This is a genomic window from Arthrobacter sp. FW305-BF8 (assembly GCF_021789315.1).
GTDB lineage: Bacteria > Actinomycetota > Actinomycetes > Actinomycetales > Micrococcaceae > Arthrobacter.
Window position 1 is genome coordinate 570,013 of record NZ_CP084561.1, and the last position, 224,487, is coordinate 794,499.

Genomic DNA, 224,487 nt, shown 5'->3' on the forward strand with positions numbered 1-224,487 from the left:
CGCGTGGCCCAGCCCAGGCGGATCCGGTGCAGGCTGCGCCCCAGCGGTGCGGCATTGATGGCGTTGCCCGTCCAGTAGATGCCCACAGTGGGTGTGCCCAGGGCCTGGGCCAGGTGGCGGGGTCCGCTGTCGTTGGCCAGCACGACGTCGCTGCCCGCGAGCAGTGCCGCGAGCTCGCCCAGGCTGAGCTTGCCGGCGAGTGACTCTACGGCCGGTCGGGCAGCGTCGGACCGGTCTGTGGGGGCATCTTCGACGGCGAGTTCCACCACCGTTTCGGCCAGTTCCTTTTCACTGCTGTCGCCGACCACAAGAACCCGGAAGCCGTCGTCGGCGGCCTTCCGCGCCACCGCGGCGAAGCGTTCGGCGGGCCAGCGCCGTCGCGGATCCGTCGCGCCCGGATGGATCACGAGTGTCGGGTGGTCTCCGGGCCCGCCGTTCCCCAAGGGCAGGTCCTGCTCGAGTTGCTGGCCAAATTCCGGCAGCGCCTGGAGTCTGGCTTCGAGCTCGCGGGGAGGGGCACCGGCAAATCCTGCCACCTCGAGGGCCCGGAGCGGTTCGTGCTGGTAATACAGGTACGGCACGGTACGCTCCAGCGGCTCCGCATCCGGGGTCCTGGTGCCCACGGTGTGCCGGGCTCCGAGCCGGAGCAGGAAGGGATTTGAGTAGCGCCCGCCGCCGTGCAGCTGGACGGCGAGGTCGAAGTTCCTGGCGCGCATTTCGGTGAAGAACTTTTCCAGTTCGTCGTCGTCCTCCGGCCCTGGACGGACACCTTCGGAAAAAGGCAGGATCACGGTCTCATCCGCCGGTCCCATGGTCTGGGACAGCAGCTCAGCATGAATTGGCGTGCCCAGCAGGGTGACGCTGGCGTCCGGATAAGCGGCCTTTAGGGCAGCCACCGCGGGAAGGGCAAACATCAGGTCACCCAGCCCGCCGCCACGGAGAACGGCGATGCGGGAGACACCGCTGAAGGCTTCCAAAACCGGGCCGATTCCTTGGCCCGTGATGCGCGCTCCGCCGAAGTCGGCGTTGATGAGTTCCATGGTGTCAGCCCTCTCGGCTCCGTCGTTGAGGTCGGGATGCATTCAGGTCAGGATGGGTTATGTGGAGCCACCCTACGGTGCATCGGCACCGTATTGCCAGCTCGGGATACCCTGCCCGCCACCGCGCCGGGACCCGGCCCGCCATCTCTGGAAACTCCTGCCGCAGCCGGGTGTAAACCTTTCGACGCCGGGGTACGGTCACCTCAGAGAGGGCAGGAATCGACGCCCGGCAGGCACAGGCCAACCCAGTGAGGAGCCACATGCAATCGACCATCACCAGCAAGCTGGCCAATGCGGAAGACATGCTCATCATCCTCAACCCGCGAACAGGGGAAACCGTCGGCAGCCTTTCCGTCGCCGGCGCAGATGACGTGGCGGGAGCCGTGGCAGCTGCCCGCGCGGCCCAGCCCGGCTGGGCTGCCACGCCGCCAGGGGAGCGGGGAAAGCTGTTGCGCGAGGCTGCCAGGGCCTTGGAGGCCGCCGGCGCCGAGCTTGCGGAACTGAATGCCCAGGAGACCGGCCGTCCGGTGGAGGAGGCCCTTGCCGGCATTGCCGCCGGTGTTTCCACACTGGAGCAGTACGCGGAACTAGGTCCGGTCCACCGGGGCCACAGCCTTCGCGGCAACGTGCTGGCGGCGGATTACACCGTCGCCGAGCCGCGCGGCGTGGCCGTCTTGCTGACGCCGTGGAACGACCCCGTGGCCGTGGCCTGCGGACTCATTGGCGCCGCCCTGGTTACCGGGAACACCGCCATTCACAAGCCGAGCGAGCGCTGCCCCCACCTGGGAAAGCTGCTGGGGGAGGCGCTGGCGCCGGTCTTTCCGCCCAACGTGCTGGTCACGCTGACCGGAGGGGCCGACGTCGGGACCCTCCTCACGCAGCAGCCGGACGTTGATATGTTCGCCCACGTCGGGTCCAGCGCGACCGGAGACCGGATTGCACGGGCGGCGGTACTGACGGGTGCCTATGTCATCAGGGAAAACGGCGGGAACGATCCGCTGCTGGTGGACGCGGACGTGGATCCCGGCTGGGCCGCGGAGCAGGCAGCGATCGGGGCCTTCAGCAACAGCGGGCAGATCTGCACGTCGGTGGAGCGGATCTACGTCCACGCGTCCATCGCCGAACCGTTCTGCCAGGCTCTCGTGGAGCAGGCCAGGGACCACAACCGGGAGAACCGGCTGGCGCCGCTCGTAGACACGAGGATGCGGGACGCCGTGCATGGGCACGTGACCGAGGCACTGCAGCTGGGCGCGCGGGCAATGGAGGGCGGCACTGTCCCGGACGGGCCTGGTGCGTTCTACCCGGCCACGGTCCTCGTGGATTGCATAGAGGCCATGGACGCCATGTCCGAGGAGACGTTCGGCCCCGTGGCGCCGGTGCGCGTGGTGAAAAGCTTCGAGGAAGGGCTCACGCTCGCCGCGGCCGGCCGGTACGGCCTTGCCGCCACCGTCCTGACGGGCAGCATCGCCCACGCCCAGCAGGCGGTCGCCGCGCTGCCGGTGGGGACTGTCAAGGTCAACGAGGTGTTCGGTGGCGCACCCGGCGGGGCCGCCCAGCCCCGGGGCGAAAGCGGGCACGGGTTTGGCTACGGACCCGAACTCCTGGACGAATTCAGCCGGGTCAAGGTGGTGCACATCGCTGCGCCGCCTGCGCCGGCAGCTCGTGACGTCAATGGGGCAGCGTCATGACCGCCGAACCGGTGCTTTCGGAGCAGCGCGGCCTTGCGGCGTGGCTTCCCCGGAGGCTGGCCCAGGAACATCCTGCCGTCACTGTGGTGGGCGACTTCATGCTCGACGGCTGGTGGAGCGGCACGATCGACAGGATGTGCCGCGAGGCCCCGGCTCCCGTGGTGGACATCGCCCGGCGTGACTTTGCCCCCGGCGGTGCCGCCAACACCGCTATGAACCTGGCCGCACTCGGCGCCCGCGTCAGCGTAGCCGGAATCATCGGAGCGGACGACGCCGGCGCGGAACTTCGGCGCCAACTGGTCGCCGCGGGGGTGGACACCACGCTGCTCACCGAACACCCGGACATGGCCACCCCTACCAAAATCCGGATCAGCAGCGGCGGGCAGGTCCTCTTGCGCTTCGACGACACCGCGGCAACCGTCCCGCCCGACGCCTTGGCGACGTTCGAGGCCGCGGTTCCTGCCGCCGTCGGACGCCAGAACGCGGTGGTGATCTGCGACTACGGAACGGGCGTCCTCGCAGAACCGGTCCGCGCCCGGCTCATAGAGTCCCTGGCCGGGCGCGGGCAGGGAACGCTTGTGGTGGTGGACGCGCACGATCCGCGCCCGTGGGCCGGACTGGAGCCGGACCTGGCCACGCCCAACGCGCAGGAGGCCGCCCGGATGCTTGACCTCCGGCTGGGCAGCGGGCCCGAGCGCGCGGCCGTGGTGACCGAGCACGCCGGCGAGCTGCTGCAGGCGACGGGAGCACGCGCCGTCGTGGTCACGCTGGACCGGGACGGGACGGTCCTCATTCCAGCCGCCGGAAATCAGCACCGGACGTGGGCACGGCCTGCCACCGAGAAGCAGGCCTCCGGTGCAGGCGACACGTTCGTGGCTGCCTTGACCCTGGCGCGTGCGGCGTCACTGCCGCTGTCGGCCAGCCTGGACCTGGCGCAGGCCGCTGCGGATGTGGTGGTCCACCATCCCGGGACGTCGGTGTGCGGCACGGACGAGCTGGGCCGCTACCTGGAAAGCTTCGGGGACGCCGCCCTGACCGCTGACGAACTGGAGCGGCACATCCGTGCCCACCGCAACGACGGCCAGCGCGTGGTGCTGACCAACGGGTGTTTCGACGTCTTGCACCGCGGACATACCCGTTACCTGAACCAGGCCAAGCAGCTCGGCGACGTCCTGGTGGTGGCTCTCAACAGTGACGACTCCGTCCGGAAGCTCAAGGGGCCGGGCCGTCCCATCAACAGCGTGGCGGACCGGGCGGCCGTGATCGCCGCCCTGAGCTGCGTGGACTACGTGACCGTCTTCGACACCGCAACGCCCATTCCCCTGATCGAACAGCTGCGCCCGGAAATCTACGCCAAAGGCGGGGATTACACGCCGGAGATGCTGGCCGAAACCGAAGCCGTGGAGGCGTACGGCGGCACGGTCACCATCCTCGACTACGTGGCTGAGCGTTCCACCACGGCGATGGTCCAGCGCATCCGCAACGGCGAGGGCGCCCCTGTCCCGGAGGGGTAAACTGCCGGCGTGGCCTGCCGCCGCCCGCCGGAGGGCAAGCTCTGGCCGGCAGGCCCCTTCACCCCGGTCAACTAGGCTTGAAGCATGACGGAAGCGGCGGGGAACTGATGGGACGGCGCACCAAGTCAGGCGGGAAGCCGGGTTCCCACGCAGGCAGCAAAACAGGCGGCAGAAGAGGCACAGCAGCGGCCTCCGACGTGCTGGAAGTCGCCAAAGGAGCACGTTCAGACGGCCCCGTTGCGGGCGTCTACTACATCGACACTGGCGACTGCGAGCTCATCGCCGACCAGGACAACTCCACGGGCTGGCTCCTGCGCATCAACGGCGTGATGAGTTCCCACATTGACCTTGCCGATCCGCTGTTCCTCGACTTCGAGTACATGCGCTGGATGTCCGCCCTCATCGAATCCCGCTGGCAGCCTGAGACCAAGCCGAGGCTGCGGGGTCTGCACCTGGGCGGCGGAGCGTGCTCGCTGGCCCGCTACTTCCACGCGGCCTACCCGGACGCCCGCCAGGTGGTGGTGGAGCTGGACGGAAAACTCGCCGAGTATGTCCGCGGCTGGTTCGACCTTCCCAAGGCCCCGCTGTTGCGGCTTCGCGTCGGCGAGGCCCGTGCCGTGACCGAGACCCTCACCCCGGACACCCGCGACTTCATCATCCGGGACGTCTTCGCCGGCGCGGTGACCCCGGTTGCGCTGACCACGGCCGAGTTCAACGAACATGTCCGCCGGGTGCTCGCCCCCGGCGGAATTTACGTGGTCAATTCTGGCGACGGTCCGGACCTGAAGAATGCCCGGGAGGACGCGGCCACCATCGCGGCCGTCTTCGAACACACCATCATCATCGCGGACCCGGCCATGCTGAAGGGGCGCCGCTACGGGAACATGGTGATGGCCGGCAGCGACCAGCCGTTCGACGACGATCCGCAGCTCGCGCGGCGCCTCCTGGGCGGGGCGGTGCCGGCGCATATCTGGGACGACGAGAAGGTTCGGGCCTTCGCCGCCGGAGCCCAGGTGCGCCACGATCCTGCGCCACCGTCGACTGCTGAGTAACTGCCCTTCTGCGCGCTCGAAACGGCACCTACCCAGCAGCGGCTGAACCGCCGCGTCCCTGCCCCAGTAGCCACTCCCGGTGCGCGGTCGTTTGTTCGCGCAGCGCCGTCACCACGGCAGCGACCGCAGGCCGGCGCATCGACTCCGGACGCAGGACCATCCAGTAGGGCAGCCGTTCGGCGATGTCCCGGGGCAGCAGGCGCACCAGGTCCTCGTGCCTGTCGGCCATGAAACAGGGGAGGAACCCCACCCCGGCTCCTGCCCGGGTGGCCTCGACGTGCACAAACACGTTGGTGGAGCTGACGCCGTCGCGCATTGCCGGCACCAGGCGCCGCGGTGCATCAAGATCGTCCACCTGCAGCATGGAGTCCACGAAGTACACGAGCGGATGGGCGGTCAGGGCCTCCACCGACTCCGGCGTTCCGTTGGCCTCGATGTACGAGCGGGACGCGTACATTCCGAGCTCGTACTCGCCGAGCCGGAACGCTTCGGCCCGGTGCACCTGCGGCTCGCCGACCACCACCTCGATGTCCAGTCCCGAGCGTTGCTGGAGCGCCCGGCGGGTGACGGTGACGATCTCCACGCTGAGCCCCGGGTGGTCCCTCCTCACCCGGGCAACCGCGGGAGCGGCGATATATGCGCTGAAGCCGTCGGTCGCCGTCATGCGTACGACGCCGGTAACCGGGTCAGGCGCGCGGCCTGACGGTCCCAGCGCACGCACCGCCGTTTCCACCTGCTCAGCAACCAGCACGGCCTGGGCTCCGAGTGCTGTCAGCTCCCAGCCCCCTGAGGCCCGGGCGAGAACACGGCCGCCCAGGGCCTTCTCCAGCGCGGCGATCCGGCGTGAAACGGTGGTGTGGTTCAGGCCCAGGACCTGGGCCGCCGTCGTGAATTTTGCCGAGCGGGAGACGGCGAGCAGCACCAGCAGGTCGTCGGGGTTGGCATCCATATCTGCAATTTTGCACGAATCCAGTGCCTGATTAGTCATTGAACCGCGTTCCGTCTGCAGGAATACTCGGGTGAATCGGAAGTGCTGCACGAGTTGTAAGTGAACGGCGTGCGGCACGTGTCAACGTGGACACTTGGAGGAGCAGACTGTGGACGCACAAGGTCCGGACGTGGAAAAAAACCTGAACGGCCGCAAGGCCCTGGTCACCGGCGGGGCCAGCGGGATCGGCGCGGCGTGCGTACGGGAACTGGCCGCCAGGGGAGCCAAGGTGGTGGTGGCCGACGTCGACGAAGCCGGCGCCGCGGCCCTCGCCGATGAGGTGGGCGGCACATCCTGGGCTGTCGACCTCCTGGACGTCGAGGCGCTTGCCGCACTGAGCCTGGACTGCGACATCCTGGTGAACAACGCCGGCATCCAGCGCATCAGCCCCATCGAGGACTTCGATCCCGTGGCGTTCCGGCGGATCCTGGCACTCATGCTCGAAGCGCCCTTCCTGCTGATCCGGGCCGCGTTGCCGCACATGTACGCCAATGGCTTTGGGCGCGTCATCAACCTGTCGTCAGTGCACGGTCTCCGGGCCTCCCCGTTCAAGAGCGCCTACGTCTCGGCGAAGCACGGGCTTGAGGGGCTGAGCAAGGTAACGGCACTTGAAGGCGGGGAGCACGGGGTCACGTCCAACTGCATCAACCCCGGGTATGTGCGCACCCCGCTGGTGGAGAAGCAGATCGCGGACCAGGCGCGTGTCCACGGGATTCCGGAGTCGGAGGTCCTGGCGAAGGTGATGCTCACCGAATCCGCTGTGAAACGGCTGGTGGAACCCGAAGAGGTGGCGTCCCTGGTCGCATGGCTGTCCTCCGACGCCGCCGGAATGGTCACCGGGGCCAGCTACACGATGGACGGGGGTTGGTCCGCCCGCTAATCCCCTAGCTCTTGGTCCCCGTCAGGGCGAGGGTTCCGCCGAGCCCGATCATCATCACCCCGCCGGTTGTCGTGACGGCTGCCACCCGGCGGGGCGAGCGGGCGAACCATTGCCGTGCAGTTCCCGCGGCCAGCGCCCAAGCGCTGTCCGAAACCAGCGCGATGGCCAGGAACGTGGCACCAAGCAGGGCGAGCTGGACGGGAATGGCACCGGCAGAATGGTCCACGAACTGGGGGAGGACCGCCACGAAGAACACCACGGACTTCGGATTCGTGGCCCCCACAATGAAGCCTTCGCGCAGAATCCGCCGGGTGGTCGCCGGCCTGGACGGATCAGGGCCTGAAGGGCCGCCACGGCGGTGGAGCACCGCCTGGATTCCCAGATAGATGAGGTAGGCCGCGCCGGCAAACTTCACCACGGTGAACAGCAGTAACGACTCAGCCAGCACCACGCCGAGCCCCAACGCCACGGCTGCGATCTGCACCAGTTCCCCGGCCGCGTTGCCGAGGACACTCAGCAGTCCGCCCCGCCGCCCTAATGCCAGCGACCGTCCGATGACGAACAGGACGCTTGGGCCCGGCACGGCGATGAGCAACGCGGAGACCAAGGCAAAGGCGAGGAGATTCTGCAGCGGCAGCATGCCTGATGGTAACGCCGGCGGTTGATGGCCAACCAGCACCCATGTGCTCCCAGGCGTTGGCAACAGCCCGACGGCCCCTCAACTTCGCGCGCTCAGCTTCGTGCGCCCGGGGGATCATCCGGGCCCGGGTTGCCTGAGGCCCGGATGTACTCCTCCACGGCCGACTCCGGCACACGGTAGGACTTGCCGAACCGGTCCGCTGCAAGCGTTCCGGCCCGGACCATCCGGTAGACGGTCATTTTGGAAAGGCGCAAGGCAGCGGCCACCTCGGCAATGGTGAGATAGGCAGTTGGCAGGTTGGCGATGGACATGGAATCGGCTCCTGTTGCTCGTCGGCTGGACTGGCGGGGATGACCCGCTAGTCCGGCCGCCTCAGTTGCCGGTGATCGTAGAAGTACACCCGGTCTGAGGAGCGGATCCCGATCGACCGGCCGTTCTTGACCACCACGGTGCCTTCCCGCCGGCCGTTGAACGGATCGTCGCCCAGCAGAACGTCGCCGATCCTGTATGGAACAGCGGCCGTGCGCGCCCGTTGCAGCGTCTGGGCCAGGAAGCCGGACAACCGCCCGGACTGAACATTTTCTGCCGGCGCCCCGGCCTGGATTTCCAACATGAGGACCACTCCTTCGCAGTGTGACCAATCGTCGAGTCACTGGTGGCGCGGAGCCGGTACATCATGCGGGGTCTCTACCCCCGGCCGGCTGGCACCGTGTAGTCCACTTTAGGGAGCAATCACATGCGTCACACGGGTAACATCTACCTCATTTATCACACCGTGCACTCGGGTAACAGGCGCCAAGTACCTGTCTTTTTCCATTTTTACTACTTGTTTTCGCGTAATCCAGCCTTGAGCGCCATTTTCGCAGAAATCCTACTCAGTTTTGGCGACCACGGGCAGCGGGGAGGTCTCGTCCTCAAGGTGGGCCCGGCGTCGTCCGATGCCCCTGACCCAAAGCCCGTAGGCGGCCACCAGCAGTCCCAACCACACGGCCCCCACGTACAGCGCCACGCGAGTGTCCTCAAAGAAGCCCAGCACTGCGATGACCAGGACCATGAAGCCGATGGTGAGAACGGACGCAGTCGGCCACCATAGGGAGGGGAAGTCCGACGCCGGCAGGCCCTTCCGGGCGATTTCGCGTTTCATGGCCACGTGGGAGGCGAGAATCATCACCCACACCCAGACGGTGGCGAACGTGGCGATGGAGGCGATGAGTAGGAAGACATCTTCAGGGATGACTGCGTTCAGCACCACTCCCACCAGGAGGATTCCGGTCATCATCACCACGGTCATCCACGGCACGCCATGCCGCGACACCCGTCCGAAGCTCTGCGGAGCGTGGCCCTGCTTGGCCAGGCCGAAGAGAATCCGCCCGGCGCCGAAGATGTCGCTGTTGATGGCGGACAGTGCGGCGGTTATCACCACGGCGTTGAGGATGTGGGGGGCGGCAGGAATACCCAGCCCGCTGAAGATCTGGACGAAGGGACTGCCGTTGCTGCCGATCTCGTTCCAGGGGAAGAGGCTCATCAGCACTCCAAGGGTCAGCACATAGAACAGCAGGACGCGGACCGGTACCGTGTTGACGGCCTTCGGGATCACCTTCTTGGGGTCGGCTGCCTCGCCGGCCGTGATGCCGATCGTTTCGATGCCGCCGAAGGCGAACATGACGACGGCGAACGAGGCCAGGAGCCCCTCGAAGCCGTTCGGGAACAGGCCGCCGTGCTCCACGAGGTTTCCCAGGCCCGGGGCGGCCGAGGCGTCGCCGATCTGGAATCCGAACGCGAGGATGGCCGCTCCGCCAGCGATCATGGCGATAATTGCTGCAACCTTGACCAGCGTGAACCAGAATTCGAGTTCACCGAACACCTTTACGCTCAGCAGGTTCAGCGCAGCGAGAAGGAAGATGATGGCCAGGATCCAGACCCACCGCTCCACGGACGGGAACCAGAAACCCATGTAGATGCTGAAGGCGGTGACGTCGGCGATGGCCACGATCGCCATTTCAAAGACGTAGGTCCAGCCGGTCACGAATCCGGCCAGCGGGCCAAGGTAGCGGCTGGCGTACTGCCCGAAGGATCCCGAGACCGGGTGCCGCACGGCCATTTCCCCCAGGGCGCGCATCACCATGAACACGGCGGCACCGCCGATCATGTAGGCGAACAGCACGGCGGGGCCGGCTTTTTGGATGGCTGAGGCCGAACCGTAGAACAGGCCGGTGCCGATGGCGGAGCCCAGCGCCATGAAGCGGATGTGGCGGACGTTGAGCCCGCGGTTCAGAACGGTTCCGGCGGCGGTTCCGGCGGCGGTGCGTACCGTTCCCGTCCCGTTTTCGGCCGCCAATTCATCTCTTGTTTGGGCTTGTTGCATGCCAATACCTTCTCGTCATTGGGAGGGGGATCGCTATCCAGCAGACCACGTATACGGGAGTTGTGATGAGGCTCACGGGGTCTTGGTGTCTTCCATTTCAGACTGTGTGGGTTGCAGCGTGTGCGCTCAGCGGTGGTGGCGCAGGCGCGAACTGGCAGGTAATGCCCTCAAATCCCAGTACCGAGGGCATTACCTGACAGTTCGCGCTTCTGTTTTCCCGACGCTTCTGTTTTCCCGGCGCTTCAGCGGTAGCCGCTGGCATCCGCCGGCAGCCCGGCCTCCTGGATCTCCTCCAGATAGCGCCAGCAGTCTGGCCGGGAGCCGTCGACGTCGGTAAAGCCGTACTCCTGCGCAAGCCCGCCGGAGGAGAAGGAGCCGCCGGTCCGGCTGTGCACGTCAGGGTCGGCGGCGAGGGCGGCGACCGCCCGGCCCACAAAGCGCGGGCTTTCGGAGATGGCGGCGAAATGCGGATTCGTGGCGGCCGCCTCGCGCCAGTTGGCTTCGGTCACGCCGTAGTGTTCGAGCATCATTTCCGAGCGCATCCAGCCCGGCGTCAGCGCCACGGCCGTGCAACCGAACGCCTTCAGCTCCTCGGCTTGGCTGAAGGCGAGCCGCAGGACGGCGGATTTGGCGAGATCGTAAAACGCGGAGAGCCGGTAATGCGCTGCGTTGTACTCTCGAGTTCCGTCCGTCATCTCCACCACCAGTCCTCCCGGGCGGCGGATGAGGAGCGGCAGCGCGAAGTGGCTGGTGATCAGGTGCGTGTCGACGGCGCCGTGCAGCATCCGCAAACCGCCGTCAACATCGTGTTCCCACAGGGGCGTGTTCCACTGGATGAGGTTCTCACCGCCCCAAATGTCGTTCACCAGGATGTCCAGCCGGCCGTCTTCGTGGTCGATGTGCCGGACCAGCGCGTCCACCTCCGAAGCATTGAGATGGTCGACGGCCACTGCGATGCCAGTTCCGCCTGCCGCACTGACCATGGCGGCGGTTTCTTCAATGGTTTCGGGGCGACGATAGTCGGAGGTCTGGGCTTTCGAGGTGCGCCCGGTGCAGTAGACCACCGCCCCGGCCTCACCCAGGGCCACGGCGGTACCGCGACCTGCCCCTCGCGTGGCCCCGGCGACCAGAGCTACCTTGCCCTTGAGTGGAGATTCCATGGACCAACGCTAGCTCCGTGCGCGGGAAAGCGGGATGATGGGCGGGCGCCTGGGATGTCCGGTATTCCAGACAGGGGTGCTGCTGAAGGGCGACTTCAGCCATGGGCGAGGCCCAAACTTTAAGTACGGGATACCGGACACCTTTCCGGGACACCTGAAGACAGATAGACAGCTCAACGGCGAGGCCCGGAGGACACATGGCAGGCACGATGACCGCAGCAGCGGCAAAACGGCCGGAATCAGCAGTCAAGGCGAAAGTTCCAGCCGCCGAAAATACCTTGCGGATCCTCAAACTGTTGGGTTCCAAGCGGGGGCCGATGGCGGCGTCGAACATTGCCACGGCATTGGGCCTGCCGCGCTCCAGCGTGTACCACCTCCTTGGCGTCATGGAGGCGAACGGCTTTGTCCTGCACCTGCACGAGGAGCAGCGGTACGGCCTTGGCATCAGCGCCTTCGAGCTCAGTTCCGCGTACTCCCGGCAGGAACCGCTGTCCCGGCTTGGGCGACCCATGCTGGCTTCACTCGTTGATGTCCTTGGCGAGAGTGCGCACCTGGCCGTCCTGCACGGCCGGGACGTGCTCTACATCGTGGAGGAGCGGGCCAAGAACCGGCCGTCCCTCGTGACCGACGTCGGCGTCCGGCTGCCGAGCCACCTCACCGCCAGCGGCCGGGCCATCCTGGCCGCGCTGCCGAAGTCGCAGGTCCGCGCGCTGTATCCCAACGCGGCCGCCTTCACCGCCCGGCACGAGGTCGAGGGTGCCATTATGAAGTACTCCGCGTTGTCGTCGCACCTTGACCGGGTGCGGCAGCGTGGCTACGCCACGGAACACGGCGAGGTGACACCGGGCTTTGGCTCCATCGCCGCCGCTGTCACGGATCACCTTGGATGGCCGACGGCGGCGGTCGCCGTCACGTTCCTCGAGGACAAGCTGCCGGAGGACCAGTGGCCGGTGCTCGCCGCCCGCGTACAGAAGGTCGCCGATGAACTCTCGGTGCGCATCCACGGCCGCCCGGCGAAGTAGCAGCCCAACTAGGTCGCAGCACAGGGCGTTCTCAGCGCCGGGAACGTCCTCAGCTGCTACCTAGTTGGGTCTGGAATACCGGACAGCAGCCGCCGGAAACCCCTGTTTGGCCCGCCATGAAGGGGCTTTAGTTGATACAGAAGCACTTTCGCTCGAACCACGATTTGCCTGACAACACAGCATTCCGCAACACGCAACAGCGATACACACATCCCCGCGATACGAAGGAGCCACCATGGCACCCGCCGATTTCACCACCGGTGCCCGCCCGGTCAAAGCAGCCCGAGGCACCGAGCTCACCGCCAAGTCCTGGCAGACCGAAGCACCCCTGCGCATGCTCATGAACAACCTCGACCCTGAGGTCGCCGAACGCCCGGATGACCTGGTGGTCTACGGCGGTACCGGCCGGGCCGTGCGCTCCTGGGCCGCATTCGATGCCATCACCCGCACCCTGGAAACGATGGACAAGGACGAGACCCTGCTGGTCCAGTCCGGCAAGCCGGTGGGCGTCTTCCGCACCAATGAATGGGCGCCGCGTGTGCTGTTGGCCAACTCCAACCTCGTCGGCGACTGGGCTACGTGGCCCGAGTTCCGCCGGCTCGAGGCCGAGGGCCTGATGATGTACGGGCAGATGACGGCCGGTTCCTGGATCTACATCGGCACGCAGGGCATCCTGCAGGGGACGTTCGAAACCTTCGCAGCCATCGCGCGCAAGCTCACTGGAGACAGCAATGGCACGCTCGCCGGCACCCTGACACTGACCGGCGGCTGCGGCGGCATGGGCGGCGCCCAGCCCCTCGCCGTCACCCTGAACGAGGGCGCCTGCCTGATTGTCGACGTCGACGAGACCCGCCTCCGCCGCCGCGCCGGCAAGCGCTACCTGGACGAGGTGGAAACCGACCTCGACGCCGCCATCGCCAAGGTCCTGAAGGCCAAGGAAGAGCGCCGCGGCTGGTCCGTGGGCTATGTCGGCAACGCCGCCGAGGTGTTCCCCGAACTCCTTCGCCGGCACAAGGCCGGCGAGCTGACCATCGACATCGTCACCGACCAGACCTCCGCCCACGACCCCCTGAGCTATCTGCCGGAAGGCATCTCCGTGGACGAATGGCACCGCGAAGCAGAAGCTGACCCGGAGGGCTTCACCAAGAAGGCCCAGGCATCGATGGCCAAGCACGTCCAGGCCATGGTCGAATTCCAGGACGCCGGCGCCGAGGTGTTCGACTACGGAAACTCCATCCGCGACGAGGCCCGCAAGGGCGGCTACAGCCGGGCATTCGAATTCCCCGGTTTCGTTCCGGCCTACATCCGCCCGCTGTTCTGCGAGGGCCTGGGCCCGTTCCGCTGGGTCGCCCTCTCCGGGGATCCCGAGGACATCGCCGTCACCGACAAAGCCATCAAGGAGCTCTTCCCGGAGAATCAGCACCTGCACCGCTGGATCGACGCCGCCGCCGAGCGCGTGGAGTTCGAAGGCCTGCCGGCCCGCATTTGCTGGCTGGGCTACGGCGAACGCGCCAAGGCCGGGCTGTTGTTCAACCAGCTGGTCAAGGAAGGCAAGGTCAAGGCGCCCATCGTGATCGGCCGCGACCACCTGGACTCCGGCTCCGTCGCCTCCCCGTACCGGGAAACGGAAGCCATGGCCGACGGCTCCGACCCCATCGCCGACTGGCCCATGCTCAACGCCCTGCTCAACACCGCCTCCGGCGCCACCTGGGTCTCCCTCCATCACGGCGGAGGAGTCGGCATCGGCCGCTCCATCCACGCCGGCCAGGTCTCGGTCGCCGACGGCACCGATCTCGCAGCGCAGAAGCTCGAGCGGCTCCTCACCAACGATCCCGGCATGGGCGTGATCAGGCATGTCGACGCCGGCTATGACCGCGCCGTCGACGTCGCCAAGGAACGCGGCGTCCGGATCCCGATGAACGAATCCACCCCAAGTAGCTCGCATTAGACGTCGTTTTGGCTGCTCAAAACGACAACAACTGCCAGTCAGTTGGGAAGAAGGAAGAAGAAATGACAACTATCACCACCCACGAACCGCTCACCGTTACCCTCGGTGCCAGCGGTGCCACGCCCGAGGACCTCGTCGCCGTCGCACGCCATGACGCCAAGGTGACCATCTCCCAGAACGCCCTGGAAACCGTCGCCAAGGTCCGCGCACACATCGACGAACTGGCCCACAGCGACGTGCCCGCGTACGGCATCTCCACGGGCTTCGGCGCGCTGGCCAACCGCCACATCCCCGGCGAGCTGCGGACCCAGCTGCAGAAGTCGCTGATCCGCAGCCACGCCGCCGGCATGGGCCCCGCGGTGGAACGCGAAGTAGTCCGCGGCATCATGTTCCTGCGCGCCAAGACCCTCGCCTCGGGCCGTACCGGTGTCCGGCCGGTGGTCCTGCAGACCATGGTGGACGTGCTCAACGCCGGCATCACCCCGGTGGTCCGGGAGTTCGGTTCGCTGGGCTGCTCCGGCGACCTGGCACCGCTGTCCCACTGCGCCCTGGTCCTCATGGGTGAAGGCGAAGCGACAGGACCCGACGGCGAACTGTACGGCGGCGCCGGCCAACCCACGGTTGCTGAACTGCTCGCCGCGCACGGCATCGAACCGGTGACGCTTGCCGAGAAGGAAGGTCTGGCGCTGGTCAACGGCACCGAGGGCATGCTGGGCATGCTCCTGATGGCCATAGCGGACCTGCGGCAGTTGCTGACGGCGGCGGACATCACCGCCGCGCTCAGCGTCGAGGCGCTGCTCGGCACGGACCAGGTGTTCCTGCCCGAGCTGCACGCCGCCCTCCGCCCGCACCCCGGCCAGGCCGCCTCCGCGGACAATATGCTCCGGGTTCTGTCTGACTCGGCCATCGTGGCCTCGCACCGGGTGGGCGATTCACGTGTCCAGGACGCATACTCGCTGCGCTGTGCACCCCAGGTTGCGGGCGCCGTCCGGGACACGGTCGACCACGCTGAGCTGGTGGCTTCCCGTGAACTCGCGGCCGCCATCGACAACCCCGTGGTCCTGCCTGACGGCCGGGTCAGCTCCAACGGCAACTTCCACGGCGCACCGGTGGCGTACGTGCTCGATTACCTGGCCATCGCCGTGGCGGACCTCAGCTCCATCGCCGAACGGCGCACGGACCGCATGCTTGACCCGGCCCGTTCGCACGGCCTGCCGGCGTTCCTGGCAGCGGATCCGGGCGTGGACTCGGGCCTCATGATCGCCCAGTACACCCAGGCGGGCCTGGTCTCGGACAACAAGCGGCTCGCGGTGCCCGCCTCCGTCGACTCCATCCCGAGCTCCGCCATGCAGGAGGACCACGTGTCCATGGGCTGGCACGCCGCCCGCAAGCTCCGGAAGGCCGTGGAGAACCTCCGCCGCGTTCTCGCGATCGAACTCGTGACGTCGGCACGGGCCATAGATATGCGCACGCAGCTCTCCGATGGCCAGCTGACCCCGGGTCCTGCGGGGGCGGCTGTCCTCGAAGCGCTGCGGACCGTCGTGGGCGGTCCGGGCACGGACAGGTTCCTCTCACCGGAGCTCGAGGCCGCCGACCAGCTGGTCGGCTCTGGTGCGGTGCGGGCGGCAGCCGAATCCGCCGTCGGAAATCTCGCCTGACGGTGAACAAAGTGCACCGCCGGCAAACATTTTGCCGGCGGTGCCGAAATACTCCGCAACGGGCCGCACACAGCCCGGCGGGTGTAGTAGAACTAAAGGTGTAGTAAAAGTCACATCAAAGAGGCTGTGGCGGAAGAGAACATCCACAAAGGGGTAGAAGTTCAAATGAAAGCACGCGGGGCAGTCCTGTCCAGACGCATGGCACACGCAGCTACGGTCACCAACTGGGGATCGCTGCACGTGGGCGAGCGGGTCGAGATCATCAAGCATGCCCATGTCATTGCGGCAGGCGAGGTGGAGGAAGTCTCACGGAGCGGAAACGTGTTGTGGCTGATCTGCGGTGGAGCGCCTGAGTCGCAGCTCTTTATGAGGTCCGACGGCGTGCAGGTGCGCCGGATGTAATCCGGCAGAAGCGGCGCGGCAGGCCGCGCTCCGGAAAAACAAAAAGCCCCCGACCTTGGCTCATTCGGCCCTTCGGCCAGAATGAGTTCAGGATCGGGGGCTTTTTCGCGCGCTAGGCCGCGATGTCCTCGTGTGTTTCACCGAAGGGAACAGACTCGTCGAGGGCCACCGTGTAGCGGCCTGGCTCGAGGCGCGTGACCTTGATGCCGCAGGTGCCTTCCTGGGCGGCCGTTTCGATCAGCGTCTCCACGGCGCTTTCCAGGCCGTCGTGGACCTGGGCGGCACTCGTGAATGCCAGGTGGATGGACCGGGCATCCGCAGAGGGAGACGCGCTCGTAGGAGCGGTTGGGCGCTCCAGGGTTGCTGTGCTCAATGTACTGACTTTCTTTGGTTCTTGCCGGGGGGCAGTAGACCATTCTACCGGGAGTCAGGGCAAAGGTAAGATGACTGTCATTTGACAGCCATGTTGACGATAGTTGTCTTATCAACCATTCTGTCGTCCCGGGCCGGTAAAAGCCACACCGAGCAGCGCCCGGAGACCCCCTCCCTCGTGCTGCGCGCTAATGTTGGTCAGGTCTGAGAGGCCGACGGCGCAGGAGGCGACCGTGTTTGAAGGTGCCAGCATCATGTTCGCCGCGGCGGGCGTAGCCGTCTTTGTTGCCGCCATCCTGCCCAAGGCGCTGCGCGATGCTCCGATCTCCATGCCAATGGTCTTCCTGGGCGCCGGCGCGGCCGCCTTCGGCCTGCTTCCCAACCTTCCGGACCCGAACCCCGTCCAGCACCCCGAGCTGACGCTGCATCTGACCGAGATCTGCGTGATCATCTCGCTGATGGGAGCCGGGCTAGCGCTTGACCGTTCGGTGGGGCGGCGGAACTGGGCAACCACCTGGCGGATGCTCGGCATTGCCATGCCCCTATGCATGCTGGGCCTGACGCTCCTCGGACTCTGGCTGCTGGGCCTGGGACTTGCCGCCGCGCTCCTCGTGGCCGCCGCACTGGCACCCACCGATCCGGTCCTGGCCTCCGAGGTGCAGGTGGGCGAACCGGCCGACGAGGAGGAGGGCACCGACCAGGAGGACGAGGTCAGGTTCGCCTTGACCTCCGAGGCGGGACTGAATGACGGGCTGGCCTTTCCCTTTGTGTACCTGGCCATTGCCATGAGCCTTGTGGGGACGGCGCCGTCGGCCTGGTTTCCGGAGTGGTTCGGCGTGGACGTCCTGTGGCGCATCGGAATGGGCGTGCTGCTGGGCTACGGCACGGGCAAGGCGCTGGCACGGCTTTTCTTCTCCGCCCGGCATGACAGCATCCGACTGTCCAACCACTCCGAGGGCTTCGTCGCGCTGGCCGCCACCTTCCTGGCCTACGGTGTCACCGAAATGATCGAGGGCTACGGCTTCATCGCGGTGTTCGTGTGTGCAGTGACCATCAGGGCGGCGGAGCGCACCCACGGTTACCACCGCATTCTTCACTCCTACGTGGAACAGCTGGAGCGGCTGCTGACAGTGGTCATCCTGGTTCTCCTGGGCGGAGCGATCGCGCGGGGCCTGCTGGCCGACGTCGGCTGGGCTGAGGTGGGCGTTGCGCTGGCCTTCCTGGTCCTGGTGCGTCCGTTATCCGGCTGGCTGGCACTGGCCCGCGGCAAGACCGGTCCCCGGGAACGGATCGCCATTTCCTTCTTTGGCATCCGGGGCATCGGGTCCCTGTACTACCTTGCCTACGCGCTGGGCCAGGGCGCCTTCGGGGACCGGGCGGAGTATCTGTGGAGCATCGTCGGACTCGTCGTGGCCATGTCTGTGGTGCTGCACGGCGCCACCACGGCGCCGGTCATGAAACGCCTGGACCGGCTTCGTGCACGCAGGGCCGCCGAGGAATTCGGCGACGAGGGAAAGGCGCCGCACACGCCGGTCTGACGCCGGGGAACGAATGACGGTCCCGGGCCGTGAATATTCTGTATTCACTCCGGTGGTGTGGTGAGCTTGGATCATGGCAGGCAAAAGGTTGATATCCCGTATGGCTCTCGGCCTGGCAAAGTTGCTGGGGTTCGTGCTTGTCAGCTGCCTCTGCGGGGTCCTCGCAGCCAGCTTCCTGGTGCCCGGGGCCGCCCTCGCCGGCACCTCGGTCAGCAGGTCCATTTCCTACTTCAACAGCCTCCCCACCGAGCTCGCGGTGCCCGCCCCGTCGCAGACCACCCGCATGCTGACGGCGGACGGCAAACTCATCGCCACGTTCTATTCCGAGAACCGCGTCCGCGTGCCCCTGAAGCAGATGTCCCCGTTCATCCGGAAGGCCGCCGTCGCCATCGAGGACAGCCGCTTTTATGAACACAGCGGCGTCGACACACAAGGCATCCTGCGCGCACTGACCAGCAACCTGACCCGCGGCGACCGGCAGGGCGCCTCCACCCTCACCCAGCAGTACGTCACCAACATTGTGAACGAGTCCCTGATCTCCGAAGGCCGTGAGGACCAGGTGGTCCTCAGCGGGCAGAAGACCATGGGGGACAAGCTGCGCGAGATGCGGCTCGCGATGGCACTGGAAAAGAAGTTCACCAAGGACCAGATCCTCGAGGGCTACCTCAACATCGTCTTCTTCAACCGCAGCGCCTACGGCATTGAGGCGGCGTCCCAGTATTTCTTCAGCGTCCCGGCCAGCAAGCTGACCCTGCCCCAGTCCGCGCTGCTCGCGGGCCTGGTCAACAGCCCCAGCTTCTACGATCCCGTCACCAACCCCAGGAACTCGCTGCAACGCCGCAACCAGGTCCTCAGCGAAATGCTCAAGCAGAAAATGATCACCAAGAAGGAGCATGACGCCGCTGTGGCCTCCGGCGTCGGCCTGAAGGTGAAGCCCTCGCGGCAGGGCTGCGCCGCTGCCACCATGGCGCCGTACTTCTGTGATTACGTGACCCGGCTCTTCCTCAACAACCCGGCCTACGGCGCGGACACCGAGGCGCGCGAAAAGCGGCTCTTCCGCGGCGGGCTGACCATCACCACCACCCTGGACAGCCGGCTGCAGGCGAAGGCCCAGGCGCAGGTGAACGCCACAGCCGGCGCCAATCCGGACAGGTGGGGCGCCTCGCTGGTCACGGTCCAGCCGGGCACCGGCCGGGTCCTGGCGATGGCGCAGAACACGGTGTACCTGCCCGGGCCCGGAAAGTTCGACACCCAGCTGAACTTCAACGTGGACGCCAAGGACGCGAACGGCAACGATCTCAACGGCGCCGGCGGGTTCCAGCCGGGCTCCACCATGAAGCCCTTCACCTTCGCCGAGTGGTTGCACCAGGGCAAGACCATGACCACCGTGGTGGACGCTTCGAAGCGCGAGTACCCTCTGGGCTTCCGCTGGCGGTCCTCCTGCGGCAAGGTGGCGGGCGGCTACAGCACGAAGCAGCGCAGGGCAGGACTCGAAACGGCTGACGACCTGCAGAATGCGTCCGAGGGCTACTACCGCAAGATGCCGGCCGACTACGGGCTCTACAACTCGATCAACACGGCCACTTTCGCAGAGGCCGCGCAGCTGGACTTCTGCGGGATCCAGAACATGGTCAACGCCGTCGGGCTCCGCAGCGGCCTGGACGGGACACCGGTGAACATGCACCAGCTGGGCAACCTCCTGGGCGGCACCGGGGTGGCGCCCCTGACCATGGCCAACGCCTTTGCCACCTTCGCCGCCGACGGCCGGTACTGCGTGCCGGTGGCCCTGGCCGGGGTGGCGGACATGGCGGGCAAGAAGCTGCCCGCGGAGGCCCAGGAATGCAGCGACACCGTGGACAAGAACGTGGTCCGCGGCGTAAACAAGGCGCTCCAGGACATGCTCAACAAGGGCTCCGGCATTTACATCAACCCCAAGGTGCAAAAGAGTGTGCCGGTGGCGGCCAAAACGGGTACCAACAACAGCAACAGTGCCACCTGGGTGCTGGGCTACACCACCGGCCTGGCCACGGCCTCGTTCTTCGGGGACGCCCTGGAGGGCCAGCAGCGGCCGGGCAGGAACCTCACTGTCAACGGCAAGCACTACGACCGCATTGACGGCTATATGATCGCGGGCCCGCAGTGGGCGAACTACATGCTCCAGGTGGCGCGGCTCTATCCGGCGGCCGCCTTCCCCAAGCCGCCGGGGTCGATCGTCAGCAAGCCCGCGGCCAAGCCCAAGGCGCCCGCCCGGCCAGCCCCGAAGCCCAAGCCCAAGCCTTAGCTCGACCAAGGATTAGCTGGCCCAAGGATGAGCCGGGCGGACCAGCAGCTGCTTAGCCCAGCAGGATGCTGACCAGCCGCGCGGCCACCCGGGCCGTCCGGTTGTCGATGTCGAAGGCCGGATTCAGCTCGGCGACGTCCGCGTGCAGCAGCTTGCCGCTGGCCACCACTTGGCGGCAGACGGCACTGATCACCGGCAGCGGAACCCCATATGCGGCCGGGGCGCTGACTCCTGGAGCCACCGCCGCCGGCAGCACGTCAAGGTCGATGGTCAGGTACAGCACGTCGATTCCGCTGAGGAAATCCGCCACAAAGGCCTCCGCCGCCCCGGCAGTGCAGTCCTCATCCAGCAGGTACCGCACGCCCAGCTCCTCGGCGGTGCTGAACAGCGCCCGTGTGTTGTTGGGTACGGAAATTCCGACGACGGCGTAGTTCAGTTCGCGTCCTGCGGCCGCTTCGGCGCGGGCCATCTGGAGGAACGGCGTCCCCGAACTCGGGGTGGCCTCATCCCTGAGGTCGAAGTGGGCATCGAGGTTGAGCACGCCTAGCCGCTGGCCATCGCGGACCGCCCGGGACCCTGCCACGCCGAGGTAGCTCGCGTACGCGGTTTCGTGGCCGCCGCCCAGCAGCAAGGTGAGGTGGCCGCCGTTGAGCAGTGCGGACACCGCGAGGCCGGCGCGGGCCTGGCCGGCCTCCAGCTCGCCGTCGCGGACCACCACGTCGCCGGCGTCGGCGGCGGCGCGCTGCGAGTGGTAGGCCAGGGGGCCCAGCGCACTGCGGATGGCCGCGGGGGCGGCCGCGGCTCCGGTCCTGCCCTTGTTCCGGCGCACGCCCTCATCGCTGCAGAAGCCGAGGATCACGGCAGGGCGTCCGGCGGTGACGGGAGCGTGCGGGACCGCAGTGCTGCCGGCTGCCGGCGCTACCGCCTGCCACCACCGGCGGTGGGCTTCACCGTCGCCGTCGTAGCGGCCTGTCCAGGGGCGGGGTGCAGCGTCAACCGAGAGCGCGGGAAAGTCCATGCTCCAAGCTCACCGTACGGACACAGCGAAAGCCAGCAGCGCCGCCGTCGTGATGTCTGAAATACCGGAACCCGCTTAAGCGCGAGATGGCACCTGGCGGCAGTGTCCCTGGGGAACACTGCCGCCAAATGCCATCTCGGGGCGGAGAAGCGGAGGCTGCTACATGCCGAGTGCCTGTTCGATCGGGCCGATGGCGAAGAACAGGACGAAGGCTGCCGCGACGGCCCACATCAGCGGGTGCACTTCGCGGGCGCGGCCCTGGAAGGTGCGGATGAGGACGTAGGAGATGAAGCCGGCGCCCAGGCCATTGGCGATCGAATAGGTGAACGGCATCAGCGTGAACGTGAGGAAGGCGGGCAGGGCGATGCCCCAGTCCTGCCAGTGGATCTTGCCGATCTGGGCCACCATCATGAAGCCGACCACCACCAGAGCGGGGGCCACAGCCTCGAACGGCACAAGGTTGATCAGCGGGGTGAAGAACATGGCCACGAGGAACAGCAGGCCGGTCACGATCGAGGCCAGACCGGTCCGCGCGCCCTCGCCGATGCCCGCGCCGGACTCGACGTAGATCTGGTTGGAGGACACGGAGGCGCCGCCGCCGACGATGGCGCCCAGGGCGTCCACCTGCAGCACGCGGTCAACGTTGGGGATGTTGCCGTCCTTGTCCACCGTTCCGGCCTCGTTGGCCAGGCCCACCATGGTGCCCATCGCGTCAAAGAAGATGCTGAGCAGGATCACGAAGGCGAGCAGCGCGGCGGCCACCACGCCCAGATGGCCGAAAGCGCCAATGGGGTTGGCCTTGCCGATCAGCGAGAGATCGGGAGCAGCCCACTCGGTGAACTTGGGGGCAACCAGGGACCAGCCCTGCGGGTTGAAGTTCTTGCCGTCGAAGCTGGGGCCGATGTGCAGCGTGAACTCAAGGATGACGGCCAGGATGGTGGAGGCGACGATGCCGATCAGGATGGCACCCTTGACGTTGCGCACCAGCAGGGCGATGGTCAGGATCAGGCCGAAGACGAACACCAGGGTTGGCCACCCCAGGAGCTTGCCGTCAAAGCCCAGGCCCACCGGCACGGTGGTCCCGGCCGCGTCCGGAACGCGCCGGACGAAGCCGGCGTTGACCAGGCCAATGAGGGCGATGAACAGGCCGATGCCCACCACGATCGCGGTCTTGAGCCCGTCCGGAACGGCCCGGAACACGGCGGTCCGGAATCCGGTCAGGACCAGGATCATCATGGTGACGCCGGAAAGGACCACGAGCCCCATCATGTCCGGCCAGGTCAGTCCCGGGTTGGTGGCCACCGTCACGGCCACGAATGCGTTGACGCCCAGGCCGGTGGCCATGGCAAACGGGTGCTTGGCCCACGCGCCCATGAGGATGGTCAGGACGCCGGCGACAAAGGCGGTGACCGCAGCGACCGCCTGGAAACCGAGCGTGGCGCCGGAGGAGTCCGCAACGGACAGGATCAGGGGGTTCAGCACCACGATGTAGCTCATGGCGAAGAAGGTGGCAAAACCGCCCCGGATTTCGCGGGAGAAGTTGGACCCCCGTTCGGATATCTTGAAGTACCGGTCCAGTGCAGAGCCCTGCTTGAGCATTAGTCCTCCGGTGAGAGTGTGGGGGTTACTTGAATCCTAGTAGGTTGCCGGGTGCCGTCCCAGCAAATTCGCCTAGTCTGTAAGGAAGTCAACACTAGGAGTAGTCTGCCCATGCGTTTCACCCGCCAGTTGCTGTCCGCCCTCCTTGGCGCGCTCGCGCTCGTCGCACTGCTCCTCACCGCGGGTCCCGCTTCCGCGCACGACGCCGCCGAATCCAGCAGCCCGGCCGACGGCAGCACCGTGGCGACGGCGCCCGCGAAGGTCTCGATAACCTTCAACAACACCCCGCTGGGGCTCGGTTCACAGGTCAAGGTGACGGATGCCGCCGGAACCGATTGGGCCGACGGCAAGGTGGAGATCGTGGACAACGTCGCCTCGCAGAAGCTGCGGGAAGGTGCCCCTGCCGGGAAGTATTCGGTCGTCTGGCGGGTGGTGAGCTCTGACTCCCACCCGATCGAGGGGACGTTCTCCTTCACGGCCACGGCGGCGGCGGCGGGGGCAGCGGCGGCGCCGGTTCCTACTGTCGGCACGCCGCAGCCGGGGGCAACGCAGGCCACGGGGACCGCGCCGGATTCCTCCGAACCCTTCCCGTGGAGCATCGTGGTGTTCGCAGCCGTGGCCCTCGGCCTGCTCATCACCCTGGGTGTGCTGGCCCGCCGGCGCCTAGGCGTGAGTGACGAGCCTGACGGCGACGGGAACTAACCGCTTTAGACGGCCGCCGCTTTCGAGGCCGCGGTTTTAGGCAGCCGCGGCCTCTTCAGAGCGCCGTGACTTCAAAGTGCCCCGACTTCAAAGTGCCCCGGCGGGCAGCGCCGGGAAACTCCCGGTCAGCACCGACGGCACGCTGTCCGGGTAGACCTTCGCCGAGATGGCCTGGCCCACCACCTTGGCCTGGCGCAGGACCTCCCTCGGTGTGGGCGTGATGAGCTCGCCGACGCCCACCAGGTAAATGCCGATGGCACGCATGGTTGCGACGAGGTTGGCGCCAATGGAGATGCCGAGGTCCGTGAGCATGCGCCGCAGCTGGCTGTGGGCACAGCGGGTGAGCACGATGTGGTCGGCCAGCAGCACACCGTCCGGGGTGTGTACGGCCCAGCGGTGAAGCGAGGCCTCCGCCCCCGGGCCCATCTTGTCGAGCAACACGGCAGACGTGTCGCTGCGGATGTCCAGCTGGTGGCTCGACGCGTAGTTGCGCAGGTGCCGGAGGATTTCGTTCCGCTCCTGGAGCGACGCTGCCTCGGCGTCGTCGCACCGCTGCGGCGCGGATTTCTGGAAGGACTGGCCGCCCCTCGGGGATTCGAGCCTGCTGACGATGATTGAATCAACGCCCCGGCGCCGGAGTTCCGTGGCGATTGCCAAACCGGGAAGTCCGGTGCCGATGACCACAGTGGTGGTCCGTTCTGCGCCGCTGAGACCAGGCATGCGTGACACTACAACTTCCTCCTCGAGAATTTCGAAGCGCAGGCATCATCGCCGTGCACCGTCCACTGCCCCAGCAAGCAGACACAAGCCATCCCCGGATGTGCGGTGGAGCACAATCCGGACCGATAGTGCCTCGACATTACAGAATTTTTTGGTCGCTGGATACCCCACCCGAAACATTGGTTTGCGGGGCTTTGCACCGCGTTACCGGCGCGCCCCGGGCGGCGCCGGAAGAGCACGCGGGAGCGGTGCCGGAAGAGCGCCCGGAACAGGCAGGAAACTGCCTTCGGAAAGGCCCGAAAAGCCGCGGAGGGACCGCTTGCTAAGAGATCGCGGACCGAGAATAGTTGGACTTAGGTGCAGGCTGTACGTAACCGGGAACCGGACGGCCTGCCGGTGCTGGCTAGGCAGGCTGCTTCTGGCAGAATAGCCGCATCATCAGGCAGTATCGCGAGGAGGCGGACCACATGGACGCACACGAATTGCATCCCGACCCGGCACGGGATGGCGGTGCACGGCACGCCAGACCCCAGGGAATCGTGGTGGGCGTCGATGGTTCGGACCACGGACAGTGTGCCCTCGTTTGGGCCGCCCGTGAAGCCGAACGCCGCCGCAGTCCGCTTCATATTGTCACCGCCTACTCGGTGCCCATTTTCGCCGCCTCCGGACTCGACGGCGGCTATGCCACAGTGGACGACTCGGTGATCCGCGAGGGCGCGGAGGCCATCCTGCAGCACGCAGTGGACAAGGTGGCCGGCTACAACCTCAGCGTCAGCGCCTCGGTCGAGAACGGGGACGCTTCGGGCGTACTGCTCGACCTGTCCGAGACCGCCGAACTGCTGGTCTTCGGCACCCGCGGGCGGGGTGGCTTTGTTGGGCGGCTCCTTGGCTCCGTGAGCAGCGCGCTCCCCGCCCACGCCAAGTGCCCCACTGTGACGGTTCCGCTGATCTGCTCCGACCGCTTGGGCGAGACCACCCAGGACAAGCACATCCGCGCGGAACAGGCCAAGGCCGGCCACGGCCCCGTGGAAAAAGCTGTCGTGGTGGGAGTGGACGGGTCCGAGCAGGCCCGCGTCGCCGTCCTGGAAGCAGCGGAGGAGGCCGAACGGCTGGGTGCGCCGCTGCGAGTAATCTGCGCCGTGCCGCAGTACAGCGGCTCCCTTGCCTGGGTTCCGGCCCCACTGGACCGGGAAGCGCTGTTCGCCGACATCCAGGTCCAGCTGAAGGCCGGGGTGGCCTGGCTGCAGAGCCATTTCCCGCGGCTGGCCATTGAGACCCGGCTGCTGGATGGATCGCCCGTGGATGTGCTGGTGGAGGCCAGCCGGCATGTTGAGCTGATCGTCGTGGGCACCCGCGGCCGCGGCGGCTTCACCGGCATGCTTTTGGGGTCGACGTCGGACGGCGTCCTCCACCATGCCAAGAGCCCCGTGATGGTGGTGCCGGACCGGGAGGACCCGCGGCTCGCAGACCGCGCCAGCTTCGGACCCATGCTCGGCGCCTCGTAGCGCATGAACGGCCTGGTGCTCGGCCTCGGGGACCTCAGCGCCTCCATGCTGCCGGAGGTTGGCGGCAAGGCTGCCAACCTCGGCGAGCTGATTGCGGCCGGACTCCCGGTCCCGGCCGGGTTCTGCCTCACCACCAGGGCCTACATCCAGGCCGTGGAGCCACTGGGCCTCGCAGACGTGCACCACGCCCTCCAGGACACCCCTGCCGATGATCTCGAAGCGCTAGCCAGCCTGGCTGCCAGGGCCCGCAGTCAGATCATTTCGGCAGAATTGCCGACGGCGATCGCTGGGGAGGTGCTAACGGCATACCGGGCGCTGGACGGCGTTCCGGTCGCGGTGAGGTCCTCGGCCACGGCCGAGGACCTTCCCTTCGCCAGCTTTGCCGGCCAGCAGGACACATACCTGAACGTCATAGACGCTGTGGCGCTGCTGGATACCGTCCGGAAGTGTTGGGCCTCACTGTGGACTGACCGGGCGGTGGCATACCGCGCCAGCCGGAACATTGATCCCGCAACGGTGGCCCTCGCCGTCGTCGTCCAACGGATGGTGGACGCCGAGGCGGCGGGCGTGATGTTCACGGCGAACCCGGTCACGGGCAGGCGCCGCGAGGCTGTGATCGACGCCAGCCCCGGGCTTGGCGAGGCAGTGGTGTCGGGCGCCGTCAATCCGGACCATTTCGTGGTGGACACCGCATCCGGTGCCGTCCTGCAGCGCCGGCTGGGGGACAAACGGACGGCTGTCCGGCCGCTGCCCGCGGGGGGTACCGAATCCGTCGAGCAGACGGCAGCCGGCCCGGGCGCGGAAAACCAGCCGTGCCTGACGGATGCACAGATCCGGGAACTCACGGCGCTGGGGAGCAAGGCGGAGGCCCACTACGGCGCCCCGCAGGACACCGAGTGGGCGCTCGACGTCGACGGCAAGTTTTGGCTGACCCAGTCGCGGCCCATCACCACGCTTTACCCGCTGCCCGAGAAGGCCACCCGCCCGGAGAAAGAGCAGGAACGGCCCGGCCCGGGGGAGGACCTGCGCGTCTACCTTTGCTTCAGCCTCGCCCAAGGCCTTACCCGGCCGCTGACCCCGATGGGACTTGCCGCCCTCCGGCGGATCGGCTCATCAGTTGCTGCCGCAGCGGGCTTCGACGTTCCGGATCCCCGCAGCGGTCCGCCGCCGTACGTCGAAGCCGGACAGCGCATCTTTTTCGACCTGACCGCAGCCGCCCGGAGCACCGTGGGCCGCCGGATCATTCCCAGGGTCTTTGACGTCATGGAGGCACGCTCCGCGAAAGTCCTGCGCAGCGTGTTCGACGACCCCCGCCTTTCCATCACCCGACGTACACCCTGGGACCTCCTCAAGCACGTGCTCCCCATAGCTGCCCGGGCCCGCGTGCCGGAAGCAGCGATCCGGGCGCTTGTCCGTCCCGAGGCGGCACTCAAACGCCTGAACCGCTTCACCACGGAGTTCAACGCGACGCTGGAACTGCCCCAGGGCGCTTCCCCGCGCGCGCGGCTTGACCATGTCGAGGGGATCCTGTCGCGGCTTTTCCCGAATCTTCCGGCCGTGCTCCCGCTGGCCGGCCTGGGCTTCGCCATGCTCGGCCTCGCCGGGAAACTTCTTGGTGCAGGCAAACTCTTTGGTGCCGGCGAGGGCGGCGCCCGCGAGGCTGGTGCCGCAGGAAGCAGAACCACGGACCTGCAGCCTGTACTCCGCGGCCTGCCCAACAATGTGACCACCGAGATGGACCTCGAGCTGTGGCGCGTCGCCATAAAGATCAAGTCCGACGCAGAATCGCTGGCCGTGCTCACCGGGAACCCGCCGGCCGTGCTGGCGCAGCTCTTCGCCGCAGGCGCATTGCCCGCCGCTGCCCAGACCGCACTGGCGGAATTCCTCGCGCGGTACGGCCACCGGGCTGTCGCCGAGATCGACGTCGGCATGCCCCGCTGGCGGGACGATCCCACCCATATTCTTGGCGTCCTGGCCAACTACCTGCGGCTGGAGGACCCGGAACGTGCCCCCGACCGCCAGTTCAGCAAGGCTGCAGCCGAAGCGGAGGCACAGATCGAACGGCTGGTGGCCGAGGCCAGGACCCGGGGACGGCTCCGTGGTGTGGCCGTCAGGGCGGCGTTGCGGCGGGCACGGCTCTTCGCCGGGTTGCGCGAACTTCCCAAGTTCCAGATCGTCCTGGCGCTGGCGGAAGTCCGGAAGCAGCTCGCAGAAGTTGGCACAGTCTTGGCGGCACAGGAACGGCTTGCCCGGGCAGAGGACATCTTCTTCCTGGATTTCGCCGAAGCGCACCAGGCGCTGGAGGGTGCCGACATGCAGGATCTCGTGGCACAGCGGCAGGGGGCCTATTACCTGGAACTGGAGCGGCGCCATATCCCGCGGATGCTGCTCTCGGACGGAACGGAACCGGAAACGCTGCTTACCGCCGTCGGGACCGCGGCCGGGGCACTGTCCGGGAGCCCGGCGTCGGCGGGGACGGTGACGGCGCCCGCACGTGTCATCCTCGACCCCGTGGGCGCCCACCTGGAACCGGGCGAAATCCTTGTGGCGCCGTCCACCGATCCTGGCTGGACCCCGCTGTTCCTCACGGCAGGCGGCCTGGTGATGGAGATGGGCGGCCCCAACTCCCACGGTGCCGTGGTGGCCCGGGAGTACGGCATCCCCGCCGTGGTGGGCGTCGCTGACGCCACCTCGCTGCTCCGGACTGGCCAGGAAGTGACGGTCGACGGCGGCGCCGGCACCGTGGTGCCGCTGGCCTAGCGTGGGTCCCGTGCCGGCTTCCCGCGCCGGATGTGCCGGACCACGAGCCAGGCCACGAAGAGGGCCAGGGCGGCGTAGACGGCGTAGTTGAGGTAGCGGGAGTACTGCTCCACCATCGAGTACTGCCGGCCCAGCAGTACGCCCAAGCCGATCAGCGCGCCGTTCCAGATGCCGCTGCCGGCAATGGTGAAAATGCTGAAGGTGCCCAGGTGCATCCTCTCGGCGCCCGCCGGCAGCGAAATAAGGCTCCGCACGCCGGGCAGCAGCCGGCCGAAGAAAATCGCCGACCTGCCGTGGCGGCGGAACCAGACGTCCGCGCGCTCGAAGTCCTCCCGGTCCACCAGCGGCAGCTTGGACAGCCAGCGGATCGAACGCTCCAGCCCCACCTTCGCGCCCAGAAAATACAGCGCAAGAGCGCCCAGATATGCCCCCAGCGTGCTGGTCACGAAGACCAGGGCCAGGTTGAGGGACCCTTGCCGGGTCAGGAACCCGGCGAGCGGAAGAATCACTTCGCTGGGAATCGGCGGAAACACCGTCTCGAGGAAGGTAAAGAGTCCCACACCCCATTCCCCGAGCGAATCGATCGCTTGGGCGGCGAAACCCACGATGCCTGTCAGTTCGTCGGCCGGACTGGATGTGGCGCCGGGAATGCGCATTGGTGAAGGCTCCTGGAAACTGGAAAACGGAAGGCCCACCCAGTCTGGCCCACTGGACGCGGCAGGGAAAGCGGACAGCCCGGCCGGGGGCTGCCACAGGGGAGGCCGAGGCGTACCCTGAGGGTATGAGCTGCGACGTCGGAGCGGAGTTGACATGACTGCCACCTGGCTGCGGTGGACACCCGCCGTGGCCGTACCTGCTGTGATAGCTGCCGGAGTCCTGGCGGGGTCCTTGCCCGCGAGCGCCCGGGACCCGCTGCCAGAGAAGACACCTGCCCAGGTGCTGGCGATGATCGGACAACACCAGGCCAAATCCTTCTCGGGCACGGTGGAGCAGTCCTCCGAACTCGGCCTGCCGGATGTCCCCCAGGTTGGGCCCGGTTCGGGTGCCGGGACGGGTTCGCTCGCGGAACTGCTGACCGGCCCACACAGCGCCCGCGTTTACGTTGACGGCCCAACCAAGGCCCGCATCCAGGTCATGGACCGGATGGCCGAACGCGACGCCGTCCGGCAGGGCAATGAGCTGTGGCTGTACAACTCCAAGGACAACACGGCCACGCACGTCACGCTTCCCGCCGGTGCGACGAAGGAATCCCGCAGCCATGACATGCCGGCAGGTGTGGCAACCCCGGAGGAACTGGCCGCGAAGATGCTTGAAAAGCTGGACGGCACCGACGTGGCGGTGGCCGAAGACACAGAGGTGGCAGGCAGGGCGGCGTACAACCTGGTTCTTACGCCGCGCTCGGACGTCACCCTGGTGGGTTCCGTGGCTGTGGCCGTGGACGGTGAGAACGGTCTGCCGCTGAGCGTGGAGGTACGGGCCCGCGGCCAACAGGAGCCTGCGTTCCGGACCGCTTTCTCCAGCCTGACGCTTGGCGCTCCCGATGCGGCCCTGTTTAACTTCGCGCCGCCGCCGGGTGCCTCGGTGAAGGAACTGGCGGTGCCGGCAAAGCCCAGCGGAACGAAGGGGCAAGCCGACAAGAACCGGGCCCACAAGGATCTGGCTGGCAAGGACGCGGCCGACAGGAGCACAGACAATAAGAACCTGCGCGGGCACGCCCCCACCGTCACCGGCTCCGGCTGGGAACGGATCGTCGGCATTCCAGCCCCCTCCGCTTCCGCGCCATCCCAGTCCCGCGAGTCCGGGAAGCAATCAGCCGACCGGCTGCTCAATGATCCGCTGCTTCGCCAGGCGACCGTGACCGTCCCAGGTGGGCGGGCCATCTCCACATCTCTGGTTAATGTCCTGCTGACCGACGACGGCCGGACGTTCGTTGGTTCCATGCCCCTGGAGCGGCTCCAGGCCGCCGCAGCCGCGAGGTGACAGCCGCTGGCCGCGCGCTTGCGCTAGAGACACACGGGCTGAGCAAGCGGTTCGGCCACCAGCTGGCGGTCAACAGCATCGACCTCGCCGTGCCCCGGGGCTCTGTTTTCGGCTTCCTCGGGCCCAACGGATCAGGCAAGACCACCACTATCCGCATGATGCTCGGCCTCGCCGCGCCGACCGCGGGCGAGGTCAGGGTCCTGGGGATGGACATGCCGCGGCAGCTTGATGAGGTCCTGCCAAGGGTCGGTGCGCTGGTGGAGGGGCCGGCTTTCTACCCTTTCCTCTCGGGTGCGGCAAATCTGCACCGCTTTGATGCAGCGGACCGCCACGCCGCGCCGTCCACCCGCCGCGCGCGGGTGGCGGAAGCACTGGAACGCGTGGGGCTTTCCCATGCCGCCCGGAAGAAGGTACGGGCCTACTCGCTCGGCATGAAGCAGCGGCTGGGAATCGCCAACGCGCTGCTGGCAAGGCGCGAATTGCTGGTGCTGGACGAACCGACCAATGGGCTGGATCCGCAGGGGACGCGCGAGGTGCGGAACTTGGTCCGGTCCCTCGCCGCAGACGGCGCCACGGTGTTCGTCTCCAGCCACCTGCTGGCCGAAGTGGAGCAGATCTGCACCCACGCGGCCATCATGAGTGCCGGAAGGCTGGTGGCCCAGGGGCCCCTGGCCGAACTCCGCGAGTCGGGCACCGCGCAGCTCCGCCTCGTGACGCCCGACGCCGGTACGGCCTCGGGCGTTTTGGTGCGGTTCGGTCTGTCTCCGGTTGCGAGTCATCCAGACGGAGCGGATGCCGTCATCACTTCCAGCTTGCCTATCGGGGTCGGGTTTGACCGGACAGCAGGGCTCTCCGGTGGCGCAGGGCCTGACGGCACTGCGGGGCAACCCGCCGCCAACGGAGGCGTGGCACCGGAGGCAATAGTTGCTGCCCTCGTGGCAGACGGCGTACGGGTGCGCGGGTTCACGGTGGAGCGTGGCAGCCTGGAGGACCGCTTTGTGGCTTTGACGGGGGAGGGCTTCGATGTCGCACAGTGATTGGCCGCCGGTGCAGGAACCGGCGGTGCAGCGGCTCGCCGTGCGAGACAGCCCGGCGCCGGGTACCAGGCGCCGGCCGTCCAGCGGTTCGCTGCTCGCCTCGGAACTGAAGCAGCTGTTCCGCCGCCGCAGGACCCAGGCCATGCTCCTGGCGCTGGCCGCCATCCCGGTGGTGATCGCCGTCGTCGTGCGCGTTTCCTCAACCGTTCCCCCGGGGAGGGGGCCGGCGTTCCTGGACCGGATCAGCCAGAACGGCCTGTTTGTGGCCGTCACCGCGATGCTGGTGTCCGTTCCGCTGTTCCTCCCGCTGACCATTGGTGTGGTCGCGGGGGACACCATTGCCGGGGAAGCCGGACTGGGCACGCTGCGGTACCTGCTGGTGGCGCCTGCCGGCAGGGTGCGCCTGCTGCTGGTCAAGTATGCCGGGGCTGCAGTGTTCTGTATTTCCGCTCCGCTCGCAGTGGCGCTCGCCGGCGCCGGCATCGGGTGGGTGCTCTTCCCGGTGGGACCGGTGGCGCTGCTCTCGGGTGACCTTGTGGAACCGGACCAGGCCCTGGTGAGGATGCTGCTGATCGCCGCCTATCAGGCCGTGTCGCTGCTCGGTTTATCGGCCGTCGGGCTGTTTCTGTCCACGCTGACCGACGTGCCTGTCGGCGCCATGGCCGCCACGATAGTCCTGTCCGTCGTCTCCCAGGTGCTCGATCAGTTGCCTCAGCTGGAGTGGCTGCACCCGTGGCTGTTCACGCACCACTGGTTCGGCTTCGCAGACCTGCTCCGCCATCCCGTCGGCTGGGATTCGTTCGGCGACAATGCGCTGTTGCAGGCGGGCTACATCGCAGTGTTCGGTGCGCTCGCGTACGGCAGGTTCGTGAGCAAGGACGTGCTGTCCTAGGGGTTCCCTGAGCCGGGGTTTCCGCTTTCGGGGTCCTCGTAGCGGGGTCTGCGGCTAGTACCGCGCAGCGACCGGATGGAGCTGCATGCCGGCCATCATGCCCAGATCTGTCACGGTGATGCCCGCGGACGGGTTCAGTGCCTGGACTACCCTGCCGCCGCCGAGGTAGATCGCCACATGGTAGAAACCCGGCGCCGCTCCCCAAACCAGCAGGTCACCGGGCTGCGCCTGGGACAGGGGCACGTGAACGGGGGCCTGGGCGAACTGCTCCGCAGCCGTGCGCGGAAGTTGCTTCCCGATGGCCGCGAACGCGTTTTGGACCAGGCCCGAACAGTCGAAGCCGAACGCGCCAGTGCCGCCATATTGATAGAAGTACGGCGACCCCACCTTGCCCATCGCCACGGAAATGGCCGCCTGGTTGGAGCCGGCTGGAGACGGGGCAGGCCGAACCGGCGCCGGCTGAACCGGCGCAGGCGCGGGAGCCGGGGCGGGTGCTGGCCGTGCTGGTGCGGGAGCCGGACGGGCCGGAGCAGGTGCCGGGCGGGCCGGAGCAGCAGGCGCGGGAGCCGCCGGAGTTGCCCGTGAAGGAGTGGTCTGGGCCGGTGTCCGGGCCGGTGCGGAAGCAGACTGCTCCGCCGAGGCAGCACTTGCGCTGCCTGCCGCCGCAGCGTTCATCGCCGGTGCCTGTTCTGCGTCCGCAGCATTCGCTGCCGCTGCCTTATCTGTGGCCGCCTGGGCCGCTGCGGCACGTTCAGCTGCCGCAGTTACCGCGGCGAGACGCGCCTGCTGTCGCTGGCGTTCCAGGCCGTCCACGCGGGCGGACTCAAGCGCCGTTGTGGTGTTCCGCAGCGAGGCAAGCTGCCCTACAAGGACGGTCCGCTGCGCCTTCGCGTCCGCCACTTCCTTCACCTGGGCCGCATTAGCCTGATCGGCCTGGGCCTTGAGCGTCTCGGCAGTTTTCGCGGCGTCGTCTGCAGCGCGGCGTGCGTCGGCGGCAGCAGCGGTGAGGGATTCGGCGGCTGTGGCGGTGGTTTCTGCTGCGGCGAAGGCCCTGCTCCGGCCCGCGGTGAGGGCCTGCAGTGTTGCGGCCTTGGCGAGGACGTCGCCCGTGCCCGCGACCAGGCCGCTCAGTTCCGGATTGAGGCCACCGTTCCGGTACAGGTCCCCGGCCAGCTGCCCCACGGCCTTGCGGCTCTTGGACTGTTCCTTGTCCGCGGCGGCAGCCCTGGCCGTGGCCGCCGCGGCCGCCTCCGACCTCGTGTCCAGTTCGACGAGGGCATTGCTGTAGGCGTTGTTGGCTTCGAGCGTGCGTGCGAACGTGGCTTCCTGGGCCGCCGCGGCCTCGCCCAGGATGCCCTCAATGTCGGCGACCTTTGCCGCCGTCGCACTTTCACTTGACTTGGCGGCAGCGATTTCCGCGGGGGAGGGGATTTCTGGCGATGCCGGTGCCGTCAGGGCTGTTGCCCCGAAGACCGATGTTGGCGGGCTCACCGCGACCCCCCGGTGAGCGTTCGCAGGTGCCGCGAGGGTTCCAAAGAGGACGACGGCGGTGCACAGGGCGGCCGCTGTGCGGCCGGGGCCAGTCAAACTCATTCATAACCTCGCAAGTCAGGGCGGGGCGAACGAGTCGGGAGGCAGCACGCAAGTGCTCCTCTGAAGATGCCCAGCCCTTTGAGGTTAGGGCTCTGGTTACCACACTGGCAACAGTGGTCACATCAATAACATAAACAACACGAGTGTCATTTGGGCGGAGATGAAGCGGGCGTGTCGCGTCGACCGTCAGCCGGGGCCAACGGAACAGAACTGTGAATCGCCGTCAGGCGTGCTGAGGCGATTCGTGCTCGTAGTGGCTGGCCGGTTCCAGTTGGAAGGTGCAGTGCTCGGTATCGAAATGCGACCCCAGACAGGTCGTCAGTGTGTCCAGGACCTGGTCCGCGCCCTTCGCGCTCAGCACCTCGTCCTCCACCACCACGTGGGCGGAAAACACCGGCACGCCGGATGTGATGGTCCAGATGTGGATGTCGTGGACGGCAACCACGCCCGCCACCGAGAGGATGTGTTCGCGGATCATGCTGACTTCCACGCCCTTCGGAGTGGCCTCCAGCAGGACATCCACCACCTCGCGGAGCAAGTGCCAGGCCCTCGGCAGGATCATCAGCGCGATGATCACGGAGGCGATGGTGTCCGCCGCGAGATAGCCGGTGAACTTGATGACCAGAGCCGCGGCGATCACGGCGAACGAGCCGAGGAGATCGCCCAGCACCTCCAGGTAGGCGCCGCGGACGTTCAGGCTTTCCTGCTGGGCCTTGCGCAGGATCAGCAGCGAGACGAGGTTGGCGGCCGCACCGAGGATGGCGGCGTACAGCATGATGTCGGTATGCACCTCGGGTGCGGAGCCAATGCGGCGGATGGCTTCGGTGAAGATGACAGCCGCTACCACCACCAGGATCAGGGCGTTGGCGAGGGCAGCCAGGACTTCCGCGCGCTGGTAACCGTAGGTCCGTAGATCGCTGGCCGGCAGTGCGGCGATCCATGCAGCCATCAGGGCGATGAAGACGCCGGCTGAGTCAGAGAGCATGTGGCCCGCATCGGCCAGCAGGGCCAGGGAGCCGGAGAGCAGGGAGCCGACCAGTTGGATGAGCATCACGGAGAGGGTGATGGCCAGAACCGCAATCAGCCTGCCGCGGTGCCTACCCGTTGCCGTGAGGCCGTGGGTGTGGTTGTGGTCGTGTCCCATGCCTACAAGGCTAGTCCCACCCGAGTTCGTGAAGCCGCTGGTCGTCGATTCCGAAGTGGTGCGCAATCTCATGGATCACCGTCACCGCCACCTCCTCCACCACATCCTCGCGGGACGAGCAGATGTCCAGGATGGGCTGGCGGTAGATGGTAATGCGGTCCGGAAGCGATCCGGCATCCCACCAGGAATCACGCTCGGTCAGTGGAACGCCCTCGTACAGCCCCAGCAGAACCGTGTCCGGGTCCTCACCGGGCTGCGGGACGTAATCGTCGTCTATGAACACCGCTACGTTGTCCATGGCCTGTGCCACTTCGGCCGGAAGCTGGTCCAGGGCGTCGCTGACAGCCGCTTCGAAGTCGGCCTCCGACATGTCGAAACCGGGGGAGTCGCCGGCTCCGTCCGGCACGATCGGGAGGCCGGGCGGCAGGTTAGCTGGCATACCCAAACTTTAGCGGGATCTCCGCCGCGTCAGTCCCACACCGAGGAGGCAGATGGCGCCGCCGACGAGTCCCCAGACCGTCGGGATTTCGCTGAGCACCAGCCACGAGATCAGCACCGTCGTGCCCGGCACCAGATACGTGGTGGCAGCCAGCTTGCCGGCATCGATCAGCGATAGTGCGTAGGCCCACGTGGTGAAGGCGATGGCGGTGGGGAAGATGCCCAGGTAGACCAGGCCAAGGGTGGCCGGCAGCGGGGCCGCCTGCAGTTCCTGACCCAGCTGGCCGGCGAACGGCAGGCAGCAGACCAGGCCCACCATGATGCCGAACCAGGTTGCCTGGCCCGCCGGAAACTTCCGCAGCACGGGCTTCTGGATGATGACGCTGACCGCGGCGAGTGCAGCAGCGAGGAGGCAAAGCAGCACGCCTGCCACGTCCGCCGTCGAACGTGTCCCCGATCCCAGCGCGATGACTGCGACGCCGCCGAACGCCACCAGGCTGCCGATGATCAGCCAGCGCGGGAAGCCCTCCTTGAGGATGATGCCTGCCATTACAGCCACCAGGATCGGGTTCACGTTGATGAGCAGCGCGCTGGTTCCGGCGTCGAGCGAATGCTCCGCGGCGTTGAGCGCCACGTTGTAGCCGGCGAACCACATGACGCCGTAGGCGAGGATCGGCCACCACTCGCGTCCCCGCGGCAGCGCCCGCAGTTTGGGAAGCACCACCGCGCCGAGCACGACGGCGGCAATCGCCAGCCGCCCCAGGGTCAGCGCTCCCGGGGAGAAGCTTGGGCCAACGGCGCGGATGCCAACGAAGGCGGAGGCCCAGAGCACCACGGTCACCACGACGGCGGCGACCCCCAGCGCGTTCATGGAGGGTGCGGGTTTCCGGGGGGAGAGGTCATCGGGGGAGTGGGGCTGGAGGGGGCTGGTGCCGGCGGTGGATGCCATGATGCCAATCTAGCGCCGTTCCCCGCACGGTGGCTGGCGGAAATCGGCCATGTCTAGCCAAGAAACTGCCACGTGCCGGCCCCTGTTTTGCTTGCCGTTTGCCTGTCCATCGGGCCGATTTTGGAAATTCCGGGGAGAGGCTCTATAGTTTTACAGGTCCAGTTCGGAGGAACACGAAAGGACAAGAACGAAAGGCTTCGGCCCTTTATTTTTGCCCTTGTTCAACCAAATTGAGTCCAGGCCCCCATCGTCTAGCGGCCTAGGACACCGCCCTTTCACGGCGGCGGCACGGGTTCGAATCCCGTTGGGGGTACGCAAGGAAGTGGTCAAAGCAGGCAAAAAAGTCTGGTAGGCTGGAGTCCTTGAAAAAACGCGGTAGCGATACTGCGGAAAGCAAGAAATAGCAAGGCCCTGTAGCGCAGTTGGTTAGCGCGCCGCCCTGTCACGGCGGAGGTCGCGGGTTCAAGTCCCGTCAGGGTCGCTTTGTTTGCCGGAAGAGATTCCGGCATTCATGGTGACACGTCACCTAGGCTCTGTAGCTCAGTTGGTAGAGCGTTCGACTGAAAATCGAAAGGTCACCGGATCGACGCCGGTCGGAGCCACCAGCTAGAACCCCGCTGTTCCATAAGGAACAGCGGGGTTTTTCGTTCCGCGGGTTTCCCTGTCTTGGGCAACCCTTCCTCACTTCCTGCGGCCTTTCTGGCAACGCGTCCTCAGGTCCTGCGGTCTTTCTGGCAACGCGTCCTCAGGTCCTGCAACCTTTCAGGGAACGCGTCCTCACCTCCTGCGGTCTTTCTGGCAACGCGTCCTCAGGTCCTGCGGTCTTTCAGGGAACGCGTCCTCACCTCCTGCGGCTTTTCTGGCAACGCTTCCTCAGCTTGCCCGCTGTAGGTGGGGAAGCGTGCCCCTGGGTGTGCCACTGCGCCCACCGACTGCCCCGCGCCCGGCGTTGGGCGAGCGGCAGGGAAGCCGGCCTATCAGTCCGTCACCGTCGAGGATCCAGGCCTGGCTCCCCGGTGAATGAGCCGCCGTGGCACTTTGGCAGCTCCGGCGTCGTAAATCACGACCCGACCGGCGAGTTGCGCGTCGAAGTGCCCCGTTTTGGCGGGGCCCGCTCCCTGCTGGCGGTGTGAGCAACACCATTGATGACGTGATTATGAAGATATGTTTGATTCCCGTCCTTAAGTGGGGCACGCGCGCGCAAAACGAGATGTAAGCGCTTGCGCAGTAGGAGGCCAGACTTATGGCGACATCCGAAAACCGGGTTGAACTCGGCTGACAACGTTGTCTAGCGTTGAGTGTGGGCCGCGAAATGTATGACATTTCCGATCGCCCACCGGGGTCCCACCCAAACCTCGCTTCTCCCTCGACACAACGGCGTCCTCGATGACGCATGCCGTGTCACCGGGGGACTCCGGAGTGCGGGGACAAGGGCAGCTGCCCGTCTTCGACGAACGTATCTCCGCGAGAAGAGCAAAACATGCACAAGCACCCCAACACCCCCCGGATGCTGCGGTGGCGCCCCGCCGCCGCAGCTCTGGTGGCAACTGTCGCCGCCACGGCGTTCCTCGCCGTGCCCTCGGCACAGGCAAACGAGCCGTCGGATCCGCCGGCGAGCACCCAGATGCCGGCGCCGGCTCCGGGCTTCCCCCTGCCGACGCCCCACACCCAGACGGCGCACGACCCGGCGTCGGACTTCACCTCAAAGTGGACCCGTGCGGATGCCAAGCAGATCATGGCGCAGAGCGATTCCAAGGTTAAGCCCGGCCAGAACTCCATGAGCCCCGACGTCACCATGCCGGAGATCCCCGAGGACTTCCCCGCCATGAATGACGACGTGTGGGTCTGGGACACCTGGTCGCTGACCGATGAGAACGCGAACCAGATCAGCTACAAGGGTTACGACGTGATCTTCTCGCTGGTCGCGGACCGGCACGCGGGCTACGGCTTCGACCAGCGCCACTGGAACGCCCGGATCGGCTACTTCTTCCGCAAGACCAACGCCGACCCCGCCAAGGACAAGTGGAACTACGGCGGACACCTGTTCCTGGACAACACTTCCATCGGCAACACCGAATGGTCCGGCTCCACGCGCCTGATGCAGGGCAACCACGTGAACGTCTTCTACACGGCCACCACGTTCTACGACGTCAAGGAGCGCAATGCCGGCGGCGGCGGCATCGCCCCGGACGCCGCCATCGCCAAGGCACTCGGCAACATCCACGCGGACAAGAACGGCGTGACCTTCGACGGCTTCCAGCACACCAAGCTGCTCGAACCGGACGGAAAGCTGTACCAGAACAAGGCGCAGAACCCGGGGTTCGCGTTCCGCGACCCGTACACCTTCGCTGACCCGGCGCACCCCGGCAAGACCTTTATGGTGTTCGAAGGCAACACCGGTGGCAAGCGCGGCGACTACCGCTGCGAGAACGCGGACCTGGGCTACGCCAAGGGTGACCCCAACGCCGAGAACCTCGCCGAGGTCAACAGCAAGGGTGCCTACTACCAGACCGCCAACGTTGGCCTCGCCGTGGCAGATAACAAGGATCTGACCAAGTGGCACTTCCTGCCTCCGATCCTCTCCGCCAACTGCGTCAACGACCAGACCGAGCGTCCGCAGATCTTCATCCAGAATGAAGGCGGCAAGAACAAGTACTACCTGTTCACCATCAGCCACCAGTTCACCTACGCTGCAGGCATGCGCGGACCCGACGGCGTCTACGGCTTCGTGGGCAACGGCGTCCGCTCCGACTACCAGCCGATGAACAACAGCGGCCTGGCCCTCGGCTCCCCGACAGACCTGAACCTGCCGTCCGAGTCCCCGGAAGCACCGACGCCGAACCAGAACGGCCGCCAGTTCCAGGCCTACTCGCACTACGTGCAGCCGGGCGGCCTGGTCCAGTCCTTCATCGACAACGTGAACGGCGTCCGCGGCGGCTCCCTGTCGCCCACCGTGAAGCTCAACTTCCGCGACGGCGTGTCCAAGGTTGACCGCAGCTTCGGCAAGAACGGCCTCGGCCCGTTCGGTTACCTGCCCACCAACGTCCACGTTGGCGGCAACGGCCTCTACAAGTAAGCCGATCCTGTTGCAGTAATCGGGGGGCGCCCGGACCTGGTGAGTATTTCCGGGTCCGGGCGCCTTTTGCTGCACCTCAGTCCCTATATACAGAGCCGTTTTGCGGCACGACTGCAAGGTGCACCCGCCCTGTCAACTTGGAAAGACGCGCGCCGGCCGGGCTAGACTCGCACGCCGGGGGACGGGGCAGGCCTCTTGCGGCTGCCCAGCCAGGCCGCCGAAAGGCGGCAAAACCACTCCAGGAATGGAAACCGTGAAACAACTTGCCCGCCCGCTGTACGCCGTCGCTCTTCTCGCCGTAACGGCACTTACCGCCTGCTCCGGGCCTGCCTCCGGCAGTGCGCCGTCGGCGCCTGAAACGTCCACGACGGCGGCCGGCAGCGCCGCTCCGACCGCGTCCGCAAGTGCCGCTTCCGGTCAGTACGGCGGTTACGCCTCCGCAGCCGAGGCCTGTGACGCCATCTCCACGCAAGCCACGGGGGCATCCCTGCTGCCGCTTTCCGCCGCCCAGGGCAAGACCGCGGAACTGGAGCAGAAGAAAGCGGAGCTCGCGGAGACGGCGCAGCGGGTGCCTGAGGCGCTGAAGGCCGACTTTGCGCGGTTCAACGAGGTGGCTCTGGCGGGGCTCTCGGACCAGAGCGTGTATTCCAAGGGCGAGTTCGAGGCCGCCGTGGCCCCCGTGACCGGGTGGCTGTCTGCGAACTGCCACTGAGCCTCAAGGGGATTGCGCTGCGCCGGGGCCCGCGGGGAACGCGGTGCGCGCGGCCCCTGACGTTGTCCGGCCCAGGGGATAGGGTTGTGTTCAACAGAAGGGGAGTGCTGATGGAATACCAGAATCCACAAACCGCCGCCGTTCGCGTGGACCCTGCCCTGACACAGGCTGGAGCCGGGGGGCGGACGGTGATCTCCGAGACCGCCGTGGCCAAAGTCGCCGGGATCGCGGCCCGGGCCGTGCCCGGCGTGTACTCCCTGGGGACGGGCTCCTCTCGGGCACTCGGTGCCATCAGGGACGCGGTGGGCAGCTCCGATCATGCCGCGGGGGTGCACGCCGAGGTCGGCGAAACCCAGGTGGCAGTAGACATCACCCTGGTGGCGGTCTATGGCGTTCCGCTGCACGCACTGGCCAACCAGGTACGGGCAAGTGTTTATGCGGCCGTCGAGAAACTGGTGGGCCTGCAGGTCATCGAGGTGAACGTCGAGATCAACGACGTCTACATTGCACCGCCCGTGAAACCGACGGGCGCTTCCGCCGTCGCTGAGAGGGAGGCGGTCCTGTGAGCCCCACTGTCGTTGGAATCGCAGTCGGCGCCTTCGTGGCGTTCATGTCACTACAGTTCGGCCTCTGGGGCTTCCTGATTTCCCTGCTGTTCATGGGAATCGGCGCGCTCCTGGGCCGCGCCGCAGAAGGGAAACTGGACCTCCGTAGCGTCATCGATGCCATCAGCGGCCGGCGCTCTTCCTCATGAACGGTGCATCCTCATGAGCCGGGCAACGGATACGGTACAGGCAGCCGGAGCAGCCACGCCCGGCGGGCAGTACAGCGGACATAACAGGATCAGCACCCAGGCGCTCACCAGCCTGGCCAAGGCTGCCGCTGCCGAGGCCCTGGGCATTCATGCCCATGACGTTCGCGCGGACTGGTCGGACGACGGCGGCCTGCTGGCTTTGTCACTCGTCGCCCCCATCCGGATCCCCAGCCTGAGTGCTGTCCTCCGCGACCCGGGCCGTGTCGCGGCGCTGGGCGGCTCCATCTGGGACAGGACCGTGCACGCCAAAACAGACATATTGACCAAGGTCACCGAACTGAGCGGCGCGAGCCTGAGCAGGGTGGACATCCGCATCAGCGGTGCCCACGTCACGGAAGAGGGCAGGGTCCGGTGAGTTCGGTCGTCGAACAGCAGCATGAGGCCGGCGGGGACCCGGCGCAGGGCAGCTCCGGTGCGGCGCACGCCGCCGCCATCGACATGCGCCGCGTCCTGCACCGCGAGACCCACGCCTCACGGGCCGTGGCAGCAGTCATCGCCGGTTCCCTGGTCATCGTGCTCTGCCTTTACGCTCTCCTGGAATCCGCGGTGCGCGCCATCGGCCAGCCGCCCTGGCTCATCGATCCGCAAACGGCAGCGGAACGGATCGTGGCGCTCCCGTCAGGTCTGCCGCCGCTGCTGCTGGGAGCTGCCGGCGCCGTGACAGCTGCCGCAGGTCTCTTCTTTTTCTTGAGCGCGGTCCTGCCCGGGCGCCGGGCCAGGCACCTTCTGTATGACCCGCGGATTGCCGTAGTGGTTGATGATGAAGTCATCGCGGCCGCCCTTGCCCGAAGTGCGCGTCTGGCGGCCAATGTCACTCAGGAACAGGTCATGGTAGTGGTTTCCCAGCGCCAGGTGGTGGTCAATGTCCGCCCCACCTCCGGCGTTCCGACGAGCGAGAATGCCATCCTGCAAGCGGTGGAAAACGAACTGGCGGCGATGGGACCGTCTCCCATGCCCCAGGTGACCGTTAACCTGTCGACCTCCGGAGTGGTGGGCGCATGAACGGGACACCCAGGCTTCTCAACCGGATCCTTCTCGGCATTCTTGGCTTCAAGCTGCTGGTGATCGGCGTGCTGCTCGTACTCCTGGCGGCTGTCCCTGCCGTCGCGGTGTGGTGGCACTCCTGGTCCAGAAGCGTGTCGGACAACGTCACTGCGGCCTTCGAGGGCACGCAGTTTCCCGGCCGGCAGGGGAGCTGGCTGTGGGTGGTCCTGGCCCTCGCAGTGGTGCTGCTGATCGGCCTCATGGTTGCCTGGATCGCTCAGCAGGGCAAAGGCCGCACCGACCTCTTGCTCGCGGCGGAGGATCCGGGCGGCGTGCCGGGCGACATCAGGATCGGCGGGGGAGTGGCCGAGCAGGCGCTGAAGAACGCCCTTGCCGACCGCCCCGACCTCGCCGGTGCCACGGTCTCGATCTACGACGTCAAAGGCCAGCCGGCGCTGAAGCTCCGGTTGCACCCACGGCCGGGTGTGCCACCGCAGGCCGTCGCGGCCGAAGCGGCGGACCTGGTTGACGCGCTGAGCGCCGTGCTGGGCCAGCGGACACCGGTCCTGGTGCACATCGCGGCCGGTGCGCGGACCCGCTTCAGCCGCGCCGAGCGGGTCCGCTAGCTCCGTCATCCAGGACTCTGGCTAGCCGGAACCGGTTAGCCAGAAACCGTCGGGCCTCTTATCCGGCCACCAGGTAGGCCGCGCTGTTGGGCGCAACCACGGCTTCTTCAGCGCCTGATTCTGCAGCGCTCGACAGCGCCACCCGGTATCCGTCGGGGACCGGCGTGGAATCCGCCCCGGTGTTGGCGACCACCAGGACATCACGGTTGTGAAACGCCAGGACGCCCAGGCCGGGGTTGTGGTTGTCCGCCCAGCAGAAGGTGCCGGACCCCAGGCCGTGGTTGCGGCGTGCGGTGAGCGCGGCGCGGTACAGCTCCAGTGTGGAGCCTTTGACGCCGTCCTGCCGGTCCGCGGCCAGATCTTCGAAGGATTCGGGCTGGGGCAGCCAGGGCGCGGCCGGGTCCTGCGCAGTGGACGCCTCCGCGAAGCCATACCCGGGCGCTGCGGATTTCCATGGCAGCGGCACCCGGCAGCCGTCGCGCCCGCGCTCAATGCCGTTGGTCCGGAAGAACGTCGGATCCTGCCGGGCTTCGGCGGGCAGCGTGGTGTGCTCCGGGAGGCCAAGCTCCTCGCCCTGGTAGATGTACGCGGAGCCGGGCAGGGCCAAGGACACCAGCGAGGCGGCCCGGGCACGGGCCAGGCCAAGGGCTGCATCGGGCTGCTCGTCCTCGGCGGCAATCCCCTTCGGGAAGGTGGTGGGATCCTGCAAACCGAAGCGGCTCGGATGGCGCACCGTGTCATGGTTGCTCAGGACCCAGGTGGATGGTGCCCCCACGGAGGCGGCAGCTACGAGGGAATCCTCGATGGCCACGGCCATCCGCCGGGCGTCCCAGCCTGCCAGCAGGAAATCGAAGTTGAAGGCCTGCTGCATCTCGTCCGGCCGGATGTACCGCGCGAGCCGTTCCGCCGGTTCAACCCACGCCTCGGCCACCAGCATGCGGTCGCCGTCGTAGCCCGCCAGGACCCGGTTCCAGTCCCGGTAAATCTCATGGACGCCGTCCTGGTCAAAGAACGGCGATGGCGGATACAGCGGCGACACCGGTTCGTGTTCCGCGCCCTCGGCGGTTTCCCCGACGGTGCTGTCCCAATCGGGGGCGTGCGCTGTGTGCGGCTCAACTTCCTCTCCGTGGGCGCCCGGGGGATCCGTCACATGGGCGGCGTCGGCGGAGCCTTCCACCATGGCGGCCACACCTTCCCAGTCCGGAAGCCCGGCCTCCTTCACCATCCCGTGGGCCACATCCACCCGGAAGCCGTCCACGCCCCTGTCCAACCAGAAGCGGAGCACAGAACGCATCTCCTCCCAGACCTCGGGGTTTTCCCAGTTAAGGTCCGGCTGCTTCGTGTCGAAAAGGTGCAGGTACCAGTCCCCGGGGGAGCCGTCGGCGTTCGTGGTCCGCGTCCAGGCCGGTCCGCCGAAGATGGATTTCCAGTTGTTCGGCGCGAGGTTGCCGTCGCCGGAGCCTGCAGTCTCGTCCTTCCCCGGCCGGAACATGTAACGCTCCCTGGCGGCGGAGCCGGGTTCCGCCGCGAGGGCCTCCTGGAACCACACGTGTTCATCGGATGTGTGGTTCGGGACCAGGTCGACGATCACCTTCAGCCCGCGGGCGTGGGCGTCCTCCAGCATGGCGTCGAAGTCGGCCAGCGTACCGAAGGCCGGGTCCACCTGCCGGTAATCGGCGACATCGTAGCCGCCATCCGCCTGCGGCGACCGGTAGAACGGCGAAAGCCAGACGGCGTCGACCCCGAGCTGCTGCAGGTAGGGCAGGCGTGCCGTGACACCGGGCAGGTCACCCATGCCGTCACCGTTCCCATCGGAAAAGGAACGCGGATAGATCTGGTAGACAGCTGCATGGGCCCACCACGCGGTCGTCTCGGAAGCTGGCGTGCTGATCGGGCGGTGACTCATGGTTGCCTCTCCGGTAACAATTAGGTGTAAACGCTTGCATATCTTCGGGCAACGTTACTAGTGTGACAGTCACCACATCAACCGCACGAATGATTTCCATGTCACTCAGCGAGGAGTCTCCAGCCAATGAAAACCCCTAAGTTCTTACTCCCGGTCGCCACTGCCGGCGTGCTCGCACTGACCCTGTCCGCCTGTGGCGGCGGCGGGGGCGGCACCACGGGCGGAGGTGGCGGTGCCGGGGGCGGTGACGCCGCCAACAACCTCGACGGCCGCGGCCCCATCACCTACGTTCAGGGCAAGGACAACAGCAACGTCGTCCGCCCGCTGATCGAGAAGTGGAACGCCGCCCACCCGAACGAGAAGGTGACCTTCAAGGAGCAGACGGACCAGGCTGACCAGCAGCACGATGACATCGTGCAGCACTTCCAGGCCAAGGATGCCAGCTACGACGTCGTGGACGTTGACGTCGTCTGGACCGCGGAGTTCGCGGCCAAGGGATGGCTTCAGCCGCTGAAGGACAAGATGGCCTTCGATACCAGCGCCATGCTGAAGCCGACCGTCGACAGCGCCACCTACAAGGGAACGCTGTACGCAGCCCCGCAGACCTCCGACGGCGCCCTGCTGTACTACCGCAAGGACCTGGTCCCCACCGCGCCGAAAACGTGGGATGAAATGATGGGCATGTGCTCCATCGCCAAGGAGAACAAGATCGGCTGCTACGGCGGCCAGTTCAGCAAGTACGAGGGCCTGACCGTCAACGCGTCGGAGGCCATCAACTCCGCCGGCGGTTCCGTCCTGGACGCGGACGGCAAGCCCAGCCTGAACACCGACCAGGCCAAGGCTGGCCTGGAGAACCTGGCCAAGGCCTACGCTGACGGCAACATCCCGAAGGAAGGCATCACCTTCCAGGAGGAGCAGAGCCGCCAGGCCTTCCAGGACGGAAAGCTCCTCTTCCTGCGCAACTGGCCCTACGTCTACAACCTGGCCACCACCGAAGGATCATCCAAGGTGAAGGACAAGCTGGGCATCGCACCGATCCCGGGCAAGGACGGCCCCGGCGCCTCCTCGCTGGGCGGCCACAGCCTGGCTGTCAGCGTCTACTCCAAGAACAAGGCAACTGCCCTGGACTTCCTGAAGTTCATGACGTCCGAAGAGACCGAGAAGTTCTACGCCACGCAGGGTTCGCTGGCTCCCGTGCTGGGCAGCCTTTACACTGACGCCACCCTGGTGAAGAAGCTGCCGTACCTGCCCGTCCTGAAGACCTCCATCGAGAACGCCGTGCCGCGCCCGGTCACCCCGTTCTACCCGGCAGTGACCAAGGCGATCCAGGAGAACGCGTACTCAGCCATCAAGGGTGAAAAGCCCGTGGACACTGCACTGTCTGACATGCAGAAGTCCATCGAATCCGCCGGTGCAGGATCGTAGTTCTGCCATGGCAACCGAAGTAGGCCCGACGCCGGTCAAGGCACCGGCGTCGGGCGGCACCCCGGTCCACCACGGCCCCAAGGGCGTGGGTGAGGACAACAAGATTCTCAGTCAGGGCAAGTGGGCCACATGGCTCCTGGCCCCCACCATCATCGCCCTTGCCGTGGTGATCGTTTACCCGATCATCAGCGCAATCGTGATGTCCTTCCAAAAGGATGCCGGCCTTGATCCGGCCACCGGCCTCTTCACCGCAGGTGGGCCGGCCGGCGTTCAGAACTACGTCAACTGGATTGCCCAGCAGTGCTCCGCCCCGGCCGGCGGAACCGTTGCTTGCCCGCCCGGCACGCTCGGTTCGCAGTTCTGGTCTGCCACGGCCACAACCTTCTTCTTCACCGTGGTAACCGTGGCCTTCGAGACCGTCCTGGGTTTCTGGATGGCAATGATCATGGCCCGCACCTTCAAAGGCCGGAGCATGGTCCGCGCTGCCGTGCTGGTGCCGTGGGCCATTCCCACCGCCGTCACTGCAAAGCTCTGGTTTTTCATCTTCGCCTTCGAAGGCATTGCCAACAAGCTGTTCAACACCTCGATCCTTTGGACCGGCAGCGAATGGCCGGCGAAGTGGGCAGTGGTCATCGCAGATGTCTGGAAGACCACACCCTTCATGGCGTTGCTGATCCTCGCCGGACTCCAGATGATCCCGGCCGAGGTTTATGAGGCCGCCAAGGTCGACGGTGCCACCGCCTGGCAGCGCTTCCGGCTGATTACGCTGCCACTGGTGAAGCCCGCCCTCATGGTGGCCATCCTGTTCCGCACCCTGGACGCGCTGCGCATGTTCGACCTCCCGTACATCCTGACGGGCGGTGCGAACAACACCACTACCCTGTCCATCCTGGTGATCAACCAGATTAGACAAGGGTTCAATGCCGCCGCGGCGTTGTCGACCATCACCTTCATCATCATCTTTCTTGTCGCGTTCATCTTTGTCCGGTTCTTGGGGGCAAACGTTGTTGAACAGAGCGGCGCCACCGGTAAGGGGAAGAAATGACCGCCGCGACATCCTCCGCAGCATCCCTGCGCGCGGAGCAGGACCGAGGCCGCCGAAAGGCTCAGAACAAGGAACGGTGGGCGCAGGGCAGGACCTACATCAGCGCCGCCGTCATCCTGATCTGGTGCCTGGCACCGGCGTACTGGATGGTGGTGACGGCATTCCGCGAGGTGGGCTTCACCTACGACACCTCGATCCTGCCCACCCACGTCACGCTGGACAACTTCAGGACTGCGTTCGACACCTCCTTCGGGAACCGGTTCGGCCAGGCCCTGCTGAACAGCATCTTCATCGGCGTCGTCGTCACGCTGATATCCCTGATCATCGGTGTTTTCGCGGCGTATGCACTGGCCCGGCTGAACTTCCGGGGCAAGTTCCTGGTGCTCGGCTTCATCCTGGGGGCCTCCATGTTCCCCGGCGTTGCCCTGATCACCCCGCTGTTCCAGCTGTTCACCAACATCGGCTGGATGGGCACCTACCAGGCGCTGATCATCCCGAACATTTCGTTCGTGCTGCCGCTGACCGTCTACACCATGACCTCCTTCTTCCGGGAGATGCCATGGGAGCTGGAGGAGTCGGCCCGGGTGGACGGCTGCACGCAGGGGCAGGCCTTCCGGAAGGTGATCATGCCCCTCGCCGCACCGGCCATCTTCACCACGGCGATCCTGGCCTTCATCTCCTCGTGGAATGAATTCCTCATCGCCAGCCAGCTCTCCAGCGACGCGACCCAGCCGGTGACCGTGGCAATCGCCAACTTTGCCGGGGCCCAGCCAAACCAGATCCCGTACACGGCCATCATGGCCGCCGGCACCATCGTCACCATTCCGCTGGTCATCCTGGTGCTGGTGTTCCAGCGCAAGATCGTGGCCGGCCTGACGGCGGGCGCTGTCAAGTGACGCACGGAGCAGCACCACAGAACCGGAAGCCGGAAGCGGCCGCGCACAAGCGCGTCCGCTCCGGCGAGGACTTCGACATCATCATCGGATTCCTTGGCTTCTGGGCCGTGGTGCTGCTCGTCGTCACCGTCTGGATGGAGGTGACGGCACAGCCCGCCGTCTTCTGGGCGCTGGGGCTGCTGGCCACACTGCTGGCACTGTACGGCATGGTCAGGCTCCGCAGGCGCCTTCCCGCCCGCACGGCCACGCGCCGGAAGTAGAACCTGCGGGACTAAAATGGATTCTTGCCGCCGGGAGAACGGCGTGGCGGAAATCTGCATGAGGACTTAGAGAGGACATCGTGGCGCGCACTACTGAAAGGGCACAGCGCGGTGGCCACTCAGGAGTCAGTATCGAGGACGTGGCCGCGGCCGCGGGAGTTTCCACGGCGACCGTGTCACGCGCCGTACGGGGACTGCCCCGGGTTTCGCCGGCCACCCGGGAAAAAATCCTGGAGGTGGCGGCGGCGCTGGGCTACGTCGCCTCATCCTCCGCGTCCGGCCTCGCCACGGGACGCACCAAAACGATTGGCGTGCTGGCCCCGTTTGTGAGCCGGTGGTTTTTCTCCAAGGCCATCGAGGGCGCGGACCGCGAACTCCATGCCCGGCAGTACAACCTTTCACTCTTCAACCTGGGCGGCCACGGCAGCCACCGCGAGCGGCTCTTCAGCAAGACCATGGTCTACAAGCAGATCGACGCCCTCCTGGTTTTGTGTATGGCGCTGACCCGGGACGAGCTGGAGCACCTGCAGAAGATCGACATCCCGCTGGTGGTGGTGGGCGGCCACGTGGAGGAATGTGCCTACATCGGCATCGACGACTACGCGGCAGCCTCCACCGCCGTCAAGCACCTGATCGAACTCGGCCACCGGGACATCGCGCTGCTGCATGGGGACGATGAAACCGACCTCAACTTCGATGTTCCCCGGGTCCGCATCCTGGCCTTCCAGGACGTCATGACAGCTGCCGGCCTGGAAGTCCGTCCCGAGTGGGACGAGTGGGGCGACTTCACCGTCCGCAGCGGCCAGGAGGCATTCCGGCGGCTCTGGGCCCAGCCAGGCGAGAAACCCACCGCCATCTTCTGTGCCTCAGATGAAATGGCCATGGGTGTCATTTTCGAAGCGAACCGCGTCGGCGTCCGGGTGCCCGAGGACCTGTCCGTGATCGGCATAGACGACCACGATTTCTCCGACGCGATCGGCCTCACCACTGTGGGGCAGCGGCCCGACGAGCAAGCCGAGCTTGGCACCAAGATGCTGCTCGACGAACTCCTGGGGATCCCCGGTTCGGTGCGGTCCTCCGTCGCGCCGCACCGTCTGATCGTCAGACGCACGACGGCGCCGCCCAGGTCCGCCTAGGAGCGCAGCTCACGCCCTTGAAAGAGCAGGGTGCCGGGCGGGGAAGCGTGCGGGTTACGAGGCCCGGGCCAGTTGGCGAATCGGGATCCAGCGGGAAGCCAGCCGGCGGTAAGCGGCGGCCGCGCCCGTCATGTCACCCTCCGCGAGGCACTCGATCCCCAGCCGCACGTCCATGGGGGAGTCATCGGGGTAGACCTTGTCCGCCACTGCGCCGTAGTCCAGTTCCACCATGGAGTCCGCGTGGAAGAGCTCCAGCCATTCGGTGAGCTGCGTGAGGTCGTCCAGCATGTCAAGGTCAGGAGCGGCGAGCGCCAGGTTCGCCACTGCGTAGCGCACCCTGTCGAGAGCATCCGAGATGGGCGCCCACACGCGCACGGTGAGGATCCTGCCGCCGGCCTCCACGACGTCCTGCGGGTCGGACTCGAGGAACAGCGAGAACCAGCTGAAGGGGATGCCCCAGGTGGAGGCCCGGGTGTGCACCCTGGTGATGCCGTCGCGCGCGTTGACCAGATCGATGCGTTCCTGGTGCCGGTCCCGCTGCTCCTCGGGAATCAGCAGTTCGGCCAGGGGCCCGTGGATGCCCTCGATCAGGGCATTTGCCGCCAACCCGGCCCGAAGCACCAGCTGGCTGGGGCAGTAAAGCAGCGCGACGCCGTCGGCTGTTTCCTCCTCGGCGCTGTCCGTGCCGGGATCCTCCACGGGGATCCCCGGGGCGCGGGTGACGCGCACCAGGTCGGTCCGGCCGGTGGGGAATGGATCGCCGCCCGGGCGGGTGATCCGCCCCAGGGAAGCCAGTAGCTCCGCGTTTTCGACGGCGGCGCGGGACACCGCCCGCTCACCGGCTGACTTGATGGCGGCCTGCTGATCCTCGGGAAACGCGTCCAGCGGTTCATAGACGCGCAGCGTGGAGGAAAACGGGAGCCCGGCCTGGCCCCGGTAGAGGTTGCCCGTCATGAATGCCTGCCTGTCATCAGCCGTCAGCCTCCATCAGTCGGTCAGTTCCACAATCACCGGTGCGTGGTCGGACGCGCCCTTTCCCTTGCGTTCCTCGCGGTCGATTGACGCGCCGGAAACGCGCGAGGCGAGGGCCGGCGAGGCGAGCACGAAGTCGATCCGCATGCCCTCCTTCTTGGGGAAACGCAGCTGGGTGTAGTCCCAATACGTATAAACGCCCGGGCCCGGGGTGTGGGGGCGCACGACGTCGGAGTAGCCCACCGACTCGAAGGCGTGGAACGCGGCCCGCTCCGGTTCGCTGACGTGGGTGTAGCCCTGGGTGAGGAACAGGTCGATGTCCCAGACGTCGTCGTCCGTGGGGGCGATGTTCCAGTCGCCCATCAGCGCGACCTGCTTGGACGGGTCCTCAGAGATCCATCCGGCCGCGTGGTTCTTCAGGGAATCAAGCCACTTGAGCTTGTAGGGCATGTGCTCGTCGTCGAGGGAGCGGCCGTTGGGGACGTAGAGGCTCCACACCCGGACTCCGCCGCAGGTAGCGGCCATGGCGCGTGCTTCCTGGACGGGATCCTTGCCCGCCTTGCCGAAATGCGGCTGGTCGGTGAAGCCGCGTTCGACGTCGTCCAGGCCCACCCGCGATGCGATGGCCACACCGTTCCACTGGTTGACGCCATAGTGTGCCACCTCGTAGCCCATGCGCTCGAAGAGCTCCCACGGAAAGTTGTCGTCCTTGCACTTGGTTTCCTGGATGGCCAGGACGTCACAGTCGGAGCGCTGCAGCCACGCCTCCACACGGTCGGCACGGGCACGCAGCGAGTTCACATTCCAGGTAGCTATCTTCACAGTCCTAACTTACCGAACTTGGACGCGGATGGGACTCCCGGCGGATGACGGCACGCTTCCACCCGAACCGTACCCGAACCGCGTTCGAACCGCGTCCGTGCTGCTGGCAACCTCACCTGCCGGACTCTGGAATTTAGTAGGAAGTCCGAGTAGATTCAGCACCAAAGATGACCGGGGTCATGCAAAGGAGCATCCATGGTTCGCGAACTTTCCCACTACATTGGCGGCCGGCGGGTAGACGGCACGTCCGGCCGGTACGGCGACGTTTTTGATCCCTGTACCGGCGAGGTCCAGGCGAAGGTGCCGCTGGCGGGCGCGGAAGAAGTCCGGAACGCCGTCGCGAACGCCGAGAAAGCCCAGCCGGAGTGGGGCGCCATGAATGCCCAGCGGCGCGGCCGCATCCTGCTCAAATTCGTGGACCTCGTGAACGAGCATATGGACGAGCTCGCCGCCCTCCTGTCCTCGGAACACGGGAAGACCCTGGCCGATGCCCGCGGCGATATCCAGCGCGGCATCGAGGTGGTGGAGTTCGCCGCCGGCGCCCCGCACCTGCTCAAGGGCGAATTCTCCGACGACGCCGGCGCGGGCATCGACGTGCACTCCATGCGCCAGCCGCTGGGCGTGGTTGCCGGCATCACGCCCTTCAACTTCCCCGCGATGATCCCGCTGTGGAAATCCGGGCCGGCGCTCGCGGCAGGCAACGCGTTCATCCTCAAGCCGTCCGAACGCGATCCGTCAGTGCCGCTGCGCCTGGCTGAGCTCTACTCCGAGGCGGGGGTGCCGGACGGCGTTTTCAACGTGGTCAACGGCGACAAGGAAGCCGTGGACGCGCTGCTCGAGGACGAGCGCGTGCAGGCCATCGGCTTCGTCGGCTCCACCCCGATCGCCCAGTACATCTATGCCACGGCGGCGGCCCACGGCAAGCGGGCGCAGTGCTTCGGCGGCGCCAAGAACCACATGGTGATCATGCCGGACGCGGACCTGGACATGGCCGCCGATGCCCTGATCGGCGCCGGCTACGGGTCGGCCGGTGAACGCTGCATGGCAGTGTCCGTTGCCGTTCCGGTGGGAGAGGAGACCGCGAACAGCCTGGTGGCACGGCTGCAGGAGCGGATCAAGTCCCTCAAGGTGGGGCACAGCCTGGCCAAGGACTCAGACTTCGGGCCGGTGGTGACGCCCGCGGCCAAGGAGCGGATCGAGGGCTACATCAAGTCCGGCGCGGAGGAGGGCGCCTCGCTCCTGGTCGATGGCCGAGGCCTGGCCGTGGACGGCTACGACGGCGGATTCTGGGTGGGGCCCACGCTGTTCGACAACGTCACCAAGGACATGAAGATCTACCGTGAGGAGATCTTCGGCCCGGTGCTCAGCGTCCTCCGCGCGTCCGACTACGACGAGGCGCTGCGGCTCTGCAGCGAGAACGAGTTCGGGAACGGCGTGGCCATCTTCACCCGCGACGGCGACGCCGCCCGGGACTTCGCCAGCCGGGTGCAGGTGGGCATGGTGGGCATCAACGTCCCCATCCCGGTGCCCATTGCCTACTACACCTTCGGCGGCTGGAAGGCGTCCGGGTTCGGTGACCTCAACCAGCACGGGGCCGACGCCTTCCGCTTCTACACCAAGACCAAGACCGTGACCTCGCGCTGGCCCTCCGGTATCCGGCAGGGCGCCAGCTTCATCATGCCGGAAGGAAGCTGATGACTGAACCTGAACAACAGGTGCTGTTCGAACAACGGGGCAAGCTGGGGGTGGTCACGCTCAACCGGCCCAAAGCGGTCAATGCGCTTACGGCCGGCATGGTCACCGCCGCGCTGGAGCAACTCACTGCCTGGGCAGGTGACGATAGCGTTGCCACCGTGCTGGTCCAGGGCGCCGGCGACCGCGGTTTGTGCGCGGGCGGGGACATCGTGGCCATCTACCGTGACATCCTCGCCGGCGGCGACGAAACGGCCGGCTTCTGGGCGGACGAATACCGGCTGAACTCACTGATCGAACGGTTCCCCAAGCCGTACGTCGCCTTCATGGACGGACTGGTGCTGGGCGGCGGCGTGGGCATCTCCGCGCACGGCTCCCTGCGCATCGTCACCGAGCGCACGCGGACCGGGATGCCGGAGACCACCATCGGGTTCGTGCCCGACGTCGGCGGGACCCTCCTGCTATCACGCTCACCGGGGGAGGCGGGTACCCATGCCGCCCTCACCGGCGCCCACCTGAGCGGTACGGATGCGCTGTTCCTGGGGCTCGCCGATTACTTTGTCCCGTCCGGCAGCCTCGCGGACCTCGCGGTGGCGCTGGAAGACGAAAATGCGGAGGCCGCCGTCGTACGCTTTGCCGAAAAGCCGCCCGCCTCGGCGCTGGAGGCGCAGCGGGACTGGATCGACTCCTGCTATTCAGTGGACGACGCCGAGGAAATCGTCCGGCGGCTGCGTGCGGCGGGCGGGGAAGCAGCGGCCGCCGCGGACACCATCGAGGCGAAGTCGCCCACGGCCGTCAAGGTGACCCTGGCCTCGCTCCGCCGGTCGCGCGGGCTGACGCTCGACCAGGCGCTCGCCGAGGAATACCGCGTGGGACTTCGCTGCCTCGCCGGACCGGACTTCCGGGAGGGGATCCGGGCGCAGGTGGTGGACAAGGATCGCAACCCGCAGTGGCAGCCGGCAACGCTGCCGGAGGTGCACGCGGAGGACGTCGAGCGGTACTTCGCGCCGTTGGGGGACCGGGAACTGGTTCTGTGGGAAAGGGAGTCGGACCATGCCTGAAGAAGCAACCGTGCCTGAAGCAGCAAGCCGGCCTGGTACAGCAAAACCGCGCGTCGCCTTCCTCGGATTGGGTCACATGGGCGGACCCATGGCGGTCAACCTGGTCAAGGCAGGCTATGACATCATCGGCTTCGACGTGGTGCCCGCCGCGCTGGATGCTGCGCGCGGGCACGGCATCCCCGTCGCCGCCAGTGCCGCGGAAACCATCCCCGGAGCCGAGATCGTGCTCACGATGTTTCCGAGCGGGCAGCATGTGCTGGACGCTTACCGGGGCAACGACCGGGAGCCGGGCCTGCTGGCGGCCGCTGCGCCGAACACCATGTTCCTGGACTGCTCCACCATCAATGTTGACGAGGCACGGGAAGCCGCCCGGCTGGCCCTCGACGCCGGACACCGCTCCGTGGACGCACCCGTTTCCGGCGGCGTGGTGGGGGCGGAGGCCGGCACCCTGACGTTCATGGTGGGTGCGCTGCCGGAGGACTTCGAGACAGTGCGGCCGTTGTTCGACGTCATGGGCAAACGCGCGGTGCTGTGCGGAGAGCACGGCGCCGGCCAGGCCGCGAAGGTCTGCAACAACCTCATCCTGGGCGTCTCCATGATCGCGGTCAGCGAGGCGTTCGTCCTCGGGGAAAAGCTGGGGCTGACGCACCAGGCTTTGTTTGATGTTGCGTCCGCGGCATCGGGCCAGTGCTGGGCCCTCACCACCAACTGCCCGGTCCCGGGACCGGTGCCCACCAGTCCCGCCAACCGCGACTACCAGCCCGGGTTCGCCGGAGCATTGATGGCCAAGGACCTCCGGTTGGCGCTGAACGCCCTCCAGTCCACCGGCGTCGCCGCCCGGATGGGCCCCCTGGCCTCCGAGATTTACGACGCCTTCGCCGCTGAAGGCGGTGCCGGCCGGGATTTCTCCGGCATCATCACCGATATCCGGGACAAGTCTGGACAGTAGGCTTAGTTTCAGGACGGATCAAGTTTCAGGACGAACCAACCACGTGAGGGGCATGGATGACGCACGAGTACGGGAACATTCTGGTGGAGCGCCGCGGGCGCGTCGGACTCGTCACCCTGAACCGGCCCGAGGCGCTGAACGCCCTGGACAGGACCACGCTGGAAGAACTCGTGGCGGCGGTTTCGGCCATGGACGCGGATCCCGGCGTTGGCGCCGTCGTGATTACCGGCTCGGGGAAGGCCTTCGCCGCCGGCGCCGACATCAAAGAGATGGCGGACAAGGGCTACCTGGAGATGTACGACGCCGACTGGTTCCGCGGGTGGGAGGATCTCACCAGGCTGCGCATTCCGCTGATCGCGGCCGTGTCCGGCTTCGCGCTGGGCGGCGGCTGCGAGCTGGCCATGATGTGTGACTTCATCATCGCCGGCGACAACGCCAAGTTCGGCCAGCCCGAGATCAACCTCGGAGTGGTGCCGGGCATGGGCGGGTCCCAGCGGCTCACCCGCGCCGTGGGCAAGGCCAAGGCGATGGACATGATCCTCACCGGCCGGTTCATCGACGCGGCCGAGGCGGAGCGCTCAGGCCTGGTGGCACGGGTGGTGCCTGCCGCGGACACCGTGGAGGAGGCGCTGAAGGCCGCGGAGGTCATCGCGTCCAAGTCGAAGCCGGCCGCCATGCTGGCCAAGGAAGCCGTTAACGCGGCCTTCGAGACGGGTCTGGCGCAGGGCGTGCTGTTTGAACGGCGGCTGTTCCATTCGCTCTTCGCCTCGGAGGACCAGAAGGAAGGCATGGCCGCATTCGCGGAGAAGCGCCAGCCGGAGTTCAGGCACCGGTGAGCACCCGGCTGACCGGGGAGCGCACCGTGAAGGGGACTTCCCTGCGCGTTGTCCCGGCGGCCATGGTTTCGCTGGCCGGCTTTGTCCTGTTCGCGCTGGAGCAGAGCCTGTTGGGGTATGCCCTGCTCGCTGCAGCGCTCGTGCTCGCGGCCTTGGTGGACCGGCTGCTGTTCCGCGACCTCGCGCTGATCGCGGCCGGAGTGGCCATCATCAGTGCCGTGCCCATCACCACCGACGTCAGCACCTCCCATATGTTCGTCATGGGCTCGGCCATGATCGCGGCCGTGGGGATCCCCTATGCTGTATCGCGCTTCGTGACCAAAGAGCATGCGGTGGTCTTTCCGGTGCGGACCGGGCAGAAATGGACACGTGCGGAGAAGTGGTACCTTCCCGCCGTCGTGGTGATCGGCTACGCCTTGCTGCCCGTGTACATGATCCGGACCGGGGTCTACTCGAACTGGCCCGCCGTGCATGATCCGGAGGGCATCGCGCGGCTCTTCGTCGGCACCAACGCCCTGGGCATCTGGGATGAGCTGTTCTTCATCTGCACCTGCTTCGCCCTGCTGCGCCGCCACCTGCCCGACTGGCAGGCCAACCTGCTGCAGGCCGTCCTGTTCACGTCGTTCCTGTGGGAGCTGGGGTTCAAGGCCTGGGCGCCGTTCTTCATCTACCCCTTCGCCCTGCTGCAGGCCCGCATCTTCACGGTGACCAAGTCGCTTTCGTACATCGTGAGCGTGCACCTGCTCTTCGACTTCGTGCTGTTCCTGGTGCTGCTCCACGCGCACAACCGGGCGTGGATCGACATCTTCCTGTACTGACTCCCGAGTCCATTCCACCCGCTGCCGCGAATACAGCCGCCAACTCCACAGCGGAATCCTGAAATGGCCGCCGGGATTTAACCCGCAGTTCATCGCGATGCCCTAGCCTTGCACTTCAGGCAAAAGTGTTTTTCAGGCAAACGTGCGAAAAGGGGAACGATCGTGGCCGACATCGCTGCTGTACTGGGACGGCTCACCGCGGCCGAGCTTGATGAAATCCACGCCACGGGCCCGCAGGGGCACCTGAGCCGCAAAATCGTTGAGGCGCTGGACAGGGCTGCCGGCGGTCCGGGCGGCGGCCGCGGCTACTACGTGCCGGCCGGAAGTGTCAGCGGAACGGGCAGCCCGCACGTCGTGTTGAGGAGCGACGTCGCGGCCTGGCTTTTCGGGCATGCCGCGCCGGCCGCCGTCGCCGACCCCGCCTAGCCTGCGGTTTGTGCTGCCGGCGTAAGAGCGGATGCTGGCGCGGCGCCCGGGTCCGCGTTGGAACCGTTGCCATCCGTTCCGCCGTTAGGTTGCCGCAGGACGCCAACGTCCAGGATGGTGCCCAACAGGCCACGGGCCGCTTCGAGGACCTCGCGTACTTCGGGTGACGTCAGTTCGTAGAACAGGCGGCCGTCCTTCCGGGACGGAACGATCAGCCGCTGGCGCCGCAGAATGCCGAGGTGCTGTGAGAGATTGGAAGCCTCAAGCCCGGTGCAGTCCCGCAAGTTGCTCACGGTCTCGGGGCCGTTGACCAGCATCTCCAGTACCCGGATGCGTGCCGGGTGGCCCATGGACTTGAACAGGTCAGCCTTTACCCCGGTGTGGATCACGCCGTCGGGCATGTCGCCCATTCTGGATTCCTTCCACTGCTTCTTGCCACGTGCTTCTTGGCCGGGTGTTGCCGGCCCGCCAACCTCGGTGCCCCCATAGGCGTATAGACCCCAGTATAGAGACAGAACGGTCTGTCCCCGACGAGCGGGGAGAACTTTTGCTGGCGGACCGGGAACGAGCGCTGTTGCGGCCGCGGACCGCCCCTTGCCAAGAGCGCGGATCTAGTTCACAATTTCATAAATTCCTCAATTGCCGCCCGGGTCATCCGCGGAAGCGGTAAGGAGAAAAAACTTCAGCTGCATCTGGCGACGACGGCGTCCCGGACGCCGTGTTCCCGTATGCAGGAGGGCTAAATGGCTGGCATGTTCGAACTCTTCATTGACGCAGGGGATTCCTTCAGGTTCCAGCTCACCGCCCCGGACGGCACCGTGTTGGCCGTATCCCGCCCTTTTCCCAGCAAGGCTGCCGCGGTCGAAGGCATCGCTGCCGTTCCGCCCCGCTCCATGCGTATGCCCCTCCCGTGCCAAAGGATGGCCGGCTAGGGCGGCAGGGAACCGCGATGAGCCTTCCAAAAACCGTCCGGGCGTACTCGAGTGCTCTCGGGCCGGCAGATTGCGTTGCCGGCACGTTCCACTACGACGCCATTTCGGAGCGGCTTGAATGGTCCGATGAGCTGTACACGCTCCACGGTTACCGGCGCGGCGAAATCGTGCCCACCGTGGAGCTCCTCTACGCCCACAAGCATCCGGACGACAGGGACCGCTGCCATGACATCTTCATGGCAGCCTGCGAAGCGGGCGGATTTTTCTGCAGCTACCACCGCATCCTTGATGCCCGCATGCGGGAACATCGTGTCCTCACTGCCGGCGAGGCGCTCACGGAGGACGGCAGGCTCATTGCTGTTGAGGGGTTCATCGTGGACCTGACAAGCACCCTGCAGTGGGAAACGGAAAGGGCGGCACGGGAAGCGGTTGAAGGTGCCCTTGGCACGCGAAGCACCATAGAACAGGCGAAGGGCATCCTGATGGGCATCCTGCGGATTGGTTCCCAGGCCGCCTTCGACCTGCTGGCCACGTACAGCCAGGACACCAACATCAAGGTGGCCAGCACGGCTGCTGACCTGGTACGGTTGGCCAACTCCCCGCAGCAGGCGGCATTGCTTGACACGTTCGTCCAGGAGCTCCAGCGGGGCACGGACGGCCGGGCAGTCCGTGATGCCGGACAGTCGGTGAAGCCGGTCAGTCCGTAAAGTGTCAGTCCGTAAAGTCTCCGGCGCCCCGGCGGAAATCGCCCAGGATCCGGATGAGCTGGTTCACGTCCTTGTCGCCGAAACCGGACTGGCCGAATACCTCGGCGTTGAGCACCGCCGTCGCTCTTTTTGCCAGCGTGCGGCCCTCGGGCGTGAGCTCGATCAGCGTGGTGCGCCCGTCCGTGGGATGCGGTGAGCGGACCACCAGTCCCGCCGTCTGGAGGCGGTCGACGGCGTTGGTCACCGAGGTGGGGTGGACCTGCAGCAGGGCGCTCGCCTTGTTCATGGGCAGGGCGCCGCTCCTGGCGAAGCTGAGCAGCGCCAGCAGTTCGTAGCGGGCGAAGGTCAGCCCGAACGGCTTCAGGGCCCCCTCGATGCGGGCCAGCAGGATCTGCTGGGTGCGCATGATTGCCGTGATGGCAGCCATCGGTGCAGCCACGTCACTCCAGCCATGGTTCTCCCAGTTGCGCTGGGCATCGGCAATCGGGTCACGGGGCAGCGGAGGGCTCACGGCTCAGCCCTGGCTTTTCAGGCCCGGGAAATCCGTCTCGGAGTATTCCGTGCCCAGGCCCAGCGGTACCCCGGTCACCCCAGGTTGGACGCCGTCCGCGTGGCGGAGCTCCTCGCTGTGCCTCAGCTCTACCCGGCGGATTTTTCCCGAAATGGTTTTCGGCAGTTCGGCGAACTCAAGCCTGCGGATGCGCTTGAACGGCGCCAGGTGGTCGCGGCAGTAGCGCAGGATTTCCTCGGCGAGTTCGGGGCCCGGTTCGTGGCCGGCAGCGAGCACCACAAATGCCTTGGGGACGGACAGCTTCAGCGGGTCGGGGGAGGGGACGACGGCGGCCTCCGCCACGGCCGGGTGCTCAATCAGTACGCTCTCCAGCTCGAACGGGGAGAGCCGGTAGTCGGAGGACTTGAAGACGTCGTCATCCCGGCCCACGTATGTGATGACGCCGTGCTCGTCCCGGCTCGCCATGTCGCCCGTGTGGTAGTAGCCGCCGCGGAAGGCCTCGGCCGTCTTCTCCGGGTCACCGTAGTACGACTTCATCAGCCCGGCCGGGCGGGGATCCAGGCGCAGGCACAGCTCGCCGTCGTCCGCTTCCTCTCCCGTCACCGGATCGACGAGGACCACGTCGTACCCCGGCAGTGGCTGGCCCATGGCGCCGATCTTGACGGGCTGGGCGGGGGTGTTGGCCACCTGCACCGTGGTCTCGGTCTGGCCGAAGCCGTCGCGGATGGTCTGGCCCCAGGCGCGCTGGACCTGGCCGATGACCTCCGCGTTGAGCGGCTCGCCGGCGGAAACAACCTTGGTGGGCGGATTCCTGAGAAGGCTCAGGTCGGCCTGGATGAGCATCCGCCAGACGGTGGGCGGAGCGCAGAAGCTGGTGACCTTCTCCCGGTCCATCTGCTCCATCAGGGCCCTGGCATCGAAGCGTTCGTAGTTGTAGACGAACACGCAGGCCTCGGCAATCCACGGGGCGAACAGGTTGGACCAGGCGTGTTTTGCCCAGCCCGGAGAGGCCACGTTGAGGTGCACGTCGCCCGGCTCCAGACCGATCCAGTACATCGTGGACAGGTGGCCCACCGGGTAGGACGTGTGCGTGTGCTCCACGAGCTTGGCCTTGGAGGTGGTGCCCGAGGTGAAGTAGAGGAGGAGGGTTTCGTCCGCCAGGGTGGGGGCGTCGGGGGTGAAATCAGCGGGGGACTCTGCCGAATCCGCGTACTGTAGCGACTCCGCGGCGCCGCTCGTGCCGGCGTCGGGGATTTCGATCAGCCGGTAGCGGCCGGGCACCTCGGCAAACTTGCCGAGGTTTGAACTGCCGACGGCGGCCCACCCCGCTTCCCCGCGCTCCACCCGGTCCTTCAGGTCAGCTGGACCCATGAGGGTGGTGGTGGGGATCAGCACGATGCCAAGCTTGATGCCGGCCAGCACGAGTTCCCACAGTTCCACCTGGTTGCCCAGCATGATGATCATGCGGTCGCCGCGCTTCACGCCCTGGCTGCGGAGCCAGTTGGCCACCTGGTTGGAGCGGGCCGACAGTTCGGCGAAGCTGCGCCGGGTGGCCGAGCCGTCCTGTTCCACGATCACCAGCGCCGGGTTGGCAGCGCTGGCAGGATCGGCGGCGATGGGGTCAAACCAGTCGAGGGCGAAGTTGAACTCCTTGGGCTTCGGCCATTCGAAGCTGGCCCTCGCCTGACGGTAGTCCTGGCGCAAAGCGAGCAGCTGGTCGCGTGCGGCACGGAAGTCGTCGGTGACTGTCATGGGGCACCTTTCGCCTGGGGATTCACGTCCTAGTGATCCACATCACTGTGCAATATACTAGGACATCCAACGGTTTGGAAGAGCGAAGGGACCTATGCCCGTGCAGCCACAAGGACGTGACAACGGACAGCCCGCAGAGGTTACAACGGGGAAAGCCGCGGCGGGGGAAACGGGGACGATGGCGCCGCCGTTCGCCGATGCGGATCTTATGTATGTTGCCGACCTGCTTCCGCCAAGCGAGCGGACCCGCTATCTCGAAATCCGGGACTTCCTGCAGTCCAGGGTCCGGGCCCAGTCCATCGAATACTGGAACCGGGAAGAGTTCCCCTTCGGGCTGCTCGCGGAGCTGGGCAAGCATGGACTTGGCGGGCTGCAGACGGACGGAACATCCACGCTCTTCAAAGGCCTCATGTACGTTGAGGTGGCCCGCGCCGACGTCTCCCTGTCGGCACTGGTGGGCATCCACAACGAACTGATCGTCGGCATGATCGACGCCCTGGGGTCGGAGGAGCAGAAGCAGCGGTGGCTGCCGGGACTGACTGCCTTCACACAGTTGGGGGCCTTCGCGCTGACCGAGCCGGAGCACGGTTCGGACATCGCCGGCGGGCTGTCCACCACGGCCCGGCTGGAGGACGGCGAGTGGGTCATCGACGGGGCCAAGCGGTGGATAGGCGCCGGAACCATCGCTGACTTTGCGCTGGTGTGGGCCCGGGACGCCGCCGACCAGCAGATCAAGGGCTTCATTGTCGAGACGGACTGCCCCGGTTACACGGCGACCAAAATCAGCAACAAAATCGGGCTGCGGATCATGCAGAACGCCGACATCCGGCTGGACGGCGTCCGGATTCCGGAGGCCAACCTGCTCCCGGGGGCCACGGATTTCACCAAGGCAAACGAGCTGCTGAGGGATTCCCGCGCCTGGGTGGGCTGGCAGGCAGCGGGGATTCAGCTCGCAGCCTTTGACGTCGCGCGTTCCTATTCGCTGCAGCGCCGCCAGTTTGGTAAGGAGCTGGCACGCTTCCAGCTCATCCAGCAGCAGCTCGCCGAGATCCTGGGCAACGCCTCGGCCTCACTGGCACTGATGGCACAGTTGGCCCGGGTCCAGGAGGAAGGCAGGCTGGAAATGGCCCAGGCGGCAATGGCCAAGGCCACCACCACCCGGCTGGCCCGCGCCTCCGTGGCCCTGGGCCGGTCGCTGCTGGGCGGCAACGGCATCAGCAGCGACTTCGAGATGGGGAAACTCTTTGGTGACGCCGAGATCCTCTACACCTACGAGGGCAGCTACGAGATCAATTCCCTGATTGTGGCCCGGGCCGTGACAGGAAAATCGGCCTTCGTCTAGGCCGATCTACCCGGACAGCGCGGCGGCTTTCCGCGCTGCGGCCTCCAGTTGCTCCACGTAGGCGGACTGCTCGGCGGCGCCCCGCTGTGGAAGGTTAGGGTCGCCGGGGCCCTGCCCGGCGGAGCCGTCGATGAGTTCGCGGATGATGTCGGCGTGTCCGAGGTGCTGCGCCGTCTCGGCACACATGTGCACCAGCATCTGGTGCAGGGTCACGTTCCTGCGTTCTTCCCGCCACCAGGGCACCACGCCGGGGGCGTCCAGTGGCAGCGCCTCGATGGTGGCATCGGTGTGCGCCGCCGAAAAGTGGTGCAGCTCGACGATCTCGGCACGCGTCTGCTCCGGGGTGGCCCACATGTCCGCATCCGGTTCGGCACCGTCGGCGAACCAGGGCAGCACCCGGCCACTGGGCCGGCCGAAGACCTCGCCGAAATAATCCAGTTCCACGCTGGCCACGTGTTTGACCAGGCCCAGGAGATTGGTGCCGGTGGGCGTCATCGGCCGGCGGACGTCATACTCGCCCAGGCCGCCGAGCTTGGCGAGGAGCTGGGCGCGACGTGTCCGGAGGTAATGGTGGAGGGTGGCTTTTTCGTCCATGGGCGGCACTCTACCGGGCTGAAAACCAAAAAACTCCCCTGTGCGTGCGAGGCACGGACAGGGGAGTCATTGGAAAGCCGTTACAGCGGGCGAATGTTCTCTGCCTGCGGACCCTTGGGGCCCTGGGTCACCTCGAACTCGACCTTCTGGTTTTCATCCAGGGAGCGGTAGCCGCTGCTGGCAATTGCTGAATAGTGTGCGAATACATCTGCTGATCCATCATCCGGAGCGATGAAGCCGAAGCCCTTTTCGGCGTTGAACCATTTAACTGTGCCTGTTGCCATTGCTACTTCCTTTGTAACCCTTTTTCTGGTCCTGCTCCGACAGCAGGCAGACGCGGAAATTGTTCTCCGCTGTCTCCAACCTATGGGCCATCCGCCGGGCGTGCAATAGTTGCCGTCATCAGGAGTCCCACCTGTAACGGGAGATTCTGTCCACAAACGCCATTCGGAGGGGCTGTTTCCTGCTCTAGGGCGTGCTGCCCGGCTCCTGGCCGGTGTCCTCCCACTGCACGTCGAGATTGCGGAAAACCGGGGGTCCGTCACACAGAGCCGCCATCTGGGCGGCGAAGTCTGACGTCTCAGGCCGGTTGGAATTCTCCATCGCCGACTCGTAGGAGTCGAACTCCACGATGGTGAAGTATGTCCCGGGACGGTCGCGGTCCGCCGTGGCGGTGATGCGGCGAAACGTCGGTGTGGTGGTTCCCTCGGTTCTCGACGGGCGGCCCAGCGCTTCGACCTCCTCAATGCGTGAGGTCTGGAATTCAATGATCTGCACAAACCCGGCCATGACGGCTCCTTGACGGCGGTGGTGACTGATGCCGCTCACGGTAGACCCGGCGCCGGGCCCGCGCAACCGTTATGCGGCTGCTAGCGCATCCCCTCGCGGCGGATGGCGGTGGCGATGGCCGCGGCCCTCGTTTCCACCCCCAGCTTGGCGTAGATGTGGGCGAGATGGGTCTTGACGGTGGCCTCGGAAATGAACAGCCGCTGCCCCAGCTCCCTGTTGCTGAGTCCTTCGGTGAGAAGGCTCAGCAGTTCGGCTTCCCGCGGTGTCAGCACCTCGTCAGGGTTGCGCAGCTGCTGGAAGAGGCGGGAGGCCACCGGCGGGCTCATGACGCTTTTGCCCTGGACGGCGCCCCGGACCGCGGCGAAGATTTCCTCGGGCGCGGCGTCCTTCAAAAGGTAGCCCATGGCCCCGGCATCAACTGCCCGGACAATGTCGGCGTCGGAATCATAGGTGGTGAAGACGAGCACGGCCTGCCTGCGGTTGCGTTCGCGGACCTTCCGGATCGCCTCGATCCCGTCCATGCCCGGGCCCATGGCCAGGTCCATCATCACGACGTCGGGGGCGTGCCCTTCCACAGCCGTCAGGGCTTCCTCGCCCGAGGAGGCTTCCGCCACCACCTCGATGTCCGGCTGCGTCCCCAGCAGGGCCTTCAATCCGCTGCGGACCACGAGGTGGTCGTCGACCAGGAGCACGGTGATGGCGCTCATTCTTCCCCCTTTGCCGGCAGCTGCGCCGCCACAACAGTTCCCTCGCCCGGGGCGCTTTCCACCGAGAAGGCGCCGCCCAGCTGCTCCACCCGCTGCCGCATGGCGCGCAGTCCGTATCCACCGGCGTCCGACGGCGGTGCTACCGCCGCCGGATCGAAGCCCGCGCCGTCGTCGTAGATGTCCAGCGTGACCGCATCCGGCAGGAAGCCGAGGGTGATGGTGGTGGTATCCGCGGACGCGTGCAGCTTGATGTTCGAGGTGGCGCTCTGCACCACCCTGAGGAGGGCATGGCGGACCTCGCCTGCCACCTGCCGGGGTTCGCCGGTGACCAGCAGCGTGGCGTCCGGTACGTACTGCGAGGCGGCCTGGAGCAGGGCGTCCGGCAGCGGCGAGGAGTCGAGGCCGGGGGAGGCGAGTTCGTGGACCAGGCTGCGGGTGTCGGAGAGGTTCCGGCGCAGCAATTCGCTGGCCTGCCGAAGATCCTGCCGGGACGCCGGCTCCGGCCAGGCACGGTTAGCGGCTTCGAGCAGGAGCAGGCTGCTGGCGAGGCCCTGGGTCACGGTGTCGTGGATCTCCCGGGAGACGCGCTCACGCTCCGCGATGGTGCCTGCCCGGCGCTCGCTGGCCACTAGCTGACCCTGGGCGAGAGACACTTCACGGTGCAGGCGCCGCTGCTCGGCGGCGTCGTGCTCAATGCGGTCGTAGATCAGCGTCAGCAGGACGCCGACGGCGAGCGGTCCCAGGAGCATGGCCAGATCGGTGCCGTCGCTGAGCCGGAACAGTCCCGCCGCGGTGGCCGCCGCCGTCGCCCCCGCCGCCGCGTAGGCGACCGCCCCTGTGAAGGCGATGCGGCACAGGAAGAACAGCGCAAACGAGCACCAGGCGAAGCTGGGTGCGGAGATCACCAGGACGGCCCAGACGGCGACCAGGACGAACATCCACACCGCCCAGGGGCGCCGGCGCTGGGCGAGCACGGCGATGACGGCGTACAGGGCGCAGGCGGCGGCCGCCAGCGCGAGGACAAGCAGGTTGTCCTGGGCGCTGTGCCGCATCACGTAGCGCACCACCGAAGCCACGATGAGCACGGCGAAGCCGAGGTGGACCGCGGCGTCGATCCGTCCAAGCCGGCTGCCCGGAACATGGCCGGTCCGTGCGGGAAGTAGTTCCGGTGCAGTGGGGGCGGTGAAGGGCATGGGCGGGTCCGGTTCCGGTGGGAGGCGTGCTAGGAACCATGCTATTGCGCGCATCGTTGCTGGTCTCTCAGCCTTTTGGCTGATACCGCCATCCGGAAGTACGAGCCGGTCCCAACTGATGGCCTGATGCGCCCGTGGTGGCACAGGTTCACCATGGAGATGCAGCCGTTTTGCTGCGCCCGCCAACATGGGCTGCGCCCCGCTTATTGAAGGAGAACCACCGTGAAGAAGTCCCAGAAGATTTTTGCCGCCGCCGCGGCCGGAGCGCTCGTCATCACCGCCGGTGCCGCCCTCACCAATTCGGGGTCCGGGCCTTCCCCCGCAGCGGCTTCGGTCCAGCCCGCGGCGGCTGTGCCCGCCGCGGATGTCCAGCCGGGTGCGGACAACGTCGTCGCCCAGAACCGGATCACCGTTGGCGCCTCGGCGAAGGCAGCGGGCGCTGCGCTCGCCAAGTGCCAGGCCGACAAGCTGCCGTTCGTCACGGTGGCCCTCGTGGACCGGTTCGGCACCGTCCAGGCCCTCCTGCGTGGCGACAATGCCGCCGAGCACACCATCGAGTCGGCCAAGCGCAAGGCGTACACGGCCGCAGCACTCGGCAGCCCCACCAGCGAACTTGCCAAGCGCATCTCCGGCAACGGGCCGAGCATCGCGGACCTTCCCGGCACACTGTTCCTCCGCGGCGGTGTCCCGCTGAAGGTGAACGGCGTCTCCGTGGCGGGCATTGGCGTCGGTGGCGCCCCCGACGGCAAGCTGGACGAAGCCTGCGCCGAGGCTGGCGCCGCCGTGATTGCCGCCAAGTAGGTTGCGGCCTGTGGTTAAAGACAGGAACGACGGCGGCCGGCCAGCCAGCGCTTTTTCGCTCGCCGGCCTGGCGGTGCTCGTGGCGTCCCTGCTGGCAGGTTGCTCCGGCGCCCCGTCGGCCGGGGACCCGGCCCCAGCCAGCTCAGGCCCGGTCGCGTCAGCCCAGGGAAGCCGGACGACGTCGGGCGGTTCCGGTGCGAGCGGCACTGCGCGGCCGCCGTCGTCCCCTCCCGCCGCTGCACCTCCTGCCCTGTCCCCGGCTGAGCAGCAGAAGCTGGACCAGCGGCTGGTCCTGGCCGCGAAAGCCAACGACGCGGCGCTCGTGGCGCAGCTGATCCGGGAAGGCGGGAACGTGAACGCCAAGGACTCGATCCAGGATTCGGCCTTCCTGTACGCGGGCGCCGAGGGCTTCAATGAGATTCTGCGGCTGACCCTGGCCCACGGTGCGGACGTCAGGAGCACCAACCGTTTCGGCGGCACCGCCCTGATTCCGGCCAGCGAGCATGGGCATGTGGAGACAGTACGGATTCTCATCGCCGCCGGTGTCGCCGTCAATCACGTCAACAATCTTGGCTGGACCGCGATGCAGGAAGCCATTCTCCTGAACAACGGGGGTACGAGGCAGCAGGACGTGGTGCGGCAGCTGCTGGACGCCGGGGCAGACCCCAACATCCGCGACCCGCAGGGCAGGACGGCCTTGGAGAACGCTGAGCGGCTGGGGTTCGTCGAGATCGCCCGGCTTATCCGGTCGCGGAGCTGAGCGTCAAAGTGGGGCGGCCGGGCTGGCCCGCTTTTGGACCGCCGGCCGCCACTGTTCACGCCTCCGCGGCGAGGTTGCCCGTCAAAGCTGGGCCGGTTCGGCGAGGTCCAGGGCAACAGTAAACTCGGCGCCGGTCTTCTCCCGGATTTCGTCCACGGTGACGCCGGGGGCGAGGCGGGTGAGGGTGAGCCGGCGGCCGCCGTCGTCCTTTTTGGGGAGGTCGAAGACGGCGAGGTCGCTGATGATGCGGTCCACGACACTCACACCGGTCAGGGGGAGGGTGCAGTCGGTGACGATCTTGGGGCTGCCGTCTTTGGCGTTGTGCTCGGTGAGGACCACGACGCGCGGCGTGCCGGCGACGAGGTCCATCGCGCCGCCCATGCCTTTGACCATTTTGCCGGGGATGGTCCAGTTGGCGAGGTCGCCGTCACCGGAGACCTGCATGGCGCCGAGGATGGCGACTTTGACGTGGCCGCCGCGGATCATGCCGAAGGAGGTGGCGGAGTCGAAGATGCTGCCGCCGGGCAGGACGGTCACGGTCTGTTTGCCGGCGTTGATGAGGTCGGCGTCCTCCTCGCCCTCATAGGGGAACGGGCCCATGCCGAGCAGCCCGTTTTCACTTTGCAGGACCACGCGGACGCCGTCGGGCAGGTTGTTGGCTACCAGCGTGGGGATGCCGATGCCGAGGTTGACGTAGTCGCCGTCGTTCAGTTCTTCTGCCGCGATCGCGGCCATCCCATTCCGGGTCCAGGCCACGGGAGTCTCCTTGTTAGTTGTTGACGAGTTCGGGGCTGATCCGGTCCGCGCGGGGGCGGACGGTGCGCTGTTCGATGTCCTTGACCCTGTTGCCGGCCCGGACCAGGTGCTGGACATAGACGCCGGGCGTGACGACGTGGCTCGGATCCAGCGCGCCGGGTTCGACGATGACCTCCGCCTCGGCGACGGTCACGGCGCCGGCGGTGGCGACCACCGGGTTGAAGTTCCGGGCGGTGTGGCGGTAGATCAGGTTGCCGTCCGTGTCGGCGGTGTGGGCATGGACCAGTGCGACGTCGGCCCTGATGGCGCGCTCCCGGACGTACGTTTCGCCGTCGAACACCTCGTGCGGTTTGCCCTCGGCCACCAGGGTGCCCACCCCGGTTTTGGTGTAGAAGGCAGGGATGCCGGCACCGCCGGCGCGCAACCGCTCGGCCAGGGTGCCCTGCGGGGTGAACTCCACTTCGAGGACGCCGGCGAGGTACTGCTCGGCGAACAGCTTGTTCTCGCCGACGTAGGACGCAATGACCTTACGGACCTGGCCGGCCTCGATCAGGATGCCCAGGCCTTTGCCGTCGACCCCCATGTTGTTCGACACCACGGTAAGGTCCTTCACGCCCGAATCGCGCACGGCCTCGATCAGGTCGGAGGGGATGCCGCTCAGGCCGAAGCCACCCACGGCAAGGGTGATCCCGTCCTGCAGGACATTGTGCAGGGCCTGGGCGGCTCCGGATTTCAGTTTCGACATCGCATCTCCTCGATGAGCTGGTTACAGTCCACTTTATGGACGCTGGTTCTGACTCTGGAGCGTAGACGGGTCTAAACAACAGTGTCAAGGCTCTACGGCCCGGGGTTACTCGCGCTTTTACGCTGTGGACGCTAGGCTGGGGAGTGTCCACAATATGGATCATCAGGGAGAAGTCGTGAATCAGACACCGGTGCAAGGCGCGCAGGTCGTCAGCCGCATCGCGGGGCTCCTGCGAATCGTGGGACGCAAGCCGGAAGGGAGCCCGCTCGCGGAGCTTGTGCGTGACTCGGGGCTGACGCGTCCTACCGTGCACCGCCTGCTCACGTCACTCGCGGCCGAGGGCCTCCTCGACCACGATCACCTGAGCGGGAACTGGGTGCTCGGCCCCGAGGCCCTGCTGATGGGCTCGGTTGCTGCCGCGCGTTTCCCGCTGGAGGACCTCGCGAGGCCCAGTCTGCGCCGGCTTGCGGAGGAGACCGGCGAGAGCGCTTTCTTCTCGATTCGCCGGGGCTCTGAAACCGTGTGCCTGCTGAGGGAAGAAGGCAGCTTCCCTGTCCGCTCCTTCGTGCTTCACGAGGGCGTCCGGTTTCCGCTGGGTGTGGCATCCGCAGGAACGGCGATCATGGCGTTCCTGCCCGAGACGGAACAGGAGCAGATCCTGTCCGACTGGGCTGCTCACGCCAGCAAATACGCCGACGGGCACCCGGAAGACTTGGTCCGGAAGGGCCTGCAGCAGACCCGCCGCCGGGGCTACTCGGTGAACCCCGGCTTGGTGCTCGAAGGCAGCTGGGGGATGGGCGCAGCGGTCTTCGACCAGGCTGGGCGTCCGTCCTGGGCGCTGTCCCTGACCGGCATCGAACCCCGGTTCCGTGAAGACCGGCGCGAACAGCTGGGACGGCTCCTGCTGGAGGAGGCCCACCGGCTCACCGTTCGGCTCGGCGCGGGTGGGCAGCGTAGGCGGCAGAACTAGCTGCCGCACCTGGCGCTGCGCAGCATCGCCGGACGGGACTGCTGGAACTGTTGTGGTGCCTGCTGCCCGTGCCTACCCTTGCAGAGGGATCCCCTGCAGCGCCGTCCGCAGACGAGCCCACCTTCTGCGGACAGCGCTGTCCGCAGAAAAGCCGGACAGCACCGAAGGAGCCAGGGCCATGAGCACACGGGTCTACTTTGAGGAATACGGCGGTCCGCAGGTCCTGAAGGTGGGGACGGAGCAGCTGCCCGAGCCGGGCGACGGCCTGGTCCGGGTGGAATTCCGGGCGGTCAGCGTCAACCCCGTAGACTGGAAACTCGTGGCCGGCTACCTGAAAAAGTGGACGCCTTTGGGCTTTCCGGCGGTGCCCGGCTGCGAAGCGGCCGGCGTCGTGACCGCCGTCGGGACCGCTTTTGAGGGGTTTGCGGTGGGTGACGAGGTCATTTGGAACGGACTCGTGGGCGGCTACCGGACAGCGGCCGTGGTGCCGGCCGACCAGCTGACCCCCCTGCCGGCGGGCGTGGACTTCGAACAGGCAGCGTGCATTCCGGTGGCAGGCGGCACGGCGTATTCGGCCCTGAAGCAGCTCGCGGTGGGAGCCGGGGACACGGTGCTTGTCCACGGAGCCGCTGGCGGGGTTGGCTCGGCCGCGGTCCAGATCGCGCAGGCCTTCGGGGCACGCGTGATCGGCACGGCGTCAGAGGCCAACCAGGAGTACCTCAGCGAACTGGGCGCCGAACCCGTGACGTACGGCCGCGGCCTGGCCGAACGGGTGCGTTCCCTGGCCGACGACGCCGGAACAGTCACCGCTGTCCTGGACACCGTGGGGAGCGAGGATTCGCTGGCAGCAACGGCCGAGCTGCTCCAGGGCGCCGGCCGGGCGGTGACCACAGTTCCGGGCGAGCAGTCATCGGCGGCCGGCCTGGTGGCCGTACAACAGCTGGAAGGCCGGGTGGCGGAAGCGGGGACGCTCGCCGCGGAGGGCCAGATTACCTTCACGATCGCGCACCGGATGCCACTGATCGAGGCCGCCGATGCGCTGGAAATCAGCCGCGGCGGCCACGGCCGCGGGAAGATCCTGCTGCTGCCCTAGGCGCGTCAGGAGGCCCGCGGCTAGAGACCTGCCCTGGCCTCTTCCGGACCCGCGTGCTTCCACCAGGTGTCGAAGATGCTGACGGGAACTGTGCGCTTGTGCCGGGTCCGCAGGTACTTCTCCTCGATCAGCTCCGCTGCGCTGTCGCCGACGTCGCGGCCCTCGAGGTAGTCGTCGATCTGGTCGTAGCTCAGGCCCAGTTCGTCCTCGTCGGTGCGGCCAGGCCTGTCGTCCAGGAGGTCGGCCGTGGGCACCTTCTTCCACACCCGCTCCGGGGCGCCGAGGTGTTCCAGCAGGGTCCGGTTCTGCCGCTTGTTCAGGCCGAACAGCGGCAGGATGTCGGCCCCGCCGTCGCCGTACTTGGTAAAGAATCCGGTGACGGATTCAGCGCCGTGGTCGGTGCCGATGACGAGGTAGTTGTGCTCTCCGGCCAGGGCGTACTGGGCGATCATGCGCGTGCGGGCCTTGGTGTTGCCCTTGTGGAAGTCGGAGATCCCGTTGCCGACGGTCTTTTCGAACTCGTCCTCGAAGCCGTCCACGGCGGCGGAAATGTTGAACGTCCATTCCTTCGAGGCCTTGATGAAGTCCAGGGCGGCCTGCGCGTCATCCTCGTCGTGCTGCACGCCGTAGGGGAGGCGGACCGCCACAAATTCCGCGTCCACGCCTTCTGACTGCAGCTCGTCGACCGCGAGCTGTGCGAGCCGCCCGGCGAGCGACGAGTCAAGGCCGCCGGAGATGCCCAGGACGAAGCCCTTGGTGCCGGTGGCCTTGAGGTACTCCTTCAGGAAAGTGACGCGTTTGCGCACCTCCTCTGCGGGATCGATCTGGGGCTGGACGCCCATTTCTTCGATGATCTTGGCTTGGAGTGTGCGCATGTGACACAGCCTAGTCAGCGGCGTCAGTACCGCTCAACTGTTTCCGCCGAGTTCGCGCCAGAGGACGGCCCCCTCCGGCTACCGACCGGCCGGTGCCGGGCCCGTGGAGCCCCGGACCGTCAGGTGCGTGGGCATGACAGAGCGGCTCCGTGCGACGCCGCCGGCGAGCGGGTTCAGCTGGGCCAGCAGCATGGAGACAGCGACGCGGCCCGCCTGCTCGATGGGGGAGGCCATGGTGGACAGCGGCGGGTTGCAGAAGTCGGCGCCGAAGATGTCGTCACAGCCCACGATGCTCATGTCCTCGGGCACCCTGATGCCGCGTTCGCGCAGCCGCTGGAGCATCCCGATAGCAATGAGGTCGTTGAAGACGATGCACGCCGTCACTCCGCTGTGCACCGCGGCGTCGGCGGCGGCGGCTCCGGACTGCGTCTTCGGGGCGAAGGGTCCCAGCCTGCGGACCTCCACGCCGCGCTCCTCGGCCGCCCCGGACAGCGTGTCCCACCGCCGGGTGCTGGACTGGGAGGTTGCCGGGCCGGCGATATAGGCGACGCTGCTGTGGCCGAGCGAGATGAGGTGGTCCAGCGCCTGGGTGGTGGCCGACGGCGTGTCGATGATGACGGCGGGAACGCCGGCAACGTCGCGGTTGATGGTGACCATCGGCATCTTCGCGGCGGCGGCCAGCAGCGCTTCGTCGGTGAGCCGGGATGCTGCCACCACCACTCCGTCCGCGCTCTTGCGCAGCTGCTCGACGGCGCTGGCCTCCACCTCATCGGATTCCTCCGTGTCCACCAGCAGCTGCGTGTATCCGGCCGCCTTGAGCTGCAGCTGGGTGCCCCTGATGAGGTCGAAGTAGAAGGGGTTGGTGATGTCCGGCACCAGGACCCCGACGGCGCCGGTCCGGCCGGAGCTCAACGCTTTGGCCTGGCTGTTGGGAACATATCGGAGCTGGGCGGCCGCCGCTTCGATCCGCTGGCGGGTGCGGATATTGACGCGGTCCGGGGTGGACAGCGCGCGGGAAACGGTGGAGGCCGCCACGCCGCAGAGCGCGGCAATATCGTGGATGGTGGCCGGCCGGTCCACTGCAGCTGGTTGCGTCGCAGCCACGGCGCTCCTCTCTGAACCTACGAGCCACTTGCTTTGCGGCTCTCTCCGTCCGCCCGGGCCCTTGCGGCACGGGTCGAAATGGCGGGTCTGTGACTGGCGGCACAGGTCCGTTGAACAAGAATGCCACAGGTTGTCAAAGTTTGGCAATCGGTTGTCGTGGGCGTGCCACTGGCCCTAGACTGGCTCCGACACTGTTGTGAACTGCGTCACCGCGCTCAGGCCGGGGGCGGACCGGGAACGGACTGCCCCAGGAACGGACTGCCGCGCGGCGGCCGCCAAAACCAGGAGACCCCGCGTGAGCAAAACCCCAACCACCGTCTGGCCGCTATCGGGATTCGGCGACGAGATCGACCCGGACCCGGCGGTGCAGGCCGCCGTATTGCTTGCCCTGGGGGCCAGCCACATCGAGGTCCGCAGCGCCTGGGGCACCAACGTCTCCGAACTGGCCCCCGCGCAGGTTGCCCGGCTCAAGGAAATCCTGGACAGCAAGGGCCTCAAGGTCTCGGCGGTCGCCAGCCCCATCGGCAAGGTGGATGTCAGCCTCCCGGTGGAACACGAGCTGGAGCGGCTGAAGCAGATCATCTCCGTGGCCCGGGGCCTGGACGCCCGGTATATCCGGATCTTTTCCTTCTACCGGGCGGAGGGGCAAAGCCTTGAGGGCATCCGGGAGGATGTCCTGGCCCGCATGGGTGCCCTTGCGGCGCTCGCCGAGCAGTCCGGCGTCGTACTTCTGCATGAGAACGAAAAGGGGATCTACGGGGATACACCGGAACGCGTGCTGGACATCATGCAGTCAGTGGATTCGCCGGCCCTGCGCATCGCCTGGGACAACGCCAACTTCGTCCAGGTGGGCGTCAAGCCCTACACCGACGGCTACGCCATGCTGCGCCCCTACCTGGAGTACTTCCAGGTCAAGGACGCGCTCTCGACCACCGGCGAAGTGGTGCCTGCCGGCGAGGGCGACGGCGAACTCGATGCCACCATCGCCGCCCTTAAGGCGGACGGATTCACCGGCTTTGCCTCGCTGGAACCGCACCTGGCCAGCGCCCACGAGCTGGGCGGATTCTCCGGCCCGGTGGCTTTCGGAACCGCTGCCCGCGCCTTCGCCGCGCTCGCCGCGAAAAACGGAATAGAACTGTCGTGAGTACGACGGCGGCCGTCATCGGCTGTGGCGATGTCTCCTCTGTGCACTTCGAGGCGATAGCAAAACTCGACGGCGCCACCCTGGTGGGCGTCTGCGATCCGGACCCGCAGCGGCTGGCTTCCGCGATGGCCGCCTACGGCGTCCCGGGCTTTGCGGACCACCAGAGCCTCATCGAAGCTGTCCGCCCGGACGTGGTGCACATCTGCACCCCGCATGACCGGCACGCCTCGGTTGCGGCGGACTGCCTCGAGCGCGGCGTGCACGTCATCGTCGAGAAGCCGCTGGCCCATACGCTCGCGGAGGGACGGCGGCTGGTCGAAGTCGCCGCTGCCGGCAGGGCGAAGATCGCGGTGTGTTTCCAGAACCGGTACAACGCGACGTCGCAGGCCATGCATTCGCTGCTGTCCGCAGGCGGCCTGGGGCGCGTGCTGGGGGCTTCGGCCACGGTGATGTGGCAGCGCACCGCGGAGTATTACCGCGACCGGCCATGGCGGGGTAGCTGGGCAGGCGGCGGGGGAGGCCTGATGATGAACCAGGCCATCCACACCGTGGACCTGCTCCAGTGGCTGGTGGGTGACGTGACGGCCGTCAGCGGCAACGCGTCCACCCGCTTCCTGGGCGGAACCATCGAGGTGGAGGACACTGCGGAGTTCGTGGCGGAACACGCCAACGGTGCGCGGAGCGCGTTCTATGCCACGCTGGCCCATGCCACCAACGCCCCGGTCACCCTGGATGTGGTCACGGAGGAGGCTGTGCTGACCCTGCGCGGCGATCTCACCATCACTTACGCGGACGGGCGCGTGGAGGTCGTTCCGGAGCGCCGCAGTGAGTCCGGCGGCCGGTCCTATTGGGGCGTCTCGCACGAGCTGCTGATCGGCGATTTCTACGCCCGGCTCGGCGACGCTGATCCCTTCTGGATCAGTCCCGCGGAGGCCGAAAAGTCCCTGCGCATTGTTAAGGACGTGTACCGCCAGAGCTATTCGGAGTCCGCTGCAAGGGTCTCCTAATGCTCCGCATTGGCAACCGGCTGCACTACTACTCTGCCGTTCTACTGGGCTGTGCTGAGCCTTCTTCAAGAAACATGGCAACACTTTTTTGACAATCGGTTGCCAAGCGGTGCAACAGTGCGTACTCTGAATTCCAGACGGCCAGCGTGTGGCCCACGCCACACCGGCCTCATCAAAAAGCCCACGTTTCTACAGACTCCCTTCTAATTCCTTTCAAGGAGCCAACAATGAAGTTAGGTCCCAAGGCGGCAGCAACCGCCATCATACTGAGCGCCTCGCTAGCACTCACCGCATGTGGCGGCGGCGCCGGCTCGGGCTCAAACGCCGGCGGTGGAAGCGCCGGAACAGCGCTGACGCTGGGCACCCTCCGGGACATCACCTCCTGGGATCCCGCACAGGCCCACGTCGGCCATGGGCTGCAGCCGTACCAGGCCGCGTATGACACCCTGATCCTGCGCGAACCGGACGGGAAATTGAGCCCCATGCTGGCTACCGACTGGAAGTACAACAGCACCAACACCAAGCTCACCGTGGACCTCCGGACCGACGTCACCTTCAGCGACGGCGCCAAGTTCGACGCCGAGGCCGCGAAGGCCAACCTGGACCACTTCAAGAAGGCCAACGGCCCCCAGATGGCCCAGCTCGCCTCCGTGAAGGACGTGAGCGTGGTGGACGCGGACACCATCGACATCAACCTCAGCGCCGCGGAGCCGGCCCTGGAATACTTCCTGAGCCAGGCCGCCGGCCTGATGGGAAGCCCCGAGGCCCTGGGCACCGAGGCCATCAAGACCCTGCCGGTCGGCTCTGGCCCGTACGTGATGGACAAGGCTGCCTCCGTGAAGGACTCCCAGACGGTCTTCACTGCGCGCAAGGACTACTGGAACAAGGACCTGCAGAAGTTCCAGAAGCTCACCCTCAAAATCCTGACCGATCCCACAGCCCGCACCAACGCCCTGGTTTCCGGCCAGATCGACGCCACGCTCCTGGACCCGAAAAACGGCAAGCAGGCCGAAGGCACCAAGATGAAGCTCGAAACCAACCAGGTCGACTGGTCCGGTTTGCTCCTCCTGGACCGGGACGGTGCCAAGAACCCGGCGCTGGCCAACGTCAAGGTTCGCCAGGCCATCAACTACGCGTTCGACCGCAAGACCATCCTTGAACAGGTGATGCTCGGCCAGGGAACCCCGACCTCGCAGCCGTTTGGCAAGGACAGCGGCGCATGGATGGAGGAGCTGGAAAACTACTATAGCTACGACCCCGCCAAGGCCAAGCTGCTGCTGAAGGAATCCGGCTTCGAGAACAACGTGACTCTGGACGTCCCCACCCTTCCGGGGGCTGAAACCCTGATTTCGGTTCTGCAGCAGCAACTCGCAGACGTCGGCATCACCCTGAAGCCCGGTGCAGCGATCACCAATACCTTCACCTCGGACGTTGCCGCCCGGAAGTACAACGCACTGTTCTTCAACCTCTTCCAGGGCGAGCCCACTGTGGCGATTGACCAGATCGTCTCCACCAAGGCCCTGTACAACCCGTTCAAGAACACGACGCCGGAGCTCGAGAAAAAGATCCAGGCTGTCCGGACCGGGGGCGAGGATGCAGGCAAGCTGGCACAGGAAGTCAACAAATATGTGGTGGAACAGGCATGGTTCGCGCCGCTGTTCCGGGTGAACCAGATGTACTACCACAACGCCAAGGTGAACGTCACGCCGCAGGTCCAGCAGGCCGTTCCGTCCATCTACAACTACTCGCCGGCCAAGTAGGACCCCATGATCAGGTTCATTGCGAAAAGACTGGGCAGCGGTCTGGTGGTGCTGTTCGTAGTCTCGGCGCTCACCTTCACTCTGCTGTACACATCCAGCGGCAGCATTGCGCGGAACATCCTGGGCGACCAGGCCACCCCTGAACAGGTTGCCCTGAAAGAACAGGAACTGGGGCTGGACCAGCCCCTCCTGACGCGCTACTTCGCCTGGCTGGGCGATGCCCTGGGCGGGAACCTTGGAGTCTCCTGGTTCACGTCGGAACCGGTGGCCAACTCGTTGGCCACCCGGATCCCGGTGACCATGACCATGGTTTTTGCCGCAATGATCCTGATCGCCATCTGCGCAGCGCTGATCGGCGTTGCCGCAGCCGTCAAGCGCGGCTGGGTGGACAGGCTGGTCCAGGTGGGCGCGATCGTTGGCGACTCCATCCCGGGGTACGTGATCGGCGTCTTCCTCGTGACCCTCCTGGCCATCCAGCTGGGCTTCTTTCCCGCCACCAGCACCATCTCTCCGGAGGTGGGTCCCGAGGCGTGGGTCTACTCGATGACCCTTCCGGTCATCGCCCTTCTGATCAACGGCGTGACCGGCGGTGCGCAGCAGATCCGCAGCGCCGTCATCAAGCAGCTGGAACGCGACTACGTCCGCACGCTGCGCAGCCGCGGCGTCGGAGAGCGCGAGATCCTGTTCAAGCACGTGCTGCGGAGCGCCGCTCCGGCCGGCCTGACCGTGCTCAGCCTGCAGCTCATCGGCATGCTGGGCGGTGTGGTGATCATCGAGCAGATCTTCGCCCTCCCGGGCATGGGTCCGCTCGCGGTCACCGCCACGGGCCAGACGGACCTGCCCGTGGTCATGGGGGTGGTGATGTACACCGTGGTGGTGGTCATCGTCGTGAACCTCCTGGTGGACATCCTCAATGGTTGGCTCAACCCGAAAGTGCGTGTGTCATGAGTGATTCCGTAGAAACAGCGGCTGTTGCCGCGCCCGCCCCGGCGGGGCCGCATCAAACCGGGCAGAGCGGAACGGTGGTCCGTTCCACCGTGATGCGCCGGCTCCTCAGGAACCCCCTCGGCATCGCATCCCTGGTGATCCTGGCGGGTATAGCGTCGCTGGCCATCCTCGCCCCCGTCCTGGCACCTTTCGACGAGAACTTTGCCAACATCACCAAGACCTTGGCGGCGCCCGACGGGGTGAACATCCTGGGCACGGACAGCGCCGGCCGTGACAACTGGAGCAGGCTGCTCTTCGGAGCCCAGCTGACCCTCCTTTCGGCGCTGCTGTGTGCCGGTGTTGCCATTGCCATCGGCCTCCCGGCCGGCCTGATCGCCGGCTACTACTCAGGCAGGTTCGAGGCCGTCTCCAACTGGGTTGTCAGCATCCTCATGAGCCTCCCGGGCTTGATTGTGCTGCTCACCATCCGTGCCGCGTTCGGTCCTTCGGTGTGGATCTCCATGATCGCGTTCGGCATCCTCATCAGCCCGTCCTACTTCCGGCTAACCCGCGCCGCGGTCCAGTCAGTGCGGAACGAGCTCTACGTCGACGCCGCCCGTGTATCCGGACTCTCGGACCTGAGCATCATTGCCCGCCACATCTTCTCCGTGGTCCGCGCCCCCATCATCATCCAGACGGCGGCCATCGCCGGCGTAGCCATCGCCATCCAGTCCGGACTCGAGTTCCTCGGTCTCGGCGACCCGACCAAGGCAACCTGGGGCGTCATGCTGTCCGAAGGCTTCAAGAACGTCTACCTGACCCCGACACTGCTCTTCTGGCCGGCGTTTGCCATGGCATTGACCATCGGCGGACTCGTCCTGCTGGGCAACGCCATCCGGGACGCGCTCGAGGACGGTGAGAAGATCAAGCACCGCAGGAAGCGGACACCGGCTCCGGGTGCTTCTGCGGCAGGCACGACGGCGGCACCCGCCAAGGCGGGCCAGTCGCGTAAGTCCGTGGCCGCCGTCGAGCTTGGAACCGAGCACCACCTCGTGAAGGTGACCAACCTCGGCGTCGGCTATCCGCAGGCCGACGGTACTGTCAAGAAGGTGGTGGACGACGTCTCCTTCCACGTGGACCGCGGCGAAATCCTCGGCATCGTGGGGGAGTCGGGATCCGGGAAGTCCCAGACCGCGTTCTCCATCCTGGGCCTGCTCCCGGACAACGCCCGTATTGTGGCCGGATCCATCCAGTTCGACGGCAAGTTCACGGTGGCGCCGGGCGAGGACCGGGTCAGCCAGGACCGGCTGTCCAAGCTGCGGGGCAAGCGGATCTCCTACATTCCGCAGGAGCCGATGAGCAACCTGGACCCGGCGTTCACCATCGGCTACCAGCTGGTCACCCCCATGGTGCGGGTCCTTGGAATCTCGAAGGAGGAAGCCCGCAAGCGCGCGCTGAAGCAGCTGGCCGACGTCGGCATCGTGAATCCGGAGCGGACCTTCGGCGCCTACCCGCACGAGGTGTCCGGCGGCATGGCCCAGCGTGTCCTGATCGCCGGCGCCATCAGCTGCGAACCTGACCTGGTGATCGCCGACGAACCCACCACGGCCCTGGACGTCACGGTGCAGGCCGACGTGCTGGACCTCCTGCGCGAGCTGCAGCAGCGGCTGAACATCGGCGTCATCCTGGTGACCCACAACTTCGGCGTGGTGGCGGACCTCTGCGACCGGGTGGCCGTCATGCAGAATGGCCGGCTGGTGGAGGAGGGATCCGTCCGCGACATCCTCCGGAATCCGAAGGAGCGGTACACGCAGACCCTGCTGGCGTCCATGCTCGAGGGCAAAACCCCCATGTCCATGCTTGTATCCAGCCAGAAGGAACCGGTGGCATGAATACTGTGGAACTCAAGGAAAGCGCACCGCTGCTGACGGTGGACAACCTGGTGGTCGAGTACCCCAGCAAGAAATTGCGGGCCCGGCCGTTCCGGGCGCTGACGGACATCAACATCTCCATCGGCCAGGGCGAGACCCTTGGCCTGGTGGGCGAATCAGGCTCCGGCAAGACCACCCTGGGCCGGGCCGTCCTTGGCCTCGCGCCCGTGACCGGCGGCAGGATCGTCTTCGAGGGCAAGGACATCAGCCAGGCCACGCGCAAGCAGCGCCGGATCCTGAGCCGTGACCTGCAGGTGGTGTTCCAGGACCCGTACACCTCCCTGAACCCGGCCCTGGAAATCGGCGACATCCTCGCCGAGCCCCTCGGCGTGCAGGGCATGGAGCAGAAGGCGGCCAGGACGCGCGTCAGGGAACTGCTGGACCAGGTTGGCCTGCCCTCGGACGCCATCCACCGCCTGCCGCGGGAGTTCAGCGGCGGCCAGCGCCAGCGCGTCGCGATCGCCCGGGCCCTGGCGCTCTCACCCAAGCTGATCGTCTGCGACGAACCCGTCAGTGCCCTGGACCTCTCCACCCAGGCACGCGTCCTGGACCTGTTCCTGCAGATCCAGAAGGACACCGGCGTGTCCTACCTGTTCGTCTCCCATGACCTCGACGTGGTGCGGCACATCAGCCACCGCGTTGCCGTGATGTACCACGGCGAGATCGTCGAACAGGGGCCTGCCGAGGTGGTCACCCGCGATCCCGAGCACCCCTACACCCAGCGGCTCCTACTGGCATCCCCGGTGCCCGACCCGGACCGGCAGGAACAGCGCCGGGCGGACCGGCACCGCCTGCTGGAGATCCAGCGGCAGCAGAACGAACAGGCCGGCGTCCCTGCCTAGGGGACCGACCGCCACCAACGAAAGGACCACCATGGCCACCATTGGCGTACAAGCGATGATGCTGAAGGACAGCTTCAGCGAACTCGGGGCGTTCGAAACGCTCCGCAAGGTCAGCGCGATCGGCTACAACGCCGTCGAAATTTCCCAGATCCCGATGACGGCGGACAACGTGGCGGAACTGGACCGCTCCCGCAGCGAACTCGGGATGGATATCGCGGCGCTGTCCGTCATGCTGGAGAAACCCCAGGGCCGGCCGGGCGATTCGCTCCGTGAAGACTTCGGCAAGATCGTGGACGACGCCAAGACGCTGGACTCCAACCTGCTGCGGATCGGCATGCTGCCGTTCCCCGCGATGAAGTCCCTCGACGCCGTCGTCGACTTCGCACGGGAAGCCAACGACTACGCCGAACGCCTGCAGGAGCACGGCATCAGCCTTTACTACCACAACCACCACATCGAGTTTGCGAAGTTCGACGGCCAGTACATGCTGGACATCATTGCGGAGAATTCGCCGGCGATGGGCATGGAAATTGACGTCCACTGGGTGCAGCGTGGCGGCCTGGACCCGGTCCGGACCCTGGAAAAGTACGCCGGACGCACCGCCATGGTGCACCTGAAGGACTACCGGATCGGGCAGCTGCCGGAGTCCGCCTTCGGGCTGCTGGAATCCGGTGACATCGCAGGCTTCATGGCCGAGTTCAAGGACGTGGTGCAGTTCGCCGAAGTGGGCGAGGGAAACCTGGACTTCCCCGCCATCGTCCCCGCCGCGCGGGCTGCCGGCGCAAAGTACCTTCTGGTGGAGCAGGACCAGCTGTACGGCCGCACCGTCTGGGACGCGCTGCAGACCTCCTACGACAACCTCGTGGCCATGGGCCACGCCGACCTTTTCTAAACAACGGAGTATCAGCACATGAGTAAGAAAGTACGCCTTGGCATCATCGGCCTGGGCCAGCAGGGCGGCGCGTACGCCAAGTTCATCACGGAGGGACTGGTCCCGAACATGGTGATCGGCGCCATCTGCGACACCGACCCAGCCAAGAAGGAACTAGCGGCTTCCCAGTACGCTGACGTGCCCTTCCATGACGACTACATCGCCATGCTGGAAAGCGGCGACGTGGACGCCGTGGTCACCTGCGTCCCGCATTTCCTGCACCCGGAAATGGGCATCGAAACGCTCAAACGCAACATCCACGCGCTCGTGGAAAAGCCCGCGGGCGTGTACACCAAGCAGGTCAGGGAGCTCAACGAGTTTGCCGCCGGCAAGCCCGAGCTGTCCTTCGCCATCATGTTCAACCAGCGCAACAACCCGCTGTACCAGAAGCTCAAGGAGATCGTCGATAACGGCGAGATCGGCGCTATCCGCCGCACCAACTGGATCATCACCAACTGGTGGCGGCCGCAGGGTTATTACAACTCCAGCGAATGGCGCGCCACGTGGGGCGGGGAAGGCGGCGGCGTCCTGGTGAACCAGGCCCCGCACCAGCTGGACCTGTGGCAATGGATCTGCGGCGTGCCCAAGTCGGTGTACGCAAAGGTGGCCTACGGCTTCCGCCGCGATATCGCCGTTGAGGACGAGGTCACCGCGGTGGTGGACTACGGCGACGGGGCCACCGGCGTCTTTGTCACGGCCACGCACGACCTCACCGGAACTGACCGCTTCGAAATCCTGGGTGACCAGGGCAAGATCGTCGTCGAAGGCTCCAAGACCGCCACGGTGACCCGCCTGGTCAGGCCGGAACGTGAACTCAGCGACGGCATGGACATGGACGATGTCCGCAAACTCTTCATGGGCCAGCTGAATCCCGAGGAGTATTACACTACCGAGGTCCTCGAGTTCGAGTCCGCCTGGGGTGCGCAGCATTCCGGCGTGCTGCAGAACTTCGCGGCCAACATCCTGGACGGCACGCCGCTGCTGGCGCCGGGCTCGGACGGCATCAACGGGGTCCGCCTGGCCAACGCCATCCACCTCTCCAGCTGGACCGGCACGGAGGTGGGCCTGGACTTTGACGAGGACGAGTTCCTGGCGGAGCTGAACAAGCGCATCGCGGGCGAAGGCAAGTTCCCCGAGCGCTCGTAATCTCCGACCCCGCCCAACTCAGTGGCAGCACAGGGCGTTCCCGGCGCTGGGAATGCCCTGTGCTGCCACCTGGATGGGCCGGTTCCTCGTTAGGATGGGGCAGTGACCGAACCCAAGACGCCGGATGCCCCCGCCACCAAGGCTCCGGCCAGGAAGCACGCCAGGGACGGCAAGTCCAACGCCACCATCTACGACATCGCCAAACTGGCCGGCGTCAATCCGTCCACGGTCTCGCGGGCGCTCAGCAAACCCGGCCGGGTCAGCGCCAGGACGCAGAAGCTCATCGAGGATGCCGCGGCCGAACTGAACTACCAGGTCAACCCCTTCGCCCGCGCCCTGCCGACGGGCCGCACCAACACCTTCGGGCTCATCGTCGCGGACATCACCAACCCGACGTTCTTCGACATCATTCGCGGCGCCGAAACCACCGCCACCCTCCGCGACTACACCCTCGTGCTGGCGGAGTCCGCCGAGTCGGCCGTCACCGAGCTCACCGCGGCCCGGCGGATGATGACCACCGCGGACGGGCTCATCCTCGCCAGCCCCCGCATGGACGATGACGACATCCGCGCGCTCGCCCGCGACAAGCCTGTGGTGGTGATCAACCGCGATGTCCATGGCGTGCCCTGCGTGGTCCCCGACGTCAACAAGGGCATCAGCGAGGCCGTCCGCAGCCTGGCCGCCAACGGCCACAAAAAGGTCGCGTTCGTGGCCGGCCCGCAGCAGTCCTGGATGTCCGCCCGCCGCTGGGAAGGCGTCCAGGCGGCCTGCGAATGGTCCCGACTCGAGGCCGTGCGCCTGGAATCCGGTAAACCAACGGTCGACGGCGGCAGGCAGGTGGCGCGCGACGTGCGGGACAGCGGTGCCACCGCCGTGCTGACCTACAACGACCTCCTGGCCATCGGCCTCATGCAGGAACTCCAGGCCGCCGGCCTGGTGGTGCCGGACCAGATCAGCATCGTGGGCTTCGATGACATCTTCGGTGCCGACTTCACCACCCCGCCGCTCACAACCGTGCGCTCCCCCCTGGGGGAGTGCGGATCGGGAGCCACCACACTCCTGCTGGACCTGCTGCACGGCGACGGCGAACCTGCCGCAACTCTGCGCGTGGAGACGGAGCTCGTGCTGCGCGGCTCGAGCGGAAGGCTTCTTCCAGCACGCTAACCGCAACCGAATTGGCAATCTTTGGCAACCGGTTGACAAGAACTGGATGAAGGCCGACCATTGAGCTATGTCACACTCGATTGCCGCCAACCCAGACAGGCTCCTGCCCGCGGACCCGGGAACGCGCAGCATTGCGCGCGACCTCCTGCAGCGCGTCCAGGACCTCCCCATCATTTCCCCGCACGGGCACGTTGACGCCGCAGTCATCGAGCAGAACACGCCCTTCCCCGACCCGGCGGCGCTGCTGGTCAGCCCCGACCACTACGTCACCCGCCTCATCCACGCCAGCGGCGTGCCGTTTGACCGCCTGCGCCAACCGGACTCCTCGGCTGCAGGTTCCCCGAATGCGGACTCGACCGCCCCGGACTCCCGGGCCATCTGGCGCGAATTCTGCCGGGCCTGGCCGCTGTTCGAGGGGACCGCCTCCGGCTACTGGCTCCGCACCCAGTTCAGCGGCGTATTCGGCCTGGACCGGGAGATCAGTGCCGAGACCGCCGACGCCAGCTACGACGCGATCTCCGCCAAGCTCATGGAACCAGGCTTCCGACCGCGCCAGCTCTTCAAGGACTTCAACATCGAAGTGCTCGCAACCACGGATGATCCGCTGGACAGCCTCGCCAGCCACAAGGCCATCGCCGCAGACCCCACATTCCACGGCCGAGTCCTGCCCACCTTCCGCCCCGACGCCTACCTGAACATCGCGCATCCCGCGTGGTCCGCGAACGTTGACCGCCTCATCGCGGCAGCGGGCGATGGCGGCACCGGCTATGCCGGGTACATCACCGCCTTGGAAAACCGACGTCGTTATTTCGTGGAGCACGGTGCGGTGTCTGCCGACCACGGCGTGCGCACCCCTGCCACGCTGAAGCTTGACGACCGCGACGCCGCGCGGTTGTTTGACCGCGCCCGCTCCGGTGCGGCCACGGCGCAGGACCGTGACGCGTTCGAAGCGCACATGATGTACCAGATGGCGCGGATGTCAGTGGCGGACGGCCTGGTGATGACCATCCATCCGGGTTCGTACCGGAACCACCACGAGCCGACGTTCGAAAAGTACGGACCCGACACCGGCCACGACATTCCGTTCGCGGTCAACTACACCGAGGCCATCCGCCCGCTGCTGCAGGACTTCGGCACGGCCAAGGATTTCCACCTGGTGCTCTTCACCCTTGACGAGACGGTTTTCTCGCGCGAACTCGCGCCGCTGGCCGGCTTCTACCCGTCCGTCTACCTTGGCGCCCCGTGGTGGTTCCTTGACGCCCCGGACGCCATGCTCCGCTTCCGCTCTGCCGTTACCGAGACCGCCGGCTTCTCCCGTTCCTCGGGCTTCATCGACGATACGCGCGCCTTCTGCTCCATCCCCGCCCGCCACGATGCCTCCCGCCGCATTGAGGCCTCCTTCCTCGCCCGGCTGGTGGCCGAGCACCGCGTCAGTGAGGAGCGGGCCCACGAACTCATCGTGGACATCGTGGACGGATCGCCGCGAAGGGTCTTCAAGCTGTGAGCGTCGGACTGCGGCCCGAAAAGGCGGCTGCCGTGGACCGGCCGAGGCTCGACCGCACCCTGCAGCCGGGCACCATGGCCCCCATCCGCATCGTCCATCTGGGGCTCGGCGCCTTCCACCGCTCGCACCAGGCCTGGTATACCCACCGGGCCAGCGACGCCGCCGACTGGGGCATTGCTGCCTTCACCGGCCGGCGCCCCGATGCTGCCCTGGCCCTGGCAGAACAGGACGGGCTGTTCACGCTGGTGGAACGGTCCGACGGCGGCGACTCCTTCGACGTGGTCGGCAGCATCGTGGAGGCCGTGGACGGGGCCGATGTGGAGCGGCTGGCGGAGCTGGTCGCGGCCCCGCAGACCGGCGTCGTCACCCTTACTGTCACCGAAGCCGCCTACCGGCTCGGCGCCGACGGTCAGCTCGACCGCAGCGCTCCCGACGTCGTGGCCGACCTTGCGCTGCTGTCTTCCGGAAGCGGAAACGCGGCGACGCCGCTGGGCCGGCTGGTCTTTGCCCTCGCCGCGCGCCGGGCTGCCGATGCGGGTCCGCTCGCCGTCGTCTGCTGCGACAACCTCTCCAGTAACGGCACCGTGGCGCGGAACGCCGTGGTGGGCGTCGCCGGCGCATGGGACCCTCAGCTCGCTGTGTGGATTGAGGGCAACGTCAGCTTCGTCAGCACCTCGGTGGACCGGATCACGCCGCGCACCACCCATGCGGACCTCGAAGCCGTCGAAGCGTCCTGCGGCTACCGCGACACGTCTCCGGTGGTGGCCGAGCCTTTCGCCAACTGGGTGCTCAGCGGTGACTTTCCTGCGGGCCGGCCCCGGTGGGAAGACGCCGGTGCGGTGTTTGTCGGCGACATCGAGCCGTACGAGAACCGCAAGTTGTGGCTCCTGAACGGGGCCCACTCGCTGCTGGCGTACGCCGGCCAGCTGCGTGGCCACACCACCGTGGCGGAAGCGTTGGCCGACCCGTTGTGCAGGAAGGCCGTGGAAGCGTTCTGGGATGAGTCGGCAAGCAGCCTGCATGGACCTGGCGGGAGTGCTGAGGACCTGCAGATTCCGGCCTACCGCGAGGCCCTCCTGGTGCGCTTCGGCAATGCGCGCATCGCCCACCACCTGGCGCAGATAGCGATGGACGGCAGCACCAAGCTGCGGATGCGGGCCGTGCCGGTGCTGCGGGCCGAGCGTGCCGCAGGCAGGTCCGGGGCTGCCGCCGCGCTCATGATTGCTGCCTGGATGGACTTCACCGCGCGGGCGGGGACGGTCCAGGACCCCCTGGCGGACCAAATCGCCGCGGTGAACCGGCTGGGTGGCCCGGAGGGGAGCGGCCTCGAGCGTGTCCGCGCGCTGTTGGCCCTGGTGGACCCGGCCCTGGCCGGCGACGCCGACGTTGTAGGCCTGATAGAAGACCTACGGGGAAGCTTCGGGGAGCCCGCTGCGTCCCCGTAGCGCCCCGCGCATATGCGGCACTGCCCGGCTCCTGGACCATAGGGAGCCGGGCAGTGTTGTGTGGAGGCCGTGCTCTTTGTGGGGAGTGCCGTTCCCGCGCAGGCCGACTTCCGCTCCAGTCCCCGTTTTGTAAAAGTTTCAAGGAATTTTTGGCAACCGCTTGCCATTTGATTGCCAGGTGACTAGCATTACAACAAGAACCCCACACCCGGCTCAGTCCGCAAAGACGCGATAGGACCCACCAGATGCTTAAGCCCCAGGCAAACGAAACCCGAGAGCTGATCAACCTCGACGGCCTCTACCGCTTTAAGGTGGACTTTGACCGGGCCGGGCACCGGCAGGAGTGGTTCAGGTCTCCGCTGGCCACGGACCTCGAAATGGGAGTTCCCGCCAGCTACAACGACGTCTTCCCGGACAAGGCCATCCGCGACCACGTGGGCTACGTCTGGTACCAGCGTGAAGTGCGCGTGCCGCGCGGCTGGGCAGGGGAGCGGATCCACATCCGCCTGGACTCCGCCACCCATGAGGGCATGGTCTGGGTCGACGACGTCCTGGTGGCCGAGCACACCGGAGGCTACATGCCGTTCAGCGCGGACATCACCGAGCACGTCGCGGCCGGGCAGGCGTTCCGGCTCACCGTCGCCGTGAACAACGAACTGACCCAGGCCACCATCCCGCCGGGCACCATCACCGTCACCGAGGACGGCCGCCGGCAGCAGAGCTACCTCCACGACTTCTACAACTATGCCGGCCTGCACCGCAGCGTCTGGCTGTTCAGCACACCTGCCGTCTCCGTTGAGGACATCACCGTGGTGACCGGCTTCGAAGGCACCACCGGCTCGGTGGATTACCGCATCGCCACGGCGGGAGGTGCCGGCAACGAAGACGTGAGGGTCACTCTCAGGGACGCCGCCGGCGCCACGGTGGCCACCGCGGAAGGTGCCGCGGGCACCCTGGCGATTGACGGCGTCGTACTTTGGCAGCCCGGCGCCGCCTACCTCTACAGCCTGGCGGCGGAAATTTACGACGGCGGCCGGCTGGCTGACACGTACACCCTGCCCGTCGGGGTCCGCACCGTTGAGGTCAGCGGCAAGGAATTCCTGATCAACGGCGAGCCGTTCTACTTCACCGGCTTCGGCATGCACGAGGACCACGTGACGGTGGGCAAGGGCCACAGCAACGCCCAGATGGTCAACGACTTCCAGCTCCTGGACTGGGTGGGCGCCAACTCGTTCCGCACCTCGCACTACCCCTACGCCGAAGAGGTCATGGAGTTCGCCGACCGGCACGGCATCGTGGTGATCGACGAAACCGCCGCCGTGGGACTGCACCTCGGCTTCGGCGCCGTATTCGGCGGCATCGCCAAACCCACGTACGTCGACGGCGGTGTGGACGCCAATACCGCGGCCAACCACCGCCAGGCCATCACCGAGCTCGTCGCCCGGGACAAGAACCACCCGTCCGTGGTGATCTGGTCCATCGCCAACGAACCCAATGGCTCCGAGGAAGGCGCCCGCGAGTACTTCCAGCCGCTGGCCGACCTGACCCGCGAGCTGGACCCCACCCGTCCGGTGGGCTACGTCAACGTCATGTTCGATACCCCCGAGAAGGAAGTGCTGGCCGACCTCTTCGACGTCCTCATGCTCAACCGCTACTACGGCTGGTACGTCCACAACGGCGACCTCGAAACCGCCGAGCAGGTCCTCGAGAAGGAACTCCGGGAATGGGAAGCCAAGTACGGCAAGCCCATGATCATGACCGAGTACGGCCCGGACACCATGCCCGGCTTCCACTCCATCTACGAACAGCCATGGAGCGAGGAGTACCAGGCCGCGTTCCTCGCCATGTACCACCGCGTCTTTGACCGGGTGGATGCCATGGTGGGGGAGCAGGTGTGGAACTTCGCGGACTTCCAGACCTACAACGGCATCATGCGCGTGGACGGCAACAAGAAGGGTGTGTTCACCCGGGACCGCCGGCCCAAGCCTGCTGCCTTCGCCCTGCGCCAGCGTTGGACGGCGCTCGCCGGCAGCAAGAACGTCACCGGCAAGACCCTCACCAACCCCTAACGCTTTTCACATTTTGCGCCGCCCTTAGGCCGGCTCGGGTAAAGGAGCCCACTCATGAAGAAGCTGAACAAGCTCAGCATCATCGGCTACGGCGCCGGCGATGCCGCGAACAACCTCGCTTTCACCACCGCCACCATGTTCCTGCTGGTGTACTACACGGACGTCGCCGGTATCTCGGCGGCAGCGGCTGGCACCCTGCTCCTGGCGGTGCGCATCTTCGACGCCTTCGCCGACGTTTTTGCCGGCCGGATCGTGGACCGTACGTACAGCAAGCGGTTCGGCAAGTTCCGGCCCTTCATCATGTTCGGCTCCATCCCGCTCCTGCTGCTCAGCGTGGCCACTTTCTCGGTGCCGCAGCTCGGTGAGTCGGGCAGCCTGCTTTACGCCTACGTCACCTACGCCGCCCTCGGCCTGGCCTACAGCCTGGTCAACATCCCGTACGGGTCGCTGGCCGGCGCCATGACACAGGACCCGGGGGACCGGGCCAAGCTCGGCTCGGCCCGCATGATCGGCGCACTGCTGGTTGGTTCTTCCCTGGGGATCTTCGTGGCACCGCTGATCAAGCCCGGCGCCACCAATCTGCAGGCAACGTTCACCGCCCTCACACTGGTGTTTGTGGTGATCGGCGCCGGCCTCTACTTCTTCACCGCCCTGACCGCCAAGGAACGGGTGCACCGCGCCGTTCCCAACGTCACCTTCAAGCAGAGCATGGACACGCTCAAAGGCAACAAGCCGCTCCTGATGCTGTGCTTGAGCTCCTTCTTCTTCCTCACCGGCTATCTCGCCCTGACGTCGGTGCAGCTGTACTACCTGCGCGACGTCCTGGGCAGGCTGGACCTGTACCCGGTCCTCTCCATCACCCAGCTGGTTCTCACCTTCGTGCTGTCGGCCTTCATGCCCAGGCTGGTGCGGACCGTCGGCAAGAAGCGCGTCTACATCGTCTCGTCACTGATTTCTGCTGCGGGCGGCGCGATCGTCTTCTTCACCCCGGCCACCCAGGTGTGGATCGGCTTCTCCGGCCTGGTGATCAGCGTGACGGGCGTCCTCGCCGTGAGCATCGTGGTCTGGGCCCTTGAGGCCGACACCGTTGAATACGGCGAATGGAAGACCGGCGTACGCACGGAAGGCATCACCTACGCGCTCTTCTCCTTCACCCGCAAGACCGGCCAGGCGGTGGGCGGAGCGCTGGCCGCCTATGCGCTGGCCCTCGGCGGCTACAAGTCCGGCGCCGCCCAGACGGCCGAGGCCGTGTTCGGAATCCAGGTGGCCGCCGGGGCGCTGCCGGCCGTCATGACCTTGCTGGCCGTGCTGGTCATGGCCAAGTACAAGCTCACGGACACCATGCACGCCCAGATCCTGGCGGACATCACGGCCCGCCGTGAAAGCGGCGATGCCCCCAAAACGGCCGGTGCCGCCGTCGGGCCCGTCACCACGACCACCAACTGAGCACCGTCCGCCATCTGGGCAGTACCTACCAACCGAGCATCCACCAGCCGACCCCTGACCCAGTCCATCCGAAAGGACCTGTTGTGAAAATCATTGCCGCGGAAGTCTTCGTGACCAGCCCATCCCGTAACTTTGTAACGTTGCGGATCACCACGGAGGACGGCGTGACCGGTATCGGTGACGCCACGCTGAACGGGCGTGAGCTTGCGGTGGCGGCGTACCTGAAGGAGCACGTGGCGCAGCTGCTGATCGGGAAGGATCCGCACCGGATTGAGGACACGTGGCAGTTCCTATACCGGTCTTCGTACTGGCGGCGCGGGCCGGTGACGATGGCGGCGATCGCTGCGGTGGACATGGCGTTGTGGGATATCAAGGGCAAGCTGGCGGGCATGCCGGTGTACCAGCTGCTGGGCGGGGCGTCCCGGAACGGGCTGCGCGCCTACGGCCACGCCTCGGGTTCGGATATCCCGTCCCTGTTCGATTCGGTCCGGGAGCACCTGGAACTGGGGTACAGGTCGGTGCGAATCCAGACCGCGGTGCCCGGGATCAAGGCCGTGTACGGGGTGGCGGCGCAGGCGCAGGCCTCCGGCGAACGCTACGACTATGAACCGGCCGGCCGGGGTGCGTTCCCGGTGGAGGAGGACTGGGACACCCGGGCCTACCTGCGCCACCTGCCCACGGTGTTCGAGGCGGTCCGGAACGAGTTCGGCCCGGAACTGCCGCTGCTGCACGACGGGCACCACCGGATGACGCCGATCCAGGCCGCGAAGCTGGGCAAGGCGCTGGAGCCGTATGACCTGTTCTGGCTGGAGGACTGCACTCCGGCGGAGAACCAGGAGGCGCTGCGCCTGGTCCGCTCCCACACCACCACGCCGCTGGCGATCGGTGAGATCTTCAACACCGTGTACGACTACCAGAGCATCATCAAGGAACAGCTGATCGACTACGTCCGGGCAGCGTCCACCCACTTCGGCGGGATCTCGCCGTTGAAGAAGGTCATGGACTTCGCCGCGCAGTACCAGATCAAGTCCGGTTTCCACGGCCCCACGGACATTTCCCCGGTCGGGTTCGCCGCGCAGCTGCACGTGGGCCTGGCGATCCACAACTACGGCATCCAGGAATACATGCAGCACTCCGCGGCGACCAATGAGGTCTTCGAGCAGTCCATGACCTTCACCGACGGCTACCTGCACCCGGGCGACAAGCCCGGCATCGGCGTCGAATTCAACGCCGAAGCCGCGGCCGCCTACCCGTACCAGCAGGCCTACCTGCCCTACAACCGCCTCGTCGACGGAACGGTCCACGACTGGTGAGCGGGCCCGGTTCCAGCGGACATGTCCCGGCCGCCGGCCTTCACGTGATCGTCATGGGCGTGTCCGGCTGCGGCAAGACCACTATCGGCGACCTCCTGGCCCGCGAACTGGGGGCCCCGTTCCTCGACGGCGACTCGCTGCACCCGGTGGAGAACGTCACCAAGATGGCCGCAGGCACGCCGCTGACCGACGAGGACCGCTGGCCATGGCTGGCGATCGTGGGCCGCAAACTGGCGGCCGCCGGTCCGGACGGACTGGTCCTCGCCTGCTCGGCGCTGCGGCGCAGTTACCGGGATGCGATCCGGGAACAGGCGCCGGATACGGTGTTCCTGCACCTGCACGGCAGCAAAGAGGTCCTGACCGCCCGGACTGAGGGACGGACCGGCCACTTCATGCCGCCCGCCCTCCTCGCCTCGCAGCTGGCCACCCTCGAACCCTTGCAGGTTGATGAGGCAGGCGTGGTGGTGGACATCGCCGCGCCGGTGGACGCCGTCGTCGAACACGCGATGGCCGGCCTCGAGCACCTGGGCTGCCGCGCGGCGAGCTAGCGACGCTCCTGCGTCCACTGCGCGAACTGGCAGCTGATGACCCCAAATCCGCGGTTTGAGGTCATTAGCTGCCAGTTCGCGTCCGGCGGGGCCACAAGGATCCGTTCGCGCTCTGTGCTCCCGTGCACCGGGAGGCGTACCGTATGGCTCATGGAGAGTACAGGGTGCGCGGTGGTGGGCGGCGGGCCGGCCGGCATGATGCTGGCCCTCTTGCTGGCACGGGCCGGCGTCGAGGTCACCGTCCTCGAAAAGCACGGCGATTTCCTCCGGGACTTCCGCGGCGACACCGTCCATGCCTCCACCATCCGGCTCATCGACGAACTCGGCCTCGGCGCCGAGTTCCGCGAACTGCCGCAAAGCCGGCTGCGCAATGTCGCCTTCCCCGTGCCTGGCGGCGGCCTGGTCACGCTGGGCAATTTCGCCGCGCTCCGGCCACCGTACAACTACATTGCCATGATGCCGCAGTGGGACTTCCTGAACTTCCTCGCCAGGGCTGCCGAGCAGGAGCCGACGTTCACGCTCCTGATGGAGCACACGGCAACGTCCCTGATGTCCGACGGCGGACGGGTCACTGGTGTCCGCTACCTCACCAAGGACGGCGCCGAAGGCGCACTCCGCGCGGACCTTGTGGCGGCCACGGACGGCCGGCATTCGGTGCTGCGGCAGGCGGCCGGCCTGACGTCGAAGGAATACCCGGTGCCGTTCGACACCTGGTGGTTCAAGCTGCCGAGGGCCGAGTCCGAACAGGGGGAGGTGGCCGGGATCGTTCCGGCCTTCGGTGACCGCGCCGGCGTTATCGCCCTGTTCCGGGACACCTATTACCAGATGGGCTACTTCGCCCAGAAAGGCTCCGGCGACCGCATCAAGAGCGAGGGAGTGGAACGGTTCCGGGAACGCATCGCCGCCTTGCGCCCTGACCTCGCCGACAGGGTCGATGCCATCAGTTCCCTGGACGACCTTCACTGGCTTGATGTCCGGCTGGACCGCCTGCGGCGCTGGTACGTCGACGGGCTGCTGTGCATCGGTGACGCCGCGCATGCGATGTCCCCGGCCGGCGGGGTGGGGATCAACCTAGCCATCCAGGACGCCGTGGCCGCGGCAACCCGGCTCGCCCCCGCGTTGCTGCGGGGCAAAGTCACCGTGAAGGATCTGGCCGCGGTGCAGCGGCGGCGGCAGCTGCCCACCATGATCATCCAGTCTGTCCAGCGCTTCATGCACCGCGGCGTCTTCGTTCCGCTCTTTACCGGCAAGAGGTCGGGAGCGCCGCCGGTGATGATGTACCTCGCCCAGCACGTGCCCGTCCTGATGCGGCTGCTGCCCCGGATGATCGCGATCGGACCCCTGCCCGAGCACGCGCCCGCCTTTGCCCGGCGGGTGGACGCGGGGCCCGGCAAGGCATCCGGCACCGACTAAACTGGAGCCCATGACTTCCACCCCGGACTCGCTTTCCAACACCGCTGCCCGTGCCCGACTTCTGGAACTGATCAAGGAGCTCGCGGTTGTCCGCGGCAAGGTCATCCTGTCCAGCGGTGCCGAGGCCGACTACTACATCGACCTGCGCCGCATCACCCTGCACCACGAGGCCTCCAAGCTCGTTGGCCAGGTCATGCTGTCCCTCATCGACGACGCCGGCATCGGCTTTGAGTGCGCCGGCGGCCTCACGATGGGGGCAGACCCGGTGGGCACCGCCGTCATGCACGCCGCCACCGACGCCGGCCGGGCGGTCGACGCCTTCGTGGTCCGCAAGGCGCAGAAGTCCTACGGTATGGGCCGCCAGGTGGAAGGTCCCTCCGTCGACGGCCGCAAGGTCCTGGTGCTCGAGGACACGTCCACCACCGGCGGCTCGGCCCTGACCGCCGTCGAGGGCGTCCGGAACGCCGGCGGCAACGTCGTCGCCGTCGCCGTCATCGTCGACCGCGACACCGGCGCCAAGGAAAAGATCGAAGCCGAAGCCGGTGTGCCGTACCTGTACGCCTTCAGCAAGGACGAACTCGGCCTGAGCTGATCCTCGCCCAGGCTGCTTTGGCAGCCAGAGGGGACGCCCGGAGCGGACCGACTGGAGCGGGCCGTTTGAAGCGGACGACGGCGGGACCTCCCGCCGTCGTCCGCTCGGCTTTTGGCCCCAAGCTTTTGGGCTCCACGGCCCCCCCGCTTGTGCTGCCCCGCCCGGCTGTGCCTAGGGTAGTTCAGTGCCATACGAAGGGGCCGCGGGCCAGACCGGCCAGCAGAAGCCGCCGGGCGCAGACGCTGCCCGGCTTCTCCGGCGCGCCGCCAACCTCAAACGCTTCTCCCGCCGGACCTTCCTCACTGGAGCCGGCGCCTCCACTGTCCTCGCAGCCGACATGCTGTTCACGAAGCGCGTGCAGGAGGAGCGGCAGGTCCATAAAATACTCGTGGTCGAGGACGACTTCGCGCAGAGTTACTTTCCGAATGCCAGCTGGATCCTGTTCCCCGGCTACAAGACAAGCTGGGAAGAGGCCCAGTGGATCCTCAATTCGCTGCGCGGGAGCCTCCGGCTGCGCGGCCAGCTCGCGGCGGCCGGGTATTCGAACCTCGGACTGGACATCGACCAGCTGGTCATCGCGGTGATTGAGCACGTCCGGGCACACAACCTCACTACCCTGTACTTCTACGGTCACAGCTTTGGCGGGATGGTGGCTACGCAGGTGGCAGCCCGGCTGCTGGAGCTGCATGGCGTCAAGGTTGAGCTGATCGTGCTCGACTGCAGCCCCTACAGCAAGTTCGACGTCCTGGACCAGAGCTGGTTCGACGGCGTGGTGTTCCTCTACGAAAGCGGGTTCCGGATCCCCTCCGTGCTGCGCGGCGGCTACGAGCTGGGGGAGCGGGTGGCCCACAAGGACGAGCGCTCATGGCGGCAGATCCTCGACCAGACGCTGGAGCAGCTGTCCCCGATCGCACCCTCCAGCGTCCTGGTGCAGACGGAATCCGCCTACATCTACCACTTCGATGCCACGCGCTTTGCGGGCCAGATCGGCGATACCCGCATGGCTTACATCGGAAATCCCCGGGACCAGACCGTCAACTACCGGACGGCCCGTGATTCCTGGGCCCACACGTTCGCCGCCAACATGGTCACGGCCGACCGGCAGACCACGGGCGCACTGCCGGCACACGCCAGCCCGGGCTGGAACCCGTTCGTGTACCGGCCCATCCTCGAGGACCTGGAGAACGAAATCTTCCCGCTGCCCGGAGGCGGCGGAAAGATGACACCGTTCTAGATCTGGTTCTTGAGGTCCGCCACGGAGTTCAGCACCTGGTTGGGCCGGAACGGGTAGGAGGCGATTTCGTCGCGCTGCGTGATGCCGCTGAGCACCAGGACGGTGTGCAGCCCGGCCTCCATGCCCGCGATGATGTCGGTGTCCATGCGGTCGCCGATCATCGCGGTGGTCTCCGAATGTGCATCGATCTGGTTCATGGCCGAGCGGAACATCATGGGGTTCGGTTTGCCCACAATGTACGGCTCCCGTCCGGTCGCCTTGGTGATCAGGGCGGCGATGGCGCCCGTGGCGGGCATCGGACCGTCCTTGGAGGGGCCGGTGGCGTCCGGGTTGGTGGCGATGAAACGCGCCCCGGCGAGGATCAGCCGGATCGCCATGGTGATCGCCTCGAAGGAGTACGTGCGGGTTTCGCCGAGGACCACAAAGTCGGGGTTCTGGTCGGTGAGGATGAAGCCGGCCTCGTGGAGCGCCGTCGTCAGTCCTGCCTCGCCGATGGTGTACGCGCGGTTCCCGGAATCCGAGCCCTGCACCTGGTCCTTCAGGAACTGGGCCGTGGCCAGGGCCGACGTCCAGATGTTCTCCTCAGGGATTTCCAGGCCGGAGGCCCGCAGGCGGGCGGCGAGGTCGCGCGGCGTGAAGATGGAGTTGTTGGTCAGGACGAGGAAGCGCTTTGAGGTGTCCACCCAGCGCTGGACCAGCTCCGCGGCCCCGGGAACGGCCTGGTTCTCATGCACCAGGACGCCGTCCATGTCGGTGAGCCAGCATTCAATGTCCTGGCCGCTGCGGTACACGGCCGCCGATGTCTTTACCTTGTCCGCTTCTGCCATGTCATTCCTTCACCGAGATGTTTGCATTCGGAGCCCAGTCTAGTGTTGAGGGGTGACGCAAACGCCCGGGACACCCGAACCCCAACCAGAACCATCCCAGCCAGGACCGAACGGGACGCCGGAGCCAAAGCCGGAGGTCGGCGTCGGGCCCTGGGAAGGTGAATGGCCGGAAGGCGACCACTGGGATCCGGACCTCCTGACGGATGGCGACCGGCGCAACGTCGTGGACAAGTACCGGTACTGGAAGCACGAGGCGATCGTCGCGGACCTGGATGCCAAACGGCACGACTTCCACATAGCCATCGAAAACTGGCAGCACGACCTCAACATCGGAACCGTGGTGCGCACCGCCAACGCATTCCTCGCCAAGGAGGTCCACATCATCGGACGACGGCGGTGGAACAGGCGCGGGGCGATGGTCACCGACCGCTACCAGCACGTCCGCCACCACCCCACCGTGGAGGACTTCGTGGCCTGGGCGCAGGGGGAGGGCCTGGCCATCATCGGGATCGACATCTTCCCCGATTCCGTCCCGCTGGAGACCTACGAGCTGCCGCAGAAGTGCGTGCTGGTCTTCGGGCAGGAGGGGCCGGGGCTGACGCCCGAAGTGCATGAGGCTGCAGAGGCCACGCTGTCGATCGAGCAGTTCGGGTCCACCCGGTCCATCAACGCAGGCTCGGCCGCGGCGATCGCCATGCACGCCTGGGTGCGCCGGCACGTGTTCGGCCAGCACGTCTAGTTTTCTGTCGAGGTGACACTTCACGGCAATGTTTGCGCCCGACACTGCCGTGAAGTGCCATTTCGAAGCGGGTACGGCAGCTGTCCCTGTGGATAACCCCGGTGGCCGCTGACTGAGCAGCAACAATTGAGCATGCGCAAGGCACCGCTCCCCGAGCACCTGAGGAAGGGCTCCTTCTCCCTCCGCGCCGCAGATAAGGCCGGAGTTAGTAGGACCCGCACCGAGGCGAACGACTTGGTCACGGTTTCGCGGGGAATCCGGATGCACCTAGGCTCGGAGGCGTCCGGGGCGGATGCGCTGCGCGCCTACACCGAGCTTGATGACGCCTCCGTGCTTGCCGTAGCCTCGGCCGCCAGGATGCTGCAGGTCTGCTTGCCCGTCTGGCTGGAGCAGGACTGGCGTATCCACGTAGCCCGCCGGCGCGGATTCAGCATGCCGCGCAGGGTGAACGTGGTGGGTCACCTGCTCACGCTACTCCCCGGTGAGGTCATTGAGTACGACGGCGTCCGGCTCACCTCCCCTGCCCGGACGTGGCTGGACCTGGCCTCGGTCCTGGCCGCCGATGAGCTCGTCATTGCCGGCGACTCGCTTGTGTGCTCGCACGGACCGGACTTTCCTCGGCCACGGGAGCCAATGTGCACTGTCGAGGACCTTCGGGCTGCCATCGCCCGGCACCCCGGGATGCGCGGCATACGTACCGCCAGATCCGCGGTGGAACTGGTCCGTGTGGGTTCGGATTCCCAGCCTGAAACAAGGATGCGCCTGCACCTGATCAGGAGCGGCTTGCCCGAACCCGTTCTGAACTATGTGGTGACTGGGGTTTCTGGAAGGCCGGTGCTTTGGCCGGACGCCGCTTACCCGGCGCAGCGAGTAGCGGTCCAGTACGAGGGCTCGCACCACAATGCGGCCGACCAGTACCTGCGGGATATCCGGCGGGCGGACATTGCGGCAGAGCATGGCTGGCTTGAGGTCCGGGTGTCGAAGTTCGACCTCGCCGGTGACCGTCCCGCCGTCGTCGGCAAGGTCCGGGCGGCGCTGCAGAGCCGGGGCTGGCGCGCGAGATGACACTTCGCGGCAGTGTTGGCGCCGAAGACTGCCGTTAAGTGCCATCTCACAAACAGCCGCAAGTGTTACCCGGCCGGGTGACCCAAACCACGGCGCGTGCAAAGAAATGGCTAGGATGGTTCCTAGCCGACGAGGTTCACTCCAGGGTCAACAAAACCCGCAGACGAAATTCGATTTAGGAGTCAGCATGCCCATTGCAACCCCAGATATCTATGCCGACATGATCGACCGCGCCAAGAAGGGCGGCTTCGCGTTCCCGGCCGTCAACGTCACGTCTTCCCAGACCCTGAACGCGGCCCTGCGCGGTTTCGCCGAGGCCGAGTCTGACGGCATCGTCCAGGTCTCCACCGGTGGTGCTGCATACTGGTCCGGCGCCTCCACCAAGGACATGGTTGCCGGTTCGCTGGGCTTCGCCGCGTTCGCCCGCGAGGTGGCCAAGAACTACAACGTGAACATCGCGCTGCACACGGATCACTGCCCCAAGGACAAGCTGGACGGTTTCGTCCTGCCGCTGCTGGCCGCTTCCGAGGCCGAGGTCAAGGCCGGCCGGAACCCGCTGTTCAACTCGCACATGTGGGACGGCTCCGCCGAGACCCTGGACGAGAACCTGCGCATTGCCCGCGAACTGCTCGAGCGTACCGCGGCCGCAAAGATGATCCTCGAGGTTGAAATCGGCACCGTCGGCGGCGAGGAAGACGGCGTCGAGCACGAGATCAACGAGAAGCTCTACACCACGGTGGACGACGCCCTCGCCACCATCGAGGCTCTCGGCGCCGGCGAGAACGGCCGCTACATCACCGCCCTGACCTTCGGCAACGTGCACGGCGTGTACAAGCCGGGCGGAGTGAAGCTGCGCCCGGAGATCCTGAAGGACATCCAGGCCCAGGTCGGTGCCCGGATCGGCAAGGAGAACCCGTTCGACCTGGTCTTCCACGGCGGTTCCGGCTCCTCTGACCAGGAAATCGCGGACGCCGTGTCCTACGGCACCATCAAGATGAACATCGACACGGACACCCAGTACGCGTACACCCGTCCGGTGGCTGACCACATGTTCCGCAACTACGACGGCGTCCTGAAGGTCGACGGCGAAGTGGGCAACAAGAAGACCTACGACCCCCGCGTCTGGGGCGCTTCCGCTGAGGCCGGCCTCGCCGCACGCGTTGTCGAGGCAACCCAGCAGCTGGGCTCCGCGGGCAAGACCTTCTAGTCATGTCCGACGAGTTCCGCAAGAACCTTATGGGTCCCGAGCCCACGCTCCTGCCCGCTGAGACCGAGGTGTACCAGCACCTCGCGCTCGGCGCCGAGGCGCTGGACCTCGTGGAAAAGCACCCCACGTCGTCGCTGTTGTGGGCCGTGCTGGCCGAGGAGGCGTGGTCGGAAGGCCGCACCATCGATTCCTACGCCTACGCACGGGTCGGCTACCACCGCGGCCTGGACTCGCTCCGCCGCAACGGCTGGCGGGGCGTGGGTCCCATCCCGTGGGAGCACGAGCCCAACCGCGGCTTCCTGCGGGCGCTTTACTCGCTGGGCCGCGCCTCCGCCGCCATCAACGAGGCGGAGGAACCTCAGCGCATCGAGAAGTTCCTCAACGACTCTGACCCCGCGGCCAAGGCTGCCATCGAGGGCAAGTAGTACAACCAAGTTAAATACGACGGCGGGCGGTCACCTTCCTTGGAAAAGGTGACCGCCCGCCGTCGTTGGTTGAGCTTGCCGAAACCTAGATCGCGGGGTTGTTAGCTGGCCCTCTGCAGGCCGGTGCGGGCCATGGCGTCGGCGTAGGCAACGTGCATCTCGTCGAGGTACTGCTTCTGCCGCTCGGGGCTTCCGGCGAAGGAGCGGCCGCTGAGCGAACGGACCTTGTAGGTCTTGAGCCCCCGGCGCCAGAGCAGCGGAACCTCGGTCTTGAGCAGCAGGCCTGCGAGGCGGTTGGCCTCGGTGCCGTGGGCCACGATGACCGAGGCGCGGGGGACCAGTGCCAGGAATTTCAGGAGCGGCTTGAGGCCGGCCTGAATCTGGTCGGGGGTGAACTTGCCGTTGGGCTCATCCGGCGTGTGCCACGGGTGGACGTTCCACGGCATGATGTACTCCGGCCGCAGGCCCAGCTTCCACTGGAGGCCCAGCATGCGGGTGGCAGCATCGTCGTCGCCCGGCATGATGAAGCCGGTGGGCGATGCCGTGCCGATGTTGGAGAAGAGGCTGATGATGCGGCATTCGTCGACGTCGTGCGCGGGGTCGACGTACGGCACCTGGGTGCCCGGCTTGGCGCTCTGCAACGTATCGCAGAGCTCATTGACAGCGGCAACGTTGGGCTCGTAGCGGCGCCTTAGAAGCTGTTCATGGAAGGATTCGGTAGCCAGAGCGGTCATATGGTGCTGTGTCTCCTGCAGGTGGGTCGCGCCGCCGCGCCGCAGTCCGGCACGCCGCAGGCATGCCGAGTGCGGCGTGGTGAAAAATGAGGTGTGGACCGGTACCTGACCGGTCCTTCCCAGTTTAGCAAGGCGTCCGAACCGCAATGTCCCGCCCCCGCGCGCCGCCATGGCGGACTCGCGCGGGGAAAGGCCTGCAGGGCGGTGAAATGAGGGCTAAATCACTTCCAGAGCCGCTTGGTGGCGAGGCGTGCGCCTTCTCCCAGCGCCTCCAGTTTCGCGACCGCGATCTGCGGGTGCACCCGGCCGCCGAGGCCGCAGTCGGTGGAGGCGATCACGCTCTCGCGTCCCACGAGCCTCGCGAAGCGTTCGATCCGGTCCGCCACCAGTTCCGGATGCTCCACGACGTTGGTCGCGTGCGAGACAACGCCGGGAATGATGACCTTGCCCTCGGGAAGCTTGGTGTCTTCCCACACGCGCCATTCGTGCTCGTGCCGGACATTGGCTGCCTCGAACGAGTAGCCGCCTGCATTGATCTGCAGGACGGAGCTGATGATGTCGGCAAACGGGATGTCCGTGGTGTGGGGGCCGTGCCAGGATCCCCAGCAGACATGCAGCCGGATCTGGTCCTGGGGCAGGTCGCGAAGTGCCCAGTTGGTGGCCTCGACCCGGAGCTGGATGAATTTGAGGTAGTCCTCGAGGCTGGGCTCCGGGTTGATCTGGTCCCAGCTCTCCGCCAGCGACGGGTCATCGAGCTGCACGGTCAGCCCGGCGTCGACGATTGCCTTGTATTCCTCGCGCATGGCGTCGGCGCAGGCGTAGACCAGTTCCTCTTCGGTCTTGTAGTAGTCGTTGGCAACCCGTGCGCAGGAGCCGGGCGAAAGCGACGCGACGAAACCCTCGGTGAGGCCGGCTGCCTGCATGCCGGTCTTGAGGTTGGTGACGTCAGAGGCCACGAGGTCCTGCCCGGTGTAGGTCAGCGGACCGGCGATCTTGGGTTGTGCCAGGCTCTTCCGGTGGGCGAGGATCCCGGAGGATGGGTCGCTGTAGGCGTCGTTGAACTTCTGCCTGTCCCGGCGGTCGGGGAAGGAGGTCAGGACGATGTTGCCAGGTGTGGAACGGTGCACCTCGGCATCGGCCCAGCGGTCCACGTTGGTGGGCTCGAGGCCGCCGAGGCGGGCGAACGAGTAGTTCCACCAGGCACCGTAGTCGACGCTGCTGGACATCGCGTGCCCGTATTCGCCGTCGTTGGGGATGTCGATGCCCAGGTCCTTTTGGCGCCGGACGATGTCCACCACCGAGGTTTCCAGGAGGTCCAGGAACTCCGGCGTGATTCCGTCCGCTTCCTTGGCGGCGTTGGCGGCGATGAGTTCCGGGGTGCGGGGCAGGGATCCGGCGTGTGTGACGCGGATGTGGTCGGTGTTCAGTGACATGGTTGGGTCTCCTCGGCCGCTCGCGATGGTTCACTCTCACTCAAGTCTCCGGACGGAGACAGTGGCAAATCGCAGGTGGAATGTGTCGCCGGAATCTGCTGCACGGACGAAACACCAAAAGCCATACTTTTGCCCCGCATCCGCTAAACTTGGGTGGTAAGAGCCCCGGAACTCTTGCGTCCCCTCCCCGGCCAGCGCCGCGGGTTCGGACGACGAATTCGGGGCATTCTCATGAACGGCGCCGACCTCCGGTTGAAGCACCTCGGTGATCCAGCCGGGCTAGGCCCGAACGAATGGGGGAGGATCCCATGCCAGCAATCGTGATCGTCGGAGCCCAGTGGGGCGACGAAGGAAAAGGTAAGGCCACCGACCTGCTTGGCGGCCGCGTCGACTACGTAGTGAAGCCGAACGGCGGCAACAACGCCGGGCACACCGTCGTCGTAGGCGGTGAGAAGTATGAGCTCAAGCTCCTTCCGGCCGGCATCCTCAGCCCCAACGCCGTCCCCATCATCGGCAACGGCTGCGTCGTCAACCTCGAGGCACTTTTCCAGGAGATCGAAGGCCTCGAAGCGCGCGGGGCGGACACCTCCAAGCTGCGTGTCTCCGCCAACGCCCACCTCGTGGCCCCGTACCACCAGGTGCTGGACAAGGTCACCGAACGCTTCCTCGGCAGCCGCGCCATCGGCACCACCGGCCGCGGCATCGGGCCCACCTACATGGACAAGGTTGCCCGCCTCGGCATCCGGGTCCAGGACGTCTTCGACGAGTCCATCCTGCGCCAGAAGGTGGAAGGCTCACTGCGCCAGAAGAACGAACTCCTGGTCAAGGTCTATAACCGCCGCAGCATCGAGGTGGAGGAAGTGGTCAGCTACTTCCTCTCCTTCGCGGACCGGCTGCGCCCCCTGGTCATCGACAGCACCCTCGTGCTGAACACTGCCCTGGACGAGGGCAAGGTGGTGCTCATGGAGGGTGGCCAGGCCACGTTCCTCGACGTCGACCACGGCACCTACCCGTTTGTCACCTCCTCGAACCCCACCGCCGGCGGCGCCTCGGTGGGTTCGGGCATCGGTCCCACCCGCATCTCGCGGTCCATCGGCATCATCAAGGCGTACACCACCCGCGTCGGTGCCGGGCCGTTCCCCACCGAGCTGTTCGACGAGATGGGCGTGTACCTGCAGAAGACCGGCGGCGAATTCGGCGTCAACACCGGCCGGCCGCGGCGCTGCGGCTGGTACGACGCCGTCCTGGCCCGCCACGCCTCCCGCGTGAACGGCTTCACGGACTACTTCGTCACCAAGCTTGACGTCCTCACCGGCATCGAACAGATCCCGGTGTGCGTGGCCTACGACGTCGACGGCGTCCGGCACGACGAGATGCCCATGACCCAGACGGAATTCCACCACGCCAAGCCCATCTTCGAATACTTCGAAGGCTGGACCGAGGACATCACCGGCGCCCGCACGCTGGCTGACCTGCCCGAGAACGCCCGCAACTACGTGCTGGCCCTCGAGAAGCTGTCCGGCACTCGGTTCTCCGCGATCGGCGTCGGACCGGACCGCGACCAGACCATCGTGGTCAACGACCTGATCAACGACTGACGCCGGAAGCGTCCGGCAACAACAGCTCAAGCAAGCAGTTCCCGACGGCGGCGGGTCACCTTACGGTGGCCCGCCGCCGTCGTGCTTTCCGGGAAGAAAAACATCCCGTCTGAAAAAAGTTTCCGGAACCGCGTAACCTGCCGGCCCGCGGCTGCGATTACGTATATGTAAGCGCCGGGCAGGAGGTTGTCCCCCATCGGCCTCCGGCCCGGCCTTCAATCAACCAAAGGATTTTTTTCTGATGAAGAGTGTTAGCAAGACCACCAAGATTGCTGTTGCAGCCGCCATCGTCGCTGTTGGAGGTTTCTCCGGCATCGGACTGGCCAATGCTGCGCAGGTTTCCAGCTCGCAGCACGCAGAGGTGACCCCCGCTACGCCCGCCGCCCCGGCCGTTCCCGCCACCCCCGAGGTTCCGGCAGTGCCCGCCGTCCCGGCCGCGCCGGCTACTCCGACGGTTCCTGCCGCCCCGGCCGCCAAGGCCAAGGCTGCCGGCGAAGCCGCGGACGCAGCCGACGCCGCAGTGGAAGCTGACAAGGACAACGCCAACGCCAACGTCTCCGCCGGTGACAAGGCTGCAGGCGCCGACGTGACCGCGGCAATCCCCGCTACTCCCGCTGTCCCCGGTGGCGCCGGCGTTCCGGCCACCCCGGCCCTTCCCGCCACCCCGGCCGTTCCGAACGTTGCGGACCACGTGGCCAAGCCGGCCGCACCGTCCGTCGCTGCAGACGCTGACGTCAAGGCTGACGCTGCTGCCGACCTGCCCGCCGGCAAGTAGTCCACAGCACGCGAAACAGGGCGTTCCCCGAATAGGGGCGTGAGGTGTGCGGCGGCTAGGCTTACTACCGCCGCACACCTGCAGTAAAGGGAAGGACCGCTCCTTGGCAGCTCAGCTGACCGACGACGAATTGTCAGCAGCCCTGTCTGGCGACCCTTCCGGCTTCAGCGCTGTCTACAGCATCATTTCGCCCGCAGTCCTCGGTTATTTCCGGGCCCGCGGGGTGGACGACGCCGAGGCCCTCACGCAGGACGTCTTCGTGGATGTCCTGCCCAAGCTCAGCAATGTCAGGGGCGGCCACTCCGGGCTGCGGACCTTCATTTTCTCCGTGGCGCACGCCCGGCTCGTGGACTACCACCGCCGGTCCGCGAGAACGCCGCAGCTCACCGAATTCGACCCGTTCCTGGATGAGCGCCGGTCGAGTTCCGCCGAGGACGAGGTGCTCGGTTCGCTGGGCGGAATCACTTCTTCACTTGCCATGCTCAATGACGACCAGCGGGAAGTGCTGGTCCTGCGGATCGTCGCGGACCTTTCGGTGGAACAGGTGGCGGGCATCATGGACAAGACCCCGGGGGCCATCAAACAGCTCCAGCGCCGAGGGCTCATCGCCCTGCGCGAACTCGTCAAGGAAAAGGACCACGCAGCATCATGAGTGTCACGCCGGCAGGCCGCGAAGAGGGAGAGATCCAGGCGATCCTCCTGGATTCCGGGCTCGAAGACGACGCCGATCTCCGCAGGTCCCTCGAAGAACTGCGCGGGCTCGCCCAGGACGCCGCACCCCGACCGCGGGCCGATCTCGCCGCCCTGCTCGCCCACGGTGCATCCGCTGCAGGCGTACCCGCGTCGGTAGTGCCCGCCCAGGAACCGGCCATGCGACGCGCCGCCTCCAACGTGGCGAGCCTTGAACTGCACCGCCGCAACCGGCAGCGGCGCATGGGCTTTGTGGTGGGCGCCGCAGTGGTCGGTGCCATGGGACTCGGAGCCGGCGCTGTCGCCGCATCCAGCGAGGACTTCCGCAACAGCGTGGGCCACACCGTGGTCCGAATCTTCCAGCCGACCAGCGAGACAACCGCGCCGACGCCGGTGCCCACGTCGCCCGCCGGCATCCCGGCGGCTCCGGCGCCGACTGTTGCTGCACCCAAGCCATCGGTTACCGGAACGGCTGCTTCGCCGTCGGCACCCGCGACGCCCGCCCAGACGGATCAGGCTCCCGCGAAGGATTCATCGAACTCCTCGGCGTCAAAGGGTCCTTCCGGCGAGGCCGCAAAGAGCAAGATGCCGACGCCGGGCCGGCCCAGCCAGCTGCCCACGGTCCCCGGAACCGGCGTGGCTCCCCAGGTTCCGGCGAAGCCGCTGCCGGCAGTGCCCACGCTGCCGGGCGGCATGCCGACCGTTCCGGCCAAGCCGGTCCCCGGCACGCCCTAACGCGGAGCAACCCCCACGGGAAAAAGTTTTGGAATCCGCGTAACCCTTTCGGGTTCCCTGTCGATTACCAAAGTGAGAGTGCCGGGCTGGAACTTGTCCCCCATCAAATTCCAGCCCGGCATTTTTTCTAGGCCAGGACCTGGCGCTTCGAGGAGATCACTCCCGTATCGAACCCGGCAAGGTGAAGCCCGCCATGGAAACGTGCGTGCTCGATCTTGACGCAGCGGTCCATCACCACGCTCAGTCCCGCGGCCTCGGCATCCAGCGCCACGCCCTCGTGCCACGATCCGAGCTGCAACCACAGGGTCTTGGCGCCGGCAGCGACGGCCTCGTCCAGCACGCCGGGCAGGTCATCGTGCTTGCGGAACACGTCCACGATGTCCGGGCTCTCCGGCAGGTCCGCGAGTGAGGCGTAGGTGGGCTGGCCGAGGATCTCCTTGACCACAGGGTTCACGAAGTACACCTTGTACCGCGTCGAGGATTGCAGATAGGTGGCCACGAAATAGCTCGCCCGGGACGGCTTGTCCGAGGCGCCCACAATGGCAATCGACTTCGCCTCCCGCAGCAGGTTCAGACGCTCCGGCGCGGAGGGACCGGCCCAGGTTCTGTCAGTGGTGCTCATGCCCGTGCTCCAATCGTGCAGGAATCAGCAGGTTCTTCGAGGACGACGGCGTCATCCGCCGTCGCGCTCTGCGCTTCGGTAAGCGCCTGGTCCAGGTCCCAGAGGATGTCGTCGATGTCCTCCAGGCCAACCGAGATGCGGACCAGGTCTTCCGGAACGCCGGCGGATTCCAGCTGCTCATCGCTGAGCTGCTGGTGGGTTGTCGAGCCCGGGTGGATCACCAGGGTGCGGGCGTCGCCCACGTTGGCCAGGTGCGAGGCCAGCTGCAGGGACTCGATGAACTTCTGGCCGGCTGCCCGGCCGCCCTTCACGCCGAAGGAGAACACGGAACCCGGCCCCTGCGGCAGGTACTTCCGGGCCCGCTCGAAGTGCGGATGGGAGGGCAGTCCCGAGAAGTTCACGTAGGCCACGCGTTCGTCGGCTTCGAGCCACTCGGCCACAGCCTGGGCGTTCTTCAGGTGCTCGTCCAGGCGCTGGGGGAGGGTTTCGACGCCCTGCAGCAGCTGGAATGCGGACTGCGGGGAGAGGGCTGGCCCGATGTCGCGCAGCTGTTCGCAGCGCAGCTTGGTGAGGAACCCGTATTCGCCGAAGTTGCCCCACCAGGACACGTTGCCGTACGAGGCCACAGGTTCGGTCATGGTGGGGAACTTGCCGTTGCCCCAGTTGAACCGGCCGCTCTCCACGATGACGCCGCCCAGGGTGGTGCCGTGGCCGCCGAGGAACTTCGTGGCGGAGTGGATCACGATGTCCGCGCCGTGCTCAATCGGCCGCACGAGGTACGGCGTGCTCAAGGTGGCGTCGACGACGAGGGGGATGCCGGCGTCGTGCGCCACCTTTGCCAGGGCCGCCAGGTCCTGGACCTCGGACGACGGGTTGGCCACCACCTCGACGAAGATGGCCTTGGTGTTCTCCCGGACGGCCGCTGCGTAGTCGGCGGGGTCGGTGCCGGGGACGAACGTGGTGTCCACGCCGAAACGGCGCAGGGTCACGTCGAGCTGGGTGACCGTGCCGCCGTAGAGCTGGGATGCCGCGACGATGTGGTCACCGGCCTGGGTGAGGGCGGCGAAGGTGATGAACTCCGCGGCCATGCCCGACGACGTCGCAACAGCGCCGATGCCACCCTCCAGCGAGGCGATGCGCTCCTCGAACGCGGCCACCGTCGGGTTGCCGATGCGGGAGTAGATGTTGCCGTACTTCTGCAGCGCGAAAAGGTTGGCGGCATCCTGGGTGTCCTTGAATACGAAGGACGTGGTCTGGTAAATCGGAACGGCACGGGCGCCGTGCTCGGCGTCGGGAGTGCCGCCGGCATGCAGGGCGCGGGTGCGGAATCCGAATTTGCGGTCAGCCACTAGACAGTCACCAGCCCGGTGGTTGAGCCCGCCGAAGCCACCGGCGTCTGGGACAGGTCCAGCTCGGCGCCATGCTTGCGGGCCAGGTCGGCCTCAAGTTCCCGGACGATGGGCAGGATGTCCTGGCCGAAGGCGGCGACCTCCTCCTGGAAGTGCAGGTAGCAGGTCAGGAATAGGTTCACGCCGATCTTCTTGTACTCGACGATGCGCTCGGCGATCTGCTCGGGGGTGCCGATCAGCTGCGTTTTGAAGCCGTCGTTGTACTGGATCAGGTCCTCGAACTTGGAGTCAGCCCACATGCCCTTGCCGTCCTTGGTGGACGCGCCGGCTTCCTGCACAGCGTCCCGGAAGCCCTGGACGGCCGGCTTGTGCGCCTTCTCCACGATCTCGCGGAGGGTGTCGCGGGCTTCCTTCTCGGAGTCACGCGCAATGACGAAGCCGTTGAGGCCAAACCTTGGGGCGGCCAGTTGCCCTTCCGTGCCGCGCTTGGTCTCGCCCGAAGCAGCGACGACGCCGGCGATGTTTTCCTTGAAGCCTTCAAGGTCCTTGCCGTTGGAGAAGTACCAGTCGGCGACGCGGCCTGCGGTGGCCTGGGCCGCCGTGGAGTTTCCGCCGAAGAAGATCTCCGGGTGGGCGCGGCCCGGAACGTCCACGGGGGCAGGGTTCAGGGTGAAGTCCGTGATGTTGTAGTACTTGCCGGCCTGGCTGTACTCCTTCTCGGTCCACAGCCCGCGCAGCACCCTGATGAATTCCTCGGTGCGGACGTAGCGTTCGTCATGCTCCAGCCATTCGAGGCCAAAGTTGGTGAACTCGTTCTTCAGCCAGCCGGAAACGATGTTGACGGCCGCTCGGCCGTTCGAAATGTGGTCGGCGGTGATGATGTACTTGGCCAGCACGCCGGGGTGCCACATACCCGGGTGGACGGCGGCGATCACCTTGAGGCGTTCGGTGGCGGCGAGCAGGGCGAGGCTGAAGGACGTCGCCTCGTGCTGCTTGTCCGCCCCGTAGGATGCGGCGTAGCGGGTCTGGGTCAGGGCGTATTCGAAACCGGATTCCTCCGCGATGCGGGCCAGCTTCTTGTTGTAGTCGAAGTCCCAGCTGGTGCGCTGCTCAATGGTGGAGACCACCAGGCCGCCGGAGACGTTCGGCACCCAGTAAGCGAACTTCAGCGGTTCGGAAAGACGGGCTACGTTGCTGATGTCATTCATGAATTGTTCCTTTACTTCTGCCCGGAGTTGGGGTTTCCGGGGACGGCGGCAGCGCGGCTGTGTAGCGCTTTCTGGATACCGGCAATGGCCGGTTCGTTCTGGAGTGAGGTGGTGTCGCCCAGCGCGGTTCCCTCGAAAAGCTGGGTCAGCAGACGGCGCATGATTTTGCCGCTGCGGGTCTTGGGTACGTCGGGGACAACGACGATGTCGCGTGGCTTGGCGATCGGGCCGATCTCCTTGGCAACGTGGTTGCGGAGGGTTTCGCTGGTTGAGCTCGCCGAAACCCCGTTCTTCAAGACAACAAACGCGACGACGGCGTGCCCCGTCTTGGGATCGGCCACCGGACAGACACCCGCTTCCACCACATCCGGGTGGGTGACGAGGGCGGACTCAATCTCGATCGTGGAGAGCAGGTGGCCTGAGACGTTGAGCGTATCGTCCACCCGCCCCAGGATCCAGATGTCGCCGTCGTCGTCGTACTTGGCGCCGTCGCCCGCAAGGAACCAGCCCTGCTCCGCATACTGGCTCCAGTAGGAGTCGAAGTAGCGGCGCGGGTTGCCCCAGACTGTCCGGGCGATTGCCGGGCCGGGCTGGTCCACGACGATGAAGCCCTGTACCCCCGGTGCGGTGCGGTTCCCGGCCTCGTCCACCACCCGGGTGCTGACGCCGGGCAGCGGCCGGGCGGCGCAGCCGGGCTTGAACTCGGTGTCCGTCGGCGCGGGGGACATGATGGTGGCGCCGGTTTCGGACTGCCACCAGGTGTCCACCACGGGGGCGGACCCCGCACCCAGGTTGTCGCGGAGCCAGCGCCACGCCTCCGGGTTCACGGCCTCTCCCACGGTGCCCAGCAAACGGATGGAGGAGAAGTCGTAGCTGTCCGGGACGCCGTCCGGGAACCAGCCCATGAGTGAGCGGACCAGGGTGGGGGCCGTGTAGTACTGCGTGACGCCGTAGCGTTCGATGATCTCGAAGTGCCGGCCCGGGTGCGGGGTGTTGGGCGTGCCCTCGAAGATCACCTGCGTGACGCCGTTGGAGAGCGGACCGTAGATCTCGTAGGTGTGCGCGGTGACCCAGGCGAGGTCGGCGGTGCACCAGTGCACATCCTGGTCCCGGAGCGCGGGATCCGGGTTGCTGAACAGGTGCTCGAAGCTCCAGGAGGCCTGGGTCAGGTAGCCACCGGATGTGTGAACCAATCCCTTGGGCTTACCCGTGGTGCCGGAGGTGTACATGATGAACAGGGGAGTCTCGGCGTCGAACGCCTCCGGTTCGTGCACGTCGGAGGCGGGTTCGACGACGTCGTGCCACCAGACGTCGCGGCCTGCGGTCATGGGGACGGTTGCGAGATCTTCGGGGGCGGTGGTGCGGTTGATGACCAGGATGCGCTCGATCGCGTTGTCTCCCGCGACGGCGGCGTCTGCGTTGTCCTTGACGGGCACCGCGACGCCGCGACGGAACTGGCCGTCGGTGGTCACCAGCAGCTTGGCTCCGGTGTCCTCGACGCGGAACCGGAGTGCCTCGGCGGAAAATCCGCCGAACACCAGGGAGTGGATGGCGCCGATCCGGGCCACGGCGAGGGTGATGATGACCGTTTCCGGAATCACGGGCAGGTAGATGACCACGCGGTCGCCCTTGGTGATGCCGAGGGAGAGCAGCGCGTTGGCTGCCTTGGACACTTCACGCTGCAGTTCGGCGTAGGTGATGGCGCGGCGGTCGCCCGGTTCGCCCTCGAAGAACAGCGCCATCTTGTCCCCGCGGCCGGCGGCGACGTGGCGGTCCACACAGTTGTACGCGACGTTCAGCCTGCCGCCGTCGAACCACTTGATCTCTGGTCCACGGCCGGCTTCGACGTCGGCGGGCCGCCAGCTGTGCGCTGTGTGCCAAGGCTTCCGGGCGCCAGGGTCCTGGGTGCCAGGTTCCTGCCCGCCGGGGCCCTCGGCCCAGTCCAGCCGGAGGGCTTGTTCCTCCCAGAAGGCAACATTGCCGGGGTTGACAATGGAAGTGGTGCCGCTGTGACGCGCCGGCCCGTCGGTGGGGACGCCGTGCACTGCGCCGTCCGTTGGCTCAGTCGAGGACCATCCCGAAGAGCCGCTGAAGGAGCCGGGCGCATCACGCAGCCCTGCTTCGTTCGCCGTCGCGTCCGAAGTGGTTTGTGGGGTTGCCTCGGACGGAATCCGGGCAAGGGTGGGCAGGGCAGAAGAATTATGTGGGGTCATTGCAGCACTCCATCGGTCCTGGCAGTAGCACCCCTGGTCCTTCGCCGGAACGGAAGAACAGTGACGTGGGAATGGTCGTCTCACGTCACCGGGGTTGCTGCGGCTTCATCGATCCAGGTCTCTCGGCCGCTCGGGATGGTCACTACCTACTAGAGCCGAGTTGCAGGATTTCTCAAAATTGGTGTCTTTGAAGCTGTAATATTCGTTCATCACAGCCGCGGCCGTGGCCCGTCATCCACATATTCGGAAAAGGCCGCCAAATTGCCGCAGGAGTAGAGTTGAGGCATGGCTCACGAAAACGATCCGGCGGTTGTCGACCGACTCATGCGAACGAAGGGTACCTGGGCCATCGTTGGCCTGACCCGGAATGAGTGGCGCTCGGCGTACGACGTCTCGCTGTTTGTCCGTGACCGCATGAGCATGGAGATTATCCCGGTTAACCTGCCGGGCGACGACGTGCACGGGGAGAAGGGCTACAGTTCCCTCTCCGAGATTCCGGCGGAAAAGCACCCGATCGACGTCGTGGACTGTTTCGTCAATTCACAGAAGGTGGGCCCCGTCATCGACGAGGCCATCGCCGTCGGCGCCAAGGCAGTGTGGCTGCAGCTCGGCGTGTTCGACGACGCCGCCGTGGAGCGCGCGAAGGCCGCCGGGCTGGACGTCGTCGTGAATTCATGCCCTGCCCGCGAAGGGTGGCGCGTGGGCATCTAGCCTGTGCGGAGGCTCCGGGTCAGGACCTCATCAGCCCGGGGTAGTGACGCTCGGTCACATCCGGGTGGGCACGCATCCGGCCCTTGAGCATGTTCAGGCCGAACGAGGCGAGCATCGGGTTGGCGGGGTCGTCTGAGATGCCGCGCGCCTGGGCCTTGAGTTCCGCCGGGAGGGGCACCGGATCGATCACCGCGTCAAGGCGGGGCGACCAGAAAAACGGGACCGAGTAACGGTCCACACCGGGCGGCGGAGCTTTGACCCGGTGAATGGTGGCGGCCAAATACCCCTCGGTGGCCACTTCGAGCATTTCGCCCAGGTTCACCACCAGCGCTTCGGGGATTGGTTTCACCGGTGCCCATGTGCTGGCGCCCGGAGGCAGTACTTCGAGGCCGCCCACGTCATCCTGGAGTAGGAGGGTCACAAATCCGTAGTCCGCATGGGAGCCCACGCCCTGGTCTCCGGCCGCTTCCACTACGCCGCCGACGTAGTGGACCAGCTTGCCCATCCAGGCGGGGGTATCCCCGAACGGCTCGTCGAAATAGTTCTCCGGCTGCTTGAGGGACACGGCGATGGCCCGCATGAGCTCCGCCCCCACCTTGGACATGAGCTCGGCCCAGGCCATCGCCGCCTGCTTCAGTTCCGGCATGGACTCTGGCCACAGGTTGTGGCCCTGCAGGAGCCAGTACGGCTGCTCGGGCGGATAGTCCTCCACGGGCTCCCGGTCTGGTGAGTAGTCGATCTGCTCGCGTGCATCCGCCCTTCCCTGCGTGACCTCCGTGCCCATCCTGGTGTAGCCACGGAAATGCCGGGACAGCCGGTTGTCCAGCTTCATGCGTTCCTCGAGGGGCAGGTCGAAAAAGCCCCTGATCGTCGCCAGCAGCTCCTTGGCTTGGCCGGGTGCACCGCCGTAGCCGATGACCTGGAAGAAACCGACGCGGTGCGTGGCATTGCGGAGCTCCTCGATGAACTCCGGATTGAATGTACCGTCGCCCCGGCGGGAGGAGCCGAGATCCAGTACAGGTATGGTCTCCCGGGCAGCTGCCATATTCGCAGACTAGCACCGCCCGGAAAGGGTTTGTAGGCTCGCAGCATGGATCAAGCCGCGCTGAGAAAGATCTGCCTGTCGTTTCCGGGCGCCTTCGAGGACTTCCCGTTCGGGCCCGAAACGTCGGTATTCAAGGTCAGGTCGGCCGTGTCCGGCGGGGCGCGCCAGGAGGCCAAGATGTTCGCCGCGTCCACCATGGATCCTGATGACTGGTCGGTCAGCCTCAAGTGCGAGCCTGCCCTGGCAGAACAGCTCCGGGCCGTTCATCCCGAGATCACCGGGGCGTGGCACATGAACAAGACGCACTGGAATGGCGTCCGGCTGGACGGTGGACTGCCGGACGACATGGTCCGGGACATGGTGGAGGACTCCTACGATCTTGTGGTCGCGTCCTTGAGCCGGAAGCAGCGGGAACAGTTGGGCTGGGCCGGCCAGGTGCGCGATGGCTGAAAAGCGGCTGGCACGGGGTGCCCTCAATTACGCCGAGATCGGCGCCACCGAGCGCGGCGGGCACCCGGCAGGCTACCGCCGGGTGGCGTCCCGCAACTATCTCGGCGAGGGGACGGACGTCTACCACCGGGTGGCCCGGGGGATACTGGCCTGGGAACTGCAGCGGCGGTCCGGGCTGCGCGTCCGGACCGAGTCCGACGTCGTCGTTCCCGGCGCGCGCGTGGTGAACGGATTCGGCGTCGGGCCCTTCCGCCTCAATGCCCCCTGCGAGGTGGTGTGGGTGCACCGTCCCGTGCCGGGCGGCGGACCGCAGTCGGCCGGTTTCGGCTATGGCTCCCTGCCTGGCCACCCGGTGCGCGGCGAGGAGTCGTTTGAGGCCGAGATTGACGCCCAAGGCAGGGTGTACCTCAGCATCACTGCGTTCAGCCGGCCGTCCAACTGGTTCTACGCTGCCGGCGGCGCGCTGGCCCGCCGTGCGCAGCGCCTCATGACTTCCCGCTACATTGAAGGTGCACGGCAACTCGCCGCAGGTGAAAGCTGATCAGGAGAGGTACATGCTGGACCAAAAGAGCCTTGACCTTTTGTGGAACTTCGAGGATCCGAAGCTGTCCGAGCAGCGTTTTCGGGACGCGCTGGCCGACCCGCGGTACGACGCCGACGAACGGGCCGAACTCTCCACGCAGCTGGGGCGGGCCATCGGGCTCCAGGGTCGCTTCGAAGAGGCCGACGCCCTGCTCGACTCAATTGATGGGGACGAGCCGACGGTTGGTGTCCGCGTCCTGCTGGAGCGCGGGAGGGTCCTGAACTCGAGCGGGCACGCGGCCATGGCGGTGCCGCTGTTCGAGCAGGCGGCCGAGCTCGGCGACCACCTTGGCGAGGAATTCCTGGCCGTGGACGCACTGCACATGCTGGCCATCGCCGACTCCGCCCACGCGGAGCTCTGGACCCGCAGCGCCCTGGAGTACGCCTCGACGGTCCACGACGAGCGGACCAAGCGCTGGATGGTGGCCCTGCACAACAACCTGGGCTGGACCCTGCACGGAGCGGGCCGGCTCACCGAGGCCCTCGTGGAGTTCCAGCTCGCCGAGCAGTGGGCCGAACGCGTCGGAACCCCGGCCCAGCAGAAGTATGCCCGCGAGGCCATCGAGGAGTGCGAGCAGGCACTCTCCTCCGGACAGAACGCACAAACCCAAGGAAAGGCATAAATCCCGTGATATTCATCGTCGTCAAGTTCAAGGTCAAGCCAGACTGGTCCGACAAATGGCTCGGCCTCGTGGCTGACTTCACCGAGGCCACCCGCCAGGAGCCCGGCAACCTGTGGTTCGACTGGTCCCGCAGTGTGGACGACCCCAACGAGTTCGTCCTGGTCGAAGCGTTCAAGGACGATGCCGCCGGGGACCATGTCAACAGCGCCCATTTCAAGAAGGCCATGGCGGACATGCCGCAGGCCCTCGCGGAGACCCCGCGCATCATCAGCCGTCAGTTCGACGGCGACGGCTGGGACGCGATGGGCGAACTCACGATCTGAGCACTCGATAGCATTGTGTGCATGTGGATCGGCTGGATCGAGTTCGACATCCTCCTCGGCGACGTGCACAGCCTCAAGGAGAAGAGGTCTGTTGTTCGGCCGCTGCTGGCCGAGGTCAAACGGCGCTATGACGTCTCCGTGGCCGAGGTGGGGGACCACGACCAGTACCGCCGCACGAGGATCGGCGCCGGTCTGGTCGCCGCAGACCGCGCGCACCTCGTGGAGGTGCTCACCGCGGTCGAACGCTTCGTGGCCTACCGTCCGGAACTGGAGCTGCTAAGCGCCCGGCAGCGGGAGATCCACAGCGAGGATTAAAGCAACGCGGGGTCACTTCGCGCCCAATCCGGGGGGATTATTGGGCGGGAAGTGACCCCGCGTCGGTAGTTACTGGCCTCTAGCCGAAGTACTTCGGCAGGGTGGCCTCGTGGGCTTCGCGGAGCGAGTCCAGCGAGAGGGTGTCCACGCCGTTGATCTCCAACTGTCCGCTGGCTGCGTCCACCACGCCGATGCGCAGGTGCTCGAAGCCGCGGGCGGTGCACATGTCCTTGAAGCGGACTTCCTCGGAGCGCGGAACGCTCACGACGGCGCGGCCCTGGGTCTCGGAGAACAGCGCGGTGAAGAGGTCCACGCCGTCGCGGTCCAGGACATCCTGCAGCGCGATCCGGGCGCCCACACCGTAGCGCAGCGACGCTTCCACCAGGGCCGCGGCAAGGCCGCCCTCGGAGAGGTCGTGGGCCGAGTCCACCATGCCGTCGCGGGACGCGTTGATCAGGATCTCGCCCAGCGCCCGCTCGGCCTCGAGGTCAACCTTGGGCGGCAGACCGCCGAGGTGGCCGCGCAGGTTAGACCATTCGGAGCCGTCCAGCTCTGCCGCCGTGGTGCCCAGCAGGTAGATGGCTGCGCCGTCTTCCCGCCAGCCCGACGGCGTGCGGCGGGCAACGTCGTCGAGCTTGCCCAGCACTGCCACCACCGGGGAGGGGTGGATCGGCGTGGTGCCAGTCTGGTTGTACAGCGAGACGTTGCCGCCGGTGACGGGGATGCCCAGCACCATGCAGGCGTCGGAGAGGCCGCGGATGGCTTCGGCCAGCTGCCACATGACGTCCGGGTCCTCGGGGGAACCGAAGTTCAGGCAGTCGCTGACGGCCATCGGCACGGCGCCGGAGGTGGCTACGTTGCGGTAGGCCTCGGCCAGTGCCAGCTGGGCGCCGTGGTACGGGTCAAGGTAGGTGTAGCGGCCGTTGGCGTCGGTGGCCAGGGCAACGCCCAGGCCGGATTCCTCGTCCACGCGGACCACGCCGGCGTCGTCCGGGAACGCCAAGGCGGTGTTGCCGCCGACGTACCGGTCGTACTGGTTGGTGATCCAAGACTTGTCGCACATGTTCGGCGAAGCGACGAGCTCCGTGACGGCCGCGGCCAGTTCCGCCGGGGCGGAGGGGCGGCCGGCGTCCTGGGCGGACCCGGTGAAGGAGTCGGCCTGGAGGGCGTCCTGCCACTCGGGGCGGGCGAACGGGCGGTCGTAGACCGGACCGTCGTGGGCCACGGTGCGCGGGTCGACGTCGACAATGACTTCGCCTTCCCACGTGATGATCAGGCGGCCGCTGTCGGTCACCTCACCCAGCCAGGCGTACTCCACGGCCCACTTGTCCATGACAGCTTCGAAGGCCTCGACGTTCTCGGGCGTCACCACGGCCATCATGCGTTCCTGCGACTCGGACATCAGGATCTCGCCCGGGGTCAGTGTGGGGTCGCGCAGCAGGACAGAGGTCAGTTCGACGTTCATGCCGCCGTCGCCGTTGGAGGCGAGCTCGGACGTGGCGCAGGAAATGCCCGCGGCGCCGAGGTCCTGGATGCCCTCAACCAGCGAACCCTTGAACAGTTCAAGGCAGCACTCGATCAGGACCTTTTCGGCGAACGGGTCGCCCACCTGGACCGCAGGCCGCTTGGACGGCTTGGTGTCGTCGAAGGACTCGGAGGCGAGCACCGAGGCGCCGCCGATGCCGTCGCCGCCGGTGCGTGCACCGAACAGGACCACCTTGTTGCCCTTGCCGGAGGCGTTGGCCAGGCGGATGTCCTCGTGGCGCATGACGCCCACGGCTAAGGCGTTGACCAGCGGGTTGCCCTGGTACACGGAGTCGAAGACCATCTCGCCGCCGATGTTCGGCAGACCGAGGGAGTTGCCGTAGCCGCCGATGCCGGCGACCGCGCCGTGCATGACGCGGGCGGTGTCCGGGTGGTCGATGGCGCCAAAGCGGAGCGGATCCATCACGGCAACCGGGCGGGCGCCCATCGAGATGATGTCGCGGACGATGCCGCCGATGCCGGTGGCGGCACCCTGGTACGGCTCAACGAACGACGGCGAGTTGTGCGACTCGATCTTGAACGTCACGGCCCAGCCGTCGCCCAGGTTGGTGACGCCGGCGTTCTCGCCGATGCCCACCAGCATGTCCTTCTTCATCTCGTCGGTCACCTTGTCGCCGAACTGGCGCAGGTGGTTCTTCGAGGACTTGTAGGAGCAGTGCTCGCTCCACATCACGGAGTACATGGCGAGTTCCGCGCCGGTGGGGCGGCGGCCCAGGACCTTGACGATCTCATCGAACTCGTTCTGCTTCAGGCCGAGTTCGGCCCACGGCAGTTCGGTGTCCGGCGTCTTGGCCGCGTGCTCGACGGTGTCGATGTTGAACTTCTTGGTCTCGGTGATCGAGCTGGGGTCCACACTGGCAGGGTTCCCTGGCCGAGCGTGCGAGGTTAGGGTGCCCGTGGGGCGTGAGATCTCGGTCATTAGTTCGCTCCCACAATCTTGTTCAGTACCGAGGTGAAGAGACCGAGGCCTTCGGTGTCGGACCCGCCGATACCGTCCAGCGACTCGGGGCCGAAGCCCACCTCCACGGCGTGCTCCGGGTGCGGCATGAGCCCCACCACGTTGCCGGCGGCGTTGGAGATGCCGGCAATGTCACGGCGCGAGCCGTTCGGGTTGAAGCCCACGTAGCGGAACACCACGCGGCCCTCCGCCTCGAGGGCGTCGAGGGTCTTTTCGTCCGCGATGTACTGGCCGTCCTGGTTCTTCAGCGGCACCGTGATTTCCTGGCCCGTGGCGTAGTCCCCGGTCCAGTAGGTGCTGTTGTTTTCAACCCGCAGCACCTGGTCGCGGCAGATGAACTTCAGGTGGTCGTTCTTGATCATGGAGCCGGGCAGCAGGTGCGACTCGGTCAGCAGCTGGAAGCCGTTGCAGATGCCGAGCACCGGCAGTTTGGCGTCGGAGTTGGCGGCGTCGATGATCTTGGACATCAGCGGGGCGAAGCGCGCGATGGCGCCGGCGCGCAGGTAGTCGCCGTAGGAGAATCCGCCCGGCAGGATGACGGCGTCAACGTCGCCCAGTTCGGAGTCTCCGTGCCAGAGCTCCACAGGCGTGCCGCCCGCGAGCCGGACCGCACGGGAAGCGTCCCGGTCATCCAGGGTTCCGGGGAAAGTGACGACGCCGATTTTCGCGCCTGCCAAGCGCGGCTCGGCGGCGACGGCGATTGCCTCGCCGATCAGGGGAAGTTCAGTCATCTCAGGCCTCGACGACCTCGACGTTCACGACGTCCTCGATCACCGGGTTGGACAGCAGGGTTTCGGCGGCATCGCGGGCCTGGGCCAGGATGTCCTCGGTCACCTCGCCGTCAACGGTCAGTTCGAAACGCTTGCCCTGGCGTACAGAGCTAAAGCTGGTGAAACCCAGGCGGGGGAGTGCTCCCACGATGGCCTTCCCCTGGGGGTCCAGAATCTCGGGCTTGGGCATGACGTCGACAACGATCCGGGGCATCCGGTAACTCCTGTGCGTGTGCATTGGGTAAGGGCGCAGCGGAGTGGTGCCGTCTCACGCCATTCCTGAAATTGCCTGCCCGGTTCAAATGGCAGGGCATTCAAATGGCATGGTGTGGACGGGCGCTCCGCGAGCTTGCATGCCTATTCTACCGGCCGCAGCGCACCACTTTCGTATCCGGTGCGGCGGACGCCACTGAGCGGGAAGAACGACGCCGGCTCTGGCCCGCCGGGGGCACGCTCAGTAGGATTGCGGAATGGCTGAGAATTCGAAATCCGTCCTGTTGCCTGTGATGGCCGTCGCCGTGTTCGCCGGCCTCGGAAGGATGGTGTTCCAGAAGATCAAAGCCGACCGCGCGGCCCGCCAGAACAATGCCGGCCAGGACCGGGTTGGGCGCCGTGCTGGCCGAGGCGCTGCCGGCGGTGACCGGGTGGCCGGTCCGGTCGACGAGAAGACGCGCCAGTGGATCAGTGAGGTGGTCCGCACGCCCCGGCAGTAGCTCCCGCCAGGCGGCAGCACAGACTTCAACTCGCAGCGGCGGGTGCCCTTTTCGGGCGCCCGCCGCGGCTTTTTGATGCGAGCGTCAAGGGCAGTGACAAAAAAGTAAATTGGTGGATTGTGGCCTATGTCATATACGGCTCTCAGTAGGTACTGTGGGGATCGGTCGACGATTGCTGGGATCGACAGGACCTGTCATCTTCACGTGTCGTTGCCGCCTGCGCCCGGCAATGTAGCCGGGGCTGTTCCTTAGGAAAGGTTCCAACCACTCGTGAAATCAGCAGGAAAAAGCTTATTCCGAAGCCGGGGGGCCGGGAAAGCAGTGGCACTGGCTGTCGGCTTGCCTTTGCTTCTTTCGTCGGTCGGCGCGCTGCCGGCAACCGCGGCGCCGTCGCAGGTTGCGGCGACGGCCGCACAGCAAAAGAACGTTGACCCCAACGACTACTCGGCCGGCCGCTACATTGTGGTCCTGACCGAGAAGCCCGCCGCCACCTACGAGGGCGGCACTCCGGGCCTGCAGGCCACAAAGCCGCGGTCCGGCCATAAACTCGACGCCGACCGGGCAGAGGTACGCAAGTACCAGGCCCACTTGGAGGCGAAACAGGCCGCGCTGGCTCAGAAGGAAAACGTGCAGATCCGCCGCAAATACACGGCGGCACTCAATGGTTTCACCGCCAGGCTTACCGCCGACCAGGCCGTGAACCTTGCCAAGAACCCTGAGGTCCTCGCGGTGGCACCCGATACCCAGCAGGCCCCGGACTACTCCACCACGGACTTCCTCAAACTCAGCGGAGCCTATGGCACGTGGAACAGGCAGTTCGGCGGAAAGGCCGGCGCCGGCAAGGGTGTTGTGGTGGGCGTCATCGACTCCGGCTACACGCCGGGCAGCCAGTTCTTCGCCGGCACTGAGGTTGCACAGCTCAAGGGCAACCCGCAGGTAGGCGTTCCCTACCGCACTGCCGGCGGCAACATCGCGATGCTGAAAGCAGACGGCAGCACCTTCGAGGGCGAGTGCCAAACGGGCGAAGAGTTCAACGGTACGGCCTGCAACTCCAAGGTCCTCAGTGCCAGGTACTTCTCCGACGCCTTCGAGGATTCCGTGCCCAAGCAGGACCGGGCGCCGGAGGAATTGATTTCGCCGGTGGACGTGGGAAGCCACGGAACCCACACGGCAAGCACCGCGGCCGGCAATGCCGACGTGGAAACCTTCGTCGACGGCCGCAGCTTCGGCCTGACCGGCGGCATCGCACCGGCCGCCAAGCTTGCCACCTACAAGATCTGCTGGGAGGACAACGATCCCAACACGGGCGGCTGCTACACCTCGGCCGCTGTCGACGCCATCAACCAGGCCGTACTCGACGGCGTGGATGTCCTCAACTACTCGATCTCGGGCACCACGTCCACCACGACGGACCCGGTGTCCATGGCGTTCCTGTCCGCAGCCTCCGCTGGCATCTTCGTGGCCACCTCCGCGGGCAACTCCGGCCCCGAAGCCAGCACCGTGAACCACGGCGAGCCGTGGGTCACCACCGTTGCGGCCAGCAGCTTCTCCCAGGAGCTGCAGGGCACCGTGGAGTTCTCCGACGGCAGCAAGTTCCGCGGCGCCAGCATCATGAACCGTGAAGTTTCCGGCGCGGGCGTTGTGCTCGCCGCCAGTGCAGCATCCGGACAGGCCGCCGACCCTGCACTGTGTGCCCCAGGCTCCCTCGACCCGGCCAAGATCGCCGGCAAGGTGGTGGTCTGTGACCGGGGCGTCTACGACCGGGTGGCCAAGAGCGCCGAAGTTGCGCGGGGTGGCGGGGTGGGCATGATCCTCGTGAACCTGGCCGCGTCATCGCTCGACGCCGACAAGCACTCCGTCCCTACCGTGCACGTGAATCCGCCTGCCACGGAAACCATCAAGGCCAAGGTGACGGCGAACCCGGCCATCACGGTCTCGCTGGTCAACAAGGACACCACGGGACTGCCCGCAGAGGCGCAGCCGCAGATCGCCGGTTTCTCCTCCCGCGGACCGCTCCTCGCTACCGACTCTGACCTGCTGAAGCCCGACGTGGCCGCACCCGGCGTCGCCGTCCTGGCCGGTGTTTCTCCGATCGGTGCCGCCGGCGACGACTTCGGCTTCATGTCTGGCACGTCCATGGCGTCGCCCCACGTGGCCGGCTTCGGTGCCCTCATCCTGGGCAAGAATCCCACCTGGTCCCCGGCCGCCGTGAAGTCGGCCATGATGACCACCGCCAGCGACGTCAAGCTCGCAGACGGCAGCAAGAACACGGACGTCCTCGCCACCGGCGCGGGACAGGTCGACCCCGCCCGCGTCCTGGATCCGGGCCTCGTGTACGACGCCACCACCGACGATTACCTGCGGTTCATCCAGGGAACCGGCATGGACCTTGGCATGCCCGGGCTTGGCAGCACGCGGTCCCGCGACATGAACGTCCCGTCCTTCTCGCTCGGAAACCTGGCCGGCAGGATCGAGGTCACCCGGACGGTGACCGCCCTGACACCGGGTGTGTACAGCGCGAAGGCCAGCGTGCCCGGAGTGAAGGTCACGGTGACGCCGTCGGTCCTGTCCTTCAGCGCGGCGGGCGAGAAGCGCACGTTCAAGGTGGCCTTTGAAAACCAGAGCGCCAAGCTGGGCGAGTTCGCCGCGGGTTCCCTCACGTGGCAGGGTGCCAACAAGACCGTGACCTCACCCATTGCGGTGCGGCCGCAGTCGGTGGTTGCGCCCAAGAACATTGCGTTCACCTCCCAAGGGGCCAACGGTTCCGGGAACATCGGCATCGTCTCGGGGTCGAACTCGCGCACGAACGTGACACTCGACGGCCTGTCGAAGGCGGACTCCTCGGCCATCGAGCTCGTACCCGGTCCCTTCCGGTACGAGGCCGACGCCTCGAACTTCGTCAAGACGGTGGAAGTTCCGGCCGGCGTGCCCCTGGCCAAGCTGTCCGTGATTTCCGCGGATGAGAACGCCGACTTCGACATGGTGGTGGTCACGCCGGACGGGCAGGCAATTGTGGTCGCCACGGCCTCGGCGAGCGAGTCTGTTTCGATTCCGAACCCTGCTGCCGGTACCTACCAGATGTTCGTGAATCTCTACGACAGTCCCAACCAGCAGGCCACCAAGGCCTCGGTGGATGCTGCGGTCCTCGGGGCGAATGAGGGCAACGCCACCGTGACTCCTGATCCGGTCCGCCTTGCGAACGGGCTCAGCGGGAAGCTCGCCCTCACCTGGAAAAACCTGGCGCCCGGCTCCTACATCGGGCGGATCACCTTCGACGGGGCCAGCGCCCCGACGTTCGTGAGCGTCGTGGTGGCGGAGGGCGGCGCCGTCGCGGTTGCACCGGCTTCGGAAGATCCGAAGAAAAAGAAGGAACGGGGTAAGGTCCAGAACCAGGACCTGACGCGGTCACCGGATAACTCCATCTAGGAAGGTCCCGGAACGCGGCTCCCGAAGGGGCCACACAGCGAAGGCCGGCGGGCATAGCGCAAATTGCCAAAGTCCCGCCGGCCTTCGCCGTGCCATCCCTCTGTTCGAGCACCTGGGGGCAGCGCAGATCTCGCCGGGCTCAGATGGCGCCCGTGGACCCTGCCACCCCGCCCAGCAGCGGGGACAGCGCCCGCCAGCGGGCAATTTCACAACCGTCCGTCATGGAGAACCGCGAGTTCACCGTGCGGCCGTTGAAAATGCCGGTGACCACGGCCACCTGGGGGCCGCCGTACTGCTGGGTGCACAGCCTGGGCGGGCCCGGTTCGGGGAAAAAGATCCGTTCGCCGAAGCGTGCGACGGCGGCAATCGCCGCCGCTGGATCCGGCAGGGTTGATTCCACCAGTAGGCCGGAACGGCTGACCAGGACAAAGATGTGTTCGGGGCCGCCCGGGGCGTGGGTGAGGGCGACGGTCAGTTCAAGGTCTGCGTCCGGAGGCAGGGCCACGTCCGGGCCTGCGCCCGGGAACGGAGGTGTGCCACTCATCGTTCGGTCTCCGTTCCGAGGCTGCCGAAGAGCGGCGCGAGGGCGGCCATGAGCCTGCCGCGCAGCTCCTGGGCTTCCGCCGAGAAGGCTCGCTGCTGCTCCACGTAGGCAGCCTTGCCGTCGGGGGTCTCAATCGGAATGGCGGGGTAACCCCAGTCCGTGAGGTCGTAGGGGGAGGCCTGCATGTCCATGGCCCGCACCCGCCAGGACAGCTCGAAGCAGTCCATGACGAGTTCGCTGGGCAGGGCAGGGGAGAGCTTGTACGCCCACTTGTAAAGGTCCATGTTGGCGTGCAGGCAGCCGGGCTGCTCCATGGTCCGCTGGTTCTCCCGGCTGGGGGAAAGCTCGTTCAGGGGCACGGCGTCGGGTGTGTAGAACCGGAACGCGTCGAAGTGCGAGCAGCGGATCCTGTTGTCCTCGACCACCTTGTCCGTGCCCGCACCGCCGAGCCGCAGCTTAAGGTACTCGTGGCGCAGCTCGAACTTCTCCTGCCGGTAGACCATGGCCCACTCGTGCAGGCCGAAGCAGCCGAACTGCGCCGGCCGCGCGGCCGTTCCGGCCAGAATGATCCGGGCAAACAGGACGGCCTCGCGCCGTTCGGCCAGGAACGACTGACGGTCGAACACCACCGCGGTACTGCCGGGCGGGAGGCCCGCGCTGGCCAGCTCACCGCCGTCGAGCGCTTTGTAGAATTTCCAGTCCTTGCGGGCAGCCGCCTCCGTTCCGGAGAGGACGGCACCATCGCCGGGATGCCAGCGCAGCAGCTGGCCGGGCTTTTGCGTGTAGTACGTGAAGAGGAAGTCCTCCACGGGATGCTTCCGCCCCGCGGAGCGGCGGGCAAGGTAGGGATCGGCGTAACGGCGCACCCGGCGCACGTGAGCGGCTTCCCGTCCCCGCCAGTCAGCAGATGAGAGGACCTGGGCGGCGGGGATCGTCAATGCAGTACCTGCCACGGTGCTAGAGAGCCCCGCCTGCAGCACCGAGGATGTCCTTGGCGGCGTTCCAGGCTCCGATCTGGCAGCCGTCCCGCAGGGCGAAGGAGGCCTCCACAGGAGTGCCATTGACTTCGCCCGTCACGGTGGCCACCTGCGGCCCGCCATACTGCTGCGTGCAGGAGATGCCCTTGGACGGCGCCGCGGGGTTCACGATGGCTGCGTTGTCCTTCAGCGACGCGCAGGCTGCTGCGGCGGTGGGGTGCTGGCTTTCGGCCATTGGCGCGCCGCCCTTGCAGACCAGCGTGTAATTGGCGGCCTTTCCGTCCTTCGACGCTTTGACCGTGATGGACAGTTCGGCATCGCCGGCGCCCGGTCCGGACGGCAGGGGAGAAGCGGCAGGGGGTGCGGGCGCCGGGACGGTCGTTTCGGCGTCGGGCGGTGTGGAGCCTGGCGCCGGGGTACCGGGAGTGCCGGTGCCGGGGGTTTCTGTGCCCGGTGTCTCGGTGCCCGGTGAAGAAGTCCCGGGCGATGGCGTCCCCGGCGAGCCGGTGGTGGTCCCGGGGGTGGCCGAAGGCTGGCCGGTTCCGGTGTTCGGGGTGCAGGCTGCGAGACCGCCCGTCGCTGCGAGGGCGAGCAGCACAGAAATCAGTTGCTTGCGCATGCCGGGTCTCCTCAAGTTTTTCCCATTCTACCGTCGGGGCCCCGGGCCGTCCGGTACAGCCGGATAACGGTACCCGGCAATTGCTAACGGAAGGGTATCGATTCTTGGGGGCGTCCGCGGTATCTTTCTGACATCAACGGGTGCGCGGCATAACCAAATAGTGATGACGCCCATGGGGGGGCAGAGCGTCCAGTTCGTGGGACCAAAGGTCTACAGGTCCTGAACCAAGGAAGGCATCCCCATGATCCCTCAGCAATCCACTGCCCGCCCCGGACACGGCAGTAGGCTGCCGGCCATCTTCGCCGTAGCCCTTGCCATGGTCATCGGCCAGGGCCTCGCCGGACCGACGGCGGCGGCTCCAGTAGCTGCATCGGCGCAGCCGGCTGCTCTCCAGCCAATCGCCGCCCAGCCGGCGGCGTCGCCGCTCGACGACGGCCACTACATCGTGATGCTCAAGGACAAGCCGCTGGCCACCTACTCCGGTGGCGTCCCGGGCATCCCGGGCACGGCGGTGCCGAAGGGCAAGAAGCTGAACCCCTCCGGCCCCAACTCCCGCAAATACGATACTCATCTCAGGGCCAAGCAGCAGCGGGCGGCGGCATCCAAGGGCGTGACCATCAACAGGAGCTACACCCTGGCCCTCAACGGGTTCAGCGCTGTACTTTCCGCGGCGCAGGCCAAGGCGCTCGCCGGTGACAGCAGCGTGCTGGCCGTGGTCCCGGACGGCATGCGCAAGCCGGACTACTCGAGCACCGACTTCCTTGGACTTCCCGGCGGCAACGGCGTGTGGGACCAGCAGTTCGGCGGCACGGGTGAGGCGGGCAAGGGCGTCGTCGTGGGCGTGGTGGACACCGGCTACACGCCCGACAACCCGTTCTTCGCGGGGGACACCGTTGATCCGCTGTCCGGCACCCCGGACGTCGGCGTGCCGTACCGCCTCCAGGGCAACGTGATCGCAATGCGGAAGGCCAACGGCGGAACTTTCGTGGGTAACTGCGTGGCCGGCGACGGTTTCGACGGCACGGAATGCAACAGCAAGGTCATCGGCGCCAGGTTCTACGACAAGGCCTACAAGGCGGCGGTCCCCCCGGAATTCCGGTCCCCGAGTGAGAAGTTCTCGCCGCTGGACGTTAACGGCCACGGATCCCACACGGGCAGCACCGCAGCCGGCAACAGTGACGTCACCCAGACGGTAGGCGGCCGGGACTTTGGCAAGAGCTCAGGCGTTGCGCCGGCGGCCAAGATTGCCGTTTACAAGGTCTGCTGGGAAGGCTCCATTCCTGAGGCTACCGGGTGCGTTGAGTCGGACATTCTTAACGCCATCCAGGATGCCGTCCTCGACGGCGTGGACGTGTTGAACTTCTCCATCTCGGGAAACAACAACTCCACTGTCGACGCCGTTTCGCTCGCGTTCCTGAACGCCGCGGCCGCAGGGATCTTTGTGGCCGCCTCCGCCGGCAATTCCGGTCCGGTGGTCTCGACCGTCAACCACGCCGGACCCTGGATCACCAGCGTGGCCGCCTCGACCTTCGACAACACGCTGCGCGGAACCGCGGAACTGTCGGACGGCAGCAAGTTCGCCGGCGCAAGTGTCATGGGCAGCGAGGTTGACTCCAAGCCGATCGTGCTGGCCGTGGACGTGAAAGCGGCCGCAGCGCTGGCTACAGATGCGGCGCTGTGCGCGCCGAACTCCCTGGACCCGGCCAAGGTTGCGAACAAGATTGTGGTCTGCGACCGCGGCGTTGTGGCACGCGTTGACAAGAGCGCCGAGGTCAAGCGCGCCGGCGGTGTGGGCATGGTCCTGGTCAACCTGACGCCGGGCTCCCTCGACGCCGATCTGCACAGTGTCCCCACGGTCCACACAGGCGACCCGAAGATCAAGGACCTGGTGGCGGCAACTCCGGGCATGACGGCAAACCTCAAGGCGACCGACACCACCGGAGCCGAGCCCCCGGCGGTGCCGCAGATTGCCGAATTCTCCTCGCGCGGACCCACCCTGGCATCCAACGGAGACCTGCTCAAGCCTGACGTTGCGGCTCCTGGCGTGGCAGTGCTTGCCGCTGTTTCGCCCATAGGATTCAAGGGCGAGAATTTCGGCTTCCTGTCCGGCACGTCGATGGCATCGCCGCACATCGCCGGCTCGGGAGCCCTGCTGCTCGGCAAGAACCCGCAGTGGTCCCCGGCCGCCGTGAAGTCAGCCATCATGACTACGGCCTACGACCTGGTCAACGCGGCCGGCGCCAAAGTGCATAACGTCTTTGCCCAGGGCGCCGGCCATGTTGATCCCGCCCGGTTCGACTCCCCGGGACTCGTTTACGACGCCGGCATCAGTGACTGGATGGGCTTCCTCCAGGGACAGGGAATCGACCTTGGCGTCGCCCCCATCGCGGCCAAGGACGTCAACCTTCCCTCGGTGGCACTGGGAGCCATGTCCGGCAGCCAGACAGTCACCCGGCGGGTCACGGCGGTCACGGCGGGAACCTACCAGGCAGCGATCACCCTTCCGGGCATTACGGCCACTGTCAGTCCGGCAGAAGTGACGCTGGCGGAGGGTGAAAGTGCCACGGTCACCATCACGTTCACTACCGCTGGGGCGCCGCTGAACGCGTACTCCACCGGATCCCTGACCTGGACGTCAGGCGACAACACTGTCCGTTCACCGGTGGCGGTGCGCCCGGTGCCGTAGTGCAGTTGGTCCAAGGAGCGCAGTTGGTCCAGGACGGACGACGCCGGGACTCACCGCTGGTGGTGAGTCCCGGCGTCGTGCGTGGACCGGTTGAAAAGCAAAAGGAAGTCAGCCATGGGCGGAGCCTGTGGCGGCAATCAGGTCCATCATGGAGCTATGCAGGCTCTCCACCTGGTCCCGGCTGAGGCCCAGCTTGGCCATCATGGTCCCGGGAACTGCCGTGGCCTGCTGGCGGAGGGCCGCCCCTTGCGGAGTCAGGTCCACCGCCAGGGCCCGCTCGTTCCCCTCCACGCGCCTGCGCGTGATGAGGCCGGCCGCTTCCAGGCGCCGGAGAAGAGGGGAGATGGTCGCGGGCTCGTGCAGGAGGGCCTGGCTGATATCGCGGACGGTGCGCGGGCTGGCCTCCCAAAGGCACAGCATGACCAAGTACTGGGGATGGGTGAGCCCCAGCCTGTCCAGCACGGGCTTGTAGGCGCCGACGACGCTGCGCGAGGCGACGGTCAGGGCGAAGCACAGTTGCCGTTCCAGAAGGAGGTCGTCCTGCTCGGAAGCGGGCATTGCGGCTGGTCCGGCCGTGCCGGCGGCCGGGGATTTCGGGCGGGTGGTGATGAGCATCCCTTTCAATCGTTAGTGCACTAATCATTAGTGTATCCTTGATTGTGGCAGTAGTCGTGGAATGGAGTGGACACCGTGGCAAAAGAGAACGGCGCGCAGCGGTTCATGCGGGCAACCGGCAAGCTCAGGGCGGTTTTTGGCCCCGCCAACAGGAGTTCGCTGGTGCACGACATGACCGAGGAGAACCGCAAGCTGCTCGCGCAGCGCGAGGCCGAGACGCAGCAGTGGGAGACCGTCCGCCGCCCGGACGGCAGCACCTACGTTGTGCCCCGCAACCCCGACGACAAGTCCCTGCGTTAGCCGCCAAGGGCCGGGCCCGGCGGCCGGGCCCGGTGCCAGCGGCCAGGCTGTACCGGCCGGGGTTCTTTTTGGGGGTCCCGGCGTAAAATAAGGGCACTGGCAGTCGAAGGGCAGACGCTCTCCGCCTTCAAGCAGGGAAGGGGGTGGGACTTGTGGCACACGTGCTCAGTGGCTTTATGAACCTGACAGACAGGCTCCGGTTCGTATTCGGCCCTGCCGCCGTCGGCGACTCAGCCACGCCGGTGGTTCACCTGCATGACGATTATGAGCATGCTTCCGAAAACGATCTGGCCCAGTTCGAAGTCGAGACCGACTCGGAAGGGCACCACTATGCTGTCCGCAAGGGCGACCTGGATAAGTGACAACGCCTTCAACGAAGTAAAGAAGCCCCGGTGCGCGTGAGCGCACCGGGGCTTCTGTCTGCACTGACTCGCAGTGCCTGACCGGGACCCTTAGCGGCCGGTGCCTCCGTAGACGGTGGCAACGGCTTCGCTGTCCAGGTCGAATGCCTTGTGGATGGCGCGGACCGCGTCATCGAGCAGGTCTGCATGGGTCACCACGGAAATGCGGATTTCCGAGGTGGAGATCATGTTGATGTTGATGCCCGCTGCGGAGAGGGCCTTGAAGAACGTGGCGGAAACGCCAGGGTGGGAGCGCATGCCGGCGCCGATCAGCGACAGCTTGCCGATCTGCTCGTTGTACTCGATGCTTTCAAACCCAATTTCAGCCTGCGCTGCACGGAGGGCGGCAAGGGCGTCGGCGCCCTCGACGATGGGCAGCGTGAAGGAGATGTCCGTCCTGCCGGTGCCGTGCGTGGAGACGTTCTGGACGATCATGTCGATGTTCGAGTGCGCGTCCGCGATGACCTGGAAGATCGCGGCTGCCTTGCCGGGGATGTCCGGAACACCTACAACGGTGACCTTTGCTTCCGAGCGGTCGTGTGCAACACCGGAGATGATTGGCTGCTCCAAGGCAACTCCCTCTTGAGTCGTGATCTTGTCATCGGCGCCGGGCAGGACCCAGGTGCCTTCGTTCTGGCTGAATGAGGAACGGACATGCAGTGGCACGCCGAACCGCCGGGCGTATTCGACGCACCGGAGGTGGAGGATCTTGGCCCCGGACGCGGCAAGTTCCAGCATCTCTTCGCTGGAGATGCGGTCGATCTTCTGGGCTGACGGCACCACTCGGGGGTCCGCCGTGTAGATGCCGTCAACGTCGGTGTAGATCTCGCAGACGTCAGCCTCGAGGGCGGCGGCAAGGGCCACCGCCGTCGTGTCCGAACCGCCGCGGCCGAGGGTGGTGATCTCGTTCGTGGAGCGGCTCATGCCCTGGAACCCGGCCACGATGGCAATGTGGCCCTTGTCCAGGGCCGTGCGGATGCGGTGCGGATCGACGTCAATGATCCGGGCCTTGCCGTGGATCCCGTCCGTGATCATGCCGGCCTGGGAACCCGTAAAGGACTGCGCGGAGGCGCCGAACTTGTTGATGGCCATGGCCAGCAGGGCCATGGAGATGCGCTCACCGGCGGAGAGGAGCATATCCATCTCGCGGGCCGGGGCTGAGTCGGTGACCTGGCCGGCAAGGTCAAGGAGTTCGTCGGTGGTGTCACCCATCGCGGAGACGACGACGACGACTTCGTTGCCGGCCTTCTGGGCGTCGACCACGCGCCTGGCCACGCGCTTGATGCCGTCAGCGTCAGCCACCGACGAGCCGCCGAACTTCTGCACAATGAGCTGCGTGGTGGCAGCAGCATCTGCGGGCAGCTCCTGCCGCCGCGGTTCGGTTTTCACATCGGTACTGGGCATACTCATGCGTGCACCCTCACTGGATCAAATTGGAGTTCTGGAGGCCAAGCGTCCTTATGGCACGGCGGCATACCCAGTTTATCGCCGTGGCCCGCCCGCTGTGGAATTGTGACCGTTGCGGTCAGCTGAGGGCGTTCCGGCGGCCCTCGAAGGCCCTGCCCAAGGTGACTTCGTCGGCGTACTCGAGGTCGCCGCCTACTGGCAGCCCGGAAGCGAGCCGCGTTACTGCGATGCCGATGGACTGCAGCATGCGCGCCAGGTAGGTGGCCGTGGCCTCGCCCTCCAGGTTCGGGTCAGTGGCGATGATGATCTCCTGGACGGCGCCATCGCTGAGCCGGTTGAGGAGTTCGCGGATCCGGAGCTGCTCCGGGCCGACGCCGGCGATTGGGTTAATGGCACCGCCGAGCACGTGGTAGCGGCCCCGGAATGAGCGGGTGCGCTCCACGGCCAGCACATCCTTGGACTCCTCCACGACGCAGATGACGGAGGGGTCGCGCCGCGGGTCGCGGCAAATGTTGCACAGTTCCTGCTCGGTCACGTTGCCGCAGGCGGCGCAAAACTTGACCCGTTCCTTGACGGTGGTGATGGCCTCCACCAGCCGCTTCATGTCCTGGGGGTCTGCCTCCAGGATGTGGAACGCCAGGCGCTGCGCCGACTTCGGTCCCACGCCGGGAAGACGTCCGAGCTCGTCGATCAGCTCCTGAACTGCACCCTCGTACACTTTTTCCTCGATTGCTTGGTTGAAAGATGGCCGGCGCCGCCAGACGGGGCACCGGTACGTCACGGGGCGAGCTGCCCGGCCCTTGGGTTCCCGCTCCGGGCTGGAGCTACTTCAGGGCCGGGTTCCGCGGCCTAGTACCGGGGCGCCAGGGGGCTGCCGTCCAGTGACCGTTCTTCGATGAGCTTTCCGCCCAGAATACGCTCGACAGCGGCACGGCCAAAGACGCCCGACTCCTCGATGGTTTCGTCATCCGCGCTGGGGATGTCCTGCACGTATGGTGCCGGTTCCTCGGTGCTCCGCGCGGGCGCCTTGGCCCGCCCAGCCTCGGCCTCCGGGCTGTTGGAGAGCCTCTGGTAGAGGCTCAGTTTGCCCCTTGCGGGAGTCTCGGTGGCAGGCTCCGCCGCCGGTGCAGCGGTGCGGGCAGCGGCAACTGAAGGGCCGGCCAGTACCGCCGGTCCGGCTTGAACCGCGGGCCCTGCCTGCACCGTTGGTCCTGCCGGAACTGCTGGGCCGGAGGCGAATACGGGCACGCGGACCGGGGCGGCCTCGGTGGCAGCGGTGACGGCGGGGGCGCGGACGCCCTGGTTCGGGGTGGGTGCTCCGTACTCGTGGCCGGCAGCCGCCGCGGCGGATGCCATGGCGTAGGCAGGCTCGAACTCCGGGGCACCGCGCTCGGCTGTTCCCGGGGTGCTCTCAGTAGCGGCGATTTCAGCTGGGCCACTCACAGCCGGGCCACTCACACCTGGCCCACTCACTCCCGGGCCGCTTTCAACTGAGGTGCCCCCACCTGGGGTGCTGGACAGCTGGCTTCCCCCGGCGTCCCCGCCGGCGCGCGGCAGCTGGGCGGCTGCCGGCGGGTACACCGGTGCAGCGGAGCCGCTCGACTCCTCGTCGTAGTCCATGTCAACCGCGGCCGGGTTCTTGCCCACGTTGCTTTCGGAACCGAGAGCCCATACGCCAGGTGTCTGCTCCACAGCACGGGACCACGGATCAGCCGAGGTGTCTGGAGCAGGCTGATGCTCCGCCTGCGCCGGGGGTGTCGTTTTTGCACGGATTTGCGCAGCCGGGGGTGCGGACTCGGCAGGCTGGTTTACCGCCGGTGTCTTTATCTCCGGCGCCGACGATGGCGCGGGGCTGCCCTGCCACTGGCGCGATGGCTCCCAGTCCATGGGAGGCTCTTCATCCAGCGGAGGTGCGTCTTCGTCGAGTGGAGGACCCCAGTCGTCATCCGGATAGGAGTAGTCGCCGGCCTGCTGCTGAGGTCCGCGTGCCGCCTCTTGCTGCGCGGCAACGGACGGCGCGCCGGACGCCTGGGCGGGCACAGGCTGCGGGGCCGGCTGCTGGGGGACTGCGGACGGTTCATTGCGCGATGCTCCCGCCGCGCTGCCGCTGCCGGCAGGGGCGGCGGGCGCCGATGGTGCAGGTGTGCTGGATGCACCAGTAGCGCTTCCCACGCCAGCGGGTGCGGCGGTGTCCGACCGGGATGCGGTGATGGTGGGTCCTGACCACTGCGGCGCGGACACCGCAGGGGCCTCCGGCGAAGACGCAGGGGCCTGCGGCGAAGACGCAGGTGCGTGCCCTGCCGCGGGTACGGTGGACGAGCCCGTCGACGCCGGAGCCGGGCCAGTTGCCGCAGGGCGGGCAGGGGCGGGCTCCGGGTCTCTGGCGCCACCTGGGGCAGGGGCCAGGCCCCAATCAGCGTCGGTGGTGGTAGCCGGAACGTCCCGGCTAGTAGGCGCTTTTGGGTTTGGCTCAGAGCTCGCTGAACTGCCGGCGCCTGCCACCGCGGTGATCTGGCAGTCGATGCCGATCGTCTTGTGGATGGCCTGGCGCAGATTCTCGGAGTGGTCCGCCCGGCCGAATGCACCGGCCAGCCCGGAGGTAGTGAAGACGAGCGTCAGGACCTGGCCGTCGAATTGGCCAACTTGGGCGTTGGGCTCCACGAGTGCCCAGGTGCTCCGCTTAACTTTTGTCAGCGTCTGCAGGACCTCGGGCCAGGCGCGGCGGAGTACCTCGACGTCGGCATGCGCCCCGGCGGAAGCTGCCCCGGCGGCGGCTGTGCTGGCAGAGCCTGCGCTGGCAGAAGCTGCCTTGGACGGGGGCTGGGTGTGGGATTGCGGCGCGGGAGCGGCCGGGGCCGCCGGTGCGGCAACATGCTCTGGGCCTCGGGCCTGTTGGGGCGGGGCCTCGTGGCGTTGGGCCTCTTCCGGCCTCGGGGCGGATTCCGGGGTCTGTACGGGCGCGGGACGCTGGGCGACGAAGTCCCGTCCCTGGCCGTCGTGCGCGTCCGGGGCGGGGCGGTGGCGCGCGGCGGCGTCATCCATAGGCCAGTCGCCAGTGGTGATCCGTGGTGCGGCCAGGGCTTCCCGTTCGGGCGCGCCCTGTGCCGAGGATCCTTCGCGTCCGGGTGCGTCCTGCGCCGCGGGTGGGGCCTGGATGCTGGGTGGGCCCACCTGCGACGCGCTGGACACGGGAGCTGCCTCGGCCGGAGCGGCAGGAACTGACGCCGAAGCTGCCGGAGCATGGGAGGCCGAATCGTTCTGGACAGGAGCGGCAGGCGGAACAGACGCGGAGGGCGCAACCGGAGCAGCCGCAACCGGAGCAGCAGGAGCCGGCGTGGCTGCCCCCGGAGCCGGCGCGACCGCAACTGCAACCGGAGCACCGGCGTCGGATCCGGCGTAGTTCAGGCGGCGCTCCACACGGTCGATCCTCGCGGCGATACCGCGTTCGGTCTGCTCGGAACTGGGCAGCAGGATGCGGGCGCAGAGCAGTTCCAGGTGTAGGCGCGGCGACGTGGCACCCGTCATCTCCGTCAGCGCGGTGTTGGTGACATCGGCGGCGCGAGACAGCTCAGCCGCACCGAGATTGTGTGCCTGGCTCTGCATCCGGGCGATCTGGTCGGCCGGCATGCCGCGGAGGATGGCCTGGGCGCTTTCCGGCATGGCCTGCACGATGATGAGGTCGCGGAAGCGCTCCAGGAGGTCCTCCACGAAGCGGCGGGGATCGTGGCCCGTCTGAATGACGCGGTCCACAGCGCGGAAGACCGTGGCGGCGTCGGAAGCGGCGATTGCTTCGACAACGTCGTCCAGAAGCGAGGCGTGCGTGTAGCCGAGAAGTGCCACGGCGAGCTCGTAATCGAGGCCGTTAGGTCCGGCGCCTGCCATGAGCTGGTCCAGCACGGACAGCGAGTCCCGGACGGACCCCGCTCCGGCGCGGATCACCAGCGACAGCACTCCGGGGGCCACCGGGACGTTTTCCTGGTGGCAGAGCTGCTCGAGGTATGCCATAAGCGGTTCAGGCGGCACCAGCCGGAACGGGTAGTGGTGCGTGCGCGAGCGGATGGTCCCGATGACCTTGTCCGGCTCGGTGGTGGCGAAGATGAACTTGATGTGTTCCGGCGGCTCTTCGACGATCTTCAGCAGGGCGTTGAAGCCCGCCGAGGTGACCATGTGCGCCTCGTCAATGATGAAGATCTTGTAGCGGTCCCGCACCGGCGCGTAGGTGGCTCGTTCGCGAAGGTCGCGGGCGTCGTCCACGCCGCCGTGGCTGGCAGCGTCAATCTCGATGACATCGAGGGAGCCGGCTCCGCCGCGGGCAAGTTCGACGCAGCTGGGGCAGACGCCGCACGGGGTGTCCGTGGGGCCCTTCGCACAGTTGAGGCAGCGGGCCAGGATGCGCGCAGATGTGGTCTTGCCGCAGCCACGCGGGCCGGAGAAAAGGTAGGCGTGGTTCACGCGGTTCTTGCGCAGCGCCGTCATCAGCGGGTCCGTGACGTGTTCCTGCCCGATAACGTCCGCGAACGAGTCCGGGCGGTACCTGCGGTAAAGGGCAGTTGTAACAGTCACAGGGAAAACCTACCTATAGGGACTGACATTAAATAAGAGACCCCTCATGCACCCGCCAGAGCCCATCTACCCTTGCTACCTTCCGGTCCTGGGGGAGTTCAACAGGATGACGCCACATGAGGGGCCGTCAGATACTTTACCCGAACTTTGGGCGTGGCCCGAATCGGCACCGCTTGGGCAGTGGCGCGCACCGCCGTCGTCTTATCGGTGTCCGTTCACTGGCCAGCTCATGAACGCCGGCTCTTCGTAGGGGTGGGCCCGGCGCAGTCCCTGCACGACGGCGTCGAGCACGTCCTCCTCTACGATGCACTCGACCCGGATCTCGGAGACTTCCTCTGGCCTGCCCGGGATGCCGATGTAGGGTCGCGCTCCGGGCAGGGGGGTAAAACGTCCAGTACCCGGCGCCGTGAAGGAGCAGTGCGAGTAGTGGCCCAGCCGGCCGGCGCCGGCGTCCCCGATGGCGGTGAGTACCGCCTCGACGTGGGAATAGGGAACGTAAATCACGAGTGCGTGCAGCTGGGACATGCGACCATTTTCGGCCGATTGGGAGATGCCGGAAAGTTCAGGTATCCTAGTATCTGCTTTTGGTTCAAGAGCAGCTGGAGAATTCGCCTAGCGGCCTATGGCGCACGCCTGGAACGCGTGTTGGGTTAACGCCCTCGGGGGTTCAAATCCCCCATTCTCCGCCATTGGGAAACCCGGTTCTGACATCGTCAGGACCGGGTTTTCTGCTTCCTGCCCCCGGTTGCTGGAGGGAGTTGCGTCACGCCCAGCCGCCGGAGCCGCTCGCGGGCGGCCAGTTGGCTGGGACTGGCCGGACCCAGTGCGAGGCGTACGACGGCGAGAGTCGCCCGGGCGGCCGACCTCACCGGCAGCGGCAGGGGACCAAGCCGGGCAGTCCGCAGTCCGAGCAGCCGGCGGTAGTCGGGGTCCAGGCTCAGGACGGCGGCCGCGAACAGCACCCGGTAACCCGGTTTCAGCAGGGGGTGCAGAGGCGGGTTTCTGATGAACGCGACTGTCTCGGAGACCCGTTCATCACAGCGGAGAGTGCCTTCGGCAGACCATTCCGCGAGCTCCCGGACGAGGGCGGCCTTGCTCTCCGGCGGGGACTCCACTCCCATCAGCCTGCCCGCCTGCGCCCATTCACGCACGTAGGCATCCGGGCCGCCCGGAATGGGGCCGGCCCACAGCTCATGAGTGCGGAGAAACGAGTCCGTGAACGTGATGTGCACCCAGCGGAGCAGCTCAGGATCGTTGGCGGAGTACTTCTGGACGCCGCCGTCGCCGTCGACATACTTGCCGTTAACGGATTCGTGCAGCCGGACCACCCTCGCGGTTGCCGCCCGGGCCTCAGCCGTTGACCCGTACGTGAGGGCGTGGATCCACGCAGTGGTCCGGGCCAGCCGGCCCAACGTATCCTCACGGAAATTTGAATGATCGTGCACTCCGGCGAGGACTGCGGGGTGAAGTGTCTGCATCAACAGGGACCGGATGCCGCCGACGATGGTCGGCACGCCGCCATGGACGGTCCAGACGGCAGAACCGGGGAGGAAATACCCGGGGTCGTCGCCCTGGGCAAATTTCCGGGACCAGTCCGGCTGCGCATCCGGGCTGCCGGTGAGCGTGCGTTTCAGTTCCGCCTGCCATTCCCTCAGGAAAGTCCGCATATTTCATTCTCGCGCGCCGAGGCGGGCCGGTTAAGTGGAGGAGCCGCCTCATTTTCTGTCTGTGCCCCGGGCACGCACGATGAGCCAGACATCCAAGTACCCCGCGGCCAGTACCAAGGCAGCACCCGTTAAAAGCCTATGGATCCATACCGGCTGATCCCCCAGTTTTAGGGGTTTCGCGGCTCTTGAGCCTGTGGCCACAATGGAGGACACGCTCGTCGAGATACGCGCTTGGCGGGTACTGATCCAGGAGAATTCTGTGGCAAATCATGGGGGACGCAAGCACGCACCGAGGGTGATCGGCCCGGGCCGGATCGCCTTGCGGAGCCTGTCCGCCGCGGTGGTTGTCGGCTTCTCCGTCTTTGCCTTCGGATTCCAGGGACCGGCCACGACCATCCAGCAGCCCGTGGGTGCTGCCGTTCCCCTTGCGCCTCCCTCGGGAGTCGTCGGGCCGGAGCTCCTCGATCCCGACACCGCACCGCCCGGGTACCCGGTCAGCGGGTCGGGCATCGCTGCCCCCGCGAAGGCCGCCACCGGACACACCGTGTCCAACTCCAAAGCCAAGGCAACCAAGACAGGCGCCGCCAAATCTCCGGGCGTGGCCTCCGCAGCGCTGAAGCGGCCCGCAGCCGGCTTCCTCATGGCGCCCTTGGAACACCTCACGCCAACGTCCCCGTTCGGCCTGCGGCACAGCCCGATCACCGGTGAAGCGGGCGAATTCCACTGGGGCCAGGACTATGCGGCCGCCTGCGGCACCCGTGTCTACGCTGCCGACGCCGGCGTGGTCCGGGCCGCCGGCTGGCACCCCTGGGGCGGGGGCAACAGGGTGGAAATTGACCACGGCAACGGCCTGATCACCACATACAACCACCTGCAGGGCATCGCCGTCGAAAAGGGCGACGAGGTCCGGGTCGGCGAGATCATCGCGGAGGTGGGCACCACCGGATCCTCCACCGGCTGCCACCTGCACTTCGAGGTCATCAAGGACGGACAGCACGAGGATCCCCTGGAATGGACCCTGCTGCCCATCCGGCAGACCGACCAGCTGACACCCGCTGTGTTCACCAGCTTCGCAGGCGGAGCTGCCAGCACGTACGGGTGGGCGATCCCCAACATCCCGGGCAACAGCGGGCCGGGCAACACCGACGACGGACTGACGCCGGTCACCGCGGCCGCGCTCGCCAACCCGCCCGCCCGCCCGGCATCAGCGGCGCGGCCCACCCTGGTCTCCAGCGCGTCATCGTCCGGTTCGCCGACTTCCGGTTCGTCGGCCTCCAGCCCGGCAACAGATCCGACAGTTACGGCAAGTCCCAAGCCGCCGGCGCCGAAGCCTCCGGCGACGACCAAGCCTAAGCCGACGCCCACTCCCACGCCGACGCCTACGCCCGCCCCGGCGCCTGCTCCTGCGACGCCGACCCCTACTCCGACGACGCCGACTCCGACACCCACGACGCCAACCACGCCACCTGTTGACCCTGCCCCGGTGGAACCTGCTCCGGTTGATCCGACTCCCACGGAGCCTGCGGTCCCTGCAGACCCTGCTCCGCCCGCCGAACCGGTGGTACCTTCCGCGCCGATCACGAGTTCCGAACCTGCCCCAACGGAAGTTGCCCCCGTCGAGCCGGCTCCTGTACCGGATCCGGTCCCCGCGCCGCCAGCCCCCGTTCCCACATCGGAACCGGCACCCGCGACGTCGCCAAGTGCCGTGCCAACTGGGGATGTTGCCGTGGCCACGGCGAAGGCCACAGCAGAAGCTGTTCCGACGGCGGAGCCCCCGGCGGCGCCGTAGACAGCGAGGGGCAGCCGCAGTCGGGCTGTTCGCTCTCGAGGTGAAACCAGTTGGTCAGGAGGGTCAGGGAATGCAACGAAGGCCAAGGCCGTTGTCATTAGTAACAGCCATGCACCCGGCGAGAGAGCACGATGTGACTTCCCTCCAAACGATTCCGCCGACACCCGACGGAACCCGCCAGGGTATCGGATGCCCTTCGGGCGATGCGGTGCCGGCGGATGCGTCCGCCGACTGCGGCTGTACGGGCTGTACCGGATCTGCTGGGCCGTTGGCGCGCCCAGCGGGGGCGCACGCCGTCGTCGTTCTTTTAGAGGCCCCCAAGCACGGTAAGCCGGGCACGTTCCGGAAGAGTATTCCGCCCGGAACGCCTAGGGGAGGTTTCCCATTTTTCTCTGCAGCAAAACTGCCGGGCGCCTAGCCCAGTCTCCGCCAGATACCGGCGGAATGCGGCAAATCGAAGAATGCGCGGCATATCAATGAAGCGGTCATCCTGTGATGGCCGTGCAAGGAAACGAAAGCGAGGAAGGTAGCCCGAAAGCGGCGGCGGTGTTGTAATTTTTCAACATGCCAACTCCCGTTTCCCCCTAGTTTGCTTTTTATCTGGTTGGATGGAAGGTACTGAGAGGGACACAGGAGGCGCCCCGCTTCCTAACTACCGCGAAGGCAGCAATGGAGCTCATCGAGGCCGAGCATCCCCGGCCACGCCATTTTCTACTCCACCTGAGTGACACCCACCTGTTGGGAGGTCCGGACCCCCTATACGGCGCAGTTGACAGCGAAGCCCGCCTGATCCAGCTCTTCGACGAGGTTCAGGCATCCGGCGCGCGCCCGGAAGCTGTGATTTTCACCGGCGACCTGGCGGACAAAGGCGACCCCGAGGCCTACGCCAAGCTCCGCGCGGTCGTGGAGCCTGCCTGCCGGGATCTCGGTGCCCAGGTCATCTGGGCCATGGGCAACCACGACAACCGCGCCAACTTCCGCGCCGGCCTGTTCAACCAGCACGGCAACGACGATCCCGTCGACCACAGCTATTACGTCAACGGGCTGCGGGTCATCACCATGGACACGTCCGTGCCCGGGTACCACCACGGCGAACTCAGTGACAACCAGCTGGACTGGCTCGCCGGGCAGCTGGAGACCCCCGCGCCGGACGGCACAATCCTGGCCCTGCACCATCCGCCGGTTCCGTCGGTGCTGGACCTGTCCGTGCTCGTAGAGCTGCGCGACCAGGCGTCCCTGGCAGCCGTGGTCCGGAACTCCGATGTGCGCAGCATCCTTGCCGGCCACCTGCACTACTCCACGACGGCGAGCTTCGCCGGCATCCCGGTCTCCGTGGCCTCAGCCACGTGCTACACCCAGGACCTGAATGTTCCGGTGGGCGGCACCCGCGGCCGCGACGGCGGCCAGGCCTTCAACCTGGTGCACGTTTATGAGCACACGGTGGTGCATTCTGTGGTGCCGCTGGGCGCCACTCCCACTGTGGGCGAATATGTCAGCCCCGAGGAGACGGACCGCCGCCTTGCGGCAGCCGGAATCCGCATCCCCGAAGGGGCCAAACGTCCCGTGCTCACCCGGAAGTAGCCAACCCGGCCGGAGCGCTCTCCACTGACGAAACCCCCGCCCGATCTGAACTGGTCAGATCCGGCGGGGGTTTCCTGCGGTGCAGCTCTTGCTTTCGCAGTGCTACTTTTCCCAGGGCGCCTTGATGGGGTAGTACCTCTCCAGGAACTCCGTGACAAGGTCCGCACGTTCGTCGGCCGGCACCTCCGGAAAACTGCCGTCATTGAGGCAGAAGAAGTCCATGTTGCGCTTGGTCAGCAGCTTGGGCAGGTAATTCAGTCCCGACCGGAGCGTGGTGTCCACGTACCGCACCTTGGCCGCCGTCTGGGTCACGGCCCGGCCGGTCAGCAGCGCGTAGTAGTGGTAGAAGGAATTCGTCACGGAGATATTGTCCGCGGCCCGGAAGGTGCTGGCGGCGGTGTTCGCGAACTCCGCCGGGAACTCCTGCTCCATCTGGGCCACGAGGCTCCGACGCATCGGCGCTGCCGAGTGCTCCAGGTGGCGGGTGGTGATCCGGCCGAAGCGGTTCCAGAGCAGCTTCCGGTTGACCCGGGCCGCATTCTCGAAGCCGCTGCGTTCGGCGTCGTTTTCGCCGAGGCCGATGCGGGTCTCAGCCTCGATGAACTTGGTGATCCCGCCCGGAGTGAAGAACATGTCAGGGCCCACCGGCCGCCCGAAGAACATGTCGTCGTTGGAGTAGAGGAAATGCTCGGAGAGGCCCTCGATGTGGTGCAGCTGGCACTCCACGGCCTGCGAGTTGTGGGTGGGCAGCACCGACGGGTCAGCGAAGAACTCCTCGCTCCGGACGATGGTCACGGACGGGTGGTCGTTCAGCCATTCCGGCGCGGGGGAGTCCGTGGCGATGAAAATGCGGCGGACCCACGGTGCAAACATGTACACCGACCGGAGCGCGTATTTGAGCTCATTGATCTGCCGGTAGCGTGCCTCGTGGTCGTCGCCCTCGCCCAAGACGGCGCCCGCCATCCGGGCCCGCCGGGCGGCGATGTATTCCGGCGAGGTGCCGTCCACCCAGGAGAAGACCATGTCGATGTCGAAGCTGATGTCGCTCGCGTGGTCAGCGAACATGTTCTCGATGGTGGGCCAGGTGTGGCCGTAGCGCTCAACCGTTCCGCGGACGGCTTCGTGGGCCATCATGGTGCGCCGGGTGAGCGAGTTCTCGATCGGCAGGATCACTTCGTTGCCCAGGAAGCTCCAGAGTTCTACCTGGACGCCGGCGGATGCACCGAATTCGAAGCCGCCCTCGGGCTCCACCCGCGGGCGGTACAGCCGGAAGATGCGAGCCTGGCGGTTGACGGAGAGCTCGCCGTCGGCGACAAGGACTGACGTTTTCTTCTTCGCATCCACGGTCATGGAGTAGAACGGTTCGTGCCGGCACGCCTCAACGAGCGCGGACCGCAGCTTCTTCCGGTCCTTCCAGTCAAGGGCGACCACAGGACGGTCGTTGTTGCCACGGACCAGCAGGTAATCCAGCCCGGCCCCGTCCAGCACATTCCGAAGGAAGAGCAGGTCCTCCACCATGGCCTGGTATGGCGTCCGGGTGTCGTTGATCAGCGCATACCGGCCTGATCGGCGGACGACGTCGGGGCGGTGTTTGAGGCGCGCCACAGCCGCCGGCGACGTTGCTTCCGCGAGTGCGGGTACGTCGTCCTCGGCTGCCTGACCGCCGTAATAGATGTCGTCCTGAACCGTTACGTCCGTGATGGCGTTTCTCCCATGCTGCTAGGGGTGGTGAAGTCTTACTTGCATGATAGTCCTGCCGGGAAACATGCCGGGCAGGCGGCCGGGGCCTGCCCCCGGGCCCTGGCCCGGTGTGCTGGGCCGCGGCAGCGGGCCTAGCCGAGGAGCGCCTGCCGCCAGCTGGACAGGAACGCGGCCCCGGCGTCGTCGTGGATGACCGTTTCCTGCAGGCCCAGGTCGGCGGCCGTGAGGACGTCGTACGGCTTGGCCGGGACGCCGTCCGCAGGCCTGACGTCGACGTGCTTCACGGCGTGGTCGTTGTGGTGCAGCCAGTCGGCCATGGCGTAGTCCGTGCGGGAATCGCCGACCGTCCGCCATGCCTGCGGCGTAATGCCCTGGGCTGCCAGCAGCTCCACGGCGCGGCTCGCGCCGAGGTCCTTGCCCAGCCGCACCGATTCAATGTCCGTGGAGATGATGGTGGGGTCCACCCGGTAGTCGATCTCGTCGTCGGAGTTGGGTGCATGGTGGTCCAGCCGCACGACTCCCAGGCCGTGGCGTTCCATCAGCTCCATCGCCTCGGCATCAAACAGCTTCTGCTCGGCGAGGTATTCGCTGCTGGGCACCTCAATGTGCTGCTCCACCGACACCATGGCGCGCTTGGTTTCGTCGAAGAACATGTGGGCCGAGTAGTCCTCAGCCACCATGCGCCGGACATCGTCGCCGTAGGCTGCCGGCACGGCGAGCTCGTGGTCCACGTGGATGGGTCCGGGGCCGGCCGAGGTGTAGCTGAACCACACAGCGCCTTTTTCGCAGATGGCGTGGATCAGCGTTCCGCCCGGCATTCCGGCAGCGATCATGGGCTCCATGACCTGCTCGCGGATGAAGGCGTCCGAGCGGCCGGTGTTGAAGATGACCGGCACTCCGGCGTTCGCGAGAGCGACCAAATCGGCAATGATTTCCGGTTTCACATCCCTGGTCACCGGGCTGGCAACCGGGCCGTCAACGTCCAGGAGCAGGGCCACGGCGGGTGTCGACGGCGTGTGGGCGCCGAATCCCGGGGCGGCATTCGCGGTAGGTGCAGTCATGGCTCCATTCTGTCAGCCGACACCGGCCGATCCGCCCGGACCGGGGCAGGCGGACAGCATGTGACAGATAGTTACTGTTTGGCCACAACCTCCGGCGGCGCGCTGGTCCCACATTCCCTTGAACCGGCCAGTTGCTTAAGCTTGCAGGGTGATATTCAAAGCTGTGGGCGAGGGACGCCCTTACCCCGACCATGGTTTCAGTACCCCCAAAGACTGGGCGGCTCTTCCGCCCCGTCCCGTGCGGCTGGATGAACTTGTGACCACCAAGCGGACCCTGGATCTTGAAGCGCTCCTTGCCGAGGACTCGACTTTCTTTGGGGACCTGTTTCCCCACGTGGTGCAGTACCAGGGCACCCTCTACCTGGAGGACGGCCTGCACCGGGCGGTAAGGACTGCACTCCACCAGCGCACCGCCATACATGCAAGGGTGCTTGTGATCGATGGCTAGAAAACCCAAAGACGTGACCGTCCTCCACGGTCACCGCGTGATTAGTGGCCCAGAGCTCAGGGCCACGTTCGTCGAGGACGACGAGAACGCGGAGAACCCCGGCCGCCTTCGCCGCCGGATCCTGCACGGTGTGGTGCTCGTGCTGCTGCTTGGCCTTATTGTCGCGGGGATCATGGGGGCAATGGGGGTGATGAGCGGGCAGATCAAGTTTCCGTCCGCTATCCAGGCCCAGGAGAACTCCTCCGTCTGCCCGGCAACAACGTTCGACTACACACCGCCCGCGAAGGTGAAGGTGAACGTCCTCAACGCCACGAGCCGCAACGGCCTGGCCAAGGCGGCAGCCAATGAGTTCAAGGCGAGGAAGTTTGTTCTCGGCAATGTGGCCAACACGGAAACCGGCTACCGCGGCGTGGCGGCCATCGTCTCAGGTGCTGCCGGACAGGCGGCGGCCTTTACCGTGCAGCGGAATCTGCCGGGCTCGGACTACTTCCAGGACGGCCGCAAGGACGCCACCGTGGACGTGATCCTGACTGGCGACTACCGCGGCCTGGTCAAACCGCAGCTTGTTGACCAGACGCCGGGCCAGCTCAGCTGCCCGCGGGAAAGCCGTCGCGTCGCCGACGATTCGCAGTGGCCAGTCATGCCGACCCAGGGCGCCAAGCCCTGAGCCTTCAGCCGCCTGAACCTTTGCCGGCTGTTCCTTAGCCGGCCGCAGCGGTGGGCGGCTGCAGGCGCAAGGGGCGGCCGCCGTCGTCGAACCTGGCCCCGGCGCCCAACTGGATGAAGCGGACGGTCCGGGAAATCCTTTCCTCCAGGTCCCCGGAGGCGTCGCCGCCCCGGGCGGCGCTGGAGGAGAGCGTGCCGTGGATCAGCTGCGCCTGCTGGAGGGGATCGGCCACCGGGAAGTAGCCCTGGTCCATGCCGTCGCGAAGAATGTCCTGCAGCATGTCACTGAGCCCGCCCACGTGGTCGGCCAGCTTGGCGAACGACGCCGGCGAGAGGACGGCGCCCATGGCCGGACCCGGCGGCAGATGCCGGCGGCTGAGATCCTCCACCTGGGCCCGCACGTACAGGGCCAGCCGGTCCACCGGATTGTCCAGCCGGGCGAGCGACTCCCGCAGCCCGGTCATGAACCGTTCCGTTTCCACGAGTGCGTAGGCAATCAGGAGCTCTTCGATGTCGGCGTAGTAGTTGTAGACAGCCGTGCGGCCGATCCCTGCGTGCCGGGCGACGTCGGTCATGGTGAGCCCGGGCAGCCCGTGCGAGAAGAGGAGCTCACCGAAGGCGTTCAGGATGCGGCGCTGGGTCTCGGCGCGCTGCGCGGCGTTGCTGGGGGCCGAAATCCGGGGCATAGGGACACTTTACCGCCATCTGTCACCAAACCGTTCCGAGTTTTTGTCCAGCTAATGGCCGCTAAATACCCTTCAGGGGACGATATCTGTACAAAAACTCCGCTGTCCGGAGCTCCCGCGGGCCCGGGGAGCTCAGACCGGGCAGCCGTCCGGGCCGCAAGCCTCTGCGTTAGCCGACTCGGACCCTTCGTGGTTGGCGCCGGCGTTGTCGCCGACCATCACCAGCGGGTGCGACTCCTGCCAGGCCTGCTCGAGGGCCATGGTGAAGCTCGCCGCGGGCTGGGCTCCGGACAGTCCGTACTTGCGGTCGATCACGAAGAACGGCACGCCGCTGATGCCCAGGGCGCGGGCTTCGGCGAAGTCGCGGCGGACGTCGTCGGCGTACTTGTCGGTGCTGAACAGCTCGGCCACTTCGCCGGCGTCGAGCCCAAGGTCCGCGCCCACCGACGCGAGATAGTCGGGGCTGCCGATGTCCTTGCCGTGCTCGAAGTGGTCGCTGAGCAGCCGCTCCTTGGCCACGTCCTGCTTGCCGTTCGCGGCGGCCAGGTGGATGAGCCGGTGGGCCGTGAAGCTGTTGGCAACGACGACGGCGTCGAACCGGTAGTTGAGTCCCTCGCCTTTGGCCTGGGCTGCCACATGGTCGAACATCTGCGTGACCTGGTCCGGGGCCATGCCCTTGCGCTTGCTGAGGTAGTCCAGCTCCGTGCCGTCATAGTGCTCGGGCACGCCGGGGTCCAGCTGGTAGCTGCGCCACTGCACCTCCACCTGGTCGCGGTGCGGGAACTCGGCGAGGGCGGCCTCGAACCGGCGCTTGCCGATGTAGCACCAGGGGCAGGCAATGTCTGACCAGATCTCAATCTTCATGCCTGCGACAACCGGCATGCCTCGCCGTGCATTCCTGCAGGGACAGTTGCTTTGGTCACGCTGGCTGCCGCTCGTGGTCGGGGAGTCCGGCGTCGCGCAGGCCTTGTTTGACGGCGGGCCCGGCCATATTGTTTGGACTAACTCCCGGCGGTCAGGCCGTACCTTCGTGGGAGGCAAAAGTGCGCATTGGACTCATATCGGCACCGTGGATCCCGGTGCCGCCGCCCGGTTACGGGGGCAGCGAGCGGGTGGTGGACAGCCTTGCACGCGGGTTCGCCGCAGCCGGGCATGAGGTGCTGCTTGCCGCCCCTTCCGACAGCACCTGCCCGGTTCCCCTGGCCCCGCGGATGCGCCCCTCGGAACCGGCGGACTTGGGACTCGCGTTGTCCGAGCTGAGCCACATCATCAGGGCCTACGACGGCATGACAGGCATGGACATCATCCACGACCACACGATGAGCGGACCGCTGTACGCCGGCCGTCCGGCCGGAGTCCCGGTGGTCACCACCATCCATATCCGCCTGGCACCGCAGGCTGTGGACCTATACACCGCGATCGGAAAGACCACCGGCATTATTGCCATCTCCCGTGACCAGGTGAGCCGCTCGCCGGAGGTCACCGTGACGAAGGTGATCCACCATGGCATGGACGTGGCGTCCGTTCCGGTGGGCCAGGGGGACGGCGGCTATCTGTGTTTCATCGGACGGCTGTCCCCGGACAAGGGCATCCTCGAAGCAATCCAGACCGCACGAGCGGCGGGAATCCCCCTGCGCATCAGCGCCCGGATCCAGGGAGCCGAGGAGCAGGGCTATTTCGACGACGTGGTCAGGCCGGCACTGGGCCCCGATATGGAGTTCATGGGGCCGCTGTCCGACGCCGAGAAATACGAACTGGTCGGTGGTGCGCTCGCGTTCCTCAACCCGATCCAGTGGCCTGAGCCGTTCGGCCTCGTGATGATTGAGGCGCTCGCCACCGGAACCCCCGTGGTCGGGACCCCTGCCGGTGCTGCTCCGGAAATCGTGGAGCACGGCGTCACGGGTTATCTGGGCAGCACCGGCCAGCTTGCTGGGTTCGCCGCCGAGGCCGCGGGGCTCAGCAGGGAAGCCTGCCGCGCCGCCGTCGAGCAGCGCTTCAGCTCCGCCCGCATGGTGGCCGACCATCTGGCGCTCTACGAACAGATCCTCGGCGGAAACATTCCGGAACAGACGGCGCGGCCTAACAGGTAGGCCGCGCGTGCCTGAGGCGGAGTTTCTGTGCAGATACTGGCCTCAAAAGGCTGTTGAGAGCACGATATCTGCACAAAAACTCCAACGCAGTGGGGTCAGGCCTTGCTGCTGAAGGCGGCGTCGAAGCTGGTCTGCGACGCCGGGAAGTCGAACTTCTTCAGCGCCGCGAGGGCTTCGGGGGCGCCGTGGAGGCGGTCCATGCCGGCGTCTTCCCACTCAATGGAGATGGGGCCGGTGTAGCCGATCGCGGTGAGGGCCCGGAAGGAGGATTCCCAGGGGACGTCGCCGCGTCCTGCGGAGACGAAGTCCCAGCCGCGGCGGGGGTCGCCCCAAGGCAGGTGCGAGCCCATCACGGTGTTCCGGCCGGTGGGGCGGAGCTTGGTGTCCTTGCAGTCGACGTGATAGATCCGGTCCTTGAAGTCCCAGATGAAGGAGACGGGGTCGATGCCCTGCCACATGAAGTGCGAGGGGTCCCAGTTCAGGCCGAACGCTTCGCGGTGCCCGATCGCTTCGAGGGTGCGGACGGTGGTCCAGTAGTCGTAGGCGATCTCGGAGGGGTGGACCTCGTGGGCGAAGCGGACGCCGCATTCGTCGAAGACGTCCAGGATGGGGTTCCAGCGGTCGGCGAAGTCCTGGTAGCCGGCGTCGATGACCTTTTCGGGGACGGGCGGGAACATGGCCACGTATTGCCAGATGGAGGAGCCGGTGAAGCCGACGACGGTGTCCACGCCGAGGGCCTTGGCGAGGCGGGCGGTGTGTTTCATTTCCTCGGCGGCGCGCTGCCGGACGCCTTCGGGGTCACCGTCGCCCCAGACCTTGGACCCGACGATCGCTTCGTGCCGGAAGTCGATCGGGTCATCGCACACGGCCTGGCCCTTGAGGTGGTTGGAGATCGCCCAGACCTGCAAGTTGTACTTCTCCAGGACGGCGAGTTTGGATTCGACGTAGCCGGGTTCGTCCCAGCGCCAGGCGTCCAGGTGGTCGCCGGAGACCGCGATTTCCAGGCCGTCGTAGCCCCAGCCGGACGCGAGCTTGGCGACTTCCTCGAAGGGCAGGTCGGCCCACTGGCCGGTGAACAGGGTGTACGGGCGGGGCATGGTCAGGCTCCTTCAGTGGCGGGGACGGTGACTGGTGCGGTGAGCTGGATGATGGAGGATTTGGACTTGGCGGATTCTTCGACGGCGGCCAGCACCCGTTGCACGGCAAGGCCCTCTTCGAACGACGGCGAGGGCGCCTCGCCGGTGCTGATGGCAGTGAGGAAGTCGCGGATCTGGTGCGTGAACGTGTGTTCCCACCCGATGATGTGGCCCTGCGGCCACCACGCTTCAAGGTAGGGGTGTTCGGGTTCATTGACTAGAATCCGCCGGAATCCCTGCTCGCGGGCCGGGACGGTGGCGTCCAGGAAACCGAGTTCGTTCAGGTTCTCCAGGTCGAAGAGCAGGGAGCCCTTGTCTCCGTAGATCTCCAGTTTGAGCGAGTTTTTCTGGCCGGTGGCCATGCGGGAGACCTCCACCGAGGCGATGGTCCCGGAGTCCAGGGTCAGCGTCGCCCAGGCGGCGTCGTCGACCGTCACGTCCTCCAGCCCGCCTGCGGGACCACTAGTGCCGGGGCGGCTGCCTACGAAGGTGTGCAGCCGGCCCGTGACTTCGGTGACGGTTCCGCCAAGGAGGGACAGAACCTGATCGATGGCGTGCGAGGCGATGTCTCCCAGCGCTCCGGACCCGGCGGTTTCCTTGCGCAGCCGCCACGACATGGGCGATTCGGGGTCGGAAAGCCAGTCCTGCAAATATGCCGCACGGACGTGCCGCACGGTCCCGAGCCGGCCCTCGGCGATCAGCTCCTTCGCCAGGGCCAAGGCGGGCACGCGGCGGTAGTTGAACCCGATCATGGACTGCAGGCCGCGTGCCCGGGCCGCCGAGGCCGCTGCGGTCATCGCCTCGGCCTCGGCGACGGTGTTGGCCAGCGGCTTTTCGACCAGGACGTGCTTGCCCGCTTCGAGGGCGGCGACAGCGATTTCGGCGTGCATCCACCCCGGGGCGCAGATGTCCACGATGTGAATATCGTCCCGAGCGATCACGGACCGCCAGTCGGTGGCGGACTCGGCCCAGCCATACTTTGCTGCCGCGGCGGCCACCTGGCCGGCGTCCCGGCCCACGAGCACTTTCTGCTCGAAGGCCGGGACATCGAAGTAGGACGCGACGTTCCGCCAGGCGTTTGAGTGGGCCTTGCCCATAAACGCGTAGCCGATCATCGCCACACCCAGTGTCCTGGTGTCCAGGTCGGCGCCGTCCTTGCTGTCTGCGGAGTTCATGGTGTGTTTCCTAGAGCGTGGATGCGGTGGGGTCCCAGTCCTCGGGGAGGGCCGGGGACTCGGACGCGGAGCTTTCGACGTCAACGAACGTGCCGGATTCCATGGATTCGGTGATCGAGACCATGGTGTCCAGGACGTGGTACGCGAGGTAGCCGGTTGCGCGGTGCGGGACGCCGGCCCGGAGGGAGCGGGCCATGTCCAGCACACCCATGCCGCGGCCGTTGGACGGACCGGTGGCGGGGATGACCGTCCAGTCCTCATCGCCCGCGCGCCAGAGCCGCACGTCGCCGTCGAAATAGTTGGGGTCGGGGAGCGAGATGGTGGCCTCGGTGCCGGTGATCTCCACGAAGCCCATCCGCTGCCGGGGTGACTCGAAGGAAAAGACGCTGTGCGAGGACTGGCCACCCTCGAACTGGGCCATGGCAGAGACATGGGTGGGGACTTCCACCGTGAACTCTTCGCCGAGCTTGGGGCCGGAACCGATGACGCGGACTTCCTTGGCCTTGGACCCGACGGCCGCCACCTTGCGGACCGACCCGAAGGTCTGGACCAGGGCCGTGAGGTAGTACGGGCCCATGTCGAACAGTGGTCCGGCTCCGTACTGGAAGAGGAATGCCGGGTTCGGATGCCAGGACTCGGGCCCGGGGGTCTGGAACGTGGTCATGGCGGTGAGTGGCGTCCCGATGTCGCCGCGTTCGATCAGCCTGCGCGCGGTCTGAAGCCCCGCACCGAGGAACGTGTCCGGGGCCGTGCCGAGGCGGATTCCGGCGGCGTCGGCCGTCTTCAGAAGCCCGAGGCCCGATTCGCGGTCCAGCGAGAACGGCTTCTCGGTCCAGACGTGCTTTCCAGCGTTGACGGCGGCGGTGGCCACCTCGACGTGTGCGGCCGGAATGGTCAGGTTGACGATGATCTCGACGTCGGGATAGTTGAGTGCGGCGTCAACGCCGCCCCACTCGGGGACGCCGTACTCCTTGGCCCGTGCCTGGGCCGCGTCTTCGAACAGGTCCGCGATGACGTGCACCTTCAAATCGGGGAAGGCCGTCAGGTTGTCCAGGTATTGCTTGCTGATGTTGCCGGCGCCGATGACGCCGACGCCCACCGGCCCCCGGCGGGAAGACGGCGTGAACGCGCCGCTCATGCCTGGGCCCCTTCGGTGGACTTCGCGGAGGCGGGATTCAGGAAGGCCAGGGACTGGGTGATGCCGTCAAAGATGTCGCCGGAGTAGTCGTCGAACTCCACCACGCCCACTTCCAGGGACTTGGCTGCCCCGATGACATCCCACACCGGGATCTTGCCCTGCCCGGCCGGCTGCTGCGCCTTAGTATCGGTGTTGAGCGGGCCGTCCTTGATGTGGATGAACTTCACCCGGTGACCGAGTTTGGTCAGGATGTCCACCGGGTCCTGGCCGCCGACGGCCACCCAGTAGGTGTCCACCTCCAGGGCCAGTTCGGGGTCCAGCAGCCCTTCGAAGTACTCCAGGGCGGTCTGCCCCTCGATGGTGGAATCGAGCTCCCAGGCGTGGTTGTGGTAGCCGACGCGGATGCCGTACTCGGCGCCCTTCCTGGCGGCGGCGTTGAGCTTGGCGGCGGTGGACTGGATGTCCTCGGCCTTCTGCCAGTGCTCGGCCGTGATGTAGGGCTCGATGACCGTGCCGATCCCCAACTCCCTTGCAGCGGCGAAGATCTCGTCCTGGTTCTGGCTAAGCAGCGGCGCATGGCCGGACGGAGCCGTAAGGCCGTTCTCCTTCAGTGCGGCGCCGAGCTCCTTGGCGGTGGACACGAAGTTGTAAGGCTCAACCTGCGTGAAGCCGATTTCAGCGACCTTTCGGATGGTGCCCGGAAGATCCTCCTGGATGGCGTTGCGGAGGGTGTACAGCTGGAGCGAATACGACATTTGGTTTCCTCACCTCGTTGCTGACCGTCCGGGCATCCACCTTTGGCGCCCCTGCGGAGTAGGCCTTTTTTGAAGCTACGGTTACTTTTGCCGCAAGTCAATCAAAAGTTTCGAAAAGTTCGGGCATAAGTCCCTGACTTTGTGCTATTCCTTTAACCATGCAGACATCCCCCGCCGTGGAGCGGTCCTTCGGGGACACCGGGCTTTTTGCCCGCGCAGGCGACCTCTTCCAGTTGCTTCGCGACGGAAAGGCAAGGACGCGTTCTGAGCTCATTGCGGTCACGGGCCTGGCCCGCACCACGCTGGCGGCAAGGATCGACGCGCTGGCCGCGCTGGGTTACATAGGTCCGGCCGGTGAGGCAGCATCTTCGGGGGGCCGGCCGCCGTCGCGGTTTATTTTCAATGCCAGCAGGAAGGTGGTGCTCGCAGCAGACGTCGGTGCTTCCCATGCCTCGGTTGCCGTCACGGATCTGGACGGAGCCATTCTGGCCCGCAATTCAGGTCCACTGGACATTTCCAACGGTCCCGAGGACGTCCTTGCATGGGTACTGCGGAACTGCAGATCACTGCTGGAGAGCATCGGGCGGGCGGAGCGGGACGTCGCGGGCGTGGGACTGGGGCTGCCGGGGCCGGTGGAGCACCATACTGGCAAGCCCGTCAAGCCGCCCATCATGCCCGGATGGGACGGGTTCGACGTGGCCGGTTACATCCGCGGCGAGCTCGGATGCGAGGTCCTTGTGGATAACGACGTGAACATCATGGCCGTCGGCGAGCGTCACGCCTTCTGGCAGGACCACCAAAACCTGCTATTCGTTAAGGCCGCCACCGGCATCGGGGCGGGGATCATCAGCAGCGGCCAGCTCCAGCGGGGCGCGGAGGGTGCCTCTGGCGACCTGGGGCATATCCGCGTCCCCAGCGGCGAGGACGTCCTGTGCCGGTGCGGCAACCACGGCTGCCTTGAGGCGCTGGCCTCGGGACCTGCGCTGGCGGCAAAACTGCGTGCGCACGGGATCGACGCCGCCTCGGGTACCGCGGTGGTGGACCTTGCAGCGCTGGGGGACGTTCAGGCCATTCGCATGCTCCGCCAGGCGGGAAGGGACATGGGGGAGGTGTTGGCCATGTGCGTGAACCTCCTGAACCCGTCAGTGATTGTGGTTGGCGGCAGCCTCTCCCGGGCGGGCGACCAGCTCCTGGCCGGTATCCGCGAGACCGTGTACCGCCGGTCGCAGCCGCTCGCCACATCGAAGCTGCGCATCGAGCAATCCAAGGCGCCCGTGGATGCCGCCATCTGGGGTGCGAGCCGGATGGTCATTGACCACGTACTTTCGCCGGAGGCAGTCGAATCAGCCATCCGGGACGCCGCCCTCCAAAATGCCTAGCGTTTCAAGACAACGAGAAACAGAGGAACCATTTCGTGAGTGATCATCAGCCATCAGCCCGGCCGGCCACGCCCCTGAGAGTCGGCGTCGTCGGCATCGGCTGGGCCGGCCAGCAGCACATCGATGCCTACAAGAAGATCGACGGTGTGGAACTCGTCGCGGTCGCCGCGATGGAAGAGGACCTGCTGAGGAAGATCAAGGACGAGCACAGCGTCCCCCACACCTTTGCCCGCTGGGAGGACCTGATCGAACTCGACGGGCTCGACGCCGTCAGCGTGGCAGTACCGACCTTCCTGCACGCCCCGATTGCCATCGCCGCCCTGGAACGCGGGCTGCACGTCCTGAGCGAGAAGCCCCTCGCGCGCAACGGTGAGGAAGGGCTCCAGATGGTGGAGGCCGCACGGAAGGCCGGCCGCGTCCTGGACGTGGCCTTCAACCACCGCCGCCGAGGCGACATCCAGAAGCTGAAAGGCATCATCGACGACGGCGAACTCGGCCGGCCGTACTACGCCAAGGCTTCGTGGCTGCGCCGGCAGGGCATCCCGATGCTGGGCAGCTGGTTCACCAACCCCGCGCTGGCCGGCGGCGGCCCGCTGGCCGACATCGGCGTCCATGTCCTGGATTATGCCCTGCACCTGCTGGGCGAACCGCGGGTTCTCTCCGTCTCGGCGTCGACGCATTCCGAGCTGGGACCCCGCGGACTGGGCGGCAATGCCCGCTATACCGCCATGAAGTCCTCCCACAAGTTTGAGGTGGAGGACTTCGCCTCGGCGTTCATCCGGCTTGAAGGCGGCGGCACGCTGATTCTCGAAGTCGGCTGGGCCGCATACCGGGACGAGGAGGACCTGATGGACTTCACCGTTTACGGCACCGACGGCGGAGCGGAACTCCGCGCCGTCGGGGCATCCAACGTCCCCGTTGCGGATGTCCGGATCTTCAAGGAACAGGACGGCGAGAACGCCGACTACGTGGTGGTGGCGGAGCCGGGCCGCGCGCACCAGGCCGTGGTGGAGGACTTTGTGGACGCCGTCCGCGGCGGCGAGACCGTGTGGGGAGCCCACGACGGCTCACTCGCCCTGACCCGTGCCCTTGTCCTCGATGCCTGCTACCGGTCCGCCCTCGAACAGCGCGAAGTGAGGCTCTGACATGACCGAAAAACTCAACATCCTGGTCTGGAACGAAGGCGTCCACGAGGCGAACAACCAGCCGGAAACCATGGCCGAGATGTACCCCAACGGCATGCACGGCGCCATCGCGGACGGGCTCAGGGGCTTTTACCCGGATTCCGGCATCACCACCGCCACGCTCGCCGACCCGGAGCACGGGCTCTCCGAGGAGACTCTCGCCGCCACGGACGTGCTCCTGTGGTGGGGACACGTTGCCCACGGCGACGTCAGCGACGAGGTGGTGGAGCGGGTGCAGCGGCACGTCCTGGGCGGCATGGGGCTGATCGTGCTCCACTCGGGGCACTTCGCGAAGATCTTCACCAGGCTGCTCGGCACCACGTGCTCGCTGAAGTGGCGGAACGAGGGCGAACGGGAGCTCGTGTGGACCGTGAAGCCGTCGCATCCGATTGCCGCCGGCGTGGAAAGCCCCATCGTGATCCCGAAGCAGGAGATGTACGGCGAACTCTTCGACATTCCCGAGCCGGACGACCTCATCTTCATCAGCTCGTTCGAAGGCGGCGAGGTGTTCCGCTCGGGCGTGACGTTCACGCGCGGGAAGGGCCGGATCTTCTACTTCAGCCCGGGGGACCAGGAGTACCCCGTGTACCACCAGCCGCAGATCCGGCAGGTGATCGCCAACGGCGTGGGCTGGGTGGCGCAGCCGGGCCGGTTCCGCGAAGCGCCGGGCGTCAGCAACGCTCCGCGGAACTGGTTCCTGAACACCGCCTGAGCGCGAGCGGGCACCTGTGGCCCCTGTCGAGCCGTGCTTTTGAGCCGATAGGGTCGCCGCGTGATAGCAATGAGGGTGATGAAACCCTTTGCCCGCTTCCAGCACCCTGACCTCCGCGCCCCATGAGGGACACCATCGGGACGAAGGTTCCCCGCAGCTGGATCCTGCTCGCGTGCATCGGCCTCATCGCGCTCAATATGCGGGGCCCTTTCGTGGCGGTGGCACCGGTGCTGGGGCCGATGCAGCAGGAGCTGGGGTTCTCGCCTGTTGAGCTGGGCCTGCTGACCGGCATCCCCGTGCTCTGCTTCTCGCTAGCGGCGCCCCTTGCTTCATTCGCAGGCCGCCGGCTTGGTGCCGAGCTGGCCATCACCCTCACGCTTGCGGGCGTCCTGGCCGGAGTGGCGGTCCGTTCGGCCGGCGGCGGAGCGATGGTGATGGCGGGTACGGTCATCCTGGGCTTGGCCATCACCGTGGGGAACATTGCGGTACCGCTGATCATTCGGCGGGATTTCTCGCCGCGGCGCCAGGGGACCGCCATGGGCATCTATACGGCTGCCCTGAACATCGGCTCGTTTACCACTTCCGTGGTTACGGCGCCCTTGGCCGAACTGGCCGGCTGGCGGGCCGCCATCGCTGGCTCTGCGGCCTTCGCCATCGCGGCCGTCAGCGTCTGGATTTTCGCGACAGGCCGCGGGGCCTTCCACCCTGCGGCCGACGACGGTACGGGCGGCCCGCCGCCAGCCGGCCGACCGGCATCGCGGTGGATAACGGTGGGACTGACTGTCGGTTTCGCCGGGCAGGCCATCTCCTACTACGGTGTGACCGCCTGGCTGCCCACGCTGCTTGCGGACGAACTCGGCATGACACCGGCCGCCGCAGGAGCAGGCTCCTCCCTGTTCCAGATCATGGCCATCGCGGGCGGCCTGGGAGTGCCGCTTGCGGCCCGGTTCATGAGTACGACGGCGGTTGCGGTCACCTTGGGTGCCATGTGGCTGACCGTTCCGCTGGGGCTGCTGTTCGTTCCCCAGCTGTGGTGGCTGTGGTCCTCGCTCGGGGGAGTGGCACAGGGCGGGGGCATCACCCTCATCTTCATCGCCATCATCAAGCTCGCCCGCGACCAGGCGTCCGCAGGCCGGATGTCGGCGATCGTCCAGGGCGTGGGCTACGGCGTCGCCGCCGCTGCGCCCACTGTTGTTGGCTACGTTCACGACGCCACACGGACCTGGTCCACCCCGCTGCTGGTGATCCTTGGTTCTGTGCTTGCGTTCGTCATTTCAACCACGCTGTCCGTACGGAAGGTGCCCCGCCAGCGCTAAGGCGGGGTCCCGCCGTCGTACTTTCCCTCAACCTCCAAGCGCGAACTGGCAGCTAACGCCCTCAAAACTTGGTTTTGGGGTCATTAGCTGCCGGTTCGCTCCGTGGGTGCTTCCGCTGCCGGGCCGCCTCCCCGGCCTTCGGGGGTGCCTGTTGCGAAGGGCATGGCGGCCCGGCGGGCGGAAATCTGTGCCCTGTTGTGCCGGTGGGGACTACGCGGCGACGAGCTCGTCCTCAATGGCCTCGGCCGTGTCGTCGATGCCCTCGCGCGCCTCGTGCAGGTACCGGGCATAGGCGGGAACCGTGAGAAAGCTGGGGAACTTTTCGCTCAGCGTGACCTCCTCGAAGATGTCGCGGGCATCGGTAAAGCGGTCGCCGTCGAAGCGCTCCAGCCGGGCGAACTCCTCGTCCAGCATCTCCTCCACCCATTCCCGGCTGATGATCTCGCCGTGGTCCGTGATGGCGCGGGAGTAAATCCACTGCCACAGCTGCGAGCGGGAGATCTCCGCGGTGGCGGCGTCCTCCATCAGGTTGTGGATGGCGACCGCACCGTTTCCGCGCAACCAGGACTCGATGTAGCGGATGCCTACCTCGATGTTGTTCCGGATGCCCTGCTCGGTGATGGTGCCCTGCGTCGCAGCCACGTTGATCAGGGCACGGTCGTCCGGGGTGACGTCTTCGCGCAGGCGGTCCAACTGGTTCGGACGGCCGCCGAGAACCCCGTCGAACACCTCGCGGCACACGGGAACCAGGTCGGGGTGCGCCACCCAAGAGCCGTCGAAGCCGTCGGCTGCCTCACGGGTCTTGTCCGCGCGGACCTTCTCGAAGGCGTTGGCGTTGGCGGCCTCATCCTTGCGGTTGGGAACGGCGGCGGCCATGCCCCCAATAGCCATGGCGCCGCGCTTGTGGCACGCGCGCACCAGCTGTTCGGTGTAGGCCCGCATGAACGGGGCGGTCATGGTCACCTGGCCGCGGTCCGGCAGGACGAAGCGCGGGCCGCGGGTGCGGAAGTTCTTGATCAGGGAGAAGATGTAGTCCCAGCGGCCGGCATTCAGCCCCGCGGCGTGGTCCCGCAGCTCGTACAGGATCTCCTCCATTTCGAACGCGGCGGTGATGGTTTCGATCAGCACCGTGGCGCGGATGGTGCCCTGCGGAATGCCGAGCAGGTCCTGGGCGATGATGAAGATATCGTTCCAGAGCCGGGCCTCGAGGTGGTTTTCGATCTTGGGCAGGTAGAAGTACGGGCCCTTGCCCTGGGCCAGGAGGCGGCGGGCGTTGTGGAAGAAGAACAGGCCGAAGTCCACGATGCCGCCGGCGATGGGTTCGCCGTTGATGAGCATGTGCTTTTCGGGCAGGTGCCAGCCGCGGGGCCGTACCACGATGGTGGGCAGGTCCTCGGCGGCCCTGAGCTTGTATTCCTTGCCCTCCGGCGACGTGAAGTCGATCCGGCGCTCCAGCGCGTCCGTGAGGTTCAGCTGGCCCTGGATGACGTTCCGCCACGACGGCGTGGAGGCGTCCTCCATGTCCGCCAGCCAGACCTTGGCACCGGAATTCAGGGCATTGATGGTCATCTTCTTGTCCACCGGGCCGGTGATCTCCACGCGCCGGTCCTCCAGACCGGGTGCCGGGGGAGCCACGCGCCAGTGCGGATCGTTCCGGACGGACTCGGTTTCCCGCAGGAAACGCGGATCCTGGCCCCGGGCGATGTCGTCACGCCGTGCCCGCCGGGCCCGGAGCAATTCCTCGCGCCGCCCGGCCGTGGCCCTGTGCAGCTTTGCAATGAAGGTCAGAGCGTCCGGCGTCAGCACCTCGCCCTGCCGGCAAATGGGCTGCGCCGTCAAAGTGATGCCGTTGATAGTGAAGTTGTCGGTGAAGCTGTTCATTTCTGTCTCCTTAAAGACGAATGGGAAGTTCGACGGCGGGACGAACCAAAGGTGAGCTGCTCACCAGGCCGAAGGTGCCGGATTGCGGCAGCCTGCGTAAAAGGGGCCCTGTGCCCGGGTCCGACCTCGCTCAGGGAGGTCGGACCCGGGCATGGGGAATAGCAGGCAGAGCAATGCCGGACCGAAGGCCGAAGGCGACGGCCGCCGTCGGGAAGTGATTAGTGGAACTGGCCCTCTTCGGTCGATCCGACCAAGGCGAGGGTGGATGCGTTCGGGTTGAGCGCAGTGGAGATGTCGTCGAAGTAGCCGGTGCCGACTTCGCGCTGGTGCTTGGTTGCGGTGTAGCCGCGGGACTCGGAGGCGAATTCCTTTTCCTGGAGTTCGACGTAGGCGCTCATGCCTTCGCGGGCGTAGCCGTGGGCGAGGTCGAACATCGAGTAGTTCAGGGCGTGGAATCCGGCCAGGGTGATGAACTGGAAGGTGAAGCCCATGGCGCCGAGTTCGCGCTGGAACTTGGCGATGGTGGCGTCGTCCAGGTGCTTGCGCCAGTTGAACGACGGCGAGCAGTTGTAGGAGAGCATCTGGTCCGGGAAGTCGGTCTTGACGGCTTCGGCGAACTTGCGGGCCAGCTCCAGGTCCGGGGTGCCGGTTTCCATCCAGATGAGGTCGGAGTACGGGGCGTAGGCCTTGGCGCGGGCGATGCAGGGTTCGATGCCGTTGCGGACCTTGTAGAAGCCCTCCGGCGTGCGGACGGGCTGTCCCCCTTCGCGGAGGATGAATTCCTGGTCGCGCTCGTCGACGTCGGAGGTGATCAGGGTGGCTGCCTCGGCGTCGGTGCGGGCGATGACAACGGACGGGGTGCCGGCGACGTCCGCGGCCAAGCGGGCGGCGTTCAGGGTCCGGACGTGCTGCTGGGTGGGGATCAGGACCTTGCCGCCGAGGTGGCCGCACTTCTTTTCCGAGGCGAGCTGGTCTTCCCAGTGAACGCCCGCGGCGCCGGCCTGGATCATGGACTTCATCAGCTCGTAGGCGTTGAGCGGGCCGCCGAAGCCGGCCTCGGCGTCGGCGACGATCGGGACCAGCCAGTCCTCGACGGTCTGGATGCCTTCGGAGAATTCGATCTGGTCTGCGCGGAGGAGGGCGTTGTTGATGCGCCGGACCACCGTGGGGACAGAGTTGGCCGGGTACAGGGACTGGTCCGGGTAGGTGTGGCCGGAGTTGTTGGCGTCAGCGGCGACCTGCCAGCCGGAAAGGTAGATGGCGCGCAGGCCTGCCTTGACCTGCTGCACGGCCTGGTTTCCGGTCAGGGCGCCCAGGGCGTTGGTGTACTTGCCTTCCTTGTGCTCCTCGGTGAGCTGCTTCCACAGTTTCTCCGAGCCGCGCTTTGCCAAGGTGTGCTCTTCGGAGACCCGGCCGCGGAGGCGGACGACATCCGTTGCCTTGTAGTCACGGGTCACACCTTCCCAGCGCGGGTTGGCAGCCCACTCGAGCTCCAGTGCGGCGGCCTGCTGTTCGGGCGTCTGCTGGGTGGGCTCAAATGCTGCAGTCATCTTTGTCTCCTTGTTAGCTCCCGGGCCATTCCGGGGTTCTTGGTTCCGGCCCGACCTTCGCTGCGCCTTTGCAGCTCCGGCCGGCTTTTCCGGTGGTGTTTCTTTCCGTGACACCTACTTTTCTGCACTTTCCAACACCTTTCTAGGGGAGAATGCTGGAAAGAAATGCACTTCTTCACGTATTCTTCAGAAATGTCGCCTTCAAGCTGGAACAGGGAAGTTTCACAGCCGTCGTCACCACAGCCCACGGCTGAAGTGGACGTTATCTCGCTCGGCCGCCGCGTCCGCCACCTGCGCAAGCAGGCGGGGCTGACGCTGGATGATCTGAGCGTGGCCGTCGGCACCGCACCCAGCCAGTTGAGCCTCATTGAGAATGGCAAGCGGGAACCCAAACTCGGCCTGCTGCAGCACCTGGCAACGGCGCTCAATGTCAGCATCGACCAGTTGCTCGGAGCCGAACCGCCCAGCCGCCGCGCAGGCCTGGAAATCGAGCTCGAACGCTACCAGCGGGGCCCGCTCTACGAGTCGCTGAACCTGCCCAAAATCCGCATCAGTTCGCGGTTGCCGATGGATGTCCTGGAGGCGCAGGTCGGCTTGCTGCACGAGCTCGAACGCAAGATGAACGAGCAGGTGGCGACGCCCGAGGAGGCCCGCCGCGCGAACGGCGAGCTGCGTGCAATGATGCGCGAGCGCGGCAACTATTTCCCGGAGTACGAGGCGGAGGCGCAGAAGGTCCTCAAGGGGGTCGGCTATACCACTGGTCCGCTCAGCCAGCACGTCATTGCCGACATCGCCGAGAACCTCGGTTTCAGCCTTCACCACGTGGGCGACCTGCCGCATTCCACGCGTTCGGTGACTGATTTGAAGAACCGCAAAATTTATCTGACGCAGAGCCAGCGGCAGGACCACGACCCCCGCTCTGTGCTGCTCCAGGCCCTGGGCCACTACGTCCTGGGCCATGAAACGCCCCGCAACTACGGCGATTTCCTCGCGCAGCGGGTGGCCACGAACTATTTCGCCGCAGCCCTCCTGCTGCCGGAGCAGGCCACCGTGGAATTTCTGCAAAAAGCCAAGGCGGCGAAGGAAATCGCGGTCGAGGACATCCGGGACGCCTTCGCCGTGTCCTACGAGACAGCAGCTCACCGTTTCACCAACCTGGCCACCAAGCACCTGGGCATCACCACGCATTTCCAGAAGACGCACCAGAGCGGGATCATCTACAAGGCCTACGAGAACGACGGCGTGAACTTCCCGCAGGACCATACGGGAGCGATCGAGGGGCAGCCGTCCTGCAAGGCCTGGACCTCCCGTGCCGTGTTCGATGTGCCGGACAAGTTCAGTGCCTACAGCCAGTACACGGACACGACGTCGGGCACGTACTGGTGCACCGCCCGCACGGACCGGTCGGCGAGCGGGCAGTTCTCGCTGAGCATCGGGGTCCCGTACCAGCACGTGAAGTGGTTCCGTGGACGGGAAACCACTGCCCGTGCAACGTCCAACTGCCCCGACCCCACCTGCTGCAAACGGCCGCCGGCCGCGCTGACATCGGAGTGGGCGGGCAATGCCTGGCCGTCCGCCCGGGCGCACTCCCACCTGCTCGCGGCGATGCCCCCGGGTGCCTTCCCCGGCGTGGACGAGACCGAGGTATACACGTTCCTTCAGGCTCACTCGGGGAGCTAGGCCCGGCGCTCTCGCCAAGTCATTGGCTTTCCCGGTGCGCTCATGCACTCTTGCGGGCGGACTGACGGCTGCTTCCGGTCGCGGGCGCGGTCACCCTGCCGGGGAAAAATCCTCGTTCAGAATCCCGTGATAAAGCACGTCATGCAATACCTGGTGACATTCCTCGGTGCCGGACCAGCGGCCCGTGTGCCTCAGAAAGTGCATGTATTCAAACAGGACGGCACAGAAAAAGGATGCATAATCGGGATCGCGCTCTTCGAGTAGCTCCACATGTTCAGCGATAAGTCCCGGATCCATTGAGGTCACCGCAGCCCCGCCCGAGAGCTCGGCGTAAAGCGGAAAGAACGCTTGCAGTTGGGCGAGGACGAAAAGAAGGTCTGGCAATACCCCGTGCTCCCGGTGCCAATCCACGAAAGCAAACAGGGAACCCAACTCCTGGTCACGTTGGGTCGAGGCAATGGAAACTGGTCTGGGGGCGGGGTTTCCGGCAGGGTGCCCGCTGCGTGGCTTCCGTTTTTTCTGCCGACGGCGGCGGGATTTGTTGGCCAAGATCGATCCTCACTGTAGTTACTGGAGAGGCTGAATGCCTTTCCAACAACGCTATGAGCGCGGACCCCAGGGCCTCAATGGCGGGCCGGCTGTATGTGGATAAACGGGCCGGTGGCCACCCCCAAACGGCGCCCGCCCGCCGTCGTCGTTTTTACAAGCCTGAGATCCGCGCGAAGGTGGGCGGACTATATTGGCCCTTGTCAGCCCACCAACCTGATTGCGGGAGCGTGCACCCATGGCCAAGGAACTTGCCACCCAGCTCATCGAACAACTGCAGGCTGCCGGCGTCCAGCGGATCTACGGAATCGTCGGTGACAGCCTCAACCCAATCGTGGACGCCGTCCGCCAGACCGGCGGCTCGCAGCAGGGCGGCATTGACTGGATCCATGTCCGGCACGAGGAAGCCGCAGCCTTCGCCGCCGCGGCCGAAGCCCAGCTGACAGGAAAGCTGGCCGTGTGTGCCGGCTCATGCGGCCCCGGCAACCTGCACCTGATCAACGGCCTGTACGACGCAAACCGCTCCGGCGCGCCCGTTCTGGCCATCGCCTCGCACATCCCCCGCAAGCAGATCGGCAGCGGTTTCTTCCAGGAAACCCACCCGGACCGGATCTTCAACGAATGCTCCGTCTATTCGGAGCTCATCAGCACGGCTGAGCAGGCGCCGCGGGTGATGCACAGCGCCATCCAGCACGCCGTCGCGTTGGGCGGTGTCGCCGTCGTCACCCTTCCGGGCGACATCGCCGGACTGGAGGCCACGGGCGAAACCCCGCTGCCCGCAAACTTCCGGCCCGCAACCCTGACTCCGGCGCCCGAAAGCGTCCGGGAGCTCGCCGACGCCATCAACGCGGCCGGCAAGGTTGCCATCTTCGCCGGTGTGGGCACGCAGGGAGCCCATGACGAGGTGATCGCGCTCGCGGAACTGATAAGTGCGCCGATCGGGCACACCCTGCGGGGCAAGGACTTTCTGCAGTACGACAACCCGTACGACATCGGCATGACCGGGCTGCTGGGCTATGGCGCCGCGGCGGAGGGGATCGAGGACGCGGACCTGCTGATCCTGCTGGGCACGGACTTCCCGTACGACCAGTTCCTGCCAGGAACCCGCACCGCGCAGATAGACCGTGCCGCCCAGAGGCTGGGCCGGCGGACCGACGTCGACATCGCCGTCCACGGCGACGTCCTGCCAACCCTCAACGCGCTGATGCCCCTGCTCGCACCGAAGAGGAGCCGCCGCTTCCTTAACCAGATGCTCAAGAAACACGACCGGCTTATGAACAAGGCCGTGGGCGCCTACACACGCAAGGTGGAAAAGAAGCAGCCGATCCACCCGGAGTACGCCGCCTCCCTGCTGGATCAGGTTGCGGCGGCAGACGCCGTTTTCACCGCCGACACCGGCATGTGCAACGTCTGGACCGCCCGCTATATCAACCCGCTCGGCACGCGCCGGCTGATCGGATCATACCTGCACGGCTCGATGGCCAACGCGCTGCCGCACGCGATCGGCGCGCAGGTGGCCTACCCCGGGCGCCAGGTCATTTCGGTGTCGGGCGACGGCGGGCTGTCCATGCTGCTCGGCGAGCTCATCACCGTTGCCGCCCACCGGCTGCCGGTCAACGTGGTGGTCTTCAATAACTCCACCCTGGGCATGGTCAAGCTCGAAATGCTGGTGGACGGCCTGCCCGACTTCGGCGTGGACGTGCCCGACGCCGACTACGCCGCCGTGGCCCGCGCCCTCGGCTTCCACGTGGTGCGCGTCACGGATCCAGCCCGGATTGAGGACGCCTACCGTGAGGCCTTCGCCCATCCGGGGCCGTCGCTGGTAGAGCTCATCACGGATCCGAAGGCACTGTCGATCCCGCCGAAAATCACCGGCTCGCAGGTCCTCGGGTTCGCCACCGCCATGTCCAAGGTGGTCCTGAACCGTGGCGCCGGCGAGGCCGTGAGCATGGCGCGCAGCAACCTCCGGAACATTCCGCGGCGGTAGTAGAAGGTACTTACGGCGGTTATCGTCTTTGGCGCTCGGCGGCGAGAAGCGCCGCCGTCCTTTCGATGAGCCCGTAGGGGATGGGCTTGCCGAGGGGGAACTTGAGCGTGCCCTTGGCGGACCGGAAGGGCGCGATCTCAGCCTGGAACGCGTTGTCACCGGACGGTAACGGGTAGACCGAAATATGGTGCGCCCAGCCTGCGAAGTACACGACATACTTGCCGCCCAGGGTGACCGTGGGGATGCCGTAGCTGATCATTTCGCCGGAACCCGGCACGGCAGCGCGGCATCTGCGCCGGACCTCCTGGAGGACATCCTGCACGTCGGCGGGAAACTGCGCGATGTAATCGTCGACGCTGTCGAAATGCTGGGCCATGCCGTGCTCCTTCACCATCGATCCTTCGCGCTCCGCCGGGATGCCTTGAGGATACGCCAGCGCCGGAATGAGAGCGCGTTGCCGAAAACGTTGCGGAAACTGAGAGTGCGTCGGCCGGGTGAGACCAAAGCGAGGGCAAACCGTGACCGGGAAGGCATCGTTACTGTCGGACCCCGCTGGTTGACTGATCACATACGGTGTTCTGCGGATGAGCCGAGGACTGCAATGAACAGGATTCGAATGGCCAGGATGATGGCGGCCACGGCCGCAGTGGCGCTTGCAACGGCGTGTTCTGCGCCGGTGCCGGAAATGCTAACGGCCGACGGCGTGGAGCGGGTTTCGGTGGACGGCGCGGCTTACGCCGCCGAACTCCGTGCTTTCCGGGACGCCGCCCTGGGGCTCGGCCAGGCACTGCTCGCAGACGGCGGCGACGGTTCAAGCGGGAACGTGGTGTCCTCGCCCGGAAGCCTGCTGGTTGCGCTCGCTATGCTCCGAGCCGGCGCATCCGGGGAAACAGCCGCCGAGCTGGACAGTGTTGTGGGGTTCCCTGTGGAGAAGCGCGATGAGGCGATGAACGCCCTGCTCGTGTCCCTGGCGACGTTCGACGGCGACCCCGGCGCCGTGGACGAGGACAACCCGCCGCGGCAGCCTGTCATGCATGCCGCAAACGGATTGTTCGTGGACAAGGACGTGCCAACCGGCGAGAGATTCCTCAGCACGCTGGCCGGGCACTACGGGACCGGCGTGTATCCGGTGGACTTCAGCAATGAGGGCGCCACCAGGCCCGCGATCGATGCCTGGGTGGACAGGAACACGGGCGGACGGATCAAGCAAGCGCCGGCGAAGTACGATCCCCGGATCACCTTCAGCCTGCTCAACGCCCTGTACTTCGCGGCGGCCTGGCAGGCCCCGTTTGACCCCGGCTCCACATCGGACTTGCCCTTCACCACGGGCGGCGGAGAGGAAATCGACGTCCCCGCGATGCACAACCTGCTGGAGATGAAGTACGCGGAAGGCATTGGCTGGCGGGCCGTGGACCTGCCGTATGCCGAGGGATTCGTGATGCGTCTGGTCCTGCCGCAAGCCATCGGCTCCGACGCCTCATTCGGAGCGCCCCAATTCATGGAGATCGCGGATGCCATGGACGCCGCGCCTCTGCAGACGGTGCAGATCCAGCTGCCCCGCTGGGACCACAAATGCAGCTTCGACCTACGCCAGGTCCTGGAAGCCGCCGGACTGCCGAAAACCTTGACCACCACTGAGGACTTCAACGCAGTCCAGCCGGGGATGACCATCACGCAAGCTGCGCAGGCCGCCAACGTCACGGTGGCCGAGAAGGGAACCGTGGCCGCCGCGGTCACCCAGATCAACGGCATGGTCACCGGCGCGCCACCCCAGCCCGAGCGCACCATCCATTTCGACCGGCCGTTCCACTACCAGATCGTGCACGTTGAAACCGGGCTGCCACTGTTCATGGGAACAGTGGCCGACCCCCGCTCCTGACCAGGGTTAGCGCGGGCCGCCCTGCCAGAGGGCTTCGAACGGTGCACCCGAGGCCACACGGTTGCGGATGCCGGCGGTCACGAACTCCTTGGCCGTGCGCGCTGCCTCCAGCGGCGATGCGCCCTTGGCCAGCTCGGCCGTCACTGCCGCTGCGAGCGAGCAGCCGGCGCCGGAGACGGCCACCTCGCCCACCTTCGGAGCGGTGAGGACCTCGAGGGTTTCGCCGTCGTAGAAGACGTCGACGGCGTCGGGCCCGGACAGTCGCACGCCGCCCTTGGCCAGCACCGCGGCTCCGCTCAGCTCGTGGATCCGGATGGCCGCAGCCTTGAGGGAGTCGACGTCGGTAATCTCCAGGCCGGACAGCGATTCCGCCTCGAAATGGTTGGGCGTGACGAACGTGGCGAGCGGCAGGATCTGCGCCTTGAGTGCCTGGTCCGTGTCCAGCGCGTGGCCCGGTTCCTGGCCCTTGCAGATCAGCACCGGGTCCAGGACAACATTGCTGAACACACCGGCAGCCAGCGCGGAGGCCACGGTCGAAATGGTGGCCGGGCTGCCCAGCATGCCGATCTTCACCGTATCCAGCACGGAAGGTGCGCCGGAAGCGGCACCGTAGGCCGCCGTCGTCGCCTCCAGTTGGTGCGCGATGACTTCCTGGTCCACGGGCACGAAGCGGTGGTTCCACTCATTCTTCGGGTCGAACGAGACGATGCACGTGAGGTTGGCGATGCCGAAGACGCCCAGTTCCTGGAAGGTCTTCAGGTCGGCCTGGGCTCCGGCGCCGCCCGTCGCCTCCGAACCGGCGATGGTCAGGACGACGGCAGGAGCGGCGGCGGTGCCCGAAACGTCGTCGGACGCCAGGGCAGAAGAGTCGAACGCGGTAGAAGTCATGCCCCCATCCTGCCACCGGCCACCCAAGGCCCGCATTGTGCTCATGAACAGTATGACCAAAACGGGCGGTGGGCCCTGTCACAGGCCATAGGGTGGCGGGCGGCGTTGCTTTCTTTCCGCGCCGAATCCAGGAAGGTTCACTGATGAGCACCCAACTGTCAGAAGCAGCACAAACCCGCCGGGCGGTCGGCAACATCCTCAAAGGCTCCGCCGGCAACCTCGTGGAGTGGTACGACCTCTACGTCTACACCGTCTTCGCGGCGTACTTCCAGGCACACTTCTTCAATTCCAAGGACGAGCTCCAGGCCGGCCTCGAAGCGATGGCCGTTTTCTCGACGTCGTTCCTCATGCGCCCCATCGGCAGTTGGTTCTTCGGACGGTACGCTGACCGCAACGGGCGCAAGGCGGCCCTGACCCTCAGCGTGACCCTGATGTCCGCGGGGTCCTTCGCAATCGCGATCCTTCCGACGAAGGATGTCATCGGGATCTGGGCCCTGGTCCTGCTGATCCTCATCCGTGTGCTGCAGGGCTTCTCCGTGGGCGGCGAATACGGCACCAGCGCCACGTACATGTCCGAGGCCGCCACGTCCAAGCGACGCGGCTTCTTCTCCAGCTTCCAGTACGTGACCTTGGTCGGCGGCCAGATGCTGGCCCTGCTGGTTCTGGTGATCCTGCAGAACTCCCTGGGCGACGGCCTGCTGAAGGAATGGGGCTGGCGCATCCCGTTCGCCATCGGCGGCGTTGCGGCGCTGGTGGTCCTGTGGCTCCGGCGTTCCATGGAGGAGACGGTTTCGGCGGAGCAGGTCCAGGCGGCCAAGGCTCCTGCCGCACCCGGACAGGCCCAGCCGGGCACCCTGCGGCTGCTGTTCACCGAGCACTGGAAGCCGCTGCTGATCTGCATCGGCGTGACCCTGGGCGGCACCGTGGCCTTCTACACCTACACCAACTTCATCCTGAAGTTCATGAACGATACGTCCGGCATCGCCAAGACCGACACGTCCGTGATTAACTTCTGGGCGCTGTTCATCTTCATGCTGCTCCAGCCCGTGTACGGCATCATTTCCGACAAGGTGGGCCGCAAGCCGCTGCTCCTCTGGTTCGGCATCACCGGAGTACTCTTCACCTGGCCGTTGCTCTCCACCTTGGCCGGCACCAAGGATCCCTTCACCGCGTTCCTGCTGATGATGGGCGGCCTGGTGATCGTGGGCGGCTACACCTCCATCAACGCCCTCGTGAAGGCCGAGCTCTTCCCGGCATCCATCCGCGCGCTCGGCGTCGGGCTGGGCTACGCCATCGCCAACTCTCTCTTCGGCGGCACCGTCCCGCTGATCGGCGCGGCGCTGCAGAAATCGGACCAGGTGGATCTGTTCTTCACCTACGTCACCGTTGCGATTGGTGTGTCCCTGCTGGTCTACATCTTCGCGCTGAAGAACAAGAAGACCACGCACCTGGACCGCGAACAGGGCCACGCCTGGTCCGGCACGTCTGCGGGCGCGGTGCGCAAGGATGACGACGAGGAATTCGTCAACGCCTGACTTCCGGTAGCACTCAACACAACAACGCACGACGGCGGGTGGCCGGCTACGGGACTTCGGTTCCGGAAGCCGGCCGCCCGCCGTCGGCGTTCCCGGGGTTTCCCGTACGTGAATGCGGCCCTCCGGGTCCGGCCCTCACGGTGCTGACGTTGGTGGGAGAATGGAGGGCGGTTTCGGCGGCCACCCGGCGGGACCCGGCCAGTGCTAATACAGCCGGCTGCCAAACCCCTTCGTCGGGACGCAGGCAGCCGAGCGAACCACTACGAATGGAACTCCGATGACCACCGCCCAGTCCTCCGTGCCGAAAGCAGCGCCGAAATTCGCCTCGGTCGGCTCCCCCTACTTCGGGATCATGCTCGCCGTCATGGCCGTGGTGCTCATCCTGTCCAACATCGGTGCCTCCAAGGGCGTGGCATTCGGCCCAATCGTCACGGACGGCGGCTTTTTCCTGTTCCCGCTGGCGTACATCCTCGGCGACGTCATCAGTGAGGTCTACGGCTTCAAGGTGGCCCGGAAAGCCATTGTCACCACGTTCGCCCTGTCCGTCTTCGCCTCGCTTTGCTACTGGGTGATCATTGCGCTGCCGGGTTTCGACGACGATTTCGGCGTCGCCAAGCAGGCCGCCCTCGAAGGTGCCATCGGCCCGGTTCCGCAGATCGTGCTGGCCTCGCTCCTGGCGTTCTTCGCCGGGCAGACCATCAACTCGTGGATCCTGGTCCGGATGAAGGCGCGCACCGGGGAGAAGTCCCTGTGGGCGCGCATCATGAGCTCGTCGGTGGCAGGCGAATTCGTGGACACGCTGATCTTCTGCAGCATCGCTGCCTCGGTGATCGGCATCAGTGACTTCGGCATGTTTGTGAACTACGTGCTGGTGGGCTTCCTCTACAAGACCCTCGTGGAGTTCCTCTTCGTTCCCGTGACCACCCTCGCCATCGGCTGGGTCAAGAAGCGCGAACCGAGCTACGGGTAGTCCTGCAGCGCCGTTTCGACGGTTCCGTGCCCACTCGACAACCCGCAACGTCTAGCCCGCAGGGAACCGTCGAAACGGGCCCAGCTGCGGACCCTCCGAACCTTGGGCCAGCGCACGCAGCAGCCGGAACTTGAACTCCTGTTCCCGGAACAAGTCCTTCCATTCGACCCGGACGAAAATCCATCCCTGTTCCATGAGCGCCTTTTCTCGACGGCGCTCCTGAAACACGACCTCGCCTGTGGGCCGGTAGTCGAAGTACTTTGTCTTGCCGTCGAATTCCAGTGCCACCCTTTGAGCGGGCCATGCAAAGTCCAGACGGTGTTCGCCCAGCGGTGTCCGCACCACGTATTGCAGCTCGGGAGCGGGGATCCTAAGTCTGTGGATGAGTTCCCGAGTCAGGCTCTCACCGGCAGATTCGGAGCGGGGATCCACCAACTCCAATGCCCGGCGCAGTGCCACCACTCCATTGCGGCCTACCAATGCGGTGCAGTAGTCCCGCAGCAGGTGTAGGTCGGCACCCTGGCGGGCGGCGTGGTCCACCAGAATCACGGACTGCCGTACGTTGAACATCAGGCAGCAGTCCACAACGGTGCGCTCCAGTGACGTGCAGGGCAGGTCATCCACGAAGGTCACCTCACGGCTGCTCAGGCGCCGGGTATGGGCCACCACGCCGTGCCCGTGTGAGACTCCTGACGGGTTACCAGCCTGAGTCAGATGGACCGCATGGTCGACTCCCCACAGGTGGAGGCGCTGCAGGCTGGCGCCAGAGGTGTGGCTGTAGACGAAGCCGCCTGCCGACGTCGTGCGGGTTCCGTGTGCGTGGGCATGGATCAGCTGCCGCCGGCGGGCACCGGCGCTGAGTCCCGTCCACCAGCCGCCGCGCGCATAGCAGCCACGGCGCACGCGGACCAAGGTCCCGTCCCGAACGAGTTGCGCAATGGCCCGGGAGTTCAGCCCGCACTGCAGGAGTTGGTCGGTGCGCCAGAGGTCTTCAGCGACGGGCAGCCCGGGAACGGAGTATCTCATGCGTCCACCATGGCGGCTCCGGAAGGGGAGGCCCAGCGGTCTTCGTGGCTATGTGGAAACCGCCCGGTTCGACGGTTCCGTGCGCGCTCGACGTTCCGCGACGTCTACTGCGCAGGGAACCGTCGAAACGGCGGCCGACGACCGCCCCTAGGAGTAGTAGCGCCCCAGGGACTCGGCCTTGAACTCGAAGAAGTCCCCGGACTCGATGGCGAGCCGCGCGTCGTCCACCATCTTCACCACGAAGCGCTCGTTGTGGATCGAGATGAGCGTGGCGGAAAGCATCTCCTTGGCCTTAAACAGGTGGTGGATGTAGGCGCGCGAATAGTTCAGGCACGCGTAGCAGTCGCAGCCCTCCTGCAGCGGGCCAAAGTCGCGTTTGTACTTGGCGCCGGAGAGATTGAACCGGCCGTCGGGGGTGTAGAACGCGGAGTTGCGGGCGACTCGGGTGGGGGAGACGCAGTCGAAGGTGTCGGCGCCGTTCTCGATGGCCGTGAAGATGTCGTCCGGCTCGGAGATGCCCAGCAGGTGCCGTGGCTTGTTCTCCGGCAGTTCCTCGTTGCACCAGCGCACGATGGTGCCCAGGTTCTCCTTCTCGAGGGCGCCGCCGATCCCGTAGCCGTCGAAGGCCATGGCACCGAGGTCGCGGCAGGCCTTGCGGCGCAGGTCCTCGTACTGGGCGCCCTGGATCACGCCGAAGAGGGCCTGGTAGGGCTTCCCCGCCCGGGAAGCAGTGAGCCGGAAGTGCTCCTCGATGCACCGCAAAGCCCAGCGCCGGGTGCGCTCCAGCGATTCCTCCTGGTATCCCCGGGAGTTCTGCAGCGTGGTGAGCTCGTCGAACGCGAACATGATGTCTGCGCCGATCTGATGCTGGACCTGCATGGAGATCTCGGGCGAGAAGCGGTGGCGGTCCCCGTTGAGGTGGCTCTTGAACCACACGCCGTCCTCGTCCACATGGGCCAGCCGCTCTTTGCCCGGCGCCACAGCGTCGTCAGGGAGGGCGGTATCTGCCACCGGCACTGTCTTCATGTCGATAACCTTCTTGAACCCCGACCCGAGGCTCATCACCTGGAAACCACCCGAATCGGTGAAGGTGGGCCCCGGCCAGTTCATGAAGGCGCCCAGGCCGCCGGCTTCGTCCAGGACCTCGGGGCCGGGCTGCAGGTACAGGTGGTAGGCGTTGGCCAGCAGGGCCTGGGCGCCGAGTTCGGCCATGGATTCGGGAAGCACGGACTTCACCGTGGCTTTGGTGCCGACGGCGATGAAGGCCGGCGTCTGGATCTCGCCGTGGGGGGTGGTGATGGTGCCGGTCCGGCCCAGGAACCCGCCGCCGTTGGCGCTCTCCTGCTCGGGAGTGGGGCTGCATGTTTCCGTGAGCCGTTTGCCCACTCGGAAGGAAAACTCGGACTGCGCGGCGGCCGAGGCCGGGGCAGAAGGGGAAGACGGTTCAGGATTGGCTGGCACGGTTTCAAGTGTGCCAGCTAACAGTCGCGGACCCTTACTGGAGGGGTTCTGATGTGGGGTAGTTCTCAGAGCGCCAGTCGTCCCACAGTGAACGGATCGTTTCCATGCTGTTCGCGCCGAGATCGTACAGCGAGAGGATCACCATGGAACCGCCGTCGGGCCGGGCGTCCGGGACCACGGGCTGGTCCGCCACGATCAGCAGGCCGTCGCCGTGCTCCGCGTAACTTTGCACGGTGAGCCCGACTTGGTGGTTCGTCCTGTACCAGACCCTGCCCGAGACCTCCTCGCCGGTGCCCAGGGTGAGCGAATATTCTTCGCCGGGGGCGGGGACATCGTTGAGCCCCAGCTTCTCGATGGCGGAACCGCCGGTGCCGGGGACGGAGAAGTAGCAGGTCCGCCGTGTGCTATGCGGATGCCGCTCCAGGGCGAACCTCAGCTGCTGCAGGAAAGTGAGCCAGCCCTGGGTGATGTCCTCGTCCCAAGCCGCCCATTCGGAGTTGTGGTCCATCGCGGCGCGCGTGACGCTGACCTCTGTACCGGTGGGCACCGGCTTCAGCGTAAAGATGTCTCCGCCGTTGACCGTCAATGTGGTGTGGTCAGGTCCTTCAACAACGTTGCTGCTGAAGTAGATCTGATTGATTTCCGCCGCCAGTTCGTCGGTTTCCCAGCCATGCCATTGCGCGACTTTCGACGGTTCACGCAGCATGGTCCAAACCTGTGGAGCGTCCGAATTGATCACGACGCTGAGTTTGTTCGTCATGGCCTGAATCTACAACTTAGGGCGCAACCCGGGCTAGAGGAATTTCCAGCGGAAACAGGCCGACGTACCGCAGCGCCGCTTAGCCGCGAACGGACTCCAGTTCGTTCGCGATCCGCCGCTCCAGTTCTGATCCGCTGATGGTCTGCGATCCGCCGTGGGCGCGCAGGAACAGCAGCGATTCCAGACGCAGCAGGCGCCACTCGCGCTCCGCCTCATGGTTGGAGTTGTCGATGGAGCGGAAGATTTCTTTGTCGTACAGGTTCGGCTCGTTGAGTGAGCGCTGGCGCACCCTGGCCTGCATCCGCGCCTTGAACGGATCCGTCTCCTGGTTGTCCGGAGCCCGGAGCAGCTTCTCATATACGGCGGCCCGGTCTTTGTGCCCTGTCTGGCGGCACACGTAGCTGGACAGGGCGAGCGACGCCTCCACCGACCCCCAGCGCCCCGGGTTGCCGTCGAAGGGCAGCACGTTCAGCAGGTCGGCGACCGCCAGTGCTGCCTCGGCGTCCTTGAGCATGACGAACAGCTCATGCGCGAGGTCGCTCAGGTCCTTCAGGCAGCTGCCCGACTTGGTGTTGATGCCCTTGACCAGCTTGTCGGCCAGCAGCTGCACCCCGACGGAGTCCGGATGGGCCTCCGCCACGGCTTCCACCACGGATTCAGGGGTTCCGGAGGGCTCCGGGATGAGGGCAAGATCGTCGGCGCTGGGGCCGATCACCACCGGGGTGGTGGCCGGCAGGGGAGGCACGACGACGGCGGCAGGCGCCGTCCGCGCAGGCTCCACAGGTGCCTGGTTTCCCACTGCGGAGTTCCCCACGACGGATAGGGGAGTGCCGGCGTCGGACGCCTGGGCGTCCGGCGCTTGGGCGGCACCGTCCGCCGTTCCGGCACCGTCTGCGGTGGCAGTACCTTCGGCGACGGCTGCGGTCTTCACAGCGTCATTGCCGGCGTCTGCCGGGGCGGGGAAGTCGGCGACCGCGGGTTCCGGGATCCGCACCGACGAGCCGGCAGCGATGCGCAGCGTGCCGCCGCCGGTGAGGGTAGCAAGGATGATCGCGGGACTGCCGAAATCATCGGATTCGACTTCCACGGAGTGGATTTCCGCGGACCGCTCGCCATCCGGCAGGAGCAGGTGGTCGCCCGCCCGCAGAGAGCCCGCCTGCTGTTCACGGAAGGTCTTGGCAGCTGCAGGGTGGTTCATCGGGAGTCCTTAAGTTCTCTTGCGGTCCGCCCAACAGTCTACAAAGGAGAGGGTGCGAAGTCGGGGAGGCGCGGGCGCCCGGGCGTCAGCTGCCGACGCCGGCGTAGGCCAGGGCCTGCTTCACCAGGGCGCCGCGGCCGCCGGTGAACTCGAGCTGCACGCCGTCGCTGAGCACTTCCTGGGGTGTCATCCAGGTCAGCTCCAGCGCGTCCTGGCGGGGGTCGCATTCCCCGGTCACGGGGATGATGTAGGCCAGCGATACGGCGTGCTGGCGGTCGTCGGTGAAGCCAGTGTGGGACGGTGCGGGGAAGTATTCTGCCACGGTGAAAGGCACCGGGCTAATGGGAAGCTGGGGGAATGCCAGCGGGCCGAGGTCCTTTTCCATGTGGCGCAGCAGGGCGGCGCGGATGGTCTCGCGGTAGAGCACCCGCCCGGAGACGAGCGATCGGACCATGGTGCCGTCCTCGTCCGCCTGCAGGAGCGTGCCCACCTCATTCACGAACCCGAGTGGATCCAGCCGGACCGGCACCGCCTCCACGTAGACCATCGGAAGCCTGCCTCGGGCTTCGAAGAGATCTTCGTCCGAGAGCCAGCCGGGGTTGGGGTCAGGGGTGCGCACGTTCATGAGTCATTTTTACCCCATCGCCACAGGTCCGGCCGCCGAGGCGTGAGATTTCACCGCTTAGGGGCGGGCAAAGCGGCGAGATATCACTCCTCGATTTGCAGCCGTACGACGGGCGCCGCGGGTAGGGGACCGGGGGCTACGACGGGCGCCGGGCGGAGATCCAGAGCGGTGCCCGCTGGGCTGCCGCATCGTCGTTGTCCGGGTGGGGCACATGCAGGGTGCGTCCGAAGGCCTCCTCGGTCAGCGTGACGTCGTGTCCCGCGGCAGTGAGCCGGTCCTGCAGGGCGCTCAGGTCGCCGGTGTACTCGAACCCCAGTCCTGCGTGTGCCGCGCCGGTACCGGGCCGGGCCATCAGGACACCGCCGTTCTTGGCCGTGAAGTCGGCGGTTTCATCGTCGTCCGGGACCGGCCGGAAACGCGCGCCGATGTCCCGCAGCGCCTGGGCGGCGGCGGTCACATCCTTGCTGAACCAGACCTCCACCACGGCCAGCGCCGGATCCGCATCAGCGCAGAGGGCCCCGTGGGCGGCTTTGTCGGCGAAAAAGCTGAAACCGTCCGCGCCCGTGATCCGGCAGGAATCACCGTGGTCCGCGCGGACGAGTTCCGCGGAGGAAGTATCCGATTCCGCGCCGGACTGGTTGGTGCGCCGGGCAAACTCCTCAAGGTCGCCGACCTCCACGCCGAAATGCGTGACGCCGTCCTCCTCCGCGCCCGGCTCGGCCTGATGCAGCGCCAGACGGCCCGCCCCGGCATCGTACTCCCGCCAGGAGCCCTCGTCGGTGGACTTGATCATCCCCAGGTCGGTGAGGAGCCGCTCCCAGGGTTCGACCCGGGACGTGAAGTGGATGGGGCGGACACGCAGCATGCTCTCTCCTCGAACTCGAAACACCAGGATCTTCGAAAACGGCGCCGACATGGCCATGATGCCACGTCTTGAATCGCGTGGCACCGGGTTGAATCCGGAGGCGCCGGGTTGAATCCAGGGGCAGTGAAGGCAGAATAGGCGCATGGCTGTGGAACTCGAGGAACTGCTGGTGCCCGACGCCGCCGCGTGGCGGACGTGGCTGGAATCCCACCACGGCGACAGCCCCGGCGTCTGGCTGGTCCTGCACAAGAAGGGCGGCAACGTCACCGAACTCGACTACGACGCCGCCCTGGACGAGGCGCTGTGCTTCGGCTGGATCGACGGCCAGGTCAAGAAGCGCGACGGCGACAGCTACCTCCAGCGCATGACCCGGCGGGGTGCCAAGAGCCCCTGGTCGGCGCGGAACGTGGGCCACGTGGCCCGCCTTGAGGCGGAAGGGAAGATGACAGATCCGGGCCGTGCCGCCGTCGACGCCGCCAAGGCGGACGGCCGCTGGGAGGCCGCTTATTCCGGACAGGCGACGGCGGAGGTCCCGGCGGATCTGGCCGCTGCCATCGCCGCCGTGCCCGGAGCGCAGGCCATGTTCGATGTGCTGACCTCGGTGAACCGGTACGCGCTGATCTACCGCACCAATTCGGTCAAGCAGGCCTCCACCCGGGAGCGTAAAATCGCCGGATTTGTCGAGATGCTGGCCCGCGGCGAGACGCCGTATCCGCAGAAGAAACGTCCGGTCCAGAACCCCGCGCGGTGAGCCTGTCGAAACATGGTCGGCTTGAGCTCGACAAGCTCGATCAGCAGGGCGCCCGCGCTAAAATTGGTGCCAACTCCCAACACGAACGGCGAACATGCAGCGGTATTCCCTACGCACGCTGAGCCCACGCGGACGCTGGATAGCGGCGGCAGTGGCCCTGGCTCTGGTGCTGGCCGCGGCTGCGGTGATCGGCCTGGCGGGGCGTTCGGGCGACGGCGGAACGCAGGGCGGCGCCGGGCCCCAACGCAGCGGGACCCAGCCAGCCCAAAGCGACGCCCCGAAGTCGTTCAGCAGGCCGGAGGGCGCCTCGCAGTTCCGGCCTTCCTACCACCTCACCCCCGCCAAGGAGTGGATGAACGATCCGCAGCGTCCGTTCCTGCTGGACGGGGTGTGGCACTACTACTACCTCTACAACGCGGACCACCCCGAGGGGAACGGCACCGAATGGTTCCACGTCACCAGCACCGACCTGGTGCACTGGAAGGACGAAGGCGTCGCCATCGAGAAGTTCAAGAACGGGCTCGGGGACATTGAGACCGGCAGCGCCGTGGTAGACCAGGACAACACCGCCGGCTTCGGCAAGGGGGCCGTCGTCGCCGTCGTGACCCAGCAGGACAAAGGCGTGCAGCGGCAGTCCCTGTTCTACTCCACGGACAAGGGCTACACGTTCAAGGCCGCGGACGGGAACCCGGTCATGGAGAACCCCGGCGCCCAGCACTGGCGCGACCCCAAAATCATCCGTGACGAGGCCCGCGGACAGTGGGTCATGGCGTTGGCCGAGGGGGAGAAGATCGGCCTCTACACCTCACAGGAGCTCAAGGACTGGCGCTACGTGTCCGGCTTCGAACGGAAGGGCCTCGGGATCCTCGAATGCCCCGACCTCTTCCAGTTGGACCTCGACGGCGACCCCGCCAAACGCACCTGGGTCCTGGCCGCCAGCGCGAACGGCACCGCGGAAGGCCGGACCACCGGCGTGGCCTACTGGACCGGGACCTTTGACGGCACCCGGTTCACACCGTCCAATGACAAACACCAGTGGCTCGACGCCGGCGCCGACTTCTATGCCGCCGTCACCTGGGACGATCCCCGGCTCCCGGAAAACGAACGGATGGCGTCCCGCCACGCGATCGGCTGGATGAACAACTGGACGTATGCCCGGCAGTTGCCCACTACCGACTGGCAGGGCGGCGCCGACTCGATCGTGCGGGACATCCGGCTGAAGACCGTGCAGGGCCGGCCTACGCTGGTCTCCACCCCCACTCCCGCCCTGTCCGCGCTGGACGGCGAAGCCAAGACGGCAGGCAGCCAGGCGCTCACCCCGGGGGGCGCCGGCGAGCTTCCCGCGCCCGCCGGCGGCGCCTACCGGCTGGACGTGACCCTCGAACGTGCACCGGGCGACGACGGCACGGAAGCCCTGCTGAAACTGGGCAGCGGCGGCGCGGACTACGCCACGGTGGGCTACAACTTCGAGGAAAGCACGGCGTGGGTGAGCCGGGCGGCGGTGGTACCCGGCGCGGAGGCCCTGGGCCCGCTCTTTACCGAGCGGAGGAGCGCCCAGAGCCCGCCCCGCAGTGGCAGCGTGAACCTGACCGTCTTCGTGGACTACTCCTCAGTGGAGGTCTTCGTGAACGGCGGCGAGCAGACCCTGACGTCGGTGGTGCTGCCGCGGTCCGGGCAGCCGGCGGTCAGCGCCGCCAGCCCCGGCGGGAAGCTGACGCTGAAGTCGTTCAGGTACACCCCGCTGGCCACGGTGCTGGCGGCCCGCTAGACACGCCGGGACGGACGAATTCAGGCGCGGCGGCGGGCCAGACCGGACGGTGCGCCAGACCGGACGGTGCGCCAGGTGGCGCCGGTCCAGACTAAGCCCAACGTCAGGCGGACTCGAGCGGGAACGCCACGGCTTCGCCCACCACGCGCAGGCAGAGTTCGGTGCCGGGCTGGGCGATGGACGCGTTCCAGTGCCGGATGGTGATCACCTCACCGCCGCCGGGATAGCGGTGGTCGGGCATGGCGCCGGCCAGCTTGGGCGGCACGGCGAGCTTGAGCCGCACGGTGGTCTCGGGGCCGAAGTAGTCGGTATCCACCACCACGCCGCGGATGGGCCCGTCCTCGGCAATGCGAATCTGCTCCGGACGCAGCATGAGCTGGACGCGGCCCTGCGCCGGCGGTCGGCGGACGGGGATCCCGCCCAGCGAGCAGGTGGCCAGTGAGCCCTCCATCCACGCATCGAGGATCACGGCGTCGCCCAGGAATTCGGCCGTGGCGCGGTCCGCCGGCCGGGTGTACACCACGAACGGGTTGCCGATCTGAGCCAGCTTGCCGCCCCGCATGACCGCCACCTGGTCCGCGAAGGACAGCGCCTCGGCCTGGTCGTGGGTGACCAGGATGGTGGTCACCCCGGCCTCGTTGAGAACCTTGGCCACCGCCCGCCGGGTGGCCACCCGGAGTCCGGCGTCCAGGGCGGAGAACGGCTCGTCCAGCAGCATGAGCTCGGGTTCCCGGGCCAGCGCCCGCGCCAGGGCGACGCGCTGCTGCTGCCCGCCGGAGAGCTGGTGCGGGCGGCGCTTGGCCATGGCCGTGTCCAGAGACACCATCTCGAGGAGTTCGTTGACCCGCGTGTTAACCGCGCGCCGGCCGCCGTCGAGCTTTGCCGCACTGAGCCCGAACGCGATGTTCTGCCCCACGGTCAGGTGCGGGAACAGGGCGCCGTCCTGGGCCACGTAGCCGACGTGGCGCTTGTGCGCCGGCTTCCACACGCCGTCGCCCGCCACCGGGGAACCGTTCAGCGAGATGCTGCCGGTGCCCGGGTGTTCAAAGCCGGCGATCAGCCGGAGCAGGGTGGTCTTGCCCGAACCCGAGGGGCCCACGATCGCGGTGGTTCCGCCCTTGGCGACGGACAGGTTCACGCCCTTGAGGACGGCCTGCGAGCCGAAGTTCTTGGTGACGGCCTCGATCTCCAGGTGGCTGTTGGTGCTTGGCGCCACGGACCGTGAGATCCGCGGTTCCGGAAGCCTGGACGGGGATTGTTCGGTCACTGTCCCGCTACTTTCTTGGACTGCTGGAAGAGCAAATAGGTCATGGGCGCCGAAATCACGATCATGAGCAGGGCGTACGGCGCGGCGCCGGCGTAGTCGATTTCGCTGCTCTTGCTCCAGAACTCGGTGGCCAGGGTCCGGGTCCCGTTGGGGGAGAGCAGCAGCGTGGCGGTCAGCTCGTTCGCGATGCCGAGGAAGACGAGCGCCGCCCCGCCGGCCGCAGCGGGGGCGGTGAGCCGGAGCGTCACGCGGATGAAGGACAGCAGCGGAGGCGTGCCCAGGGCCTGGGCCGCCTCATCCAGCTCCTTGGGTGCCTGGGCCAGGCCGGCGCGGATGTTGACCAGCGCGCGCGGCAGGAACAGGAGGATGTAGGCGGCCACCAGGACGCCGGCCGTCTGGTAGACGCCGGGGACCAGCCGGATGCTGACGGTGACGAAGGCCAGGGCCACCACGATGCCCGGCATGGAGCTGGTGACGTAGTTGGACAGTTCGAGGGCCTTGCTGAACCAGCTGGCATGCCGGACGGCCAGGTACGCCATGGGGAAGGCGACAACGGTGGTGGCCGCGGCCCCGGCCAGCCCGTACAGCAGGGTCTGCCACAGCGCCGGAACGAATTCGTCAGCCGCCCAGATGTCAGCACCGCCGGCAATGATCCAGCGCAGCACGAACAGCAGCGGCAGCCCGAAGGCAAGCAGGGTCAGGCCGAGCAGGGCCAGCTGGGCCGGTACCTGGTAGGTGTGCAGGGGCAGGCGCAGGGCCTTGGCCTGCGCGCCGGAGCCCACGCGGGCGTACCGGGCGGTGCCGCGGCTGCGCACCTCCACCAGCAGCAGGAGGAGGCAAAAGAACACGAGCACGCTGGCCAGCATGGTGCCTGCGGCGCCGTTGAACGTGGACTGGTACTGCACCATGATGGCCGTGGTGAACGTGTCGAAGCGGATCATCGCGAATGCGCCGTACTCGGCCAGCAGGTGGAGCGCCACCAGCAGCCCGCCGCCAGTCATCGCGATTCGGAGCTGCGGCAGGACCACACGGAAAAACGCCCGCCAGGCCCCCAGGCCGAGGGACGCAGCCGACTGCTCCACGGCGGGATCCAGCCGGCTCAGCGTCGCAGCGGCGGGAATGTAGACCAGCGGGAAGTAGGAGAGCGTGGCGATGAGCACGCCGGAAAACAGCCCGTGCAGGGACGGCACAGCGGAAACCCACGCATAGCTGTTGACGAAGGCAGGGATGGCCAGCGGCGCCGCGAGCAGCACGGCCCACACCTTCTGGCCCCGCAGCGTGGTGCGTTCCACGAGCCACGCACCGCCCACGCCCAGGATGAGGCAGAGCGGCACGGTGAGCACAATCAGGATCACGGTGTTGAGCAGCAGTTCGCCGACGCGCGGGCGAACGATCAGTTCAAGGGCGGTGTCCCAGCCCGTGGCCACGGTCATTACCGCGACGTAGCCGAGGGGGACGAGTGCGAACAGGGCGATCAGCACCGCCATGACGCCTACCGCGGAAACGCCGAAAGGCGGGCGGGGGCGCTTGCCCCGGCCCGCCGTCGTCGTGCTTCCGGATGTCTCCGGCGCCGATACTTGCGTGGTCACAGAATTAGAGCAGTCCTGCCTTGGTCATCAGCTCCGTGACCTTCTCGGAGTTCAGCTTGGCGGGGTCCACGGTGGGAGCCTGAAGTTCCTTGATGGGAACCAGCTTCTCGCTGGCGGGGACGCCCGAGGCGATGGCGTATTCGAAGGACGTGCCCTTCTGCAGGACTTCCTGGCCCTTCTTGCCAGTGATGAACTTCAGGAAGGCCTGGGCGTTCTCGGCGTTCTTCGAGGACTTCAGCACGCCGCCTCCGGAGACGGACAGGAACGCGCCCGGGTCCTGGTTCTTGAAGTAGTACGGCGTGACGTTCTTGGAATTCTCGCCGGTCTTCGCCTGGTCGCCGTAGTAGTAGTAGTGGTAGATCAGCGCGGCATCAACCTCGCCGGCGTTCACTGCCTTCATGGCGGTGCTGTTGCCCTTGTAGGCGGTGAAGTTTTCCTTCATGCCCTTCAGCCAAGCCTCGGCAGCGGCCTCGCCCTTGAGCTCAACGAGGGCGGAGACAATGGCCTGGAAGTCGGCGCCGCTCGGGGAGGCTGCCCACTTGCCCTTCCACTCCGGCTTGGCCAGGTCCAGCATGGACTTCGGCAGCTTGTCCTCGGAGATCTTCTTCTTGTCATAAACCAGGACGGTGGAGCGGGCGGCAATGCCGGTCCACTTGTTGGTGCTGGGGCGGAACTCCGCCGGAACCTGGGCAACCGTGTCCTTGGCAACGTCGGCGAACAGGCCGGCGTTCTCCACCTGCGCCATTGCGGGGGAGTTCTCGGTGAGGAAGACGTCCGCCGGCGAGGCTGCGCCTTCCTGGACGATCTGGTTGGACATCTCGGTGTCGTCACCCTGGCGGAGCGTCACCTTGATGCCGGTTTCCGCGGTGAAAGCGTCCGCCCATTCCTTGGTGAGGCTTTCGTGCTGGGCGTTGTAGACCGTGATCTCGCCCTTTGAGGCGTCAGCCGAGGACGTGGCGGCGGGGGAGGTGCTGGAGCCGCAGGCCGAGAGGCCAAGGGCTGCGGTGGCGGCGATCGCGATGCCGGCCAGCGCGTTAATGCGGATCTTCATCGGGGTGCTTCTTTCTGCAAAAGTCTCGTGGGCCAGGCCCGCCGTGAGCTGGGGAAGTTAGGTGAAGCTCACTCGAAAAACTGTAGGTTAGCCAAACCTAAGCACCAAGCGACAAAGGCCTTAAGTGATGAGGATCACATCAATTACGACACTGTTGAGTGTCCTAATTGGCACCTAACCCGGAGTCCGCTGTTGCTGACGCCGCTGCCACTGACGCCGCCGCCTCCAGGGCCATCCAGGCCTGTAGCTGGGTGGAAAGTTCGACGGCGGCGCCCGGCGGATATGTGTCGCCCGCCGGCCGTCGGGGGGGTTCGAAGGAGAACACCGGTTCACCGGCCCGGCCGTGCCGGGCCAGCCGTTCGCCTGCAGCGATCGGCCGGCGGCCGGCCCAGAGCGCCATGGCAGTGTCGGTGACCATCCCTGCTGCGGTGGTCCGGACGTCCTGCGGCAGCCGCCGATCGTTGGCGGCCAGCGCCAGGTAGCGGGTGAGGATGCCGGTGAACAGTCCGCCATCGCCGGTGCCGTCGCACCGGAGGACCAGGCTTGGCGCGGGACTGCCGGTGGCGTTGCCGGTGGTGCCTGGCAGGGTCAGGTGCGCGGCCACGGCGAACACCACGGTGGAAGCGCGTTCCAGATGGGCGGCGCCGCCGAGTTCCAGCAGGGCGCCGAGGACGGGCCCCTGGTTGTAGGTGTAGATCGCCTCCTCCAGCGTGGTCTCCCCGGTGCTGCGAATTCGGATGCCGTCCAGGTAGAGCCCGCGCGTGGGGTCGAACAGCCGCGCGTCCAGCCAGTCGAGCAGCGCCTGCGCCTTGGCGGTGTTGCCCGTGCGGGCATAGTAGAGCGCCACCGGTGCCGTGGCCGGGGTGTTCTTGAAGTCCCGCTTGGTGCTCCAGAACGTGCCGCCGCCCAGGTCGTCGGTGGAGGCCGAGTCGAACTGCAGCGTCAGGCTCTTGCGGATCTTTTCCTGCCGCCGGGTGCTGGGCCGGCGGCTCTCCTCGGCGAGCCGCTCCAGGCGGAGTGTGGACAGGGCCAGCCAGGCCATGTCGTCGTAGTAATGGTTGACGAACGTCAGGAAATTCCGCAGCCGGATGCCGGTGACCAGCCGCGAGGCGAGCTGGCCGGCGCTGGGCCGGGTGCCGCCGTCGAACTTTTCCGGCGGCCGCCCTGCCCTCCCGAGTTCGCGAAAACCCGCGTCCACGAGGCAGTCCAGGTAATGCGCCTGCCACCAGTAGTGCCACGGGCGGCGGAGGTTTTCGATGCGGCCGGAGGGGCGGACGGTGGCTGCGATGTGCGTCCCAGGCAGGAAGAACAGCCGCTGGCCGAACAGATGGGTCACCGACCGTGCGGCCTCGTCGGCCCGCTCTGCCCAGGCCATTGCGGGAGCGGGGGTGGCATTCGGGGTGGCGTCGGCATCTGGCTGGATCATTCGGCCAGCCTAGCGAACCGCCCTCCTGGCAATCCGCCAGTGTGGCAATCGGCCAGTGCGGCAAGCTGGGGGGACGAACCGGGCGGCGCGGGGTTGGTGGTGCGGGGTGCATACGGCGCCCATTTCAGTTAACATTCACTAACTAACGTTCGCGGCCGGGATCCGGACCCGCATCGACCGGTTCCGCATCAAGGAGGATGTATGGAAATCGAGGGTTCCGTCGCGCTCATCACGGGCGGTGCATCCGGCCTGGGCGCCGCCACGGCCCGGCGGCTGTTCGACGCCGGCGCCTCTGTGGTTCTCGCCGACCTCGGCACCTCGGCCGGCGCCGCATACGCCGACGAGCTGAATGCTGCCGGCCCGCAGAACCCTGCAGGCACCGTTTCAGGCCGCGAGGTGGCAGCCCCCAAAGCGGTTTTCGTTCCGGCGGATGTGACCAGCGAGGACCAGGTGCAGGCCGCTGTGGACGCCGCCGTCGGGCTGGGGCCACTGCGGATCGTGGTGAACTGCGCCGGCATCGCCACGCCGGGCAAGGTCCTGGGGCGCGACGGCGTGCTGCCGCTGGAGACCTTCCACCGTGTCATCCAGATCAACCTGGTGGGGACCTTCAACGTGGTTCGGCTGGCCGCCGCTGCGATGGCCGCCACCGAGCCTGCTGTCACCGAGCTCGGCGGAGAGGAACGCGGCGTGATCATCAACACCGCCTCGGTGGCCGCGTTCGACGGGCAGATCGGCCAGCCTGCCTACGCTGCATCCAAGGGCGGAGTGGCCGCCATGACCCTGCCCCTGGCCCGCGAACTCGCCCGGTCCCTCATCCGCGTGGTGACCATTGCGCCCGGAATTTTCGAGACCCCGATGATGGCCGGACTGCCGCAGGAGGCGCAGGAGTCACTGGGCCGGCAGGTGCCGCACCCGTCCCGGCTGGGGCGGCCCGCCGAGTATGCAAACCTCGCCGCGCACATCGTAGAGAACGCCATGCTCAACGGCGAAACAATCCGCCTCGACGGCGCCATCCGGATGGGCCCGAAGTGACCGGAACTGGACTTCCCTCCACCGAAGTGACCGGAACCAAACCGGGCGGGGCCACCCGGGCGATATCCGCCGTCGACACCCTGCCCACCGCCGACTTTTTCGGCTACGAGTCCCTGCTCAGCGCCTCCGAACAGCGCAAGCTGGGCGAACTGCGGGAGTTCCTGGCCGCGGAGATCGCGCCGTTCGCGGGGGACTGGTGGAACAAGGCCGAATTTCCGGCGCACATCCTGCCCAAGCTGGCCGCCCTGGAGCTGAGCACCCCCGCCCAGCGCGGCTACAGCCACCTGTTCGCCGGGCTGGTGATCGCAGAGATGACGCGCGTGGACACGTCGATCGCCACGTTTTTCCTGGTCCACCACGACCTCTTCGTCGAGTCGCTCTACCGGTTTGGCTCCGAGGACCAGCGGAACCGGTACCTCAACGACGCCTCGAACCTGAGGACCACGGGCGCGTTTGCCCTGACCGAACCGGACCACGGCTCGGACGTCGCCGGCGGCATGGAGACGCGGGCGCGCCGGGTATCGGGCCGTACCGGCGAGGCCGACGGCGGCGGGGACTGTTGGGTGCTCAACGGCGCCAAGCGGTGGATCGGCAACGGGACGTTCTGCGACTACATGCTGGTGTGGGCGCGGGACGAGGCTGACGGCGCGGTCCGTGGCTTCATCGTGGACGCCAGCCTGCCCGGAGTGGGCCGCAGCCGGATTGAGAACAAAATCGCGCTGCGCACCGTGCAGAACGCCGACATCGTTTTCGATAACGTGCGGGTTGCCGAGGCGGACCGATTTGCGGGCATCAGCAGTTTCGACGACACCAACGAACTGCTCCGCGGATCACGCATTATGGTCGCGTGGCAGGCCGTGGGGCAGCAGCTGGCGGCGTTCGACGTCGCCCGGCAATACGCCGTCGAACGCCAGCAGTTCGGCCGGCCGCTGGCGAGGTTCCAGCTCATCCAGCAGCAGCTGGTGTCCATGCTGGGCAATGCCGTGGCGAGCATGGGCATGATGGCCCGGATCGCGCAGCTGCAGGAGGCCGGGCAGCTGCATGAGAGCGGGCAGCTGCAGGAGCAGGGCGTCGGCATGGCGCAGGTGGCGCTGGCCAAGTCGTACACGTCGGCGAGGATGCGCGAAACAGTGGCAATGGGAAGGTCCATTTTGGGCGGTAACGGCATCGTCACGGACTACCGGATGGCCAAGATCTTCGCCGACGCCGAGGCCATCTACACCTACGAGGGCTCGTACGAGGTCAACACGCTGATCGTGGGCCGTGCAGTCACAGGGGTCTCCGCGATCGTCTAGGTGGCTTCATTCCCCGGCCCGGCTCCTGCGCGAACTGGCAGCTGATGACCTCAAATCTCCGTTTTGAGGGCATTACGTGCCAGTTCGCGCTGGACGGGCGAGTTGAAGGTTCGCGCTAAAGGGGAGCCTCAGGAGGCGGGCTGCTTCTCCCCGGCCTCGATGCGGGCGTCCAGGCTGTTGTTTTTCACCGGCATGGGGCACGTTCCGTAGGGCGTGAAGGCGCTGGGGTAGTTGATGGCGCGGTTGAAGTCCAAAACTACGGAGCCGTCCGGCCGCGGGCGCGCCGTGGACACCTTGCGCCATTCGTCAGTCGTGTCGCCGTTCGTCTCGTCGTGGAACGTGACTGTCAGGGCGCCGAGCTTCTCCTCCTCCGCGTGGAGCCGGTACTCGTGGTCCTTGCCCGGCAGCCGGAACACCAGTTCGCCGACGGTGCGGTGCACCCCGTCCACCAGCGGATTGGCCGTGGAAATGGGCACGTCCACAGGTTCCGGGTAGGCCTCGAACCTGGCCTCAACTGCAAGGTCGGGCCGGTAATCGAAGGTGGGCACGCCGTCGAACTCGGTGAACACCGGCGACGCGGAGTCCCGGGTGCGGACCGCATACCTGTCCGCACGCTTCGCCAGCTCCACCACAACCTGCCGGCCGTCCGCGCCGCCGAACTGCACCCACATGAGCGAGTCCTCATTGGCGAGCCGCGCAGTGACTGTCCCGTCCACCGGATTCCCGGTCTCCACGAGCGTCAGCCCGTCGGACGCCGCGGCGGTGAGCGTCGCCGTCGTGCCGTCCGCTGACCACAGCCCGGGGACGAGGTCGACGGCGGCGGGCTGGCTTTCCAGCCACTGGAACGACGTGAGCGTGAGCCAGCCGTGTTCGGCAGCGAGTGCGCTGTTGCGGCCTTTGCGGAAGCGGAGCCAGCGCTCCAGCTGGGCGTCTGCTGCGGTGCTCATGTGTCCTCCAACGGTGTATGCCAATCTGGCCAGCTTAGGGGTCAACCCCGGGCGGCGGCAGGCGTAGCCTTGGGGTATGGCCTTGGACATTGTTCTGACGGTGCTGGTTTGCGTTGCCATCGTGGCGGCGCTGACCCTCGCGGGGATGGCCGTACAGAAGCGCGGCGTCGATCCGAAAGGCGCTGCGGGAACGCTGGGAAGCGCCCTGGCGGGGTTCGATCCGGCCACCGGCACCCCGACGCATTCGGAGGCGCTGGCGGCGCGGGAGGAACAGAAACTAAAGCGGCATGAAGCGCCCAGCGCCGGTCCCGGACCGCAGGCGAACGGTCCGTATTCGGCCCGGATCCGGTTGCCCGCGGCCCCTCTACAGGCACCGGCCGTTCCAGTTCAAGGTCCTGACAGCATCTGAGACATATTCCCGGGCTCCGGCCGGCTGCGGGTAACATCCCATAGGAACAGTAACCGGGCTCACAGTATCCAGCGCAGTGTACGAGCCAAAGTCGAACACTCGAAAGATAGTTTCCATGGCTGACACTGCAATGAATTCAGAAACAGATCTCGCCGCCGAACTCCGCGCCGACGTGCGCCGGGTCTCCACCCTGCTGGGCGAATCCCTGGTCCGCCAGCACGGCCCCGAGCTCCTCGACCTGGTGGAGCAGGTGCGCCTGCTGACCAAGGAATCCAAGGAGGCCGCCCGGGGCGGGGCGGAGGCCACCGGCCCGTGGAGCGCGCACGACGTCGTTGCCCAGGTCCGTGAGCTGCTCGCCTCCCTGCCGCTCGAGCAGGCGACCGACCTGGTCCGCGCCTTCGCCTTCTACTTCCACCTCGCCAACGCTGCCGAACAGGTCCACCGCGTCCGCGGGCTGCGCACCCGGCAGGAGAAGGACGGCTGGCTGGCCAAGGCCATCGAGGACATTGCGCGGCAGGCCGGTCCGGCGGTGCTGCAGGAAGTGGTCAACGAGCTGGATGTGCGCCCGATCTTCACCGCGCACCCCACGGAGGCGTCCCGCCGCTCCGTGCTGGACAAGATCCGCAAGCTCTCGGACGTGCTGGCCCAGCCCACCGAGGAGGGCACCAGCGCCCGGCGCCGGCAGGACCGGCAGCTGTCGGAGATGATCGACCAGATGTGGCAGACGGACGAACTGCGCCAGGTCCGGCCCACGCCGGTGGACGAGGCCCGCAACGCCATCTACTACCTCGAGAGCATCCTGACGGATGCGCTGCCGGAGATGCTGACGGATTTCTCGGAACTCCTCGGCGAGCACGGCGTCGCGTTGCCGGCCCAGAACGCCCCGATCCGGTTCGGCTCCTGGATCGGCGGTGACCGTGACGGCAACCCCAACGTCACGGCCGCCGTCACGCACGAGATTTTGCAGCTGCAGAACCAGCATGCGGTCCGGATCAGCATTGCCATGATCGACGAGCTCATCTCCGTCCTGTCCAACTCCACGGCCCTCGCCGGCGCCGACCAGGCGCTCCTCAATTCGATCGACGCCGATCTCGCGAAGCTGCCCGGCCTGGACCGCCGCATCCTGGAACTCAATGCCCAGGAGCCCTACCGGCTGAAACTGACCTGCATCAAGGCCAAGCTCATCAACACCGGCAAGCGTGTGTCCGCGGGCTCCAAGCACCAGCCCGGGCGTGACTACACCTCCACCGAGGAGCTCATCGCCGAACTCGAACTGCTGGAACTGTCCCTGCGCAACCACTCGGCGTCCCTTGCCGCGGACGGCGCGCTGGCACGTGTCCGCCGCGCCATCGCCTCCTTCGGCCTCCACCTGGCCACCCTCGACATCCGCGAGCACGCCGACCACCACCACGACGCGGTCGGCCAGCTCATGGACCGCCTCGGCGGTCCCGGCATCCGGTACGCCGAACTGACCCGGGACGAGCGCCTCGAGGTCCTCAGCGCAGAGCTCGCGTCCCGCCGTCCGCTGTCCGGCCACCCGATCAAGCTCGACGGCGCCGCTGACGGCACGTACGACGTCTTCCGTGAGATCCGCCGCGCCCTGCGCACGTACGGCCCGGACGTCATCGAGACCTACATCATCTCCATGACCCGCGGCGCCGACGACGTTCTGGCCGCTGCCGTCCTGGCACGCGAGGCCGGCCTGGTCAGCATCTTCGGCGACGCCCCGTACGCCAAGATTGGCTTCGCACCGCTGCTGGAGACCGTCGAGGAGTTGCGTGCCTCTGCGGAGATCGTTGACCAGCTGCTGTCCGACCCGTCCTACCGCGAGCTGGTCCGGCTGCGCGGGGATGTCCAGGAAGTCATGCTCGGCTACTCGGACTCCAACAAGGAATCCGGCGTGATGACCAGCCAGTGGGAAATCCACAAGACCCAGCGGAAGCTGCGCGACATCGCCTCCAAGCACGGCGTCCGCGTGCGCCTGTTCCACGGCCGCGGTGGATCCGTGGGCCGCGGCGGCGGACCCACTTACGACGCCATCATGGCGCAGCCGAACGGCGTCCTCGAAGGTGAAATTAAGTTCACCGAACAGGGCGAGGTCATCTCGGACAAGTACTCCCTGCCGGAACTTGCCCGGGAAAACCTTGAGCTGTCCCTCGCCGCCGTACTCCAGGGCTCTGCGCTGCACCGCACGCCGCGCACCTCGGACGACCAGCGCGAGCGGTTCGGGCACGTCATGGAGACCATCTCCGACGCCGCGTTCGCCCGCTACCGCAGCCTCATCGATCACCCGGACCTGCCGGCCTACTTCCTGGCCTCGACGCCGGTGGAGCAGCTCGGTTCCCTGAACATCGGCTCCCGCCCGTCCAAGCGCCCGGATTCCGGTGCCGGGCTTGGTGGCCTGCGTGCCATCCCGTGGGTGTTCGGCTGGACCCAGTCCCGGCAGATCGTGCCGGGCTGGTTCGGCGTCGGCTCCGGGCTGAAGGCGGCACGGGAAGCGGGGAACTCCGCCCAGCTCGTCGAGATGATGCACGGCTGGCACTTCTTCCGCTCCGTGCTGTCCAACGTGGAAATGACCCTCGCCAAGACGGACATGGAGATCGCCGGATACTACGTGGACACCCTGGTCCCGGCGGAACTGCACCATCTTTTCCGCGCCATCCGCGAAGAGTACGAACTCACCGTCTCCGAGATCCAGAACCTTACCGGAGAGAACCTGCTGCTGGACGCCCAGCCCACGCTCAAGCGGTCCCTGGAAATCCGTGACCAGTACCTCGACCCGATCAGCTACCTGCAGGTGGAACTGCTCCGCCGCGTGCGGGCGGAAGGTGCCAGCATTTCCGCAGGGGAGATCGATGAGCGCCTGCAGCGGGCCATGCTCATCACCGTCAACGGTGTGGCAGCCGGCCTCCGCAACACCGGGTAGCCCCTACCGCCGCGGACGCTTCCTCACCTTTCGTCGGTTCCTTCCTAACGCGTCCTCGCCCGATGCGGGAGGGTTTGGCCTGAAGCGACGGGAACTGAGGAAGCGTTGCTGGAATTGTTGCGAAAGGTGAGGACGCGTCAGGGGCCGTAGTGCACCACGATGGTCCGGCAGGGCGTCGTGCTGGGGACGCCGTCGCCGTCGTCGGAGTACGCGACGGTGCTCACGCGCACGCCGTAGAGGGCGGACAGCTCGGCGTCGGTCAGGAGTTCCGCAGCGTGTCCGGTCCGGACGCCCGAGCGGCCCAGCAGGACCACCCGGTCGGCAAGGTGCAGGGCGTGGTCGGGATGGTGAGTGCTGAGGAGCAGTGCCATGCCGTCGGCCATCAGTTCGCGCAGCAGCGTCAGGACGCGTGCCTGGTTCTTCAGGTCCAGGCCGGTGGCGGGCTCGTCCAGCACCAGGATGGGCGAGCCGGCGGCGATCGCCCGGGCGATGAGGATGAGCTGCTGCTCGCCCCCGCTGAGGGTGGGGAAACGCCGGTCCCGCAGCCCGGCCGCGCCCACCCGCTCCATCGCCTCCAGGGCTGCGTTGTGGTCGGATGGCCCGGGTGTCCGGAACACGCCAACGTGCCGCGCCCGCCCCATCAGGACCATGTCCAGCGCCCGGTAGGCGAAGGCGCTGCCGTGGGCCTGCGGGACGTAGCCGGCGCTCTCACTCCGCCGGACCGTTCCCTCCTGCGGGTCCAGCAACCCGGCGGCACAGCGCACCAGCGTGGTCTTGCCGCTGCCGTTGGGACCCAGCACGGCGGTGGCGGTCCCCGGCGGCACGCGGAAGCTGACGCCGCGGAACACCCAGTCCCGGGGCGAGTAGCCGAAGCCCACGGCGTCGAGTTCAAGCACTGTCCCAGACCTTCTCGCGGTTCCGGCGCAGGAGCAGGAAGAACACGGGCGCGCCGATCAGGGCCGTGAGGACGCCGAGCGGGATCTCCCCGGCGGTGGCCGTGCGGGCGATGGTGTCCACCAGAACGATGTAGGCGCCGCCAAGCAGGAAAGAGACGGGCAGGAGGACACGGTGGTCCGGCCCCACCCACATGCGGGCCAAGTGCGGGATCACCAGGCCCACCCAGCTGACGGCCCCGCTGACTGCCACCGCGCCGGCCACGATGAGCGCCACCGCCACGAGCACCACCCAGCGGAGCGGGCGCGGGCGCACGCCCAGGGCGGCCGCGTCCTCGTCGCCGAGGGACAGCACGTTGATCCGCCAGCGCAGGGCCACGAGGACCGCGGCCCCGCCAAGGACGGGGATCAGGGCCACCGCTACTTTGGCAAAGGTTGCCGTGGATACGCTGCCCAGGAGCCAGAAGACGATAGCGGGCAGCGTGGTGTTGGGGTCCGCAATGTAGGTCACCAGGGCCACCAGGGCTGAAAAGAAGGACCCGGTGACCACGCCGCCGAGCACGATCATGAGCATCGGCGTCCCGGCGCGGCCCGAGGTGATCAGGAACAGGGTCCCGAGTGCCAGCAGCCCGCACACGAAGGAGCCGCCCACCAGGAGGAGCGGACCCAGCCCGAGCAGCAGCGCCAGGGCTCCGCCGAAGGATGCGCCGGCAGACACACCGATGATCTCGGGGCTGACGAGGGGATTGCGGAAAATGGCCTGCAGCGCTGCGCCGCCAATCGCCAGGCCGCCGCCCACCAGCAAGGCGAGCAGGATCCGCGGCAGCCGGACCAGCAGCACAACGTTCTGTTCGGTGCCGCTGGCCTGAACCGGGACCGGGGCGAGCTGTGCGGCCAGGATCTGGACCACGTGGTCCAGCGGCACGCTGTAGCGACCCACCGCCAGCGCCAGCACCGCCACGGCGATAAGGAAGCAGGCACTGAGGGCAACGGGAACGACGACGGCGGGTTCCCGCCGTCGTTCTCCCGCCTCCCGTTTCCCAAGCCTGTGTTCCAGTGCCTGCCGCTCTTCAGCGCCGCCCGGGCCGGCAGCCGGGCCCGCCCGTGGCAGTGCCGGCTGCGCCGGTGGCAGTGCCGGGCGCAGCCGCCTGCCCAGCCGCGGGGAGCCCGCCTCATCAAGCATTGAACTGCCGGTAGTTGGCGGACTGCCCGTTCTCTGCGGTCCGGAGAATCTTGTCCAGCTCATCGCCGGTGAGTTCGTGGTTGTACAGGAACCTGAAGTATTCGGAGGCCTTGCTCCGCACGGCAGACCTCTGCTGCGGGAAGGCGATGTCGCCCAGCCAGTGCCACATCAGCGCCGACTCCTGCCCGGGCGGATCCCAGCGGTAGCCGCCCAGCGGTACCTTGTACACGCGCTTCGAGCGGACCGCGGCCACGTTCTGCCACACCGGGTCCGAGTAGATGTCCTGCGCCATGGCGGCGTCGAAGTTACCCAGCAGGATGACCTCGGGGTCCCAGCGCAGGACCTGCTCGATGTCCACGCCCAGCATGCCGGAACCGGTCAGCGGGTCCTTGCCGGTGGCCGGGTTGGAGCCGCCCACCAGCTTGATGTAGAAGTCGTTGTAGCTGTTGGCACCGGCCACCTTGAGCCCGCCGGTGAAGCGGTTGAAGTACAGGATGCTCGGGCCCTTGGACGCGCGCCCGGCGGCGAGGGACTTGACCTCGGCAAGCTCCCGGTCGCTCCGGGTCTTGAGCTCGGCGGCACGCTCGGGCTTGCCGAGCATCGCGGCGAACATGGCAACCCAGGCGTCCACATCCTCCTGCGTGCCGGAGTTCTTCAGCCCCAGAACCTGAAGCCCCGCCTTCTCCAGGGGCTCGATGAGCTGCGCGTCCGACCACTGGACCACCACGTCCGGGTTGAGGGCCCGGATACTTTCAACGTTGGCGGTGAAGTCCTGGGTGGCGATGTCGTGCGGTAGGTCCAGTGCGCCGGGAAACATGGAGCCCATGATGCCGTCGCGCATGGCCGTCCAGGAGGCGTTGTGCATGGCCGCGAGATGGTCGGCGCTGCGGTCGACGGCGACCAGCAGGGACGCCGACGGCATCGGGATGGTCACCACCCGGGCCACCGGCCAGTCAAAGGACAGGGTCTTGCCGCGCTGGTCCGTGAGGCTGATGCTGTTGGTGCTGTCGGGAGGGGACGACGGCGGGGCGGTGCCGGATGCGCCGCATCCGGCCAGCAGGGCGGCGGAGCCGCCTGCAACAAACACCTGTAGGGCGGCGCGGCGGTTTAGGTCTGCAGCTGTCATCGTTGACTCCCTGCGCGTGGGTCTTCACAGCATCCGCTTCAAGGGCAGGGCTGTCAACGCTTTCTCCTGCGTTCGAGGACGGGCCGGTCCAGCTGCCCGGACCTGCCGGCCCGCGCCGTTCCCTTGTCCGCGCCTCGTTCCCTTGTCGGCGTCAGGGCCCGGTGCTACTTTCAGAGGACCCTTGCAGAAGGTGGCCACGGGATGGTTATCGATGGTGCCCAGTTGTTCGTCCGCTATGCCTATCCGCCCAATTCACGTGGCAGCTGCGGCCCGCCGGACAGCGACGCCCTGCTGCACTACGGGCAGTCCGGCGTCACGGACCAGGGGCTCCGCGAACTTGCCAAGGGCTTTGCCGGCGCCTGGCCCTACCTCGAACTGATCGCCGGATCGCATGGCATCGCCGATCCGCTGGACGCCCGCGTGGTGGAGGCCTACTGGGTGGGCAACAGCCTCCTGGATACCGTCGGCATCACCAACCTCGGCAATTCCATGGAGGACAGGTTCCGGGCGCGCACCGGGCGGCAGTTCCCGCATCTGGTGGAAGGGGTGCTGGCGGGCGGGGTCCCACACCACAGTTTCCACGTGTTCGAGATCTACCCGTGGCTGGGCCTGCTCCGCGACGAACGCCGGCACGCCACCGCGCTGAACGTGCTGGACAGGTGCAGGATCCGCTGGGGGCAGGTGCTCGCGATCTCCGGGGACGACGCCGTCGTGCGGTCCCGGCCCCTGGTGTGGGACGGGACAGCCCTGGACATCGGCGAGCCCGTGGTGGAATCAGCCAAGTTCGCCGTGAACGGGACCGGCTTCGTGGCCGGGCTGGCCGTGGGCGACGTCGTCTCACTGCACTGGGACTGGGTGTGCGACCGACTCTCCACCCACCAGCTGCAGCAGCTCAAGCACTTTACGGCGCGGCACCTCCGGATTGCCAACAGCGGCGTCGCACACCGCGGCGCAGCCATAGCGCTCGAACACTAGCGCTCGAACATCAGCGCCGGGCAGCAGCGCCCGGCCACAAACGCTGCGACCAGCGACGGCGGCCGGTTACGGTGACTGCGGCGCCGGACCGTCGGGATGCTCGGGGGTCTTGACGGCCGTCGCATCACGGGCGGACGACTCGCCGGCTGGCCGGCCGGCAGGCGAATCATCGGTTCCCGTGTGCTCGCGTCCCGGTTCGGTGCCCTCCTCCTTGATGACGTCCTCGCCCCGGCGGGTGGTGCTGACACCGACGTCAACCGGAGCCGGTGCCGCGTCTTCAGGGGTTTCGTCCGCTCCGGGCTGGGCGGGTTCCTTCAGCGGCGGTTCGCTGCCGAAGGCCCGGGCTGTCCCTGGTGCGGTGCCCTCTGCGGCGCCCGACGCGGTGCCCTGTTCTTCGCCCTTCCCGGCGACCGTTTCCTCGTCGGCGGGGTCAGGCTGGTTCGTGGGTGACATGCTGCTCTCCTTGTGGTGGTTGTGCGGGCTGGGATCCGGGACCGGTGTCCGCAGGGCGGCCCATCAGCTCCAGTCCTTCCATGGCCTGTTCTGCGCCCGCGGCGTCTACGCGTTCCAGCGCGAAGCCCATGTGGATCAGGACCCAGGTGCCGGGTTCCAGGGGCCCCTCATCCAGCAGCCCGATGTTGATCTTCCGGTGCACTCCGGCCACATCGACGAGTGCCAGTTGGCCGCCGTACCCCTCGAGGAGTTCAACGACCCTGCCGGGTATTCCGAGGCACATGTACGGACACCGCCTTACTTTGAAGTGGAAAACCGGCCTGGAGTGGAAGAGGCCCGGCCGAGCAGGGACTCGACGGCGGCGGCGGCCTTGGGCACCGCATCGGCCACCGCCGGCGAAAGGCCGATGCCTTCGGACAGGTCTGCGGGGACACAGCCCACCACGTACGTCACCGGCAGGCTGCCGCCCATGGACCGAAGCCGGCCCAGCACGGCCGCCGGGTCCATGCCGTGGGGATCGAGCATGGCCCTGCTGTCCAGGTCCGCCGCGCTGACCCGTAGCACGCGGATGCTGCCGGGAGCCCAGCTACCGTCCGCAGGCACCGTGTCCACGAGGACCAGGGTGCCGACGCCGGCCAAAAGATCGTAGGCCAGGTGCATGCCGCGGATGCCGTAGTCCACCACGCGGACGCCGGTAGCCAGCGGCTGCGGATGGTCGGCGAGGTGACGTGCCACCTCGGGGCCGAAGCCGTCGTCGTGCAGGAACATGTTCCCGACGCCGGCCACGAGGACGCCGCCGGCGGTCACATCCGCCGCACTTTCATGTACCGCCGGATGTCCGGAACTGCGCGGATTCCGACGTAGATGCCCCAGAGTGCCATCGCTGCAAGCACCGAAACCGTGGCCATTCCTATTGCCTTCATTACGGGTTTTCCTTTCCCTCCAGCGGCTCCAGTTCGTCAGGGGCGTAGTAGAAGGACCGGCCGTAGCCCTCGTGAAGATCGGCCGCCGGATCCTGCTCGAGGACGAGCCCGACGTGGGTGCTGCCGTCGACGTCGAAATGCACGCTGGTGACCCGCCCGGTCTGCCCGCCGAAGAACAGGTCCTGGGCGTCGGCGCGCCGGTTCGGGTGCACGCGCACCCGGCTGCCGCGGGCCACCGCGACGCCGTTGATCACGACGGCGTCCTGGTCCGGCCGGACACGGGCCTCCGCCTCCGGATTCCACCACGGAACGTCCTGGCTGGCCGTGCTCCACGATTCCGCCGGGGCATAGTCACCGGGATCCGCGGCGAACGCGCGCGGGTTCCGCAGGGCGCCGTGCAGCTGCTGCAGGTCCTCCGGCGACATCGCCTCACAGCGGTCGATGACGGCGGCGGCCCGCGAGTCCGTCGCCCGCGCCTCGGCCTTTTCCTCGTCGGTCAGCGTCAGTACCCGCAGCGTGAGGATCTCGTCGATCTCGGTGGAGTCATACAGCGCCACCGAACTTTCCGGGGCGACCGCGGGATGATCGTAAAGAATGATGGGCGAGATCAGCAGCACGTCGGTCTGGCCTTCGGGGCCGGCCAGCACGGGCCAGCAGCGGTGCTGGGAACACAGCCCGGCTGCAGGCTGTGCCCACCCGGGCGGGTCCAGCAGCGAGACGAAATCCCCGTCCCGCACGCCGAGCAGCACGTGGGCGCCGATGAAGGAGGCCGCGGCCGCGTCCTGCCGGTTCCCGGCCGGCAGGGGACCGGCCGGCAGCGGATGAGCCGTGTTGGCCGCGGTGATGCTGAGCCGCAGCAGCCCGCCGGAATCTTCGGCGGCATGCAGCCGCAGTTCTCCGCGGAGAGCACGACGGCGGCGCACCAGCCGGCCGGCCGGCCTCCCGGCGTCGTCCTTGAGTTCCTCGACGTCGAGTCCCTCGGGTACCTCCACCGGCAGGACCTGTCCGGCCCGGAGCTGGGCCACGGAGAACGGCCCGAACCCCACTTCCTGTTCTACGGCCTCGTCCCAGCTCAGCCAGTTCGCACCGCCCACGGTGAGGCTGTCCACGGGAGTGAACCCGCCGCCATCGTCCGCTTTTTCTGCCGTGCGCGTCTGCAGCTGCAGGAAGCGGAAATGGATTTCAAGCCCGGCCTCGGCGCCGGGGGCAAGCAGGCAGTCGGCGGACATGGACGGTTCCTCCCCGCTGCCGTCCTCCGCGGCGCCGGGCGGACCCAGGATCCCGAACTGCCAGCGGACCTGGTTCTTCTGGGCGGAGGCCCGGTAGGGGTAGAGCAGGTAGCCCTCGTAGAGGACGGCGTCCGCGACGGCCCGGGCAAGGGCCAGACTGGTGTTCATGGCCGTTCCCCGGAAACATCCGCGGTGGCCTGCGCGAGGAGTTTCTCCACCGCCGATTCCCACGACGTGAGGCCCTCGGCGGACTTGTACCGGGCGAGTGCTGCCAGGACGTCGCGGTCCAGGCGGATCCATCCGGCGTTCGGGAAGTACTGGTCCATGAGGCTGCGCCAAGCGGCGACGGGCAGTTTGTAGGACGCCTCGAGGTCCCACGGCACCTGTTCCACCGTGAACCCGGTCTGCCCTTTGGTGAACACGGTGCCGGAGAACAGCAGCTCCAGCGGTATCTCGCCGTCGCGCAGCGCATGCAGGTATTTGGCGGCGGCCACGTCGAAATCAAACGTGCAGGGCAGCGGGAGGTCCGCCTCGGTGCTGCCCGTGAAACCCTGCACCATGGTGCTGCACTGCATCCAGATGAACGACTTGAGCGTGCTGGGCCAGCGTCCGCGGTCTCCGAATAGGTCCAGCAGGCCCGTCTCCTCCTCGGGCGCGTACCCGCGGCGCTGGGGCAGGATCCGGACCTGGCAGCGCAGCGCCACGGCGTGCACCACGGCCCCGGTGCCTTCCGTCAGCTGCAGCCTGGCCGTCAGCTGCGGGGCGGCGGCGTAGGGTTCGGGCCGGATCTCCATCACGGCGAAGGAAAGCTCGGTCACCGGAAGCCTCCCGTGCCGGCGGAATCTGCCGGCGCCGGAACGCTGCGGCGGTTGATCCGGTCGAAGAAGGAGGCGAGCTCATCGCGTGCCTCCTGGCCGCCGTCGAACCCCCGCCAGAGGCGGCGCAGCCGGCCCACAAGCTCGTAGCAGGCGTCCACCGGAACGAGGTGGCAGTCCGCGGCGGCCCTGCCCGGGCCCGGGCCGCGGATCAGCAGCGCCTCCGTGTCCGGCGCCGCGAGGCCGAGGGCCGGGTTGCGGGCCAGCACGCTGTCCCAGGCGGCAAGCGGCAGTTCCGATTCGGTGGCCCCGGCCGGGCCCGGGTAGAACGCCACCGTGCGCCCGAGCTTGGAACTGCGGAAGAAAAACGCCAGGCCCACCGGAATTTCCAGTTCGTCCCACTGCCCAGGGCCGAGATCGAAGCCGGGGAAGGAGAAGTATCTGTCCGGCACCGAGCGGTAGCGCAGATGGGCGGTCGCATCGGTGAAGAGGAGGTAGCAGGGCCGGCAGGTGCACATCATGGCGTGGCTCCCCAAGTCCACCACGTGCTGGTGTGCCTCGGAAATCGGTTCGCCGCACATTTCGCAGCATTCCCCGGCGGCAGGAGCGGGCCGGTTCGCGGAAATCCGCCGCAGCAAGGCCACCGGCAAGGTGCCGTTGGCCTGGCCGGTTCCCGGGCCGCGCCCTGTACCTCCTCCGTTCTCCATGTTCATCTCAGCGGTCCTGTCCGCCGGCTGCCTGCAGTTCCGGGGCAATGCCGGGCGCCGGCGTCGCGATGGGCACGGACACGCCGGCTGCAGGTGCCGGTCCACGTGCCGCCTGAACGGACACCGCCGCAGACACCGGGGCCGGCTCCGCCGGGGCCGGCTCCGCCGGGGCCGGCTCCGCCGGTTCCGGTCCAGGCGCCGCCGGGACGGGTTCCAGCCCGGCCGGTGTCACCAGCGGGATTGCCTGCACCGGCGTCACGGCTGCCGGGGCTGCCGGTACCGGGGCAACCGCCAACGGCGCGGACTGCACGGACACCGTCGGGACCGCCACGGACATCACTCCGTTCCGGACCAGCAGCGGAAGCGGCTCCAGGTGCAGGTCCTTGTCCTCGAGGCAGGTGCCCGCCCGCCGCACGTCAAAGTGGCCGCGGCAGGTAGGGCAGGTGAGCAGGCCGCCGCCAACCGGTGCCGCGAGGGCGCGCTGCAGCACGGCGCCGGCCATGGAACCGGTGCAGCGCGGGCAGTAGTCGCGGTAGGCGTAGATGTCCTGGCCTGTCCGGCAGGCCAGCACCGCGTAGCCGCCGACCAGGAAGCCTGCCACCTCGCCGGGTTCGAGCCCGGCGATCTCCGGAACCGGTTCCCACGTGCCGCCGGACATGTCGTGCCAGGATTCGGCGGGCGTGCCGCCCGCCGGATTGTTCACCCGGACCAGCAACGAATCCACCGGAATCAGCGCCGGGGCGCCCGGCTGCTTTTCCGCTTCGACGACGTCGATGGCGGTCACCTCGGGGGCGGCGTTCTGGATGGCCTCCTCAACGGCGTACTTGAGCGTGACGGACGATGACGGGCACCCTTGGCAGGTGCCGAGCAGCTTGAGCCGCACCACGCCGTCGGGACTGATGCCTTCGAGCTCCACGTCGCCGCCGTGGGAGCCGAGGTAGGGCCGCACACTGTCCAGCGCCGCGGCCACCCGCGCCTCCAGCGAATGGGGGTGCAGCCCGTGGATCACCAGGAGGCCGGCCACCAGGCTGTCAGCGGTCAGCGCTTCCAGAGTGACGTCGTCGAGCTTTCCATGGGCCTGCAGGATCTCCATGATCCGCTGCAGTCCCGCGCCGTAAAGGTCTGTCACCTGCCGGACCAGGTCCTCGGCACGGCCGCGGGCCACCGCCCCGCCGGCGCCGAGGGCGTCAAGGAGTGTGCCTATTTGGTCGCCGCTCTGCAGCGCCGGCCGGTCCCCGCCGAGCATGGCCTACTCGCCGGTCAGGGTCTGGGTGGGGGAGTGGAGCATGTCCAGCGTCTGCCCGTTGCCCAGGTACATGTGGACACCGCAGGGCAGGCAGGGATCGAAGCTGCGGACGGTCCGCATGATGTCGATGCCCTTGAAGTGCTCGCGGTCGTTCTCCTCGAAGATCGGCTGCCCCTGGACCGCGTCCTCATAGGGGCCGGCCACACCGTTGGAGTCGGTGGGGCTGGCATTCCATGGAGTGGGCGGGTAGGGGTGGTAGTTGGCGATCTTGCCGTCGCGGATCACCATGTGGTGGGACAGGACTCCGCGGACCGCCTCGGTGAAGCCGCAGCCGATGCCTTCATCCGGGACCTCGAAGGTTTCCCACGTCTTGGTGCGTCCGGCCCGGATCTCCTCGAGGGCCTTTTCCGCGAAGTGCAGCGCCGCAGCCGCGGCGTAGGCCTGGAAGTAGGTGCGGGCGCGGTTGCGTTCGAGCGTGTTGCTCCACTGCGGGATGTTCCACTCGAACGTGACGGGCCCCTTCAGAGCGGTCTTGGGCAGGTTGATCTGGACGCTCCTGCCGGTGGCCTTGAGGTAGCCGATGTCCACGAGTCCGGCGAGCGCCGTGGCCCAAAGCCGTGCGAGTGGGCCGCCGCCGGTGTCCAGGGCGAGGTTGTCCTGGCCGTCGAACCAGCGCGGGGACATGACCCAGCTGTACTTGTCCGAGAGGTCGCGCTTCTGCGGCCGCGGGTTGGTGTGCTGGTTCCACGGATGCCTGCGGTCCACCGGGTTGCCCAGCGGATCGTGGGTAACGAACATTTCCTGGTCTTCCCAGTCCTCGTAGTACGAAGAGCCGAGCATGATTCGCAGGCCCAGGTTGATGCGCACCAGGTCGGTGGTGACCAGTTTGCCATCCACCACCACGCCCGGGGTGACGAACATCTTCCGGCCCCACTCGGTCATGTCCTTGTATTCGAAGTTGCAGTAGTCCGGGTCCTGCAGCGACCCCCAGCAGCCCAGCAGCGTCCGCCGCAGCCCCACCTGCTCATAGCCCGGCAGTGCCTCGTAGAAGAAATCGAACAGGTCGTCGTGCATCGGGACGACCTTCTTCATGAACTCCACGTAGCGCATGAGCCGCGTGAGGTAGTCCGTCATCAGCTGGATGGTGGCCACCGTCCCCACGCCGCCCGGATAAAGCGTGGAGGGGTGCACATGGCGGCCCTCCATGAGGCAGAACATCTCGCGGGTGGCGCGGCTGACCTGCAGGGCCTCCCGGTAGAACTCGCCGGTGAAGGGGTTCAGCGAGCGCATGATGTCGGCGATGGTCCGGTAACCGTGGTCCGCCTCATGCGGTGCCCGGGTGTTTTCGGCCTTGGCGAGGACGCCGGGGTTCGTTTCGGAGACCATCTTTTCGCAGTAGTCCACGCCAACGAGGTTTTCCTGGAAGATGTTGTGGTCGAACATGTACTCGGCGGCTTCGCCCAGGTTGACGATCCATTCGCCCAGGCTCGGGGGCTTGACGCCGTAAGCCATGTTTTGCGTATAGCAGGAGCAGGTGGCATGGTTGTCGCCGCAGATCCCGCAGATGCGGCTGGTGATGAAGTGGGCGTCCCTTGGGTCCTTGCCTTTCATGAAGAGGGAGTAGCCGCGGAAGATCGAGGAAGTGCTCTTGCATTCCACGACCTGGTTGTTCTCGAAATCGATCTTTGTGTAGATGCCGAGGCTGCCGACGATCCTGGTGATGGGATCCCAGTTCATTTCCACCAGGTTGCTGTTGCCCGCTCCGCTTCCGGAACCCATGGGAATTGTTGACGTCATTGTCTTCTTCGCCTGTCTGGAATGGGGTGGTTACCAGGTGCGCCGGGCCCCGGTGAGGAGCTCGGGTCCGGGCCGGCGCCACTTGGGCTCCTGGTCCAGGGTGTGCGTCGTGATGCCCCTGAGCGTCCGGATGGCGGAGCCGTAGGGCCGGATGGTGCTGGTGGAAAGCTTGCCGCCGGGAGGCTCATCCATGAAGGGCATGAACTTGTCCGGGAAGCCCGGCATGGTGCAGCCGATGCAGATGCCGCCGACGTTGGGGCAACCGCCGATGCCGTTCATCCACCCGCGCTTAGGCACGTTGCACTTCACCACGGGGCCCCAGCAGCCGAGCTTGACGATGCACTTGGGGGAGCCGTACTCGGTGGCGAAGTCGCCCTGCTCGTAGTAGCCGGCCCGGTCGCAGCCCTCGTGGACCGTCTTGCCGAACAGCCAGGTGGGTCGCAGTGCCTCATCCAGCGGAATCATCGGTGCCTGGCCGGTGGCCTGATAGAGCAGGTACGTCATGGTTTCGGAGAGGTTGTCAGGCTGGATCGGGCATCCGGGCACGCACACGATGGGGATGCCGGCCTTGGACTTCCAGTCGTAGCCGAGGTAGTCCGGCACACCCATGGCGCCGGTTGGGTTGCCGGCCATGGCGTGGATGCCGCCGTAGGTTGCGCAGGTTCCGGCGGCAATGATCGCGGTGGCCTTGGGTGCCAGGCGGTCCAGCCACTCACTGGTGGTGATGGGCTGGCCGGTCTCGAGGTCGTTGCCGAACCCGCACCAGTAGCCGCCGGGGTCATGGAGCTTCTCGTTGGGAATGGATCCCTCGACCACCAGCACGAACGGTTCAAGTTCGCCCCGGTCCGCCTTGCGGAACCATTCCAGGAAGTCGTCGGCCCCTTCCTGCGGGCCGCATTCAAAGTCGATCAGTGGCCAGTGCATGGCGATCTTCGGCAGGCCGGGCAGCGCCCCGAGGGCGATTTCCTCGACGCTCGGCTGGGTGGCCGCGGTCAGGGCCACCGAGTCGCCGTCACAACTGAGCCCTGCGTTGATCCACAGCACGTGGATAAGGGCTTCTTCGGCCTTGAGGGAAGTTTCCGTAGGCATCGTTGCCTCTTTCAGTGCCCCTGCTGGGGTTCAGTGTGCTTGTGTCAGGGTGCCGGTCAGGGGTTCTGACGCGGCTGTCCCGGAGGTTGGCGCCGCCGCTTGGGGGGTGGCGCCGTCGAGCCAGCCGTACCAGGCGGCGAGGCCTTCGCCGGTGGCGGCGGACAGCGTGAGGAATTCGGCCCGCGGATTGATCTGCCGGATCCGGTGCAGGCATCGGTCGACGTCGAACTCGACGTAGGGGAGCAGGTCCGACTTGTTGACGATCACGAGGTCGGCTGCCATGAACATGTGCGGGTATTTCTGGGGTTTGTCATCACCTTCCGTTACCGAGACGATCACCACCTTGGCCGTTTCGCCGAGGTCAAACAGCGCGGGGCAGACGAGGTTGCCCACATTTTCAATGAAGACCGTGGAGCCCGGCTCTGGCGACAGCGCGTCGAGGCCGTGCCGCAGCATGTCGGCGTCGAGATGGCAGCCGGCTCCCGTGTTGATCTGGATGACCGGGCGCCCGGTGGCGCGGATGCGGTCAGCGTCGAGGGACGTCTCCTGGTCCCCTTCGATGACTCGCGCGTCCAGGCGCCTGCCCAGTTCGGTCAGCGTGCGGACCAGGAGGGTGGTCTTGCCGGCACCCGGTGAACTCATGACGTTGAAAGCCCGCACCCCCCGGCCGGCAAGCCAGCCGCGGTTCGTGGCGGCCAGCAGGTTGTTCTTGGCCAGCAGATTCTGCTCGAGCACGATGGTTTCTGGGCCCGCCGCCGCATGGTGGTGCCCGTCCGTGTGCCCTTGGGGGGAGTGGTCGTGGGTGTACGTGCGCCCGTGCTCATCGGTGTGGCTGTGCGGGTGCCCCTGCCCGGGTGTGTGCAGTTCGCCTGCGAGGTTTGAAATGCGGGTGCCGGCCTCGTCGCCGCAACCGCATGTTGTACACATGCCCTATGCCACCTCCACGGACATCAGCATCAGCTCGCGGCCGCTGAGGACTTCGACGTCCGCGCTTCCGCAAGGGCAAAGCAGAATGAGATCGCTCAGGGTGAATTCGTCCTGGCAGCTGCGGCACCGTCCGCGGCCCCGCGGTTCGTCGATCTGCAGCCGCGCGCCAGCCAGCGGGGTGCCGGCCGCTGCCACGTCAAAACAAAAACGCACGGCATCAGCCAGTACGCCGGAAAGGGGACCGATCCTAAGGTTGACCGCAGTGACCGTCCGTTCACCTGTGCGGTCCAGAACGGCGTCGACAAGGCCCTGCGTGATGGAGAGTTCGTGCATGATCGCGCCCCTTTTTGCCAAGATAGGCTCGCGCCAGAGAAAACGCAACCGTCCGGATTTCCGCCCGCCGTTCGCCGGTTCGAACGGACAGCTACGGCCCTGCCGGAGCCGGATTTTGGGGCCACAGGTGTCCGTTCGCGCTGTGTCCTTCCCACCCTTCGCTAGGGTTGGAGGATGCCGTCCTTTCAGACCAGACTCAAGATCACCGGGCTGAAGCCGGGCAACCCTCCCGAAGCCGTAATGGACACCGCCGTGGAGGCGCTGGGGTCGCGGCATCATGTGGAGTCGCACCAGCTGGAACTGGCCGGGGGCGTGCCGCAGCTTAACCTGCGCTTCCTCGTGGAGCCCACCGAATACAACGGTGAGAACAGCGCGGCGCGGGAATCGGCAGCAGTGATGCGCGACGCCGTCGAACGCGTTGCGCTGACAGGCTCGCTTTCGGTACTCCGCCGCAGCCGCGGCCGCTGGGCGCCCGTCTAACGCTTACGTGTTGAAAGCTTAGGCGCCCGGGGCCTGGGTGCCCGGCTCGGGGGCACCGCCCGGCTCGTCCACGGGGGAGCGGTCGCCCTGCCGGCGCGTGACGATCAGACCCACGACGGCGCCAATCACCAGGCCAACGGCCACACCGATCAGCGAACTCGCCCAAAAGGGCAGCCCCGTTGCGGAGCCCGTGAAGAAGCCGAGGCCCACGAGCCACGTCGCCCACAGCACCGCTCCCAGCCCGGCGCACAGGCTGAAGCCCCGGGTGGAGACGTCGGCGATGCCTGCGGCGGCCGATGTCGCGAGCCGCCCTCCCGGGATAAACCGAGCCCCGATGATGGTGCCGTAAGCGGAGGACCGGCCCGCCTTGGCGATGGCCTCGTGGATGCCGCGGTGGATCTTCCGGCCCCACGTCCAACGGTCCAGGATGTGGCTCAGCCGGCGCTTGAACAGCTGGAACACCACAACGTCGCCCAGCCACGACGCGGAGGCGGACAGGAAGCCCACCAGGAACAGGTTTGCCCGTCCCTCGGCAGACAGGGCACCGCCCGTGATCAGGACCATCTCGGACGGGATGGGCGGAAAAATGGCATCGCCCAGGACGGCCGGAATGATCCAGAAGTAGATCGCCGTGCTCCACGTGTCCGGATTGCCGAAGTCCATTTGCACAACGTACCCCACACGGAGCGGGAACGCGCGGGGCGGACAGTTGGCGGAACTCCTACACCCGACGGAACTCCTATGCGTGGCGGAACACCTATGCGTGGCGGAGCCCTACGCCCTGGACGGTTCGCAATGCCACACTGGCTCCATGCGGATAGAGATCGTTGAGGGTGACATCACCGGACGGCCGGTGGACGCTGTGGTAAATGCCGCCAACTCTTCGCTGCTGGGCGGCGGGGGCGTGGACGGGGCGATCCATCGGGCCGCCGGGCCGGAACTGCTGGCGGCCTGCCGCGAGCTGCGGGCAACGACCCTCCAGGACGGTCTGCCGGTGGGCGCTGCCGTGGCCACCCCGGGGTTCGGGCTGCCGGCCCGCTGGGTCATCCACACCGTCGGGCCCAACCGCCACGCCGGGCAGACCAACCCCGCGCTGCTCGCGTCCTGTTTTACCGAGAGCCTGCGGGTTGCCGAGGGCCTGGGTGTCCGGTCGCTGGCCTTTCCCGCGGTAGGCGCGGGGGTCTACGGCTGGGACGCCCGCCAGGTGGCGCGGGTGGCATTCGACGCCGTCCGATCGTACGCCGCACGCTACGAAGAAGGCGGAGAGCAGGGCGTGGAGTTGGTGGAGTTCGTGCTTTTTGGCCCGGAAACCGTGGCGGACTTTCGGTATGTCCTTGAACGTGCTCCCTAGCGGATTAGGTTCGGCTGGGACGTCGGCCTGGCTAGCGGACTTCGCTGAGTTGGAGGCGGCTGCGGTACTCGACGGGTTCCTTAGTGATGGGGTCCACGAACCGGATGCCACGTGCCAGCAGCTGGAGCGGCTTGGTGTAGTCGTCGGGCGCCTTGTCCAGCAGTTCGGGGTAGAACGAATCGTGCAGGATGCCCAGCCCCAGAGAAGCCATGTGCACGCGTAGCTGGTGGGTTTTCCCGGAGTGCGGTTCGAGCCGGTAGAGGCCGCGGCGTCTTGCCCCGGCTGTCGGATGGCCAGCGCCATCAGCGCCGTCGAACGTCCGCAGCAGGTCAATTCGGGTCTCCGCGTTCGGCTCGCCGTCGATGACCTCCGCCAGAAGGTAGCTGCGGGACTTCGTCATGCGGTTGCGGACCACCACCGGGAAGTCGACGGCGGGATGTCCGGCAGCCGGTTCAGCCGCGGACACGCACTCGTACTCCTTCTGGACCTGGCGCTTCTCGAAGAGAACCTGGTACTTACCCCGTGTCTCAGGGTTGGTGGAGAGCAGGAGGATGCCTGCCGTCATGCGGTCCAGGCGGTGCATCGGGATCAGGTCCGGGAGGTCCAGCTGGTTGCGGAGGCGGACCAGCGCCGATTCCTGGATGTACGTGCCGCCGGGGGTGGTGGGCAGGAAGTGCGGTTTGTCCACCACCAGGATGTGCTCGTCCTGGTGCAGGATGTTCAGCTCCACAGGCAGCCGGGTTTCCGGCGGGAGCGTGCGGTAGTACCAGATGAAGGTGTGGTCCTCGAGCCGGGTGCCGCGGTGCAGGGGGATGCCGCCCTCGCCCACGATCTCGCCGGCGTCGAACCGGTCCTCGATGCCTTGGGGGTCGATGTGCCCCCAGCGGTGCATCATGTAGTCCATTGCGGTGTCCCACGGGCCCTCGTCCGGGAGGCGCAGACGCGTCGCGTTCACGCCGTCGCGCACGGGAAGGGGGGATTGCATCACCGGTCCATTCTACTTTGCGCGCGGTTCCTGCTCATTGCAGCCCCGTTTCGACGGTTCCCCGCGCACACGACGACCCCCGCCGTCGAACCTGCAGGGAACCGTCGAAACGGCGACGGACGAGAAAAAAGTTCTTGACAAATAAATTTGTCGGTCACGATACTTGAACCATGCTGGACATCGAAGTGATCGAGGACCCGGCGGCGGCGGAGGCTTCGCTGGACCCCATCCGGACCCGCATCCTGCAGGAGCTGGCCGAGCCCGGCTCGGCCACGCAGCTCGCCGCGAAGGTTGGGCTGCCGCGGCAAAAGGTGAACTACCACCTCAAGGCACTCGAGCGGCACGGCCTCGTGGAGCTGGTGGAGGAGCGCCGCAAGGGCAACGTCACCGAGCGCGTACTGCGGGCAACCGCAGCCTCCTACCTCATCTCCCCGGTGGCGCTGCAGTCGGTGGCGCCGGACCCGCGCCGTTTCGCGGACCGGTTCTCGGCCTTCTTGCTGCTGGCGCTCGCCGGCCGCATGGTCCAGGAAATGGGGAAGCTCATTGCCGGTGCTGCCGCCGCGCGGCAGACACTGGCCACGTTCGCTATCGACGGCGAAGTCACCTTCCGCAGCGCGGCCGACCGGGCTGCGTTCGCCGAGGATCTGGGCGTGGCGGTCACCCGGCTCGTGGACAAGTACCACCACGCCGGCGCCGGCGGACGGAAGCACAGGCTCGTCGTCGCGCTTCACCCGGCACTCAAGCCGGAAACACAGGACTCAACCAAAATCATTCCAGCTAAGGGGCAGGACAATGACTGACGACCGGAAATTCGAAATTGTTTTTGACACCGAGCTGCCCGGCACCCCGGAGCGGGTCTGGGAAGCCGTCACCAAGGGCACGCCGGGCTGGATGTTCCCGACTGACCAGTGGCCGGACGTGAAGACCGTGGAGGAGTATCCGCACCACCTGGTGTCGCGCATGGACGGTGCGGACGGCTGGTTCAACCAGCTCGAGCATGTACTGGAGCCGGTCGACGGCGGCCGGGCCAGGCTCCACTACGTCCACAGCGGCATCTTCGCGGACGACTGGGACCAGCAGTACGACGGCGCCAGAAAGCACACGGAGTTCTACCTCCACACCCTGGGCCAGTACCTGAAGCACTTCGACGGCCAGCCCGTGGTTTTCACGGATGTCCAGGCGCCCGCCGCTTCGCAGACGCCTGACGGCTTTGCGCAGCTCAAGAAGGCGCTCGGCGTGGACAGTGCGTCGCAGGGCGACAGTTTTGATGTGGAGGTCGACGGCGTTGGGCGGCTCACCGGGCAGGTGGACTTTTCCAACGCGAACTTCCTAGGCCTCCGGACCGGGGACGCCCTCTACCGCTTCTTCGGCCGCAATGCGTTCGGCGCACCGGTGGGCATGACCGTGCACGACTTCAGCGACAGCGGCGATTCCGCAGCGACTGCCGAAGCCTGGGGCGGGTTCCTCGGGAAGGTCTACGCGTAGGCCGTTAGCCGCCCGAGGTTAGGCGATGGCGGCGGCGGGGGAGTCCCGGAGTGAGCGCCTCAGCTGCGGGGCGGCCTCGAGCCTGTCCTGGGCCGCACGCAGCGCGAGGACTGCCGTCTCCAGCTGCTCCGGCGGCAGCGTGAACGGAATGCGAAGGAAGTTCTCGAACACCCCGCCCACGCCGAAGCGCGGACCGGCAGCGAGGCGGATGCCGAGTTCCGGGGCGATGACGGTCAGGGCCGTGCTGCTGGGCGACGGCAGCCGGCACCAGACGGCCAGGCCGCCGTCGGGCCTCTCCGCCTCCCACCGCGGCAGGTGGACCTTGAGCAGGTCCAGCAGAGCGGAGCGGTTGTCCCGGAGTGCGGACAGTCGGGCCGGCAGCGGAGCGGCCAGGTTGCGCACCAGATGGGCCGCCGCAAGCTGCTCCACCACCGGGCCGCCCAGATCCATCGTGGTCCGGACGGCCGCGAACCGCTGTATCAGGCTCTCCGATGCGCGGATCCAGCCTGTGCGCATGCCAGCCCAATGCGATTTGCTCAGCGATCCTATCGACACCACGGACGAACTGAAGGAAGCGAGCGGCGCCGTTGTACCGCCGTCGAGATTCAGCTCACGGAGCGTCTCGTCCACCACCAGGACGGTGCCTGAGGCCGCGGCGGCGCGGACCAGCCGCCGGCGCTGTCCGTCGGGCATCAGCCGGCCGGTGGGGTTGTGGAAATCCGGGACCGTGTAGAACATGCGGGGCCGCTGCAGCGTCAGGGCGGACTCGACCGAGTCCAGGTCCCAGCCCCGCTCAGAGGCGGGCGGAAGGGGCACGGGCACGATGCGGCAGCCCGTGGCACGGATGGCGTCGAGCGCGTTCGGGTAGGTCGGCTGCTCCACGAGGACCTTGTCCTGCTTGCCGACCAGCGCTCGCAGCACGATGTTCAGCGCATGCTGCGCCCCGGACGTGACCAGGATCTGCCCGGCCGTGGTGGGCACGCCGGCGTCGGCATAGTGGCCGGCAATCGCCTCCCGAAGCGCCGGCACGCCCAAGGCGTCGTAGCCGAAGCCGGGCAGCAGGGCAGGCAGTTCCGTGAGGGCGGCAGCGAAGGCCTGGTGGACCGCCTCGCCGCTGGCCGGGAGCGATGCGTACGCGAGGTCGATGACGCCGTCGGGAACGGCCAGGCCCGGCGCCCCCGACAGGCCCGCGCGGGAGTCCCGCTGCTGCCCTGCCCTGTAGACCGTCGGCGGCAGGCAGGTGCGCCCGCGCGTGCCCTGGCCGCTGCTCAGGAACCCCTGGTCACGCAGGCTCGCGTACGCTGCCGTTACCGTGGTGCGGCTGACGGAAAGGGTGGCGGACAATGTCCGTTCGCTGGGCAGCGCGGTGCCCAGCGGGATGCGGCCGTCCAGGACCAAAAGACGCACGACGTCGGCCAGTTCACGGTACGCGGGTGCGTTGCCGCGGTGCCACTGGCCCAGGAGACGGGCGAGGGCGGTGGGTGTGAGTGATCCGGACATGAGGCCAGTATTTCAAACTGGCCATGGAAAACAAGGCCAGTTGTGCCTCAGGATGGTTCAATGATGATCCGCAGACTTGTACAGCTCTTCACCGGCCTCGCCATGTACGGCATTTCGCTGGCCCTGTTCATCCGGGCCGGGCTCGGACTGGACCCCTGGGACGTGTTCCACCAGGGCGTTGCCGGCAAAACGGGCCTGAGCATCGGCGTGGTGGTCATCATCGTCAGCTTCCTGGTGCTGCTGCTGTGGATCCCGCTGCGGCAGCGGCCGGGCTTCGGCACGCTCTGCAACGCCGTCCTCGTGGGGGTCTTCGCCGATGTTGGGCTCGCCCTGATCCCGGCGTTCTCCCACCTCGGCGGCCAGATCGCGATGCTTGGTGGTGCGGTGGTGCTCAACGGCATCGCCTCCGCGTGCTACATCGGAGCCCGCTTCGGCCCCGGCGCCCGGGACGGGCTCATGACGGGCCTGGCCAAACGCACCGGCTGGTCCGTGCGTTGGTCCCGGACGCTGATCGAGGTGGTGGTGCTCGCCGCGGGCTGGCTTCTCGGCGGCTCGGTGGGAGTGGGCACTGTGGTTTACGCGCTGGCGATCGGCCCGCTGGTGCAGCTCCTGCTGCCGTACTTCCTGGTTCCGGCCCGGGAACCGGCCGACCGCGGCAAACCCATCAAGGCAAAGTCCGGGGACCGCGAAGATCAGCCGGAGGAACCGGTCGCTGCTTCCTGACGCGCGTCGGGGCCGCCCAATAACGGCTGGCACTTGGGGCAGAAGTAGATGTCACGTTCTTCCGTGACGGCAGTGGTCGCGCTGCCGGGACTGCCCGCCACCCCAGTTCCTGAACCACTTCTGCCCGGCACGCTCTTCCCCAGCACGGCGTGGCGGATGGGCGTCCGGCAGCGCAGACACGGCTGGTGCTCACGCCGGTACACCCAGTAGCCGGGCCGGCCGGCGGCACGGCCCACCGGAGTTCCGCGGGCGTTGAGTACGGTGGTCCGGCGGCCCGGCCCGAGGTTGGCCTCGAGCAGCTGCTTGGCGTCGGCAAACATCGCGGGCCAGTCCTTCACCGCGGCCGCCGGTGATGCCGGGTGGATGCCGGCCAGGAAGCACACCTCGCAGCGGTAGATGTTCCCGATGCCCGCGAGGTTGCTCTGGTCAAGCAGCGCCACCCCCACCGGCACGTCGGGCCTGGCCGCCACACGGCGCTCGGCCTCGGCCGGGTCCCAGTCCGGGCCCAGCAGGTCCGGGCCGAGGAAACCCACGGCCTTGTCTTCTTCGCCGGTCTTGATCACCTCAAGCAGGCCCAGGGAAAATCCGACGGCGTCGGCTGCGGCCGTGCGCAGCACGCACCGGGCCGTGAATCCCGGCTTCCGCCACCTGCCCCCGGGCGGGTAGACCTGCCAGCTGCCCTCCATCTTCAGGTGCGAGTGGATGGTCAGCCGCTCCTCGGCCGGTCCCACCAGCCGCATCAGCAGGTGTTTGCCGCGGGGGATAACCTCCTCCATGGTCCAGCCGGCCAGGTTCAGCGTGGCGAAGCGGGGCACCCGGAAGTCGGACGCGAGAAGCTTCTGGCCGGCGAGGGCAGCGTGCAGCTGGTCGGCGGCGCGCCAGACGGAGTCGCCTTCAGGCACGGATCCTCAGTCCCTTCGGTGTGGAATAGGCCCCGGCGGCCGTCAGCGCCGATGCCGCAGGGGTGTCGAGGATACCGTGGCCGTTGACCTTTTCCATGACAAGCTTGTCCACGGCACCGCGTTTCACCACGTCCACGAGGGCGCCGGCGGCGGCTGCGAGGACCGATTCGTCCTCCGTGAACACCAGCAGCGTCTTGCCTCCGCGTTCGACGTACAGCACCAGCGCGCCGTCGACCAGTACGACGAGCGCACCGGCTTTCCGCCCGGGGCGGTGCCCGCTGCCGGCTTCAACGTTGCCGGCAGGCCACGACAGGGCCGCGCCGTAGGGGTTGGCCGGATCTGTTGCCGCCAGGGCCAGTGCCACGGGTTCCGGCTTGGCCAGCTGGGCGTCCTCGGTGTACGAACGCAGCCGGTCGACGGTAGCGGGCACGGCGAATTGGGCGGCCCCCAAATGTTCGATGAAGTACCCCCGCCTGCACCGTCCGGCCTCCTCCAGCCGGGCCAGCACCTTGTACATGAGCCCGAAGCCGCCCAGGATATTCTCGGCCATGACGGATCCACGGGTGACCACGCCGTACCTGTCCAGCAGCAGCTCGGCGGTGGCGCGGGCGTGGACCGTGGGGTCGAGCTCGGGCGTCGGAAGCGCCGACCAGCGCCCGGCCGCGAGCGGCGGGGTGGGGACCGCGCCGCCGGCCGAGCCGTAGCGTCCGCCGGACAGCCCCGGGGAGCCGAGCAGCCCGGTCCCGTGCGACCGTCCAAGCCGGCTGAGGCGGGGCGCCCTGGCCCGCGGTGCGCGCGCAACCTGCCGGTGGGCCGTGTGGCCGCCGGCGATCAGGGACCGGACCGGGGCGAACGTGTCCCCGGTGACCCGGCCGGCCCAGGCGAGATCCCAGATCGCGGACACGACGTCCTGGTCGCCCAGCACAGCATCCATGCCGCCGGCAATGTCCGTGAGCTGCCGGAAAAAGTAGCCGCCTCCGTTGGCCTGCAGGTGGTCCAGCAGCCGCCGCTGGGCGTCGCCCGGTTCAAACTCCAGGGCAGGGTTCAGCGTGAGTTCCACCGAATCCGCGAGGTGCAGGCTGATCCAGCCGTCGTTGCCCGGAAGCGAGCCGGCACCTGACCAGAGGACCTCCCCGGCGGCCATGAGTTCGTCCAGCATGGCGGGCTGGTAGTTGGATACGCGGCTGGCGAGCACCAGCGGTTCCCAGGCGGAGGCCGGTATGGGCACGCCGGAGAGCTGATCCACCGCGGTGATGATGCCGTCGAGTCCGCGCAGCGCCGGCTGCCCCCGTCCCGTGCCCGGGGTGCGGACGTGCTGCCAGGCCGGCAGGAACCGGCCGTAGGCAGTGATGTCCACTGGCTCCACCTCGGCCCGCAGCGCGGCCAGCGAGCGGCGGCGGAGCTTGCGGAGGACCTCCGCGTCACACCATTCGCTGCCGGCCAGGGCCACGGCGGCAGAGGCAACGGCCGACGCCGCCGCCGCTTCCGCCACCGCGTCAAGGCCGGCGTCGGTATCAGAAGCGGCGGCTGCCGGGCGTTCACTGGCGGGGGCATCGGCGTGCGGCCGGAACTCGCCTTCCACCACGCGGCCGTCGGCGGCCAACCGTTTCAGGGCAGTTCCGACGACGGCGGCACCAAGTCCCAGCCTGGCCGCAGCTTCGGTGGCGGTGAACGGACCGTGGGTGCGGGCATAGCGCGAGACGAGGTCGCCCAGGGGGTCCGCCACCGGCTCGATAAAGGCAAGGGGAACACCCATGGGCAGCGGGACACCGATGGCGTCGCGAAGCCGGGCCGCGTCTTCCACCGCGGCGAAGCGTTCGACGCCGGCGACAGTCACCTTGATGGCCCGGTTGGCCCGTTGGAGGGCCGCGAGGTGGGCGGCGGCTTCGGCAATCGTGGTTTCGGCGGGCCTGGTTTCGGCGGGCTCAACCAGCGGGGCTTCGGTTTCGGCGGGCCTGGTTTCGGCGGGCTCAACCAGCGGGGCTTCGGTTTGGGCCCCCGCGTCCGGCGGGGTGAGCCGCGCTGCAACTTCCTCGGGGTTCAGGGGGCCCAGCAGGCGGAGCAGATCGGCCACGCCCTCCACGCCGCGGACTTTGCGGTCGGGGGCAAGACGCTGCAGCTCGCGTTCGGTCTGGTCGATGACCCTGGCGTCCAGGAGCTCGCGCAATTCCACGCGCCCCAGGAGTTCGTTGAGCAGCGTGGAGTCGAGCGCCAGTGCGGCCGCCCGCCGTTCGGCGAGCGGGGAATCGCCCTCGTAGAGGAACTGTGCCACGTAGCCGAACAGCAGGGACTTGGCGAACGGGGACGGCTGCTGGGTGGTGGTCTGGACGATCCGGAGCTCGCGCCGTTCAACCGAGGCGGCGATATCCTTCAGCGCCGGCAGGTCGTACACATCCTGCAGGCATTCGCGGACGGTTTCCAGCACGATCGGGAACGACGGGTATTTCCGGGCGACGTCCAGCAGCTGGGCGGACCGCTGGCGCTGCTGCCACAGCGGCTGCCGCTTCCCGGGTGTCTGCCGGGGCAGCAGCAGGGCACGCGCGGCACACTCGCGGAACCGGGAGGCGAACAGGGCACTGCCGCCCACCTCGGCGGTGACAATCTGTTCCAGCTCCTCGGGGTCAAACAGGAACAGCTCGGCCCCCGGAGGCTCGTCCTCCATCATGGGCACGCGGAGCACGATGCCGTCGTCGGCGGCCATGGCCGACCCGTCCAGGCCGTACCGCTGGTGCAGCCGCTGGCCCACGGCCAGGGCCCACGGGGCATGGACCGGCATGCCAAACGGGCTGTGCAGGATGACCCGCCAGTCGCCGAGTTCGTCGTGGAAGCGTTCCACCACGAGCGTCGTGTCGCTCGGGACCACCTCCGTGGCCAGCTTCTGTTCGGACAGGTACTGCAGGAGGTTGTTCGCGGCGAAGTCGTCAAGGCCGCTGGCCTTGCAGCGGTCGGTAGCAGGGCCGACGTCGGACGCTGACAGTTCGCGGACGAACGCGCCAAGGGCGCGGCCCAGGTCCACCGGGCGTCCCAGCGAGTCGCCCTTCCAGAAGGGCAGCTTGCCGGGCTGGCCGAAGGCCGGCGAGACGAGCACGCGGTCGTGCGTGATGTCCTCGATCTTCCAGCTGGTGGCACCCAGCGCAAAGATGTCACCCACGCGGGATTCGTAGACCATTTCCTCGTCGAGCTCGCCGACCCGCCGGCCTCCCTTGGCCGGAGCCGTGCCCGAACCCTTGCCGTCACCGGCGCCGGCGGGGGAGGCCGATCCCTCCGTCTCCGTGCCGATGATGTAGACGCCGAACAGCCCGCGGTCCGGTATGGTGCCGCCGGAGGTGACGGCCAGCCGCTGGGCTCCCGGCCTGCCCTCGATGGTCCCGGCGTTGCGGTCCCAGACGATCCGGGGCCGGAGCTCGGCGAATTCGTCCGAGGGGTAACGCCCGGCCAGCAGGTCCAGCGTGGCCTCGAAGGCGGACCGGGGGAGGGTGGCGAACGGCGCCGAGCGGCGGACGGTGGAGAACCATTCCTCCACGTCGATGCTGCCCAGCGCGGTGGCGGCGACGGTCTGCTGGGCCAGGATGTCGAGGGGATTCGCTGGCACGCTCAGCCGCTCGATCTTGCCGTCCAGCATGCGTTCAACGGTGATGGCCGTATGCACGAGGTCGGCCCGGTGCTTGGGGAAGAGGTAGCCCTGGGAGATTTCGCCCACTTGGTGCCCGGCGCGGCCCACGCGCTGCAGCCCGCTGGCCACCGAGGGCGGGGACTCGACCTGCACCACGAGGTCCACGGCACCCATGTCGATGCCGAGCTCCAGTGAAGACGTGGCCACGACGCAGCGCAGCCGGCCTGATTTGAGGTCGTCCTCGATCAGGGCACGCTGGTCCTTGGACACTGAGCCGTGGTGGGCCCGGGCCAGCAGCGGCTCTGCCCCGACTGTGCTTCCTGCCTGCGCCATCATATGGGCAGGCGTGGCGGTCGACGCCGGCACGCCTCCGGGTGCGGACGGGGCGGGATCCTCCCAGCCTCCGCCCACTGTCAGGAGTTGGCGTTCAGCGTGGATTTCGTTGAGCCGCGCGGTCAGGCGTTCCGCCAGCCGACGTGAGTTGGCGAAGACGATGGTGGACTGGTTGGCCAGCACCAGGTCCACGATCTTTTCCTCCACATGGGGCCAGATCGAGGCCTGCGGCTGCAGCCCGGAGGCCGGCCCGGAATCGAAGGCTCCCGCGGCCCCCTGCAGATCGGACATGTCCTCCACGGGGACGGACACCGTGAGGTCCCAGTTCTTCCGCGAGGGCGGGGCCACGATCTCCACCGGGGCGGAACCGGCCAGGAACTGGGCCACCAGTTCCCGCGGTTCGACCGTGGCGGACAGCCCGATCCGCTGCGCCGGCGCGGGGAGCAGGGCGTCCAGCCGCTCCAACGACACGGCAAGATGCGCCCCGCGCTTGGTGCCGGCCACGGCGTGGACCTCGTCCACGATGACGGTGTCCACCTCGCTGAGTGTTTCCCGGGCCTTGGACGTGAGCATCAGGAAGAGGGACTCGGGGGTGGTGATCAGAATGTCCGGCGGGGTGCTGAGCAGGGCGCGGCGGTCCGAGGCGGGGGTGTCGCCGGACCGGACCCCGACGGTGATCAGGGGAGCCGGCAGGTCCAGCCGCTTGGCGGTCTGCGTGATGCCGATCAGCGGGGCGCGGAGGTTGCGTTCGACGTCGACGCCAAGCGCCTTGAGCGGGGAGATATACAGTACGCGGGTTTTCCGCTTGGGCTTCCGTGCCCTGGACTGCTTGGTCTTGGCGCCGGCTGGCGGTTCTTCGAGTCCCGGCAGCACCGCAGCATCAGGCACGGCAGCATCAGGCACGGCAGCATCAGGCACGGCAGCGTCGGGTGCAGCCGGCCCGGACACCAGGAGCCGGTCCAGGGCCCAGAGGAATGCGGCCAAGGTTTTACCTGAGCCGGTGGGCGCAACAACAAGGGCGTGCGAACCGGACGAAATCGCGTTCCAAGCCCCCTGCTGGGCGGGGGTGGGCTCGGAAAACGCGCCGAGGAACCACTCCCTGGTGGGCCGGCTGAACTGGCCCATCGAGTCCCCGGCGGCTGTGCCGGCGGCTGTGCCGGCGGGCTCCTGCGACTGCATGCCTCCATCATGCCTCACGGCACCGACACCAACAGAAGCATCAGGGATGCCCTACCCGGCCGGAGGAAGGTCGCGGGTGGCCGGCCCCTCCAGGACCTGGCCGTCGCTGCTGAACCGGGAGCCGTGCAGCGGGCAGTCCCAGGACTTTTCGTTGTCGTTCCAGTGCAGGATTCCGCCCAGGTGCGTGCAGACCGCGGACAGGCTGCACGTCGTTCCGTTGACGGTGGACGTTGCCACGGGCTTCCGTTCGCGCATCGCCACGGTGCCGGTGCCCTCTTCGGGCACGGTGCCGTTCGAGGGAGGCAGCTTTTGCAGCCTGCCCCAGTCCTTGGCCAGTGTGGCGGCCACCCCCGCGTTGAGGGTCACGGCCGAGGCCGCGCCCGGAGGTGATGTGACCCGGCGGTGGATGGTGTTGGCCCATGGCAGTTGGCCTCCGAGGATGTCCGCGGCGATGCCCAGGGACGCGGCCACCGCGTTGGTCATGCCCCACTTGTTGTAGCCGGTGCCGAAGAAGATGCGCCCGCGGCCGCGGGGGAGCTTGCCGAAGAACGGCATGAGGTTGGTGGCCTGGTAATCCTGCGCGGACCACGTGTGGGTGACAGTGGCACCGGGGAAGTGCTGCTGTGCCCATGACAGGACGTTCTCCAGGTGTTCCTTCTCCGAGCCGGCCTTTCCGACGGGGTGCCCGTTGCCGCCCACCAGCAGAAGATTCTTGCCGTCCGCCGGGTAGTCCCTGATGGAGCGCACGGGCTGTTCCACGGAGATGTACATGCCCTCCGGCGGCGTCGCGTTTCCTGCGAGCTCCAGGGCTGCGGCATAGGAGCGGTTCGGTTTGAGCTTGGCGAAATACAGGCCGCGGTTCAGGATGGGGGTGCCCGTGGCCAGCACCACCGAGTCGGCCTGGACCGATCCGCGGTCAGCATGGACGGTTGACGGCCCCGTGCCGGTGACGTTCCGCACCCGCACACCGGTGACGATCCTGCCGCCGTGGCCCCGGACGTCTTCTGCCAGCGCGGTGAGCACATCCATGGGGTTGATCTGGGCCTGCCCGCGGAGGAGTACGGCTCCCCGGATAGGGAACGGCAGGCCCGCATCCCGGACGTAGTCCACCTCCAGGTCGGCGGCGAGGGCCGCTGTGAGCTCCGCCCGGACTGCTTCCGTGCCCTGCTGGGTGGCGGCGTACGTGTATGCGTCGCGCACCTGGAACGGCACGCCGCGCTGCTCCAGGTACCGCAGCAGCCATGCCTGCCCCTCCCGGTTGCCGGCCACGTAGGCGTCCACCAGTTTCTGGGGGTACTGCTGCCGGAGGGATGAGAGCACGGTGCCCTGCAGCAGCGTGACCTTGGCCGTGGTGTTGCCGGTGGCCACGGCGCCCAGGCCGCGCGCTTCCAGGACAAGCACGTTCTGTCCCGAGCGGGCCAGTAAAAGGGCCGTGGTCAGGCCGGTCAGGCCGGCGCCCACCACCACGGTGTCATAGGACTCGCCGGGTGTGAACGGGTCGCCGGTGAAAGTGTCCGTGCGGTCCAACCAGAGTGACGTCACGTGTCTCAACCTGCCTTTGGCCTGCGTCTTTGTCGCGGGGCGTTCCCGGAACAGGTCCGGCGCTAGCAGCGGGGACCCCGACGTAATCGTAAGTGTACTTACGAAGTTGGGGCCGGAACAGGCTTGGACCAGGACAGGTTGCTTGGGGCAAACTTTGCCTTAGCGTGCCTGGAATGCACCGATGGTCAGGAGCTCGATGGAGGCGTTACTGCAGGCATCCGAGGGCCGGGCCACGAACAATGATGCCGTGTCCTCCGGCGGGTAGATGCGGAATCCGGCGGCAGGGGTCTTGGTGCAGTCCGGGTAATTCCCCGCCTGCGTGTAGCGGAGCACCGCGGTGCCTGCTTTCCCGGGGGCGAGTAGAACGTCCCCGACAGCGGCGGAGGTGTCGCGTTGGGCCGGGGCCCCGATCGGCTGCCCGTTCGGTCCGGTGGTCAGGGACACGCCCGCGAACCCTTTCAGGTGGCATGAAGCGTTGCCGGTGTTGGTGAGGATCAGCTCCATGTAGACGCTGCCGGCGGCACCCCCGCCCGTGGCATCCGTGGTGGCTTTCAGTCCTGAGGCCTTGCACAGCTGGGCGCCGGCGGCGGTGGACTGCGGTGCCTCTGGACTCGAAGAAGTTGCAGTTGGCGAAGCAGGCTGCGATTGGGAGGCCGAAGAAGAGGACGACGGCGGTGCGGACGTTTCGGGGGCTGCCTGCGTGCTAGGGGTGGTTGAGCCGGTTGCCGGTTCCGTGGTGCCCTGGGGGGCGGGCTGGCTTGGTCCGCAGGCGGTGAGCAGCAGCGCCAGTGCGGCAGCCGCCGTCGTGCATATCAGTCCGTTGGTGATTCGCTGAGGCCTCATGGCTCTAACCTTGCGGGCGTTCCTGCCGGAGTCAACGAAGGCGCGGCGGGGACTCTGATTTGATGCCCGGATTGTGACATCTTCGGAACAGGCTTCGTTTATTCGGTCCAGGTGGGCTCCCGCCGATGCTGATGCAACGATAAAGCCGCTCGGTAGCGCAAAATAACCTGATTCCGCGGCCGAGGTTGCGTTGATCTGCAGTTTTCGGTGTGCCAAAATGATCTTGGTCTCGCTTGTCTTTTTCCCTTGCAGGAATCCACCCCCGCAAGGAATGCCGACAAGGAAACACCGCTCGCAGTCTGGCCCCGGTCCATCATCACTCCCGTGCCAGAAGTGTCCCCGGCAACGGGGGTTGCGCAGGGTTGCGGGGAGACAGCTCGGCACTCGTCCGCGGCAACGCCGCTACGGACGTTCCTGAAGAGGCGCATCAGTCATTGGTTTCCGGCAAGGCCGCCGAAGCCAATAACGATGGGGGCTGAGGTTATGACCGGTTGGCTTGTCCGCTGGAGTCTTAAGTTTCGATTGATTGTTTTAGCCGCTGCTGCCGGCATTCTGGGGTTCGGCTTAACAACCCTGCCGTCAATGCCAGTGGATTATCTTCCAGAATTCTCTCCGCCACATGTGGAGATCCAAACCGAGGCGCTGGGCCTGTCCGCCGTGGAGGTCGAACAGCTCATTACCTCGCCTATGGAGGCCGACCTGCTGAACGGGGTGGCCTGGCTCGACGAAATTCGTTCGAAGTCAGTCCCGGGCCTCTCTTCGATTGAGATGGTTTTTGAGCCTGGCACCGATATCCTCCGTGCCCGGCAGCTCGTTGCAGAGCGGCTGACGCAGGCCTTCGCTCTGCCCAACGTGTCAGCTCCGCCGGTGCTGATGCAGCCGCTCTCCTCGACGAGCCGCGTCATGATGGTGCAGATGTCCTCCCAGGATGTGTCGCCAATCGACATGTCCGTTCTGGCCCGCTGGGATATCAAGCCAGCGCTCATGGGTGTCCCGGGCGTGGCGAACGTCTCCATCTACGGCCAGCGCGAACAGCAGCTGCAGGTGCAGGTGGACCCGAAGCAGCTCAGCGCGAAGAACGTTACCCTCAGCCAGGTGGTTGAAACCGCCGGCAATGCGGTGTGGGTGTCCCCGCTGAGCTTCCTGGAAGCATCAACTCCTGGCACAGGCGGCTTCCTCGAGTCCGCCAACCAGCGCATCGGCATCCAGCACGTGCTTCCGATCCGGACACCGGCAGACCTCGGCAAGGTCAGCGTTGAAGGCGCATCGGACAAGACGCTAACTCTGTCCGACGTGACCACCCTGAGCGAAGACCACCAGCCCCTGATCGGCGACGCTGTAACCGGCAAGACACCCGGCCTGCTGCTGGTCATCGAAAAGTTCCCCGACACGAGTGTGGCGGACGTGACGCAGGGCGTTGAAGCGGTGCTGGACGGCCTGCGCCCGGGCCTGTCCGGCATCACCGTCGACTCCACCGTATTCCGCCCGGCGTCCTTCGTTGAGTCCGCTGTTGGCAGCCTGGGTCTGGCCCTGCTGGTCAGCCTCCTGGTGGTTACGGCGCTGATCGGCATCGCATTCAGGTCCTGGCGGTACGCCCTGCTGGCTTTCGTTGCCATTTCCGTGGCGGCCATGGCTGCGGCGTTGGTGCTGCAGTTCCAGGGCGCGGTCCTGAACGTTATGGCGTTCGCGGGCCTGGTCCTTGCCCTCCTCGTCGTCATCGGCGATGTCATCACCGACTTGCACAGCTTCCGGCGGGAATCGGCAAGTGATCGGGTGTCCCGCGAAGCCCTGCTGGCCCACGGGCTGCAGCGGTCCCGCGTGCCTGTCCTGTTCGCCGGACTTACCGCTCTGCTTGCCCTCGCGCCGGCACTGTTTGTCCCGGGTGTGGAGGGTGCGTTCCTGAAGCCCCTGGTGCTGTCCTACCTGTTGGCTACAGCTGTGGCGATGCTCGTTGCCCTGACGGTGACGCCGGCATTGGCGAGCCTGCTGCTACGGGGTCACAGGCGGCCACGGCGCAGCCTCTCGGTGGTCCGCAAGGCCCTGCTCGGTTACGAGCGCACGGCGCGGGCCTTTACGGGAGCGGTGGCCACAGTGTTCGCACTTGCGGCGGCTGCACTGGCCATCGCCGCACTGGCCATCGTTCCGGCTGCTACGAAGGATCTTCCTGTTGTGGCCGCTGTTCCAGACCGCACCCTCCTCGTCGAATGGGAGGCGGCGGCGAGTACAGGGGCCGACGTGATGAACAGGGTGATGACCAACGCGAGCGAAGAGCTGAGCGGAATCCGCGGAGTTTCCTCCGTGGGCGGTCACGTTGGACGGGCCATCACCTCAGATACCTCCTCTGACGTCAATGCCGGCGAGCTCTGGGTGACCATGGAGGACGACGCCGACGTCAGCAGCGTGCCCTCCGACGTGCGCGAGATTGTTGAGGGCTACCCGGGCCTGACGGCGAAGGTGACCACCTACCCGGAGCAGCAGGTTGCTGCTGCCAGCGAAATCGACAACCGCCAGTTCAGGGTGCGCGTTTTCGGTGTGGACCTGGACATCCTCCGCCAGAAAGCGGACGAAATCCGCGGGATCCTGTCGCGTACGGACGGCGTGGTTGACCCGCAGGTGGATGCCACGGTAGACCAGCCTGTTGCCGAAATCGAGGTGGATCTCGCCAAGGCGCAGAAGCAGGGCATCAAGCCCGGCGACGTCCGGCGGGCGGCTGCCACCGTCCTGCAGGGCATCGAGGTGGGGTACCTGTTCGAGCAGCAAAAGGTGTTCCAGGTAATCGTCAAGGGTACGGAATCCACCCGGAGCAGCCTGACAAGCGTTGCCGACATGATGGTTGACAAGCCTGAAGGCGGGCAGGTCCGGCTGGGTGACGTGGCCAGAGTCACGCTCCGCCCGAACCAGACCGTGATCCATCATGACGACACCTCCAGGCGCGTCGACGTCGTGGCCAACATCCAGGGCCGCAGCCTCGGCGACGTCACGCAGGATATCCAGGCGGCCATCAAGGGCATGCAGTTCCCCGTGGAGTACCACGCTGAGATCCCGCCGCAGTACGCCGAAAAGCAGGCCGCCGGCGCGTTCATCGGGTGGCTCGCCCTGGCGGCGGCAGCCGGCATCCTGGTCCTGCTGCTGACAGTCCTCGGCAACTGGCGCCTCGCAGGGCTCGTCTTCCTGCTGCTTCCGGTGGCACTGTCCGGCGGAATCCTCGCCGCCGACCTGAGCGGCGGTTTCGGGTCCGTGTACGTGCTGGTGGCCCTGGCGGCGGTGCTCGCCCTGGCAATCAGGGACGTGGTCATGCTGATGGGAACGTATCAGTCACTGCAGTCCCGTGCCCCGTCGGATTCTCCGGCGCATCTCATGCGGCAGGCGGCCGGGGAGCGGCTGCTGCCAACTGTTCTGACCACCGTGATCACCGGACTGGCGCTGGTGCCGCTGGTGGTGCTCGGCGGACCGGTTGGCGGAGCCATGCTTCTTCCGCTGGCGCTGGTTGTGTGGGGCGGGCTTATCACCACGGCCCTGCTGACCCTATTTATTCTGCCGATCCTCTTCCTCCGTGTTGGTCCACGCACCAACACGGACTGGGGGAGCTCATTGGTGATTAGCAACGGACCGGTTCTGGCAGAGAGGTCGGAATTGTCATGAAAAGCAATAGTGATCTTGGCGGCTGGCGTTCTGTTCTGGTGCTGGTTTGCGCAGCATCGATCGGCCTCTCCGGATGTGCCACAGTGAAAACCGCCGCGGCGCCCGCGGGGCAGGCAGCGTCCACCATGGAGAAGGCCGGCCCGGACCTGAACAAACTGACGCTGACAGACAAGGCAGTGGAAAGGCTGGGAGTGACCACGGTCAAGGTGACCAAAGGTGAAGGCAGTCCGCTGCAGGTGCCCTACGGCGCACTGGTCTATGACGCCAACGGGAAGACCTGGGTCTACACCAATCCCGGGCCGCGGACCTACATCCGGGCCGCGGTGACGGTGGAGAAGATCGCTGACAACAAGGTGCAGCTCCAGTCCGGTCCCCCCGTGGGAACCGATGTTGTCACCGTTGGTGCCGCGGAACTTTTCGGCGCCGAATTCGGCACAAAGGGTCACTGACATGCGCCGGATTGTCGGGTTCAGCCTGAAATTCCGCGCCTTGGTGGTGGCCATCGCGGTGGCAATGATGGCGTTCGGCGGCGTCCAGCTCAGCACGGCCTCTGTGGACGTCTTTCCCGAATTTGCGCCGCCGAAGGTGGAGATTCAGACCATCTGCATCGGCCTGACCGCTGCCGAGGTGGAGCAGTTGGTTTCCGTTCCCCTCGAAGACGCCCTCAACGGCGTTGAGAGCCTGGATGAGATCCGCTCCAAGTCCGTGGAGCAGTTGTCCTCGATCGTGCTGATTTTCGCCCCGGGAGCGGACCTGCTTAAGGCCCGCCAGCTGGTCTCGGAGCGGATCGCCAACGTCATTCCGTCGCTGCCCACCTGGGCGGCGCCGCCGGTGATCCTGCAGCCGCTGTCGTCCACCAGCCGGGTCATGAAGATCGGACTGACTTCGGACCAGCGCTCGCTCATGGAAATGTCCATGATCACGTACTGGAAGATCCGCGCCCACCTGCTGCGGGTCCCGGGCGTGGCCAATGTGGCCATCTGGGGTGAGCGGCTGCAGATGCTGCAGGTGCAAGCGATTCCGGACAAGCTGAAGGCCCATGACGTCAGCCTGAACCAGGTCATGGAAGTTACCGCCAACGCCCTCGACGCCGGCCTGCTGCAGTATTCGCCGGGTTCCGTCATTGGTACCGGCGGCCACATCGAGACGCCCAACCAGCGGGTCGGAATCCAGCACGTGCTGCCAATCACCACTCCGAAGGACCTCGCCGAGATCACCATCGAGGAGAGGAACGGGAAGCCGCTCCGCCTGGGTGATGTGGCCAACGTCGTGGAAGACCACCAGCCGCTCATTGGCGACGCCGTGATCAACCAGGGCCAAGGGCTGATGCTCATCGTCGAGAAACTTCCCTGGGGCAACACCCTGGAAGTCACCCGGGGCGTTGAGGCCGCCCTGCAGCAGATGGAGCCGGGACTCAGCGGCATCACCGTTGATACGGAGATCTTCCGGCCCGCAACGTTCATCGAGGAGTCCCTCAACAACCTCAGCCGCGCGCTGATGCTGGGCTGCATCCTCGTGGTGCTGGTGCTGGGCGCGTTCCTCTTCCAGTGGCGCACCGCGCTGATCAGCCTGATCGCCATCCCGCTGTCACTCGTGACGGCGGCATCCGTCCTCTACCTCACAGGAGCATCGGTTAACACCATGGTCCTGGCGGGGCTGGTGATTGCCGTCGGGGTGGTGGTGGATGATGCGATCATCGACATCGAGAACATCATCCGAAGACTCCGGCAGCACCGGGCGGAGGGCGGGACACGGTCCACCGCCTCGGTGGTCCTGGAGGCCTCACTGGAGGTCCGCGGGCCCATCGTCTACGCCACGCTGATCATCATCGCTGCAGCGGTGCCGATCTTCTTCCTGCAGGGACTGACCGGGGCCTTCTTCAGGCCGCTGGCCATCTCCTACACCCTGGCGGTGCTGGCGTCGATGCTCGTGGCGCTGACCGTCACACCGGCGCTGGCACTGATCTTCATGCGGAAAGTTCCGCTGAAGGAGCAGGAACCGCCCTTGGTGAGGGTGCTCAAACGCGGCTACCGGGCGGTCCTGAGCCGGATGGTAAGGCGGCCCGTGGCGGGGTACGCGACCTTCGGTGCCATGGCCGCCATTGGTGCCATCACGGCGCCGCTGCTGGGGCAGTCGCTGCTGCCTGACTTCAAGGAGCGCGACTTCCTGATGCACTGGCTGACCCAGCCGGGCACGTCGGTGTCGGAGGAGTACCGCGTCAGCCAGAAGGCCTGCGAGGAACTGCTGACAATCCCGGGGGTCCGGAACTGCGGCTCGCATATCGGGCAGGCCTTCAACGCGGACGAGGTCGTGGGGGTCTACTTCGGCGAGAACTGGATCAGCATCGATCCCGCGGTTGACTATGACAAGACGCTGAAGTCGATCCATGAAGTGGTGGACGGCTATCCCGGTATTGTGCGCGACGTCCAGACCTACCTGAAGGAGAGAATCCGTGAGGTTCTCACCGGAGCCAGTAACGCCGTCGTCGTCCGGCTTTACGGAGACGACCTGGCGCTCCTGCGCTCCAAGGCGGCGGAGATCCATTCCATCTTTGACGCCACCGAAGGAGCCGTTGACGTCCAGACGGCGCTGCAGAAGGACATCCCGCAGGTCAACATCGAGGTGGATCTGGCCAAGGCCCAGAGCTACGGGCTGAAGCCAGGCGACGTCCGCCGGGCCGCAGCCTGGCTGGTTGCCGGCGAGGAAGTCGGCGACGTGTACCGGGGCGGTAAGGCCTACGACGTCCAGGTCTGGAGCCCGCCGGAGGTCCGTTCTGATATCACCAGCATCAGGAACCTCCCGATTGACACACCGAGCGGGCAGAAGATCCTGCTGTCCGATGTGGCAAGCGTCCAGGTCAAGCCGACTCCGAACGTCATCCAGCGCGATGCGCACTCACGGCGCATCGACATCCAGGCCAACGTGAAGGAAGGCACGCTGGGCACTGTGGTTGCGGCCATGGAGGAAGGGCTTAAGAAGTTGGAGCTGCCCCCGGGCTTCCGCACGCAGATCCTGGGCGAGTTCCAGGAACGCCAGGCGGCCACTAACACGCTGCTGACGCTCGCCATCGGGGCGCTGGCCGTGATCTACCTGCTCCTGCAGGTGGCCTTCGGAAGCTGGCGGCTGGCGACGCTGGTGATCCTCACCCTGCCGATCGCCCTGGTGGGCGGCGTGTTCGCCGCCTTCATGGGGGGAGGGGTGCTGTCGCTCGGGTCCATTGTGGGCTTCCTGACGGTCATGGGCATCGCGGCCAGGAACGGCATCCTGCTCATCAACCATTGCCAGCACCTGGAGAAGTATGAGGGTGAAAAGTTCGGTCCGGAACTGGTGCTGCGGGGCGCCGGCGAGCGCCTCTCGCCGATCCTGATGACCACCCTGGCCACGGGGCTTGCCCTGGTGCCGCTGGTGGTCCTGGGGAACATCCCCGGCCACGAGATTGAACATCCCATGGCCCTGGTGATCCTCGGCGGGCTGGTGACGTCCACGCTGCTCAACCTGTTCGTGGTCCCGTCGCTGTACCTGAGGTTCGCCAAGCCGAAGGCCGAGCGGTACCAGGCACCCCCGGAGCCCGCCCTGGCTAACGCCTAGCCACGAACCCGCCGGTCCATCCGCCGCCCACGCCCCGCCACCCGCGGGAACGTGGGCGGCGGTGGTGCGGGGACGGAGTGCGTGCCGGTTCCCGCCCGCCGGCGCCGCAATTCCAACGCCAGGCTTTCCTGCCCGCGTGCCATCGCCCACCGGTGGTTGGCGGAGAACCCGGGTTTCAGCAACCAGCTGAGCCGCCGCAGCAGCGGCTTGGTGGCGCTGACCCGCCACTCATACGTGATCAGGACTTC

At 66.9% G+C, this 224,487-nt stretch carries 205 protein-coding genes, 4 tRNA genes and 1 other RNA gene (2 of these 210 cut by a window edge); 111 read left to right on the top strand and 99 right to left on the bottom strand.

Features of this window, described 5'->3' with window-relative positions; all coding sequences use genetic code 11:
- On the bottom strand, window positions 1-1,040 hold the 5' portion of the coding sequence (locus LFT45_RS02605) for a glycosyltransferase family 9 protein (RefSeq protein WP_236808895.1). 154 nt of this gene lie to the left of the window's left edge; only the first 1,040 of its 1,194 coding nucleotides appear in the window; the start codon lies at window positions 1,038-1,040; the stop codon falls past the left edge of the window.
- Window positions 1,041-1,300: 260 nt separating this feature from the next.
- Here LFT45_RS02605 and LFT45_RS02610 point away from each other — a divergent pair, with 260 nt between their 5' ends.
- From LFT45_RS02610 to LFT45_RS02620, 3 genes are all read left to right on the top strand, one after another.
- Window positions 1,301-2,728 (top strand): aldehyde dehydrogenase family protein, encoded by a 1,428-nt coding sequence (locus tag LFT45_RS02610; RefSeq protein ID WP_236806386.1) that lies wholly within the window; start codon window positions 1,301-1,303, stop codon window positions 2,726-2,728.
- A complete protein-coding gene (gene rfaE2, locus LFT45_RS02615; RefSeq protein ID WP_236806387.1) occupies window positions 2,725-4,242 on the top strand; it encodes a D-glycero-beta-D-manno-heptose 1-phosphate adenylyltransferase in 1,518 nt (505 codons plus the stop codon). The genes LFT45_RS02610 and rfaE2 overlap by 4 nt, the downstream gene beginning before the upstream one ends.
- Window positions 4,243-4,349: 107 nt before the next feature.
- Entirely contained in the window at window positions 4,350-5,294 is a 945-nt protein-coding gene (locus LFT45_RS02620; RefSeq protein WP_236806388.1) for a spermidine synthase, read from the top strand.
- 28 nt (window positions 5,295-5,322) lie between these two features.
- Here the strand turns inward: LFT45_RS02620 and LFT45_RS02625 are convergent, their stop codons facing one another.
- Entirely contained in the window at window positions 5,323-6,243 is a 921-nt protein-coding gene (locus LFT45_RS02625) for a LysR family transcriptional regulator (protein ID WP_236806389.1), read from the bottom strand.
- A 169-nt stretch (window positions 6,244-6,412) separates the two neighbouring features.
- Here LFT45_RS02625 and LFT45_RS02630 point away from each other — a divergent pair, with 169 nt between their 5' ends.
- Window positions 6,413-7,162 carry a 3-hydroxybutyrate dehydrogenase gene (locus LFT45_RS02630; protein ID WP_214846108.1) on the top strand — a complete coding sequence of 250 codons (750 nt, stop codon included), beginning with the start codon at window positions 6,413-6,415 and terminating at the stop codon, window positions 7,160-7,162.
- 4 nt (window positions 7,163-7,166) lie between these two features.
- Here the strand turns inward: LFT45_RS02630 and LFT45_RS02635 are convergent, their stop codons facing one another.
- From LFT45_RS02635 to LFT45_RS02655, 5 genes are all read right to left on the bottom strand, one after another.
- Window positions 7,167-7,802 (bottom strand): LysE family translocator, encoded by a 636-nt coding sequence (locus tag LFT45_RS02635; protein WP_236806390.1) that lies wholly within the window; start codon window positions 7,800-7,802, stop codon window positions 7,167-7,169.
- A gap of 92 nt (window positions 7,803-7,894) precedes the next feature.
- Complete coding sequence (locus LFT45_RS02640; protein ID WP_236806391.1) at window positions 7,895-8,113, bottom strand: helix-turn-helix domain-containing protein; 219 nt, start codon at window positions 8,111-8,113, stop codon at window positions 7,895-7,897.
- A gap of 47 nt (window positions 8,114-8,160) precedes the next feature.
- Window positions 8,161-8,415 (bottom strand): hypothetical protein, encoded by a 255-nt coding sequence (locus LFT45_RS02645; RefSeq protein ID WP_236806392.1) that lies wholly within the window; start codon window positions 8,413-8,415, stop codon window positions 8,161-8,163.
- A 258-nt stretch (window positions 8,416-8,673) separates the two neighbouring features.
- The gene (locus tag LFT45_RS02650; protein WP_236806393.1) at window positions 8,674-10,167 is read right to left on the bottom strand and encodes an amino acid permease; all 1,494 of its coding nucleotides are present in this window, start codon (window positions 10,165-10,167) and stop codon (window positions 8,674-8,676) included.
- Window positions 10,168-10,409: 242 nt separating this feature from the next.
- Window positions 10,410-11,327, bottom strand: a complete 918-nt coding sequence (locus LFT45_RS02655; protein WP_236806394.1) for an SDR family oxidoreductase — start codon at window positions 11,325-11,327, stop codon at window positions 10,410-10,412.
- A 197-nt stretch (window positions 11,328-11,524) separates the two neighbouring features.
- Between LFT45_RS02655 and LFT45_RS02660 the strand changes: the two genes are divergently transcribed.
- The 4 genes from LFT45_RS02660 (at window position 11,525) to LFT45_RS02675 (ending at window position 16,357) form a co-directional block, all read left to right on the top strand.
- Complete coding sequence (locus LFT45_RS02660) at window positions 11,525-12,349, top strand: IclR family transcriptional regulator (RefSeq protein ID WP_236806395.1); 825 nt, start codon at window positions 11,525-11,527, stop codon at window positions 12,347-12,349.
- A 235-nt stretch (window positions 12,350-12,584) separates the two neighbouring features.
- Window positions 12,585-14,297: a urocanate hydratase gene (gene hutU / locus LFT45_RS02665; protein WP_236806396.1), complete on the top strand. Its 1,713-nt coding sequence runs from the start codon at window positions 12,585-12,587 to the stop codon at window positions 14,295-14,297.
- 62 nt (window positions 14,298-14,359) lie between these two features.
- A complete protein-coding gene (hutH, locus tag LFT45_RS02670) occupies window positions 14,360-15,955 on the top strand; it encodes a histidine ammonia-lyase (RefSeq protein WP_236806397.1) in 1,596 nt (531 codons plus the stop codon).
- A gap of 165 nt (window positions 15,956-16,120) precedes the next feature.
- On the top strand, window positions 16,121-16,357 hold the full coding sequence (locus LFT45_RS02675) for a hypothetical protein (RefSeq protein WP_236806398.1): 237 nt from the start codon (window positions 16,121-16,123) through the stop codon (window positions 16,355-16,357).
- Between the two features lie 112 nt (window positions 16,358-16,469).
- On the opposite strand, the gene LFT45_RS02680 is transcribed toward LFT45_RS02675, so the two are convergent.
- A complete protein-coding gene (locus LFT45_RS02680; protein WP_236806399.1) occupies window positions 16,470-16,730 on the bottom strand; it encodes a hypothetical protein in 261 nt (86 codons plus the stop codon).
- Between the two features lie 232 nt (window positions 16,731-16,962).
- Here LFT45_RS02680 and LFT45_RS02685 point away from each other — a divergent pair, with 232 nt between their 5' ends.
- A complete protein-coding gene (locus LFT45_RS02685) occupies window positions 16,963-18,267 on the top strand; it encodes a cation:proton antiporter (protein ID WP_236806400.1) in 1,305 nt (434 codons plus the stop codon).
- A gap of 100 nt (window positions 18,268-18,367) precedes the next feature.
- The gene (locus tag LFT45_RS02690; RefSeq protein WP_236806401.1) at window positions 18,368-20,548 is read left to right on the top strand and encodes a transglycosylase domain-containing protein; all 2,181 of its coding nucleotides are present in this window, start codon (window positions 18,368-18,370) and stop codon (window positions 20,546-20,548) included.
- 52 nt (window positions 20,549-20,600) lie between these two features.
- Here LFT45_RS02690 and hutG read toward each other — a convergent pair whose 3' ends face one another.
- Complete coding sequence (hutG, locus tag LFT45_RS02695; protein WP_236806402.1) at window positions 20,601-21,566, bottom strand: formimidoylglutamase; 966 nt, start codon at window positions 21,564-21,566, stop codon at window positions 20,601-20,603.
- A 159-nt stretch (window positions 21,567-21,725) separates the two neighbouring features.
- On the bottom strand, window positions 21,726-23,165 hold the full coding sequence (locus LFT45_RS02700) for an NCS2 family permease (RefSeq protein WP_236806403.1): 1,440 nt from the start codon (window positions 23,163-23,165) through the stop codon (window positions 21,726-21,728).
- Between the two features lie 111 nt (window positions 23,166-23,276).
- On the opposite strand from LFT45_RS02700, the gene LFT45_RS02705 reads away from it, so the two are divergent.
- On the top strand, window positions 23,277-23,867 hold the full coding sequence (locus LFT45_RS02705) for a copper resistance CopC family protein (RefSeq protein WP_236806404.1): 591 nt from the start codon (window positions 23,277-23,279) through the stop codon (window positions 23,865-23,867).
- A gap of 87 nt (window positions 23,868-23,954) precedes the next feature.
- On the opposite strand, the gene LFT45_RS02710 is transcribed toward LFT45_RS02705, so the two are convergent.
- Complete coding sequence (locus LFT45_RS02710) at window positions 23,955-24,587, bottom strand: FAD-dependent monooxygenase (RefSeq protein ID WP_236808903.1); 633 nt, start codon at window positions 24,585-24,587, stop codon at window positions 23,955-23,957.
- A 467-nt stretch (window positions 24,588-25,054) separates the two neighbouring features.
- On the opposite strand from LFT45_RS02710, the gene LFT45_RS02715 reads away from it, so the two are divergent.
- Together LFT45_RS02715 and LFT45_RS02720 are read left to right on the top strand one after the other, a co-directional pair.
- On the top strand, window positions 25,055-26,092 hold the full coding sequence (locus LFT45_RS02715) for a universal stress protein (protein ID WP_236806405.1): 1,038 nt from the start codon (window positions 25,055-25,057) through the stop codon (window positions 26,090-26,092).
- Between the two features lie 3 nt (window positions 26,093-26,095).
- Window positions 26,096-28,852: a PEP/pyruvate-binding domain-containing protein gene (locus tag LFT45_RS02720; protein WP_236806406.1), complete on the top strand. Its 2,757-nt coding sequence runs from the start codon at window positions 26,096-26,098 to the stop codon at window positions 28,850-28,852.
- On the opposite strand, the gene LFT45_RS02725 is transcribed toward LFT45_RS02720, so the two are convergent.
- Window positions 28,849-29,508 carry a DedA family protein gene (locus LFT45_RS02725; protein ID WP_236806407.1) on the bottom strand — a complete coding sequence of 220 codons (660 nt, stop codon included), beginning with the start codon at window positions 29,506-29,508 and terminating at the stop codon, window positions 28,849-28,851. The genes LFT45_RS02720 and LFT45_RS02725 overlap by 4 nt on opposite strands.
- Before the next feature lie 154 nt (window positions 29,509-29,662).
- On the opposite strand from LFT45_RS02725, the gene LFT45_RS02730 reads away from it, so the two are divergent.
- The 3 genes from LFT45_RS02730 to LFT45_RS02740 are packed head-to-tail and all read left to right on the top strand — an operon-like array spanning window position 29,663 to window position 32,761.
- A complete protein-coding gene (locus tag LFT45_RS02730; RefSeq protein ID WP_236806408.1) occupies window positions 29,663-30,832 on the top strand; it encodes a LolA family protein in 1,170 nt (389 codons plus the stop codon).
- Window positions 30,829-31,869: an ABC transporter ATP-binding protein gene (locus LFT45_RS02735; protein ID WP_236806409.1), complete on the top strand. Its 1,041-nt coding sequence runs from the start codon at window positions 30,829-30,831 to the stop codon at window positions 31,867-31,869. Before LFT45_RS02730 ends, LFT45_RS02735 begins: the two co-directional genes overlap by 4 nt.
- Window positions 31,856-32,761, top strand: a complete 906-nt coding sequence (locus LFT45_RS02740; RefSeq protein ID WP_442863588.1) for an ABC transporter permease — start codon at window positions 31,856-31,858, stop codon at window positions 32,759-32,761. The genes LFT45_RS02735 and LFT45_RS02740 overlap by 14 nt, the downstream gene beginning before the upstream one ends.
- Window positions 32,762-32,815: 54 nt before the next feature.
- Here LFT45_RS02740 and LFT45_RS02745 read toward each other — a convergent pair whose 3' ends face one another.
- From LFT45_RS02745 to LFT45_RS02760, 4 genes are all read right to left on the bottom strand, one after another.
- On the bottom strand, window positions 32,816-34,354 hold the full coding sequence (locus LFT45_RS02745; protein WP_236806410.1) for a C40 family peptidase: 1,539 nt from the start codon (window positions 34,352-34,354) through the stop codon (window positions 32,816-32,818).
- A gap of 223 nt (window positions 34,355-34,577) precedes the next feature.
- The gene (locus tag LFT45_RS02750; RefSeq protein WP_236806411.1) at window positions 34,578-35,498 is read right to left on the bottom strand and encodes a cation diffusion facilitator family transporter; all 921 of its coding nucleotides are present in this window, start codon (window positions 35,496-35,498) and stop codon (window positions 34,578-34,580) included.
- Window positions 35,499-35,508: 10 nt separating this feature from the next.
- The gene (locus tag LFT45_RS02755; protein ID WP_236806412.1) at window positions 35,509-35,937 is read right to left on the bottom strand and encodes a metallopeptidase family protein; all 429 of its coding nucleotides are present in this window, start codon (window positions 35,935-35,937) and stop codon (window positions 35,509-35,511) included.
- Window positions 35,938-35,946: 9 nt separating this feature from the next.
- On the bottom strand, window positions 35,947-36,885 hold the full coding sequence (locus tag LFT45_RS02760) for a DMT family transporter (protein ID WP_236806414.1): 939 nt from the start codon (window positions 36,883-36,885) through the stop codon (window positions 35,947-35,949).
- A gap of 240 nt (window positions 36,886-37,125) precedes the next feature.
- Between LFT45_RS02760 and LFT45_RS02765 the strand changes: the two genes are divergently transcribed.
- The 10 genes from LFT45_RS02765 to LFT45_RS02810 all read left to right on the top strand — a co-directional run bounded on the left by LFT45_RS02765 (window position 37,126) and on the right by LFT45_RS02810 (window position 43,097).
- Window positions 37,126-37,198: transfer RNA gene (locus tag LFT45_RS02765), tRNA-Glu, on the top strand.
- Between the two features lie 94 nt (window positions 37,199-37,292).
- A tRNA-Asp gene (locus LFT45_RS02770) sits at window positions 37,293-37,366 on the top strand.
- 48 nt (window positions 37,367-37,414) lie between these two features.
- Window positions 37,415-37,490: transfer RNA gene (locus tag LFT45_RS02775), tRNA-Phe, on the top strand.
- Between the two features lie 875 nt (window positions 37,491-38,365).
- Window positions 38,366-39,961, top strand: coding sequence for a glycoside hydrolase family 68 protein (locus LFT45_RS02780; RefSeq protein ID WP_236806416.1), 1,596 nt, complete (start codon window positions 38,366-38,368; stop codon window positions 39,959-39,961).
- Between the two features lie 244 nt (window positions 39,962-40,205).
- Window positions 40,206-40,673, top strand: a complete 468-nt coding sequence (locus LFT45_RS02785) for a hypothetical protein (protein WP_236806418.1) — start codon at window positions 40,206-40,208, stop codon at window positions 40,671-40,673.
- Window positions 40,674-40,783: 110 nt separating this feature from the next.
- Window positions 40,784-41,239: an Asp23/Gls24 family envelope stress response protein gene (locus LFT45_RS02790; protein ID WP_236806420.1), complete on the top strand. Its 456-nt coding sequence runs from the start codon at window positions 40,784-40,786 to the stop codon at window positions 41,237-41,239.
- Window positions 41,236-41,427, top strand: coding sequence for a DUF2273 domain-containing protein (locus tag LFT45_RS02795; RefSeq protein WP_003799126.1), 192 nt, complete (start codon window positions 41,236-41,238; stop codon window positions 41,425-41,427). The genes LFT45_RS02790 and LFT45_RS02795 overlap by 4 nt, the downstream gene beginning before the upstream one ends.
- A gap of 13 nt (window positions 41,428-41,440) precedes the next feature.
- Window positions 41,441-41,842 carry a hypothetical protein gene (locus LFT45_RS02800; protein WP_236806422.1) on the top strand — a complete coding sequence of 134 codons (402 nt, stop codon included), beginning with the start codon at window positions 41,441-41,443 and terminating at the stop codon, window positions 41,840-41,842.
- Window positions 41,839-42,489 (top strand): hypothetical protein, encoded by a 651-nt coding sequence (locus LFT45_RS02805; protein ID WP_442863589.1) that lies wholly within the window; start codon window positions 41,839-41,841, stop codon window positions 42,487-42,489. Before LFT45_RS02800 ends, LFT45_RS02805 begins: the two co-directional genes overlap by 4 nt.
- A complete protein-coding gene (locus tag LFT45_RS02810; protein WP_236806424.1) occupies window positions 42,486-43,097 on the top strand; it encodes a hypothetical protein in 612 nt (203 codons plus the stop codon). The genes LFT45_RS02805 and LFT45_RS02810 overlap by 4 nt, the downstream gene beginning before the upstream one ends.
- 58 nt (window positions 43,098-43,155) lie before the next feature.
- Here the strand turns inward: LFT45_RS02810 and LFT45_RS02815 are convergent, their stop codons facing one another.
- A complete protein-coding gene (locus tag LFT45_RS02815; protein ID WP_236806425.1) occupies window positions 43,156-45,003 on the bottom strand; it encodes a glycoside hydrolase family 13 protein in 1,848 nt (615 codons plus the stop codon).
- Window positions 45,004-45,129: 126 nt separating this feature from the next.
- Between LFT45_RS02815 and LFT45_RS02820 the strand changes: the two genes are divergently transcribed.
- The 5 genes from LFT45_RS02820 to LFT45_RS02840 all read left to right on the top strand — a co-directional run bounded on the left by LFT45_RS02820 (window position 45,130) and on the right by LFT45_RS02840 (window position 49,765).
- Window positions 45,130-46,428: an ABC transporter substrate-binding protein gene (locus tag LFT45_RS02820; RefSeq protein WP_236806426.1), complete on the top strand. Its 1,299-nt coding sequence runs from the start codon at window positions 45,130-45,132 to the stop codon at window positions 46,426-46,428.
- A 7-nt stretch (window positions 46,429-46,435) separates the two neighbouring features.
- Window positions 46,436-47,473, top strand: a complete 1,038-nt coding sequence (locus LFT45_RS02825) for a carbohydrate ABC transporter permease (RefSeq protein ID WP_236806427.1) — start codon at window positions 46,436-46,438, stop codon at window positions 47,471-47,473.
- A complete protein-coding gene (locus LFT45_RS02830) occupies window positions 47,470-48,369 on the top strand; it encodes a carbohydrate ABC transporter permease (RefSeq protein WP_236806428.1) in 900 nt (299 codons plus the stop codon). The genes LFT45_RS02825 and LFT45_RS02830 overlap by 4 nt, the downstream gene beginning before the upstream one ends.
- The gene (locus LFT45_RS02835) at window positions 48,366-48,629 is read left to right on the top strand and encodes a hypothetical protein (RefSeq protein WP_236806429.1); all 264 of its coding nucleotides are present in this window, start codon (window positions 48,366-48,368) and stop codon (window positions 48,627-48,629) included. The genes LFT45_RS02830 and LFT45_RS02835 overlap by 4 nt, the downstream gene beginning before the upstream one ends.
- Before the next feature lie 80 nt (window positions 48,630-48,709).
- Window positions 48,710-49,765, top strand: coding sequence for a LacI family DNA-binding transcriptional regulator (locus tag LFT45_RS02840; protein WP_236806430.1), 1,056 nt, complete (start codon window positions 48,710-48,712; stop codon window positions 49,763-49,765).
- 54 nt (window positions 49,766-49,819) lie between these two features.
- On the opposite strand, the gene LFT45_RS02845 is transcribed toward LFT45_RS02840, so the two are convergent.
- Window positions 49,820-50,719: a hypothetical protein gene (locus LFT45_RS02845; protein ID WP_236806431.1), complete on the bottom strand. Its 900-nt coding sequence runs from the start codon at window positions 50,717-50,719 to the stop codon at window positions 49,820-49,822.
- A 33-nt stretch (window positions 50,720-50,752) separates the two neighbouring features.
- Window positions 50,753-51,559, bottom strand: a complete 807-nt coding sequence (locus tag LFT45_RS02850) for an exodeoxyribonuclease III (protein ID WP_236806433.1) — start codon at window positions 51,557-51,559, stop codon at window positions 50,753-50,755.
- A 195-nt stretch (window positions 51,560-51,754) separates the two neighbouring features.
- Between LFT45_RS02850 and LFT45_RS02855 the strand changes: the two genes are divergently transcribed.
- The 6 genes from LFT45_RS02855 to LFT45_RS02880 all read left to right on the top strand — a co-directional run bounded on the left by LFT45_RS02855 (window position 51,755) and on the right by LFT45_RS02880 (window position 57,341).
- Window positions 51,755-53,254, top strand: coding sequence for a CoA-acylating methylmalonate-semialdehyde dehydrogenase (locus LFT45_RS02855; RefSeq protein WP_236806435.1), 1,500 nt, complete (start codon window positions 51,755-51,757; stop codon window positions 53,252-53,254).
- Entirely contained in the window at window positions 53,254-54,312 is a 1,059-nt protein-coding gene (locus tag LFT45_RS02860; protein ID WP_236806438.1) for an enoyl-CoA hydratase/isomerase family protein, read from the top strand. The genes LFT45_RS02855 and LFT45_RS02860 overlap by 1 nt, the downstream gene beginning before the upstream one ends.
- Window positions 54,305-55,261, top strand: coding sequence for a 3-hydroxyisobutyrate dehydrogenase (mmsB, locus tag LFT45_RS02865; protein WP_236806439.1), 957 nt, complete (start codon window positions 54,305-54,307; stop codon window positions 55,259-55,261). The genes LFT45_RS02860 and mmsB overlap by 8 nt, the downstream gene beginning before the upstream one ends.
- Before the next feature lie 56 nt (window positions 55,262-55,317).
- Window positions 55,318-56,097, top strand: coding sequence for an enoyl-CoA hydratase (locus LFT45_RS02870; protein WP_236806441.1), 780 nt, complete (start codon window positions 55,318-55,320; stop codon window positions 56,095-56,097).
- 62 nt (window positions 56,098-56,159) lie between these two features.
- Complete coding sequence (locus tag LFT45_RS02875) at window positions 56,160-56,915, top strand: CPBP family glutamic-type intramembrane protease (protein ID WP_236808913.1); 756 nt, start codon at window positions 56,160-56,162, stop codon at window positions 56,913-56,915.
- A 162-nt stretch (window positions 56,916-57,077) separates the two neighbouring features.
- Window positions 57,078-57,341, top strand: coding sequence for a hypothetical protein (locus LFT45_RS02880; protein WP_236806443.1), 264 nt, complete (start codon window positions 57,078-57,080; stop codon window positions 57,339-57,341).
- On the opposite strand, the gene LFT45_RS02885 is transcribed toward LFT45_RS02880, so the two are convergent.
- Window positions 57,338-57,751: an ArsR/SmtB family transcription factor gene (locus tag LFT45_RS02885; protein ID WP_236806449.1), complete on the bottom strand. Its 414-nt coding sequence runs from the start codon at window positions 57,749-57,751 to the stop codon at window positions 57,338-57,340. The two genes, LFT45_RS02880 and LFT45_RS02885, sit on opposite strands and share 4 nt — an antisense overlap.
- 333 nt (window positions 57,752-58,084) lie before the next feature.
- On the opposite strand from LFT45_RS02885, the gene LFT45_RS02890 reads away from it, so the two are divergent.
- Both LFT45_RS02890 and LFT45_RS02895 read left to right on the top strand, forming a co-directional pair.
- Entirely contained in the window at window positions 58,085-58,273 is a 189-nt protein-coding gene (locus LFT45_RS02890; RefSeq protein ID WP_236806451.1) for a YegP family protein, read from the top strand.
- Window positions 58,274-58,290: 17 nt separating this feature from the next.
- Window positions 58,291-58,980: a PAS and ANTAR domain-containing protein gene (locus LFT45_RS02895; RefSeq protein ID WP_236806453.1), complete on the top strand. Its 690-nt coding sequence runs from the start codon at window positions 58,291-58,293 to the stop codon at window positions 58,978-58,980.
- Between the two features lie 4 nt (window positions 58,981-58,984).
- Here the strand turns inward: LFT45_RS02895 and LFT45_RS02900 are convergent, their stop codons facing one another.
- Window positions 58,985-59,491 (bottom strand): MarR family winged helix-turn-helix transcriptional regulator, encoded by a 507-nt coding sequence (locus tag LFT45_RS02900; protein ID WP_236806454.1) that lies wholly within the window; start codon window positions 59,489-59,491, stop codon window positions 58,985-58,987.
- 3 nt (window positions 59,492-59,494) lie between these two features.
- Window positions 59,495-61,243: an AMP-binding protein gene (locus LFT45_RS02905; RefSeq protein ID WP_236806456.1), complete on the bottom strand. Its 1,749-nt coding sequence runs from the start codon at window positions 61,241-61,243 to the stop codon at window positions 59,495-59,497.
- A gap of 178 nt (window positions 61,244-61,421) precedes the next feature.
- Between LFT45_RS02905 and LFT45_RS02910 the strand changes: the two genes are divergently transcribed.
- Complete coding sequence (locus tag LFT45_RS02910; RefSeq protein WP_236806458.1) at window positions 61,422-62,585, top strand: acyl-CoA dehydrogenase family protein; 1,164 nt, start codon at window positions 61,422-61,424, stop codon at window positions 62,583-62,585.
- Window positions 62,586-62,591: 6 nt separating this feature from the next.
- On the opposite strand, the gene LFT45_RS02915 is transcribed toward LFT45_RS02910, so the two are convergent.
- The 5 genes from LFT45_RS02915 to LFT45_RS02935 all read right to left on the bottom strand — a co-directional run bounded on the left by LFT45_RS02915 (window position 62,592) and on the right by LFT45_RS02935 (window position 65,868).
- On the bottom strand, window positions 62,592-63,179 hold the full coding sequence (locus LFT45_RS02915; protein WP_236806460.1) for a DinB family protein: 588 nt from the start codon (window positions 63,177-63,179) through the stop codon (window positions 62,592-62,594).
- 80 nt (window positions 63,180-63,259) lie between these two features.
- Complete coding sequence (locus LFT45_RS02920) at window positions 63,260-63,463, bottom strand: cold-shock protein (RefSeq protein ID WP_003799085.1); 204 nt, start codon at window positions 63,461-63,463, stop codon at window positions 63,260-63,262.
- 184 nt (window positions 63,464-63,647) lie between these two features.
- Window positions 63,648-63,968 carry a putative quinol monooxygenase gene (locus tag LFT45_RS02925; protein ID WP_236806462.1) on the bottom strand — a complete coding sequence of 107 codons (321 nt, stop codon included), beginning with the start codon at window positions 63,966-63,968 and terminating at the stop codon, window positions 63,648-63,650.
- 80 nt (window positions 63,969-64,048) lie between these two features.
- A complete protein-coding gene (locus tag LFT45_RS02930; protein ID WP_236806463.1) occupies window positions 64,049-64,675 on the bottom strand; it encodes a response regulator in 627 nt (208 codons plus the stop codon).
- Entirely contained in the window at window positions 64,672-65,868 is a 1,197-nt protein-coding gene (locus LFT45_RS02935) for a sensor histidine kinase (RefSeq protein ID WP_236806465.1), read from the bottom strand. The genes LFT45_RS02930 and LFT45_RS02935 overlap by 4 nt, the downstream gene beginning before the upstream one ends.
- 222 nt (window positions 65,869-66,090) lie before the next feature.
- On the opposite strand from LFT45_RS02935, the gene LFT45_RS02940 reads away from it, so the two are divergent.
- Together LFT45_RS02940 and LFT45_RS02945 are read left to right on the top strand one after the other, a co-directional pair.
- Window positions 66,091-66,669 (top strand): GlcG/HbpS family heme-binding protein, encoded by a 579-nt coding sequence (locus LFT45_RS02940; RefSeq protein ID WP_236806466.1) that lies wholly within the window; start codon window positions 66,091-66,093, stop codon window positions 66,667-66,669.
- 10 nt (window positions 66,670-66,679) lie between these two features.
- On the top strand, window positions 66,680-67,429 hold the full coding sequence (locus tag LFT45_RS02945) for an ankyrin repeat domain-containing protein (protein WP_236806467.1): 750 nt from the start codon (window positions 66,680-66,682) through the stop codon (window positions 67,427-67,429).
- A gap of 81 nt (window positions 67,430-67,510) precedes the next feature.
- Here the strand turns inward: LFT45_RS02945 and LFT45_RS02950 are convergent, their stop codons facing one another.
- Together LFT45_RS02950 and LFT45_RS02955 are read right to left on the bottom strand one after the other, a co-directional pair.
- On the bottom strand, window positions 67,511-68,185 hold the full coding sequence (locus tag LFT45_RS02950; RefSeq protein WP_272912738.1) for a CoA transferase subunit B: 675 nt from the start codon (window positions 68,183-68,185) through the stop codon (window positions 67,511-67,513).
- Window positions 68,186-68,198: 13 nt separating this feature from the next.
- Window positions 68,199-68,930 (bottom strand): CoA transferase subunit A, encoded by a 732-nt coding sequence (locus LFT45_RS02955; RefSeq protein ID WP_236806469.1) that lies wholly within the window; start codon window positions 68,928-68,930, stop codon window positions 68,199-68,201.
- A 175-nt stretch (window positions 68,931-69,105) separates the two neighbouring features.
- Between LFT45_RS02955 and LFT45_RS02960 the strand changes: the two genes are divergently transcribed.
- Complete coding sequence (locus LFT45_RS02960; protein ID WP_236806471.1) at window positions 69,106-69,900, top strand: IclR family transcriptional regulator; 795 nt, start codon at window positions 69,106-69,108, stop codon at window positions 69,898-69,900.
- A 178-nt stretch (window positions 69,901-70,078) separates the two neighbouring features.
- Window positions 70,079-70,993, top strand: a complete 915-nt coding sequence (locus LFT45_RS02965; RefSeq protein ID WP_236806473.1) for an NADP-dependent oxidoreductase — start codon at window positions 70,079-70,081, stop codon at window positions 70,991-70,993.
- A 20-nt stretch (window positions 70,994-71,013) separates the two neighbouring features.
- On the opposite strand, the gene nadE is transcribed toward LFT45_RS02965, so the two are convergent.
- On the bottom strand, window positions 71,014-71,868 hold the full coding sequence (nadE, locus tag LFT45_RS02970; protein WP_236806481.1) for an ammonia-dependent NAD(+) synthetase: 855 nt from the start codon (window positions 71,866-71,868) through the stop codon (window positions 71,014-71,016).
- Between the two features lie 78 nt (window positions 71,869-71,946).
- Window positions 71,947-72,972, bottom strand: coding sequence for a LacI family DNA-binding transcriptional regulator (locus tag LFT45_RS02975; RefSeq protein WP_236806488.1), 1,026 nt, complete (start codon window positions 72,970-72,972; stop codon window positions 71,947-71,949).
- Between the two features lie 295 nt (window positions 72,973-73,267).
- Between LFT45_RS02975 and LFT45_RS02980 the strand changes: the two genes are divergently transcribed.
- From LFT45_RS02980 to LFT45_RS03065, 18 genes are all read left to right on the top strand, one after another.
- On the top strand, window positions 73,268-74,116 hold the full coding sequence (locus LFT45_RS02980; RefSeq protein WP_236806489.1) for a sugar phosphate isomerase/epimerase family protein: 849 nt from the start codon (window positions 73,268-73,270) through the stop codon (window positions 74,114-74,116).
- Window positions 74,113-75,123: a Gfo/Idh/MocA family protein gene (locus LFT45_RS02985; RefSeq protein ID WP_236806490.1), complete on the top strand. Its 1,011-nt coding sequence runs from the start codon at window positions 74,113-74,115 to the stop codon at window positions 75,121-75,123. Before LFT45_RS02980 ends, LFT45_RS02985 begins: the two co-directional genes overlap by 4 nt.
- Before the next feature lie 227 nt (window positions 75,124-75,350).
- Window positions 75,351-76,883: an ABC transporter substrate-binding protein gene (locus tag LFT45_RS02990; protein ID WP_236806491.1), complete on the top strand. Its 1,533-nt coding sequence runs from the start codon at window positions 75,351-75,353 to the stop codon at window positions 76,881-76,883.
- 6 nt (window positions 76,884-76,889) lie between these two features.
- Window positions 76,890-77,831: an ABC transporter permease gene (locus LFT45_RS02995; protein ID WP_236806492.1), complete on the top strand. Its 942-nt coding sequence runs from the start codon at window positions 76,890-76,892 to the stop codon at window positions 77,829-77,831.
- Window positions 77,828-79,702, top strand: a complete 1,875-nt coding sequence (locus tag LFT45_RS03000; RefSeq protein ID WP_236806494.1) for a dipeptide/oligopeptide/nickel ABC transporter permease/ATP-binding protein — start codon at window positions 77,828-77,830, stop codon at window positions 79,700-79,702. Before LFT45_RS02995 ends, LFT45_RS03000 begins: the two co-directional genes overlap by 4 nt.
- Window positions 79,699-80,583 (top strand): ATP-binding cassette domain-containing protein, encoded by an 885-nt coding sequence (locus LFT45_RS03005; protein WP_236806503.1) that lies wholly within the window; start codon window positions 79,699-79,701, stop codon window positions 80,581-80,583. Before LFT45_RS03000 ends, LFT45_RS03005 begins: the two co-directional genes overlap by 4 nt.
- Before the next feature lie 31 nt (window positions 80,584-80,614).
- A complete protein-coding gene (locus tag LFT45_RS03010) occupies window positions 80,615-81,475 on the top strand; it encodes a sugar phosphate isomerase/epimerase family protein (RefSeq protein ID WP_236806505.1) in 861 nt (286 codons plus the stop codon).
- A gap of 18 nt (window positions 81,476-81,493) precedes the next feature.
- Complete coding sequence (locus tag LFT45_RS03015) at window positions 81,494-82,660, top strand: Gfo/Idh/MocA family protein (protein ID WP_236806507.1); 1,167 nt, start codon at window positions 81,494-81,496, stop codon at window positions 82,658-82,660.
- Window positions 82,661-82,762: 102 nt separating this feature from the next.
- The gene (locus LFT45_RS03020; RefSeq protein ID WP_236806509.1) at window positions 82,763-83,824 is read left to right on the top strand and encodes a LacI family DNA-binding transcriptional regulator; all 1,062 of its coding nucleotides are present in this window, start codon (window positions 82,763-82,765) and stop codon (window positions 83,822-83,824) included.
- 67 nt (window positions 83,825-83,891) lie between these two features.
- Window positions 83,892-85,328 carry a glucuronate isomerase gene (uxaC, locus tag LFT45_RS03025; RefSeq protein WP_236806510.1) on the top strand — a complete coding sequence of 479 codons (1,437 nt, stop codon included), beginning with the start codon at window positions 83,892-83,894 and terminating at the stop codon, window positions 85,326-85,328.
- 74 nt (window positions 85,329-85,402) lie between these two features.
- A complete protein-coding gene (locus LFT45_RS03030; RefSeq protein ID WP_236808917.1) occupies window positions 85,403-86,773 on the top strand; it encodes a mannitol dehydrogenase family protein in 1,371 nt (456 codons plus the stop codon).
- Between the two features lie 245 nt (window positions 86,774-87,018).
- Entirely contained in the window at window positions 87,019-88,842 is a 1,824-nt protein-coding gene (gene uidA / locus LFT45_RS03035) for a beta-glucuronidase (RefSeq protein ID WP_236806511.1), read from the top strand.
- Window positions 88,843-88,896: 54 nt separating this feature from the next.
- The gene (gene uidB / locus LFT45_RS03040; RefSeq protein ID WP_236806512.1) at window positions 88,897-90,288 is read left to right on the top strand and encodes a glucuronide transporter; all 1,392 of its coding nucleotides are present in this window, start codon (window positions 88,897-88,899) and stop codon (window positions 90,286-90,288) included.
- Window positions 90,289-90,371: 83 nt separating this feature from the next.
- Window positions 90,372-91,601, top strand: coding sequence for a D-mannonate dehydratase ManD (gene manD, locus LFT45_RS03045; RefSeq protein WP_236806517.1), 1,230 nt, complete (start codon window positions 90,372-90,374; stop codon window positions 91,599-91,601).
- Window positions 91,598-92,149 carry a gluconokinase gene (locus tag LFT45_RS03050; RefSeq protein WP_236806519.1) on the top strand — a complete coding sequence of 184 codons (552 nt, stop codon included), beginning with the start codon at window positions 91,598-91,600 and terminating at the stop codon, window positions 92,147-92,149. Before manD ends, LFT45_RS03050 begins: the two co-directional genes overlap by 4 nt.
- A 150-nt stretch (window positions 92,150-92,299) precedes the next feature.
- Window positions 92,300-93,562, top strand: a complete 1,263-nt coding sequence (locus LFT45_RS03055) for an FAD-dependent oxidoreductase (RefSeq protein WP_236806521.1) — start codon at window positions 92,300-92,302, stop codon at window positions 93,560-93,562.
- A 10-nt stretch (window positions 93,563-93,572) separates the two neighbouring features.
- A complete protein-coding gene (gene pyrE, locus LFT45_RS03060) occupies window positions 93,573-94,154 on the top strand; it encodes an orotate phosphoribosyltransferase (RefSeq protein ID WP_236806523.1) in 582 nt (193 codons plus the stop codon).
- A gap of 184 nt (window positions 94,155-94,338) precedes the next feature.
- On the top strand, window positions 94,339-95,388 hold the full coding sequence (locus tag LFT45_RS03065) for a thioesterase domain-containing protein (RefSeq protein ID WP_236806525.1): 1,050 nt from the start codon (window positions 94,339-94,341) through the stop codon (window positions 95,386-95,388).
- On the opposite strand, the gene LFT45_RS03070 is transcribed toward LFT45_RS03065, so the two are convergent.
- Window positions 95,385-96,215, bottom strand: a complete 831-nt coding sequence (locus tag LFT45_RS03070; protein WP_236806527.1) for an HAD-IIA family hydrolase — start codon at window positions 96,213-96,215, stop codon at window positions 95,385-95,387. The genes LFT45_RS03065 and LFT45_RS03070 overlap by 4 nt on opposite strands.
- A gap of 52 nt (window positions 96,216-96,267) precedes the next feature.
- Here LFT45_RS03070 and LFT45_RS03075 point away from each other — a divergent pair, with 52 nt between their 5' ends.
- The 4 genes from LFT45_RS03075 to LFT45_RS03090 all read left to right on the top strand — a co-directional run bounded on the left by LFT45_RS03075 (window position 96,268) and on the right by LFT45_RS03090 (window position 99,651).
- Window positions 96,268-96,954, top strand: coding sequence for a TrmH family RNA methyltransferase (locus tag LFT45_RS03075; protein WP_236806528.1), 687 nt, complete (start codon window positions 96,268-96,270; stop codon window positions 96,952-96,954).
- 132 nt (window positions 96,955-97,086) lie between these two features.
- Window positions 97,087-98,019 carry a hypothetical protein gene (locus LFT45_RS03080; protein ID WP_236806530.1) on the top strand — a complete coding sequence of 311 codons (933 nt, stop codon included), beginning with the start codon at window positions 97,087-97,089 and terminating at the stop codon, window positions 98,017-98,019.
- A 187-nt stretch (window positions 98,020-98,206) separates the two neighbouring features.
- Window positions 98,207-99,226, top strand: coding sequence for a class II fructose-bisphosphate aldolase (gene fbaA / locus LFT45_RS03085; RefSeq protein WP_236806532.1), 1,020 nt, complete (start codon window positions 98,207-98,209; stop codon window positions 99,224-99,226).
- A 2-nt stretch (window positions 99,227-99,228) separates the two neighbouring features.
- A complete protein-coding gene (locus tag LFT45_RS03090; RefSeq protein ID WP_236806534.1) occupies window positions 99,229-99,651 on the top strand; it encodes a DUF3151 domain-containing protein in 423 nt (140 codons plus the stop codon).
- Window positions 99,652-99,752: 101 nt separating this feature from the next.
- Here the strand turns inward: LFT45_RS03090 and LFT45_RS03095 are convergent, their stop codons facing one another.
- Window positions 99,753-100,385 (bottom strand): uracil-DNA glycosylase, encoded by a 633-nt coding sequence (locus LFT45_RS03095; protein ID WP_236806536.1) that lies wholly within the window; start codon window positions 100,383-100,385, stop codon window positions 99,753-99,755.
- Between the two features lie 221 nt (window positions 100,386-100,606).
- Window positions 100,607-101,818, bottom strand: a complete 1,212-nt coding sequence (locus LFT45_RS03100; RefSeq protein ID WP_236806538.1) for a cobalamin-independent methionine synthase II family protein — start codon at window positions 101,816-101,818, stop codon at window positions 100,607-100,609.
- Window positions 101,819-102,126: 308 nt separating this feature from the next.
- On the opposite strand from LFT45_RS03100, the gene LFT45_RS03105 reads away from it, so the two are divergent.
- From LFT45_RS03105 to LFT45_RS03120, 4 genes are all read left to right on the top strand, one after another.
- The gene (locus LFT45_RS03105) at window positions 102,127-103,416 is read left to right on the top strand and encodes an adenylosuccinate synthase (protein ID WP_236806540.1); all 1,290 of its coding nucleotides are present in this window, start codon (window positions 102,127-102,129) and stop codon (window positions 103,414-103,416) included.
- Window positions 103,417-103,657: 241 nt separating this feature from the next.
- Window positions 103,658-104,191, top strand: coding sequence for a hypothetical protein (locus LFT45_RS03110; RefSeq protein WP_236806542.1), 534 nt, complete (start codon window positions 103,658-103,660; stop codon window positions 104,189-104,191).
- Window positions 104,192-104,294: 103 nt separating this feature from the next.
- A complete protein-coding gene (locus tag LFT45_RS03115; protein WP_236806544.1) occupies window positions 104,295-104,843 on the top strand; it encodes an RNA polymerase sigma factor in 549 nt (182 codons plus the stop codon).
- Complete coding sequence (locus LFT45_RS03120; protein WP_236806546.1) at window positions 104,840-105,616, top strand: hypothetical protein; 777 nt, start codon at window positions 104,840-104,842, stop codon at window positions 105,614-105,616. The genes LFT45_RS03115 and LFT45_RS03120 overlap by 4 nt, the downstream gene beginning before the upstream one ends.
- Before the next feature lie 127 nt (window positions 105,617-105,743).
- Here the strand turns inward: LFT45_RS03120 and LFT45_RS03125 are convergent, their stop codons facing one another.
- The 4 genes from LFT45_RS03125 to acs are packed head-to-tail and all read right to left on the bottom strand — an operon-like array spanning window position 105,744 to window position 111,008.
- On the bottom strand, window positions 105,744-106,238 hold the full coding sequence (locus LFT45_RS03125; RefSeq protein ID WP_236806547.1) for a CoA-binding protein: 495 nt from the start codon (window positions 106,236-106,238) through the stop codon (window positions 105,744-105,746).
- Window positions 106,235-107,587, bottom strand: a complete 1,353-nt coding sequence (locus LFT45_RS03130) for an O-acetylhomoserine aminocarboxypropyltransferase/cysteine synthase family protein (protein ID WP_236806550.1) — start codon at window positions 107,585-107,587, stop codon at window positions 106,235-106,237. Before LFT45_RS03130 ends, LFT45_RS03125 begins: the two co-directional genes overlap by 4 nt.
- Window positions 107,587-108,795: a dimethylsulfone monooxygenase SfnG gene (sfnG, locus tag LFT45_RS03135; RefSeq protein ID WP_236806551.1), complete on the bottom strand. Its 1,209-nt coding sequence runs from the start codon at window positions 108,793-108,795 to the stop codon at window positions 107,587-107,589. Before sfnG ends, LFT45_RS03130 begins: the two co-directional genes overlap by 1 nt.
- Window positions 108,796-108,806: 11 nt before the next feature.
- Window positions 108,807-111,008, bottom strand: coding sequence for an acetate--CoA ligase (acs, locus tag LFT45_RS03140; protein WP_236806552.1), 2,202 nt, complete (start codon window positions 111,006-111,008; stop codon window positions 108,807-108,809).
- Window positions 111,009-111,293: 285 nt separating this feature from the next.
- On the opposite strand from acs, the gene LFT45_RS03145 reads away from it, so the two are divergent.
- Window positions 111,294-111,719 carry a CoA-binding protein gene (locus tag LFT45_RS03145; RefSeq protein WP_236806553.1) on the top strand — a complete coding sequence of 142 codons (426 nt, stop codon included), beginning with the start codon at window positions 111,294-111,296 and terminating at the stop codon, window positions 111,717-111,719.
- A gap of 19 nt (window positions 111,720-111,738) precedes the next feature.
- On the opposite strand, the gene LFT45_RS03150 is transcribed toward LFT45_RS03145, so the two are convergent.
- On the bottom strand, window positions 111,739-112,764 hold the full coding sequence (locus LFT45_RS03150; RefSeq protein WP_236806554.1) for an isopenicillin N synthase family dioxygenase: 1,026 nt from the start codon (window positions 112,762-112,764) through the stop codon (window positions 111,739-111,741).
- A gap of 45 nt (window positions 112,765-112,809) precedes the next feature.
- On the opposite strand from LFT45_RS03150, the gene LFT45_RS03155 reads away from it, so the two are divergent.
- Genes LFT45_RS03155 through LFT45_RS03175 form a run of 5 tightly spaced genes read left to right on the top strand, consistent with a single transcriptional unit; the run spans window position 112,810 to window position 115,057 of the window.
- Window positions 112,810-113,214 carry an MmcQ/YjbR family DNA-binding protein gene (locus tag LFT45_RS03155; RefSeq protein WP_236806555.1) on the top strand — a complete coding sequence of 135 codons (405 nt, stop codon included), beginning with the start codon at window positions 112,810-112,812 and terminating at the stop codon, window positions 113,212-113,214.
- Window positions 113,207-113,755 (top strand): DUF1990 family protein, encoded by a 549-nt coding sequence (locus LFT45_RS03160; protein WP_236806556.1) that lies wholly within the window; start codon window positions 113,207-113,209, stop codon window positions 113,753-113,755. Before LFT45_RS03155 ends, LFT45_RS03160 begins: the two co-directional genes overlap by 8 nt.
- Before the next feature lie 13 nt (window positions 113,756-113,768).
- Complete coding sequence (locus tag LFT45_RS03165) at window positions 113,769-114,419, top strand: hypothetical protein (RefSeq protein ID WP_236806558.1); 651 nt, start codon at window positions 113,769-113,771, stop codon at window positions 114,417-114,419.
- A gap of 5 nt (window positions 114,420-114,424) precedes the next feature.
- Window positions 114,425-114,742, top strand: a complete 318-nt coding sequence (locus LFT45_RS03170; protein WP_236806561.1) for a putative quinol monooxygenase — start codon at window positions 114,425-114,427, stop codon at window positions 114,740-114,742.
- 21 nt (window positions 114,743-114,763) lie between these two features.
- Window positions 114,764-115,057 carry a DUF503 domain-containing protein gene (locus LFT45_RS03175; RefSeq protein WP_111904856.1) on the top strand — a complete coding sequence of 98 codons (294 nt, stop codon included), beginning with the start codon at window positions 114,764-114,766 and terminating at the stop codon, window positions 115,055-115,057.
- Window positions 115,058-115,136: 79 nt separating this feature from the next.
- Here LFT45_RS03175 and purL read toward each other — a convergent pair whose 3' ends face one another.
- The 3 genes from purL to purS are packed head-to-tail and all read right to left on the bottom strand — an operon-like array spanning window position 115,137 to window position 118,544.
- Entirely contained in the window at window positions 115,137-117,521 is a 2,385-nt protein-coding gene (gene purL / locus LFT45_RS03180) for a phosphoribosylformylglycinamidine synthase subunit PurL (protein WP_440156710.1), read from the bottom strand.
- The gene (purQ, locus tag LFT45_RS03185; RefSeq protein ID WP_236806565.1) at window positions 117,521-118,291 is read right to left on the bottom strand and encodes a phosphoribosylformylglycinamidine synthase subunit PurQ; all 771 of its coding nucleotides are present in this window, start codon (window positions 118,289-118,291) and stop codon (window positions 117,521-117,523) included. The genes purL and purQ overlap by 1 nt, the downstream gene beginning before the upstream one ends.
- Window position 118,292: 1 nt before the next feature.
- Window positions 118,293-118,544 carry a phosphoribosylformylglycinamidine synthase subunit PurS gene (gene purS / locus LFT45_RS03190; protein ID WP_003798434.1) on the bottom strand — a complete coding sequence of 84 codons (252 nt, stop codon included), beginning with the start codon at window positions 118,542-118,544 and terminating at the stop codon, window positions 118,293-118,295.
- 256 nt (window positions 118,545-118,800) lie between these two features.
- Between purS and LFT45_RS03195 the strand changes: the two genes are divergently transcribed.
- Together LFT45_RS03195 and LFT45_RS03200 are read left to right on the top strand one after the other, a co-directional pair.
- A complete protein-coding gene (locus tag LFT45_RS03195; protein ID WP_236806567.1) occupies window positions 118,801-119,043 on the top strand; it encodes a hypothetical protein in 243 nt (80 codons plus the stop codon).
- A gap of 270 nt (window positions 119,044-119,313) precedes the next feature.
- Window positions 119,314-122,469, top strand: coding sequence for a S8 family serine peptidase (locus tag LFT45_RS03200; RefSeq protein WP_442863590.1), 3,156 nt, complete (start codon window positions 119,314-119,316; stop codon window positions 122,467-122,469).
- A gap of 139 nt (window positions 122,470-122,608) precedes the next feature.
- Here LFT45_RS03200 and LFT45_RS03205 read toward each other — a convergent pair whose 3' ends face one another.
- The 3 genes from LFT45_RS03205 to LFT45_RS03215 are packed head-to-tail and all read right to left on the bottom strand — an operon-like array spanning window position 122,609 to window position 124,609.
- The gene (locus LFT45_RS03205) at window positions 122,609-123,013 is read right to left on the bottom strand and encodes a serine protease inhibitor (RefSeq protein WP_236806569.1); all 405 of its coding nucleotides are present in this window, start codon (window positions 123,011-123,013) and stop codon (window positions 122,609-122,611) included.
- The gene (locus LFT45_RS03210) at window positions 123,010-123,966 is read right to left on the bottom strand and encodes a 3-methyladenine DNA glycosylase (protein ID WP_442863591.1); all 957 of its coding nucleotides are present in this window, start codon (window positions 123,964-123,966) and stop codon (window positions 123,010-123,012) included. Before LFT45_RS03210 ends, LFT45_RS03205 begins: the two co-directional genes overlap by 4 nt.
- A gap of 4 nt (window positions 123,967-123,970) precedes the next feature.
- Window positions 123,971-124,609: an SSI family serine proteinase inhibitor gene (locus tag LFT45_RS03215; protein WP_236806570.1), complete on the bottom strand. Its 639-nt coding sequence runs from the start codon at window positions 124,607-124,609 to the stop codon at window positions 123,971-123,973.
- Between the two features lie 241 nt (window positions 124,610-124,850).
- Here LFT45_RS03215 and LFT45_RS03220 point away from each other — a divergent pair, with 241 nt between their 5' ends.
- Window positions 124,851-127,295, top strand: coding sequence for a S8 family serine peptidase (locus tag LFT45_RS03220; protein ID WP_236806571.1), 2,445 nt, complete (start codon window positions 124,851-124,853; stop codon window positions 127,293-127,295).
- A gap of 108 nt (window positions 127,296-127,403) precedes the next feature.
- Here the strand turns inward: LFT45_RS03220 and LFT45_RS03225 are convergent, their stop codons facing one another.
- The gene (locus LFT45_RS03225; protein ID WP_236808926.1) at window positions 127,404-127,853 is read right to left on the bottom strand and encodes a MarR family winged helix-turn-helix transcriptional regulator; all 450 of its coding nucleotides are present in this window, start codon (window positions 127,851-127,853) and stop codon (window positions 127,404-127,406) included.
- Between the two features lie 162 nt (window positions 127,854-128,015).
- Here LFT45_RS03225 and LFT45_RS03230 point away from each other — a divergent pair, with 162 nt between their 5' ends.
- Together LFT45_RS03230 and LFT45_RS03235 are read left to right on the top strand one after the other, a co-directional pair.
- Complete coding sequence (locus tag LFT45_RS03230) at window positions 128,016-128,210, top strand: hypothetical protein (protein WP_194718022.1); 195 nt, start codon at window positions 128,016-128,018, stop codon at window positions 128,208-128,210.
- A gap of 176 nt (window positions 128,211-128,386) precedes the next feature.
- Window positions 128,387-128,572, top strand: a complete 186-nt coding sequence (locus LFT45_RS03235; RefSeq protein ID WP_236806572.1) for a hypothetical protein — start codon at window positions 128,387-128,389, stop codon at window positions 128,570-128,572.
- A gap of 90 nt (window positions 128,573-128,662) precedes the next feature.
- Here LFT45_RS03235 and LFT45_RS03240 read toward each other — a convergent pair whose 3' ends face one another.
- From LFT45_RS03240 to LFT45_RS03260, 5 genes are all read right to left on the bottom strand, one after another.
- Complete coding sequence (locus tag LFT45_RS03240) at window positions 128,663-130,021, bottom strand: aspartate kinase (RefSeq protein WP_236806573.1); 1,359 nt, start codon at window positions 130,019-130,021, stop codon at window positions 128,663-128,665.
- A gap of 115 nt (window positions 130,022-130,136) precedes the next feature.
- On the bottom strand, window positions 130,137-130,736 hold the full coding sequence (gene recR, locus LFT45_RS03245) for a recombination mediator RecR (protein WP_190604438.1): 600 nt from the start codon (window positions 130,734-130,736) through the stop codon (window positions 130,137-130,139).
- A gap of 131 nt (window positions 130,737-130,867) precedes the next feature.
- Window positions 130,868-134,581 (bottom strand): DNA polymerase III subunit gamma and tau, encoded by a 3,714-nt coding sequence (locus LFT45_RS03250; protein WP_236806574.1) that lies wholly within the window; start codon window positions 134,579-134,581, stop codon window positions 130,868-130,870.
- Window positions 134,582-134,613: 32 nt separating this feature from the next.
- Window positions 134,614-134,710, bottom strand: an RNA gene (gene ffs / locus LFT45_RS03255) — signal recognition particle sRNA small type.
- A 72-nt stretch (window positions 134,711-134,782) separates the two neighbouring features.
- Complete coding sequence (locus LFT45_RS03260; protein ID WP_236806576.1) at window positions 134,783-135,106, bottom strand: hypothetical protein; 324 nt, start codon at window positions 135,104-135,106, stop codon at window positions 134,783-134,785.
- Window positions 135,107-135,182: 76 nt separating this feature from the next.
- On the opposite strand from LFT45_RS03260, the gene LFT45_RS03265 reads away from it, so the two are divergent.
- Window positions 135,183-135,270 (top strand) — tRNA-Ser (locus tag LFT45_RS03265).
- A 24-nt stretch (window positions 135,271-135,294) separates the two neighbouring features.
- Here the strand turns inward: LFT45_RS03265 and LFT45_RS03270 are convergent.
- Complete coding sequence (locus LFT45_RS03270; protein WP_236806578.1) at window positions 135,295-136,248, bottom strand: oxygenase MpaB family protein; 954 nt, start codon at window positions 136,246-136,248, stop codon at window positions 135,295-135,297.
- Window positions 136,249-136,507: 259 nt separating this feature from the next.
- Here LFT45_RS03270 and LFT45_RS03275 point away from each other — a divergent pair, with 259 nt between their 5' ends.
- Window positions 136,508-138,037 carry a M23 family metallopeptidase gene (locus LFT45_RS03275; protein WP_236806580.1) on the top strand — a complete coding sequence of 510 codons (1,530 nt, stop codon included), beginning with the start codon at window positions 136,508-136,510 and terminating at the stop codon, window positions 138,035-138,037.
- 669 nt (window positions 138,038-138,706) lie between these two features.
- Window positions 138,707-139,618 carry a phosphodiesterase gene (locus LFT45_RS03280; protein WP_236806582.1) on the top strand — a complete coding sequence of 304 codons (912 nt, stop codon included), beginning with the start codon at window positions 138,707-138,709 and terminating at the stop codon, window positions 139,616-139,618.
- A gap of 102 nt (window positions 139,619-139,720) precedes the next feature.
- On the opposite strand, the gene LFT45_RS03285 is transcribed toward LFT45_RS03280, so the two are convergent.
- Together LFT45_RS03285 and LFT45_RS03290 are read right to left on the bottom strand one after the other, a co-directional pair.
- Window positions 139,721-141,292, bottom strand: coding sequence for a stealth conserved region 3 domain-containing protein (locus tag LFT45_RS03285; RefSeq protein ID WP_236808928.1), 1,572 nt, complete (start codon window positions 141,290-141,292; stop codon window positions 139,721-139,723).
- A 158-nt stretch (window positions 141,293-141,450) separates the two neighbouring features.
- On the bottom strand, window positions 141,451-142,380 hold the full coding sequence (locus LFT45_RS03290) for a hypothetical protein (protein WP_236806584.1): 930 nt from the start codon (window positions 142,378-142,380) through the stop codon (window positions 141,451-141,453).
- A 148-nt stretch (window positions 142,381-142,528) separates the two neighbouring features.
- On the opposite strand from LFT45_RS03290, the gene LFT45_RS03295 reads away from it, so the two are divergent.
- Window positions 142,529-142,828, top strand: coding sequence for a type II toxin-antitoxin system VapB family antitoxin (locus LFT45_RS03295; protein ID WP_043417724.1), 300 nt, complete (start codon window positions 142,529-142,531; stop codon window positions 142,826-142,828).
- Window positions 142,821-143,495 (top strand): LytR C-terminal domain-containing protein, encoded by a 675-nt coding sequence (locus LFT45_RS03300; protein ID WP_236806586.1) that lies wholly within the window; start codon window positions 142,821-142,823, stop codon window positions 143,493-143,495. The genes LFT45_RS03295 and LFT45_RS03300 overlap by 8 nt, the downstream gene beginning before the upstream one ends.
- Before the next feature lie 34 nt (window positions 143,496-143,529).
- On the opposite strand, the gene LFT45_RS03305 is transcribed toward LFT45_RS03300, so the two are convergent.
- Together LFT45_RS03305 and LFT45_RS03310 are read right to left on the bottom strand one after the other, a co-directional pair.
- The gene (locus tag LFT45_RS03305) at window positions 143,530-144,180 is read right to left on the bottom strand and encodes a TetR/AcrR family transcriptional regulator (protein WP_236806588.1); all 651 of its coding nucleotides are present in this window, start codon (window positions 144,178-144,180) and stop codon (window positions 143,530-143,532) included.
- Window positions 144,181-144,312: 132 nt separating this feature from the next.
- Complete coding sequence (locus tag LFT45_RS03310) at window positions 144,313-145,044, bottom strand: DsbA family oxidoreductase (RefSeq protein ID WP_236808930.1); 732 nt, start codon at window positions 145,042-145,044, stop codon at window positions 144,313-144,315.
- A gap of 179 nt (window positions 145,045-145,223) precedes the next feature.
- Between LFT45_RS03310 and LFT45_RS03315 the strand changes: the two genes are divergently transcribed.
- Window positions 145,224-146,270 (top strand): glycosyltransferase family 4 protein, encoded by a 1,047-nt coding sequence (locus LFT45_RS03315; RefSeq protein ID WP_236806589.1) that lies wholly within the window; start codon window positions 145,224-145,226, stop codon window positions 146,268-146,270.
- Between the two features lie 95 nt (window positions 146,271-146,365).
- Here the strand turns inward: LFT45_RS03315 and LFT45_RS03320 are convergent, their stop codons facing one another.
- The 4 genes from LFT45_RS03320 to LFT45_RS03335 are packed head-to-tail and all read right to left on the bottom strand — an operon-like array spanning window position 146,366 to window position 150,474.
- Window positions 146,366-147,367 carry a sugar phosphate isomerase/epimerase family protein gene (locus LFT45_RS03320; protein ID WP_236806591.1) on the bottom strand — a complete coding sequence of 334 codons (1,002 nt, stop codon included), beginning with the start codon at window positions 147,365-147,367 and terminating at the stop codon, window positions 146,366-146,368.
- A gap of 2 nt (window positions 147,368-147,369) precedes the next feature.
- Window positions 147,370-148,581 (bottom strand): Gfo/Idh/MocA family protein, encoded by a 1,212-nt coding sequence (locus LFT45_RS03325; RefSeq protein ID WP_236806592.1) that lies wholly within the window; start codon window positions 148,579-148,581, stop codon window positions 147,370-147,372.
- A gap of 10 nt (window positions 148,582-148,591) precedes the next feature.
- Window positions 148,592-149,719, bottom strand: coding sequence for a Gfo/Idh/MocA family protein (locus LFT45_RS03330; protein ID WP_236806593.1), 1,128 nt, complete (start codon window positions 149,717-149,719; stop codon window positions 148,592-148,594).
- Window positions 149,716-150,474: a sugar phosphate isomerase/epimerase family protein gene (locus LFT45_RS03335; protein ID WP_236806595.1), complete on the bottom strand. Its 759-nt coding sequence runs from the start codon at window positions 150,472-150,474 to the stop codon at window positions 149,716-149,718. Before LFT45_RS03335 ends, LFT45_RS03330 begins: the two co-directional genes overlap by 4 nt.
- A 158-nt stretch (window positions 150,475-150,632) precedes the next feature.
- On the opposite strand from LFT45_RS03335, the gene LFT45_RS03340 reads away from it, so the two are divergent.
- The 4 genes from LFT45_RS03340 to LFT45_RS03355 all read left to right on the top strand — a co-directional run bounded on the left by LFT45_RS03340 (window position 150,633) and on the right by LFT45_RS03355 (window position 155,065).
- Window positions 150,633-151,853, top strand: a complete 1,221-nt coding sequence (locus LFT45_RS03340; protein ID WP_236806596.1) for an ROK family protein — start codon at window positions 150,633-150,635, stop codon at window positions 151,851-151,853.
- A gap of 35 nt (window positions 151,854-151,888) precedes the next feature.
- Entirely contained in the window at window positions 151,889-152,998 is a 1,110-nt protein-coding gene (locus LFT45_RS03345; protein ID WP_236806597.1) for a Gfo/Idh/MocA family protein, read from the top strand.
- A 1-nt stretch (window position 152,999) separates the two neighbouring features.
- The gene (locus LFT45_RS03350; RefSeq protein WP_236806598.1) at window positions 153,000-153,749 is read left to right on the top strand and encodes a ThuA domain-containing protein; all 750 of its coding nucleotides are present in this window, start codon (window positions 153,000-153,002) and stop codon (window positions 153,747-153,749) included.
- Between the two features lie 122 nt (window positions 153,750-153,871).
- Entirely contained in the window at window positions 153,872-155,065 is a 1,194-nt protein-coding gene (locus LFT45_RS03355) for an MFS transporter (protein ID WP_236806599.1), read from the top strand.
- Window positions 155,066-155,275: 210 nt separating this feature from the next.
- On the opposite strand, the gene aceB is transcribed toward LFT45_RS03355, so the two are convergent.
- The gene (gene aceB, locus LFT45_RS03360; protein ID WP_236806602.1) at window positions 155,276-156,946 is read right to left on the bottom strand and encodes a malate synthase A; all 1,671 of its coding nucleotides are present in this window, start codon (window positions 156,944-156,946) and stop codon (window positions 155,276-155,278) included.
- 218 nt (window positions 156,947-157,164) lie between these two features.
- A complete protein-coding gene (gene aceA / locus LFT45_RS03365) occupies window positions 157,165-158,496 on the bottom strand; it encodes an isocitrate lyase (RefSeq protein WP_236806603.1) in 1,332 nt (443 codons plus the stop codon).
- A gap of 165 nt (window positions 158,497-158,661) precedes the next feature.
- Here aceA and LFT45_RS03370 point away from each other — a divergent pair, with 165 nt between their 5' ends.
- Window positions 158,662-160,176 (top strand): XRE family transcriptional regulator, encoded by a 1,515-nt coding sequence (locus tag LFT45_RS03370; protein ID WP_236806606.1) that lies wholly within the window; start codon window positions 158,662-158,664, stop codon window positions 160,174-160,176.
- Window positions 160,177-160,266: 90 nt separating this feature from the next.
- Here the strand turns inward: LFT45_RS03370 and LFT45_RS03375 are convergent, their stop codons facing one another.
- On the bottom strand, window positions 160,267-160,725 hold the full coding sequence (locus LFT45_RS03375) for a hypothetical protein (RefSeq protein WP_236806613.1): 459 nt from the start codon (window positions 160,723-160,725) through the stop codon (window positions 160,267-160,269).
- A 235-nt stretch (window positions 160,726-160,960) separates the two neighbouring features.
- Between LFT45_RS03375 and LFT45_RS03380 the strand changes: the two genes are divergently transcribed.
- Window positions 160,961-162,709, top strand: coding sequence for a pyruvate dehydrogenase (locus LFT45_RS03380; protein ID WP_236806614.1), 1,749 nt, complete (start codon window positions 160,961-160,963; stop codon window positions 162,707-162,709).
- A gap of 19 nt (window positions 162,710-162,728) precedes the next feature.
- Here the strand turns inward: LFT45_RS03380 and LFT45_RS03385 are convergent, their stop codons facing one another.
- Entirely contained in the window at window positions 162,729-163,085 is a 357-nt protein-coding gene (locus LFT45_RS03385) for an iron chaperone (protein ID WP_236806616.1), read from the bottom strand.
- 225 nt (window positions 163,086-163,310) lie between these two features.
- On the opposite strand from LFT45_RS03385, the gene LFT45_RS03390 reads away from it, so the two are divergent.
- Window positions 163,311-164,588, top strand: coding sequence for a serpin family protein (locus tag LFT45_RS03390; protein WP_236806618.1), 1,278 nt, complete (start codon window positions 163,311-163,313; stop codon window positions 164,586-164,588).
- A 6-nt stretch (window positions 164,589-164,594) separates the two neighbouring features.
- On the opposite strand, the gene LFT45_RS03395 is transcribed toward LFT45_RS03390, so the two are convergent.
- Window positions 164,595-165,476, bottom strand: a complete 882-nt coding sequence (locus LFT45_RS03395; protein ID WP_236806619.1) for a hydroxymethylpyrimidine/phosphomethylpyrimidine kinase — start codon at window positions 165,474-165,476, stop codon at window positions 164,595-164,597.
- Window positions 165,477-165,619: 143 nt separating this feature from the next.
- Here LFT45_RS03395 and LFT45_RS03400 point away from each other — a divergent pair, with 143 nt between their 5' ends.
- The gene (locus LFT45_RS03400) at window positions 165,620-167,011 is read left to right on the top strand and encodes an MFS transporter (protein ID WP_236806620.1); all 1,392 of its coding nucleotides are present in this window, start codon (window positions 165,620-165,622) and stop codon (window positions 167,009-167,011) included.
- A gap of 277 nt (window positions 167,012-167,288) precedes the next feature.
- Window positions 167,289-167,981 (top strand): queuosine precursor transporter, encoded by a 693-nt coding sequence (locus LFT45_RS03405; protein ID WP_236806621.1) that lies wholly within the window; start codon window positions 167,289-167,291, stop codon window positions 167,979-167,981.
- Window positions 167,982-168,032: 51 nt separating this feature from the next.
- On the opposite strand, the gene LFT45_RS03410 is transcribed toward LFT45_RS03405, so the two are convergent.
- From LFT45_RS03410 to LFT45_RS03435, 6 genes are all read right to left on the bottom strand, one after another.
- Window positions 168,033-169,007 (bottom strand): type IV toxin-antitoxin system AbiEi family antitoxin domain-containing protein, encoded by a 975-nt coding sequence (locus LFT45_RS03410; RefSeq protein WP_236806622.1) that lies wholly within the window; start codon window positions 169,005-169,007, stop codon window positions 168,033-168,035.
- A gap of 147 nt (window positions 169,008-169,154) precedes the next feature.
- Window positions 169,155-170,468, bottom strand: a complete 1,314-nt coding sequence (tgt, locus tag LFT45_RS03415; RefSeq protein ID WP_236806623.1) for a tRNA guanosine(34) transglycosylase Tgt — start codon at window positions 170,466-170,468, stop codon at window positions 169,155-169,157.
- A gap of 34 nt (window positions 170,469-170,502) precedes the next feature.
- A complete protein-coding gene (locus tag LFT45_RS03420) occupies window positions 170,503-171,228 on the bottom strand; it encodes an SRPBCC domain-containing protein (protein ID WP_236806624.1) in 726 nt (241 codons plus the stop codon).
- Window positions 171,229-171,307: 79 nt separating this feature from the next.
- Window positions 171,308-172,426 carry a DUF6707 family protein gene (locus LFT45_RS03425; protein WP_236806625.1) on the bottom strand — a complete coding sequence of 373 codons (1,119 nt, stop codon included), beginning with the start codon at window positions 172,424-172,426 and terminating at the stop codon, window positions 171,308-171,310.
- A gap of 85 nt (window positions 172,427-172,511) precedes the next feature.
- A complete protein-coding gene (locus tag LFT45_RS03430; RefSeq protein ID WP_236806627.1) occupies window positions 172,512-173,051 on the bottom strand; it encodes an NUDIX hydrolase family protein in 540 nt (179 codons plus the stop codon).
- Between the two features lie 136 nt (window positions 173,052-173,187).
- Window positions 173,188-173,916 carry a VOC family protein gene (locus tag LFT45_RS03435; RefSeq protein ID WP_236806629.1) on the bottom strand — a complete coding sequence of 243 codons (729 nt, stop codon included), beginning with the start codon at window positions 173,914-173,916 and terminating at the stop codon, window positions 173,188-173,190.
- A 142-nt stretch (window positions 173,917-174,058) separates the two neighbouring features.
- Between LFT45_RS03435 and LFT45_RS03440 the strand changes: the two genes are divergently transcribed.
- Window positions 174,059-174,667 carry a YdeI/OmpD-associated family protein gene (locus tag LFT45_RS03440; RefSeq protein ID WP_236806631.1) on the top strand — a complete coding sequence of 203 codons (609 nt, stop codon included), beginning with the start codon at window positions 174,059-174,061 and terminating at the stop codon, window positions 174,665-174,667.
- A gap of 94 nt (window positions 174,668-174,761) precedes the next feature.
- On the top strand, window positions 174,762-176,435 hold the full coding sequence (locus tag LFT45_RS03445; RefSeq protein WP_236806634.1) for a glycoside hydrolase family 32 protein: 1,674 nt from the start codon (window positions 174,762-174,764) through the stop codon (window positions 176,433-176,435).
- 103 nt (window positions 176,436-176,538) lie between these two features.
- Here LFT45_RS03445 and LFT45_RS03450 read toward each other — a convergent pair whose 3' ends face one another.
- The 4 genes from LFT45_RS03450 to LFT45_RS03465 form a co-directional block, all read right to left on the bottom strand.
- A complete protein-coding gene (locus LFT45_RS03450) occupies window positions 176,539-177,702 on the bottom strand; it encodes an ABC transporter ATP-binding protein (protein ID WP_236806635.1) in 1,164 nt (387 codons plus the stop codon).
- Window positions 177,699-179,291 carry an ABC transporter permease gene (locus LFT45_RS03455; protein ID WP_236806637.1) on the bottom strand — a complete coding sequence of 531 codons (1,593 nt, stop codon included), beginning with the start codon at window positions 179,289-179,291 and terminating at the stop codon, window positions 177,699-177,701. The genes LFT45_RS03450 and LFT45_RS03455 overlap by 4 nt, the downstream gene beginning before the upstream one ends.
- A 4-nt stretch (window positions 179,292-179,295) precedes the next feature.
- Window positions 179,296-180,342, bottom strand: a complete 1,047-nt coding sequence (locus LFT45_RS03460) for an iron ABC transporter substrate-binding protein (RefSeq protein ID WP_236806638.1) — start codon at window positions 180,340-180,342, stop codon at window positions 179,296-179,298.
- 163 nt (window positions 180,343-180,505) lie between these two features.
- Window positions 180,506-181,768: a glycoside hydrolase family 76 protein gene (locus LFT45_RS03465; RefSeq protein ID WP_236806639.1), complete on the bottom strand. Its 1,263-nt coding sequence runs from the start codon at window positions 181,766-181,768 to the stop codon at window positions 180,506-180,508.
- Window positions 181,769-181,969: 201 nt separating this feature from the next.
- On the opposite strand from LFT45_RS03465, the gene LFT45_RS03470 reads away from it, so the two are divergent.
- Window positions 181,970-182,800 carry an SDR family NAD(P)-dependent oxidoreductase gene (locus tag LFT45_RS03470; protein WP_236806640.1) on the top strand — a complete coding sequence of 277 codons (831 nt, stop codon included), beginning with the start codon at window positions 181,970-181,972 and terminating at the stop codon, window positions 182,798-182,800.
- Between the two features lie 62 nt (window positions 182,801-182,862).
- Window positions 182,863-184,095: an acyl-CoA dehydrogenase family protein gene (locus LFT45_RS03475; protein WP_236808933.1), complete on the top strand. Its 1,233-nt coding sequence runs from the start codon at window positions 182,863-182,865 to the stop codon at window positions 184,093-184,095.
- A gap of 128 nt (window positions 184,096-184,223) precedes the next feature.
- Here LFT45_RS03475 and LFT45_RS03480 read toward each other — a convergent pair whose 3' ends face one another.
- Window positions 184,224-185,042, bottom strand: a complete 819-nt coding sequence (locus tag LFT45_RS03480; RefSeq protein ID WP_236806641.1) for a DUF1684 domain-containing protein — start codon at window positions 185,040-185,042, stop codon at window positions 184,224-184,226.
- A gap of 76 nt (window positions 185,043-185,118) precedes the next feature.
- On the opposite strand from LFT45_RS03480, the gene LFT45_RS03485 reads away from it, so the two are divergent.
- Together LFT45_RS03485 and ppc are read left to right on the top strand one after the other, a co-directional pair.
- Window positions 185,119-185,451, top strand: coding sequence for a hypothetical protein (locus LFT45_RS03485; protein ID WP_236806642.1), 333 nt, complete (start codon window positions 185,119-185,121; stop codon window positions 185,449-185,451).
- Between the two features lie 115 nt (window positions 185,452-185,566).
- Window positions 185,567-188,377 (top strand): phosphoenolpyruvate carboxylase, encoded by a 2,811-nt coding sequence (gene ppc / locus LFT45_RS03490; protein ID WP_236806643.1) that lies wholly within the window; start codon window positions 185,567-185,569, stop codon window positions 188,375-188,377.
- 137 nt (window positions 188,378-188,514) lie between these two features.
- Here the strand turns inward: ppc and LFT45_RS03495 are convergent, their stop codons facing one another.
- From LFT45_RS03495 to LFT45_RS03505, 3 genes are read right to left on the bottom strand one after another with little or no spacing between them, the layout of a single operon-like run.
- Window positions 188,515-189,273 (bottom strand): ABC transporter ATP-binding protein, encoded by a 759-nt coding sequence (locus LFT45_RS03495; protein ID WP_236806645.1) that lies wholly within the window; start codon window positions 189,271-189,273, stop codon window positions 188,515-188,517.
- Window positions 189,266-190,453, bottom strand: coding sequence for a FecCD family ABC transporter permease (locus LFT45_RS03500; RefSeq protein ID WP_236806647.1), 1,188 nt, complete (start codon window positions 190,451-190,453; stop codon window positions 189,266-189,268). Before LFT45_RS03500 ends, LFT45_RS03495 begins: the two co-directional genes overlap by 8 nt.
- Window positions 190,446-191,579, bottom strand: a complete 1,134-nt coding sequence (locus LFT45_RS03505; RefSeq protein ID WP_236806649.1) for an ABC transporter substrate-binding protein — start codon at window positions 191,577-191,579, stop codon at window positions 190,446-190,448. Before LFT45_RS03505 ends, LFT45_RS03500 begins: the two co-directional genes overlap by 8 nt.
- A gap of 201 nt (window positions 191,580-191,780) precedes the next feature.
- On the opposite strand from LFT45_RS03505, the gene LFT45_RS03510 reads away from it, so the two are divergent.
- Window positions 191,781-192,554 (top strand): DUF6390 family protein, encoded by a 774-nt coding sequence (locus tag LFT45_RS03510; protein ID WP_236806651.1) that lies wholly within the window; start codon window positions 191,781-191,783, stop codon window positions 192,552-192,554.
- Window positions 192,555-192,620: 66 nt separating this feature from the next.
- Here the strand turns inward: LFT45_RS03510 and LFT45_RS03515 are convergent, their stop codons facing one another.
- From LFT45_RS03515 to LFT45_RS03565, 12 genes are read right to left on the bottom strand one after another with little or no spacing between them, the layout of a single operon-like run.
- Complete coding sequence (locus LFT45_RS03515) at window positions 192,621-193,007, bottom strand: hypothetical protein (protein WP_236806653.1); 387 nt, start codon at window positions 193,005-193,007, stop codon at window positions 192,621-192,623.
- Complete coding sequence (locus LFT45_RS03520) at window positions 192,985-193,290, bottom strand: HypC/HybG/HupF family hydrogenase formation chaperone (protein ID WP_236806654.1); 306 nt, start codon at window positions 193,288-193,290, stop codon at window positions 192,985-192,987. The genes LFT45_RS03515 and LFT45_RS03520 overlap by 23 nt, the downstream gene beginning before the upstream one ends.
- 14 nt (window positions 193,291-193,304) lie before the next feature.
- Window positions 193,305-193,814 (bottom strand): hydrogenase maturation protease, encoded by a 510-nt coding sequence (locus LFT45_RS03525; RefSeq protein ID WP_236806656.1) that lies wholly within the window; start codon window positions 193,812-193,814, stop codon window positions 193,305-193,307.
- Complete coding sequence (locus LFT45_RS23420) at window positions 193,811-193,930, bottom strand: DUF6893 family small protein (protein WP_373427236.1); 120 nt, start codon at window positions 193,928-193,930, stop codon at window positions 193,811-193,813. The genes LFT45_RS03525 and LFT45_RS23420 overlap by 4 nt, the downstream gene beginning before the upstream one ends.
- Complete coding sequence (locus LFT45_RS03530; RefSeq protein WP_236806657.1) at window positions 193,930-195,327, bottom strand: phage tail assembly protein; 1,398 nt, start codon at window positions 195,325-195,327, stop codon at window positions 193,930-193,932. The genes LFT45_RS23420 and LFT45_RS03530 overlap by 1 nt, the downstream gene beginning before the upstream one ends.
- Entirely contained in the window at window positions 195,324-195,977 is a 654-nt protein-coding gene (locus tag LFT45_RS03535) for a DUF6084 family protein (RefSeq protein WP_236806658.1), read from the bottom strand. Before LFT45_RS03535 ends, LFT45_RS03530 begins: the two co-directional genes overlap by 4 nt.
- Window positions 195,974-196,687: a DUF5947 family protein gene (locus LFT45_RS03540; protein WP_236806659.1), complete on the bottom strand. Its 714-nt coding sequence runs from the start codon at window positions 196,685-196,687 to the stop codon at window positions 195,974-195,976. Before LFT45_RS03540 ends, LFT45_RS03535 begins: the two co-directional genes overlap by 4 nt.
- A 1-nt stretch (window position 196,688) precedes the next feature.
- A complete protein-coding gene (locus tag LFT45_RS23235) occupies window positions 196,689-197,927 on the bottom strand; it encodes a NifU family protein (protein WP_272912739.1) in 1,239 nt (412 codons plus the stop codon).
- Window positions 197,928-197,930: 3 nt separating this feature from the next.
- Complete coding sequence (locus LFT45_RS03550; RefSeq protein ID WP_236806660.1) at window positions 197,931-199,724, bottom strand: nickel-dependent hydrogenase large subunit; 1,794 nt, start codon at window positions 199,722-199,724, stop codon at window positions 197,931-197,933.
- 30 nt (window positions 199,725-199,754) lie between these two features.
- The gene (locus LFT45_RS03555) at window positions 199,755-200,813 is read right to left on the bottom strand and encodes a hydrogenase expression protein HypE (protein ID WP_190604541.1); all 1,059 of its coding nucleotides are present in this window, start codon (window positions 200,811-200,813) and stop codon (window positions 199,755-199,757) included.
- Window positions 200,814-200,843: 30 nt separating this feature from the next.
- On the bottom strand, window positions 200,844-201,740 hold the full coding sequence (gene hypB, locus LFT45_RS03560) for a hydrogenase nickel incorporation protein HypB (protein ID WP_236806661.1): 897 nt from the start codon (window positions 201,738-201,740) through the stop codon (window positions 200,844-200,846).
- Window positions 201,741-201,743: 3 nt separating this feature from the next.
- The gene (locus LFT45_RS03565; RefSeq protein ID WP_236806663.1) at window positions 201,744-202,073 is read right to left on the bottom strand and encodes a hydrogenase maturation nickel metallochaperone HypA/HybF; all 330 of its coding nucleotides are present in this window, start codon (window positions 202,071-202,073) and stop codon (window positions 201,744-201,746) included.
- A 174-nt stretch (window positions 202,074-202,247) separates the two neighbouring features.
- On the opposite strand from LFT45_RS03565, the gene LFT45_RS03570 reads away from it, so the two are divergent.
- Window positions 202,248-202,553 (top strand): hypothetical protein, encoded by a 306-nt coding sequence (locus LFT45_RS03570; protein WP_236806664.1) that lies wholly within the window; start codon window positions 202,248-202,250, stop codon window positions 202,551-202,553.
- 18 nt (window positions 202,554-202,571) lie between these two features.
- Here the strand turns inward: LFT45_RS03570 and LFT45_RS03575 are convergent, their stop codons facing one another.
- A complete protein-coding gene (locus LFT45_RS03575) occupies window positions 202,572-203,216 on the bottom strand; it encodes a DedA family protein (RefSeq protein WP_236806666.1) in 645 nt (214 codons plus the stop codon).
- A gap of 148 nt (window positions 203,217-203,364) precedes the next feature.
- Here LFT45_RS03575 and LFT45_RS03580 point away from each other — a divergent pair, with 148 nt between their 5' ends.
- Window positions 203,365-203,904, top strand: a complete 540-nt coding sequence (locus LFT45_RS03580) for an O-acetyl-ADP-ribose deacetylase (RefSeq protein ID WP_236806668.1) — start codon at window positions 203,365-203,367, stop codon at window positions 203,902-203,904.
- Between the two features lie 31 nt (window positions 203,905-203,935).
- Here the strand turns inward: LFT45_RS03580 and LFT45_RS03585 are convergent, their stop codons facing one another.
- Entirely contained in the window at window positions 203,936-204,889 is a 954-nt protein-coding gene (locus tag LFT45_RS03585) for an RluA family pseudouridine synthase (RefSeq protein WP_236808935.1), read from the bottom strand.
- A gap of 170 nt (window positions 204,890-205,059) precedes the next feature.
- Here LFT45_RS03585 and LFT45_RS03590 point away from each other — a divergent pair, with 170 nt between their 5' ends.
- Together LFT45_RS03590 and LFT45_RS03595 are read left to right on the top strand one after the other, a co-directional pair.
- On the top strand, window positions 205,060-205,689 hold the full coding sequence (locus tag LFT45_RS03590) for a winged helix-turn-helix domain-containing protein (RefSeq protein WP_236806670.1): 630 nt from the start codon (window positions 205,060-205,062) through the stop codon (window positions 205,687-205,689).
- Complete coding sequence (locus LFT45_RS03595; protein WP_236806672.1) at window positions 205,682-206,374, top strand: SRPBCC family protein; 693 nt, start codon at window positions 205,682-205,684, stop codon at window positions 206,372-206,374. The genes LFT45_RS03590 and LFT45_RS03595 overlap by 8 nt, the downstream gene beginning before the upstream one ends.
- An 18-nt stretch (window positions 206,375-206,392) precedes the next feature.
- Here the strand turns inward: LFT45_RS03595 and yczR are convergent, their stop codons facing one another.
- Window positions 206,393-207,874, bottom strand: a complete 1,482-nt coding sequence (gene yczR, locus LFT45_RS03600; RefSeq protein WP_236806674.1) for a MocR-like transcription factor YczR — start codon at window positions 207,872-207,874, stop codon at window positions 206,393-206,395.
- A gap of 60 nt (window positions 207,875-207,934) precedes the next feature.
- On the opposite strand from yczR, the gene yczE reads away from it, so the two are divergent.
- Window positions 207,935-208,597 (top strand): membrane protein YczE, encoded by a 663-nt coding sequence (gene yczE / locus LFT45_RS03605; protein ID WP_236806676.1) that lies wholly within the window; start codon window positions 207,935-207,937, stop codon window positions 208,595-208,597.
- Here yczE and LFT45_RS03610 read toward each other — a convergent pair.
- The 4 genes from LFT45_RS03610 to LFT45_RS03625 all read right to left on the bottom strand — a co-directional run bounded on the left by LFT45_RS03610 (window position 208,567) and on the right by LFT45_RS03625 (window position 217,009).
- A complete protein-coding gene (locus LFT45_RS03610) occupies window positions 208,567-209,499 on the bottom strand; it encodes an Fpg/Nei family DNA glycosylase (protein WP_236806679.1) in 933 nt (310 codons plus the stop codon). The genes yczE and LFT45_RS03610 overlap by 31 nt on opposite strands.
- The gene (locus tag LFT45_RS03615; RefSeq protein ID WP_236806687.1) at window positions 209,492-214,624 is read right to left on the bottom strand and encodes an Lhr family ATP-dependent helicase; all 5,133 of its coding nucleotides are present in this window, start codon (window positions 214,622-214,624) and stop codon (window positions 209,492-209,494) included. The genes LFT45_RS03610 and LFT45_RS03615 overlap by 8 nt, the downstream gene beginning before the upstream one ends.
- A gap of 51 nt (window positions 214,625-214,675) precedes the next feature.
- Window positions 214,676-216,166, bottom strand: a complete 1,491-nt coding sequence (locus LFT45_RS03620; RefSeq protein ID WP_236806689.1) for an FAD-dependent oxidoreductase — start codon at window positions 216,164-216,166, stop codon at window positions 214,676-214,678.
- 159 nt (window positions 216,167-216,325) lie between these two features.
- On the bottom strand, window positions 216,326-217,009 hold the full coding sequence (locus LFT45_RS03625; RefSeq protein WP_236806691.1) for a DUF4232 domain-containing protein: 684 nt from the start codon (window positions 217,007-217,009) through the stop codon (window positions 216,326-216,328).
- Between the two features lie 483 nt (window positions 217,010-217,492).
- Between LFT45_RS03625 and LFT45_RS03630 the strand changes: the two genes are divergently transcribed.
- From LFT45_RS03630 to LFT45_RS03640, 3 genes are read left to right on the top strand one after another with little or no spacing between them, the layout of a single operon-like run.
- Window positions 217,493-220,651 (top strand): efflux RND transporter permease subunit, encoded by a 3,159-nt coding sequence (locus LFT45_RS03630; protein ID WP_236806693.1) that lies wholly within the window; start codon window positions 217,493-217,495, stop codon window positions 220,649-220,651.
- Window positions 220,648-221,100 (top strand): hypothetical protein, encoded by a 453-nt coding sequence (locus tag LFT45_RS03635; RefSeq protein ID WP_236806695.1) that lies wholly within the window; start codon window positions 220,648-220,650, stop codon window positions 221,098-221,100. The genes LFT45_RS03630 and LFT45_RS03635 overlap by 4 nt, the downstream gene beginning before the upstream one ends.
- Before the next feature lies 1 nt (window position 221,101).
- Window positions 221,102-224,239, top strand: a complete 3,138-nt coding sequence (locus LFT45_RS03640) for an efflux RND transporter permease subunit (RefSeq protein WP_236806697.1) — start codon at window positions 221,102-221,104, stop codon at window positions 224,237-224,239.
- Here the strand turns inward: LFT45_RS03640 and LFT45_RS03645 are convergent.
- On the bottom strand, window positions 224,236-224,487 hold the final stretch of the coding sequence (locus LFT45_RS03645; RefSeq protein ID WP_236806698.1) for an SRPBCC family protein. It continues 330 nt past the right edge of the window; the window shows 252 of its 582 coding nt (coding positions 331-582); the start codon falls outside the window, past its right edge; its stop codon occupies window positions 224,236-224,238. The two genes, LFT45_RS03640 and LFT45_RS03645, sit on opposite strands and share 4 nt — an antisense overlap.

What these genes read in the sequence shown, in the direction of transcription:
- LFT45_RS02610 (WP_236806386.1), top strand. Translation starts at nt 1,301, where the DNA reads ATGCAATCGACCATCACCAGCAAGCTGGCCAATGCGGAAGACATGCTC.
- rfaE2 (WP_236806387.1), top strand. Translation starts at nt 2,725, where the DNA reads ATGACCGCCGAACCGGTGCTTTCGGAGCAGCGCGGCCTTGCGGCGTGG.
- LFT45_RS02620 (WP_236806388.1), top strand. Translation starts at nt 4,350, where the DNA reads ATGGGACGGCGCACCAAGTCAGGCGGGAAGCCGGGTTCCCACGCAGGC.
- LFT45_RS02625 (WP_236806389.1), bottom strand. Translation starts at nt 6,243, where the DNA reads ATGGATGCCAACCCCGACGACCTGCTGGTGCTGCTCGCCGTCTCCCGC.
- LFT45_RS02635 (WP_236806390.1), bottom strand. Translation starts at nt 7,802, where the DNA reads ATGCTGCCGCTGCAGAATCTCCTCGCCTTTGCCTTGGTCTCCGCGTTG.
- LFT45_RS02640 (WP_236806391.1), bottom strand. Translation starts at nt 8,113, where the DNA reads ATGTCCATCGCCAACCTGCCAACTGCCTATCTCACCATTGCCGAGGTG.
- LFT45_RS02645 (WP_236806392.1), bottom strand. Translation starts at nt 8,415, where the DNA reads ATGTTGGAAATCCAGGCCGGGGCGCCGGCAGAAAATGTTCAGTCCGGG.
- LFT45_RS02650 (WP_236806393.1), bottom strand. Translation starts at nt 10,167, where the DNA reads ATGCAACAAGCCCAAACAAGAGATGAATTGGCGGCCGAAAACGGGACG.
- LFT45_RS02655 (WP_236806394.1), bottom strand. Translation starts at nt 11,327, where the DNA reads ATGGAATCTCCACTCAAGGGCAAGGTAGCTCTGGTCGCCGGGGCCACG.
- LFT45_RS02660 (WP_236806395.1), top strand. Translation starts at nt 11,525, where the DNA reads ATGGCAGGCACGATGACCGCAGCAGCGGCAAAACGGCCGGAATCAGCA.
- hutU (WP_236806396.1), top strand. Translation starts at nt 12,585, where the DNA reads ATGGCACCCGCCGATTTCACCACCGGTGCCCGCCCGGTCAAAGCAGCC.
- hutH (WP_236806397.1), top strand. Translation starts at nt 14,360, where the DNA reads ATGACAACTATCACCACCCACGAACCGCTCACCGTTACCCTCGGTGCC.
- LFT45_RS02675 (WP_236806398.1), top strand. Translation starts at nt 16,121, where the DNA reads ATGAAAGCACGCGGGGCAGTCCTGTCCAGACGCATGGCACACGCAGCT.
- LFT45_RS02690 (WP_236806401.1), top strand. Translation starts at nt 18,368, where the DNA reads ATGGCTCTCGGCCTGGCAAAGTTGCTGGGGTTCGTGCTTGTCAGCTGC.
- hutG (WP_236806402.1), bottom strand. Translation starts at nt 21,566, where the DNA reads ATGGACTTTCCCGCGCTCTCGGTTGACGCTGCACCCCGCCCCTGGACA.
- LFT45_RS02700 (WP_236806403.1), bottom strand. Translation starts at nt 23,165, where the DNA reads ATGCTCAAGCAGGGCTCTGCACTGGACCGGTACTTCAAGATATCCGAA.
- LFT45_RS02705 (WP_236806404.1), top strand. Translation starts at nt 23,277, where the DNA reads ATGCGTTTCACCCGCCAGTTGCTGTCCGCCCTCCTTGGCGCGCTCGCG.
- LFT45_RS02710 (WP_236808903.1), bottom strand. Translation starts at nt 24,587, where the DNA reads ATGCCTGGTCTCAGCGGCGCAGAACGGACCACCACTGTGGTCATCGGC.
- LFT45_RS02715 (WP_236806405.1), top strand. Translation starts at nt 25,055, where the DNA reads ATGGACGCACACGAATTGCATCCCGACCCGGCACGGGATGGCGGTGCA.
- LFT45_RS02720 (WP_236806406.1), top strand. Translation starts at nt 26,096, where the DNA reads ATGAACGGCCTGGTGCTCGGCCTCGGGGACCTCAGCGCCTCCATGCTG.
- LFT45_RS02725 (WP_236806407.1), bottom strand. Translation starts at nt 29,508, where the DNA reads ATGCGCATTCCCGGCGCCACATCCAGTCCGGCCGACGAACTGACAGGC.
- LFT45_RS02730 (WP_236806408.1), top strand. Translation starts at nt 29,663, where the DNA reads ATGACTGCCACCTGGCTGCGGTGGACACCCGCCGTGGCCGTACCTGCT.
- LFT45_RS02740 (WP_442863588.1), top strand. Translation starts at nt 31,856, where the DNA reads ATGTCGCACAGTGATTGGCCGCCGGTGCAGGAACCGGCGGTGCAGCGG.
- LFT45_RS02745 (WP_236806410.1), bottom strand. Translation starts at nt 34,354, where the DNA reads ATGAGTTTGACTGGCCCCGGCCGCACAGCGGCCGCCCTGTGCACCGCC.
- LFT45_RS02750 (WP_236806411.1), bottom strand. Translation starts at nt 35,498, where the DNA reads ATGGGACACGACCACAACCACACCCACGGCCTCACGGCAACGGGTAGG.
- LFT45_RS02755 (WP_236806412.1), bottom strand. Translation starts at nt 35,937, where the DNA reads ATGCCAGCTAACCTGCCGCCCGGCCTCCCGATCGTGCCGGACGGAGCC.
- LFT45_RS02760 (WP_236806414.1), bottom strand. Translation starts at nt 36,885, where the DNA reads ATGGCATCCACCGCCGGCACCAGCCCCCTCCAGCCCCACTCCCCCGAT.
- LFT45_RS02780 (WP_236806416.1), top strand. Translation starts at nt 38,366, where the DNA reads ATGCACAAGCACCCCAACACCCCCCGGATGCTGCGGTGGCGCCCCGCC.
- LFT45_RS02785 (WP_236806418.1), top strand. Translation starts at nt 40,206, where the DNA reads ATGGAAACCGTGAAACAACTTGCCCGCCCGCTGTACGCCGTCGCTCTT.
- LFT45_RS02790 (WP_236806420.1), top strand. Translation starts at nt 40,784, where the DNA reads ATGGAATACCAGAATCCACAAACCGCCGCCGTTCGCGTGGACCCTGCC.
- LFT45_RS02800 (WP_236806422.1), top strand. Translation starts at nt 41,441, where the DNA reads ATGAGCCGGGCAACGGATACGGTACAGGCAGCCGGAGCAGCCACGCCC.
- LFT45_RS02810 (WP_236806424.1), top strand. Translation starts at nt 42,486, where the DNA reads ATGAACGGGACACCCAGGCTTCTCAACCGGATCCTTCTCGGCATTCTT.
- LFT45_RS02815 (WP_236806425.1), bottom strand. Translation starts at nt 45,003, where the DNA reads ATGAGTCACCGCCCGATCAGCACGCCAGCTTCCGAGACGACCGCGTGG.
- LFT45_RS02820 (WP_236806426.1), top strand. Translation starts at nt 45,130, where the DNA reads ATGAAAACCCCTAAGTTCTTACTCCCGGTCGCCACTGCCGGCGTGCTC.
- LFT45_RS02825 (WP_236806427.1), top strand. Translation starts at nt 46,436, where the DNA reads ATGGCAACCGAAGTAGGCCCGACGCCGGTCAAGGCACCGGCGTCGGGC.
- LFT45_RS02830 (WP_236806428.1), top strand. Translation starts at nt 47,470, where the DNA reads ATGACCGCCGCGACATCCTCCGCAGCATCCCTGCGCGCGGAGCAGGAC.
- LFT45_RS02845 (WP_236806431.1), bottom strand. Translation starts at nt 50,719, where the DNA reads ATGACGGGCAACCTCTACCGGGGCCAGGCCGGGCTCCCGTTTTCCTCC.
- LFT45_RS02855 (WP_236806435.1), top strand. Translation starts at nt 51,755, where the DNA reads ATGGTTCGCGAACTTTCCCACTACATTGGCGGCCGGCGGGTAGACGGC.
- LFT45_RS02860 (WP_236806438.1), top strand. Translation starts at nt 53,254, where the DNA reads ATGACTGAACCTGAACAACAGGTGCTGTTCGAACAACGGGGCAAGCTG.
- mmsB (WP_236806439.1), top strand. Translation starts at nt 54,305, where the DNA reads ATGCCTGAAGAAGCAACCGTGCCTGAAGCAGCAAGCCGGCCTGGTACA.
- LFT45_RS02870 (WP_236806441.1), top strand. Translation starts at nt 55,318, where the DNA reads ATGACGCACGAGTACGGGAACATTCTGGTGGAGCGCCGCGGGCGCGTC.
- LFT45_RS02875 (WP_236808913.1), top strand. Translation starts at nt 56,160, where the DNA reads ATGGTTTCGCTGGCCGGCTTTGTCCTGTTCGCGCTGGAGCAGAGCCTG.
- LFT45_RS02885 (WP_236806449.1), bottom strand. Translation starts at nt 57,751, where the DNA reads ATGGGCGACATGCCCGACGGCGTGATCCACACCGGGGTAAAGGCTGAC.
- LFT45_RS02890 (WP_236806451.1), top strand. Translation starts at nt 58,085, where the DNA reads ATGGCTGGCATGTTCGAACTCTTCATTGACGCAGGGGATTCCTTCAGG.
- LFT45_RS02895 (WP_236806453.1), top strand. Translation starts at nt 58,291, where the DNA reads ATGAGCCTTCCAAAAACCGTCCGGGCGTACTCGAGTGCTCTCGGGCCG.
- LFT45_RS02905 (WP_236806456.1), bottom strand. Translation starts at nt 61,243, where the DNA reads ATGACAGTCACCGACGACTTCCGTGCCGCACGCGACCAGCTGCTCGCT.
- LFT45_RS02910 (WP_236806458.1), top strand. Translation starts at nt 61,422, where the DNA reads ATGGCGCCGCCGTTCGCCGATGCGGATCTTATGTATGTTGCCGACCTG.
- LFT45_RS02915 (WP_236806460.1), bottom strand. Translation starts at nt 63,179, where the DNA reads ATGGACGAAAAAGCCACCCTCCACCATTACCTCCGGACACGTCGCGCC.
- LFT45_RS02920 (WP_003799085.1), bottom strand. Translation starts at nt 63,463, where the DNA reads ATGGCAACAGGCACAGTTAAATGGTTCAACGCCGAAAAGGGCTTCGGC.
- LFT45_RS02925 (WP_236806462.1), bottom strand. Translation starts at nt 63,968, where the DNA reads ATGGCCGGGTTTGTGCAGATCATTGAATTCCAGACCTCACGCATTGAG.
- LFT45_RS02930 (WP_236806463.1), bottom strand. Translation starts at nt 64,675, where the DNA reads ATGAGCGCCATCACCGTGCTCCTGGTCGACGACCACCTCGTGGTCCGC.
- LFT45_RS02935 (WP_236806465.1), bottom strand. Translation starts at nt 65,868, where the DNA reads ATGCCCTTCACCGCCCCCACTGCACCGGAACTACTTCCCGCACGGACC.
- LFT45_RS02955 (WP_236806469.1), bottom strand. Translation starts at nt 68,930, where the DNA reads ATGTCGAAACTGAAATCCGGAGCCGCCCAGGCCCTGCACAATGTCCTG.
- LFT45_RS02965 (WP_236806473.1), top strand. Translation starts at nt 70,079, where the DNA reads ATGAGCACACGGGTCTACTTTGAGGAATACGGCGGTCCGCAGGTCCTG.
- nadE (WP_236806481.1), bottom strand. Translation starts at nt 71,868, where the DNA reads ATGCGCACACTCCAAGCCAAGATCATCGAAGAAATGGGCGTCCAGCCC.
- LFT45_RS02990 (WP_236806491.1), top strand. Translation starts at nt 75,351, where the DNA reads ATGAAGTTAGGTCCCAAGGCGGCAGCAACCGCCATCATACTGAGCGCC.
- LFT45_RS02995 (WP_236806492.1), top strand. Translation starts at nt 76,890, where the DNA reads ATGATCAGGTTCATTGCGAAAAGACTGGGCAGCGGTCTGGTGGTGCTG.
- LFT45_RS03000 (WP_236806494.1), top strand. Translation starts at nt 77,828, where the DNA reads ATGAGTGATTCCGTAGAAACAGCGGCTGTTGCCGCGCCCGCCCCGGCG.
- LFT45_RS03005 (WP_236806503.1), top strand. Translation starts at nt 79,699, where the DNA reads ATGAATACTGTGGAACTCAAGGAAAGCGCACCGCTGCTGACGGTGGAC.
- LFT45_RS03010 (WP_236806505.1), top strand. Translation starts at nt 80,615, where the DNA reads ATGGCCACCATTGGCGTACAAGCGATGATGCTGAAGGACAGCTTCAGC.
- LFT45_RS03015 (WP_236806507.1), top strand. Translation starts at nt 81,494, where the DNA reads ATGAGTAAGAAAGTACGCCTTGGCATCATCGGCCTGGGCCAGCAGGGC.
- uxaC (WP_236806510.1), top strand. Translation starts at nt 83,892, where the DNA reads ATGTCACACTCGATTGCCGCCAACCCAGACAGGCTCCTGCCCGCGGAC.
- LFT45_RS03030 (WP_236808917.1), top strand. Translation starts at nt 85,403, where the DNA reads ATGGCCCCCATCCGCATCGTCCATCTGGGGCTCGGCGCCTTCCACCGC.
- uidA (WP_236806511.1), top strand. Translation starts at nt 87,019, where the DNA reads ATGCTTAAGCCCCAGGCAAACGAAACCCGAGAGCTGATCAACCTCGAC.
- uidB (WP_236806512.1), top strand. Translation starts at nt 88,897, where the DNA reads ATGAAGAAGCTGAACAAGCTCAGCATCATCGGCTACGGCGCCGGCGAT.
- LFT45_RS03055 (WP_236806521.1), top strand. Translation starts at nt 92,300, where the DNA reads ATGGAGAGTACAGGGTGCGCGGTGGTGGGCGGCGGGCCGGCCGGCATG.
- pyrE (WP_236806523.1), top strand. Translation starts at nt 93,573, where the DNA reads ATGACTTCCACCCCGGACTCGCTTTCCAACACCGCTGCCCGTGCCCGA.
- LFT45_RS03070 (WP_236806527.1), bottom strand. Translation starts at nt 96,215, where the DNA reads ATGGCAGAAGCGGACAAGGTAAAGACATCGGCGGCCGTGTACCGCAGC.
- LFT45_RS03080 (WP_236806530.1), top strand. Translation starts at nt 97,087, where the DNA reads ATGCGCAAGGCACCGCTCCCCGAGCACCTGAGGAAGGGCTCCTTCTCC.
- fbaA (WP_236806532.1), top strand. Translation starts at nt 98,207, where the DNA reads ATGCCCATTGCAACCCCAGATATCTATGCCGACATGATCGACCGCGCC.
- LFT45_RS03090 (WP_236806534.1), top strand. Translation starts at nt 99,229, where the DNA reads ATGTCCGACGAGTTCCGCAAGAACCTTATGGGTCCCGAGCCCACGCTC.
- LFT45_RS03095 (WP_236806536.1), bottom strand. Translation starts at nt 100,385, where the DNA reads ATGACCGCTCTGGCTACCGAATCCTTCCATGAACAGCTTCTAAGGCGC.
- LFT45_RS03100 (WP_236806538.1), bottom strand. Translation starts at nt 101,818, where the DNA reads ATGTCACTGAACACCGACCACATCCGCGTCACACACGCCGGATCCCTG.
- LFT45_RS03105 (WP_236806540.1), top strand. Translation starts at nt 102,127, where the DNA reads ATGCCAGCAATCGTGATCGTCGGAGCCCAGTGGGGCGACGAAGGAAAA.
- LFT45_RS03110 (WP_236806542.1), top strand. Translation starts at nt 103,658, where the DNA reads ATGAAGAGTGTTAGCAAGACCACCAAGATTGCTGTTGCAGCCGCCATC.
- LFT45_RS03120 (WP_236806546.1), top strand. Translation starts at nt 104,840, where the DNA reads ATGAGTGTCACGCCGGCAGGCCGCGAAGAGGGAGAGATCCAGGCGATC.
- LFT45_RS03125 (WP_236806547.1), bottom strand. Translation starts at nt 106,238, where the DNA reads ATGAGCACCACTGACAGAACCTGGGCCGGTCCCTCCGCGCCGGAGCGT.
- sfnG (WP_236806551.1), bottom strand. Translation starts at nt 108,795, where the DNA reads ATGAATGACATCAGCAACGTAGCCCGTCTTTCCGAACCGCTGAAGTTC.
- acs (WP_236806552.1), bottom strand. Translation starts at nt 111,008, where the DNA reads ATGACCCCACATAATTCTTCTGCCCTGCCCACCCTTGCCCGGATTCCG.
- LFT45_RS03145 (WP_236806553.1), top strand. Translation starts at nt 111,294, where the DNA reads ATGGCTCACGAAAACGATCCGGCGGTTGTCGACCGACTCATGCGAACG.
- LFT45_RS03150 (WP_236806554.1), bottom strand. Translation starts at nt 112,764, where the DNA reads ATGGCAGCTGCCCGGGAGACCATACCTGTACTGGATCTCGGCTCCTCC.
- LFT45_RS03155 (WP_236806555.1), top strand. Translation starts at nt 112,810, where the DNA reads ATGGATCAAGCCGCGCTGAGAAAGATCTGCCTGTCGTTTCCGGGCGCC.
- LFT45_RS03160 (WP_236806556.1), top strand. Translation starts at nt 113,207, where the DNA reads ATGGCTGAAAAGCGGCTGGCACGGGGTGCCCTCAATTACGCCGAGATC.
- LFT45_RS03165 (WP_236806558.1), top strand. Translation starts at nt 113,769, where the DNA reads ATGCTGGACCAAAAGAGCCTTGACCTTTTGTGGAACTTCGAGGATCCG.
- LFT45_RS03175 (WP_111904856.1), top strand. Translation starts at nt 114,764, where the DNA reads ATGTGGATCGGCTGGATCGAGTTCGACATCCTCCTCGGCGACGTGCAC.
- purL (WP_440156710.1), bottom strand. Translation starts at nt 117,521, where the DNA reads ATGACCGAGATCTCACGCCCCACGGGCACCCTAACCTCGCACGCTCGG.
- purQ (WP_236806565.1), bottom strand. Translation starts at nt 118,291, where the DNA reads ATGACTGAACTTCCCCTGATCGGCGAGGCAATCGCCGTCGCCGCCGAG.
- purS (WP_003798434.1), bottom strand. Translation starts at nt 118,544, where the DNA reads ATGCCCCGGATCGTTGTCGACGTCATGCCCAAGCCCGAGATTCTGGAC.
- LFT45_RS03195 (WP_236806567.1), top strand. Translation starts at nt 118,801, where the DNA reads ATGGCTGAGAATTCGAAATCCGTCCTGTTGCCTGTGATGGCCGTCGCC.
- LFT45_RS03205 (WP_236806569.1), bottom strand. Translation starts at nt 123,013, where the DNA reads ATGAGTGGCACACCTCCGTTCCCGGGCGCAGGCCCGGACGTGGCCCTG.
- LFT45_RS03215 (WP_236806570.1), bottom strand. Translation starts at nt 124,609, where the DNA reads ATGCGCAAGCAACTGATTTCTGTGCTGCTCGCCCTCGCAGCGACGGGC.
- LFT45_RS03220 (WP_236806571.1), top strand. Translation starts at nt 124,851, where the DNA reads ATGATCCCTCAGCAATCCACTGCCCGCCCCGGACACGGCAGTAGGCTG.
- LFT45_RS03225 (WP_236808926.1), bottom strand. Translation starts at nt 127,853, where the DNA reads ATGCCCGCTTCCGAGCAGGACGACCTCCTTCTGGAACGGCAACTGTGC.
- LFT45_RS03230 (WP_194718022.1), top strand. Translation starts at nt 128,016, where the DNA reads ATGCGGGCAACCGGCAAGCTCAGGGCGGTTTTTGGCCCCGCCAACAGG.
- LFT45_RS03235 (WP_236806572.1), top strand. Translation starts at nt 128,387, where the DNA reads ATGAACCTGACAGACAGGCTCCGGTTCGTATTCGGCCCTGCCGCCGTC.
- LFT45_RS03240 (WP_236806573.1), bottom strand. Translation starts at nt 130,021, where the DNA reads ATGAGTATGCCCAGTACCGATGTGAAAACCGAACCGCGGCGGCAGGAG.
- LFT45_RS03260 (WP_236806576.1), bottom strand. Translation starts at nt 135,106, where the DNA reads ATGTCCCAGCTGCACGCACTCGTGATTTACGTTCCCTATTCCCACGTC.
- LFT45_RS03270 (WP_236806578.1), bottom strand. Translation starts at nt 136,248, where the DNA reads ATGCGGACTTTCCTGAGGGAATGGCAGGCGGAACTGAAACGCACGCTC.
- LFT45_RS03280 (WP_236806582.1), top strand. Translation starts at nt 138,707, where the DNA reads ATGGAGCTCATCGAGGCCGAGCATCCCCGGCCACGCCATTTTCTACTC.
- LFT45_RS03290 (WP_236806584.1), bottom strand. Translation starts at nt 142,380, where the DNA reads ATGACTGCACCTACCGCGAATGCCGCCCCGGGATTCGGCGCCCACACG.
- LFT45_RS03300 (WP_236806586.1), top strand. Translation starts at nt 142,821, where the DNA reads ATGGCTAGAAAACCCAAAGACGTGACCGTCCTCCACGGTCACCGCGTG.
- LFT45_RS03305 (WP_236806588.1), bottom strand. Translation starts at nt 144,180, where the DNA reads ATGCCCCGGATTTCGGCCCCCAGCAACGCCGCGCAGCGCGCCGAGACC.
- LFT45_RS03310 (WP_236808930.1), bottom strand. Translation starts at nt 145,044, where the DNA reads ATGAAGATTGAGATCTGGTCAGACATTGCCTGCCCCTGGTGCTACATC.
- LFT45_RS03320 (WP_236806591.1), bottom strand. Translation starts at nt 147,367, where the DNA reads ATGCCCCGCCCGTACACCCTGTTCACCGGCCAGTGGGCCGACCTGCCC.
- LFT45_RS03325 (WP_236806592.1), bottom strand. Translation starts at nt 148,581, where the DNA reads ATGAACTCCGCAGACAGCAAGGACGGCGCCGACCTGGACACCAGGACA.
- LFT45_RS03330 (WP_236806593.1), bottom strand. Translation starts at nt 149,719, where the DNA reads ATGAGCGGCGCGTTCACGCCGTCTTCCCGCCGGGGGCCGGTGGGCGTC.
- LFT45_RS03335 (WP_236806595.1), bottom strand. Translation starts at nt 150,474, where the DNA reads ATGTCGTATTCGCTCCAGCTGTACACCCTCCGCAACGCCATCCAGGAG.
- LFT45_RS03340 (WP_236806596.1), top strand. Translation starts at nt 150,633, where the DNA reads ATGCAGACATCCCCCGCCGTGGAGCGGTCCTTCGGGGACACCGGGCTT.
- LFT45_RS03350 (WP_236806598.1), top strand. Translation starts at nt 153,000, where the DNA reads ATGACCGAAAAACTCAACATCCTGGTCTGGAACGAAGGCGTCCACGAG.
- LFT45_RS03355 (WP_236806599.1), top strand. Translation starts at nt 153,872, where the DNA reads ATGAGGGACACCATCGGGACGAAGGTTCCCCGCAGCTGGATCCTGCTC.
- aceB (WP_236806602.1), bottom strand. Translation starts at nt 156,946, where the DNA reads ATGAACAGCTTCACCGACAACTTCACTATCAACGGCATCACTTTGACG.
- aceA (WP_236806603.1), bottom strand. Translation starts at nt 158,496, where the DNA reads ATGACTGCAGCATTTGAGCCCACCCAGCAGACGCCCGAACAGCAGGCC.
- LFT45_RS03370 (WP_236806606.1), top strand. Translation starts at nt 158,662, where the DNA reads ATGCACTTCTTCACGTATTCTTCAGAAATGTCGCCTTCAAGCTGGAAC.
- LFT45_RS03380 (WP_236806614.1), top strand. Translation starts at nt 160,961, where the DNA reads ATGGCCAAGGAACTTGCCACCCAGCTCATCGAACAACTGCAGGCTGCC.
- LFT45_RS03385 (WP_236806616.1), bottom strand. Translation starts at nt 163,085, where the DNA reads ATGGCCCAGCATTTCGACAGCGTCGACGATTACATCGCGCAGTTTCCC.
- LFT45_RS03390 (WP_236806618.1), top strand. Translation starts at nt 163,311, where the DNA reads ATGAACAGGATTCGAATGGCCAGGATGATGGCGGCCACGGCCGCAGTG.
- LFT45_RS03395 (WP_236806619.1), bottom strand. Translation starts at nt 165,476, where the DNA reads ATGACTTCTACCGCGTTCGACTCTTCTGCCCTGGCGTCCGACGACGTT.
- LFT45_RS03400 (WP_236806620.1), top strand. Translation starts at nt 165,620, where the DNA reads ATGAGCACCCAACTGTCAGAAGCAGCACAAACCCGCCGGGCGGTCGGC.
- LFT45_RS03405 (WP_236806621.1), top strand. Translation starts at nt 167,289, where the DNA reads ATGACCACCGCCCAGTCCTCCGTGCCGAAAGCAGCGCCGAAATTCGCC.
- LFT45_RS03410 (WP_236806622.1), bottom strand. Translation starts at nt 169,007, where the DNA reads ATGAGATACTCCGTTCCCGGGCTGCCCGTCGCTGAAGACCTCTGGCGC.
- LFT45_RS03420 (WP_236806624.1), bottom strand. Translation starts at nt 171,228, where the DNA reads ATGACGAACAAACTCAGCGTCGTGATCAATTCGGACGCTCCACAGGTT.
- LFT45_RS03425 (WP_236806625.1), bottom strand. Translation starts at nt 172,426, where the DNA reads ATGAACCACCCTGCAGCTGCCAAGACCTTCCGTGAACAGCAGGCGGGC.
- LFT45_RS03430 (WP_236806627.1), bottom strand. Translation starts at nt 173,051, where the DNA reads ATGAACGTGCGCACCCCTGACCCCAACCCCGGCTGGCTCTCGGACGAA.
- LFT45_RS03435 (WP_236806629.1), bottom strand. Translation starts at nt 173,916, where the DNA reads ATGCTGCGTGTCCGCCCCATCCACTTCACGTCCCGGGTCGAACCCTGG.
- LFT45_RS03440 (WP_236806631.1), top strand. Translation starts at nt 174,059, where the DNA reads ATGGCTGTGGAACTCGAGGAACTGCTGGTGCCCGACGCCGCCGCGTGG.
- LFT45_RS03445 (WP_236806634.1), top strand. Translation starts at nt 174,762, where the DNA reads ATGCAGCGGTATTCCCTACGCACGCTGAGCCCACGCGGACGCTGGATA.
- LFT45_RS03460 (WP_236806638.1), bottom strand. Translation starts at nt 180,342, where the DNA reads ATGAAGATCCGCATTAACGCGCTGGCCGGCATCGCGATCGCCGCCACC.
- LFT45_RS03465 (WP_236806639.1), bottom strand. Translation starts at nt 181,768, where the DNA reads ATGATCCAGCCAGATGCCGACGCCACCCCGAATGCCACCCCCGCTCCC.
- LFT45_RS03470 (WP_236806640.1), top strand. Translation starts at nt 181,970, where the DNA reads ATGGAAATCGAGGGTTCCGTCGCGCTCATCACGGGCGGTGCATCCGGC.
- LFT45_RS03480 (WP_236806641.1), bottom strand. Translation starts at nt 185,042, where the DNA reads ATGAGCACCGCAGCAGACGCCCAGCTGGAGCGCTGGCTCCGCTTCCGC.
- LFT45_RS03485 (WP_236806642.1), top strand. Translation starts at nt 185,119, where the DNA reads ATGGCCTTGGACATTGTTCTGACGGTGCTGGTTTGCGTTGCCATCGTG.
- ppc (WP_236806643.1), top strand. Translation starts at nt 185,567, where the DNA reads ATGGCTGACACTGCAATGAATTCAGAAACAGATCTCGCCGCCGAACTC.
- LFT45_RS03500 (WP_236806647.1), bottom strand. Translation starts at nt 190,453, where the DNA reads ATGCTTGATGAGGCGGGCTCCCCGCGGCTGGGCAGGCGGCTGCGCCCG.
- LFT45_RS03505 (WP_236806649.1), bottom strand. Translation starts at nt 191,579, where the DNA reads ATGACAGCTGCAGACCTAAACCGCCGCGCCGCCCTACAGGTGTTTGTT.
- LFT45_RS03510 (WP_236806651.1), top strand. Translation starts at nt 191,781, where the DNA reads ATGGTTATCGATGGTGCCCAGTTGTTCGTCCGCTATGCCTATCCGCCC.
- LFT45_RS03515 (WP_236806653.1), bottom strand. Translation starts at nt 193,007, where the DNA reads ATGTCACCCACGAACCAGCCTGACCCCGCCGACGAGGAAACGGTCGCC.
- LFT45_RS03520 (WP_236806654.1), bottom strand. Translation starts at nt 193,290, where the DNA reads ATGTGCCTCGGAATACCCGGCAGGGTCGTTGAACTCCTCGAGGGGTAC.
- LFT45_RS23420 (WP_373427236.1), bottom strand. Translation starts at nt 193,930, where the DNA reads ATGAAGGCAATAGGAATGGCCACGGTTTCGGTGCTTGCAGCGATGGCA.
- LFT45_RS03530 (WP_236806657.1), bottom strand. Translation starts at nt 195,327, where the DNA reads ATGAACACCAGTCTGGCCCTTGCCCGGGCCGTCGCGGACGCCGTCCTC.
- LFT45_RS03540 (WP_236806659.1), bottom strand. Translation starts at nt 196,687, where the DNA reads ATGAACATGGAGAACGGAGGAGGTACAGGGCGCGGCCCGGGAACCGGC.
- LFT45_RS23235 (WP_272912739.1), bottom strand. Translation starts at nt 197,927, where the DNA reads ATGCTCGGCGGGGACCGGCCGGCGCTGCAGAGCGGCGACCAAATAGGC.
- LFT45_RS03550 (WP_236806660.1), bottom strand. Translation starts at nt 199,724, where the DNA reads ATGACGTCAACAATTCCCATGGGTTCCGGAAGCGGAGCGGGCAACAGC.
- LFT45_RS03555 (WP_190604541.1), bottom strand. Translation starts at nt 200,813, where the DNA reads ATGCCTACGGAAACTTCCCTCAAGGCCGAAGAAGCCCTTATCCACGTG.
- hypB (WP_236806661.1), bottom strand. Translation starts at nt 201,740, where the DNA reads ATGTGTACAACATGCGGTTGCGGCGACGAGGCCGGCACCCGCATTTCA.
- LFT45_RS03565 (WP_236806663.1), bottom strand. Translation starts at nt 202,073, where the DNA reads ATGCACGAACTCTCCATCACGCAGGGCCTTGTCGACGCCGTTCTGGAC.
- LFT45_RS03570 (WP_236806664.1), top strand. Translation starts at nt 202,248, where the DNA reads ATGCCGTCCTTTCAGACCAGACTCAAGATCACCGGGCTGAAGCCGGGC.
- LFT45_RS03575 (WP_236806666.1), bottom strand. Translation starts at nt 203,216, where the DNA reads ATGGACTTCGGCAATCCGGACACGTGGAGCACGGCGATCTACTTCTGG.
- LFT45_RS03580 (WP_236806668.1), top strand. Translation starts at nt 203,365, where the DNA reads ATGCGGATAGAGATCGTTGAGGGTGACATCACCGGACGGCCGGTGGAC.
- LFT45_RS03585 (WP_236808935.1), bottom strand. Translation starts at nt 204,889, where the DNA reads ATGCAATCCCCCCTTCCCGTGCGCGACGGCGTGAACGCGACGCGTCTG.
- LFT45_RS03590 (WP_236806670.1), top strand. Translation starts at nt 205,060, where the DNA reads ATGCTGGACATCGAAGTGATCGAGGACCCGGCGGCGGCGGAGGCTTCG.
- LFT45_RS03595 (WP_236806672.1), top strand. Translation starts at nt 205,682, where the DNA reads ATGACTGACGACCGGAAATTCGAAATTGTTTTTGACACCGAGCTGCCC.
- yczR (WP_236806674.1), bottom strand. Translation starts at nt 207,874, where the DNA reads ATGTCCGGATCACTCACACCCACCGCCCTCGCCCGTCTCCTGGGCCAG.
- yczE (WP_236806676.1), top strand. Translation starts at nt 207,935, where the DNA reads ATGATGATCCGCAGACTTGTACAGCTCTTCACCGGCCTCGCCATGTAC.
- LFT45_RS03615 (WP_236806687.1), bottom strand. Translation starts at nt 214,624, where the DNA reads ATGCAGTCGCAGGAGCCCGCCGGCACAGCCGCCGGCACAGCCGCCGGG.
- LFT45_RS03625 (WP_236806691.1), bottom strand. Translation starts at nt 217,009, where the DNA reads ATGAGGCCTCAGCGAATCACCAACGGACTGATATGCACGACGGCGGCT.
- LFT45_RS03630 (WP_236806693.1), top strand. Translation starts at nt 217,493, where the DNA reads ATGACCGGTTGGCTTGTCCGCTGGAGTCTTAAGTTTCGATTGATTGTT.
- LFT45_RS03635 (WP_236806695.1), top strand. Translation starts at nt 220,648, where the DNA reads ATGAAAAGCAATAGTGATCTTGGCGGCTGGCGTTCTGTTCTGGTGCTG.
- LFT45_RS03640 (WP_236806697.1), top strand. Translation starts at nt 221,102, where the DNA reads ATGCGCCGGATTGTCGGGTTCAGCCTGAAATTCCGCGCCTTGGTGGTG.